The 230,686-nt window shown below is 34.9% G+C and carries 192 protein-coding genes, 1 tRNA gene and 4 pseudogenes (2 of these 197 cut by a window edge); 112 read left to right on the forward strand and 85 right to left on the reverse strand.

Annotated elements, in window-relative coordinates:
* Both HND39_07480 and HND39_07485 read right to left on the reverse strand, forming a co-directional pair.
* Window positions 1–26: the beginning of a glycosyltransferase family 2 protein gene (locus tag HND39_07480; protein ID QKJ96139.1), read on the reverse strand. The gene continues 832 nt to the left of window position 1, outside the view; the window shows 26 of its 858 coding nt (coding positions 1–26); the start codon lies at window positions 24–26; its stop codon lies off the left edge, out of view.
* Complete coding sequence (locus HND39_07485) at window positions 23–1,852, reverse strand: ABC transporter ATP-binding protein (protein QKJ96140.1); 1,830 nt, start codon at window positions 1,850–1,852, stop codon at window positions 23–25. Before HND39_07485 ends, HND39_07480 begins: the two co-directional genes overlap by 4 nt.
* A gap of 194 nt (window positions 1,853–2,046) precedes the next feature.
* Here HND39_07485 and HND39_07490 point away from each other — a divergent pair, with 194 nt between their 5' ends.
* The 3 genes from HND39_07490 to HND39_07500 all read left to right on the forward strand — a co-directional run bounded on the left by HND39_07490 (window position 2,047) and on the right by HND39_07500 (window position 7,146).
* Complete coding sequence (locus HND39_07490; protein QKJ96141.1) at window positions 2,047–4,110, forward strand: O-antigen ligase family protein; 2,064 nt, start codon at window positions 2,047–2,049, stop codon at window positions 4,108–4,110.
* A 68-nt stretch (window positions 4,111–4,178) separates the two neighbouring features.
* Complete coding sequence (locus HND39_07495; protein ID QKJ96142.1) at window positions 4,179–5,684, forward strand: NTP transferase domain-containing protein; 1,506 nt, start codon at window positions 4,179–4,181, stop codon at window positions 5,682–5,684.
* 250 nt (window positions 5,685–5,934) lie between these two features.
* Window positions 5,935–7,146 carry an IS256 family transposase gene (locus HND39_07500; protein QKJ97921.1) on the forward strand — a complete coding sequence of 404 codons (1,212 nt, stop codon included), beginning with the start codon at window positions 5,935–5,937 and terminating at the stop codon, window positions 7,144–7,146.
* A gap of 49 nt (window positions 7,147–7,195) precedes the next feature.
* Here HND39_07500 and rpsT read toward each other — a convergent pair whose 3' ends face one another.
* On the reverse strand, window positions 7,196–7,459 hold the full coding sequence (rpsT, locus tag HND39_07505; protein ID QKJ96143.1) for a 30S ribosomal protein S20: 264 nt from the start codon (window positions 7,457–7,459) through the stop codon (window positions 7,196–7,198).
* 218 nt (window positions 7,460–7,677) lie between these two features.
* On the opposite strand from rpsT, the gene HND39_07510 reads away from it, so the two are divergent.
* The 5 genes from HND39_07510 to HND39_07530 all read left to right on the forward strand — a co-directional run bounded on the left by HND39_07510 (window position 7,678) and on the right by HND39_07530 (window position 10,528).
* Window positions 7,678–8,319 carry a radical SAM protein gene (locus HND39_07510; protein QKJ97922.1) on the forward strand — a complete coding sequence of 214 codons (642 nt, stop codon included), beginning with the start codon at window positions 7,678–7,680 and terminating at the stop codon, window positions 8,317–8,319.
* Between the two features lie 132 nt (window positions 8,320–8,451).
* Window positions 8,452–8,865 carry a 6-carboxytetrahydropterin synthase gene (locus tag HND39_07515; GenBank protein QKJ96144.1) on the forward strand — a complete coding sequence of 138 codons (414 nt, stop codon included), beginning with the start codon at window positions 8,452–8,454 and terminating at the stop codon, window positions 8,863–8,865.
* Window positions 8,865–9,728, forward strand: a complete 864-nt coding sequence (gene truA, locus HND39_07520; protein QKJ96145.1) for a tRNA pseudouridine(38-40) synthase TruA — start codon at window positions 8,865–8,867, stop codon at window positions 9,726–9,728. Before HND39_07515 ends, truA begins: the two co-directional genes overlap by 1 nt.
* A gap of 31 nt (window positions 9,729–9,759) precedes the next feature.
* Window positions 9,760–10,302, forward strand: coding sequence for a hypothetical protein (locus HND39_07525; GenBank protein ID QKJ96146.1), 543 nt, complete (start codon window positions 9,760–9,762; stop codon window positions 10,300–10,302).
* Window positions 10,295–10,528, forward strand: coding sequence for a hypothetical protein (locus HND39_07530; protein QKJ96147.1), 234 nt, complete (start codon window positions 10,295–10,297; stop codon window positions 10,526–10,528). The genes HND39_07525 and HND39_07530 overlap by 8 nt, the downstream gene beginning before the upstream one ends.
* Window positions 10,529–10,544: 16 nt before the next feature.
* Here HND39_07530 and uvrB read toward each other — a convergent pair whose 3' ends face one another.
* Together uvrB and HND39_07540 are read right to left on the reverse strand one after the other, a co-directional pair.
* Entirely contained in the window at window positions 10,545–12,557 is a 2,013-nt protein-coding gene (gene uvrB, locus HND39_07535) for an excinuclease ABC subunit UvrB (GenBank protein QKJ96148.1), read from the reverse strand.
* Between the two features lie 3 nt (window positions 12,558–12,560).
* The gene (locus tag HND39_07540) at window positions 12,561–12,902 is read right to left on the reverse strand and encodes a hypothetical protein (protein QKJ96149.1); all 342 of its coding nucleotides are present in this window, start codon (window positions 12,900–12,902) and stop codon (window positions 12,561–12,563) included.
* A gap of 79 nt (window positions 12,903–12,981) precedes the next feature.
* On the opposite strand from HND39_07540, the gene HND39_07545 reads away from it, so the two are divergent.
* Window positions 12,982–13,350, forward strand: coding sequence for a DUF423 domain-containing protein (locus HND39_07545; GenBank protein ID QKJ96150.1), 369 nt, complete (start codon window positions 12,982–12,984; stop codon window positions 13,348–13,350).
* Between the two features lie 8 nt (window positions 13,351–13,358).
* Here the strand turns inward: HND39_07545 and HND39_07550 are convergent, their stop codons facing one another.
* Window positions 13,359–13,931, reverse strand: coding sequence for a class I SAM-dependent methyltransferase (locus HND39_07550; GenBank protein ID QKJ96151.1), 573 nt, complete (start codon window positions 13,929–13,931; stop codon window positions 13,359–13,361).
* Window positions 13,932–14,024: 93 nt separating this feature from the next.
* Window positions 14,025–14,339 carry a septal ring lytic transglycosylase RlpA family protein gene (locus HND39_07555; protein ID QKJ97923.1) on the reverse strand — a complete coding sequence of 105 codons (315 nt, stop codon included), beginning with the start codon at window positions 14,337–14,339 and terminating at the stop codon, window positions 14,025–14,027.
* Between the two features lie 912 nt (window positions 14,340–15,251).
* Here HND39_07555 and hydF point away from each other — a divergent pair.
* The 14 genes from hydF to HND39_07625 all read left to right on the forward strand — a co-directional run bounded on the left by hydF (window position 15,252) and on the right by HND39_07625 (window position 37,650).
* Window positions 15,252–16,469 (forward strand): [FeFe] hydrogenase H-cluster maturation GTPase HydF, encoded by a 1,218-nt coding sequence (hydF, locus tag HND39_07560; protein QKJ96152.1) that lies wholly within the window; start codon window positions 15,252–15,254, stop codon window positions 16,467–16,469.
* A gap of 206 nt (window positions 16,470–16,675) precedes the next feature.
* Entirely contained in the window at window positions 16,676–17,158 is a 483-nt protein-coding gene (gene nuoE, locus HND39_07565) for an NADH-quinone oxidoreductase subunit NuoE (protein ID QKJ96153.1), read from the forward strand.
* Window positions 17,155–19,137 carry an NADH-quinone oxidoreductase subunit NuoF gene (locus HND39_07570; GenBank protein QKJ96154.1) on the forward strand — a complete coding sequence of 661 codons (1,983 nt, stop codon included), beginning with the start codon at window positions 17,155–17,157 and terminating at the stop codon, window positions 19,135–19,137. Before nuoE ends, HND39_07570 begins: the two co-directional genes overlap by 4 nt.
* Before the next feature lie 121 nt (window positions 19,138–19,258).
* On the forward strand, window positions 19,259–20,986 hold the full coding sequence (locus tag HND39_07575) for a 2Fe-2S iron-sulfur cluster binding domain-containing protein (GenBank protein ID QKJ96155.1): 1,728 nt from the start codon (window positions 19,259–19,261) through the stop codon (window positions 20,984–20,986).
* Between the two features lie 56 nt (window positions 20,987–21,042).
* Complete coding sequence (locus HND39_07580; protein QKJ96156.1) at window positions 21,043–21,636, forward strand: hypothetical protein; 594 nt, start codon at window positions 21,043–21,045, stop codon at window positions 21,634–21,636.
* 20 nt (window positions 21,637–21,656) lie between these two features.
* Window positions 21,657–23,666 carry a 4Fe-4S binding protein gene (locus HND39_07585; GenBank protein QKJ96157.1) on the forward strand — a complete coding sequence of 670 codons (2,010 nt, stop codon included), beginning with the start codon at window positions 21,657–21,659 and terminating at the stop codon, window positions 23,664–23,666.
* Window positions 23,663–24,070 (forward strand): response regulator, encoded by a 408-nt coding sequence (locus HND39_07590; GenBank protein QKJ96158.1) that lies wholly within the window; start codon window positions 23,663–23,665, stop codon window positions 24,068–24,070. Before HND39_07585 ends, HND39_07590 begins: the two co-directional genes overlap by 4 nt.
* Before the next feature lie 97 nt (window positions 24,071–24,167).
* Window positions 24,168–25,664 (forward strand): response regulator, encoded by a 1,497-nt coding sequence (locus HND39_07595; GenBank protein QKJ96159.1) that lies wholly within the window; start codon window positions 24,168–24,170, stop codon window positions 25,662–25,664.
* A 370-nt stretch (window positions 25,665–26,034) separates the two neighbouring features.
* A complete protein-coding gene (locus HND39_07600) occupies window positions 26,035–30,132 on the forward strand; it encodes a response regulator (GenBank protein QKJ96160.1) in 4,098 nt (1,365 codons plus the stop codon).
* Between the two features lie 336 nt (window positions 30,133–30,468).
* Window positions 30,469–31,662 (forward strand): hypothetical protein, encoded by a 1,194-nt coding sequence (locus tag HND39_07605; protein ID QKJ96161.1) that lies wholly within the window; start codon window positions 30,469–30,471, stop codon window positions 31,660–31,662.
* 651 nt (window positions 31,663–32,313) lie between these two features.
* On the forward strand, window positions 32,314–34,101 hold the full coding sequence (locus HND39_07610) for a T9SS type A sorting domain-containing protein (protein ID QKJ97924.1): 1,788 nt from the start codon (window positions 32,314–32,316) through the stop codon (window positions 34,099–34,101).
* A 43-nt stretch (window positions 34,102–34,144) separates the two neighbouring features.
* Window positions 34,145–35,674 (forward strand): T9SS type A sorting domain-containing protein, encoded by a 1,530-nt coding sequence (locus HND39_07615; protein QKJ96162.1) that lies wholly within the window; start codon window positions 34,145–34,147, stop codon window positions 35,672–35,674.
* Between the two features lie 40 nt (window positions 35,675–35,714).
* Entirely contained in the window at window positions 35,715–37,016 is a 1,302-nt protein-coding gene (locus tag HND39_07620; protein QKJ96163.1) for a T9SS type A sorting domain-containing protein, read from the forward strand.
* A gap of 241 nt (window positions 37,017–37,257) precedes the next feature.
* On the forward strand, window positions 37,258–37,650 hold the full coding sequence (locus tag HND39_07625) for an STAS domain-containing protein (GenBank protein QKJ96164.1): 393 nt from the start codon (window positions 37,258–37,260) through the stop codon (window positions 37,648–37,650).
* An 86-nt stretch (window positions 37,651–37,736) separates the two neighbouring features.
* Here HND39_07625 and HND39_07630 read toward each other — a convergent pair whose 3' ends face one another.
* The 3 genes from HND39_07630 to HND39_07640 form a co-directional block, all read right to left on the reverse strand.
* Window positions 37,737–40,985, reverse strand: a complete 3,249-nt coding sequence (locus HND39_07630; protein QKJ97925.1) for a glycosyl hydrolase — start codon at window positions 40,983–40,985, stop codon at window positions 37,737–37,739.
* A 174-nt stretch (window positions 40,986–41,159) separates the two neighbouring features.
* The gene (locus HND39_07635; GenBank protein ID QKJ96165.1) at window positions 41,160–42,080 is read right to left on the reverse strand and encodes a hypothetical protein; all 921 of its coding nucleotides are present in this window, start codon (window positions 42,078–42,080) and stop codon (window positions 41,160–41,162) included.
* A gap of 33 nt (window positions 42,081–42,113) precedes the next feature.
* The gene (locus HND39_07640) at window positions 42,114–42,650 is read right to left on the reverse strand and encodes a DUF350 domain-containing protein (protein ID QKJ96166.1); all 537 of its coding nucleotides are present in this window, start codon (window positions 42,648–42,650) and stop codon (window positions 42,114–42,116) included.
* A 236-nt stretch (window positions 42,651–42,886) separates the two neighbouring features.
* On the opposite strand from HND39_07640, the gene HND39_07645 reads away from it, so the two are divergent.
* On the forward strand, window positions 42,887–43,759 hold the full coding sequence (locus HND39_07645) for a tetratricopeptide repeat protein (GenBank protein ID QKJ96167.1): 873 nt from the start codon (window positions 42,887–42,889) through the stop codon (window positions 43,757–43,759).
* A gap of 160 nt (window positions 43,760–43,919) precedes the next feature.
* On the opposite strand, the gene HND39_07650 is transcribed toward HND39_07645, so the two are convergent.
* Window positions 43,920–44,219, reverse strand: coding sequence for a 4Fe-4S binding protein (locus tag HND39_07650; GenBank protein QKJ96168.1), 300 nt, complete (start codon window positions 44,217–44,219; stop codon window positions 43,920–43,922).
* A 288-nt stretch (window positions 44,220–44,507) separates the two neighbouring features.
* The gene (locus HND39_07655) at window positions 44,508–44,876 is read right to left on the reverse strand and encodes a hypothetical protein (GenBank protein QKJ96169.1); all 369 of its coding nucleotides are present in this window, start codon (window positions 44,874–44,876) and stop codon (window positions 44,508–44,510) included.
* A 255-nt stretch (window positions 44,877–45,131) separates the two neighbouring features.
* On the opposite strand from HND39_07655, the gene HND39_07660 reads away from it, so the two are divergent.
* From HND39_07660 to HND39_07670, 3 genes are all read left to right on the forward strand, one after another.
* Window positions 45,132–45,809, forward strand: coding sequence for a hypothetical protein (locus tag HND39_07660; GenBank protein QKJ96170.1), 678 nt, complete (start codon window positions 45,132–45,134; stop codon window positions 45,807–45,809).
* 102 nt (window positions 45,810–45,911) lie between these two features.
* Window positions 45,912–46,241, forward strand: coding sequence for a DUF1844 domain-containing protein (locus HND39_07665; GenBank protein QKJ96171.1), 330 nt, complete (start codon window positions 45,912–45,914; stop codon window positions 46,239–46,241).
* A gap of 6 nt (window positions 46,242–46,247) precedes the next feature.
* Complete coding sequence (locus HND39_07670; GenBank protein QKJ96172.1) at window positions 46,248–47,150, forward strand: NAD(+)/NADH kinase; 903 nt, start codon at window positions 46,248–46,250, stop codon at window positions 47,148–47,150.
* A 105-nt stretch (window positions 47,151–47,255) separates the two neighbouring features.
* Here the strand turns inward: HND39_07670 and HND39_07675 are convergent, their stop codons facing one another.
* The 5 genes from HND39_07675 to recG all read right to left on the reverse strand — a co-directional run bounded on the left by HND39_07675 (window position 47,256) and on the right by recG (window position 53,489).
* Window positions 47,256–48,422 carry a KamA family radical SAM protein gene (locus HND39_07675; protein QKJ96173.1) on the reverse strand — a complete coding sequence of 389 codons (1,167 nt, stop codon included), beginning with the start codon at window positions 48,420–48,422 and terminating at the stop codon, window positions 47,256–47,258.
* A gap of 9 nt (window positions 48,423–48,431) precedes the next feature.
* On the reverse strand, window positions 48,432–48,914 hold the full coding sequence (locus HND39_07680) for a GNAT family N-acetyltransferase (protein QKJ96174.1): 483 nt from the start codon (window positions 48,912–48,914) through the stop codon (window positions 48,432–48,434).
* Window positions 48,889–49,953, reverse strand: coding sequence for an ATP-grasp domain-containing protein (locus HND39_07685; protein QKJ96175.1), 1,065 nt, complete (start codon window positions 49,951–49,953; stop codon window positions 48,889–48,891). Before HND39_07685 ends, HND39_07680 begins: the two co-directional genes overlap by 26 nt.
* Window positions 49,950–51,032, reverse strand: a complete 1,083-nt coding sequence (locus tag HND39_07690; protein ID QKJ97926.1) for an ATP-grasp domain-containing protein — start codon at window positions 51,030–51,032, stop codon at window positions 49,950–49,952. The genes HND39_07685 and HND39_07690 overlap by 4 nt, the downstream gene beginning before the upstream one ends.
* 249 nt (window positions 51,033–51,281) lie before the next feature.
* Window positions 51,282–53,489, reverse strand: coding sequence for an ATP-dependent DNA helicase RecG (recG, locus tag HND39_07695; protein QKJ96176.1), 2,208 nt, complete (start codon window positions 53,487–53,489; stop codon window positions 51,282–51,284).
* Window positions 53,490–53,595: 106 nt separating this feature from the next.
* On the opposite strand from recG, the gene HND39_07700 reads away from it, so the two are divergent.
* A complete protein-coding gene (locus tag HND39_07700) occupies window positions 53,596–54,963 on the forward strand; it encodes a deoxyguanosinetriphosphate triphosphohydrolase (protein ID QKJ96177.1) in 1,368 nt (455 codons plus the stop codon).
* Between the two features lie 169 nt (window positions 54,964–55,132).
* Window positions 55,133–56,827 carry a hypothetical protein gene (locus HND39_07705; protein ID QKJ96178.1) on the forward strand — a complete coding sequence of 565 codons (1,695 nt, stop codon included), beginning with the start codon at window positions 55,133–55,135 and terminating at the stop codon, window positions 56,825–56,827.
* A gap of 12 nt (window positions 56,828–56,839) precedes the next feature.
* Here HND39_07705 and HND39_07710 read toward each other — a convergent pair whose 3' ends face one another.
* Both HND39_07710 and plsY read right to left on the reverse strand, forming a co-directional pair.
* A complete protein-coding gene (locus HND39_07710; GenBank protein QKJ96179.1) occupies window positions 56,840–57,835 on the reverse strand; it encodes an NAD(P)H-dependent glycerol-3-phosphate dehydrogenase in 996 nt (331 codons plus the stop codon).
* On the reverse strand, window positions 57,836–58,507 hold the full coding sequence (gene plsY / locus HND39_07715) for a glycerol-3-phosphate 1-O-acyltransferase PlsY (protein QKJ96180.1): 672 nt from the start codon (window positions 58,505–58,507) through the stop codon (window positions 57,836–57,838). It abuts the gene before it with no gap.
* A 214-nt stretch (window positions 58,508–58,721) separates the two neighbouring features.
* Here plsY and HND39_07720 point away from each other — a divergent pair, with 214 nt between their 5' ends.
* Window positions 58,722–58,886 (forward strand): hypothetical protein, encoded by a 165-nt coding sequence (locus HND39_07720; GenBank protein QKJ96181.1) that lies wholly within the window; start codon window positions 58,722–58,724, stop codon window positions 58,884–58,886.
* Between the two features lie 72 nt (window positions 58,887–58,958).
* Here HND39_07720 and HND39_07725 read toward each other — a convergent pair whose 3' ends face one another.
* The gene (locus HND39_07725; GenBank protein QKJ96182.1) at window positions 58,959–59,471 is read right to left on the reverse strand and encodes a methylated-DNA--[protein]-cysteine S-methyltransferase; all 513 of its coding nucleotides are present in this window, start codon (window positions 59,469–59,471) and stop codon (window positions 58,959–58,961) included.
* Window positions 59,472–59,544: 73 nt separating this feature from the next.
* On the reverse strand, window positions 59,545–60,087 hold the full coding sequence (locus HND39_07730; GenBank protein QKJ96183.1) for a NifU family protein: 543 nt from the start codon (window positions 60,085–60,087) through the stop codon (window positions 59,545–59,547).
* Window positions 60,088–60,242: 155 nt separating this feature from the next.
* Between HND39_07730 and HND39_07735 the strand changes: the two genes are divergently transcribed.
* Entirely contained in the window at window positions 60,243–61,244 is a 1,002-nt protein-coding gene (locus HND39_07735) for an asparaginase (GenBank protein ID QKJ96184.1), read from the forward strand.
* Between the two features lie 12 nt (window positions 61,245–61,256).
* On the opposite strand, the gene HND39_07740 is transcribed toward HND39_07735, so the two are convergent.
* From HND39_07740 to queC, 4 genes are all read right to left on the reverse strand, one after another.
* Window positions 61,257–62,075, reverse strand: coding sequence for a glutamate racemase (locus HND39_07740; protein ID QKJ97927.1), 819 nt, complete (start codon window positions 62,073–62,075; stop codon window positions 61,257–61,259).
* 80 nt (window positions 62,076–62,155) lie between these two features.
* Window positions 62,156–64,726, reverse strand: a complete 2,571-nt coding sequence (locus HND39_07745; GenBank protein QKJ97928.1) for an HD domain-containing protein — start codon at window positions 64,724–64,726, stop codon at window positions 62,156–62,158.
* Window positions 64,727–64,877: 151 nt separating this feature from the next.
* On the reverse strand, window positions 64,878–65,261 hold the full coding sequence (gene queF / locus HND39_07750) for an NADPH-dependent 7-cyano-7-deazaguanine reductase QueF (protein QKJ96185.1): 384 nt from the start codon (window positions 65,259–65,261) through the stop codon (window positions 64,878–64,880).
* A gap of 21 nt (window positions 65,262–65,282) precedes the next feature.
* Window positions 65,283–65,978 (reverse strand): 7-cyano-7-deazaguanine synthase QueC, encoded by a 696-nt coding sequence (gene queC / locus HND39_07755; GenBank protein ID QKJ96186.1) that lies wholly within the window; start codon window positions 65,976–65,978, stop codon window positions 65,283–65,285.
* A gap of 286 nt (window positions 65,979–66,264) precedes the next feature.
* Here queC and HND39_07760 point away from each other — a divergent pair, with 286 nt between their 5' ends.
* Window positions 66,265–67,017, forward strand: coding sequence for a triose-phosphate isomerase (locus tag HND39_07760; protein ID QKJ96187.1), 753 nt, complete (start codon window positions 66,265–66,267; stop codon window positions 67,015–67,017).
* A 601-nt stretch (window positions 67,018–67,618) separates the two neighbouring features.
* On the opposite strand, the gene HND39_07765 is transcribed toward HND39_07760, so the two are convergent.
* The 16 genes from HND39_07765 to HND39_07840 form a co-directional block, all read right to left on the reverse strand.
* Window positions 67,619–68,929: a citrate (Si)-synthase gene (locus HND39_07765; protein QKJ96188.1), complete on the reverse strand. Its 1,311-nt coding sequence runs from the start codon at window positions 68,927–68,929 to the stop codon at window positions 67,619–67,621.
* Between the two features lie 199 nt (window positions 68,930–69,128).
* Window positions 69,129–70,487, reverse strand: coding sequence for an MBL fold metallo-hydrolase (locus HND39_07770; protein ID QKJ96189.1), 1,359 nt, complete (start codon window positions 70,485–70,487; stop codon window positions 69,129–69,131).
* A gap of 242 nt (window positions 70,488–70,729) precedes the next feature.
* Window positions 70,730–71,041 carry a hypothetical protein gene (locus HND39_07775; protein QKJ96190.1) on the reverse strand — a complete coding sequence of 104 codons (312 nt, stop codon included), beginning with the start codon at window positions 71,039–71,041 and terminating at the stop codon, window positions 70,730–70,732.
* A 3-nt stretch (window positions 71,042–71,044) separates the two neighbouring features.
* Window positions 71,045–71,347 (reverse strand): hypothetical protein, encoded by a 303-nt coding sequence (locus tag HND39_07780; protein ID QKJ96191.1) that lies wholly within the window; start codon window positions 71,345–71,347, stop codon window positions 71,045–71,047.
* 18 nt (window positions 71,348–71,365) lie between these two features.
* Complete coding sequence (locus HND39_07785; GenBank protein ID QKJ96192.1) at window positions 71,366–77,593, reverse strand: hypothetical protein; 6,228 nt, start codon at window positions 77,591–77,593, stop codon at window positions 71,366–71,368.
* A 297-nt stretch (window positions 77,594–77,890) separates the two neighbouring features.
* Window positions 77,891–78,604 carry a 2-C-methyl-D-erythritol 4-phosphate cytidylyltransferase gene (gene ispD / locus HND39_07790; GenBank protein ID QKJ96193.1) on the reverse strand — a complete coding sequence of 238 codons (714 nt, stop codon included), beginning with the start codon at window positions 78,602–78,604 and terminating at the stop codon, window positions 77,891–77,893.
* Window positions 78,605–78,729: 125 nt separating this feature from the next.
* The gene (gene queA, locus HND39_07795) at window positions 78,730–79,764 is read right to left on the reverse strand and encodes a tRNA preQ1(34) S-adenosylmethionine ribosyltransferase-isomerase QueA (GenBank protein ID QKJ97929.1); all 1,035 of its coding nucleotides are present in this window, start codon (window positions 79,762–79,764) and stop codon (window positions 78,730–78,732) included.
* Between the two features lie 189 nt (window positions 79,765–79,953).
* Window positions 79,954–82,704, reverse strand: a complete 2,751-nt coding sequence (locus tag HND39_07800) for a pyruvate, phosphate dikinase (GenBank protein ID QKJ96194.1) — start codon at window positions 82,702–82,704, stop codon at window positions 79,954–79,956.
* A gap of 54 nt (window positions 82,705–82,758) precedes the next feature.
* Entirely contained in the window at window positions 82,759–83,796 is a 1,038-nt protein-coding gene (gene lpxK, locus HND39_07805) for a tetraacyldisaccharide 4'-kinase (GenBank protein ID QKJ96195.1), read from the reverse strand.
* Window position 83,797: 1 nt separating this feature from the next.
* A complete protein-coding gene (locus HND39_07810; GenBank protein QKJ96196.1) occupies window positions 83,798–84,457 on the reverse strand; it encodes a lysophospholipid acyltransferase family protein in 660 nt (219 codons plus the stop codon).
* A complete protein-coding gene (gene lpxB, locus HND39_07815; GenBank protein QKJ96197.1) occupies window positions 84,447–85,592 on the reverse strand; it encodes a lipid-A-disaccharide synthase in 1,146 nt (381 codons plus the stop codon). Before lpxB ends, HND39_07810 begins: the two co-directional genes overlap by 11 nt.
* A 5-nt stretch (window positions 85,593–85,597) precedes the next feature.
* A complete protein-coding gene (locus tag HND39_07820) occupies window positions 85,598–86,182 on the reverse strand; it encodes an isoprenylcysteine carboxylmethyltransferase family protein (protein ID QKJ96198.1) in 585 nt (194 codons plus the stop codon).
* A 30-nt stretch (window positions 86,183–86,212) separates the two neighbouring features.
* On the reverse strand, window positions 86,213–86,935 hold the full coding sequence (locus HND39_07825) for an MtnX-like HAD-IB family phosphatase (protein ID QKJ96199.1): 723 nt from the start codon (window positions 86,933–86,935) through the stop codon (window positions 86,213–86,215).
* Window positions 86,936–87,000: 65 nt separating this feature from the next.
* Window positions 87,001–90,588, reverse strand: coding sequence for a chromosome segregation protein SMC (gene smc, locus HND39_07830; GenBank protein QKJ96200.1), 3,588 nt, complete (start codon window positions 90,586–90,588; stop codon window positions 87,001–87,003).
* A gap of 9 nt (window positions 90,589–90,597) precedes the next feature.
* Window positions 90,598–93,195, reverse strand: coding sequence for a hypothetical protein (locus HND39_07835; protein ID QKJ96201.1), 2,598 nt, complete (start codon window positions 93,193–93,195; stop codon window positions 90,598–90,600).
* A gap of 629 nt (window positions 93,196–93,824) precedes the next feature.
* Complete coding sequence (locus tag HND39_07840) at window positions 93,825–96,032, reverse strand: S8 family serine peptidase (GenBank protein QKJ96202.1); 2,208 nt, start codon at window positions 96,030–96,032, stop codon at window positions 93,825–93,827.
* Between the two features lie 218 nt (window positions 96,033–96,250).
* Here HND39_07840 and HND39_07845 point away from each other — a divergent pair, with 218 nt between their 5' ends.
* On the forward strand, window positions 96,251–97,459 hold the full coding sequence (locus tag HND39_07845) for a glycosyl transferase family 39 (protein QKJ96203.1): 1,209 nt from the start codon (window positions 96,251–96,253) through the stop codon (window positions 97,457–97,459).
* Window positions 97,460–97,594: 135 nt separating this feature from the next.
* On the opposite strand, the gene HND39_07850 is transcribed toward HND39_07845, so the two are convergent.
* From HND39_07850 to HND39_07870, 5 genes are all read right to left on the reverse strand, one after another.
* Window positions 97,595–98,272: a hypothetical protein gene (locus HND39_07850; protein ID QKJ96204.1), complete on the reverse strand. Its 678-nt coding sequence runs from the start codon at window positions 98,270–98,272 to the stop codon at window positions 97,595–97,597.
* A gap of 13 nt (window positions 98,273–98,285) precedes the next feature.
* A complete protein-coding gene (locus tag HND39_07855; protein QKJ96205.1) occupies window positions 98,286–100,286 on the reverse strand; it encodes a hypothetical protein in 2,001 nt (666 codons plus the stop codon).
* Window positions 100,287–100,309: 23 nt separating this feature from the next.
* Window positions 100,310–101,218, reverse strand: coding sequence for a hypothetical protein (locus HND39_07860; GenBank protein ID QKJ96206.1), 909 nt, complete (start codon window positions 101,216–101,218; stop codon window positions 100,310–100,312).
* A gap of 144 nt (window positions 101,219–101,362) precedes the next feature.
* Window positions 101,363–102,313: a hypothetical protein gene (locus HND39_07865; protein ID QKJ96207.1), complete on the reverse strand. Its 951-nt coding sequence runs from the start codon at window positions 102,311–102,313 to the stop codon at window positions 101,363–101,365.
* A 298-nt stretch (window positions 102,314–102,611) separates the two neighbouring features.
* The gene (locus tag HND39_07870) at window positions 102,612–104,477 is read right to left on the reverse strand and encodes a T9SS type A sorting domain-containing protein (protein QKJ97930.1); all 1,866 of its coding nucleotides are present in this window, start codon (window positions 104,475–104,477) and stop codon (window positions 102,612–102,614) included.
* A gap of 1,048 nt (window positions 104,478–105,525) precedes the next feature.
* Between HND39_07870 and HND39_07875 the strand changes: the two genes are divergently transcribed.
* Window positions 105,526–105,852: a transposase gene (locus HND39_07875; GenBank protein QKJ96208.1), complete on the forward strand. Its 327-nt coding sequence runs from the start codon at window positions 105,526–105,528 to the stop codon at window positions 105,850–105,852.
* Window positions 105,849–106,808 (forward strand): IS3 family transposase, encoded by a 960-nt coding sequence (locus HND39_07880; protein ID QKJ96209.1) that lies wholly within the window; start codon window positions 105,849–105,851, stop codon window positions 106,806–106,808. The genes HND39_07875 and HND39_07880 overlap by 4 nt, the downstream gene beginning before the upstream one ends.
* 9 nt (window positions 106,809–106,817) lie before the next feature.
* Here the strand turns inward: HND39_07880 and HND39_07885 are convergent, their stop codons facing one another.
* The 3 genes from HND39_07885 to HND39_07895 all read right to left on the reverse strand — a co-directional run bounded on the left by HND39_07885 (window position 106,818) and on the right by HND39_07895 (window position 110,691).
* The gene (locus HND39_07885; protein ID QKJ96210.1) at window positions 106,818–107,594 is read right to left on the reverse strand and encodes a hypothetical protein; all 777 of its coding nucleotides are present in this window, start codon (window positions 107,592–107,594) and stop codon (window positions 106,818–106,820) included.
* A gap of 13 nt (window positions 107,595–107,607) precedes the next feature.
* On the reverse strand, window positions 107,608–108,993 hold the full coding sequence (locus HND39_07890) for a glucosyl transferase (GenBank protein QKJ96211.1): 1,386 nt from the start codon (window positions 108,991–108,993) through the stop codon (window positions 107,608–107,610).
* Window positions 108,994–109,380: 387 nt separating this feature from the next.
* A complete protein-coding gene (locus HND39_07895) occupies window positions 109,381–110,691 on the reverse strand; it encodes a glucosyl transferase (protein QKJ96212.1) in 1,311 nt (436 codons plus the stop codon).
* A gap of 432 nt (window positions 110,692–111,123) precedes the next feature.
* Here HND39_07895 and HND39_07900 point away from each other — a divergent pair, with 432 nt between their 5' ends.
* Window positions 111,124–111,450, forward strand: coding sequence for a transposase (locus tag HND39_07900; protein ID QKJ96213.1), 327 nt, complete (start codon window positions 111,124–111,126; stop codon window positions 111,448–111,450).
* Between the two features lie 89 nt (window positions 111,451–111,539).
* Window positions 111,540–112,408: pseudogene (locus tag HND39_07905) on the forward strand (IS3 family transposase).
* 13 nt (window positions 112,409–112,421) lie between these two features.
* Here the strand turns inward: HND39_07905 and HND39_07910 are convergent.
* Window positions 112,422–112,616, reverse strand: a complete 195-nt coding sequence (locus HND39_07910; protein QKJ96214.1) for a hypothetical protein — start codon at window positions 112,614–112,616, stop codon at window positions 112,422–112,424.
* 134 nt (window positions 112,617–112,750) lie between these two features.
* Between HND39_07910 and HND39_07915 the strand changes: the two genes are divergently transcribed.
* A complete protein-coding gene (locus HND39_07915) occupies window positions 112,751–113,947 on the forward strand; it encodes a hypothetical protein (protein ID QKJ96215.1) in 1,197 nt (398 codons plus the stop codon).
* 13 nt (window positions 113,948–113,960) lie between these two features.
* Here the strand turns inward: HND39_07915 and HND39_07920 are convergent.
* The 12 genes and pseudogenes from HND39_07920 to HND39_07975 form a co-directional block, all read right to left on the reverse strand.
* Window positions 113,961–114,828, reverse strand: a pseudogene (locus HND39_07920) (IS3 family transposase).
* An 89-nt stretch (window positions 114,829–114,917) separates the two neighbouring features.
* Entirely contained in the window at window positions 114,918–115,244 is a 327-nt protein-coding gene (locus HND39_07925) for a transposase (protein QKJ96216.1), read from the reverse strand.
* A gap of 34 nt (window positions 115,245–115,278) precedes the next feature.
* Window positions 115,279–115,539, reverse strand: coding sequence for a hypothetical protein (locus HND39_07930; GenBank protein ID QKJ96217.1), 261 nt, complete (start codon window positions 115,537–115,539; stop codon window positions 115,279–115,281).
* Window positions 115,540–115,744: 205 nt separating this feature from the next.
* Window positions 115,745–117,031, reverse strand: a complete 1,287-nt coding sequence (locus tag HND39_07935; GenBank protein QKJ96218.1) for a hypothetical protein — start codon at window positions 117,029–117,031, stop codon at window positions 115,745–115,747.
* Window positions 117,032–117,289: 258 nt separating this feature from the next.
* Window positions 117,290–117,736 carry a thioredoxin family protein gene (locus tag HND39_07940; GenBank protein ID QKJ97931.1) on the reverse strand — a complete coding sequence of 149 codons (447 nt, stop codon included), beginning with the start codon at window positions 117,734–117,736 and terminating at the stop codon, window positions 117,290–117,292.
* A gap of 108 nt (window positions 117,737–117,844) precedes the next feature.
* Window positions 117,845–119,389 carry a 4-alpha-glucanotransferase gene (gene malQ / locus HND39_07945; GenBank protein QKJ96219.1) on the reverse strand — a complete coding sequence of 515 codons (1,545 nt, stop codon included), beginning with the start codon at window positions 119,387–119,389 and terminating at the stop codon, window positions 117,845–117,847.
* A gap of 119 nt (window positions 119,390–119,508) precedes the next feature.
* Window positions 119,509–120,141 (reverse strand): PorT family protein, encoded by a 633-nt coding sequence (locus HND39_07950; protein QKJ96220.1) that lies wholly within the window; start codon window positions 120,139–120,141, stop codon window positions 119,509–119,511.
* A gap of 221 nt (window positions 120,142–120,362) precedes the next feature.
* The gene (locus tag HND39_07955) at window positions 120,363–120,917 is read right to left on the reverse strand and encodes an outer membrane beta-barrel protein (protein ID QKJ96221.1); all 555 of its coding nucleotides are present in this window, start codon (window positions 120,915–120,917) and stop codon (window positions 120,363–120,365) included.
* A 155-nt stretch (window positions 120,918–121,072) separates the two neighbouring features.
* Window positions 121,073–121,759, reverse strand: coding sequence for an outer membrane beta-barrel protein (locus HND39_07960; GenBank protein QKJ96222.1), 687 nt, complete (start codon window positions 121,757–121,759; stop codon window positions 121,073–121,075).
* Between the two features lie 378 nt (window positions 121,760–122,137).
* Entirely contained in the window at window positions 122,138–122,665 is a 528-nt protein-coding gene (locus HND39_07965) for an LOG family protein (GenBank protein QKJ96223.1), read from the reverse strand.
* Between the two features lie 94 nt (window positions 122,666–122,759).
* On the reverse strand, window positions 122,760–123,389 hold the full coding sequence (locus tag HND39_07970; GenBank protein QKJ96224.1) for a YceI family protein: 630 nt from the start codon (window positions 123,387–123,389) through the stop codon (window positions 122,760–122,762).
* Between the two features lie 10 nt (window positions 123,390–123,399).
* Window positions 123,400–123,675: a hypothetical protein gene (locus tag HND39_07975; GenBank protein ID QKJ96225.1), complete on the reverse strand. Its 276-nt coding sequence runs from the start codon at window positions 123,673–123,675 to the stop codon at window positions 123,400–123,402.
* Between the two features lie 154 nt (window positions 123,676–123,829).
* On the opposite strand from HND39_07975, the gene HND39_07980 reads away from it, so the two are divergent.
* The 6 genes from HND39_07980 (at window position 123,830) to HND39_08005 (ending at window position 128,135) form a co-directional block, all read left to right on the forward strand.
* Window positions 123,830–123,985, forward strand: coding sequence for a hypothetical protein (locus HND39_07980; protein QKJ96226.1), 156 nt, complete (start codon window positions 123,830–123,832; stop codon window positions 123,983–123,985).
* Window positions 123,963–125,000, forward strand: a complete 1,038-nt coding sequence (locus HND39_07985; GenBank protein ID QKJ96227.1) for a DNA methyltransferase — start codon at window positions 123,963–123,965, stop codon at window positions 124,998–125,000. Before HND39_07980 ends, HND39_07985 begins: the two co-directional genes overlap by 23 nt.
* A gap of 12 nt (window positions 125,001–125,012) precedes the next feature.
* A complete protein-coding gene (locus tag HND39_07990; protein ID QKJ96228.1) occupies window positions 125,013–125,429 on the forward strand; it encodes an META domain-containing protein in 417 nt (138 codons plus the stop codon).
* Window positions 125,430–125,438: 9 nt separating this feature from the next.
* Window positions 125,439–126,077, forward strand: coding sequence for a hypothetical protein (locus HND39_07995; GenBank protein QKJ96229.1), 639 nt, complete (start codon window positions 125,439–125,441; stop codon window positions 126,075–126,077).
* Window positions 126,078–126,214: 137 nt separating this feature from the next.
* Window positions 126,215–127,069, forward strand: a complete 855-nt coding sequence (locus HND39_08000; GenBank protein ID QKJ96230.1) for a T9SS type A sorting domain-containing protein — start codon at window positions 126,215–126,217, stop codon at window positions 127,067–127,069.
* A gap of 460 nt (window positions 127,070–127,529) precedes the next feature.
* Window positions 127,530–128,135 carry a T9SS type A sorting domain-containing protein gene (locus HND39_08005; protein ID QKJ97932.1) on the forward strand — a complete coding sequence of 202 codons (606 nt, stop codon included), beginning with the start codon at window positions 127,530–127,532 and terminating at the stop codon, window positions 128,133–128,135.
* A gap of 270 nt (window positions 128,136–128,405) precedes the next feature.
* Here the strand turns inward: HND39_08005 and HND39_08010 are convergent, their stop codons facing one another.
* Both HND39_08010 and HND39_08015 read right to left on the reverse strand, forming a co-directional pair.
* Window positions 128,406–128,732: a DUF86 domain-containing protein gene (locus tag HND39_08010; protein QKJ96231.1), complete on the reverse strand. Its 327-nt coding sequence runs from the start codon at window positions 128,730–128,732 to the stop codon at window positions 128,406–128,408.
* Window positions 128,719–129,018, reverse strand: coding sequence for a nucleotidyltransferase family protein (locus tag HND39_08015; GenBank protein ID QKJ96232.1), 300 nt, complete (start codon window positions 129,016–129,018; stop codon window positions 128,719–128,721). The genes HND39_08010 and HND39_08015 overlap by 14 nt, the downstream gene beginning before the upstream one ends.
* A gap of 276 nt (window positions 129,019–129,294) precedes the next feature.
* Here HND39_08015 and HND39_08020 point away from each other — a divergent pair, with 276 nt between their 5' ends.
* From HND39_08020 to HND39_08030, 3 genes are all read left to right on the forward strand, one after another.
* Window positions 129,295–129,597 (forward strand): hypothetical protein, encoded by a 303-nt coding sequence (locus HND39_08020; protein QKJ96233.1) that lies wholly within the window; start codon window positions 129,295–129,297, stop codon window positions 129,595–129,597.
* A 3-nt stretch (window positions 129,598–129,600) separates the two neighbouring features.
* On the forward strand, window positions 129,601–129,912 hold the full coding sequence (locus HND39_08025) for a hypothetical protein (GenBank protein QKJ96234.1): 312 nt from the start codon (window positions 129,601–129,603) through the stop codon (window positions 129,910–129,912).
* Between the two features lie 1,170 nt (window positions 129,913–131,082).
* Window positions 131,083–131,673 (forward strand): T9SS type A sorting domain-containing protein, encoded by a 591-nt coding sequence (locus tag HND39_08030; GenBank protein QKJ97933.1) that lies wholly within the window; start codon window positions 131,083–131,085, stop codon window positions 131,671–131,673.
* A 307-nt stretch (window positions 131,674–131,980) separates the two neighbouring features.
* Here the strand turns inward: HND39_08030 and HND39_08035 are convergent, their stop codons facing one another.
* The 4 genes and pseudogenes from HND39_08035 to HND39_08050 form a co-directional block, all read right to left on the reverse strand.
* Window positions 131,981–132,727, reverse strand: a complete 747-nt coding sequence (locus HND39_08035) for a TerC family protein (protein ID QKJ96235.1) — start codon at window positions 132,725–132,727, stop codon at window positions 131,981–131,983.
* A 110-nt stretch (window positions 132,728–132,837) separates the two neighbouring features.
* Window positions 132,838–133,313: pseudogene (gene ybaK / locus HND39_08040) on the reverse strand (Cys-tRNA(Pro) deacylase).
* A 23-nt stretch (window positions 133,314–133,336) separates the two neighbouring features.
* Complete coding sequence (locus HND39_08045) at window positions 133,337–134,116, reverse strand: ATP-binding cassette domain-containing protein (GenBank protein ID QKJ96236.1); 780 nt, start codon at window positions 134,114–134,116, stop codon at window positions 133,337–133,339.
* Complete coding sequence (locus tag HND39_08050) at window positions 134,103–134,864, reverse strand: ABC transporter ATP-binding protein (GenBank protein ID QKJ96237.1); 762 nt, start codon at window positions 134,862–134,864, stop codon at window positions 134,103–134,105. Before HND39_08050 ends, HND39_08045 begins: the two co-directional genes overlap by 14 nt.
* A gap of 82 nt (window positions 134,865–134,946) precedes the next feature.
* Between HND39_08050 and HND39_08055 the strand changes: the two genes are divergently transcribed.
* Window positions 134,947–136,605, forward strand: a complete 1,659-nt coding sequence (locus tag HND39_08055) for a hypothetical protein (GenBank protein QKJ96238.1) — start codon at window positions 134,947–134,949, stop codon at window positions 136,603–136,605.
* Window positions 136,598–137,596: an ABC transporter permease gene (locus tag HND39_08060; protein QKJ96239.1), complete on the forward strand. Its 999-nt coding sequence runs from the start codon at window positions 136,598–136,600 to the stop codon at window positions 137,594–137,596. The genes HND39_08055 and HND39_08060 overlap by 8 nt, the downstream gene beginning before the upstream one ends.
* 82 nt (window positions 137,597–137,678) lie before the next feature.
* Here HND39_08060 and HND39_08065 read toward each other — a convergent pair whose 3' ends face one another.
* On the reverse strand, window positions 137,679–138,005 hold the full coding sequence (locus HND39_08065) for a hypothetical protein (GenBank protein QKJ96240.1): 327 nt from the start codon (window positions 138,003–138,005) through the stop codon (window positions 137,679–137,681).
* On the opposite strand from HND39_08065, the gene HND39_08070 reads away from it, so the two are divergent.
* The 9 genes and pseudogenes from HND39_08070 to HND39_08110 all read left to right on the forward strand — a co-directional run bounded on the left by HND39_08070 (window position 138,004) and on the right by HND39_08110 (window position 152,947).
* Entirely contained in the window at window positions 138,004–138,870 is an 867-nt protein-coding gene (locus HND39_08070) for an ABC transporter permease (GenBank protein QKJ96241.1), read from the forward strand. The genes HND39_08065 and HND39_08070 overlap by 2 nt on opposite strands.
* A complete protein-coding gene (locus tag HND39_08075) occupies window positions 138,867–142,436 on the forward strand; it encodes a protein kinase (GenBank protein ID QKJ96242.1) in 3,570 nt (1,189 codons plus the stop codon). Before HND39_08070 ends, HND39_08075 begins: the two co-directional genes overlap by 4 nt.
* Window positions 142,437–142,439: 3 nt before the next feature.
* The gene (locus HND39_08080; GenBank protein ID QKJ96243.1) at window positions 142,440–143,819 is read left to right on the forward strand and encodes a sigma-54-dependent Fis family transcriptional regulator; all 1,380 of its coding nucleotides are present in this window, start codon (window positions 142,440–142,442) and stop codon (window positions 143,817–143,819) included.
* Window positions 143,820–144,102: 283 nt separating this feature from the next.
* Window positions 144,103–145,062 (forward strand): hypothetical protein, encoded by a 960-nt coding sequence (locus tag HND39_08085; protein ID QKJ96244.1) that lies wholly within the window; start codon window positions 144,103–144,105, stop codon window positions 145,060–145,062.
* 184 nt (window positions 145,063–145,246) lie between these two features.
* Window positions 145,247–148,879 carry a hypothetical protein gene (locus HND39_08090; GenBank protein QKJ96245.1) on the forward strand — a complete coding sequence of 1,211 codons (3,633 nt, stop codon included), beginning with the start codon at window positions 145,247–145,249 and terminating at the stop codon, window positions 148,877–148,879.
* A 13-nt stretch (window positions 148,880–148,892) separates the two neighbouring features.
* The gene (locus HND39_08095) at window positions 148,893–150,197 is read left to right on the forward strand and encodes a GAF domain-containing sensor histidine kinase (protein QKJ96246.1); all 1,305 of its coding nucleotides are present in this window, start codon (window positions 148,893–148,895) and stop codon (window positions 150,195–150,197) included.
* A gap of 2 nt (window positions 150,198–150,199) precedes the next feature.
* Window positions 150,200–151,717, forward strand: coding sequence for a response regulator (locus HND39_08100; GenBank protein QKJ96247.1), 1,518 nt, complete (start codon window positions 150,200–150,202; stop codon window positions 151,715–151,717).
* Window positions 151,718–151,838: 121 nt separating this feature from the next.
* Window positions 151,839–152,548, forward strand: a pseudogene (locus HND39_08105) (DNA alkylation repair protein).
* Between the two features lie 9 nt (window positions 152,549–152,557).
* A complete protein-coding gene (locus HND39_08110) occupies window positions 152,558–152,947 on the forward strand; it encodes a RidA family protein (GenBank protein ID QKJ96248.1) in 390 nt (129 codons plus the stop codon).
* A gap of 152 nt (window positions 152,948–153,099) precedes the next feature.
* On the opposite strand, the gene HND39_08115 is transcribed toward HND39_08110, so the two are convergent.
* The gene (locus tag HND39_08115; GenBank protein ID QKJ96249.1) at window positions 153,100–154,419 is read right to left on the reverse strand and encodes an alkaline phosphatase; all 1,320 of its coding nucleotides are present in this window, start codon (window positions 154,417–154,419) and stop codon (window positions 153,100–153,102) included.
* 131 nt (window positions 154,420–154,550) lie between these two features.
* Between HND39_08115 and HND39_08120 the strand changes: the two genes are divergently transcribed.
* The 5 genes from HND39_08120 (at window position 154,551) to HND39_08140 (ending at window position 161,206) form a co-directional block, all read left to right on the forward strand.
* Entirely contained in the window at window positions 154,551–157,079 is a 2,529-nt protein-coding gene (locus HND39_08120; GenBank protein ID QKJ97934.1) for a glycogen/starch/alpha-glucan phosphorylase, read from the forward strand.
* Between the two features lie 17 nt (window positions 157,080–157,096).
* Window positions 157,097–157,588, forward strand: a complete 492-nt coding sequence (locus HND39_08125; GenBank protein ID QKJ96250.1) for a glyoxalase — start codon at window positions 157,097–157,099, stop codon at window positions 157,586–157,588.
* A 63-nt stretch (window positions 157,589–157,651) separates the two neighbouring features.
* Window positions 157,652–158,128: a TerB family tellurite resistance protein gene (locus HND39_08130; protein QKJ96251.1), complete on the forward strand. Its 477-nt coding sequence runs from the start codon at window positions 157,652–157,654 to the stop codon at window positions 158,126–158,128.
* A gap of 381 nt (window positions 158,129–158,509) precedes the next feature.
* On the forward strand, window positions 158,510–159,631 hold the full coding sequence (locus HND39_08135; protein QKJ96252.1) for a T9SS type A sorting domain-containing protein: 1,122 nt from the start codon (window positions 158,510–158,512) through the stop codon (window positions 159,629–159,631).
* A gap of 72 nt (window positions 159,632–159,703) precedes the next feature.
* Window positions 159,704–161,206: a PQQ-binding-like beta-propeller repeat protein gene (locus tag HND39_08140; GenBank protein ID QKJ96253.1), complete on the forward strand. Its 1,503-nt coding sequence runs from the start codon at window positions 159,704–159,706 to the stop codon at window positions 161,204–161,206.
* A 42-nt stretch (window positions 161,207–161,248) separates the two neighbouring features.
* Here HND39_08140 and HND39_08145 read toward each other — a convergent pair whose 3' ends face one another.
* The 3 genes from HND39_08145 to pta all read right to left on the reverse strand — a co-directional run bounded on the left by HND39_08145 (window position 161,249) and on the right by pta (window position 163,263).
* Window positions 161,249–161,734: a glutathione peroxidase gene (locus tag HND39_08145; protein ID QKJ97935.1), complete on the reverse strand. Its 486-nt coding sequence runs from the start codon at window positions 161,732–161,734 to the stop codon at window positions 161,249–161,251.
* Window positions 161,735–161,933: 199 nt separating this feature from the next.
* Window positions 161,934–162,194 carry a hypothetical protein gene (locus HND39_08150; protein ID QKJ96254.1) on the reverse strand — a complete coding sequence of 87 codons (261 nt, stop codon included), beginning with the start codon at window positions 162,192–162,194 and terminating at the stop codon, window positions 161,934–161,936.
* A gap of 91 nt (window positions 162,195–162,285) precedes the next feature.
* On the reverse strand, window positions 162,286–163,263 hold the full coding sequence (gene pta / locus HND39_08155) for a phosphate acetyltransferase (GenBank protein QKJ96255.1): 978 nt from the start codon (window positions 163,261–163,263) through the stop codon (window positions 162,286–162,288).
* Between the two features lie 211 nt (window positions 163,264–163,474).
* Between pta and HND39_08160 the strand changes: the two genes are divergently transcribed.
* The 13 genes from HND39_08160 (at window position 163,475) to HND39_08220 (ending at window position 178,266) form a co-directional block, all read left to right on the forward strand.
* A complete protein-coding gene (locus HND39_08160) occupies window positions 163,475–164,176 on the forward strand; it encodes a YggS family pyridoxal phosphate-dependent enzyme (protein ID QKJ96256.1) in 702 nt (233 codons plus the stop codon).
* Window positions 164,173–164,709, forward strand: a complete 537-nt coding sequence (locus HND39_08165; GenBank protein ID QKJ96257.1) for a DivIVA domain-containing protein — start codon at window positions 164,173–164,175, stop codon at window positions 164,707–164,709. Before HND39_08160 ends, HND39_08165 begins: the two co-directional genes overlap by 4 nt.
* Before the next feature lie 2 nt (window positions 164,710–164,711).
* Complete coding sequence (locus tag HND39_08170) at window positions 164,712–165,536, forward strand: purine-nucleoside phosphorylase (GenBank protein QKJ96258.1); 825 nt, start codon at window positions 164,712–164,714, stop codon at window positions 165,534–165,536.
* Window positions 165,533–166,144 carry a hypothetical protein gene (locus HND39_08175; GenBank protein ID QKJ96259.1) on the forward strand — a complete coding sequence of 204 codons (612 nt, stop codon included), beginning with the start codon at window positions 165,533–165,535 and terminating at the stop codon, window positions 166,142–166,144. Before HND39_08170 ends, HND39_08175 begins: the two co-directional genes overlap by 4 nt.
* Window positions 166,145–166,152: 8 nt before the next feature.
* A complete protein-coding gene (locus HND39_08180) occupies window positions 166,153–169,305 on the forward strand; it encodes an isoleucine--tRNA ligase (GenBank protein ID QKJ96260.1) in 3,153 nt (1,050 codons plus the stop codon).
* Between the two features lie 18 nt (window positions 169,306–169,323).
* Window positions 169,324–170,007 (forward strand): conjugal transfer protein TraR, encoded by a 684-nt coding sequence (locus HND39_08185; protein QKJ96261.1) that lies wholly within the window; start codon window positions 169,324–169,326, stop codon window positions 170,005–170,007.
* A 33-nt stretch (window positions 170,008–170,040) separates the two neighbouring features.
* Window positions 170,041–170,634: a signal peptidase II gene (locus tag HND39_08190; protein ID QKJ96262.1), complete on the forward strand. Its 594-nt coding sequence runs from the start codon at window positions 170,041–170,043 to the stop codon at window positions 170,632–170,634.
* Complete coding sequence (lspA, locus tag HND39_08195) at window positions 170,631–171,320, forward strand: signal peptidase II (GenBank protein QKJ96263.1); 690 nt, start codon at window positions 170,631–170,633, stop codon at window positions 171,318–171,320. Before HND39_08190 ends, lspA begins: the two co-directional genes overlap by 4 nt.
* On the forward strand, window positions 171,283–172,257 hold the full coding sequence (locus HND39_08200) for an RluA family pseudouridine synthase (GenBank protein QKJ96264.1): 975 nt from the start codon (window positions 171,283–171,285) through the stop codon (window positions 172,255–172,257). Before lspA ends, HND39_08200 begins: the two co-directional genes overlap by 38 nt.
* 387 nt (window positions 172,258–172,644) lie before the next feature.
* Window positions 172,645–174,411 (forward strand): T9SS type A sorting domain-containing protein, encoded by a 1,767-nt coding sequence (locus HND39_08205; GenBank protein QKJ96265.1) that lies wholly within the window; start codon window positions 172,645–172,647, stop codon window positions 174,409–174,411.
* Between the two features lie 1,449 nt (window positions 174,412–175,860).
* Complete coding sequence (locus HND39_08210; protein ID QKJ97936.1) at window positions 175,861–176,295, forward strand: T9SS type A sorting domain-containing protein; 435 nt, start codon at window positions 175,861–175,863, stop codon at window positions 176,293–176,295.
* 136 nt (window positions 176,296–176,431) lie between these two features.
* A complete protein-coding gene (locus HND39_08215; protein QKJ96266.1) occupies window positions 176,432–177,844 on the forward strand; it encodes a cysteine--tRNA ligase in 1,413 nt (470 codons plus the stop codon).
* Between the two features lie 35 nt (window positions 177,845–177,879).
* Window positions 177,880–178,266 carry a response regulator gene (locus tag HND39_08220; GenBank protein ID QKJ96267.1) on the forward strand — a complete coding sequence of 129 codons (387 nt, stop codon included), beginning with the start codon at window positions 177,880–177,882 and terminating at the stop codon, window positions 178,264–178,266.
* Here HND39_08220 and HND39_08225 read toward each other — a convergent pair whose 3' ends face one another.
* The 4 genes from HND39_08225 to HND39_08240 are packed head-to-tail and all read right to left on the reverse strand — an operon-like array spanning window position 178,267 to window position 183,999.
* Window positions 178,267–179,742 carry an FAD-binding oxidoreductase gene (locus tag HND39_08225; protein QKJ96268.1) on the reverse strand — a complete coding sequence of 492 codons (1,476 nt, stop codon included), beginning with the start codon at window positions 179,740–179,742 and terminating at the stop codon, window positions 178,267–178,269.
* Window positions 179,739–181,094, reverse strand: a complete 1,356-nt coding sequence (locus tag HND39_08230) for a hypothetical protein (GenBank protein QKJ96269.1) — start codon at window positions 181,092–181,094, stop codon at window positions 179,739–179,741. Before HND39_08230 ends, HND39_08225 begins: the two co-directional genes overlap by 4 nt.
* Window positions 181,087–181,983 carry a tRNA (adenosine(37)-N6)-dimethylallyltransferase MiaA gene (gene miaA / locus HND39_08235; GenBank protein ID QKJ96270.1) on the reverse strand — a complete coding sequence of 299 codons (897 nt, stop codon included), beginning with the start codon at window positions 181,981–181,983 and terminating at the stop codon, window positions 181,087–181,089. The genes HND39_08230 and miaA overlap by 8 nt, the downstream gene beginning before the upstream one ends.
* Window positions 181,984–182,019: 36 nt before the next feature.
* Window positions 182,020–183,999: a cyclic nucleotide-binding domain-containing protein gene (locus tag HND39_08240; protein QKJ96271.1), complete on the reverse strand. Its 1,980-nt coding sequence runs from the start codon at window positions 183,997–183,999 to the stop codon at window positions 182,020–182,022.
* Window positions 184,000–184,156: 157 nt separating this feature from the next.
* Between HND39_08240 and HND39_08245 the strand changes: the two genes are divergently transcribed.
* From HND39_08245 to HND39_08280, 8 genes are all read left to right on the forward strand, one after another.
* The gene (locus tag HND39_08245) at window positions 184,157–184,717 is read left to right on the forward strand and encodes a sigma-70 family RNA polymerase sigma factor (protein QKJ96272.1); all 561 of its coding nucleotides are present in this window, start codon (window positions 184,157–184,159) and stop codon (window positions 184,715–184,717) included.
* Window positions 184,714–184,950 carry a hypothetical protein gene (locus HND39_08250; GenBank protein QKJ96273.1) on the forward strand — a complete coding sequence of 79 codons (237 nt, stop codon included), beginning with the start codon at window positions 184,714–184,716 and terminating at the stop codon, window positions 184,948–184,950. The genes HND39_08245 and HND39_08250 overlap by 4 nt, the downstream gene beginning before the upstream one ends.
* Window positions 184,951–184,953: 3 nt before the next feature.
* The gene (locus tag HND39_08255; protein ID QKJ96274.1) at window positions 184,954–185,196 is read left to right on the forward strand and encodes a hypothetical protein; all 243 of its coding nucleotides are present in this window, start codon (window positions 184,954–184,956) and stop codon (window positions 185,194–185,196) included.
* A 410-nt stretch (window positions 185,197–185,606) separates the two neighbouring features.
* Complete coding sequence (locus HND39_08260) at window positions 185,607–186,437, forward strand: TonB-dependent receptor plug domain-containing protein (protein ID QKJ96275.1); 831 nt, start codon at window positions 185,607–185,609, stop codon at window positions 186,435–186,437.
* The gene (locus HND39_08265) at window positions 186,415–188,400 is read left to right on the forward strand and encodes a hypothetical protein (GenBank protein QKJ96276.1); all 1,986 of its coding nucleotides are present in this window, start codon (window positions 186,415–186,417) and stop codon (window positions 188,398–188,400) included. The genes HND39_08260 and HND39_08265 overlap by 23 nt, the downstream gene beginning before the upstream one ends.
* A gap of 18 nt (window positions 188,401–188,418) precedes the next feature.
* A complete protein-coding gene (locus tag HND39_08270) occupies window positions 188,419–191,946 on the forward strand; it encodes a hypothetical protein (GenBank protein QKJ96277.1) in 3,528 nt (1,175 codons plus the stop codon).
* 14 nt (window positions 191,947–191,960) lie between these two features.
* Entirely contained in the window at window positions 191,961–192,965 is a 1,005-nt protein-coding gene (locus HND39_08275; GenBank protein QKJ96278.1) for a PorV/PorQ family protein, read from the forward strand.
* Between the two features lie 97 nt (window positions 192,966–193,062).
* Complete coding sequence (locus HND39_08280; GenBank protein QKJ96279.1) at window positions 193,063–194,190, forward strand: T9SS type A sorting domain-containing protein; 1,128 nt, start codon at window positions 193,063–193,065, stop codon at window positions 194,188–194,190.
* A gap of 51 nt (window positions 194,191–194,241) precedes the next feature.
* On the opposite strand, the gene HND39_08285 is transcribed toward HND39_08280, so the two are convergent.
* Genes HND39_08285 through HND39_08295 form a run of 3 tightly spaced genes read right to left on the reverse strand, consistent with a single transcriptional unit; the run spans window position 194,242 to window position 200,080 of the window.
* A complete protein-coding gene (locus tag HND39_08285) occupies window positions 194,242–196,152 on the reverse strand; it encodes a hypothetical protein (GenBank protein QKJ96280.1) in 1,911 nt (636 codons plus the stop codon).
* A complete protein-coding gene (locus tag HND39_08290) occupies window positions 196,115–198,100 on the reverse strand; it encodes a hypothetical protein (GenBank protein QKJ96281.1) in 1,986 nt (661 codons plus the stop codon). The genes HND39_08285 and HND39_08290 overlap by 38 nt, the downstream gene beginning before the upstream one ends.
* 9 nt (window positions 198,101–198,109) lie before the next feature.
* The gene (locus tag HND39_08295; protein ID QKJ96282.1) at window positions 198,110–200,080 is read right to left on the reverse strand and encodes a hypothetical protein; all 1,971 of its coding nucleotides are present in this window, start codon (window positions 200,078–200,080) and stop codon (window positions 198,110–198,112) included.
* A gap of 260 nt (window positions 200,081–200,340) precedes the next feature.
* Between HND39_08295 and HND39_08300 the strand changes: the two genes are divergently transcribed.
* From HND39_08300 to HND39_08370, 15 genes are all read left to right on the forward strand, one after another.
* The gene (locus HND39_08300) at window positions 200,341–202,182 is read left to right on the forward strand and encodes a hypothetical protein (GenBank protein ID QKJ96283.1); all 1,842 of its coding nucleotides are present in this window, start codon (window positions 200,341–200,343) and stop codon (window positions 202,180–202,182) included.
* A gap of 36 nt (window positions 202,183–202,218) precedes the next feature.
* Window positions 202,219–204,036, forward strand: a complete 1,818-nt coding sequence (locus HND39_08305) for a carbamoyltransferase (GenBank protein ID QKJ97937.1) — start codon at window positions 202,219–202,221, stop codon at window positions 204,034–204,036.
* A gap of 3 nt (window positions 204,037–204,039) precedes the next feature.
* Window positions 204,040–204,456 (forward strand): hypothetical protein, encoded by a 417-nt coding sequence (locus HND39_08310; GenBank protein QKJ96284.1) that lies wholly within the window; start codon window positions 204,040–204,042, stop codon window positions 204,454–204,456.
* A 128-nt stretch (window positions 204,457–204,584) separates the two neighbouring features.
* On the forward strand, window positions 204,585–204,743 hold the full coding sequence (locus tag HND39_08315; protein ID QKJ96285.1) for a hypothetical protein: 159 nt from the start codon (window positions 204,585–204,587) through the stop codon (window positions 204,741–204,743).
* A gap of 53 nt (window positions 204,744–204,796) precedes the next feature.
* Entirely contained in the window at window positions 204,797–204,970 is a 174-nt protein-coding gene (locus HND39_08320; protein QKJ96286.1) for a hypothetical protein, read from the forward strand.
* Entirely contained in the window at window positions 204,963–205,772 is an 810-nt protein-coding gene (locus HND39_08325) for a glycosyltransferase (GenBank protein ID QKJ96287.1), read from the forward strand. Before HND39_08320 ends, HND39_08325 begins: the two co-directional genes overlap by 8 nt.
* Window positions 205,773–205,903: 131 nt before the next feature.
* A complete protein-coding gene (locus HND39_08330; GenBank protein ID QKJ96288.1) occupies window positions 205,904–206,353 on the forward strand; it encodes an Lrp/AsnC family transcriptional regulator in 450 nt (149 codons plus the stop codon).
* A 20-nt stretch (window positions 206,354–206,373) separates the two neighbouring features.
* Window positions 206,374–207,801, forward strand: coding sequence for a type I glutamate--ammonia ligase (glnA, locus tag HND39_08335; protein ID QKJ96289.1), 1,428 nt, complete (start codon window positions 206,374–206,376; stop codon window positions 207,799–207,801).
* 223 nt (window positions 207,802–208,024) lie between these two features.
* Window positions 208,025–209,248, forward strand: coding sequence for a T9SS type A sorting domain-containing protein (locus tag HND39_08340; protein ID QKJ96290.1), 1,224 nt, complete (start codon window positions 208,025–208,027; stop codon window positions 209,246–209,248).
* Window positions 209,249–209,453: 205 nt separating this feature from the next.
* Window positions 209,454–210,440 carry an NAD-dependent epimerase/dehydratase family protein gene (locus HND39_08345; GenBank protein QKJ96291.1) on the forward strand — a complete coding sequence of 329 codons (987 nt, stop codon included), beginning with the start codon at window positions 209,454–209,456 and terminating at the stop codon, window positions 210,438–210,440.
* Window positions 210,441–210,454: 14 nt separating this feature from the next.
* A complete protein-coding gene (locus HND39_08350) occupies window positions 210,455–211,456 on the forward strand; it encodes an undecaprenyl/decaprenyl-phosphate alpha-N-acetylglucosaminyl 1-phosphate transferase (GenBank protein ID QKJ96292.1) in 1,002 nt (333 codons plus the stop codon).
* Window positions 211,446–212,750 (forward strand): NAD(P)-binding protein, encoded by a 1,305-nt coding sequence (locus tag HND39_08355; GenBank protein ID QKJ96293.1) that lies wholly within the window; start codon window positions 211,446–211,448, stop codon window positions 212,748–212,750. The genes HND39_08350 and HND39_08355 overlap by 11 nt, the downstream gene beginning before the upstream one ends.
* Window positions 212,750–213,589: a DUF3473 domain-containing protein gene (locus tag HND39_08360; GenBank protein QKJ96294.1), complete on the forward strand. Its 840-nt coding sequence runs from the start codon at window positions 212,750–212,752 to the stop codon at window positions 213,587–213,589. Before HND39_08355 ends, HND39_08360 begins: the two co-directional genes overlap by 1 nt.
* Complete coding sequence (locus HND39_08365; protein QKJ96295.1) at window positions 213,570–214,445, forward strand: class I SAM-dependent methyltransferase; 876 nt, start codon at window positions 213,570–213,572, stop codon at window positions 214,443–214,445. Before HND39_08360 ends, HND39_08365 begins: the two co-directional genes overlap by 20 nt.
* 231 nt (window positions 214,446–214,676) lie before the next feature.
* Window positions 214,677–214,994 carry a hypothetical protein gene (locus HND39_08370; protein ID QKJ96296.1) on the forward strand — a complete coding sequence of 106 codons (318 nt, stop codon included), beginning with the start codon at window positions 214,677–214,679 and terminating at the stop codon, window positions 214,992–214,994.
* Window positions 214,995–215,042: 48 nt separating this feature from the next.
* Here HND39_08370 and HND39_08375 read toward each other — a convergent pair whose 3' ends face one another.
* The 4 genes from HND39_08375 to bshA are packed head-to-tail and all read right to left on the reverse strand — an operon-like array spanning window position 215,043 to window position 218,474.
* Window positions 215,043–216,503: an RsmB/NOP family class I SAM-dependent RNA methyltransferase gene (locus HND39_08375; protein ID QKJ96297.1), complete on the reverse strand. Its 1,461-nt coding sequence runs from the start codon at window positions 216,501–216,503 to the stop codon at window positions 215,043–215,045.
* Window positions 216,500–216,928: a hypothetical protein gene (locus HND39_08380; GenBank protein QKJ96298.1), complete on the reverse strand. Its 429-nt coding sequence runs from the start codon at window positions 216,926–216,928 to the stop codon at window positions 216,500–216,502. The genes HND39_08375 and HND39_08380 overlap by 4 nt, the downstream gene beginning before the upstream one ends.
* On the reverse strand, window positions 216,925–217,347 hold the full coding sequence (locus tag HND39_08385) for a hypothetical protein (GenBank protein ID QKJ96299.1): 423 nt from the start codon (window positions 217,345–217,347) through the stop codon (window positions 216,925–216,927). Before HND39_08385 ends, HND39_08380 begins: the two co-directional genes overlap by 4 nt.
* Window positions 217,348–217,349: 2 nt before the next feature.
* Window positions 217,350–218,474, reverse strand: a complete 1,125-nt coding sequence (gene bshA, locus HND39_08390; GenBank protein ID QKJ96300.1) for an N-acetyl-alpha-D-glucosaminyl L-malate synthase BshA — start codon at window positions 218,472–218,474, stop codon at window positions 217,350–217,352.
* Window positions 218,475–218,599: 125 nt separating this feature from the next.
* On the opposite strand from bshA, the gene HND39_08395 reads away from it, so the two are divergent.
* The 13 genes from HND39_08395 (at window position 218,600) to HND39_08455 (ending at window position 230,313) form a co-directional block, all read left to right on the forward strand.
* A complete protein-coding gene (locus HND39_08395; GenBank protein ID QKJ96301.1) occupies window positions 218,600–219,493 on the forward strand; it encodes a hypothetical protein in 894 nt (297 codons plus the stop codon).
* Window positions 219,465–220,388, forward strand: coding sequence for an SDR family oxidoreductase (locus HND39_08400; protein QKJ96302.1), 924 nt, complete (start codon window positions 219,465–219,467; stop codon window positions 220,386–220,388). The genes HND39_08395 and HND39_08400 overlap by 29 nt, the downstream gene beginning before the upstream one ends.
* On the forward strand, window positions 220,372–221,172 hold the full coding sequence (locus HND39_08405) for an HAD-IIA family hydrolase (protein ID QKJ96303.1): 801 nt from the start codon (window positions 220,372–220,374) through the stop codon (window positions 221,170–221,172). Before HND39_08400 ends, HND39_08405 begins: the two co-directional genes overlap by 17 nt.
* A gap of 62 nt (window positions 221,173–221,234) precedes the next feature.
* A complete protein-coding gene (locus tag HND39_08410; protein QKJ94782.1) occupies window positions 221,235–221,411 on the forward strand; it encodes a hypothetical protein in 177 nt (58 codons plus the stop codon).
* Window positions 221,412–221,453: 42 nt separating this feature from the next.
* Window positions 221,454–222,308, forward strand: a complete 855-nt coding sequence (gene dinD, locus HND39_08415; protein ID QKJ96304.1) for a DNA damage-inducible protein D — start codon at window positions 221,454–221,456, stop codon at window positions 222,306–222,308.
* Window positions 222,309–222,385: 77 nt separating this feature from the next.
* Window positions 222,386–223,282: a three-Cys-motif partner protein TcmP gene (gene tcmP, locus HND39_08420; GenBank protein QKJ96305.1), complete on the forward strand. Its 897-nt coding sequence runs from the start codon at window positions 222,386–222,388 to the stop codon at window positions 223,280–223,282.
* A complete protein-coding gene (locus HND39_08425) occupies window positions 223,279–224,013 on the forward strand; it encodes a phage Gp37/Gp68 family protein (GenBank protein QKJ96306.1) in 735 nt (244 codons plus the stop codon). The genes tcmP and HND39_08425 overlap by 4 nt, the downstream gene beginning before the upstream one ends.
* A 177-nt stretch (window positions 224,014–224,190) precedes the next feature.
* Window positions 224,191–224,778 carry a sigma-70 family RNA polymerase sigma factor gene (locus HND39_08430; GenBank protein QKJ96307.1) on the forward strand — a complete coding sequence of 196 codons (588 nt, stop codon included), beginning with the start codon at window positions 224,191–224,193 and terminating at the stop codon, window positions 224,776–224,778.
* Window positions 224,779–224,883: 105 nt separating this feature from the next.
* Window positions 224,884–225,837: a hypothetical protein gene (locus tag HND39_08435; GenBank protein QKJ96308.1), complete on the forward strand. Its 954-nt coding sequence runs from the start codon at window positions 224,884–224,886 to the stop codon at window positions 225,835–225,837.
* A gap of 1 nt (window position 225,838) precedes the next feature.
* Window positions 225,839–226,975: a hypothetical protein gene (locus HND39_08440; protein ID QKJ96309.1), complete on the forward strand. Its 1,137-nt coding sequence runs from the start codon at window positions 225,839–225,841 to the stop codon at window positions 226,973–226,975.
* Between the two features lie 242 nt (window positions 226,976–227,217).
* Entirely contained in the window at window positions 227,218–229,791 is a 2,574-nt protein-coding gene (locus HND39_08445) for a carbohydrate binding family 9 domain-containing protein (GenBank protein ID QKJ96310.1), read from the forward strand.
* Window positions 229,792–229,880: 89 nt separating this feature from the next.
* Window positions 229,881–229,957, forward strand: a tRNA-Arg gene (locus HND39_08450).
* Window positions 229,958–230,124: 167 nt separating this feature from the next.
* Window positions 230,125–230,313: a hypothetical protein gene (locus tag HND39_08455; GenBank protein QKJ96311.1), complete on the forward strand. Its 189-nt coding sequence runs from the start codon at window positions 230,125–230,127 to the stop codon at window positions 230,311–230,313.
* A 43-nt stretch (window positions 230,314–230,356) separates the two neighbouring features.
* Here the strand turns inward: HND39_08455 and rpiA are convergent, their stop codons facing one another.
* Window positions 230,357–230,686, reverse strand: the 3' portion of a protein-coding gene (gene rpiA, locus HND39_08460; GenBank protein QKJ96312.1) for a ribose-5-phosphate isomerase RpiA. 348 nt of this gene lie beyond the right edge of the window; 330 of the gene's 678 nt are visible here — the last part of the coding sequence; its start codon lies off the right edge, out of view; the stop codon is at window positions 230,357–230,359.

Raw genomic sequence — 230,686 nt, forward strand, 5'->3', positions numbered from 1 at the left:
ATTATTGTGAAACCGCTTACTTTCATTTTTCGTTGAGTTTGAACTGCATATAATAGAGTTTGTGATAAAGACCGTTCCTTAATAAAAGTTCCTCGTGTGCGCCCTCTTCAACAATTTCGCCGTCGCTGATCACAATAATTTTATTTGCTTTTTGAATAGTAGATAATCTGTGTGCAATAACGATTGAAGTTCTTCCTTTCATTAATCTTTCAATTGCCTGCTGAACCAACACTTCAGATTCTGTATCAAGAGATGAAGTTGCCTCATCAAGTATTAATATCGGAGGATTTTTTAACAATGCACGCGCAATGGAAAGGCGTTGTCTTTCTCCACCAGATAATTTGGTTCCGCGATCACCAATAACCGTTTCATAACCGTCTTTCAACGGTTGAATAAAATTATCTGCATTAGCAGCTTTTGCAGCTTCAATTATTCGATCCATCGGAACGTCTTGTAATCCATAAGCGATGTTATTTCTTATTGTGTCATTGAATAATATTGTTTCCTGAGTAACAACACCAATAAAAGAGCGAAGCGATTTCATTGAGATATTTCTAATATCTATATCGTCAATCAGTACTTGCCCGCCTGTAACATCATAAAAGCGCGGGATAAGATCAACGAGGCTGGATTTTCCGGCTCCGCTGGGCCCAACTATTGCCAAAACTTCTCCTTTATTTATTTCCACATTGATGTTACTAAGCACTAAATCACTTTTTTCATATTTGAAACTAACGTTCTGAAATTGAATTTTCTTATTAAAAGATTTTAATTCAACAGCATTTGGAGCGTCAACTATTTTTGGAGTTGTATCAAGAATTGAAAAAACTCTCTCTGATGCAGCAATACCTTCCTGTATGCTGTTAAAAACCTGTCCAATCAGTTTTATTGAAGGCATCATCTGGAAAAATATTCCAAGGAATACAAAGAATGCACCCGGAGTCATATCGCTTTTGCCCTGCACAATCTGGCTGCCAATAAAGTAAAGTATTATTGATATAGTTATAACTCCAAGAGTTTCTGTTATTGGAGAAGCAAGAGCTCTTCTTCTTACTAGAGTTGTAAGCAGGTTAAAATATTTTTTTTCTTCTTCACGAAATCTTTCTACTTCATATTGTTCCATCCCAAAGGCTTTTACAATTCTCATCGCACCAAAAGTTTCATCGAGTATCGAAGTGATTTCTGCAATTCTTTCCTGTGATCTGATGCTTTTTCTTTTCAATGAGTCGCTTATTTTAGCAAGTATAAATCCTGTAACAGGAAGTAATGCAAAAATCAGTAATGTCAACTGCCAGTTGAAAATAAAAAGTACAGCAGAAAAAATTATGATGAGCGGAGGATCCCGGAAAATACTATTTATTACCGCTATCATTGAATCTTTTATTATCTGGACGTCATTAATTATTCTTGAAATTAATATCCCCTTTTTCTCTTCCGTGAAATAACCGAGAGATAATTTGTGAAAGTGAGTATATAGCTGGAGCCTGATATCTCTTATTATTCCCTGCTCAACGAAAGACATAAACCATGTCTGCAAATATGAAAAGAGATTTTTAAGCAGGAAGACGAGAATTATCAGGACGCATAAATATGTAACGAGTTCAATTTTTGAGTATGATTGAACAAACTGATTCAATTGATATGAGAGCCACTCCTTGATATTGACGATACTGAAACTGACTTCGGTACTTAGTTTGTCAGGTGATTGATTAAATAACAGATCTATAAACGGCATAACAAGACCGATTGAAGCAAGACTGAAAATAACAAATAGCAGCATGAAAAAATTTGCAGCAGCGAGAGGTTTGATGTACGGCTTAAGATATTTAAAGAATCGCCAAAAAACTTTCATTTGATACAACTAATAATAATCTTGTGTGAAAAGATAGTCACTAAAATTTAATTATTTAATCTTTTTAATTTAGCAGGGTAAATATATTATGATTTAGATACTGGGGACATTAAATTTAAACCATAAATGAGTAAATATCCTGCATCATTATTAAATAAAACGCTGTCATTCCAAATACAATTCAGGTGTAACTATTGAACGAAATTCAGGGAACTAAGGATTATAAAATTCTTGATTGGGTAATACTTTCATTATTCGTCATATTCATTTTAAGTCTTAGCAATTCAATCTTTGTTAACCAGATTGGATATTTTGGCGCACTTCTTTTTATACTGATCAAAGCATTTCTAACAAGAAAAAATCCATTCAGCAAAACAGGACTTGAACTTGCATTTGCATTGTATATGCTTGCTGAAATTATATCACTTATATTATCAGAGTATCAGGCGCAGGCATTTCATTTCTTTACAAAAAGAGCGCTGCTGATTCCTGTTCTTTATACCACGATAGTAGTAACAACAAATTTGAAACGCGGCAAAAACTTTTTTAATCTCTTTATTGTTGGTTCTTTAATCACGGGAATTGTTTACCTTGTTTTCGCTTTTCAATATTATCTGAACAATCAATATTTAATAACTGAATCCGGTCCGGCATTAATTCAGAACCCGATAACCACGAGCGAAATAATCAGCTTTGCAGTATTATTTCTTTTTGCATTTATAATTAACGAAAAAGCAAGTTGGAAAGTCAAACTGTTATTATATGCTGGTTTTGCCATTTCAGTTTTAACATTGATCGCAACCTTCAAACGTACTGGTTGGATGGGTGTTGCAATTGGAATCGTGCTTATTCTCATTATCAAAAAAAAATGGAAAATCCTTGTTCCGATTTTCATTGCCGGAATAGTATTATTCTTAATTGATAAGAACGTCAGCCAGGTAAGTGTTTATAATTTTGAAGGGTCAAGGGCTAAAAAACTTTATTCATTCAAAACTGATGGAAGAGCTTGGTCAGTTGCAAAAGATGACAGCTTATTTATAATTAACGATTATGAAAACGGACTTTTGTTTTATAAAGATTCAGTTCTCGTAAGAAAAATTGCAACTCCCGAACCCGCTACTTCTTTTTTGAAAGTTGATGACAGCATATTCATCGCTCAACTGATTGACACACGATTTTTAATATTCAAAAAAAATAATCAGGAAATCAATCAGATAAATGAAATTTTACCCCCCGGGAATACAAAAGATTTTTTCTTACTTGATAAATCACTCTATACTTTAGACATTGATAGCGGACTTACATTTTATAATTCGATAACCGAAGCAACTACACCAGTACGTTTTCCTGAGTTAAAAGGCTTTATTAAAATGTTTGTTGACTCCTCATCATTTTTCTTTGCTGGAGATGGACCAGGCGCAGCAGTTTATTCCAGAGAAGGAAATTTTCCTGGTAAATTGATTGCTAAAAAAGACGTTGATAATTTGAGGAGAATTTACTTCTTTGAAGGAAATATGATCGTTGGTAATTCAGAATGTGTGTGGATGTACAGATTAGAAAATAATCAGATTGTATTAAAAGATCATCCGAAAGAGATCAGTCACGTCAACAGGATTGATAGTGACGGAGATATCCTTGCTGTGCTTACTGGTAATGGAACAATTTATAAACTTAAAGTTAATGAAAATCAGAAATTTGAGATTATAGCAAGTGATCAGGTTTCACCAAAACCAACGAACTTCAATTATTCTGATGGAAATATTTATTGCACATACATAAACCGTGGAAGACTTTTAAGCTTCTTCGATCCGTATCTTCAGCAGAATTTTAATCGTTTAGCACTCTGGCGCGGTGGCTGGGAAATATTTAAAGATTATCCTTTGTTTGGTGTTGGTGACATTGGAATTGAAAAGTATTATGTTCATTACAAACGTCCTTATGACAAAGAAATACACGGACATCTTCACAACAACTATTTTCATTTTCTGGCTACTCTGGGATTGTTCGGGCTCTCAGCTATAATGTATATGTTTATTATGATTATAATTAAAATCAGCCGGATTTATAAATCTACAAAAGGTAAACCGTTTATCGCATCTTACTCACTTGGAGCGTTGGCTGCTTTTGTCAATATCCTTATTGCTGGATTATCTGAACTTAATTTCTGGGACCAGGAAATTGCGACACTGATTTATTTTACAGTCGGATTGAACGTTGCATTATTCATTCGATATAAAGAAGAAACAAATGAGAGTTAAAATTAAGCTCTCATCATTATTTTTGGATAAATATTTAAAATAAAAACAACTTTGACTATTCACTGTATATGCAAAACACCGATAAAAAAGAAATTATAAAACATATAAAAAAATTGTCCTCACCTTTCAATCCAAAAAGCAAAGAACTTGCGATCATTCTTGCAGCCGGTCACGGCAAAAGAATAAAATCTCAGCGATCAAAAATGCTTCACACAATTTGGGGAATTCCAACCGTTGAAAGAGTACACAATGCCTGCACAAAAGCTGTGAAAGGAATAAACTCCGTTGTAGTTGTAGGAATCAAAGCACTTGATGTGTTGAATGTTCTTGGAAAAAAATCAAACACAGCTTATGCTTACCAGGAGGAACAGAACGGAACCGGACACGCAGTTCAGGTTGCTCTGAAAAGTATTAAAAATTTTCCTGATGATGGAATTGTTTACGTGCTTCCAGGTGATATGGGATTGATAGATGTCGAAACACTTCAAAGTTTCAGAAAAAGTTTTGTTGACTCAAAAGCTGATATGATTGTTCTGACAGGACTGTTCAAAGGAGATTCAAAGGAAAATAATTATGGAAGAATAATCCGAGTTAAGTATAAAGACACAAAGGGAAAACGATCCGGAAAAGATCATGGGAAAGTAATTGAGATAATGGAGTACAAAGATATTCTTGCTTTACCTGATGGAAAGTCGTATGTAACAAATTATAAAGGGAAGAAGTATTCTTTTACAAAAAAAGAACTAATTGAAAATAATGAATACAACTCCGGTGTTTTCGCTTTCCGGTTTGGGAAGTTGAAAGAACTTATTAATAAACTCAAGAGTGAAAACGTTCAGAAAGAAATATATCTCACCGATCTCATTTCACTATTCAATGAAAAGAATTATTCTGTTTCTGCTGTAAGCCCCGAAAAAGATTACGTTGTAATGGGCTTTAACAACAAGTCTGTGTTGAAAGAAATGGAAGCTATTGCCCGGAAAAATGTTTATGAAAAGCTGAAAGACATTATTGAAATTGAAGACCCGGATGATTTCTTCATCCACGAAAAAGTTGTTGAAAATATTTTAATGGCGGATAAAAAGTATGCTGCACTTGATGTTGTTATTGGAAAAGGTGTTCATATCGGAAAAGATGTGAACCTGAATTTTAATTTGCAACTTGGAAAAAATGTTTTTGTTGACGGGAAAGTTTTGTTCGGGAAAAATGTTTCTGTAAGTCAGAATGTTCATCTTTCCTGTTACCCGGGACAAACACTTAAAATCGGGAACGATGTGCAAATCCTCTGGGGAGATATTATCAAGGGAAACATTGTTATCGGTGATGGTTCAATAATTGAATCCAGTGTTAATATGACCGGCAGTGATGAATTCCCATTACGAATTGGAAAAAATGTTTTGATAAAAGGAACATCATACATTTTCGGTTCGAAAATAGCTGACAATCTTTTTATCGAGCACAGCATACTTGTTAAAAAGAAAGTTCGAGCAGTGAAAGATAAAAAAGGAAAGATACAGCCAGTAAGATATTTTGTGCCGGAGAGTGAGGGGAAGAAAGTGATTCAAGATTTGTAGAATAAAAAAGCTCTTCTTTCGAAGAGCTTTTTTGTGTGAGAAAAATTTATGAGGGGAGTGTAAATAATTCTGTGTAAATGGTTAAAGTAAGAAATTAGCTAAGTGCTGCGAAGCGTAGCGAAGCAGCACTTAGCTTGGCGAAAATCCTTCGGGGTTTTCATTTCACAAAAAACTAATTACTTTTAACCATTATCCGAACTACCTTTTGGTAGTCAGGAAGGAGATTTACAGAATGGAACTTACTCCAGAGATGATCGAGCAGTTAAAAGCCGATCTTAAAAAAGCTAAAACATATCAAGACTTGATGGGAGAAGGAGGAGCCATCAAGAAGATCATCAAAGCCTCTTTAGAGGGAATGCTGGATGCTGAACTTACCGAACACCTGGGTTATGAAAAATACTCACCTGCTGGTAAAAACACAGGTAACAGTCGTAACGGTAAAACCCACAAGACGCTGAAGAATGATAACGGAGAAATTGAGCTAACAGTACCCAGAGATCGCAACGGTTCATTTGATCCTATTGTAGTAAAAAAGTATGAGCGAACCCTGGGACCGATTGAAGATAAAATTATCTCAATGTATGCAAAGGGAATGACCACAAGAGATATACAATCACACGTTCAGGAGTTCTATGGATTGGATATAAGTGCATCGCTGGTTTCACAGATAACCGATAAGATCATTGACCTTGCCAAAGAATGGCACAACCGTCCACTTGAATCGGTTTACCCAATAGTATTTTTCGATGCAATCCATTACAAAGTAACCAGCGAAGGAAAGGTAACTAATAAAGCAGCTTACACTTGTCTGGCGCTTGATATTACGGGTAAAAAGGATCTTCTGGGCTTATGGGTAAGCGAAGCTGAAGGCTCAAACTTCTGGCTTGGTGTTTTAACTGAATTAAAGAATCGTGGTCTCCAGGATATCCTTATTGCTTGTGTTGATGGACTGAAAGGTTTTCCTGAAGCAATCAATACAGTTTTTCCGGGAACAGAAATCCAGCTCTGTATCATTCACCTAATCAGAAACACTCTGAGATATATTGCAAGCAAAGATCAGAAATCATTTATGAAGGAACTTCGATTAGTTTACTCGGCACCAACAGAAGAAGCAGCTCTGATTGCTCTTGACAATCTGGAAGAAAACTGGGGCAAGAAATATTCTCTATCAATCAGAACCTGGAGACAGAACTGGGTTCACGCTTCTACGTTTTTCAAGTATCCGGATGAAATCAGAAGAATCATTTACACTACCAATGCTGTTGAAGCTGTGCATCGTCAGTTTAGAAAGGTAACAAAACAGAGAAGCATTTTTCCCAATGATGAAGCACTGAAAAAAATGCTTTACTTAGCTTACAGAGATATATCAAAAAAGTGGACTGTTATGCCCGTGCAGAACTGGGCTGTTGCTTTATCTCATTTATCTATTATTTTTGACCAGAGATTAAAAAATGTTCTTTAATACTAATTCCCATTTACACAAATTATTTTACAGACTCTTTATGAGCGAGCTATGCTTTTTTCTGTAAACTGTTCAGGTGTCTTGTTATCATCGATTTTTTTCGTGAAGCTGTGTTCTTTTTAATAAGACCTTTTGTAGTTCCTTTATCAAGAATGCTTACAGCTTCTTTATAAAGTTTTTCTGCTTCTTCCTTGTTTGCAGATGCTAAAACTTTTTTAACGCTTGATTTAATCCTGGATTCTGCTGCTTTGTTAACTACCTGTCGTCTTGCACTTACTCTAATTCTTTTTTCAGCCGATTTATGAGTTGCCATTAAATAAAAATCCTTCTTTTTTAACTAATTATAACTTCTTTTTGTCAAAATTTGAGTGCCAAATATAGGTTATATGGGATTTGAAATCAACCTTTGTGAAGGTAACTTTTGAAGGCTAATTATTTCAATTTATGATGTCACCCTGAACTAATTTCAGGGTCTTTTTCTTAATTCAGAAGGAATATTAAGATCCCGAAACAAGTTCGGGATGACTGATGATGCTAAAAATCAATGAAATATATCATTCAATTCAAGGCGAAAGTACGAGTGCCGGAAGACCTTGTGTTTTCGTACGATTGACTTACTGCAATCTTCGCTGTACTTACTGCGATACTGAATATGCTTTTTACGAAGGAAAAGATTTTTCAGTTCAACAAGTTATTGATGAAGTTGAAAAATATAATTGCAAACTTGTTGAAGTAACCGGCGGTGAGCCACTAGTTCAGATAGATGAATGTCTTGAGTTGATGAAAAGACTATGCGATCTTGGATATGAAGTAATGATCGAAACAGGAGGAAGTCTTGCAATAAAAGATATTGATCATCGTGTGAAAATTATTATGGATTTGAAATGTCCATCAAGTGGTATGGAGAAAAAAAATCTTTATGAAAATCTGCAGTACTTGAAATCCACAGACGAATTAAAGTTTGTAATCGGCAATCGAGAAGATTATGAGTGGACAGTCAACACATTGAAAAAAAATAACCTGAAAGGTAAGTGTGAAATACTTTTCTCTGTTGTATTTGGCAAACTTGAACCGATTGAGTTGGTGAACTGGATTCTGGAAGATAAACTGGAGGTAAGATTTCAACTTCAGATGCATAAATTTATTTGGCACCCGGAAACAAAAGGAGTTTAGTGTGCTTTGTCATCACGATCCCGACTTTAGTCGGGAGAAGTGATCTCTGTTTATAAATTATTGTTGGGATTGCTTCGTATCCCGATAAATCGGGATTCTCGCAATGACAGAAGAAAAATTGGAAATAAAATTATGAAAATCGCAAAAGAGTTCAGATGGGAAATGGGACACAGATTACCGGATCATTTTGGTCTGTGCAAAAACATTCACGGTCATTCATACAAAATGCTCGTTGAGTTTGATGGTGAGCTTAACAAAGATGAAATGATCATTGATTATTACGATGTGGAAAAAATCATCAACCCGATAATTGAAAAACTCGATCATTCTTTTATGGTAAATAAAAACGATAAAGTTGTTCTTGAATTTTTAGAAAAGATGAATTCAAAAAAAGTTGTTGTTGATTTCCAATCAACTGCAGAAAACATCTGTCTTTATCTTTTGAATGAAATTAATAAAACTCAACTACCTGAAAACGTGAACGAAATCAAAGTTCGAGTGTATGAAACATCAGATGATTATGCTGAAGAATCATTGCGTTTATAATGAATAAAAGTAAGAGGAAGAATTCGAGTAGAAAAAATTTCAAATTCAATAAATCTCAAATTAAATTTAAACCTTCAAAAGATTTTTCTCGTTTCAAACTATTTATTGAGTACGATGGAACCCGCTATTCGGGCTGGCAGAAACAGGAAAACGCAAAGACAATTCAGGGAACAATTGTAAAAGCAGCAAAAGAAATTTTTGGAAATGAATTTATAGATCTGCAAGGTTCAGGAAGAACTGATAGTGGGGTTCATACACTTTGCCAGGTTGCTCATCTGGATGTTAAAACAGTTCTCTCTCCGAAAATTATTCGAATAAAATTGAACGATCTACTTCCGTATGATATCAATATTTTAAAGGTAGAAAAATCATCAACCAATTTTCATGCACGACATGATGCAAAGACACGTAGTTACATTTATCAAATTTCTAAAAGAAGAACGGCATTTGGGAAAAATTATGTTTGGTGGGTGAAAGACAAACTCGATTTTAATAAAATGGAATCGGCTTCAAAATTATTCATTGGTATGCACGACTTTTCATCTTTCACTGATGATGACCCGGATGAAAAATCCACAAGAGTTTTAATAGAAAATATTCAGATGAAAGAAGAGGGAGATTTAATTTTGATAAGAATAACCGGTTCGCATTTTATCTGGAAAATGGTTCGAAGAATTGTTGGAGTTCTTGTTGAAGTAGGTAGAGGAAAGAAAAATGAAGGTGATATTTTGAACTATCTGCACAAAAAATCAAATGAAGTTGCAAAGTTTACAGCACCGCCATCAGGATTATTTTTGGAAAGGGTTTTATATGTTGGAGATAAATTTGAAGATGATTTTAATACAATTAATAAAATTTCTTAAGTATTTACTCTTAAGCCTAAATTTGTAACAAATGCTAACAGAACTTGATGTATTAAAAGATGTCACACAAAAGTTTGAAAAGCTGAACTTTCAGTATATGTTAACCGGTTCGCTTGCAATGTCGTATTATGCTCAACCAAGAATGACAAGGGATATCGATTTAGTTGTAAATATTGTTCCGACTATGGTTGAAAATATGGAATCAGTTTTTGCATCAGATTACTATATTTCAGTTGACTCGATACATGATGCAATCCAAAATGAATTCATTTTTAATTTAATACATATTAAAAGTTTAATAAAAATAGATTGCATTGTAAAAAAGAATGATGAATACAGAATATCAGAATTTGAACGCAGGAAGAAAATAAGGTTAACAGATTTTGAAATTTTCATTGTAAGTAAAGAAGACTTGATAATTTCGAAATTGATTTGGTTCAGAGAGAGTGGTTCAGAAATCCAAAAAAAAGATATAAAAAATCTGCTTAATTCTGGTTATGAAAATGATTATTTGTTAAATTGGCTAAGAAAATTAAATCTTAATGAACAATTTCAAGCAGTAACAGATGAATGATACGTCTCCTCGAATAGAAGAAATGATAAACCAGATTTATTTGAAAAAGACTGGTGAAGAGAAAATTCTGATTGCATTAAAAATGTTTGAAACAGCCAGAGACATTGTAATATCTTCTCTGCCTAAAGATTTATCCGACAAAGAATTAAAGAAGGAATTGTTTTTAAGATTTTATGGAGATGAATTTGATGATATTATTCAAGAAAAAATTTATCGAAGGTTATAATCCAGAAGTTAAAATATTATTTAACCATCTTTTCTAATCTTAAAATTTCATCTCGCAGCGAAGCAGCTTTTTCAAACTCAAGATCTTTTGCAGCATTTCTCATTTGTTCCCGTAATTGATCTATCAAATCTTCTTTCTGTTCTTTGTTCATATACTTTAAAACCGGTTCGGCTACTTTAGCAAATCCGTAATCCTCTTTATCATCCCGCTTTCTAACTTCAGCAAGGGACGTTGAAGCGAGAATTTCTTCCATACTTTTATAGATTGTAGCAGGAACGATGTTATGTTCATCATTATATTTTTTCTGGAGTTTTCTTCGTCTGTTGGTTTCAGTAATAGTCTTTTGCATTGATTGCGTTATTACGTCAGCATACATAATCACTTTGCCATTTACATTTCGGGCAGTTCTTCCAGCAACCTGCATCAAAGATTTTTCGCTTCGAAGAAATCCTTCTTTATCAGCATCGATTATCGCGACAAGTGAAACTTCCGGAAGATCTAACCCTTCTCTCAGAAGATTTACGCCAACTAAAACATCAAATTCACCCAAACGTAAATCACGAAGTATTTCTACTCTTTCTAATGAATCAATATCGCTGTGAATGTAACGGACACGAATTTTTATTTTATCGAGATAATCTGCAAGGTCTTCAGCCATCTTTTTTGTTAGTGTTGTAACCAGAGTTCTTTCCTTTTTATTAACTCTGGTTCTTATTTCATCAATAAGATCATCAATTTGTCCTTTTATCGGACGAACTTCAATTTCGGGATCGAGCAATCCTGTTGGACGAATAATTTGTTCAACAATCACTCCATCGCACATCTCAAGTTCGTAATCACCCGGAGTAGCACTTACAAAAATTACCTGGTTTAACATTTCCATAAATTCTTCGTACTTCATCGGTCTGTTATCAAGTGCAGATGGTAAACGAAAACCGTACTCAACTAACGTACTTTTTCTGCTTCTGTCACCATTATACATTCCCCTGATCTGCGGAATTGTTACATGTGATTCATCAATCACCAAAAGAAAATCATCAGGAAAATAATCGAACAAGTTGAAAGGGCGCGAACCAGGTGCTCTTCCATCCATATGACGCGAATAATTTTCAATTCCGGAACAATAACCTATCTCCTTCATCATCTCAATATCGAACTTTGTTCTTTGTTCGAGTCGCTGTGCTTCAAGATATTTTTCTTCCTTACGAAATACTTCTAATCTCTCTGCAAGTTCCAGTTCGATATTGTATATTGCTTTCTGCATTTTATTGCGATCAGTGACAAAATATTTAGCAGGATAGATCGGAGCCGATTCAACTTCACGAATAATATTTCCGGTCAATGAATCGATGATAGAAATCCTTTCGATATCGTTATCCCAAAGTTCAACTCTGATTGCTTCTTCATTCTGATAAGCAGGGATTATTTCTATCACATCACCTCTTGCACGAAATGTTCCTCTTCCAAATTCAGAATCGTTTCTTACGAAATGGATATCTATCAACTCTCTTAAAAATTTTTTACGATCAAGTGTATCACCCTTTTTCACAAAAATAATTTGTCTGGCATATTCTTCCGGTGCACCAATTCCATAAATGCAGCTTACGCTTGCAACAACAATTACATCACTTCGTCCTTCGATAAGTGAAGTAGTTGCTTTCAGTCGAAGCCGATCAATTTCTTCGTTTATAGAAAAATCTTTTTCAATGTAAAGATCACTTTTAACAACATAAGCTTCGGGTTGATAATAATCGTAATAACTAATGAAGAACTCAACAGCATTTTCAGGAAAAAAAGATTTGAACTCTGAATAAAGCTGTGCTGCTAAAGTTTTATTGTGTGAGATAATTAATGTGGGTCTGTTAACTTGTTGAATAACATTTGAGATTGTAAAAGTCTTTCCGCTTCCTGTTACACCAAGTAAAGTTTGGAATTTGTCACCCTGTTTTAATCCATCAACAAGTTTATCAATAGCTTGAGGCTGATCTCCGGCAGGCTTATAATTTGAAACAAGTTTGAATTTGTTCATATATTATTCGAGCAAAACTTCATGACCATGAAATCCACTCTGGTTTAAGTGACCTTTTAATATTATTACTTTTGCATTCTTAAATCCTTCGGGTAACATCAATTCACCAGAAACCTGAACAACCTTTCCGTTTCTATCAGCAGTAAAAAAACTAACTGCTCCACCACTTTGTTCTATTCCACGATCGGCTAAAAGTTCAACTCTGATTTCTTTTACCGCGTTGTTATTAGGGTCAAAATCGGAATAGGAACCAAGTTCAGTACCTTTATCAAAATAAAATTTGTATATTAAAAATATTGCAGCAATTATCAGAACCGGTAAAATAAGCTTTTGTAAATTTTTCATATCTCTTTTTTTAATTGATTAAATTGCGAACAAATTTAAAGAATTTACACTCAACTATTCAATGCAAATGAGGCATGAAATGAATGACAAAAAAATCTGGATAATTATTTCAGCAGTTTCAGGATTTACAACTGTAGCTCTTGGTGCGTTCGGTGCTCACGGATTGAAATCGACAATATCAGCAGAAATGTTAGAAATATTTAAAACGGGAATTTTTTATCAATTTGTACATACTATTGTATTGTTAATTCTATCTGTAACAAACTTTATTAAAGGAAAAATCTCATCAATATTATTTTTGCTGGGAATAATTTTATTCTCATTCTCACTTTACCTTTATTCAACTTCCGGTATAAAAATTTTTGCAATTATAACCCCGGTTGGTGGAGTTTGTTTCCTGATCGGATGGCTTGGAATAATAATCGAAGTTGTCAGAAAAAAGCAATGAACTATAAATTACTTAATTGCCTTCAGCTCGAAATAAACTTCTTCGGGCGAAAAAATACCGGCAAAGAATCTTTCATAAATCACTGGTTCTATATTGACAAAAAAATCCATCCATTTTAGAGCAGTAAAGTGTGAAGTGATAAATTTTTTTTCAAGAACCTCAAATTGTGCTTTACCTTCATAGTTAGTGCGATGATTTAGTTTCCATTTTTCATAAAATTTTAATTTACGATTACCAATGTATTCGTAGTTGTCGAATGTTCTTATTGAAAAAGGAATTTTATGGTCTGGTTCACCAAAATATTTTGTATTCAGAAAAAATGGTGCATAAACAATCAATAATCCATTTGGTTTGAGTATTCGATAAAGTTCAGTGATTGTATTGTGAAAGCTATTCAGGTGCTCAAGAACGTGTGAAGCGTATATTTCATCAAAAAAATCTTCCTTAAAAGGATAGGGAAAAGAATTGATATCGTGAATCTGATTACCACCATAATCAACTATATCAAGATTAATGTAGCCATCTTTAATATCTTTTCCGCAGCCAAGATTGAGCTTTTTCATTTCTTTTATTAAATCCATTTATTTGACTGCAAATTTAGGGAGGGAGATTGAGAATCAGTAATAAAAAAAGCCCGATCTAATTTGACCGGGCTAAAATGAAAAGTGATTTACTTAATTCACCAAAGCGGTTTGAACTCCACTTTTGGTGAGAGTAACCTCCTGAATTTTCAGGCGAGCAACGCCTTTCCTTAGAATACCAAGTTCAATCGCAGCACCCTTTGAAAGATCAAGATCTCGTCCTTCTATATAAGGTCCACGATCATTTATTCGTATTACTACTGATCTACCATTTTTAGGATTCGTAACCTTCAACAGTGTTCCAAAACGTAAGCTTTTATGTGCAGCTGTGAGTGCCATCTGATCATAAATCTCCCCATTCGCAGTCATTTTACCGTGAAACTTAGGTCCATACCAGGATGCTTTCATAGTTCCACGATCAATATATTCAATTGCTGAAGTATTAATGGTGTTTTCTTTAACAGTTTTAGGAACGAACTCATCCACCAAAATTCGTTCAATTCCTTCTTTATTCTCACTTTTTAACACAGTAAACCCAACTAAACCACCTACTACTAATATAATTAACACGATAACCAGTGATTTCAATATAACCTCAAAATTAGTTTAACATTTATTTGCGAAACAAAATTAATTTGGTCGCCTTTTCTATCCAATGAAATTGTTTGGGTAAATGTAATTTGGACTGGATTATAAAATTATCAACTATAATGGTGCATTAGTCGATTATCTTCGATAATTGCGTCATTTAATGTAAAATACGTCGATTTTTTCTTCTAAATCAGGAATGAGGATTATGTTAAATACTCTTTAGTTTTTTGCAACGGTACTAATTCCTGTTTTCCTGTATAGCATTGGGGTTCGGTTGGGGAAGTCGATCGTTCAAGAATTCTTAATTGATGTAGAAAGAAATAACAATACCATGTTAAAGTTGGCAAAAATCGTTGGTTTTAAGCTGATTCAAATTGTGTTTTGTGAGGTGAATTTGCTGACCAAACCATTTCCCGTCTAGCTCCTTCATTAAATTATTTTTTTTACCTATCACCAACTGACCATAATCTCTACTGAAGAGATTCATAATAACCATAACTCAAGCACTAATAACTATGCTCCTAAAACGATAACGAAGGTTGAACACTTTCTAAGAATAGAGAAGCCAATTATTACAAATGGTATGAGAATGCAACTAATCATAGTATGTGAGATTAAATAATATCCTTTTAATCATTTAATAACCAGCGGTGGGTGGAACAGTTTTTGTCAAAATGATTGATTGCACAATAAGTAAATAAAGTATCTGAGATTTTCCTGTTTAGTTTAATGCTTAAAACTGATGAAATAGAAAAATTGCACATTGCTGTAGTCGGAAGACAGAACGTTGGCAAATCAAAATTAATTAATTGTATTGTTAATCAGGAACTTTGCATCGTCAATGAGTATCCAGGTACTACTACTGACCCAATAAGTAAAGAGGTTGAACTTCTTCCTTATGGACCTGTTTTGATTGTGGATACAGCAGGTATAGAAAGTGAGAAGGATTTTGAAGATAAAATTATAAATAAAACCCTTAAAACTATTTCTAATGCGGATTTTGCAATAGTTGTTCTTGATGCAAGAAGTGAGTTGACTAAAAGTGAAACCAAGCTGATTACATTACTAAGAAAGATAGAAGTTCCGTTTTTAGTTGCAGTGAACAAAATTGAATTTGGAATTAATCAAAATCTGCTGACGGCATTAAGTGCATTGGAAGTTACTCACTTCGAAATTTCTTGTAAAGAAAATGCAGGGATTGAATATTTCAAGAAGAAATTAATTCACCTGTTACCAGACAAGAATAAAAATCAGGAGTTAAAAGATATTGTTTGTGAAAGGGATCTGGTAGTTTTCGTTGTTCCTGATGACTACGAGATGTTGAATGGAAGAGTTATTGAATCATACATAAAAACTATTCTGGAACTCTTACCAAAACAAATTAAGAATATTGTCATTAAAGAAAGCGAGTTACAGTCCAGATTAAAACAACTAAAAAAGCTTCCGGATCTTATTATAACGGATAGCCTCAGTGCTGAAAGAATAGTCCCAATTATCAGCGATAGTGTGAAACTTACAACGTATTCACTATTAGTTGCCAAAAATCGAGGAACACATTCCGAACTAATTAATTGTGTTAAAAAAGTTAGTGATTTGCAAAATGGTGACAGAGTATTAGTCTTGGAAGCTTGTGATAGTCATCTGCAGAGATTTGATTTAGGGAAAACAAAAATTACAAGTTTGCTTAATGCGCGTTTGAATAAAAAACTGAAATTCGATTTTTCAAATAATTCAGATTTTCCACAAAACATTTCTGATTACAAACTAATAATTCATTGTGATGGATGTCAGCTCGCAGGAAAATTGTTCCTATCTAAAATACGACAGGCGAAGTTGCTTGATGTTCCTATCACCAGCTACAGTACACTATTGGCTTTTGTTAACAATACACTGCATAGAACATATATCCCATTTAATAATTCTCATACTCAAACCAATAATCAGTAACAGTCAAGCGCTTAATTTTGGTGATTGATATAGCTCACACCTGCTTTCCATCTTTCAAAAATCACTTCTCAAAAAGAAGAAATATTATTTGCTAAATATTATTTATTGATTTGATTTTTTCACTTAGTGCAAGCTTTTTTTTCTTCTGCTGTGGCATCTTAAATGACTACAAATAAGTGAATGTTGAACATATTGTTAAGGAAAAAATGCACAGACAAATTTTTGGAAATTATCAGGTAAATGACAGAAGCAGTTTAATCCCTCTTCTTCAGGATATTCAATCAATTTACGGGTATCTACCCGAAACCGCACTAAGAGATATTTCAGATTTTGTTAAAGTTCCACTTAGCCGGGTTTACGGTGTTGCGACTTTTTATAATCAATTCAGATTAACTCCTCTGGGTGAAAACATAATTCGTGTTTGCAGAGGTACTGCGTGTCATGTTAAAAATTCAGCTAACATTCTTTACGCGCTTGAAACTGAATTGGGAATTAAAGCTGGTCAAACAACTCGTGATAAAAAATTCACACTTGAAGTTGTGAATTGCATCGGAGCGTGTTCAATCGCACCGGTGATTTTAGTGAATGATGATTACCATGGTAGAATTAGTGTAAAAGATATCCCTAAAATTTTGAAAAAATATCAGACAGCGAAGAAAGTGGAAAAAGCAGAGGAGGTAGCACAATGAAAGATTTTAATCAACTCTGTTGCGTAAAATGCTGGCACACAATTGAAAAACCTTGCGAACATTTTATTCAATGCTGCACAGAAGGACCGCTCTGTCATCACGATGATAAATGTGAGCATGAAATAGCTTCACTTCGTAAAAGATTGAAATATGAAGAACACGATCATCCTATAATTATGATTGGAATGGGAACCTGCGGACTTGCTTCAGGTGCTGCCAAAGTTAAAGATACTATCGAAGCTGAACTTAAAAAATTAAACATCGAAGCAACAATTGAAGGAACAGGCTGCATCGGTTTTTGTGCAGTTGAACCAATTGTTGATATAAAACTTCCTGGAAGAGACAGAATTTCTTATCAGGAAATTACAGTTAAAGATGTTCCGAGATTCATTAAAACGACTTTAGTTGACAAAGAAATCTATAAAGAAAAAGTTCTCGGAAGTCACGGAAAATCAAATGGCGTATTAAATTTAAAACAAGTTGCTTTTTTTGAACATCAGCAGAAAATAGTTTTGGCAAACTGCGGAATAGTAAATCCAGCTTCAGTTGATGCATATCTTGCAAACGGTGGATTCAAAGCTTTTGATAAAGTTCTGAGACTAATGAAACCCGAAGAAGCAGTCAAAGAAATAATAGCCAGCGGATTAAGGGGAAGAGGCGGTGCTGGATTTACAACCGGTAAAAAATGGGAGTTAGCTGCAAAACAAAAATCGGAACAAAAATATTTGGTATGCAATGCTGATGAAGGTGACCCGGGTGCATTTATGGATCGTTCACTTCTTGAAAGTGATCCATATCGTGTGATTGAAGGAATAATGATCGCTGCTTATGCAATCGGTGCAACAACAGCTTATATTTATTGCCGTGCTGAGTATCCGCTTGCAATTGAAAGGTTACAGAACTCAATAGCAAAGTGTGAAGAGTACGGAATACTTGGAGACAACATTCTCAACAGCGGATTTTCACTTCACATAAAAATTAAAAAAGGTGCCGGTGCATTTGTCTGCGGTGAAGAAACTGCACTCATTGGTTCAATAGAAGGTAAAAGAGGAATGCCAAAACCTCGTCCACCTTATCCCGCTGTTTCAGGTTTGTTTGGTAAACCGACAATCATCAACAACGTTGAAACTTTTGCAAATGTTCCTCCAATTATTATGATGGGTGCTCAGCAATTTGCTAAAATCGGTACTGCAAAATCGAAAGGCACAAAAGTATTTGCTCTCAGCGGTAATATAAAAAATACCGGATTGGTTGAAGTTCCAATGGGCACAACTTTACGAGATATTATATTTAAAATCGGCGGCGGAATTCCTGATAAAAAAGAATTTAAAGCTGTTCAAATCGGTGGACCTTCCGGTGGATGTTTACCCGAAAGTGTGATTGATACATCAGTTGATTATGAATCATTAAAAGAAGTTGGTGCAATGATGGGTTCCGGAGGATTTGTTGTGATGGATGAAGATACCTGTATGGTTGATGTTGCAAAATACTTTTTAACATTTATTCAGGAAGAAAGCTGCGGTAAGTGTGTTCCTTGTCGTGAAGGAACAAAAAGAATGTTGGAGATAATTGAACGCATTCCTAAAAGATATGGAAGTGATGGAAACAAACTCGACCAATTGCAGAGATTCAAAGGAATGATTCATTTACAAAGATTAGCAGATGTAATAAAAGATACCTCGCTTTGCGGATTAGGACAATCCGCGCCAAATCCGGTTCTGGCAGGATTGAGATATTTCCGCCACGAATATGAAGATCATTTATACGATAGAAAATGTTCGGCAGGAGTTTGCAAGGAACTGCTGACTTTTTCAATTAACAATGAAGTTTGCAGCGGTTGTGGATTGTGTGTAAAGAAATGTTCGGTTGAAGCAATCGTTGGTGAAAAAGGTCAGGCACATTACATATTGGATAACAAATGTATTAAGTGCGGAATGTGTTATGAGATCTGCCGTTTTGAGGCGATAAATATTAATTAGTGTATCACCCTGAGCTTGTTTCACGCCTTTTGAAAATTTTATGGAGATTCCGAAACAAGCCTGCCTTGCAGTCAAGTAGAATCGGAATGACAAATAGAGTAAATGAATTTTGGAGTTATAAATGATTCAGTTAACAATAAATGGAATAAAAGTAAATGCAGAAGAAGGAATGACAATTCTTGATGCTGCTAAATCTGTTGGAATATCAATACCAACACTTTGTCATCTTAAAAATCTTGATCCAACAGGAGCTTGCAGAATTTGTGCAGTTGAAGTTGAAGGATTCAGAGGTTTAACACCATCGTGTGCTTATCCGGTTTCAGAAGGAATGGTTGTTGAAACAGATTCACCACGGGTTCGAAAGGCAAGAAAAACAATTGTAGAACTTCTTGTAGAAAATCATCCTCAGGATTGTTTGATTTGTGTGCGCAATAAAAACTGCGAGCTTCAGGATTTATCAGAGAGATATGGTGTCCGCGAACATCGATATGTTGGTGAAACAAAATGCCACGCAATAGATATTTCAAGTGCATCAATGGAAAGGGATCCTGCAAAATGTATTCTATGCGGAAGATGTGTTCGTGTTTGCCACGAGATTCAGAAAGTAGGAGCTATTGATTTTACAAAACGCGGATTCACTTCAATAGTTACAACACCATATAACAAAGGGTTGAATATAAGCGATTGTATTTTGTGCGGACAGTGTATTCTTGTTTGTCCTACTGCAGCACTTCGGGAAAAAAGTTCAATCAAAGAAGTTGCAAATGCACTCTATGACAAGAAGAAATACTGTATTGCCCAGGTTGCACCAGCAGTCCGTGCTTCACTCGGTGAAGAATTTGATATGCCACTCGGTACTGATGTTACAGGTTTGCTCGTTACGGGTCTAAGAAGATTGGGATTCAATAAAGTTTTTGACACAAACTTTGCCGCTGATCTTACAATTATGGAAGAAGCAACCGAGTTAATAAACAGAATTCAAAACGGCGGAAGCCTTCCGATGTTTACAAGCTGCTGTCCCGGTTGGATAAAGTATGTTGAAATGAACAGACCGGAAGTTTTAGATCATGTTTCAACTTGCAAGTCACCTCATGAAATGGAAGGTGCAGTTTTAAAATCTTATTATGCGAAGAAAATGGGAATAAATCCCGAAGATATTTATGTTGTTTCAATTATGCCCTGCACAGTAAAAAAATATGAATCGGATCGTCCTGAATTATCAAGTGCAGCCAGAGCGGATGTTGATGCTGTACTTACAACAAGAGAGCTTGTTAGATTTTTCAAGATAGCAGGAATTGATTTTAATGATCTGCCTGATAGTGATTTTGATAATCCTCTTGGTGAATCAACAGGTGCTGCTGCTATATTTGGTACAAGCGGCGGAGTAATGGAAGCAGCTTTGCGTACAGCTTATTTCAAAATTACAGGAAAGGAACTTGACAATCTTGAATTTGAAGAAATCCGTGGAATGGATGGAGTGAAGGAAGCAAAAATCAAAATTGGTGATCTTGATGTTAACATTGCAGTAGTAAACGGAATTGGAAATGTCGGACAAATACTTGACCAGGTTCAGAACGGAACTTCAAAACATCATTTCATTGAAGTTATGGCTTGTCCCGGCGGATGTATAAATGGTGGTGGTCAGCCAATTCATCAAAAACCTGAAAAAGTGATGAAGAGAGTTAAAGCTCTTTACAAAATAGATGAGAATGCCAAGACAAGAAGATCGCACGAGAATGAATCAGTGCTGACTCTTTACAGAGAATTTTTTGGTGAGCCGAATTCACACAAAGCTCATGAGATTCTTCATACTGAGTATTTTGATAAAAAGAAAATTTTAAGGAACTAGCTAAAAGAGTATTGTCATTCCGTGCTTGACACGGAATCCATCATTTATTGATTAATATGAAAAAATATTATTACTTTATTTTTATTTCAATATTGAGTACTAACTTGTTAGCTCAGGAATCTAAATTTAATATTTTCATAAAGGGTGGAATTTCAGATTACGCTGGTGTTCACGGTTTTCAAGTTTCAGGTTCAACAGGAGGTGGCGAATGGGAAATTGGTCCAATATTAGGCTTGGGCACCGAATATTCATTGGAAAAGAATTGGTTCATACAGGGGACGATTGAGTATTCCAATAATGTTTATGGTGCACCGGTTGCTGAATCGGAAACAATGGAAAGAGGTAGCAATTCAGTTATTGATCTTATAGGCAATATAAAGAAAAGGTGGGATTGGTTTTACATTTTAGGAGGAATTGGTTTCTCCACCCAAAATAGTTCAAACTCTTACATTTCAGGAGTGTCATCAAATGGGGAAGGTTATCGTTACCTAGCTTACCAAGGTACATCATCACAAGTGCTCACAGGATTACTTGGTATTGGATTAGAGTATTATTTATTTCCGCGAATAGGATTGTTCGTGGAAGGCAGTTGGAGATTTAGAAAATATGTGACACCCGTAGCACAATTTGGTATTAATTATATAATCTGATTTAATGACATTGGAATAATATGAACCAGGCAATAGTAACTACAATATCAGATCGATGTAAACGATGTTACTCTTGTGTACGCGAGTGTCCTGCATCAGCTATTAAAGTTATTGATGCGCAGGCACAAGTGATAGAAGAGCGATGCATTGCTTGCGGACATTGCGTAAAAGTCTGTTCCCAGGATGCAAAACAAATATTTTCAGAGATAGATTTCACCTATGAACTTCTTGCGGCTAATAATACTGTTGCTATTATCGCACCATCATTTGCAGCTTCATTCCCGGATAACTACAGAAAAGTTCCGGGTGCATTAAGGAAACTTGGATTCAGGAAAGTAATTGAAACGGCTTTTGGTGCGGATCTGATTGCTAATAATTACATGGATGTGCTGAAAAGTGAAACAGAAAAAACAATTATCAGTTCAGCCTGTCCGGCAGTTGTAAGCTACATACAGAAATATTATGTAGATCTTGTTCCGAATCTGGCTAAAGTTGTTTCGCCGATGATTGCTCTTGGCAGATATCTCAAACAAACTGAAGATGAGGAAGTCAAAATTGTTTTCATTGGTCCGTGTGTTGCAAAGAAGCATGAGGCAAGAGATGAAGATGTTATTGGAGTTATAGATGCAGTACTCACTTTCTCTGAGATTAAAGAAATGTTCGGTCAGCAGTCAATCAATATTGATGAGCTTGAAGAAAGTGAATTTGATGGACCTTTCGCTATGATGGGAAAAGCTTATCCGCTTGCGGGAGGTTTACTAAAAACAACTGATATTAACGATGACATCCTGGAAAAAGACATCATAGTTGTTGAAGGAAAGAAAAAAGTTCTTGAAATAATAGAGGAGATTGCCAACAATCATATAAATGCAAAGTTTACTGATATACTCTTTTGTGAAGGCTGTATCAGTGGACCAGCGATTGATACATCTCTGAATTATTATGCACGAAGAGAAAAAGTAATCAATTATATAAATGAGAACCTGAACACAGTTGATCGAAGAGTCTGGAAAAGTAATCTCTATAACGCAAGGAAACTCAACCTCGTTAGAAATTTTAAGATTGATAATCAGCGAAGACCGTATCCAACAGAAGAAAAAATTAAACAGATATTGGCACAGACAGGAAAATACAGTCCGAAAGATGAACTTAATTGCGGCGCCTGTGGTTATGAAACTTGCAGAGAATATGCTGTTGCTATTGCAAAAGATCTCGCTGAAAAAGAAATGTGTCTTCCTTACCTGATAGAAGAGTTGAAGAATGCCTACGATAATCTCAGCGATACACAGGAACAATTGCGTGTTGCAGAAAAACTTGCATCAATTGGTCAACTTGCTGCAGGTGTTGCTCACGAAATAAATAATCCGCTTGGAACGATTTTGCTTTATGCATCAATAGTAAAACGTGATCTTGAGAAAATTTATCACGAAGATCAGAAAACTCAGGATTTGGATTTGATTGTTGAAGAAGCAAACCGATGCAAAAATATTGTATCAAATCTGTTGAACTTTGCTCGTCAGGGAAAACTCAATCTGACCGAGTTTGATTTAACAGAATCAATTATTGAAATATTAAGACCTTTTACATTTGATTCGGAATACAGACAAATTGATTTTAAGTTTAACATACTGAAGAATGGTTATAAAATAACGGGTGATGAAGATCAGCTTAAACAGGTTTTCATCAACGTAATCAATAATGCATGCGAAGCAATGAGTGAAAGCGTGAAGAAAGAACTATCTATCAACATTTCTTCTGATCAAAATAATTTTATTGTTGAAATCTCCGATACAGGAAACGGAATACCAAAAGATAATCAGAACAAAGTGTTCACTCCATTCTTCACGACAAAAAATATCGGGAAAGGAACAGGACTCGGTCTCGCAATTTCTTATGGTATAATTAAAATGCATAAAGGAAATATTACTTTTGCAACTGAGACAGGAAAAGGAACAACATTTAAGATAACATTACCAAAAAAACAGACGTATAAAAAAGATGAATTACTTGAAGGAGCTAAAGCATTATGAATGAGAAAAAGAAAATTTTATTAGTTGATGATGACCTCGATCTGCTTGAACAAAATAAAATATTAATCGAATCCAAAGGTTATGCGGTTATAACAGCAGGCAGTTTAAAAGAAGGATGGGAACAATACAGAAAATCCAAACCGGATGCAGCAGTTGTTGATCTGATTATGGAAGAACACGATTCGGGTTTTGTGCTTTGTTACAAAATTAAAAACGACCAGCACGGAAAACATATTCCTGTGTTTATACTTACTTCAGCAACTTATGAAACAGGTTTTAAGTTCAGTGCATCAACGAGCGAAGAAAAGGAATGGATAAAAGCTGATGCAATTATAAATAAACCTGTCGTGATTGATGACTTCGTAAAGAAGCTTGAAAGTTTTTTTGAGTTGAAAGAGAAATAACTTTGTGTCTTTGAGACTTCGTGGCTATTTTTTTCTTTGCCACTAACCTGCCTGCGGTAGGCAGGGACACCAGGACTCAAAGTAAAATTACAATTCTATGAAAGAACACAAACCAAAAGTTTTAGTTGTTGACGATGAAAAAGCACTGCGCACTGGCGTAAAGCGTTTGCTCGAAATGGAGAATTATGAAGTAACTGAAGCAGAAAACGGAACAGAAGGGATAAAGTTAGGAACTGAAACAGAATTTGATCTCGCTGTAATTGATTTGAAAATGCCGGATGTTGATGGTATTGAAGTCCTGAAAAAAATAAAGAAAAAATTTCCCAATACAATTTGCTATATCGCTACTGCTTACGCCAGTTATGAAACTGCAGTTGAGGCAACACGAATTGGTGCACATGGTTATATAACAAAACCTTTCCCCGTTGAAGAATTAATTCAAAATCTGAAAGAAGGATATCAGACAAGACAAATTTATATCGAAGCGGATAATTGGCGGAAGGAACGGGAGGAGCGTCTTCTCGAAGTTGCTTTTGAAAAAACTAGACTCAACACTATCATCAACTCAATAAATGATGGAGTGCTTGTGATCAACAAAGCTGGTGAGGCTGTACTTTATAATCCGGCTGCACTGAAGCTTCTGGAACTTGAATCAATTCAGATTGAAGAGAAAATTATCAGCAGGCTTCATCCAGAAATAGCTGAACTTGTTAATAATATTTTGAATAAAGAAGTATATCATCCGAGCTCATATTCATCACAAGTGGAGATGAAACCGCACGGAGATTTGTTTGTTGAGGCAACTGCATCACCTGTTCCGCATCCTGATAATTCGCTTGCAGGAGTTGTGGTCGTAATCAGAAATATAACAGCGTTGAAAAAAATTGAGCAGTTGAAATCTCAGTTCGTATCAATGGTGTCCCACGAATTGAAAGCTCCGATCGCTGCTGTTTACGGGTTTCTCAATTTAATTACTGATGAAAATATAAAACTTACCACCGAACAGCAGAAAGATTACATCGTTCGCTCTCAATTACGACTTGATGGACTGCTTAAAATGGTAAACGATCTTCTGGATATTTCAAGAATGGAAATGAAAACCGTTAAGCGTGAGATTAAACAGGTCTGTGTTGAAGAAGTAATTAAATCTTTACTTGAACTTTTCCAGGTCGAGATAAGTAAAAAAAGAATCTCAGTTGCGTTGAAATGTGAGACTCAATCTGCTTGCATCAAAGCTGATTATGAGGAAATAAACCGGCTCTTCACAAACTTCATCAGTAATGCTATTAAGTATAACAAGGAAAACGGTTCTGTCTCGATAACAATTTCAAAATCAGGTGACTACCTTATTACTGAAATAAAAGACACAGGCATCGGACTGAAACCTGAAGAGAAGAAAAAGTTATTTTCTGAATTCTTCCGTGCAAAGAATGAAAAGACAAAATCAATCAGCGGAACAGGACTTGGTTTATCAATTGTCAAACGAATAGTTGATTCATATTCAGGAAAGATTGAAGTTGAATCTGAGTTTGGCAATGGGACAACATTCAAAGTTTATTTGCCATTTACAGTTCAGACAGAAGATAGAGGATAGTTTTTACTTAAAACGAAATTAATTTGTATAGTTGTTATACTTTTAGATTTAATGGCTTAGTTTTAAATAAGCTTTTTAATAAAAGGTATTAAAATGAAAAGTACTTTGCGTGATACGGTTGCTTTATCTTGTAAAACTTCAACTTTTGTGGAAGCTCCAACCAATTATTTTGCAATTTTTTCTGCAAAATTCATCTTACCCAAATAGTACGAAATGTCTTTCAGGAAATTATTTGTAAATTTCTTTGCAATTCCCTGAAAGCTAAATCAGGAATTTGTTATTTAATTAAAAAAAAACAATTTTTATCAGACAGAATAACACTGATCTCTTTAAAACAATATTGTCAATATAAAAAATAATTTTACTTAAAGTGCTTAAGTATCCATTTGCCTTTTTATTTATACACCTGATCATTTATTTTCCAGGAAATTCTGATATTTATGCTCAACAAGAGAATATAAAATTTGAGCGTTACTCCATTGATCAAGGTATGTATGAAACAAATATTACTTCCATGATTCAGGATAACAATGGCTTTTTGTGGTTTAGTACTTTTAGCGGTATCGAAAAGTTTGACGGATATAGCTTCACCGCTTACAAAAATAATCCGGATAACAAAACTAGTATTGATAATGCTTTCACGAATACTTTGTATGAAGATAGTGAGAGAAATATTTGGATAGGTAATAAGCACGGATTTGATAAGTTCAACAGAACGAATGGTATCTTCACACATTTCAAAATATATCCTGATGAACTGGAAACCAAAATTAATAGCAACGTAATTTCAATTTGCGAAGATAATGAAGGGAAACTTTGGATTGGAACGAGTGATGGATTACACAGGTTCGATAAAAGTTCCGGAAAATTTAATATTATACTCCATGATAATAGAAATGACGAAACTATTAACAGCAATACTATTAATTCAATTTATAAAGACAAAGCAGGCTCACTTTGGTTTGGCACTGGTAACGGACTTGATAAGTTTGATCATGCGACAGGAAAGTTCATTCATTATTGGAACAATATTAAAAATAAAAGTGAATCATCTGACTATTTTGTAAATACTATCTTCGAGGATAACTCAGGTAATTTTTGGCTGGGAACACACAATGGAATAGTTGTATTTGATATTAAAAGTATGACCTCCAGCCGTTATCTTCATGGAAACATGAATTCAGTTACTTCTATTTGCGAAGATGAATTTGGAACTCTTTGGATTGGTACCAGGGAAAATGGACTATATTCACTCAATAAAAGAACATTGAAAGTATTACAATACATACATAATCCTGAAGAACAGAGTAGTATAAGCAGCAATCAAATATCCACTGTATTTAGAGAACGATCTGGTACGATCTGGATTACAACTATTGATGGTGGTATTAACAAAATAAATCGTGTAAAGCAGCCATTCAAATTATATTCATTTGATTCCGTAAGAAAAATTGTTTTAGGAAACAATAATAAACTCTGGATCGGCACAGCAAATGGGTATTATAAATTTAATCCTGAAAATGAAGAGAGTATTCCATATTCGTTTGGAATTGATGAATTAATTGAAGAAGAGAAATCCGGTGACTTATGGATCGGCACACTTTCCAGTGGTATTTATAAAATGAATGTAGATGGAGGTAGAACAAATTTTTCTACATCTGCCGGAGAAGAAATTACCAGGCGTATATTATGTATGTATAAAGAATCTGACGGCACAGTCTGGATAGGTACGGCTGCCGGAAGTGTTTATAAGATTGATCCGAACCAAACTCATCTTAAAAAGATAATGCAGAACACCGGCACAGTCAAGGATTTATATTTAGATAATTTTGGGATGATGTGGGTTGCTTCGTACGAAGGTGGATTAATTTGTTATGATTCTAAAAAAAATGTTATTGTCAAAAAATATTATCCTGACTCAAAAAACCCAAACAACACCAAAAGCCAGACTTTCCTGGAAATTCTCGAAGATAAAACAGGCACATTATGGTTTGCAACAGATGAGGGTTTAGGTAAATATACACGATCAACAGATAGTATATATTATTATAATTTGAGCGATGGATTGCCTGTGGATTTAATCTGGTCAATCCTTGAGGATGATCATAATAATATCTGGTTTAGTAGCCGGAAAGGTATTTCCAAATTAGATACAAAGACAAATAAATTTCAGAATTATGACATCTCTTATGGATTACCGAAAAACGGACTTAGTAATATTTATGGGTGCAAAACTGAAAATGGTGAAATGTATTTCGGATATCCGGGCGGTATTGTCAAATTCCATCCTGATAGTATTAAAATTAATACATTCATACCTCCGGTTGTAATCACTTCTGTAAAAAAACTCGATAAACCTGTTTCGGTTGAAAATGAAATTCACTTTTCGCACGATGAAAACTTTTTATCATTTGAATTTGTCGCATTAAGTTATCTGAGCCAGGAAAGAAATCAGTATGCTTATATGATGGAAGGGATTGATACGGGTTGGGTTTATTCAGGAACAAGAAGATTTGCAACATACCCCAACCTTGATCCCGGTAAATATACTTTCAGAGTAAAGGGGTCAAATAATGATGGTGTGTGGAATAATAATGGAACTTCTATTGCAATTATAATTTCTCCACCTTTCTGGAGAACCTGGTGGGCTTACAGTTCTTATGTTCTTATCTCGATTTTCTTACTTTATTGGATAAGACGGTATGAAATGGACAGACTAAAATTAAAAGATAAAATTAAAATGGATGAAGCTGTTCTTAAGGAAAAAGAAGAGACAGAAAAAATGAAATCCCGGTTCTTCGCAAACATCTCTCACGAATTCAGAACACCGCTTACCTTAATACTTGGACCTGCCGAGAAAATCATTTCAAATATCTCAAAAGATATTAATAAAGATGCCGGAGCTATAAAGAGAAATGCTTTAAGACTCCTGCAATTAGTTAATCAGTTATTGGATATTTCAAGATTAGAAGCAGGAAAACTCAAACTTGAAGCTTCAAAAGGAAATATAGTTGCTTTCATAAAAGGAATCACATTATCATTCGAATCATTATCTGAATCGAGAGATATAACATTAAAGCTGCAGGCAGAGAAAGATCAGATTGATCTCTATTTTGATAAAGAAAAAATGATAAAAATTTTAACTAACATTTTATCAAACGCATTTAAGTTCACACCAGAGAATGGAAGAATTACAGTATCTGTAAGCGAATGTCCTGCTGATATGACTGAGAGTCATCCCGAACTTGTCTTCGGATCTGCATTTGTTTTAGCATCTTCAATTGATGATGAGATTCCGAACCGGGGTCGAAATGACAAGATGAAAAAATTTGTTGAAATAAAAATAAGAGATACCGGAATCGGAATTACTCAGGATGAAATACCAAAACTATTCGACAGGTTTTACCAGGTAGATAGTTCACTTTCAAAAGAATATGAAGGAACCGGAATTGGATTAGCTTTAACCAAAGAACTTGTAGAGCTTCATCATGGAAATATTTCTGTTGAAAGTGAAATGAGAAAGTTTACCGAGTTCATTTTAACTTTTCCGATTGGCAGAGATCATTTAAAAGATGACGAGATTGTTGAAGAAAAAAAAATAAAGGAAGATGTCATTCAGACCGCAGGAGGCTTTCAGATGAGTTTAAATGAATCGTTCTCACACTTTGACAAGCTCAGTTTGACAAGTGAGATTTATAATGAAGAAGCAGATGCTGAAAAGACTATCATCCTCATCGTTGAAGATAATTATGATATGAGAGAATATATAAAAGATTCACTCGATGCAAGCTATCAGGTTGAAGAAGCGATTAACGGAGAACAAGGCGTTAGAAAAGCAGAAAAAATTATTCCCGATCTTATTATTTCAGATATGATGATGCCAAAGATGGATGGTCAGGAATTAACAAGGATCTTAAAGAACAATGAGAAAACCAGCCATATCCCGATCATATTGTTAACTGCAAAATCTGAACAGTCGGATAAAATTGAAGGTTTAAGAAAAGGTGCAGATGATTACCTTATCAAACCGTATGATGCAAAAGAACTACAGGTGAGGATTGAAAATCTGATCGCAATCAGAAAAAAATTGCAACAGAAATATGGAAACGTTCAATTCACACAAAAGAAAATTGAAAAAAAATTAAGCAGCATTGATGAAGAATTTATGAAAAGAGTAATTGCTGTAATAGAAAATCATTTATCAGATGAAAAATTCAGTATAGAAGAATTTAGCAGCGAATTAAATATGAGCAGAGTTCAGCTTCATAGGAAACTTAAAGCATTGGTGGGTAAATCTGCCGGTCATTTTCTAAGATCCGTTCGATTAACAAAAGCAAAAGACTTTATAGAAGAACAAAAGGGTAATATATCCGAAATAGCTTACTCAGTAGGTTTTTCAAGCCCTGCTTATTTTACAAAATGCTTCAAGGAAGAATTCGGTTACCTACCCAAGGATTTGCAAAAATAAGTTGACATATTGTTTCATTTATCACAGTCAAATCTTTCCTCAAACCCCCCTTAAATTAAATCAATTCAACAGCAAGTAACATAAGTGATATTTAATGTAACATCTATTATATCAATTGATACAAAATTGATACTCAAAGCAACATAGCTGATATGCACACCCCTATTTCAATTTGTTTATTTGCAATGACATTAAAAAACATTTTTTAAGAGATTAAGATGTTTGCTTTTCCGGATTCAGAAAGGTTGCTGTTGCTCTAACTTTCTTTTGAGGTTTCTTGATTTCGGCAATCGAAAAACATGTTAGTCTATTTACAAATCATTTAAGGAGTGTGTTATGAAAAATTCTTTGATCATTGTTACATTGATCGTTTTAGCTTTTCTTCCTTTCGGATGTGAGAAAGTTGAAACGCCGGTTACTGCAGATGAGGACTTAGCTCTTGAAAAAGGAAACAAAGTCCTGATTTGCGATATAGAACAACTTTATGCGGCTGTAAATGATTCGACGAAATGCGGCAAAATACTTCACCTAAGTGCCGGTACCTATATTCTATCAGTTAATGATTCGGCGGGTACTCCTCGCCCGAATGGTGGTAGGCTGGAACTTAAACAGAACATGTCACTTTCAGGAATATATAACAATCGTTCCGCAGTCGTCATCGATGCTTCAGGTCTTCCAAATTCTTCTTTCGTGGTTTCCACTGGTCGTACAGGGCCTATTCGTATTGGGCTTGGGAAAAATTCCATCAAGTGGCTTACTATCGTTGGAAATGACCGTGCTGCTGGTGGGATAGAAACCGATCTTGCCGGAACAACAACAACACAGATCAGAATTGCACATGTCGTTTCAGGCGGAAGTTTACGTGGTATTGATGTAAGGAACATTGGGACTACTATGGCTGGACGTCGTATCGATGCGGAAATCGTTGACAACGAGTGCTTCGGTATCGTTGAAGGCATCCGAATTGTTAACACTAACGGCGCCGATCAAGGTCAGATATTTGCAGATTTGCGAGGCAACCACGTACACGATTTCTACTTCGGTTTGCTCGTGAACAATAACCGATGTAGTTCTGCGGTGATTGAAGTCAAATCCCGTGGAGACATGTTTGAGGGAAATGGTCTTGGCGCTTTAATCGCTGGAGGAACAGCCGGATTAGGTACTTCTGTCTCTAATTCCACAATCTTTGAGGCACGTAACTCAGCATTTATTAATAATATCGGACCTGTTGATCCAGAATTTGGTGATTCCGGCGGATTACTAGTGCTTGGTGCTGATGCATTTGGTCCTGATATGACATTCTACAACACAGTTAATGTGCAACTCCGGAACACAAGAGTATCCGGTAATCAGAATATTGATTTTCAGGCGTTTGGTAGTCGATCGCTTGCAAACCCGCCAGTTCTCGGAGGAACAAATAATCATGCGTTAATAAAACTTTATGGTCTCAGCAGATTTTTAGATGTAGTGGTAACACACAGCTTACCTGAAGATCCAAATAACACAAATACAGTAACAGTTGTTCGCTGAAGATGAATAGGAATGTTCATTATTAGAAATGAAAAAGATGATTTTACGAATACGGTAATTAGCTAATAATTAATCTTCAATCAATATACATAAAAATATAAAGGAGGCTTTATGTTCAAATTAAATTTTGTCTTAATAGTAATTTTCATTTTCAACAGTTCATTTTCATTAAATGCCCAATGGCTACAAACTAATGGACCGTACGGTGGTGGAGTATCTTGTTTTTTGGATTTAGGGAATAATCTCTTTGCAGGAACTCAAGTAGGTATATATCATTCAACAACTAATGGTGTCAGTTGGGTACATGTTAATAATGAATTGACCGGCCACTGGGTACGATCTTTGGCTGTCTCTGGTTCTAATATTTTTGCCGGAACTTCAAGCGGAGTTTTCCACTCGACCGATGGTGGTTCAAGCTGGACGAAGACAAGTTTAAATTACCCGAGTGTAGGATCTATTGATATATCAGGCACAAATATATTTGCCGGAACTTATAACGATGGACTTTTTCTCAGCATCGACAATGGCACTAGCTGGATTTCTGTTAATAATGGATTGACTAATCTTAATATCGCCTCTCTTGCTATCGCTGGCAGTAACATCTATGCAGGGACAGGCGGGGGAGGTGTTTTTTTAAGTGCTGATAACGGGATGAATTGGACTGCAGTAAACTCTGGTCTAACTGAACTTTATATCACCGGACTAATTATCTCTGGGTCTAACATTTTTGCTGGAACACTTGATGACGGTGTATTTCTTTCAACAAATTACGGCACAACCTGGGTACAATCTGGTTTAGCATTTACTCAGGTTTATGAACTGCATAATTCAGGTTCAAATATTTATGCCGGTACACTTAATGGTGTATTTCATTCTGCTGACAATGGTGTAAATTGGACTCAGTTGGGTTTAACTGGAAGCGGTATCTGGTCTTTACTGGCTTCGAACTCAGATTTATTTGCAAGCAATTCTGAAGGTGTCTTTCACTCCACAGATAATGGCAGCAATTGGACTGAAGCCAGTACGGGTCTGACTCATTTAAGTGTTCCCTCAATTATTCAACTAAATCAAAATCTTTTTGCAGGAACCGGCGGTGGTGGTGTTTTCCGCTCTTCTGATAACGGACAAAGCTGGATAAAAGTTAATAATGGACTTACAGAGCGATCAATCGAATTGCTGGCAAGTTATAATTCATATCTTTTTGCAAATATAACCTACGGCCAACTTTTTCGTTCTTCAGACAATGGTAATACTTGGAATAATGTGAATACCGGTTTTGGCTGGACAGTGACTGCGTTTGCCTCAATAGGCGAAAAGCTATTCGCAGGCGACTTTGATGGAGGATTTTTTAACTCAACAAATAATGGTATCAACTGGGTCGAGGGTAGTCCTTTATTTGATGGTTTTAAAGTTTTTGCTGTTTCCGGTACGAATCTATATGCCGGCACACCTGGCGGGGGTGTATTCCTGAGTACAAATGAAGGGACAAGCTGGACAGGAATTAATAATGGACTGACTCACCATTATATAACTTCGCTTATTTTTTCAGGTACGAATCTTTTTGCAGGTACACTTGGGGGAGGCATTTTTCTCAGCACCAATAACGGTACAACTTGGAATGAAGTTAATAATGGAATAACCAGTTTCGATATCAATTGTCTCACAGTTTCGGGGACGATTCTGTTTGCCGGTACTGCAAACGGTGGGATATTTCTCTCTACCAACAATGGCACAAGTTGGAGTCAGATTAATGAAGGATTAGCGAATCCGAATATAAGATCTCTGACCGTATCAAACACATATCTTTTTGCTGGGACCTTTAATGGTGGCGTATGGCGGCGTCCGTTGAGTGATTTCGTGCCTGTCGAACTAACTTCATTTTCTGCAGTTGTGAACGATGATAATGTTGAACTCTGTTGGATAACATCAACAGAAACTAACAACCAGGGTTTTGAAATACAGCGAAGTAAAGATGGTAAATTTGAAACAATAGGATTTGTTGACGGACACGGAACAACGACAGAAACACAAGTCTATTCTTTCATAGATAAAAATTTAATTACTGGTAAATACAATTATAGACTAAAACAAATTGACTTTGACGGAACATTTGAATACTCGAATGTAATAGAAGTTGAAGTAACATCTCCATCGACATTCTCGCTTGAGCAAAATTATCCTAACCCATTCAATCCAAACACAAAAATCAGATACACAATTCCGAATGTCATTGCGAGTGAAACGAAGCAAACTCAGTTTGTCAGTTTGAAAATTTATGATGTACTGGGAAATGAAGTAGCAACATTGTTAAATGAGCATACACCTTCTGGTAGTTATGAAGTTGAGTTCGGCGCCTCAAATCTTCCTAGCGGAACATATTTTTATCAGTTGCGAGCAGGTTCATTCATTGAAACGAAGAAGATGATTGTTTTAAAGTAGTCTCATTAAACAAACAAATTTTAATAAATAAATAGGAGGCAATATGTCGAAATTCATTTCTATAGTTTTCTATACTATAATTTTGATCTGTCCATTACCCTTGAATGCACAGTGGATACGAGTACAAGGAAGCATTCCCTTTGATGTTACCGTCAGAGCTTTTATAAGCTATACCAACGGATCAGGAGAAAGAGTTCTTTTTGCAGGAACTGAAGGCGCAGGTGTTTTTCGTTCTACTAATGATGGTCTTAACTGGACCGGAGTTAACTCCGGATTAACAGATTATGAGGTTTATTCTCTTGTTATTTCCGACACAACTATATTTGCTGGAACTTTAGGTGGTGGTGTGCTTCGGTCATCAGTTAATAACATAAATTGGAGCGAAGCAAATACAGGGATGACGGGATCTGAAATCTATTCCTTAACTATATCAGGTAGTGATATTTATGCTGGCGCTTTTTTTGGTGGCGTATTTCGTTCAACTAACAATGGTAATACATGGAGGTCAGCCGGATTATATTATATTTTATCTCTTCTTTCATCTGGTGAATATCTTTTTGCTGGAGATGCCGCAGGTCAAGTATGGCGTTCTACAGATAATGGCTCAAGTTGGTTACCTTCAATTTCAGGATTACTCTATACTACTTACAATGCTCTGGCAATGACCTCAGAGGGAAATCTATTTGCCGGTACTTATTGGGATAGCACGGGTGTATTTCTTTCCACAGATAATGGAGTAAATTGGAATCAATTCAATGAAGGACTTACTAACTTGAATGTCTGGACATTTGCTGTATTCGGTACAAATATCTTTGCCGGTACTTTTGGATTCGATGGTGGGGTTTTCCATTTAACTAACATTTCATCTAACTGGATAACTGTTAATGAAGGTTTTAGTTACGGCCCTTTTGTTGTTTCTCTTTACATTTCAGGTAATTATCTCTTTGCCGGGACTCTTTCGGGTGTATGGCGGCGTCCGTTGAGTGATTTCGTGCCTGTCGAACTAACTTCATTTTCTGCAACTGTGAATGATGATAATGTTGAATTAAGCTGGATCACATCAACAGAAACTAACAACCAGGGTTTTGAAATACAGCGAAGTAAAGATGGTAAATTTGAAACAATAGGATTTGTTGACGGACACGGAACAACGACAGAAACACAAGTCTATTCTTTCATAGATAAAAATTTAATTACTGGTAAATACAATTATAGACTAAAACAAATTGACTTTGACGGAACATTTGAATACTCGAATGTAATAGAAGTTGAAGTAACATCTCCATCAACTTTTTCACTCAAACAAAATTACCCTAATCCATTTAATCCAAGCACAAAAATCAGATACACAATTCCGAATGTCATTGCGAGTGAAACGAAGCAAACTCAGTTTGTCAGTTTGAAAATTTATGATGTACTGGGAAATGAAGTAGCAACATTGTTAAATGAGCATACACCTTCTGGCAGTTATGAAGTTGAGTTTGACGCTTCAAATCTACCAAGCGGAACATATTTTTATCAGTTGCGAGCAGGTTCATTCATTGAAACGAAGAAGATGATTGTTTTGAAGTGATTTCTAGTTAAGTGAAATAAAAATTAAAAGGAATATTATTATGAAAAAATCTATGTGTATTTCATTGATTGCGATTGTCTTGTTTGTTCTAGCAACCCCATTGTATTCCCAATGGGTTAAAACCAACGAACCTTCTGGTGCGGTATTTTCTCTTACAGTTTCCGGCACAAGCTTATTAGCAGGAACAGTTAACGGTGTTTTTCGTTCTACTGACTACGGGGATACCTGGAATTTGACCTTGCCACCAACAATACTTCCTTTTGTAGATGATTTTGCCCTGGACTCCATTGTTCGTGGCAACAGAAATCTTTATGCAGGTGGTCAGGGTGGAGTTTATATATCTAAAGATGATGGTATAAACTGGCAAGCGATTAACTCGGGTTTGGAGAATAGCGAGGTTCGATCACTTGCTGTAATCCCTAATGAGACCGAAGGTAGTATTCTGCTTGCTGGTACAACTGAAGGTATTTTTCGATCATCTGACAACGGCGAAAGCTGGGCACCATCAGGTCTTACTAACTTAAAAGTTTATGCTATTACAGTTTTTAAAGATGAAGCGGATAGCACAATTATCCTCACAGGTATTGACAGGGAATATACTAATCTAAGTAATTGCATTTTTCATTCCTCTGACAATGGTCAAAGCTGGATTGAATCATCTTCACCCACATTATGGGCAGGTTCTTTTGCAATTATCCCCAATGAAACGAATGGTATGAATATCTTTTCCGGTACATATTCCTCTGTCTATTTATCAACCAACAATGGATCAGATTGGACTCACATAAGTGCAGGTTTGAATAGGAGTGTTTACTCATTAGCAACATATCTTAACGGGGCAAGCGGAAATAATATCTTTGCAGGTACCATTTTCGGCGGTGTTTTTCTATCGACAAACAACGGAGCGAATTGGACAGCAGTCAATTCCGGTCTCTCATATGAAAATGATTATATCTATTCTCTTGCGGTTTTGGATCAATATATCTTTGCAGGCACACTTAACCCTGACGGAGGTGTGTGGAGACGACCACTATCAGAAATGGTGACATCAGTAGAAAGTGATCCTGAAAATTTTCCAGCTCAATTTATACTTGAACAAAATTATCCTAACCCATTTAATCCAAGTACCGTAATCAGTTATCGGTTACCAGTAAGCAGTGATGTGACGTTAAAAGTTTATGACATACTCGGAAAAGAAGTTGTCACATTAGTAGATGAATATAAACCAGCAGGTAAGTATGAAGTTGAATTCAATGCTTCAAGTCTTCCAAGCGGAACATATTTTTATCAGTTGCGAGCAGGTTCATTCATTGAAACGAAAAAAATGTCACTTCTTAAATAACATAATAAAAGAATTTTATCCCGCCTCCTCCGATGAAAATCGGCGGAGGCTTTTTTTATTAACAAATTTCAATTGTCAGTTACCAAACAATTTATATCGTTTACCTGTACTTCCTGTTCCAAAATGAATTACAATCTAAAATTGAAACCGGGTCAATTTCCACAAATGCTGATAAGCTAACATTTAGTTGGCATTTCAATTGCCACATGCAATCAAATAATTTAAATTGAGGATAAATGTTGTGAGCGATTTTGTTGTAAATATTATTGACGAAATAGTTGTCGTCAAAGTGGATATCCTTATTGCAACTCACAGAGATGCCAAACCTTTGTGGGATGAGTTTGAATCCAAGCTTCTTTTTAATCGTAAGAAAGTAGTTATTGATCTTTCTTTTTGTAATAATGTTGACTCAACATTTCTTGGAATTCTTGTAAAGATTCTCAGAAAATTGGGTGATAAAGATGGAAAGCTGGCTCTTGTGTTCCCAAAGCTCGTCAGACAGGAATTGTTTTTAGTAACCGGAATTAACAAAATAATTCCCTGCTATGATACTCTGGCTGAGGCAATGCGAAGTTTGGGCTCAAAGCGTCCGTTGCATAACTTTAATCTTAATTCGACCGTCTCCCCGAATTGATTCGATTTTAAGCCGGGCAATAGTCCTTTAATTTTATAAAATAGAATAGCACAGACGATCAATCTGTGCTGCTTTTTTAATATTATCTATTCTTTATTCCATCCTGGAACTCTTCCAGGTGTCCACGGCGCACTGTATTTCTCCATTTCTGATTCAAGATTTGGTACGTTGACTTCAAGTAATGTTTGTATTTGTTTTAGCAGAGGTTCAAATTCTTCCGATGCAACCTTTAAGTTGTTAATTTGAGTTTGTGTCAGAGCAGAATTTGATTGCCAAAAACCAGAGGCAATTTCATTCAACCTGTCGTAAACAGTAGGAATAGTTGGTTCATTTCGTTCAGCAATTGTTTTATCCTGAAAAAGATGTTGAAGAATATTTTGAGTTTCTTGCTTGATCAATAAAGCATTCTCCATTAATGAATTTGGTGCTTGAGGTGTTTGTTTTATGGCATAGATGAGAACATCAGTTTTTGCCGACAAATCACGTACAGAATTAAGTGCACCTTCAACAGCGCGATTGAATTCCCAGAATTTTTTTTGAAATGCGGCAAGTGCAGCTCTATCTTCTACAGGCAAAGTTGAATTGTTGAGAACTTTTGCTTCGAATCCTTGTGGTCCTGCAATTTTAGACAACACACCATCAACACTCATAAACATTTCTACGAAATATTTTCCGGGAAGAACCGGCGTTCCACTTTCGTTTTTATCTGTTACGGTTTTGATTGGATAAGTGCTTGCGTATCTTAAATCCCAGGTAATTCTGTTAATACCTTGTTTAATTTCATCCTTCAATTTTCTAACTACATTTCCCTGAGTATCTGAAACAACAAAAAGTAAATAAGATTTTTCTTCTGTGTCTTCAGCACGAAGCTCATCCCAGGTAGGATAACTAACAGGTTTGTTCTCTTTTATTAATTCCTTTTCTTTTTTCTGTCTTGTATCTTTCAAACTCTTTGGAGTTTCTTTAATATAGTATGTGAAAATCGCACCAAAATCCGGGTTATCAGCTTTGAAATACGATGAGCCAATTGACTCGAATGTGCCATTTCTTTTGATGAACATCAGGGCATCTTTTACTGGAAACAGAATGTAGTTCTCGTTTTCCAGAGTTGGTTGCTCAATATTTCTTAAAGATGAGTAATTATCAAGTATATAAAATCCTCTTCCAAAAGTTGCAAGTGCAAGATCATTTTCTCTTTCCTGTATATCAAGATCTCTCACAGCAATTGTTGGCAATCCGCCTTTAAGCTGAATCCATTTCTTTCCACCATCGATTGTGCAGAAAACCCCGTACTCGGTACCTATAAAAAGTAAATCTGATTTTATATGATCCTGTGTGATTGCATAAACTACGAACGGTTCTTTCAAATCTCCTGATATTGATTCCCAACTGTTTCCTCTGTTTCTGCTTACAAGAATATAAGGTTTGAAGTCTGCTCTTTTATGATTATCGAATGTTGCATATACAGTATTCGCATCAAAACGGGAAGCATACAAACAGCTCACGTAAGTCATTTCAGGAATTCCTGAGAATGATTCAATCTTTCTCCAGTTTGTTCCTCCATCTTCTGTTACCTGGATAAGTCCATCGTCAGTTCCAGCATAAATTAATCCTTCAACTAACGGTGATTCTGTTAATGAAACAATATTTCCATAAAACGAAGTGGAAGCATTTTTTGCAACTGCATCAACGCTCCATACTTTGTCCATAATCGGAAGTTTATTTCTATCAACCTGTCTTGTAAGATCAGGACTTATTACTGTCCACGAATTTCCTTTATCATCACTTCTGAAAACTTTATTCGCAGCAGCATAAAGTCTGTTTGCGTGCTTACTCAAAATAAGTGGAGTATCCCAGTTCCATCGATAAGGTGGTTCATCTTTTCCTTCCTGTGGTTTAATGCTTACAATTTCGCCTGATTGAAGATCGTGTCGTGTTAATCCGCCATACTGCCATTCACAATAAATTATATAAGGATTTTCAGGATCTGCCAATGCTTCATAGCCGTCACCACCGACAAGCGGAATATAATCAGCATTTACGATTCCTTCCCCATTTATTGTTTGAGATGGAACTATCATACTATTATTATCCTGAGTTCCTCCCATTACTCTGTAAAATGGTTCGAAGTCATCTACGCTGACGCGATAAAATTGTGCGATGGGCAAGTTTTCTTTGAAATGAAATTCCTTCCCATCATCAAAAGTTTCATAAATACCACCATCCCCACCGATTAAAAAATGTTTTGTATTGTTTGGATTAATCCAGATAGCATGGTCATCAACATGTCTTGCTTTTGTTGAAATCGGCGTAAATGTTTTCCCTCCATCTAATGTTATCTGTGAAAAAGTATCAGGGATATAAATTTTATTTACATCAACAGGATCGCAGAATAATTCACTGTAATACTGAGGACTTGAACTTTTAAAATTGCTCATTTTTTCCCAACTGATTCCGCGATTAATAGTTCTGAAGAATCCACTTTTATCTTCGGCAGCTTCTACTATTGCATAAACATAATCCGGATTTACGGGGGAAATTGCCAACCCAATTCTTCCAATATCAACAGAAGGTAATCCATTGGTTAACTTAGTCCAGGTTTTTCCGCCATCTGTTGATTTATGAATTCCACCTTCCGGTCCACCATTGATCAGAGTCCAAACGTGTCTTCTTCTCTGGTACGATGCTGCGTACAATACATCTGGATTTCTTGGATCCATTACAACATCTGTCACTCCGGTATTTTCGCTGATGTAAAGAACCGAATCCCACGTTGCACCATAGTCAATTGATTTATAGAGTCCTCTTTCACCACCAGGTCCCCACAAAGGTCCTTGTGCTGCAGCGTAAATAACTTTTGAATCTCTCGGATCAATTAATATTTTCGCGATGTGTTCAGAAGTTTTAAGTCCGATATTTTTAAAACTTTTTCCACCATCTTCACTTCTGTAAATACCGTCTCCCCACGAAACGCTCCGCTGACTATTGTTTTCTCCGGTTCCAACATATACTACATTATAGTTATTCGGATCAATTGTTACGCAGCCGATCGAAAATGAGCCATAATTATCAAAAATCGGATTCCAGGTTGTCCCTGAGTTTGTTGTTTTCCAAACATTTCCGCAGGCAACTGCAACATAAAACTCGTGATAGTCATCAGGATTAACAGCAAAGTCAACTACTCTGCCCGAAGTAGCTGCCGGACCAATCGATCTGAATTTTAATCCGTTGAATGTTGATGAGCTGTATGGATTTTTGTCTTCTTCTTTTTCTTGTGTGAGAAGAGGAGATGCAAAAAGTAAAATGAGAATTAAGATGGAGATTAGTTTGTTTATCATTGTAACACCTGAATATTTTGGTAGGAAAATATTTATGATAGTTAAATTTTTAAAAAATTTATATGTCAAATTATTGAAACAAGTAAAGTTTTACAATCATTTTTTGATGAATGGAAATTAATTTATGAACAATTGTTTATACCACTAAGTCGCTAAAAATATTAAACTGCGCTAAGGAACAGACGGAGATGGTTTGATACGATTTTTTAATTCATCCTTCCTGATGTTAATTTCATCAGAGGCGGAAAACTTTAAGTCCGCATCAATTTCAGAAATAAACCAGAACTTAGTATTACCAAATTCCGGTGGTAAATCTCCAATACTCCATTGAGGATATGTTGTTTCAAGAAAGTAATATTTTTTCCCGTTAACAATCAGGTATTCACCTCTTGAATTAATACAAACACCGAGCATTGCGTGTTTATATTTGTAGCTCCACATCATTGCACAGTCGACTCCTATTTTTTCCAGAATTACATAAAGCAGTAATGCTTTTGAATCGCAATCACCAAATCTATAAGCCAGAGTCCCCGGAGGTGGAAAAAGATCGAGTGTTCCACCGGGTCTTTCATACTTAATATTCTGAATAAAAGTTATAACGAAATATACCTTGTCTCTTATTTCAAAATTTTCTTCAAGGAATATTTTATTTAGTCCCTGAAGAACAGTTTCCATCCGGGGGCTGGAATCAATAAATATTCTTCGATAGATTTCTGCCCAGACTATTTGTGATTCCATAACAGGATCGGAATAACCTCTTTTCAAACCAAGTTCCCTGTAGCTCATTGACGAAATCTCTTCAACATACTTCATCGCTTCGATTACATCCTTTTCCAAAAGCATGAGAGATAATTTGTAACTTCTTTTTCGCAGAGAATTATCCACAAACTGCCAGGTAAATAATGACTTGATAACTTTTTCATTAATTGTGGTATCAACTTCAATCTGATATTCGCGTTTTGATTGATCATTAGTTGAAAAGTTAATTTCCGGAAGTTGAGAAGAAATCCACATCATAACTATTATTACAGCTAAGAAGAGAAATATGAATGAACAGCCAAAGAAAGATTTTTGTACACAACCTGATTTCATTTTAAATTTACTTCCCGGAAGTTCAGTTAATTATTATCCTATATCGATTAAAGAGACCGGGGGAAACGGAATCAGCGAGTTTAATATTGTATCAACTCCGGGCTGCAGAAGCAATGCCATCGAAACAATAATAATTCCCAGCAGAATGCCAACTGCAATGTTATTTCCTTTTATCTCTTTTAACTCATCAAGGTCTTTGGTCAGCCACATAAAAATTTGAAGTGCTGTGTAGATAGTTGTAAAAGCTATCATTCCACCAAGAATGATATGACCGATCATTATTAACGCAGATTGAAAATAGCTAGTTAAAATTGCATCCGGGTTACGAAGTGTATTGCTGAAAATAGTTATTGCAGATTCGATAGATTTCTTCACTACAAGAATCAGGGCTAAAATTATTGAGCCGTTAAGGATGGCAACCGCGACATTATTATTCTTTAGTTCATCTGATTCATTTATTCCTGTAATTAGTCGGCGAAAAATTTTAGAGGATATATAAACCAGAGCAACAGCGATTATTAATGAAAGAACAACCTGAACTAATCCGGTTAAGAGCAAAATAAAGTCCATTTGAACCCCAAATTATTTATTGATCAAGGAATTTATCATTTTCGAAAAAATCCGGATAAAAAATAATACAATTTGTTTTTATATCTTATTAGTAAAAGATTAAATTTTAACTGATGAAAAATCCTTCGCTGCAAATATGTGTATTAAAAAAACAAATACTTCGTAATCGGGAAATTTATAATGTGTTTGCAGTGTTAGTATTCTTATTTTATTCTTGTATGCCAGCAGAAAATGAAATGTTTACTAAAGGAGTTGAAAGCTATGAAAAGCAGATGTATCGTACGGCAATAGATTATTTCAGTCAGGCGATAAAAGATGAGCCGGGAAATTCAGAGTTTTACTATTACAGAGCTAAAACAAAAATGCAGCTTGATAGCTGCCATCAGGCTATTGAAGATTATTCAAAGGCAATTGTTTTAAACAGGAATGTAGCGGACTATTTTATTAATCGGGGACTTGCACGGATTTCATGTCAGAATTTTTATGCTGCAATTTTAGATTTTGACTATGCTCAGGTTTTGGATTCCACTAACTCAACAATTTATTTCAACCGTGCATTTGCGAAAGAATCTATCGGCGAATATCCAGGGGCTATTGATGATTACACAATAGCTATAAGCTATGATTCTGCTAATTATAAATACTTCATCAACAGAGGATTGCTGTTTTCATTTCTTGATAGTTCAAAAAATGCTATAAAAGATTTCTCTACAGCGGTTAAGATTAATTCCAATAATATAAATGCATATAAAAATCGTGGAGATGAATATTATAAAACAGGCAACTATGCAAATGCAATTGCAGATTATAGCAGTTCAATTTTGATTGAACCCCGCAACGTATCACTTTACTATTCAAGAGCGGAAGCAAAACTTGGAATGGGCGAATTTCTTTCGGCAGTCGTCGATTACACATATATAATTTCCCTTGACCAAAATGATGCGACAGCATACTACAATAGGGGTATCTGTTATGCAAATATTAATATGAAGACTAATGCGTGTGAAGATTTTAACAGAGCAGGAGAACTTGGAATGTTTGAAGCTTATGGAGTAATAAAAGAGTACTGTGAAGAAAAAGAAAAGCCAAAAGTTAAGCTGAAGAAATAATTTCAAAATAGTAAAGGCTGTTTCATCATCCTTAATTCAATGCCACCCCAATTTGTGTGGTCCCGATTTTTCCCCTACCCCTAGTTATGAAGGTAAGTTTAATGGCATTGTAACAGCAGGGAAGTAGCAACAGTTTGTTGAAACAGCCTTCTGAAAAATATTATTTGAGTATAGTTCCTAAATTTTCTTTTTTTGCTAAAAGTTGTTCTCTGGTTTCTTCATGATTCGGATCTTTAATTATCGCATCGCTTGGACAAGCAGCGACACACTGTGGTTCATCGTAGTAGCCGACACATTCCGTGCATTTGTCATAGGCAATATATGTGTGAGTATCATGTAAAGCAGTATGTTCCTGACCATTCAAGTCATACGCAACCCCGCCTGCATATATAGCATTGTTTGGACATTCAATTTCGCATGCATTACAATCAATGCAATCATCTGTTATTAAATAAGCCATTTTTGATTTCCTGTGTTTTAGTTGAACGATTATAAAAACACTGGTGAAAAGACAAATACTGTGCCTTTATCGAATTGATGTAGATTAGTTAAAACTATTTTTTAAGAGTGAATTTCTAAAGAAATGAATGGACTTTAATAGTGTTAATGGAGGTTGTTCTCAATAATGAAAATGTATTTTCTATTATTTGATTATAATAAAGATAAATGCTCTATTATTGTGGCTGGCAATTGTTTATGTCTATTATGATTTATCGTCAAAAGATTTTTTAATCCAATCATCAATCAATCAATAATCCTGAGGGAGCGGAACGTTTATATCTTTCTTTTCCATAATAGTAAGTATGTTTCTGAATCGTGGTAGAAAAGGAATGTACAATCCCACTACTTTTACACGATACGTATTACCAGCCTGGAATAAACGATAAATTTCATCTGCGTTGGATTTGTTATTGTGATAATAATTATCTTCATTCAGGAAAACTTCCTTTTCCGAGAAAATAAAATATTTCTTCTTTTCTCCAGACCATACTTCTTTATTTGTAACTTTTATATCAATCACTTCTTCAGTGAAAATCGGCTCGAAGAAAACAAAGCCAAAGATCAGGACGCACAATAAAATAATTATCCCAAAAAACATTGAAATTTTTGACATCATAGAAAAAAATCTCCCTTAATAACTTTTTTACAAAAAATTTGTCGTATTTTAATAATATTTCTCAACCACGAATAATGATAGGCTCGTTCAATTCAACATTTTTTATGCCTATTTAACAGGTTTACTAAATTGGGAAATAATAGATTATATTCGCTTTGAAAATTTTACACAATAGACAATTTGAGCGTTTACATGTCAAAAAGGGCTTATTTATACTTTTTTAGCGGGATCATATTCCTGACTTTTTGTAAAGAGGTGAAAAAAGAAAATTCGATCAATTTGCTTACTTTTTCTTTATCTGAATCCATCCCTGTTTCTGAACCTTCGGGATTAGACCTCAGTTCTGATGAAAAATCTTTCTGGGTAGTAAGCGATCAAAACAGTACTGTTTATCTTTTAGATAACCAGGGAAAAATATTAAAAAAATTTAAAGTCAATGGTGAAGATCTTGAAGGTATAACAGTTATAGATGACAGTACGCTTGCAGTTGTTCTGGAAATAACACGGGAGGTTGTTGTAATTGATACTTCAGGAAATGAAATTAAAAGAGCGTTTATTGATCTTAGCGGAGAATTTAATTCTGGTCTGGAAGGAATAACTTATGATTCTGACAAAAAAATATTCTATGTAATAAATGAGAAAAAACCTCGTCTATTAATTACGTTCGATCAAAATCTTGTTGAGCAGAGAAGAGACACTTTAAATTTTTCAAAAGATGTATCAGGAATTTATTTTGATTCAACTGATAAAGTTCTCTGGATTTTAAGTGATGAGAGTCAGAGGATTGTTAAGACTGATCTTTCGGGAAATCCTTTAGAAGAATTTAAAATTAAAGTTGCTCAGCCGGAAGGTATAACTTTCAATAAAGCCCGAACGAAACTTTATCTGATTTCTGATAAAACTGAAAAATTGTATGTCTTCGACTTTAAATAAAAACTCAGTTGCAAATAAGTTCAATAACAACAACTTTAGAGAAAGTTTATTTTCTTAAAATATTGTAAGTTTGAACAGTAAATTAAAACAGGGAGAATACTCATGATGGAAGTCAATCACAACATTCTATTTATGCAGCTCATCATACAGAACCAGCAAATTGCTATGATGTCGATGGGCAAAATTAAAAATCCGGTTACGGACAAAGTTGAACGTAATCTTGAACATGCTAAAATTTATATTGATACTCTTGATATGCTTCTGGCAAAAACAAAAGGTAATCTTTCAGATTATGAAGAAAAATTTTTAATTGAAACGCTGAAAGATCTAAAACTTAACTATGTTGATGAAGCAGATAAAGACAATGCAAAAGCATCCCTTCGGGAGAAGAAAACAGACGGCGAGAAAGAAAAAGCTTCGGAGAAAGTATAGCTGGAAATGGTAATTGGTATTATTGCAAATACTACTAAAGAGAATATTCTGGATGTAGTCACTTCGTTCACATCTAAACTTAAAAACAAAAAGATAGATTATCTTCTTACTAAATCCATAGTTGAATCCAAAGGAAAATTAAAAATTACTTCGCACGGTAATTATAATTCCGGAGATGATGACATCTTCAAAGAAAGCGATGTGATAATATCAATTGGCGGTGACGGAACAATGCTTGCAACTGCATTCAAAGCACATATATATAATAAGCCTGTGCTTGGATTAAATCTTGGTAAACTTGGCTTTCTTGTTGAAACAGATGTTACTCAAATGGATAGCGCAATTGATCTTCTGAAAAAAAGGGAGTATTCAATCGAAGATCGTATGGTGTTATCCGGAGTATGTTCAGCACACGCGACAGATGAACTTATTGCTGTAAATGATCTTGTGATAGAAAAAGGCGGCTGGCCAAAGATGATTGAACTTGCGGTCTGGGTTGACGATGAATATGTTACAACTTTCTCTGCAGATGGATTGATCGTTGCTACACCAACAGGCTCAACAGGTTATTCACTTTCCACCGGTGGACCAATTGTCGCACCAACTGCAAAGGCAATAACTCTATCCCCGATTTCACCACACAGTTTAACAGTCAGGCCGATTGTTCTATCGGGCAAGCAGGTTATAAAAGTAAGAGCAAAATCTCCACATACGAAAATCCAGGTTAGCTGTGATGGTCAGCGTGTATTTAGTTTTCAATCGCCAATGGAAATTGTAATAAAGAAAAGTAATCGACCGTTAAAACTTATTAAAACATCTTTGACAACTTATTTTGAAACACTCCGCAACAAGCTTTTGTGGGGGATTGACGTGCGTGTAAATAAGTTGAATTCTGAAGAAAAAGAGTAACATTCTTTTAAAATAAAAATGCCATCACAAAGATGGCATTTAAAACATCATACATTCATACAATCATCCATTCAACCTGTCATAGCGTAATGTAATGAAGCCGGATTACGCCTCTTCTAGTACCGGCTCCTCAACTTTCTTTCTTTCAACCTTCTTCTTCCCATTGGTTTTCTTTCTTCCGTCAGAGCCGGACCTTGACGGCTTGCTGCCAAAGCCTTCAGGATTATTTTTATCGGAATAGTTTTTATATCTATAAACCTTGTTTTGGAAATTGCGTAAGATTATTTCTTCTTCATCCATGTGCAGAACATAATTTGGCAGCAACGGAATTTTTCCACCGCCTCCAGGTGCATCAATTACAAAGTGAGGTATTGCTAAACCGCTTGTGTGTCCACGCAATGCTTCTACAATTCTTAATCCTGTTTCGACAGAAGTACGGAAGTGATTTGCACCTTTTGTTTCATCTGCCATATACATGTAATAAGGACGAACTCTAATTCTCAATAATTTTTGCATTAATTCTTTTACTACTGCAGGGTCATCATTTACGCCTTTCATAATAACCATCTGGTTTCCGACAGGAATCCCAGCATCAGCAAGCATTGTGCAAGCTCTTGAACTTTCTTCAGTTACTTCCCACGGATGATTAAAATGAGTGTTAACATAAACCGGATGATACTTCTTTATCATATTAACAAGTTTTGCAGTAATTCTATGAGGAAGAACGACAGGCATTCTTGTTCCGAGTCTTATAATTTCAATATGCTTGATCTCACGTAAACGCTGGAGAATTTTTTCCAGCATTATATCAGTAAGCATAAGTGGATCACCGCCGGAAAGAATAACATCTCTTATTTCAGTATGTTGTTCAAGATAGTTGAATGCACTCTCAAGACCTCTCATTGAGATCTTTTCATAGTCTCCAACTTTTCTTTTCCTTGTGCAGAAACGGCAATAGATACCGCACTGGCTTGTAACAAGAAATAATGCACGATCGGGATAGCGATGAGTGATGTTCGGAACGGGGCTCATTTCGTCCTCGTGAAGTGGATCTTCCTCAGCATCAATATCTTCCAGTTCGACTTTTGCCGGAACGCATTGAAGCCAGATTGGGTCGCCGGGATAACGGATCAGACTTAAATAGTAAGGATTAATCCGAGCCTGGAAAAATTCATCCAGATCTTCCGCAGCCTTACGGTCGATACCAAATTTTTCCACGACATGGTCAACAGTGTGAACACTGTCCCTTACCATTTCCTGCCAAAGTTCCATGATAGTTCCTCAGTTGTTCTTGTGATTGAAATATTTTCCAAAGACGATCATACCATCGCCTTTGGAATAAAAATCATTTATCTCAGAAATTATGCTGTAATTATTACGCATATAAAAATTTCTGGTAGCAGAGTAACTATCCTTGGAAGATGTTTCAGCCAGCAGCCACCTGCCGTTGTTTTCATTAACAAAACTTTCTGCATGTTCTAAAAGTCTTTTTCCAATTCCTTTTTTCTCGTAATTGGAATTTGTAACAATCCAGTAGAGATCATACACACCATCTGTCAATGGTCTCTTCCCGGTGCAATGATATCCAAGAATCATGCCATCTTCCTCATAAACGAACAAATTATAGTCCTTCTGTATCGGATTAGTTGCTGCGATGTTTACAAGTTCCATCGCAACACTAATCTCTTCACTACTAAAATTCGGTGCCGAACTTAAAATTTCTTCTATAACTTTTGCATCATCCGGCTTTAGCCTTCGAATCATTTTTCTTCTTTCTGATTAATGCAAAGTTTGCAATTGTATAAAGTAAATCATCATAACTTATTCCATCTGCAGCCGCTGCTCTCGCAAATCCTGAATCCGATGAAATATCCGGATTGGGGTTTACTTCAATAACATAAGGCTCATCATCATTACTTAATCGAATATCAATACGGGCGTAATCTCTGCAGTTCATAGCATCATAAGATGCTAATGCTGTTACCTGAATTTTTTTTCTTAGTCTCTCAGGAAGTTCTGCGGGGCAAACAGGTTTTGTATAATTGTAATAAACACTTCCCTCAGTCCATTTGCCATCGTAAGTAACTATGCTTGGAAATTCTTCCGGCAAGCCAGTAAAACTAATCTCCGAGATGGGAAGCAATCTTCCGCCGAGAATTGCAACATTTAGTTCTCTTCCCTGAATATATTCCTCAAGTATCACATCCTGGTTATAAGTTTCTGCCAGGAATGAGAATTGTTTTCGTAGTTCAGAGTAATTTTTTACCACTGAGAATTCAGAAATACCGATACTGGCATCTTCATTCATAAGTTTGAGTATTAATGGATAATCTAATTTTATTTCTTTTTCAGTAAATCTTTTTGTCTTTTTTAAAGTTCTGAATTCAGGTGTCAAGATATCTCTGGATTTCAGTATTGCTTTTGTTCTTGCTTTGTTCAAACAGTTTCCGAGAGTGATTGGTGAACATCCTGTAATTTCATAACCAAGAAGTTCAAACAACCCGGCCATATAGGATTCATAAGCAGATATACCCTCAACTGATTCAACAAAGTTATAAATAACATCAGGGTTGAAAGCGTTTAAATTATTAATCACTTTCTGCACATTTTTATCTACAGCAAGTGATTTCACTTCGCTAAAATATTTTGATAAAGAGAGCTCAACTTTTTTCAGTTCATTAACGAAATTATTTTCCGAAAGATCATTAGCTTTTGCAGACTCGTCGTTTTTCTTGCCATTGTAAACTGAGAACACACTTACCGGTGAGTTGTAGCATATTAATATTTTTGAGTTCTCTTTCATACCAGATTGTACCTTTTCGCAGCATGGTATAAAGCACTTTGTATTAATTGATTATAATTCATTCCTGCAGCTCTTGCAGCTTTTGGGAAACTTGAGTTTTCATTTGGGTCAGGCATTATTCCAGGCAGCGGGTTTATTTCGATTATATTCGGAACCCCGTGTTTGTCGAGACGAACATCTATTCTGCTCCAGTCCTTACATTTTAATACATTATAAGTACGCAGAACAGTGTTTTTTATTTTTTCTTCCAGTTGTTTGTCGAGTTTAGCCGGGCATTCAAAAACATCGAAATTATTTTCTTTAGTGTCCAGTATCCATTTTGCTTCATAAGAATAGAGTGGAACTACATCCTGAGGGAAGTCTTCATATCGTATTTCTATTATAGGAAGAATTTGAGCGTCGTCTCCGTTTCCAAGAATTGCAACTGTGAATTCTCTCCCCGAAAGGAACTCTTCAATTAATGCAGGCTGATTGTAAGAATTAAGTATCCGTGTAATTTCATCTTCCAGTTCTTTGGTGTTTTTAACTAAAGATGAAGAAAAAATTCCTTTACTGGATCCTTCAGATATTGGTTTTACTATTAATGGAAAATCGAAACGAACGTTTTTTATATCTTCTGCCCGGTGTGCAACGAGGAACTTTGCATTCGGAATATTGTGGTATGTCAGAATTTCCTTTGCGCGTGATTTATCAAGACAAATCCCAAGCGTTAAAGCATCTGAACCAGAGTAAGGAATCTGAAGCATCTCAAGTATCGCAGGCATATGTGATTCACGGTTAACTCCAACCAGTCCCTCTGCAAAATTGAAAACGATATCTGGTTTAAGTTCTTTAAGTTTTAAGTATGCATCATTATTGGCTTCAACTAAAGTTACGTTATGTATCTCAGCGATAGCATCTTTAACAGCATTTACAGTTTCCCATGTATCCCATTCTGCATAAGTATCAACAGCCGGTTGTAATTCATGATGAGGAGAATTTTGAACAGGAGGCACTTCATCGAGGAAAGTTTCACTTTCCGGTTTTACGTTGAATGTTATGGCAACATCTAAACGTACATTAAACCTTGGTGATAAAATAATTTCTCCTTGAAAATTTTTTTCTTCTTGTCGCTCCAAATATAATCTTTATAAAGAATTTGTCAACATGTTTTAAAAAATATTTTTAAAAAAGTTTTCATGGAAAAATTTCATGAACAGACAACGCAAAGAAAAAATTTTTGATGAGTGATCATCTTTTCTCAAAACATTTTTTGTAACTACCTGATAAAATTTATTGTCAGACTTCGATCAAAATTTAAAAATATTTTAATCACCGGGAAAAATATTTTACGCAATCTTCGCGTACTTAAGATTCTCTGAATAATGTCTGATAAGATTTTTCCTGATGATGTTGTTGTTTGGTGAATCAATAGATGGGTCTTTATTTATAAGGTTAAATGCGATTTGCTTTGTTAAGCTGATCAACTCTGCATCCTGAATAATATCAGCATATTTTAAATCAGGAAAGCCGCTTTGTTTTGTGCTGAAGATATCACCTGGTCCGCGCAACTTTAAGTCTGCCTCAGCAATTTCAAATCCGTTGTTTGTCTTTAACATTGTTTGGAGCCTGATAGCTGACTTATATTTTTCTATCATTGAACTTGAAATGTAATCAAGATCAAGCCGCTGTTGTATATTATACTGTACAATTTCATCCTTCGTTACGAGAATACAGAACGCCTGCTTATCACTTCTTCCGACCCTTCCTCTTAATTGATGAAGCTGTGAGAGTCCGAAGCGATGCGCATCGTTTATCAGAATTATGTTAGCATCAGGAATGTCTATACCAACTTCAATGACAGTTGTCGAAACCAAAACATCAAATTGTTTTTTTAAGAAGAGCAGCATCTTCTCTTCTTTTTCCTGCCAGGACATTCTTCCGTGAATCAATCCAAGTCTAAGATTTTTTAAATGTGTCTGGCTTAATTCCTCGTAATAAGATTCAGCAGCTTTAAGTTCAAGCTTATCTGAATCTTCAACTAATGGATAAACTATAAAGGTCTGGTATCCATCTTTCTTTTTATCAATGATAAACTTGTATATCTCCGGCAGCTTACTTTCTCCTCTTAGTACGGTTTTAATTGGTTTTCTATTCTTTGGCATTTCGTCAATTACAGAAATATCAAGATCTCCATAAATTGTCATAGATATTGTTCTTGGAATGGGAGTTGCGCTCATAACCAAAACTTCCGGAGTTTTTCCTTTAGTTTGAAGTTTAGCCCGCTGTCGGACTCCAAACCGGTGTTGCTCATCAATAACTACTAAACCAAGATTTTTATAATAAACTTTCTCTTCGAAAAGAGCGTGAGTTCCAATAATAATGTCTGTCTCCTGCAGTTCAATTTCCTGAAGTCGTTTATCTCTTTCAGATTTCTTCTGACCTCCAAGAAGCAGTGAGGTTTTTATTTCTCTTTCAGGAAATTGTTCGCAGAGCCGTTTCATCATCACAGAAATATTTTTTGCATGCTGATCAGCCAAGATCTCGGTCGGCGCCATTATCGCTGCCTGAAATCCATTATCAACTGCAATCAGCATAGCGATTAACGAAACAATTGTTTTTCCACTGCCAACATCTCCCTGAAGCAGCCGGTTCATTGGCTTTTCAGAAAGAAGATCGCTCTTTATTTCTCCCAAAACTTTTAATTGGGCTTTGGTTAGTTCAAACGGAAGTGTTTTTAAAAAATTCCGGACAAGATCAGTTCTGATGACTAACTTGTTGCCAATTAACTTACTCTGGTAATTTTGTTTTCTCAATGCAACCAGTAATTCTAGATAGAACAATTCTTCAAACTTAAATCTTCTTTTAGCGGAATTTAATTTGTCAGTTGACTCCGGGAAATGGTAGTTTCGAATTGCTTCCTTGAGCAGAATTAATCTGTTTTGATTAATAATTTCTTCAGTAAGAGTTTCTTCAACAAAGTCCGCATAGTTATCGACTGCAAAACTTATTATTCTTCTTAAGCTCAGATCGCCGATATTACCTGACTTTAGTTCTTTTGGAATTCTGTAAAATGGGATGATCTTACCCGTATGAAGAAAATTTTTTTCCTCTTCACTTATCCTGTCAAAATCAGGATGAATGAATTGCAGAGCTCCATATTTTGATTTATCAGGTTTAGAAGAAACCGCGAACATATCTCCTTCATTAAAAACAGAGTAAAAATATTTTGTTCCCTGGAACCAGACACACTCAAAAAAACCTGATTCATCCCTGAATTGAACTTTAAGAATTTCTCTTCTGCCAAATCTTTTTTTCTCTTTATCAAAAACTTTTCCGATAACAGTAAGTTCACCATCGTAACCGTTCATTAAATATCCGTAAGCTTTTGCAGCAGTCAGAACTGTTGTCCTGTCGAGATGACGGGAAGGGAAGTAGAATAGTAAATCACTAATTGTGTTTATTCCGATCTTTGAAAAGGATTCGGCTCTTTTAGGTCCAACCGATTTCAAATATTGCACGGAATCATCAAGAGCGTTTTTTGAAAAAGAATTCATCAATAGAAAAATAATCTAACGGGCAGCTAAACTCAAAAAACCTATTTAAGTCTTTCTGGTAAATTATCTTTAATTTTAGAAAAGTAATTAATGAAAGAAATAAAATTTGGAATGGGAAAAACTTTTAACTGATTCGAGACTTGGGGAAAAAATCCAGGCAAAGAAAAATTCATCCGATGGAAGAAGTGAATTTCAAAAAGATTTTGACAGAGTTGTGTTTTCACCTGCATTCAGACGGCTGCAGGATAAAACTCAAGTCTTTCCGCTGCCAGAAAGTGATTTTGTTCATACAAGATTAACTCACAGTCTGGAAGTTTCCTGTGTCGGAAGATCTTTGGGTAATCTTGTTGGTGAAACAGTAGTCAAACGAAATCCATCTTTAAATAGCAGGTTTACAAAATTTCATTTCGGCGAAATAGTCGCTGCAGCTTGTCTTGCACACGATATCGGAAATCCGCCGTTCGGTCATTCAGGTGAAGATGCAATTGCCGAATATTTCAGAAGTGGTAACGGACAACAGTTTAAATCAAAAATTAAAGATGAGAAGAAATGGACCGATTTTATTAAGTATGAAGGAAACGCTCAGGGTTTCAGAATTATTACAAAACTTCAGAATCCAAAAGTTAAAGGTGGATTAAATCTTACTTACTCAACTCTTGCCGCAGTTACAAAATATCCGAGAGAGTCTCTCATAAATAATCAAAACAGATCATTACAAAATAAAGCTTATCGCAAGTATGGATTCTTTCAGGCTGAAAAAGAAATTTTTAAAGAAGTTGCTGATAAAACAGGACTTGATTTTGTGGTGAATAAAAAAACTTACTGGTGGCGCCGTCATCCGCTTACGTTTCTTGTTGAAGCTGCTGACGACATCTGCTACAGTGTAATGGATCTCGAAGATGGATTCATGCTTGGTCTGATTTCGTTTAGAGAAACTGAGGAATTGCTGATACCATTAATCTCTAAACAAGGATTGAGAAATTATCGGGATAAAGATGAAAAAGACAGGATAGGATACTTACGGGCAATTGCAATTAACGAACTGGTTAATGAACTCGCAAGGGTGTTTCTGGATGAGGAAAAAAATATTTTGGCAGGGAAGTTTGAAAATGAACTAATCAGTGAAATAAAACGTGCCAATGCACTTAAGCGAATAAAAGATATTTCGGTTACCAGGATTTATAAGTCGCGCAGTGTTGTTGAAAGGGAAGTTGCCGGTTATGAGGTGCTTGGTGGCTTGCTGGATACTTTTATTGATTCATACAACGAAGCCTACGAAAAGAAAATCTCAGCAAAAAATAAATCTGTTTTTGCGCTGTTACCAAAGAGAATTAGTGATGACATTCCAAACGAACTTTACCAACGTCTTATAAGAATAATTGATTTCGTTTCGGGGATGACTGATTCATTTGCAGTTTCACTTTTCAGAAAGATTAAAGGTATCTCTTTGCCGGGCGGAAGAGTTACCGAATGATAATGAGCTCTAATTTTTCCTAAACTTTTTCAATAATGAATATCGAGGATGTAATAGTGAAACTTGCGTACAAAACTTTAAAATTCTTTGTTCAATATTTGTTATTCGATACTCCACAAAAATGCTTTTTAGGTTGTTGTCAATACAGTAATAACTTTAACTTTTAGTAATGAGCTGGCTATTCGGATATTTTGGAAATACTGATCGGCTGGAAATTACTTCTCCTGATATTCCTCTTTATCAATTTAAAAACCCAAATCTGGTTTTGTTCTCCGGTGGTAATACCAAAACAAGTTTCTTTAAATCAAATTCTCCCGAGAGCTTCTGGGCCGTTGCAGGAGTTGGTCTTGAATCCGAAAATGATGGTTTCAGGATTCTTAATAATACAGTGTGGGACTCAAAATTAAATTCTGATCAAATTTGTCTCAGTTCAGTCAATGGACACTTCGTTGCGATTAAGTATTATAATAATGAAATAAAATTCTTTACGGATGAACTTGGATTGCGTGATATTTATATTGTGCAGCTGCAAAATGGATTTGGTTTTTCAACAAGAATTGATTGGATTAAATATTTTATGAAACCTTCAATTGATTTGGAAGAATTTGGTTCAAGGTGGCTGCTTCAGAATCAGATTTCACGTAATAGTATAATCAAAAAAGTAAAACGACTTGTATGTTCAAATGCAACTCTAAAAGGAAATTCTATATCTATAGAACCGAACGATTGGCAGCCAAATTTTGAAATGCCCGGAAACAGAGAAGTTTTTGAGGCAGTTCTTAGACAATTACTTAAGATTAAAGATAGAAGAATTTTATTGAGCTTATCCGGTGGGCTCGATTCAAGGTTACTACTTTCCTATTTAGTGAATTTAGATTTTAATCGCTGGGAAACTCATACCTTTGGTGATCCTGATCATCCTGATTCAAAAGCAGCATCTGCTTTATTAAAAAGTGTTGGATATAGGAACAAAATTATTAATGATGAGATACCATCAAAAGATAATTTAGCAAAATTGGTAAAAGCATATTCTGTTCAATCAATTGTGACCAACCCGGTAAGTTCAATTTTAAATTTAAGATATTATGACAGAATAACTAATGAAAGTTCGGTTATAATAGACGGCGGATTCGGAGAAATCTGGCGCAGAGCTTTTGCCAACAGATTATTGTTTTTTGGAAAAAATGCTTTATCAAAAAAAGATTCAAAAACAGTTTCTGCATTTTTAAGATATTATCGGGCGGATATTTTTTCGGCAGAAACTTTAATTGAAATGGAATCAGGACTTTTCAATCAGCTAAATAATTTGTTTAATTCTTTGCCCGATGCAAATCAAATTGGTTCTGAAAAATGGATTGATCTTTTTTCAATCAGATCAAGACTAACGAATTACTATTCTCCCGAACAAGTCCGCATAGATCAGTATGCAGTTTCTTTTATGCCGCTTGTACAAAAAGACATTTTAAATTTATTATTTGGTTTAAATGAATCGGATAAAAGAAATGGAAAATTATTTAAGCAATTAATCAGACGAAATTCAATTCAACTGACAAAACACCAGCTTGTTAAAGGAAACATTACACATCCGTTTAACTCATCCTTTTTGAGTGCACGCCTGCATTCAAGAATAAAAAGTAAACTTGGCTTGTCTTTTCAAAGCAGAGATCAAGTTGAGTTTCATAAATCATTGAAAGAATTTATCGGTGACATAGTAGTTTCTGCGGATGTAAGAAACTATGAGTACTATGATCGAAACAAAATCGAAAAGATGTTACACGATTATTTAACTAATGACGACAAATATAATTCTGAAATTGATTGGTTTTTGTCTTTTGAATTGTTCAGACAGGGAATAATGAAATAGAAAAATTCTGCGTTACTCAGTTTTCATATCCCGTGTCATTAAATCGGTAGTAGCTTTCACCGGATCTTTATCTTCGAAGAGAATTTTATAGACTTCATTAGTTATCGGGGTTTCAATTCCTTTTTTAACTGCTAATTGTTTTGCTGAACGTGTAGTTTCTACGCCCTCAGCAACCTGTTCCATTGATTTCAATATTTGTTTAAGTTTTTTTCCTTTACCAATTTGTTCACCGACAAATCTGTTTCTGCTATGTTTGCTCATGCAAGTAACTATCAGATCACCTATTCCTGAAAGCCCAGCAAAAGTTTCCGGTCTTGCGCCCATAGCCAAACCAAGTCGCGAGATTTCTGCAACACCTCTTGTCATTATTGCAGCTTTAGTATTATCACCAAAGTTTGCCCCATCAATTATTCCTGCACCGATTGCAATTATATTCTTAAAAGCACCACCAAGTTCAACACCAAGTATATCTGTAGAAGCATAAACTCTGAAATAAGAAGTCATAAAAGCTGCTTGAATTGTCTTTGCAGTTTCTATATCTGATGAGGCTGCAACTACTGCTGTTGGTATTCTTTGACTTACTTCTTCAGCGTGACTTGGACCAGAAATAACACCAATTTGATTTTTATTTATATGAGGAAAAACATCTTTAAGCATCTGTGACATAGTCATCAAAGTTTTTTTCTCGATTCCCTTCGAAACGCTGACAAGTATTGCATCTTCAATCTGTCTGTAATTAATTTTTTTTACCACATCCCGCAAAAACTGTGACGGAACAGCAAGCACTATAAGATTTTTATCATCCGATGAATCTTCAATTGAATGAGTAATTGAAATCTCTTTTGGAATTTTTATACCGGGAAGGTAATGTGTGTTAACTCTTTTCTTTAATAAATCACGTGCGTAACTTTTTTTGTATTCCCATAGAGTTACGTTGTGACCGTTGTAGTAAAGTAAAATTGCGAGGGTAGTTCCCCAGCCTCCAGCGCCGAGAACCGAAATTTTCATTTAACTGATTTTATTTTTCTTTCGAAAGCTTATTTTATTTTCATTCCCGCGAAGTAATCTGATCAGGTTTTTTCTGTGAGTGAAAATAACTAAAGCTGTAATTCCTAAAATAAACGGGAATAAAGTGCTATATCCCGGGATATCTACATGAAATAAATTTTCTCTGATAAATAATGTTGCCGGAACACTTATGGCAGCAATAATAGATCCTAACGAAACATAACGTGAAATTAAAACGACCAGAGTAAATACACCAACGGCAATCAGCATATCAACTGTGATTAAAGTTAATAACATACCAAGTGCAGTAGCAATTCCCTTTCCTCCTTTAAATCCGGCAAAGACTGTCCAGATATGACCAATTACAGCAGACATACCAGCAATAATCTGAATTAATGTAAAATCATCAAAAGGCGAAACGTTTTCAAAAGGGAGTGGACCATAAAATAATCTGGCAATTAAAACAACAGCAATAGCACCTTTCAATGCATCAAGGAAAATAACAATCAATCCGTACTTCCAGCCGAGTACGCGTAACACATTTGTTCCTCCAGCATTACCGCTGCCGTGTTTACGGATATCAATACCACTAACTGCTTTGCTAATAATAATACTGTTCGGAATCGAGCCGATCAGGTAAGAGAGGATAACTATAATTGCTAATAAAAACATTTAATTACAAAAAATTTATTTTGAAACCTAAACAATTAACAAATAATAAACAACGAATTTTCATATCACGTTAAAATCGTTTGAATTCGAAGAAATTAGATGATACATTAATTAATAGGTTTCAATCTTACACATTTAATTACGCATTAGTAGTAAATTGTTTTTTTTTGAGGTTGGATTTGATATATTTGCGCCTCAAATTATAGGAGTTGATATGGCAAAACAACAATCATTTTCGGATAAGTTAAAAAAGAAGAAAAAAAGTGATTTTATTACTGTAAAGTTCATTAAATCGATGAAAACAGCAGGTGGAAATTATAAATTCAATGAAAAGTTCGTTCAAATCGAGGATTTGAATAAAATTGCTGATGTAAAGTAGAACTGTATATATTAATTAAGTAATAGATTTGACGCGATGGGTATTCTATCGCGTTTTTTATTCTCGGAATAATTAAGATGGAATAAATAAATCCATTGTCCAACGTCCTTCTAGTTCAAGCAGCTTTTTCTTTACATCGAGACCCCCTCCATAGCCAGTAAGACTCCCATCAGCACCAATAACTCGATGACAAGGAATAATAACCGGGATTGGGTTTGCACCATTTGCCGCTGCGACGGCTCGCATCTTATTCTTATCTCCCAAACGGACTGCTAATTCACCGTAACTTATAGTTTCTCCATAAGGAATTTTTGTTAATTCATCCCATACTTTTTTCTGAAAATCTGTACCGATAATTTCTAGAGATAATTCAAACTCTCTTCTTTCTCTGTTAAAGTATTCTTTTAACTGACGGAAAATCTTTTTCATACTTTGTTCTTCCGGTGCGACCTGTGTTGCTCTGGTAAGAGTATCTGATTCCGGTTTTTTGTTTATTAGAATTTCCCGAATTCCTTTTTCAGAAACAATAACATCGAGCGTGATTCCATTAATTATATCTGAAGCATAATATATCTGATTTGTCATTATTGTTTTGGGTAGATAAAAAAAGGGAAGAAACAATAACGGATTTCTTCCCTTGAAAAATAAAAATTTTTATTTAAGCAGCAATTACCTGGATTGAAGGATTAACGTCTCTTCTCAATAATCCCTCGATTGCTATCAGCGTCCCAGAGATTGAACTTGGACAACTTCCGCAAGCACCCTGATATCTTATTTTTACAGTGAAGCCATCAATTCCTAAAACCTGCAAACCACCGCCATCACCTGCAAGCGCTGGTCGTACTTTTTGATCAAGCAGATAATTAATTCTTTTTAGCAGCTCGTTCTCTTCCTCGGCAGTTGGTGCTTTTACTGTTTCTGCAGGTATCAAATTCGCATCAAATGCTTTTAAGAATTCAATGAATGGTCTCTGAATTTGTCCCCAATTAGATTCAGGTGATTTTTCAATAGTTACAAACTTATCCATATAGAAAACTGAAACAACTCCATCTAGCTGAAAAATTCCAGAAGCAAACGGATCATCTTTAGCTGATTCCTTATCATGATATTGCCGCGTTTCGTAATTAAGTAGTTTTTGGTTTAATATAAACTTTAATGCATGCGGGTTTGGCGTTAAGTCAACATCTTCTACCATTAACATAGTAACCTCATTTTTTTATTTTAAACTTAATCTAACCTGAGGTCACCTTCAAGTTAAATCAGAGTCAACCATTGTCTGTGTGACGACACTAAAATGAGTTTTTAGAAAAATTAGCTTAATTTTGATCACTATTTTCAAACGATAATTTTAAATCTATGTCTGATAAAAAAAGTATTCTCATCGTATTTACCGGCGGCACTTTTTCGATGAAGATTGATAAAAAGAAGTCAGGTGGTGCCGTGCCAAAATATTCCGGAGCGGAACTTCTGAAAAAGATTCCGGAAGCCAAGAAGATCGCAGATATTTCTTTTTATGATTTCGGGAAATATCCTGGTCCTCATGTTACTCCTGAAATTATGATGGAATTATCAAAGCAATTGAGGAAACGGCTTACTGATAAAAAATATGATGGGATAATAATAACACATGGAACAGATACTCTTGAAGAAACTGCTTACCTAATTGATCTAACAATCAAAACAGAAATACCAATTGTATTCACAGGCTCGATGAGGAATAGTTCGGAACAAAATTGGGATGGACCGAAAAATTTGATTGATTCATTACTTGTTTGTCTGAGTAAAAATTCAAGAGAAATGGGAACACTCGTTTGCATGAATGGTGAAGTGAATGCTGCAAGTGAAGTAACTAAAATTTTTTCAAATGAGTTTGAAACTTTTCAAAGTCTGGATTTTGGTACACTCGGTTTTGTTGAGAAAGGAAGAGTGATTTACAATCGTTTACCAAGATTTCTCGAAACAATTAATACAAATAAAATTAATACAAACGTTGATCTGCTTACGGTTTATGCAGGAATGGATGAAAAGTTTTTCAGACATTCTGCTGATTCTGATGCGGATGGACTAGTCATTGAAGCTTTAGGAGTTGGAAATGTTCCGCCTGCTGCATTTAAAGGAATTGAATATGTTATAAAAAAAAACATTCCGGTTGTGCTGGTATCAAGATGTCCAGCCGGAGAAACAGATTACATTTACAGTTATCCCGGGGCAGGAAGACACTTACATGATCTCGGTGTGATATTTACTGATTACCTGAACGGTCAGAAAGCGAGAATCAAGCTGATGCTTGCTTTAGCTAAAACCAGTGATAGAAAAATCCTGAAGAAAATTTTTGAGGGCGAGATCAGGGAGATTTAGATATCCAATGATTTAGCCCTTTGAAATCAACATTTCCAGATCAACTTTGTGGACGTGGTCTATTTCTTTTCCAAGAAACAATTCGGCAACTTCTTTAAACTTTGCAGGAATATCACTTACGTAATATTCCTGCACTCCTGTTTTCTTTGAATCAGAAAGTAAATCAAGTTTTTCAAGTTCTGATTTAATTACTTCAGAAGAAGCGATGCCCGAATCAATCAAAGTAACTTTGCTGCCGATAACTTTCCGGATGACTTCAGATAATATTGGATAATGCGTACAACCAAGAACTAACGTATCGATTTTCTCTTCGCGTAGTTCTTTCAAATATTCCTCAGCAACTTCGTACGTTGCTTTGTGATTTATCCAGCCTTCTTCTGCAAGTGGTACAAATAGCGGACAAGGTTTTTCAATAACCTGTGCAGAACTATTTATCTTTTTAATTTCTTTTGAATAAGCAAGGTTGCTGACAGTTGCTCTTGTTCCGATCACTCCGATTTTTTTACTTTGACTTTTCTTTAACGCCAGTCTCGAACCGGGTTCAATCATACCGATAATAGGAATGTCGAACTTTTTTTTCAGATCTGGAATTGCTATTGATGAAGCTGTATTGCAAGCGACCACAAGTGCTTTAATATTTTTTTGCAGCAGGAATTTTGTGTCCTGGATTGAATATTCGATCACCGTTGAATTTGACTTTGAACCATAAGGAACACGCGCAGTATCACCGAAATAAATTATACTTTCGTTTGGCAGAGTTGAGGAAAGCCTTTTAACAACTGTTAGTCCGCCAATACCTGAGTCAAAGACACCGATCGGGCTTCGTTTCACTTCGCCCTGATGATTCGGGTTTTGTTTCACTTCGCCCTGACGGATTGGTTTTTGTTTGTCTGTTTGGTTCAAAATAATCCTTATAATAATTTATCAATTGAAGAAGCAATTTCATTTTTTACAAACTCGTAATCGTTGGGGGAAATTTTTTTTCCATTTCTATCAAGCACATAAAATGCATCCACAATCTCGTCTCCCTGTGTAGAAATTTTTGCGAAGAAAATGTTCAAACCGAGTTCATTCATTTTGCTGGTAACATGATACAGAAACCCTAATCTGTCAGGTGAATGAACATCAATGATGGTGTATCTTTCGTGATTTTCAAAAGCGACTTTTACATTACCTTTTTTCTTGAAAAGCTTACTTTCAATTCTCCACCATTTTGATTTTAAAGAAGCCACTTCTTTTCCAAGCTGCAAAAGTCCGCGTACTGCAAGGTTCATATCTTCTTCTATTTTTTGAAATCGCGTTTTTTCAAGTTTATTATGCGAACTGAAGTCGGTTACGTTGAAAGTATCAATTACAATTCCGTCTTTACGAGTAAATATTTTTGCATCGTGAATGTTAATGTCATTAATCGCCAGCACTCCACAAAGTTTTGAAAGCAGTGAAGGAAAATCTTTTGTGATGACTGTTATTCCGGTGTAACCGTTTGACTCAGAAAATATAACAGAAACTACTGAACCTTTTTCAATTTCCTCAATGTGTCTGGCGATTTCTTCGGCACCAAAATGATGAGTGTATGCTAAATCGTCGATTGAATCTATATGCTGTTGAACGTCTTCTTCGGAGATATTGGGAGAAAATTTGCTAATCTCTTTTGGAACAGCAAAGGTAGTAGAGTACAATAGTTCTTCACCTGAAATTTTTTCTTCAAGCATTGCACGGGTTTTCCGGTAAAGTTCTGCAAGAAGTTCATTCTTCCAGCTTGTCCATACAACGGGATTAACAGCAGACAAATCAGCATAAGTTAAAAGATAAAGTTGTTCAAGCTCTTCAATAGATTTAAATCTTGAGGTAAAGTTATTCAGGGTTTCGGGATCATTTAAATTTCTTCTGAATGCAGTTTGTTCCATTACAAGATGATTCATCACTAATGAAGAAACAATACTTATTTCTTCGTCACCATATCCCATTCGGTACATTATTGAAGCAGCAAGTTCAGCCCCTAGAATTTCGTGTCCGCTTATATTTATTGGCTTTGCAATATCGTGAAGAAGTAATCCGAGGAAAAGTTTTTCTTTGTCTTTAAGCTTATTAAAAATTTTTCCTAAGTGTGAATTTTCATTAGCAAGATTTTCTACATTTTGGATTGCAATAAGCGTGTGTTCATCGGCAGTGTAAGTATGATAAACTCCATGCTGGAGAAATCCATTAAGGTCTTTGAACTCGGGCATAAATGCACCAAGTGCACCGAGTTCATTCATTATGTAAAGTGTTTGCCCCACATTATTCGGCAGTCTTAATATTTCTCTGAAGAACACAGAAGATTCACTCTCCTGAATATGATGTCTGTCAGTAGCCTCAAACTTGTCAACAATGTATGAGCGAAGTTCTTCATCAAATCTGGCTGAATGCAAACCGCGATAATAAAATACACGCAGGATATCTGACATACTTAACGGCGTATTATTCCGCATTGAAATCACTTTACCTTTAATAATAAAATCATCATCAAGATTTATTGATAACGAGGCTGGCAATGAGGCTACCACAGCATCATCGTGTAGTTTTTTTGTAATCGATTTGGAAAAACGGTTAAGTATCACTGCGGCATTAAAATATATCCGCATAAAATCTATCAGGGATTCTTCCTCAAATCCAAAAATTTTTGCAATCCTGATTTGTTCGCTGAACTCAAACCGGTCATGCTTTTGCTTTGCTTCAAGGTGCATGAGGTTTCTGACAGAAAGAATCATTTTATAACTGCTAAGCACACGATTGCATTCATCAATTGAAGAAGCTTTTTCATTTTTCAGAATATTCAGGAAGGTTTCAATCTGTGTCGCTTCCTGCTGTTTATTTATCAATTCTTTGTTTGCGAAAATATAAATCCATTCCACCAATTGTAAATCTCTTAATCCGCCGGCTGAATATTTTAGATTTGGTTCCAGCATTTTTGGTGATGAACCATACTTTTTATATCGCTCTTCTGAATCTTCGATCAATCTGTTAATCAAGTCTGCTTTCATTTCCTCATTGATTGAATTGAGCAGAGTTTCATTCCAGAGGTGATAAACTTTTTCTGAGCCCAACAAGTATCGGGTTTCAAAAAATTGTGTGAACGTATGAAGATCTGACAGCATATATTTCCGGATGTCGGATAAATCTCTGACTGTATGAGAAACTTCCAATCCGTTATCCCAGAATTTTGTTACCAGCTCAGAAATGTCCTTCGCATTTTCTTCAACTGATTCTGAAATAAAAATTATATCAATGTCTGAATAAGGAGAAAACTCACGGCGGCTGAAACTTCCTGCTGAAGCAAGGGCGAAGTGATATTTTTTTGTTCCTGTCACAGCACGGATAAATTCCTCAATCATCAGGCTGTATTCTTTGCTGAACCTCAATGCATCTGCTTGTTTTGCATGAGCTGCAAAAAGAAGGTCACGTCGTTCCCTGAATATTTTTTTTATATCCGAATCCAAAATATTAATCCTGTAAAATCCTGAATCATTTATTTGAGACTTCTGAATTATTATGAATGTGTTACTCTTTTTAATTTAAAAACCAGATATTTCACTCCTGCCTTGCCGGCAGGCAGGTCGTTCAATATGACAAATTATAATTTTTCAGAAGTCTCTATTTATTAAACAGATCACTGAAATACTCAGCTTCAATCATTGATGAAATGCCACCTCTTACATTGAACTCGGCAGTTATCAGCATATATCGCGGCTTGCAAACATTTACAAGGTCATCCAAAATTTTGTTCGTGGCACTTTCAAAAAACAAACCGTCGTTCCGGTATGAGTTGAAATAAATTTTTAATGATTTTAATTCGATACAGAGTTTATCAGGAACGTATTCAACAGTGATCGTTGCAAAATCAGGCTGACCTGTTTTTGGACAAAGCGAAGTGAATTCCGGTGCAGTGTGAATTATTGTATAATCACGATCCGGGAATTCGTTTTTAAATGTTTCAATAATTTTTCTTTTCTGATTGATATATTTTATTGTTTTCATAAATCTCTCAAAAGTTATTAATCATTTGTAAATAGGTTTAGTTTTATACTTTATTGGATCTTCAACTCCGGCCATCTGAAATCCTCTGAGACGAAGAGCGCAGCTATCACAAACTCCGCAAGCAATATCTTCGTTTTGATAACAACTCCATGTTAAATGCAGTGGTGCATTTAATTTAATTCCTTTTTTTATTATTTCAGCTTTTGAAAGATGAATAACAGGTGTTTCAATTTTAATTTTTGTTTCGGGTTTTGTCCCAAGATCAATCATCTTTTCAAATGCAGAAAAGAATTCAGGTCTGCAATCAGGATAGCCGGAAGAATCTTCATATACAGCACCGATAAAAACAGCTTTTGCATTCAGCACTTCTGCCCAGCTAACACAAGCCGAAAGAATATTTGCATTCCTGAATGGAACGTATGAAGTTGGTACTTCCTTGTTGCTGAGATTCGCATTTGATACCGAAATATCTTTATCCGTTAATGATGAACCACCGATTTTTGAAAGATGAGGATAATCAATGACCAATCTTTCATTGATTTTATAAAAATCGGCAATGTCGTTGAAAGCTTTCAGTTCCCGATTTTCGGTTCGCTGACCATAATTAATATGCGCAAATGCAAGTTGATATTTTTCATCTGCAATTGCAGCAGTCACACAACTATCCATTCCTCCGCTGACGGCGACAACAGCAAGTTCTTTTACATCAATATTCATAATTTCAATAAATTGATGTTTAAAATACTAAATTGGAAAGTGAGTTTACAGGTCTGTTTTAATGGAATTAATTATCTTTTTGAAAAAAATACAGAGATAATTAAGAAACTGATTTTGAAGGTAATGAGAAAAATTAATGATGAACCATGAACAATAGAAGGGACAATCATTCAATACATAATACAATCATACATCTCATACAATCAGACGCTTGTAGTTGTATGTTTGTATGGATGTATGATAAATTTCGCATCATATATAAATAATTTTTCAAAAGGAATATGTAATGCGTAAAAAAGTCATAGCCGGTAATTGGAAAATGAATATGGACATGCATCAATCACAAAAATTGGTGTCTGAAATAATTAATGGATTGGGAAAAGATAACCGGGCAGAAGTTATAATTTGTCCGCCTTTTACATCGTTGAGTGAAGTTAGTTCATTGTTGAAAGGAACACAGATAAAACTTGGTGCACAAAATATGTTTTACGAAGAAAGCGGAGCTTTTACCGGAGAAATATCTGCTGATATGCTGAAGTCTGTTGATTGTGAATTTGTAATTATCGGTCACTCAGAACGAAGAGTAATTTTTAATGAATCAGATGAACTGATAAACAAAAAAATAAAAACAGCGCTGACAAAAGGATTGAAACCAATTTTCTGCATTGGAGAGCTTCTCGGGCAAAGAGAAAAAAACGAAACAATGAAAGTTGTTACACAACAGATTGAAAAAGGATTGGAAGGAATTTCTTCTGAACAAATGAAAAATATTATTATTGCTTACGAACCTGTCTGGGCAATTGGGACAGGTAAAACTGCAACACCACAACAGGCACAGGAAGTTCATTCGTTCATTCGCGACTTAATCGCAAAAAAATTCTCGACGTCGGTTGCAGAAAATTTAATCATCCAGTACGGCGGAAGTGTAAAATCAGAAAATTCTGGAGAACTTCTCTCACAAAAAGATATTGACGGTGCACTCGTTGGTGGAGCTTGTCTGAAAGCAGATTCGTTTCTCGGGATTATTGTTTCTGCGTAATAAACTCTATCGGAAAGATCGGACTGATAAAGAAAAGATATGTGCTTAAACGCAATACTCAATTAATTCTTTCAGTTTAAAACAATACCATCAAACAATTTTCTTTCCTTTTGATTTATGAGTACTTAAATTCTCATCTTTCTTGCTTGACGATTTTTCCTCACTGTTAATTTTATTGATTGTGAATAATTTACAGGTATTCAACTCTTTGTAGATTGGTTAAGAGATAATAGTAAGCTCAACACGTATTTTGACTACTTAGAAATTTATGATAATTATGGCAGCTAACAGTTTACAAATCAAGTGGAGTTTAAACTAATCAACTGGTCACTTAAAAGTTTACTTGTTCGAATAAGATCATACCATAAAAGTGTGCTGGACAAGAACAAACGAAAATAAAACTGCCAACCCATACAATGGCAGTTATATTTTAAAATGTAGAGGCTGTCTCAAAAGTCCAAAAATGTCAACCTGAGTCCTTCGATAAACTCAGGGCAAGCGCTGTCGAAGACTGACAATTTGGATTAAAAACACTCTTCGACAATCTCAGGGTAACAGAAATAATTAGTTATGAGACAGCCTCTACAAAGACTGAGTCTTTTTATTTTTTTATTCCCGCAGCTTCCTCAAGCATTTCGGTTGTAACAGATTTTGGTCTTTCCAGAGGATAACCGAGTCCGCGATCCCAGATAATATTTGCAACAACACCAAGCGATCTCCCTACAGCAAAAAGAACGGTGTAGAAATCATATTCTTTTAATCCATAATACCACTGGATTACACCGGATTGTGCATCAACATTTGGCCATGGATTTTTTGCTTTGCCCTGTTCAAGTAATATTGGTGGCACAACTTTGAAAAGCAGATCAACATACTTAAACAAAAGATCATTGGGTAAATGTTTTAAACAAAACTCTCTTTGAGCCATGTAACGTGGATCGGTTTTTCTTAAAACTGCATGTCCAAATCCGGGAATAACCTGTCCGCTTTTAAGTGTTTCCAGAACGAAATTTTTCATTTCTTCTTCAGTAGGAACTTTTTCGCCCAGCTTTATATGAAGCTCATGCAGCCACCTCAAAACTTCCTGGTTTGCAAGTCCGTGTAATGGACCGGCGAGACCATTAGTCATTGCAGATATTGAATAATAAATATCTGAAAGAGCGCTCGCCACGAGATGACCTGTATGAGCACTAACGTTTCCGCTTTCATGATCGCTGTGTAAAATGAAATACATTCTGGCAACATCATCATAAGGTTTTGGTATTCCCATCATGTGAGCAAAGTTTGCTCCAAAATCCAGCTTTGGATCGGATTCAATTATCTTCCCGCCTTTGTATTTTATCCTGTAAATGAATGCAGCGATTTCAGGAAGTTTTGCCAGAAGATTCAAACCATCTTCATAAGTAGGATTCCAATAATCATTTTTCTTTAGTATTCCAGAATTGTAATCTCTGACAAAAACAGATTCACGCTGCATAGACAGAATTGCAGTTGAAAACATTACCATAGGATGAGAATCATGCGGCATTGCTTTCAGAATATCGAAAACATAAGTCGGCACAATTTTACGACGACTAAATTCCATCGTAACTTCCTTAATATCATCCTGTGTTGGAATCTCGCCGGTTAATAAGAAGAAATAAAATCCTTCCACAAAAGGCATTTCTCCGCCGGGAACTTTGGGAAGTTTCTCCATCACTTCCGGAATTGTCAATCCTCTGAATCGGATCCCTTCAAAAGGATCGAGATAAGAGATATCTGTGACAAGACTTTTAATATCGCGCGCTCCTCCTATAACCTGACCAATATCTACTTCATCTACTTTCACGTTTCCGAATTCTTTGATTAAACGTGCAGTACGCGGTCTCCACTCCTCAATTTTTTTTCTTAGTTTTTCTTTTAGTTCAGACATTTTTCCTCCACTGATTTTAGTTATAATTCAATTAATAATGGGTAAGCATTTTTGATTGTTCGTATTCCCACTGATATAAAAAATTTATCAGCAGGTGTAGAGCTGATGGCAAGATGCAATGTGTTTGAAAGATACTCCAATTGCCCCTCTTGATTAAAACGAATAATTTACTTTTTTAATATATCAATAGTTTGTGCCATTAATCAAATATTATCTTATAGAAATTTTCAGCAGCGAACACTTTTTTTGTTGGAAATTTTTTCAGGATAGAATTGCCCATCCAGCTAATTGCTTCATTATCTCCATGAATTAAAACTATTTTGTCAGGATTCAGGGTTGAAACCAATTCCAATAATTCTTCCCGTTTTGAATGAGCTGAAAGACGGAAGTTTTTAATTTCACACTTCACTTCCGTTTTTGAATCGCGATCGGTAAGTTGAATTTTATCTCCACGTTTTGCGTTTGCTATTTTGCTGCCGGGAGTTGACGGATCCATGTATCCAACTGTAAATATTGCCGAATCTTTTTTATGCAGCCAGATTTTTGCGAGCGTAAATGAATTGGTTGACTCTATTATCATTCCGCTTGAAGCCAGAACAATACACGGAAATTTGAATAGCTGTTCAACATCATCCAACTCAAATAAATTTTTTTGAGGAATATCAGACAGAACCAAATCAATTTCTTTTCTATTGACTAAATACCTGTTGTAATCATAAATCCTGTTAATCTTGTTTCCGATTCCGCCGGTGAAAATATCCACACTTGTAATTTTATTTTTTTTCATTTGAAGCCAGATAATCGCAAGTATCTCCTGTAATTTTCCCAAAGCAAAAACGGGGATGAGAACGGAACCTCCGTTATTAATTACTTTATTAATTGAAGATGCGAATCTTTCAACTTCTATATTCCAGTTATTGATAACAGATGAATCAGTTGCGCCATAAGTCGTTTCGGTTAAAAGTATATCAATTTTTTCATCGGGTAGTTTTGCACCAGCAAGTAGAGATTGGGCGGAAAGATTTATATCGCCGGTAAAAAATAATTTTTTATTATCGAATCGCAGTAAGATTCCTGCTGAACCAATAATATGTCCGGCATCAAAAAATTCACCTTCAACAACCTGAGCGCTTGTCAACGAATTAAGAATAAATTTTTCATTGTAAGATTTATAGTTTATGGATTTGATCAGAAGATCAACTTCATCACGTGTATAAATTTCAAAATCCTTTTCATTCACCTGTCTTTTTAATATTGAAATTGCATTGTGCAATGTTAACTCAGCAACAGCACGTGTTTGAGGAGTTGTGATAATTTTCAGATGAGGGAATTTTTTAATGAGAAAAGGAAGTGCATTTAAATGATCCTGGTGTGCGTGTGAAATTAAAACATAGTCGGTTGGTCTGTTATCGAGTAAATCAAATTTTGGGAGAGAATCCAATCCGGTTTTTTGAGGATGCATTCCACACTCGAGGATAATTCCAAGTCCGTTGATGTTCAGATAGTAACAGTTTGCACCGATTTCACCGGCACCACCGAGTGATACAAATTCGATCATTAAGTCAGTATAAAATTATGATGAGCAAATCTAAAGAAAAGTGTAAAAAGAATATTGTCGTAGAGGCTGTCTCAAAAGTCCTATAATGTCAAGCCGAGCGTATCGAAGACTGACAATTTGGATTAAAATCACCCTTCGACAAACTCAGGTGCGTACATACATTGGATTGTAAGCAAAGATGACATCTTTCAGTAGGCTTTCCAAATCGGTAAAAGATGTCATCTTTTACACACTTTCTCTCATTAATCTTCAATCATATAATTATCATTAAAGATATTTCTTTTCATTTCAATATGATACTTAATGAATTTATCTTGCCCACCAAACCATTCTAATAATTCATCTCTATTAAGACTTGTTTTATTATTTCCACACAAAACATTGTATGAACTAAATTTGAACTGGGTCAAGTCTTTGGTTATACCGTGATGAACCGGATTCGCGTGGATATAGTAAACAGCCGAATAAAAGTATTTCTCATCCTCAATAATTTTTCTCTTAAATCCTCTTTGAAATAAATTTCCTTTCCTCTTTTCCTGAATGTTAATCGACATAGATTATGAAATAAAAAACTTCCTGAAGCTTTCACTAACTATATTCGGGACATCAGTTTTTACACTTCCGAGAATATGGAAATGGTTTGGTAGTAAACAGTATGCAAATGTATCGATACAATCAGATAAATATTTATCGTATTGCCTAAGAAAATAGGAATAGTTTTCCTCTTTAAAGAATATGCTCTCTTTACCATTACCCCGATTGTAAAAATTATAGAGTTTGTTTTTATATAATGGAATATAATAATCTACTTTTTTCATCTCGTTTAACTTAAAGATGACATCTTTCGGAAAAGATGTCATCTTTTGTAATTATTCAAACTACTGAACCTTCACTTTCACACCTTCCGAATGACTTGAAAACTCAGGTGCATACATACACTGGATTGTTGTAATACCGTTTGAGAAATCTCCTTTGTGAGTAACTCGCAATGGATACTCAAATACATAAGTTCCTTTCGGCAGCCAATCCATAAAGAAATTTGTTGCAACGTCACGAGTGTTTTCGTAATAATATAAACCATCCTGATATTTGTGTTGAGAGAGAACATTTATCGGTTCAAATCCAGCAGCTCTCATATCTTTCAGATGAACAAATTCCATATCACGGTCAACACGGATCTCAATTCTAACTTTTACCAGATCTCCCGGCTTCAACTTTGTGTTTTCATCAACCGGAGTGATTTTCTTTCCTGTTGGAGAATCCAGTTCCAAAAATAATTTCTTATTTATCTTCAGTGGAGTTTCAGCAAAAGTAATTTTATCAAGCTGTTCATAATACTGCCAGTACAAAGAACCCCACGCAACAACATTATTATTATTTGTTACAGTCACTTCTCCCATTTCAGGTTTTATCTCTTCACCCTTCCAGGAGGTTTTGAAATATCCCGTTCCAGCTTCAATATGAATTTCAGGATTGTTGAGAAGATCAAGCTTCTGTCCGCCGATTTTTATGTCAGGCATTTTTGTATCAGACAACCAATCACTTCCTCTTAACAAAAGTGCATAGCAAGCTTCTGCAGTTGCTTTGGTTGTTTTCCAATCCTGAACCTGTTTTTGTTTAAGCAGCCAGACTTTCATATCATCAACTGACTTCTGATCTTTTGTAATCTCATCAACTGCTTCAATTAACAACGACTGAGTTTCAATCGGTGCCTGATACCAGTACCATCCCCATTCTTCTTTAAAATACATTCCCATTTCATCATTGAATACAGCATTCTCAATAATCGATTTGATAATTGCTTTTGCAGTCTTTGCATCATACATTCTGTAAAGAGCGAGTGCAATCATTCCCTGCATATATTTATTATTAGTCAGCCAATATTTTTGTGCCTGACCTTTCCAGTAATCAAATGCTTCTTTGTATTTATCATCGACAGGAATATCAAGATAGTAACTTCGTCCATAAAGATAATGTGCCTGGATGTAACTGATATTTTTATGCTCAAGAATTCCGTGCTTCTTTATCCATTCATAATCTTCATACATTCTTGCATCTGTGTAAACAACTGCTTTACGAAGCATTTCCCACGTTGTAGGATTTTCACGAATATCTTTTATTCCAAGTCTTTCCAGATGACCCATTCCAACAACAATATATTGAGTGATGAAACGGTTTTCAGGAAGTCCCGGGAACCAAGGCCAGCCGCCGTTTGAATATTGCATCTCCTGAATTTTCTTTTCAGCACGAGCCATTTCATCAGCCATCTTTACAAGATCAAACAGAAGTCCAACTCTTCTTTTTCTTTCACTTTCATCCTGAGCATCGAGCACCCACGGAGTTTCTTCAAGCAATGCAGATTTTAATTCCTGATTCTTTTCAAGATTTGAAAGAAGAGCTTCTTTATCAACTTCTTTCCAGCTATCAAAAACTTTTTTGATTTTCGGACTTGAGTTTGCAATATGAGTTGCAATACTGTTTGCATAAAATCTGTTAAACACCTGCTCAATACATTCGAACGGATATTCCATCATATACGGCAATGCCTGGATTGCATACCACGCTGGATTTGCAGTGAACTCAAGGGTAAGATTATAATTCTGCAAAGTTGTTGAATTATTTTCCATTAATTTTTTCAGAATGAAAGTTTTTGTTTGATTTCCTCTGACAGGAAGAGGAAGTGTCTCTGTTACAAGCATTCTGTTTAAAAGAATTGGAAGAGCATTTTCTTCACCATCGGAATGTTTGTCTGACTTTGCAATTACTCTGTAAACAATCGCTTCAACTTTTCCGAGAGGAACTTTTAATCTCCAGTTTAATCCTTCGCTCATTCCTTTTTCTGCCGAGAATAATTTTACATTATCAGAATTTTCAAAAAGTGCATCAACTGGTTTCATTGTAAATGCATCAAACAACTGCAATGTTGCTGAACCTGAAATTGAACTGTCGGAAAGATTGCTGACTTTTGCTGTGAAATAAATTTCATCTCCTTCTCTTAAAAATCTCGGAGGATTCGGCATTATCATCAAGTCTTTCAGAGTTACAGCTTCATTGTAAACAATCGCACTCTTCAAATCTTTTGTGAGAGCGAAGCCCATAAATTTCCAGCGAGTCAATGCTTCAGGGACTGTGAATGAAATTATTATTTCGCCTTTTTCATTTGTTCTTAATTCAGGATAGAAGAAAGCTGTTTCATTCAGATTTTTTCTGATAGAAACTCCCTCCATTTGCTTTTCACCTGATTCGGACGGCGGTACTCCGGGCAGTTTTTCTCCATTCATTTTTTCTTTTCCAGCTGAATCCTTTTCTTCAACGATACCACTTTGACTTTCACTGTATAAAGAAAGTTCATCACTTATCGCAGATTTGTTGGTAACCATATCCATTCTTCCTTCACGGTAACCATATCCATATCCAAATCCATAAAAATAAAATCCGAAGTTGTTGATGTATGGATAATAGATGGAATGTCTGTAATAGTAATCGTTCCAACCTTCATTATAAAAAGATGAACTTACACTTTGAAAATTATTATCTGCTGTCCAGTTATATCTTGAATAGTAATAAGGATAAACATTAAAGCCCCAATAATTTGCTGCAAACACATCGAGAGAAGCATCATACATTGAAGCAAGAAGTTCAGCTGCAACTGCATCACCATTTGGTCCGGAGATTTTCAGTTTCCATTCTTCACTTGAACCTGGAAGAAGTTTGCTTCTGAAAGTTTCGAAATAAATTTTTAATTGCTTATTTGTCCATGGGACCGAAATTATTTTTGTAATAATATATGGTTCATTATTAATAATGGCTGAAATATGAGCCACAATATTTCCGCGATACTCTTCTTTAATCGGTATTTCTATTTTCTTCTGCTCATTATCAAGCTCAATCCATTCTTTCCTGATTATCTTTCCATCGTACTCTAATTCGAAAAGTGCTTTCACATCTTTTTCAATTGAACCGAGATAAAGAGTTACAGTTTCACCGGGCTCATAACTATTGGCCCCCTCTAAATCTCCCCCAAAGGGGGAGACTTTAGTTAAATGAACCCATATACTTTCATTTAATGGAGTTTTGTCGGATTCAGGATCAAACAGAGTAAAATATTTTTCGAGTTCAACCGGAGTTCCGTTTTTGTCTTTTGTTTTCAGAAACAGGACATACTTGCCCGGCTGCCATTCAGTTTGGTTTTTGAAAGAAATAAATGAACTGTCAACAGTTGTGAAACTTGTTGTAAATTCTTTTCTTTCCTTTTCCCAGTTGAAGTATTCATTCTCTTCATTATAAATATCGTGTGAGAAAGTTTTATAAAATTCTTCTTTCGTCATTAAGAATTTATCCGGTTTTGCCCAAAGTCTGTTTCTGAAAATTCTGTCAGGATTTTTCAAACGATAAACTTCAATCGATATTTGTGCAGGCTCAAACAAGCCGTTTAGATTTGTAGTTGAAACCTGATATTTATCAATATTATATGAGTTGATTATTTCAGGAATATCAACGTTTGCAACTAATGCTACATAACCTGCACTCACATAAGTCTGAGCAGAATGAGTTTCTCCTGTTACGTCAATTACATCAGCATAAACAGTGTAGCTGAAAACCGGTTTTGTTTCTTTCGGTATTGAAAGATCAGGAACCAGATCAAACTCAACTTTGAATTTTCCTTCCTTATCTGTTGTTGTAACTCCATTTGTAATTTCCATTTCACTGTATCTTCCCCAGAACCAGTTGTAATACCATCGCCATCTGAAATCGTAATATGGAAAATAAACTGTACGAACAACTCTGAATTTCACATCAACATCATTCAGGTTTGCACCGGAATATGTTTTCGCAAATCCGTCAACTGTAACTTTATCATTTAAAGAATAGCTTCCCTTTATTGGATCAAACTTTACTTCAAACTTTGGTCGTTTGTATTCTTCAACTCTGAACGATTGTGAACCATTTTCATTTGAGATCATATACTGTCCGCCGATTTTTCCAACAGGAATCGTAAACTTTCCATTAAAAGTTCCATATTCGTTTGTTGTGAAAGTTGCTTCAGTGATTTTCTGATAATTCGCATCGAAAAAAGTAACAGTTGTGGTTTGGTTTGTAACAACCTTGTGATCTTTTTTGTCATCGGTATTTATCATCAAACCTTTGAAATAAACAATTTGTCCGGGACGGTAAATCGCTCTGTCGAGATAAAAGAAAGTTGTGTTTCGTTTTTCGGTTCTTTCCTGGTAAGAATAGGAATAGAAATTCTGCGATTCGAATTTATCCTTTCCATTTATGAATACAACTTTGTAAGTGTTGTACTGATTATCATCTTTTTTGAATTCGAATCCACCATCTCCATCAGTCTTTCCCGTTTTCAGTTTGAAAAACTGATACTCTCTTGCATCCTGCACATATTTTTGTCCATAGACTTCAACTTTAATATTTGAAAACGGATTGCCGGATTTTCTATCAAGTGCATAAAACACAACTTTGTTTTCGTCTGTATCTTTCCTGATGTAACTGATATTTGTAATCCAGATTTTGCTGTAACCAACTGCATTTTTTATATAAGAAAATTCAGGATCGGTTCCGACGAGAATAAGATATTGTCCGACCGATAAAGCAGGCATTTTTATTTCAACACTGTGTGACTGAAAATCTTTATCATCCGGCAGATTGACGTACCAATCCTGAATAGATTTCTGAGATGCATATCGTTGATAAAGTTTTTGCGCGTCAAGTTTATTTTTTGTTGGATCTAATGATTCATTCCACGGAATTATGCGAATAAATATTTTGTTTACATTTTTATAAGTCACCAAACCAAGAAATGTCTGATCAGGAAGATTTCCGTTTTCAGTTTGAACACTCAAACTTTTTTGCAATATCGTATTCTGAAGCCATCTGCATTCCTCTGCACCAAAAGTATCAGGAAATTTTTCAATCGTAGAATTACAAATTTCAAGAGCTTTCTTTATTTCCCATTTGTAATTATCTGAACCATTCGGATCATACTTCATTCCTTCGCTGTAATGATATTGTGCAATGTTAAATGAAATGAGAGATGAATACGGCACTTGCTGATTTCGTTTCTCCATTTTTAGCAAAGCATTCAGATACAAGCTGTCTTTCTGAGCATTTACACTTTCACTTCTCACAAAATTCAATCTTGCAAGATCAACATCTATCAAAGCATCTTTTTCTTTATCATCAAGATGAAGGGCAATTAATTTTTGGTAAAGCTGAATAGCATAAAATTTTAGTGAGAGAGAATCTTTTGTGGAATATTTTATTTCGACAAAATTATCTGCGGGAGAAAAATCATCTTCACTCTTCAATTCAAATTTGTAAACTGGCTGCGTAACTGATGCTTCATCATTCACAAAAAATGCAAGTGCCTGATGAGCAAGAAGATCATACAAAGTCGGACGGAGATAGGAATGTTCCGTTGTTCCGTAAACGAGAATATCTTCAAACTCCTTTATTGGGATTTTCTTAAGCTTGTCGCTTTCTTCAAGTGAAGCGTGAAAATATTTTGTGATTTCTCTGATAAGTCTCGAAAGATCCCAGGTTTGAAAGCCTGCATCGCCGTCAGGCAGGTCTTCATTATCAAAATTTACTGTTTCAGTTCTTTGCTGAAATCTCCAACGGTTATTCTGATAATACTGCCAGTAAATATTTGCAAGAATTGATTCGAGAATTGCATTTGCAGGAAACGAAGCAGAATCAATTTCAGCTTTTACATCGTTAACAATTTTAACGTGACTATCTTCTTCAATGTAGTTGCCGTATTTCAGCTTATAAAAAATTGATTTGATAAATTGCGGCTGGTTGTTGTCTTTTTTTGCTGCTTCATAGATTTCTTCAACAACTACAAGCGCTGAGCGAGTTAAACCCTGCTGTTCAAGTGAATCAACAGTTTTCCACGCAGATTTGTAATCATCTTTGAATTGGTAAACGAATTCATTCTCGTCGGAAGTATCTAAAAAATTCATTTCAGGGATTAAATTTGAAAATGACAAGAAAAGAAATGCTATTGGAAGAACAAGCAGGAGTTTGTAAATCCGGCTTTTGACTGAAATAGATCTGTTTTTCATTGCAGCTACCTTTAATTTTTTCATTTATCTAAACTCTCATTTTAATTACTAATAATACACGAATTGTCATTCTGGCGATCCCGACGAAGTCGGGAGAGTCCAGAATCTGAATATTATTTAGTTATGTCAGATTCCAGACAACCTGCCTACCGGACAGGCAGGGCCGGAATGACAACAACAAACATTAATTTCACCAGAGTTTTACTTTCAGGAAGAAAATACGTTCCCGTCCAAGGCACTCCTTCCGAGAAATTATTTTTTTACTTGTAGAAATTTAATGATAAGAGAAGTGAAATGAGACAGAATTGGCGGGATATTTAATTATTGATTGGGAGCTATAAGCTTTTCAAACATCTCAATCTCAGTTGCAGTAGTAACTTTAAAATTCAGCATTGAGCCTTCAACAATATTAATATCTATTCCAAGCTCTTTAATTAACATCGATTCATCGGTACCGATAAAATTCTTTTCATACGCTTTCTTCATAGCTTTCATAAGATCACCGTATTTAAAAATTTGCGGTGTCTGCACGTAATACATTTCTGATCTGTCAATATACTCACTGACAAGCTGATCGCCTTTCAGCAAAGTATCTCTTGCTTTCAGGCAGACTAGAGCATTACCTTTTTCTTTTGCAGTGTTTATTGCTTTTGTAAGAATTGAATCGGGAAGTAAAGGTCGGGCTGCATCATGAACTAAAATCAAATCATCATTTAGGCGGGCGTAGTCGTCAGACGAAGCCCCCTCAGTTTTGATTGCTTTGAGAGCATTGTAAACCGAATCCTGTCTTTCTTCTCCGCCCTCAACAACCTTTGAGATTTTGGTGAGATTAAATTTCCTTTTTATCTCATTCAGCAAAGGAAAGTATTCTTTTTCGGCCGAGATAATAATTTCGTCAACAAGATTATTCATTTGAAAAACTTCAAGAGTGTAAACAATCAACTCTTTGCCATGAAACTTCAAATACTGTTTCGGAGTTTCGGTTCCGCTTCTCTTTCCTTTCCCGCCAGCAGGAATTACAACAAATACATTCACTCAAGCTCCATAGTTGCATGAATGCATGGCTGCATGTTTTTAAAAGTATTTGTTTTGATTGTAGAATTCATAAAATATTATTTAACCATACAATCATGCATTCATACATACATGCATATACGTATTCAGAGAATTAACATTGCATCGCCATAACTAAGGAAGCGATATTTTTCTTTAAGAGCTTTTTTATACGCTTTCATTATTAAATCGGTGCCAGCAAGAGCACAAACAAGCATTAACAATGTTGATTCAGGAACGTGAAAATTTGTAATAAGTTTTTTTGTGATCTTAAAATCATAAGGTGGGAAAATAAACTTATCTGTCCATCCGCGATTTTGTTTTAAAAATCCATCCGCAGTTGTGCTTGTTTCAAGTGCACGACAGGTACTTGTCCCTACAACAAAAATATTGTGCTTCTGGTGCATTGCGTGGTTTATTATTTCAGCAGTCTTTGCAGGAATTTCGAAGAACTCAGAATCCATTTTATGTTTGGTTAAATCCTCAACTTCAACTGGTCGAAAAGTTCCTAAACCAATATGAAGAACAACAGGAGCAATAATCACGCCTTTCTTATGTGCTTTTTGCAAAAGTTGTTTTGTAAAATGAAGCCCTGCAGTTGGAGCTGCAACCGCACCATCAACTCGTGCAAATACTGTCTGATAATCTTCTTTATCAGATGGTTCAGCTTCTCTTTTGATATAAGGAGGAAGCGGAGTCAATCCGATTTTTTCAACGGCTTTAAAAATATTTCCCGGTTGATTAAACCTGATTGTTCTTCCGCGGGAAGTTGTGTTATCGATTACTTCACACCAGAGTTTGTCATTAAAGTAAATTTTGTTGCCGATTCTTACTTTTCTGGCAGGGTCAACAATTACATCCCAGATGGCTTCTTCAGTATTAAGCTCTCTTAAAAGAAACACCTCAATCTTCGCATTAGTCTTTTCTTTCTTTCCATATAATCTTGCCTGGAACACTCTGGTTTCATTCACTACCAGCACATCGCCTTTAGACATATAATCAACTACATTTGAAAATCTTTCTGAGTTAAGTTCACCGGTTTCTCTGTTTACAACCAAAAGTTTTGATTTGTCTCTCGGTGAAACCGGATATTTTGCAATTTGTGTTTTTGGCAGATTATAACTGAAATCTGATAACTTCATCATTTTTCGTCCTTCGAATTGTTTTTATAATATGCTGTCTTAAACTACTGTCAGTCTGAGCAGTTCATCAAGTTCACTATAAACTTTGTCGAAGACTGACATTTAATAATTTAACTTTTATAAAGTCACACTCTAACTTCGCACAGTGTAACTATAAAATAATATATAAGACACAATCTGATTCGTATTTTACTTCTTCTTCTTTAAAGTCGATTTTTTAAACTTTTGCTCGTTAACAACTGCACGAGCTGCAGCAAGTCTTGCAATCGGAACTCTGAACGGAGAACAACTTACGTAATCAAGTCCGGTTCTGTGACAAAATTCTACTGACGATGGTTCACCGCCGTGTTCACCACAAATTCCAACTTTCAGATCTTTACGTACTGATCTTCCCTTCTTCGTTCCCAATTCAACAAGCAAACCTACACCGGTTTGATCAATTGCTTCAAATGGATCTGTTGGTAAGATATCTTTCTCGACATATAGAGGAAGGAATCTGCCAGCATCATCTCTTGACAATCCAAATGTTGTTTGAGTAAGATCGTTTGTTCCATAGCTGAAGAACTCTGCTCTGCTTGCAATTTCATCTGCGGTTAAAGCAGCTCTTGGAAGTTCAATCATCGTTCCAACCATATAATTTATCTTTTTTCCTTTTTCCTCCATCACTTCTTTTGCAGCTTTTCTCACTATTTCTTCCTGCAAAATAAATTCTTTGATGTGACCAACGAGCGGAATCATAATTTCTGGTTTAACAGGAATTCCTTTCATTGAAACATTGACTGCGGCTTCTATGATTGCTCTTGCCTGCATTTCGGTAATTTCAGGATAAACTACTCCGAGTCTGCATCCTCTGAAACCAAGCATCGGATTAAATTCATGAAGACTCTCGATCTTTTGTTTCAATTTATTTGCATCGATTCCAAGTTCCGAAGCAAGTTCTGCAATTTCTTTTTCGGTGTGAGGAAGAAACTCATGTAATGGCGGATCGAGAGTTCTGATTGTAACCGGTTTGCCTTTCATTACTTCAAATATTCCTTCAAAGTCACTTCGCTGCAACGGAAGAAGTTCAGCAAGCGCAGCTTTTCTTTCTTCAAGAGTATCAGATACAATCATCTTTCTGACTGAAGTAATTCTATCACCGCCAAAAAACATATGTTCAGTTCTGCAAAGACCAATTCCTTCTGCACCAAATGCAATTGCATTTTGTGATTGATCCGGCTGATCTGCATTAGTTCTGACTCTCATTCTTCTTATTTCGTCAGCCCATTTCATCAGGCTTGAGTAAGTCTGGTAAACAGAAGATTCTTTTGGCTGCATTGTTTGAGAGATAAGCACCTGAATTACTTCAGATGGTTTAGTTTCCAGTTTACCTTTAATCACTTCGCCAGTTGAACCATCAATTGAGATAAAATCTCCCTCACGTATTACATCATTCTTTCCTTCAACCCCGATTGTTCTTTCCTTGTAATTTATTTTCAAAGAGCCGCATCCGGCAACACAAACTTTTCCCATTTGTCTTGCAACAAGTGCTGCATGAGAAGTCATTCCACCGCGAGCAGTCAAAATTCCTTCGGAAGCATTCATACCTTTAATATCTTCAGGAGAAGTTTCTATTCTCACGAGAATAACTTTATCACCTTTTGATGCCATTTGCTCTGCGTCCTCAGCACTGAGCGCAACTTTTCCAGAAGCAGCGCCAGGACCAGCATTCAAACCTTTTGCAAGTAATCTTCCACCGGAAATAGCCTTGTTCTTTTCAGTCTGATCAAAAATCGGTCTTAATAATTGATTCAACTGGTTAGGTTCGATTCTGCCGATTGCATCTTCCCTGGAAATTAATTTTTCCTTCACCATATCAACAGCCATTTTAATAGCTGCAAATCCTGTTCTCTTTCCAACACGACATTGAAGCATCCAAAGTTTTCCCTGTTGAATCGTGAACTCAATATCCATCATATCTTTATAATGTTTCTCAAGTATTTTTCTGAAATCATCAAGCTGTTTATAAATTTTCGGATCTTCTTTTTTCAACTCGGAAATCGGATGAGGAGTTCGTGTTCCGGCAACCACATCTTCTCCCTGCGCATTGAATAAATATTCTCCATAAAAAATATTATCACCTGAAGCAGGATCGCGTGTAAACGCAACACCCGTGCCTGAATCTTCTCCCATATTTCCAAAGACCATTGACTGAACGTTAACCGCTGTTCCCCAATCGGCAGGAATATTGTTAAGCTTTCGATAAACGATTGCTCTTTCATTCATCCAAGAACCAAACACAGCACCAACTGCACCCCAAAGCTGATCCATTGGGTTATCAGGAAAATCGTAACCGGTTTTTTCCCTGATTGCTGCTTTGAATTCTTCAACTAATTCTTTTAAATGATCAGCAGTTAAATCAGTATCAAGTTTGAATCCGTGTTTATGTTTTTTCTTATCAAGTATAACTTCAAATGGATCCTCATCGTGTTTGTCAACGGGTTTTAATCCAAGCACAACATCGCCGTACATCTGAACAAATCTTCTGTATGAGTCATAAGCAAAACGAGGATTGTTTGTTTTCTTAATTAATCCCTGTACAGTTACGTCATTCAGTCCAAGATTTAAAATTGTGTCCATCATTCCTGGCATTGAAGCACGAGCACCACTTCTAACAGAAAGAAGAAGCGGGTTTACAGAATCTCCGAACTTAGCACCCATTTCCTTTTCAACTTTGTTCAAAGCTGAGAGAACCTGTGCTTTCAATTCTTTTGGATACTTTTTGTTATTATCATAATAGTAGGTACAGACTTCAGTTGTAATAGTGAATCCGGCAGGTACTGGTAAAGAAATATTTACCATTTCCGCAAGGTTGGCGCCCTTTCCGCCAAGTAGTGATTTCATCTCTGCTTTTCCATCGGCTCTTTTTCCTCCGAAAAAGTAAACATATTTTCTGGGCATTTATATTTCCTCCGAAATTAGATTATTTTGTGAAATATGCGCTAAAAAAAATTTTCAGACTCCAAAGATAAAGCCTTTAAAGCCTTCTTCATCATCAAGAGCAAATTTTATTTTTAAATAATATATATCGATGTCGTCCATCTCACGTGAAAATCTGGTCAATTTTACAGCATCCTTCTCAGTTGTAACCACTGAATGTGAATTTGTTGAATAAAACAACTGTCGGATACGCTGAATATCATCGTATGAATATCTTTTATGATCTTTAAATATCAGCTTATTCTGAGTATCAACATTTGTTTGCTTTAAGATGTTCAGGAAGGAAAATGGAGTTGCTATTCCTGAGACAACAAGACTTTTTTGACCCTGGAATTCTTCAAGATTAAGTTCCGTGTTATGTTTTACATCGAAGAAGCTAATAGCTTTATAATATCCAGTAAAAACCTTTTTACCCTGAAAATATTGTTTGAGATTCCCGGGAATATCTTTTTTCTGCATAAACTTCCTGTTAATAATAACAAGGTCTGATCTTTTAATTGATGAAAAAGATTCACGCATCACACCGGTTGGCAGCAAATTATGAGTGAAAAAATTTTTTTCTGTTAAAAATCTTTGGTCTATAATTAGAATATCAGCATCTCTTTTTATCCAGCGATGCTGAAAAGCATCATCGAGAACAATTGTATTTACACCGGTATCTTTAATTAATTTTTCAGCACCTTTCACTCTGTTTTCTGAAACGGCGGCAGGCACTGAACACTCAAGAACTGTATGATAAATTTCGTCTCCGGCTTTTTCGACAGTTGTTAAAAAATTTTTACCATCGGAAACCAGAATATAACCACCTGACTTTCTTCCATAACCTCTGCTTAATACTCCTACTTTATTCCCGGCATGCTTTAACAAACTCGTGAGGTAAATTGTTACAGGAGTTTTTCCAGAACCTCCGAATGTAATGTTGCCAACAGAAAATACTTTTGCATCAACTTTTATGCACCTTAATATATTTTTATCAAAGAGAAAATTTCTCAACCATATTGCAAAAGCATAAACAGGTATAAATGGATATAATATAACTTTTAATAAATTCATTTTAATTAATAGTCTGAGCTTGCTGCTGGAGTTTGTTCAGATCTTCTTCACACTTAGCGATCCGGGCAGAAGTTTCTTCGTATGAAAGAGTTTTATCAATATAAATTGGATCAGAATAAATTATTTTTACAGTTGAAAAGAAGTAAGGGATTTCAAATTTGTCCCAGTTGCTTAAAATTTTTTTCTTCTTAAATCCAACTCCGGCAAGCACAATTGGTATTCCGGATTTTTTCGCAGTGATTACGGCACCAGCTTTAAATTTATGTTTTGGTCCGCGCGGACCATCAGGTGTAATCGCTATTGAATATTTATTTTTTGCATAGTCCACCATTATTCCAAGTGCAACATCGCCTCCGGTACTGCTTGAGCCGCGAACAACCTGATATTTCCAATTTTTCAAAATCTTTGCAAGAAGATCTCCATCCCGGCTTTTGCTCGTCAATGCAGCAAAATCTGCAGAACCATGTAAATACCAGGGAAGAATCATCGTTCCATGCCAGAAAGCAAGAACATAGTTTTGATTTTCTACTTTTAAATTTTCAATCACATCGTAATTCATTTTTATTATTTTCAAACTTTTGCAAAGTGCAGTAACAGCAAAATAAAGAAAACGATCGCCTAAAAATCTGAGTAAACTTTGTTTTGATTTTTTAAGGCTCATTCATTATTTCCAAAATAGTTTTGGCAGCTTTTTTCGATGCTCCACCGCTGCCAAGTTTTTCTTTGACAAATTCCAGCTTGTGCTTTATAGATTGATAGATTTTTTCATCTGAAATAATTTTTGAAGTTGTATTAAAAATATTTTCAGAGTTTGCCTCATTCTGAATTAATTCAGGAACAACCATTTTATCAAGTAAAATATTAACCATTCCGATCTTATCAAGTTTTATTAGCTGCTTTCCTATCAAATAAGTTAATGAACTTGTTTTATAAACTACTACCATCGGCAGAGTAAAATACCCAGCTTCCAGAGTTGATGTTCCCGACTTAATTATACCAAAGTAGGAATACTTCATCAATTCATAATTATGGTCTTCTATGAGTGTAAATTTTTCAGAAACTGAGAGATCACGAAAAACTTTCGCATCAATATTTTTTGATTTGGCAACAACAACCTGCAGATCAAATTTCTTTGCGAGCATATCAGCGGCTTTAATTGTTTCAGGAAAAATTTCTTTGACTTCCTGTTCCCTGCTTCCGGGCATCACGAGAAGAGTTTTCTTTTCTTCATCAAGATTATATTTTGCAAAAAAATCTTCCTTGCTAAAAAAATTGTACTGACTGATACGTTCCACCAACGGATGACCCACATATTCAACGTTTACTTTTTCATTGTTATAGAATTCAACTTCGAAGGGAAAAACAACCAACATTTTGTCAACAAATCGCTGAACTTTTTTAACTCTTCCTTTAGCCCAGGCCCAGATTTGCGGAGAGACGTAATAAATTATTTTTATTCCTCGTTCCTTTAATTTTTTTGCGATGTTAAGATTAAAACCCGGATAATCAATAAGAACAACACATCGGATATTCTCTTGAATTACAGTCTCAATAATTTTTTTTCGAACCTGACGAATAAAAGGTAAATGCTTTATGACTTCAACAAACCCAAGGATAGCCATTTGATCGGAATGATAAATTAAATTCATCCCGGATGATTTCATTCTGTCGCCACCAATACCGGTTATTATTAATTCTGGTTGAAGCGATTTCAACTCTCTGATTAAAGATGCACCTATCAAATCTCCTGAAACTTCACCAGTAATAATCAGTAATTTATTATTCGGAGAGTTCAAGTCTTTTATCCCCTGATCAACCAAAGAATAATCAGCAGCAATGAAACTCCAAGAAATGCCTGAAGACTTCTGGTTTCAGATTTTAATCCTGCTTTGGGATTATACGGCGGCTGAATTACCTGAGGATTTTTATATGGAAGTATTCTTGGAAAAAATGCAGGGACATTTTTACAGTAATCTTTGTACTGCTCTTTAAATTTCTCAACTAAATATTTTTCTTCTTCTTTGACTATGAAGTAATACTGAAACAAAAAAAATATTATCGCAATAATCTGCAAGTAGGGAAATAACGCAAAAGACATTATGCCAAGTCCGAGGTAAATCAGAATATTCCCAACATAAAGTGGATTACGAACAAAAGCGAAGGGACCACTTATTATAAGAAAAGTTCCACCAACACCACCGGTTGTTCTTGTTTCGCTTCCAGCCCAGCTAACGCCCCAATATCTTATTAGCTCACCAAGCAGCGCAACAATAAATCCGATGATTAAAGTAAATGGAGTTGATTGCTGAAAAATCAACATCAGAGCTAAAAACGGAATTGGTGTATAGCTTCTGTATTTAAATGCAACGGATGAAATATTGATCATTAATTTTTAAAATCTGTTATAAAATATTTTTTACTCTGCTAAAAACGCTTCGCGGCGTTTCAATTCTGCCTGATGTCTTTTCTTCAATCTTTTTTTTGACCGAAATTCATCAAGCCTGTTTATCACATCATCAAAATTTCTGTACGGAAAAAAAGTTATTCTGTTCATTTCACAAAATCGAAGGAGGTTGTCTTTCGCAAAAATGAAATCAACGTATTGAATTGCATCTATATCCGAGTTACCATCTCCGATATAAACCGTATAATCATCTTCACTGCTGTTTTCAATAATATGATTTTGTTTGCAGTTTGATGAATTTCTGCAATCACTGCTGAAGTATGGGAATGACGGGATCAATTTTCCCTGATCAGTCAGAATCAATTTATTGCTGTAAAATTTTAGATGTGATAAATTTTCTTTTCTGAAAATCTTTTCAATATAATAATCAAAACCATCGCTTAAAACGAAAACCGGATATCTGCAATCCTCACAATATTCAACAAAGTTTTGCAGTGTTGGTTCAACTTCGTGTGATAGTATAAAACGATCAAACTCGGTTTTATCCATTACAGATGCTGCATCACACAGATTTTGCCAGCATTCTCTCGAAGAAATTTTATCTGCAAGCAGATCATCAACTATTCTGCGTACAATTTCCTCATTAACATACTTTCTGAATATCTCTTCGCCAACATCTTTCTTCGTGATGGTTCCATCGAAGTCTAAAAATATTTTGAATTGTTTATCTGACAAAGTATTGATGGATTAAAGTTCTGAAATGATACGCTGATTTTCTGTTCAAATTTTAAACTTGTTGACTAAGCAACAACATTAATGTCTTCGTTAAATCTCACGCTAACTAATTTTGAAACTCCTTCTTCCTGCATTGTTACTCCATAAAGTGTTTCCGCCGCTTCCATTGTTCTTTTGTTATGAGTAACAACAATAAACTGTGTGTTCTCGCTAAACTGTTTGATCAGTCTTGTGAACCGGTCAATATTTGCATCGTCGAGAGGTGCATCAATTTCATCGAGGATACAAAACGGACTTGGTTTTACAAGATAAATAGCAAATAGTAACGCAATAGCAGTTAATGTTTTTTCTCCGCCTGATAATAGTTCAATTGAAGTAGGTCTTTTTCCTTTTGGCTTTGCAATTATCTCAATTTTACCTTCAAGAGGATCGGCTCCTTCTTCCAATTTCAGATCAGCTTCGTCACCTGGATCAAACAGTGACCTGAAAACTCTTATAAAGTTTTCTTTTATCTGATTAAATGTTTCAGCAAATTTTGCCTGAGCTGTGTGATTTATTTCTTCGATAGTTTTTACAATATCTTTTTCAGACTCAACCAGATCATCGCGCTGCTTATTTAGGAATTCAAGTCTATCGCGTTCTTCCTCGAATTCAGAATAGGCAAGCAGATTTATTGGCCCGAGATTACGAATTTTCTGCCGAAGATCATGAACTTCTTCTTTGCGGGGTTCAAATTCGAATGTATCATTATCATCAAATTTTTTCCGGTCAATCTTTATGGAATATTCTTCATTAATATGTTCGAGGAGATTATTCTTTTTGATTTCATACTCGTTCAGCTTTATTTCAAGATCCCTGTTAGCGTCAAGTATATTATCTTTTTCAATTCTTATTGTATTAATGTTCGAATCAATCACTGAACTTTCTGATCTTAAAGCATCATATTCGGTTTCAACTTTTTGAAGTTCTTCTATTATTAATTGTTTTTTATTTTCCAGATCACCGGCTTCCGACTCAAGTTTATTTATTCGAATATTTATTCCGGATACTTCTGTATGAGCAGCTTCAATGTCGTTTCTACGTGACCCGATTGATTTACCTGTGTTTTCAATATTTTCTTCTGATTGTGTGATTGTGTTACGAAGATTTCTTACTTCACCGAGACTTCTTTCAAGAGCTATTTTAATTTCATTCTCTTCAGCTACTAACTGGTCAAAATATAATTCGGCTTTCCTGTTTTCTTCTTCAAGCGAATGCAATTTCGATTCAGCCAGTGTTTTTCGATTTTGAATTTCTGCAAGCTGTGTGTTGATAATACTTTTATCATTATCAAGCTTATTAGACTCAGAGGCTGTATCCTGTATAAGCTGCCGGATTTTTTCAATCTCATCGTTGGCTTTTTTCTTTTCAAATTCAAATTGGGAAATTTGCTTATCAATATTGGCAAGATCATTTACCAGCATTCTTCCCTGATCAGAAAGAACCTTCAAATCAATTTTATCAATCCTCTCCTCATAATCAGAAATTTTCTTTGAGATATCGCTGAGTTCGATCTGCCTGGATGGAATTTCTTTTTTAATTTCCATTAAGAGTTGTCTTTTGCCAAACAGAGATTCGTCAACAACCGGGGAACCGCTTTCTATCAAACCCGTTCCTTCCGCAAGATCACCATCCAAAGTAACAAACCGGAAATCAGAATATTTCTGCGAGAGTGAAATTGCTGAATCAATATCTTTTACGACTGCAGTTTTCCCAAGTAATTTTTGGAAGTAATTTTTCCATTGAGCATCAACTTGCACAGCATCAGCAGCCCAAATCTTAAATGAACTCTCTGCTTTTATTTTCTTCTTCTGCCTGTTAGTAAAAAAATTCTGAAGATTGGTTATAAATCCTGAGCTTCCGTCGCCATTCTGCTTCAGATAGAATGATGCACGCCCAAGATTATTATTTTTCAGATGCTGAATTCCTTTCTTCAATTCTTCTAAAGAAGAAATAAGAATATCATTCACATTATTTCGTAGCGCAGCTTCTACAGCAGCCCGTAAATCATCGGAAGAATTTCCTGCATTTGCAAGGAGTGTTACTCTTCCATTCGCCCAGTTTTTAAGTTCCAGTAATGATTTGGTTCCCTGCGAAACGCCTTCAAGATTATCAACAAGATTTTGGATAAAGGAAATTTTATCGCTAAGGCTTTGCAGTATGCTGTTCAGTTCAAGTTCTTTCGCTTTGTAGTCATTCAACTCCTGTTCAAGTTTTTCTTTCTCCTGAGTTTTCTTTGCATAATTATCCTCAGCTTCATTTAACTTCGAAGAAACTTTTTCCTTTTCTTCTTTAAGATTTTCAAGGAAACCAACTGTTTTCGCAACATCACTTGTCAGATTCAGGATCCGTGTATTCAATTTGCCTATCTGAGAATTTCTGTCCTCAAGAGTTTTTGTAATGTTAAGAAGCTCGTTCTCTTTATCACTTACCTGTTTTAATCCTGAAACAATAACTTCAGAATGTTTTTTTACTTCGGCTCTTTTTTGATCAAGCAATGAACCTGCTTCTTCAATTTTCAGTTTAAGATCATCCTTTAATTCTCTTTTCTTATCTATCTCCTGTGTGAGTAATTCGGTTGAATGAAGCGCCTGAGCAATAATATTCCGTTTTGCTTCTGTCCGGCTGTTGAGTTCAATGATTTCATTTTCGTATCTGGAAATATTTAACTTAACTGAATTCTGTCTTTCCTTTGAAACAGAAATATCACTTCGCAATTTGTAAATACTTTCTGTTTGCTGATTTTCTTCAATCCGCTTGTTCTTAAGTTCAGTTTCATAGCTGGCAAGATTTTTTTTAATTGCATCAAGCTTTTCCGAGAGTAAAAATATTTCATCCTCACACTGTTTCTTTTTCTTATTATTTTCAACCTTATTCTGAATTATCTCTTCGGCTTTGTCAAGAAACCATGCATATTCGCGCTCAGCAAGTTCAAGCTCGATTTCTTTCAATCTTGAGGATAGTTGGTTATATCTATCAGCCTTTTTTGCTTGTCTTTCAAGGCTGGAAACATTTTTAGCAACTTCACTTACAATATCATTAACGCGAGTAAGATCGCTCATTACTTCTTCAAGTTTTCTAAGTGCAAGTCTTCTTCTCAATTTATATTTATTTACACCGGCAGCTTCTTCGAACATGGTTCTGCGTTCCTCAGCTTTGCTGCTAAGAATAGTTTCAACCATTTTCAATTCGATAACAGAATATGCATTTGCACCAATACCTGTATCCATAAAAAGATTAGTAATGTCTTTTAAGCGGCAGATGTTTTTATTCAGCAGATATTCGCTTTCGCCGGAGCGGAAAATTCTTCTGGTAATTGTCACATCAGTATATTCGGTTGGAAGTATGCCTTTTGTATTCTCTATAATGAGTGAAACTTCTGCCATTCCCATCGGTTTTCTGGTTGAAGTTCCATTGAAAATAACGTTTTCCATTTTATCGCTTCGCAATGTGCTGCTTCTTTGTTCGCCAAGACACCATCTGATTGCATCCACAATATTAGTCTTTCCACAGCCGTTTGGTCCCACAATTGAAGTAACGCCTTCGTGGAATTTTATCGGTGTTTTCTGCGCAAAAGATTTAAATCCAAATATTTCAAGCTTTGATAAATACAAATCTGACCTTTAAAAAATATTAAACTGTTTCGTTGCAAAAAGCAGATACTGAATAGTTGAATATTTGAGTTCATAATAAAATAAAACAACACCAATCAAAGCAAGAATGAAAAGAATACTATAGAGATAAACCGATCCCGGTTTTGAATCAAACAGAACATGTATTCCCTTCATCAGTCTGTAAAGAACCCATAAGTTAATGGCAATAAGTCCGAGATAAACATAAGAATTTATATCACCAGTAAACAATAGTCTGTATAAAATTATTCCAACAGGAATAAGTAAAACTACAGGAAGCATCGCCCAAATAAATGTAAAATAAACACTGATAATGTAAACTCGTGTCTTAACAAACATTGAGGCAATCTTAATAATCAGGGCAATGATGACAAAGAGAACAATGTTAAATACAGTGAGCCACAATATTGCCATTGTAGGATGCCATGCCAGATAATTAACTACATGCATTAGCATCGGACTGGCAAAAGCAAGAAGCAGATTTTCAAAAACCAGACTGGTTTTCAGATGAAATAAAACATTGCTTACGATAAGTGCAACAACAGCGGCGATTATCAATCCAAGTAAAGTAGTTTGTGAAGCAGAAATTATTCTTTGATCCCGAACATCAGAAAAGAAATTATACGGACGAAGCAAAGCTCGCGAAGCATCTTCACGAAACTTTCTTCCGGAATTTACCAGAACTCCCATAAATATTGCCAGCAAAAGCCCAAAGACTATGAAAGTCATTGGTGAATCATCTTTTTTGCTGCCGATAGGGATTGTTACTTTTTCAAGATTATTCAACTTTGAATAAACTACTTTGTAGCTGATTCTGTTTTTACTGCGTTCTTCATCCATCAATCCGATTTTATATAAATTCCTTTCACTACCGCCGCAAAGAAGTGAGGAATAATCTCCACAATAATCATTAAATGAATTCAGAAAGAATGCAGGCGCTTTGATCTGATTGAGATAATCAAAAAATTCTTCATAATATTTTGCTTGCGCTTCAAAAGAAAATTCATTCAGATATCCATCGCTTCCCCCGATATAGACAGGATAAGAAACGGATGAAAAGAAAACTTTTCCTTTACCAATCTTGCTCTGAAGTTCTCTGATCTGTTCATCAAAACTGATTGGGTCATCGTAAAAAAATTCCAGACCATACAAATCAAGTTTGTCAATAACAGGAATGTTTGTTCCCCAAAATGAAGCGTAAGTAAGAAGATGGCTTCTTTCTTTTGCAGAATTAGCCAGAGTTGTTATCAACGAAATATGTTCTTCAAGTTCAGGAAGAAATGTTCCGCCAAAACCTATTGCTGCAAATGAAGAATAATCACCATAAAACGAAATGTAATTGTATAGAAACTCTTCGCTTCTGCTGATAAAACTTTCCTCTGAAGCAATTCCTTTGGGTACAGCGTTGATAGGAATTTCAAGAAATGCAAAGAGTCCGTACTTCGTACACAAACTAAGATAATATGGATGCACAGTACTTTTAGCAAACCGAACCGAATTAAATCCCGCTTCGTGTATCATTAAAATATCTCTTTCCATATCCTCGTAAGCAATCAGCCTGCCATAATTTTCAACGCCGGGATAGTAGGAAACTCCTTTTAAAGTATAATCAGCACCGTTGAGCTTAAATGATTCTTCTCCGTACTTGAGGTCATACAACGAAATCAATTTTATTTTTTGATCAATGAGTGAATCACCGTTGAATATCTGCTGTTTTAAAACGTACGAAGCTGGTGTTTCAGGAGTCCACAAAAGTGCTGAAGGAATATCAATTTTTTGTTTGATTGAAATATCCTTGTTGCGATCAAGCACAAATTTGAATTCAGATGTTTCTTTGACAAGATTTCCTGCCTGATCAGTTACTGCGATTACTAAATTATAAGAAGGGGAAATATCACCAACGATTGAATTTTCTCTGGATCTGTTATTTTTTATCAACGTCTCAATACTGAGCGAAGCATTTTTATAATCATGAGAAAATGAATTTTCAATTTTTTCTTTAACGATATAAAAATCCGGTTCCAGATGAATGTAAACATCACCTATTATTCCACCACGATTTTGTGGAAAGAGAAATCGCTGCTTCTGAGGGATAGTATTTTTAGAATTGAGTTCGTAAAGTAACTTCAGAGATAAAACATTTTTACTAGTGCTTTTTAAGATATCTCTCGGCAGTAAAATTCTGAATGGATATTCACCACCGCTGTGACGGTAAATAATAGTATTGTTCAGCGAAATATCAGCGGTATAATTTATTGAAAAGAAAACCAGTTCTAATGTGTTCTTTACTATCTGGTTTTTTGTCAGTTCAAATTCCTTTTCAAAAATTAATTCACCTTCACCTTCAAATATTGATGGCACTTTCACTTCCACCTTTGGTGCATCTTCATCTTTTGCTGATCGAACCGACCAATTTCCATTCAAAGGAATTATTGAACGGGTAGAACTGAGATCGAAAAAGAGTGAATCATTAGAACGAATTTTATAATCGGGAACTTCTTTAAAAACAACCTGACTGAATGAAAAATGAAAAGCAAATAGTGCAAGAAATCCTGACAATACCAGAAATCTTAAGGGGAAGGTTAACATCCGATAAGCGAATCCTTTGAAAAATTATAAAAAACGCACAAATATAATACAGAAACGAGGTGAAATCAATCGGAAAGTTGAAGTATTACGAGAATACATCAAGTCAGGTTTTTAGCACAATCTTCAATTTGTAGTTGAGATATAAAATTCTTTGCCCAAACTTTTTATGATTACTAACGCAGCAGAACCATCTTCTTCGAGCTTAAATATTTCTCAGCAATAAGTTGATAAATATAAATGCCACTCACAAGTTTCGATGCATCTCCGCCGGAGGAAGGTCCTCTTTTTGCGAAAAATTAAACTTCATACCTGTCTGCCGGACAGGCAAGGCTGGAATGACAGTATCTCTCTTCCATTCTTTTGTAAATGAAATTGATAAAAGAACTCCAGGCTTCAACCCAACTATCAATTAAAATTTGGCTATCCAAAAGATTCCTTCGGAAAAGCCAATACTCTCTTTCTTTTTTAAGAGGCTGTCTCAATAGGTTCTCTCAAGATATTTCATTCCCGGAAATATTTTACTCTATTTGGTTTTCGAGCTTGCCTGCTGCAAAAAAGTTTTTTCTGATGGAATCAGAAAAATTATCGAGAAAACATTGCTTGTGAGACAGCCTCAACAAAACTGAATTTTATTTCATCAATAACATCTTCTTCGTATCAACAAAAGTTCCATTCTGTCCGTTCGCTTTCAATTGATAAATATAAGTTCCAGATGGCAAATTGCTTGCGTTAAAATTAATTCTATGATAACCAGCTTCAAGTGATTGGTTAACCAAACTTGACACCAACTCACCAATTACATTATATATTTCAACTGAAACATTACTCACCACAGGAATTGAGAATTCAATCGAAGTTGAAGGATTAAAAGGGTTCGGGTAGTTTTGCATCAGTACAAAATTTTGTGGTGAGCCAATCTCTGCAAAAACTTCATTGCTGTATTCAACTGTTCCATCAAAATCAATTTGTTTCAAACGATAGCTGAATAAACCCATTGAAAGATTTGCATCAATGAATGAATAACTTTTTCTTTCTGTAGTAGTCCCAAAGCCGGGAACAAAACCAACTTCAATCCATCTTTCATCAAGAGGAGTTTTTCTTTCAACAGAAAACCCTGAATTATTTGTCTCAGTTGCTGTTGACCAATTCAAGGTAACTGAGTTTTCATTTGCTGATGCAATAAATGATGAGAGTTCAACAGGTATCATTGAAACTGCAAGTAAATAAGCCTGATATGCATCAATTCTACCAGCACCATATCTCGGATCTTTACCCGGAGTTCCTTTTTCAACAGCAGTAGTCTGCAAAATCATACTAACATCTGCTGGAGTTAAATTCGGATTGACTGATAGAAGTAATGCAGCAGTACCACAAACATGCGGCGTTGCACCGGAAGTTCCACTGAAAGAGGCGTAACCGCCATTATCAGAAGTTGTTGTTGTTCCGTTACCGGGTGCAGAAACATCTGGCTTAAGCAAACCAATTGAACCTGGCATAGTTTCGTAAGGATAATCCTGATATGCTAATGGCATCGGATAAGGATAACCCGGATGATTAATCTGAATATCCTCCCATGTTGCTGGTCCATAAGGTGAACTACTGACAATTAAATCCGTTGAAGCCTGTACATTACCTACACCAATAATTGAACTAAGACCTCCTGTTAAAGTCTGGTCAGGATGCAGCCAAGCTGGCGGTGAGTTTCCTGGTGCAGCTATATTAAATGGAATTGGTGCGCTGCCAAGGCTATTGCCATCATTACTGGTAGAATTCGTATGAACAACACCAGCAGCCAATTCAAAATCAGTCATCTGTCTGTGCATCGGATAATTCGGCTGTGGTGAAAAATACCACTTGTAACTATGCGAACTTGTAATTACATCAACGCCTGCAGCAACAGAATATTGAATAGCAAGCCATGAAGTTGATTCGCCGCCGAGCCGGCAATTAATTAATTTTGCATGCGGCGCAACACCTGTCTGTGTTCCGTTTGTACCATCACCGCAAATAATACCGGCAGTATTCGTTCCATGTGTACCGGATGGACCGGGATTATTATCATTATTTTCAAAATCCCATCCTATAAAATCATCAACATAACCATTTGCATCGTTATCTATTCCATTAACATCACCAGGATCAAATACCCAGGCAGAACCATTCCATATAATTACTTTGCCATTACTGTTCACATCTTCACCAAGGTTATGCCAAATCTGATTTATTAAATCAGGGTGAGCCCAGAAACAACCTGAATCATGATTTGCTGCAAGTACTCCTTGTCCACTATCGCCAGCAGCCCAGACAGCAGGTGCATTTATTAATACTAAACCGGGTTGTGGTGCAAGAACATTTTCGGGAGCTACTGCAACTGATTCTTCAGTCGGATCAATAACCAGTGATTCATCATACTTTACATCATATCTTATTTCTGCAATTTCATCAAAGTTCTCTGCAAGATTATATATGACAGAGGGGACAGCAGAAAATATAATGGTATTTGCTGCCCAGAGGATATCAATTTTTGTAACAAGATTTTGCCTTTGAGCTTCTACAAGATAATTACGGATATTTTGCTGCTTAATCTCTGCATACTCTCTCAAGATTCTCACTACTTCTTTCTGTCGTTCTTTTTTGGGGAGAAAGGCAGTTTCTTGTTTTAAATCTTCATAAGAATATTGATCTTTCAGTGTAGCATAAACATCAATCATTTCATTGTTTGCGGCGTCAAGCAAAACAGTCTGAAGATACGGATTTATTCTGGTCGATTGTGCTTGGACATTTGAGATTCCAACTAAAATAATTGAGAGAAGAAGACTGGTTAAAATTTGCCTCATAACTATTCCTAATTTTTTTGAATAAGTAGTTGTTTATTAAAAGTTAATATGTCTTTTTTTTTTGGTAATGTCAACTCAACAGAGAAAACATTTAGGAAAATAAAAGCTGATTGTAATTAAAAAATTTGAAACCTCTTTAAATTTTAATAATATTTGAAAATGAAGCAAAAAGTGCTAAGTTATACCAAGTAAAAATCTTCCACCAAAAGGTTGATTGTATGGAAAGAATTATCACTTTAGCCCATTTTAAAAAATTTCTCATTCTTCTCGGATTTCTATTTCTTTTAGGAATTTATTTGCCAAAAATTGTCTCTGATAGCGGAGAAAAAAATCTTTATGTTCATCAAGCATCTGCCTTTATGCACGGACAATTGAATATTGATCAAAACCTTCAGGACGTTGCAGTTTATAAAAGCAAGTATTATGTACCGTTTCCACCTTTCCCTGCCGTACTGTTGTTACCTGTTGTAGCAGTCTTTGGGGTGTCTTCTACGAAAGTTATGCTCGTAAGTTTAATCCTTAGCCTACTCAACATTTTTCTTCTGTTAAAAATTCTCAAGCGACTTGAAATTGATTCCCAATACATATACTGGATAGTTGCTGCTTTTTTTCTCGGAACCGCTTACTTATCTTCTTCGTTACGAAGCTCCAGCGTATGGTTCTTTGCACACATTGTAGCAGTTACTTGTATGTTACTAGCACTAAATGAAGTTTTATGGAAAGGTAGGGGATTATTAGCAGGCTTGTTTCTCGGGATGGCATTTTTATCCAGGCAAATGTCTATCTATGCTCTATTCTTTCTTCTAATAGTATTGATCGATAGAAATTCTTTAAAATCATTCAAATGGAAAGCAAGTAACATAATTGCATTCTTTTTTTCCTTAGGGTTGTGTTTTAGTTTATATCTTTTATTCAACTGGATACGATTCGATAACATTTTTAACACTGGCTATTCATATATCGCTCTTCCAGGTTTCCTCAACGAACGTGTAGCAAGATATGGATTATTTTCACCGGTATATATTCCGTTTAATTTATTATACATGTTTATACAAGGATTTCATGTAGAGTTCAGCTCTGCAACTCATTTGAGTGGTATTACAATGGATCCTTTCGGCACTTCAATTACATTTGCAAGCCCTTTTGTTTTCTTTGCCTTCTGGGCTAAATGGAAAAATAAATTACTGTGGGGCGCCTGGATCTCTATTAGTCTGATGATAATTCATACGTTACTTTATTACAATAACGGCTACGTGCAAGCTAATACACAAAGATTTTCATTAGACTTTCTGCCCATTATTATAATATTAGTTGCACTTTCATTAAAGAGTATACCGAAAAATCTGTGGAAAGCTTCGGTTGTTTACTCAATAATTATGAACGTCTTAGCTTTATCAATTATTTTTTTAGGGACAATGGGATTTTAATAGTAATATTTCTTATTGAACTATAAAGGATACAAGTGAGGGTTTAACCTGAAAATTCTTTATAAAGATTTAGGCATTATTAATTTTTATATTAAATAAAAACAGTAAGATTGAAGCAACTAAATATTATAACTATTATTCAGTTAGTAATATATTGTTCAACTTTTCAACGGAAGCATTTACTTTTTTACTTTCTTCATTTGTTAGTTTCAGCTTTTTTATTTCCAGATATTCCCCGAGTGCCTCAGTATATAATCCTTTCTCATAAAAAATATCGGCAAATAAAATTCTATACTTTGCAATTTTTTTCGTGTCAGGATATTTCCGATAAGTTTCATTTGCAAAAATTATCGCTGATTCTTTCAAACCACTGCTGGCAAGTTCGGTTGCTCCGTTTAATCTTTTAATACCAAAATCATTTTCTCCAACATTAATAACTTTTTCATCTTCTTTTTCGCCGTAAGTTGCAGTAGTATTCGAGGGACTTTTTCCGTTTGTTTTCGGTGCATTAATCATATTCTCCATTGCAAGTGCAAGAAGTAATTCATCTGTGCTCATTTTCTTAATACTTCCAACTGATATTGCGGATAATTCTTTCAACATTACAGACTCATCCTTACCAACTAATTTTACTGATGAGTTTTTTCCTGTGGAAACAAAAGCATCAGCATTGATTATTGTTCCCTCTTTTAATTTTATCCATTCTTCTGCTGTACCGGGTTGATAATAAACATCTCCTTTCAGATTCAATGCTTTGTATTCTTGTGCGAAGATAGAAGGTATAAAAAAAACAAACATCAAAATAATTTTCATTTCACTTTCTCCATTAATAAACATCTATAATTTCAACTTTACCTTTTGCTATTCCAAGTTCGTCAATAGCATCATGATTAAATTTTTTTACTCCGATATTCCATGCTTCATCGAAGTTTGTAAGTGATGTAGTTTCAACAGGGATCCAGACCTGATCAATTCCTTTTTCATTTTTCCTGATAAAATATTTGGAATCATTGGATGTAATCAATCTTGCTTGTGATGGGGATAGATCTGTGTTGATTAAAACATTTACATGTCTTAAACCACCATCAGCTTTATAATCAACAAGAGCTGTTTGTACTCCAACGCTTTCAAGTAACGATGAATATGCAACACTCAGATCATCACAATCGCCGCCTTTTAGTTCAACTGTTTGTTCCGGGAACTGAACAAATTCAGCGCTTGCTCTTGGATCTGATATATAAATCAGACTCTTCACAAAATCATTAAAAATAAATTTGGATTTGTAGAATGAAGATAGTTCTGACGGTATTGTGTCGAGGATCGATTTATATTCGCTTAAAATATTCTTTGAATAATTCATAGAATAATCAACATCTCTCATTATAAAATATCTTAGATTTGAAACATTTCCATCCCAGCTATTCATACCATTAATTAATGCAGCTTTCTGCAATGTTGCATCTGTAACTTCTGAATATTCGCCAAGATAAAAATCTGCATACGAAAGTACTGGCTTATCGTTATCATACTTGTCCGGAATAATAAGAAAGAATGGAACCATTACAGTGTCGCCGGGGGAAATCATTTGCGGTGGTGATTGAATTCTGTTTTCTGTAACACCTTCAATACTTACTGAAGGAATGACGCTGACAGTCTCATCTGAAATATTTACAACTTTTCCATAAGCAAACGGTTGTTCTAAATATTTATCATAGAACACGGGATAAATGTCGCGTATTATTTCAACATCAACCAGCTCAACTTTTTTCTCCGGCGTACCGCTGATTTTCAAGGACACACTTAAAATCAGTTTATCAAAGCTGTAGCCATTGTTAATAATATTATTAACTCCCTCCTCAGCAAATTTTGAATACCCGGCGTTTGAACTTCTTTCAGAAAAATATTTAACTCCACTTAATAGTATTTCATAAAGTTCTGTCCTGTAACCAATAGCTGGAATGATTCCTGCAATATATGGATGCTGGTATTTGTCATGAAACATTGTTAAACCATAAGAAAAATTATTTACATGACCGGTTGTGCTTACCTGAAACGAACCAGATGATTCGTAAGTAAAGTGAAGGTTCAATTGTTCAAATGGCAAATAGCTGCCAATAATTAAAGCTCCGGTTTTTTCTTCCATTTGAAATCCCGAGAATTCTTCTGTTTCAGGATTTTCACCAAAATTTAATAAATTGATTGAAGCCAATCTGAACTGAAGTTGATTATTCAAAATAAAGTCAATGCCAAGATCTGCTTTCCAGAAATTAATATTTTCATTAAGCGTTTCTGTTACAAGATAAAGAGTATCTCCATAAACCGGTTTGATAATCTGTTGATTAAAATCCTCATCAAAAAAACGAATTGTTAACCCAGCGTTAAACCGTTCATTAAATTTATAAGAATAACCGAGCCCGAATAGCTCTTTGTAAGTATAACTTGCTTCGAGAGACTGGGTAGTTGTATCGTTAATTATTATAGATTCTCCAGTCGCAAAAAGAAATTCCTTTTGATATCCCGGCGTGTATCTTGCTGATAGAGTATGATTATCGATTCTTTTGACAAGTGAAAGAAGATAGAGACTTGTATTTAAATCAAGCTCAGAATTATCAGTGGTTAAATCATCGGTGTAAGTTGCCGGTAAAGTTTTTTTGGCAAACTCAGCACCGTATTGTAAGGAAATTCCCCAATCTTTAATCCCGAAATAATTTGATGAATTGCTTTCATAATTGTAAAAAGGTATTGATAAAGATTCCTGTAATCCCCAGTAACCAGCTAAACCAAACGAACTTTGAGGTAATATTTTAAAGTTGAATAACATGACCATAGAAAAAATTATTATTATTAATCTCAAGGAATCTCTACTACTATACTGTGAATGCTTTGTGATGATATTAATAATTCACTGTTTTCCTTCCTGTGATAATTTTCAATGCTGCGAATGAAAGTGAAAACAATTTTTTCAAATCTCTCTAAAGGAAGTTCATTAAAGAATCGTTTTGGAATTTTCATATCACCATCATCATGGGTTCTCATTTTGTAAATCGGAATTGATTGCTGATGTCCTGGTTTCATCAAGCCTATTATTATCGTAACTTTCCTCTCACCTTCGCCATTCCAACTTAATGCGGCTTCAAGATTTTTGTTGATCTTACTTCCATTCAGACTAACATTTCCGTTTATTTCAAGTGGTGTTTCAATTATTGAAGTAATAATACCGCCGGGACCAAGCAGATCAAATTCAAAACTTACAGTAGAATTATAGTCGAAATAAAAAGGATCCGGAAAGCCGTTGAAAAGATTATAAAGCTGATATTTAAATCCGAGCAAAGTATCCTTCATTTCACCGTCATCTCTGTACTTGATTCTGAAAGGAACGATGTGAGCTTCAGTTCCATTAAATTTTATTGAGCCGGGGACGATTGTTTTATATGCCAGTAGTCTTCCGTCAGAATATTTTATTGGTTGTGTTTTATTAAAAAACATTGCCTGAGCCAAAGATAATTCGTGTGTCTGATTACCACTCGTAATTTTAATTCCGCTAACTGAAATTAAATTGGTAATTCTCGAAATATCCTGTGTAATTCCTGATGTATCCGCACCACTTGTGTAATACTGATTTTCAGGATCTTTATTCAGTAGTTCAATCTCAAAATCATCAGTGGTGTCGTCAATTAGTTGAGTCGGTGCAGGTTTGTCACAGTTATTCAGAGTAAGAATACTTAGTAGAATTAAAATGTAACCAAATAATTTTTTCATAACAGTTAAAAATTATAATTGAATTTTTTTAATAGCAATCCGATTTTTATTTATTCCCTGCAAATAAAATCTCCCCCTCCCGCGTTAAAAGGAGGGGGATGTGGAGAGGACGTGTGCAGGGAAGCTCAATTCCTCCTAATCAGTTTATGGATGAACGAAATATGGAATACCCCATGATTCTGCCTCGACAGGTGCAGCGTCATCTAAAATAACCTGCTGAGGTAATGCATTTATTATTGCATGATAAAATCCGGGCCATTGATGTGTTCTGAAAGTCTGCTCATAAACTTTATCGAAACCGTTTCCATTTGGTGTAGATGAAACCAATTCGAATAATTTCTTTACTCTGTGTTTAATCCACCTGTTAGCACCCCAGGTTAAAGAAACAAAATCATCTTCTTCAAAGGCACTGTATAATTTAACTCTTACTTTTACTGAATCGCCATGTCCGAGAATTGGAATTTTGTGCCACCATCCCCAACCTCTTTTTAAATAGTAATTGTTCGGAGCATCTATTGATAAAGTATCGCCGTTTGGTAAAAAGATATTCATTTCCTGGATATCGATATTCGGGCTTTGTGTTCCACCTTCCGGTAATGAAATAGCGGCAAGAATCCAATTTTTTCTAGGATATGGAGTGTGAGCAATCTTTCTAAAAATTAAATTGCGAGTAACTATTGCAGTAAAAGATTTATTAATTATTGTATCGGGTTCAATTGCATTTGAATCGTAAGATGCTGCAATCATTAATATTCCCTCAAAAGTTTTCGTGAGTGTACCATAAGCAACGGTATCCTGGAAATCAATACTTAAGGTTCTATTCACAAGTCTCATTTTCTGACCAACTCTGAAAGGATAAATTTGTGTGGTAACTTTCCCCAGAAAATCCATCAGACCTTCTTCATCATAATTGTAATCAAATGAAGTAAGTGAAGAATCTTCGTCCACCATTTTTTCCAAAGCTTCACGATCAGTTTTCGGTTCAGTATCATCCGGATCGATTATCATTTCATCCTGGCATCTGACAAACAGTGCGATCATCATCAAAGCAAAGAATGCCATAATGTATCGGTGAAGGTTGCTTTGTTTTTTCATTTTAAACTCCTTAAAAATGTTTAGTAAATGATTATTTATTTTCCCGTTTCCTCTCATTATCTGGAATTAGATAAATAAGTATTGTGCCAATGCCGGTTAATTTGTTAAATCATTTGCTTACAAGGCATTAAAAGGAAAGGATTAATTTCCATCTGCATGGAAAACAATGGAGAATGCATGAAATCCCAACTTTGTGCAGGATTACAGAAGGAAGAAGAGAACTATAAAACAAAAAAGGCGACCGTCCGATCGCCTTTAAAAAACTGTTGAACACAATATTTAAAGCATTAAAATTTGATCACTTTAATAGCACCATCTTCTTCACATTTGCAAAGTCATTGACATTCAAACAGTAAATATAAATTCCGCTTGCAAGATTATTTGCATCGAAGTTTACCTCATACTTTCCAGCTACTTTTTCTTCATCAACCAATATTGCAACTTCTGCACCGAGTATATCATAAACTTTCAAAGTAACCATTCCTTCTTTCGGTATTTGAAATTTTATTGTAGTATTTGGATTGAATGGATTCGGATAGTTTTGTTCAAGTGAATATGATTCAGGAAGTTCTGTTCCGTTGAAATTTATACGCTGGTAATTATGCTTGCTCAATTCTTCACCGCTGTTCTGAACATTGCCAAGATGATATTCTGCTTCGCCTGCTACTGTTGTTACCAATCGTAGAAAATAATTTCCAGATGCAATGTTGCTGCAATCTACCTGATATGATACATTTGCATATTTATCAAGATATTCCTTCGTATATGTAATGTTATCAAATGTTCCTATTACCTGCCCCGACTGGTTATTTATCAACTCAACCTTGAAATTTACCTCGTCTTCTGCCGTTAGTGATGTATCTGCAAGACTGTCATTCAATACATAATAAAAATCAGTGAAATAAAATTCTGTTGATGCTGATAGATAAAACGGAACTGTCTTTACTACTGTGTTGAGTTCTTCTGCTGATGAATACAATATCGTATCTGGCTGTTCAATGAATTTAATTACACTGTCGCCTACAATTATATCCCCAATATTAAAAAGAAACTCAACTCCATTCTTATATATTACTCCTTCTCTTCCATAGCTTAGTTCGATTAGTTCACCAGCTTTGTTTAAACCACTTCCGCCAGAAAATTGCTGATTAAAGTCAGTTGTTACTAATGAAAGCATATATGGAAGTTGTGTAATTGTAAAAACAGTTCCTTCAATATTATCTATTGACGTTCCGTTGGAAACCTGATTCTGCTTTCCGTTATGGCTTAGTGAATGTGCGTCTGTGTAACTGCCGTTTACTCTTCTAACCCATTTGCTTAAAAAGTTAGGACTGCTTCCTTCGCTCCACGCAATTATACTTTCTTCGTTGAGCGTGCTGCTTGTTGAATTATTGTTTGTTGTTACTGCATTGTAACCTGCTTTGAAGAATGAACTCCAACTGTTGTCCTTTGCTCTTCTTACAACAATTTTGGACGTTGGTGACTCACCTTCAACTTTATTTACTTCTCCGCCTCCCGGATCAGTGTAATTGTAGCCAACCCAGCTTACTACCGGATAGTTATTTTTTACAAGGCTTATTGAGGGTGAGTAGTTATTTGTGTAGCCGCAGCCGGTAGATATTATTGCATAGTTGATATAATCAGCAACATAGTTATTAAAAAATGCTAAAATATACCTTATACCAAGTGAGTGCTGATAAACTACGTGGATATTATTTGATATACCAACAACACTTGGGTTACTTGAATATGAAGTTGTATTTGGTATCGGATCTTCAGCACCCCATTGCCAGTTACCCCCAAAATTCCATTTTGTTTTTTGATAAAGACCGTCCGTCGTATTTTTTCTGTATGCTACATAGAGCAGAATACTATTATATGCAATAACCGGTTTTGCATTGCCAAAATAAGATAGCGGGTAATACAACACTTCTTCTGCTTCACTAAAAATATAATTCCCATTCACATCAGGGATAAAAGTTAAAAGATAAATAGCTGCTTCTTCATTAAGAGCTGTTTCAAAAACTATTTTTATTTTGTTCCCTTCAAAATCAATCGAGGGATTTTTACTAATATTACCAATAGTATTCGAAATACAGATATCCTGACGCCACTGACCATTAAAATTTGTTGTTAAGCTATGTGTGTACCAAACCTCTCCCATAGATTCATATACACAATGGTAAATTCCATTATCTGTTCTTACAAGCTTACGTTGTGAGCCGCTGCTTATTCCGTTCTGGTCGCTGCTCATTAGCTGCCCTTTAAGGTTTGCATAAACTGTTGCACCTGCAGTTGTAAACACAACCGCTTTCTGGTCGTAGCCTGGTGGGTTTGAGCCAACCTGTTGAAGCGAAACGCCTCCCGAAGTACTCCAATTCTGAAAATAAAAAGTTCTTGTACCACTTGAACCGCCTAAATTTTTTGTTTGTGTCAAAGGTGATTGAACTGAATAGTAAGGATTGTCAGGAGAAACTTCTAGATTTAAAAATATACCACCATAAGAGGTTGATGAATTATTATACATTTCCACTGGTGAAGGATATGAATTGAATACATCAGACTGGAACCAATTTTCTTCACCATCTTTATAATAATACCAGGGATCGTTAAAATTAATATCAAGCCCTGAAAACTCAATTCCATCAACAAAGGTTTTTATTGAGGCAGGTTCGGTTGATTGGAATGTTGATTTCATCTCAAGAGGAGTTGTAGCTTGCATTAAGAAAGAATGGTTTAATTCATAAGCAGGGTCTTGAAGAAGTTCAAATACCCATCTGTGATGCTTTTCTGTTTTTCCTGAAGGATTCCAGTCAACCAGAAAAGGAAGTTCGTCTGTTCTTATTGTATAGTTGTTCCCAAATATTAAGTCACGATTGTCACCTGATGAAATCGGGTCTGAGTGGTTTTCATTAATAATTAACTCTCCATAATTTTCAGAAGTTTCGATATGGTTTATAAAAGTTACCTCTTCAGGATTTACTGTTATTACTTTTGTTGCAAATACATATTCGTAGGTATCGTTATCAATTACCACCACTTTTAATTCAATATCATTATCCGGCATTGTTAGGTTGAATTTATATTCGTCATCATAAAAGATGTAGGAATGACCATAAATATTATAATAAGTTTCATGAGGAAGTGTAATGCTTCAGACGGAAATGGAATTTCCTAAATTTGTATTAATGTAAACAGAAAGGAAAATTTCAATGTCCGAAACAAAAAGAGAAAGAAAATTTTATTCACCTGAGCAGAAAGTTCTTATTCTTAGAGAACTTCTTGAAAACAATATTCCCATCAGCCAGCTTGCAGAAAAATACTATGTTCACCCCAATGATATATATAACTGGAAGAAAAAGCTTTTTGAAGGAGCAAAAGATATTTTTCAAACAAAAGCAGTAAATAATAAACAAACTACTATTGAACAAAAAAAGATAGAAAAACTTGAATCTAAACTGAGAGACCGGGATGAAGCAATTGCTATTCTGCTTAAAGAAAACATAGATATAAAAAAAAGTATAGATGGGGAAATATGACCGGGCAATGGGTTGAACCGGATATACGAGATAATGTAATTGATTTTATAAATCTCATCAGAGCTAAGGCTGATATTTCTCTTAAAGGAATGATTCGCCTTATAGGAATAAATTACAGTAAATATTATTCCTGGATTGATAGAAAAGGAATCTCTAATAACCATAACGGTAAAACTCCCAGAGGGCATTGGTGCCTTGATTGGGAGAAAGAAACTATTATCAGTTATGCTAAAGATCATCCGGGTGAAGGTTACAGACGGCTTACTTATATGATGATTGATGATAATGCTGCTGCTGTATCTCCGGCTACTACTTACAGAGTTCTTAAAGCAGCAGGGCTGCTTAACAGATGGAATAAAGTTAAACGATCTTCTAAAGGAGATGGCTTTAATCAGCCAGCAGCAGTTCATCAGCATTGGCATACAGATATTAGCTACGTTAATTATCACGGAACGTTTCTGTTTCTTATTTCTGTTATTGATGGTTACTCCCGATATATTGTTCATCACGAGCTTAGGCAGAATATGCAGCAATTTGATGTTCAGATAACCTTGCAGAGAGCTTTAGAAAAATATCCCGGTTATAAACCAAGAATTATTTCTGATAACGGTCCTCAGTTTATTTCCAAAGATTTTGCTGAATATCTGAAGCAAGCTGGATTACAGCACATCAGAACCTCTATTGCATATCCTCAGAGCAACGGAAAGATTGAACGTTACCACAGAACTATTCATCAGGACTGCTTAATGAAATCTTCTTTAATAAATCTTGATGATGCACGTAAACAGATTTCCTCTTATATTGATTACTACAATACTGAACGACTTCACAGTTCGTTGTTTTATTTAACTCCCGAAGATTTTCTGTTTAGCAGAGTTGAAGAAAAATTAGAGCTAAGAGAAATGAAACTTAATGAAGCCAAACTGAAAAGAATTGAGGTAAGAAATGTCAGTTGATTTTCTACCTTACTTAACTAACCAGAAATTCCATTTTCCGCTGAACCAATACAGAAGATTTTGTTTAACCTGTTGCCAGTTTCCGCTCGGGAAATTTCTGATAGACCAGGTGATACGGTAATTACCGCCTCCGCCATTAATATCTGCAATAAATTCAGACTGTTCATTATAATTTAAACTATTGACACCATTTAGGCTTACTATAAGAGATTGAGGAATATATGTTACTACACTAGTCACAATATTCCCCCAAGGGTATAAGCTCGGAGGAATCCACGCAACATCATGCATGGATCCATCGTATTTCATCACAAAATCTGGGGACCAATTCCCTGGTTGTACAACATCAGGCGGATATACAGTAACTTCGTACCCATTTAAGTAATTTCCATTTTGATCAACTTTGTATGTTTTAACTGAACTCTCCAAATTCCTCGGCATCTTAAAATTAATCGGTAAATAATTGTCATCTGTATCAAATGAAAAATAGTAAAACGTTTCATCACTGCATCCAGAGTATTCGTTTTCAGCGCTTGGATTGATTGGAAATGACTTTACTGGTGGATATTCGTTTACTTTTAAAATAAAAGGTTCAGGGTCTGTAGCTGCAAATTCATCCATATTGCCTTGAATTGGAGTATGAGGATCCTCACCAGCGTTACCCCAGCCTTTATCTAATAAATCATTACAAGTTGGACAAGGGTTTTGTGCAAATGTTACTATTGTATATGCTGCAATAATAATTATAGCATAATGAAAAGCGCCAAAGAATATTTTCGTGTACATTTTGTACCCCTTTCTATTTGTTTAATAATATGATATAAGCGGAATTATTTTTTAATCCCACTGCAACTGCAGTATTATTTTTCATTTTAACACTTCCCCAGATAATCGGGCTCTGAGGATCATAAGGTAATCCAATTTGTTCCCAGCTTACTCCATTAAAATGTTTCAATGTATTTCTGCCACCTGCTATTATGTAATCATTTGATGCATTTCCTCTGATAGAAGATATAAAGCCTCGGTAATAGGCTCCCGGGTTTCCTCCGATGAAATTTTCAGGTAAGGATGTTTCATAATTCCACTCATTATTCTTATATCTGAACAAAAGATTTCCACCAGTATAAATTGTATTATGTTCATCCAGCCATACTGTACCTAAAATCCCATAAAGTTTTTGGAATAGCTGGCTTTCATCTATTACCTCAGCATTTATCATTACTGAAAACTGATTGCCACTTCCTTTTAATACCACTCCTTTTACTTCTGACACATTTATCCCCGCCACATAAATCTCATTTCCATCCTTACTATATATATCAACAAGAGGAAATGATGTTCCACTTAGTATTTGTTGCCAAGTGCCGTTTTGATAATGTGCAATTTTCCCGTTATTGCCCACAATGTATAAATCATTACTGCTTGTTCCCCAGATTCTGTTTATTGACATTGCAACTGACGCAGGTAAACAGAACTGATTTATCTGATCGCCATTTTCTAATATGGCAATTTTGTCTCCAGAAGAACTCATCCAAATTTTTCCATCATCAAAGACATATATTGCTCTGGAAGGATATGGTGTACGACTTGTATCTCCACAAACTGTTGGGAAGTAAACTTTCTTTAATTTCCAATCATTTCCATTCCAGTGAATAACATTATATAGAATGGTTTGCCCAAGTGAATCCAGTACATAAATTTCGCCCACAGCATAGATGTTATTTGCATCCACAATTGCTACATCGTATAGTATGCTGCTGTTGCCGGTAAGCGGGTCTCCTAACTCAAATGTTTGGTAGCTAAAAATGTGCGAGGTTGTGTCAAGTGTTGTGGCTTGTAGCTGGTTGCTTGTGTCCAACTGTTCACTGCTTTCTACTACTGCAATAAAATTATATGTTTTGTTTGGCAGGAGAGAATCTATGTAGAGAAGTGAGTCTTGAGTATTGAGATTTAAGATTTGAGATTTTGTGTCGCCGGTTGGGTTGGTTTGATTCAGAGTTACGGTTGTCGGTAGTGGCAGGTTGGTTGTTGTTAAAGTTATCCACGCTTCTGTGCAGGAAACATCTTCAAGCTTAAGTGTTAGCGTTGGCTTTTCACCATCCGGTGGCGGTGGTTCGGTTGTGTTACAAGCCTGTAGTAACAAATTAAGGCTTATTATTAGTGCACCAAAAATTACCCGTTTCATTTTTCTCTCCCTTTATTAAAAACTATTAGTTGTTTAGTCCTAATTTAAAATTATACAGAGAAGAATACCACTAATATTATATAACAAAAATGATTCTGTTTATTTTTATTGGTTTTTATTCTAAGAATTAAAATACAACTTCTCTATAGGTAAAAGTGCGTAGAATATTTTACTGTAGATAGCATAACTGATAAAGTTTTCATTTTTATTCTCCCTTATTTTTTTGAATAATTATGTTATGTTTAGCAGGCAAATAAAAAGGCAGAATGATTCATTGAATTATTCAACCCAACCTTTATTATTTGCATTTTCTGAGTAGCGATGCTGCTACATCGCTACTCGCTAGTTTTATTGTACGACGGACTCATCTTATTATAACTCCTTTCTTTACTTTTTACCCATTGTTATTATGGCTTGTATTTCTTTCCACCCAACAGCAATGAGTATGTTATCTTTGACATCACAGGAAAGTAACCGGCCACTGTAGTACGGAAGTTCATTGTTAATGTAGTGTTTCCAATTCACACCATTAAAATGCGATATCAAACCGTTTGATCCGCTTACCAAAATATTATTGAGTTGGGTGCCCCGAATTCTATCCTTATAGATTTGTATAAATGTTAAGTCTTTTACCCAGCTTTCATTTAATGTTTTCTTATAATAAATACCGTCTCCTGCAATGAAATATTTTCTTGCTGCATTAAACCAAATTGAACTTAAGCTCCACGTTAAACCAACAACATTTATTTCAGTTACCAAAAGACCATCAATTTTGAAAATTTTTTTACCCTCATTAAAAAACTTATTTGATGCTACAGCCAGTATTTCCCATTCACCGGTTTTCTGATTATAATCTCCCCAAATGTCGTTTATGTTCAATTCCGTTCCACTTTCTATCCGGCTCCACGATGTGCCATTGTAGAAAACAATATTTCCATTATTTCCAACCACATACAGATTACGGCTGCTGCTTCCCCAGATTTTGTTTATCGACCACCCTGTTAGTATAGGAGAGATTGGCAGTTCAATAAATTTTTGACCATCATATCTTACAAATGCAGAAAACCAAATATCGTTTTGGTTAAATGCAAAAATTGTTTTAATAGTCCAAATATTTCCATCATATAAAATCCTTTTTAATTCCCACTGATTTCCGTCCCAATGAACTGCATTATACATTGTGTATCCATTCTGGCTTGTATCGGCAACATAAATTTCACCCACTGCCCAGATATTGTTTTCATTAATTATAGCAACATCGTAAAGCACACTGCTGCCTGCTGTACCGCCAAAAGTAAAAGTTTCAAATGTAAAATTGTGGCTTGTGGTGTCCATAGTTGTAACGCTCAACTCATTACTTTTTACTTCTGCTTGGTTGTATGACTGTATGGTTGTATGAAACTTATATGTTTGATTTGGTAAGAGGGAATCAATGTAGAGAAGTGAGTCTTGAGTATTGAGATTTAAGATTTGAGATTTTGTGTCGCCGGTTGGGTTGGTTTGATTCAGAGTTACGGTTGTCGGTAGTGGTAGGTTGGTTGTAGTTAGTTCTATCCACGCTTCGATACAGGATACATCTTCAAGTTTTAACTCAAGCGTTGCCTTCTCACCGTCGGGTGGTGGAGGATCGGTTGTGTTACAAGCCTGTAGTAACAAACTAAGGCTTATTATTAGTGCACCAAAAATTACCCGTTTCATTTTTCTCTCCTAAAAACTATTAGTTATTTAGTCCTAATTTAAAATTATACAGAGAAGAATACCACTAATATTATATAACAAAAATGATTCTGTTTATTTTTATTGGTTTTTATTCTAAGAATTAAAATACAACTTCTCTATAGGTAAAAGTGTGTAGAATATTTTACTGTAGATAGCATAACTGATAAAGTTTTCATTTTTATTCTCCCTTATTTTTTTGAATAATTATGTTAAGTTTAGCAGGCAAATAAAAAGGCAGAATGATTCATTGAATTATTCAACCCAACCTTTATTATTTGCATTTTCTGAGTAGCGATGCTGCTACATCGCTACTCGCTAGTTTTATTGTACGGCGGACTCATCTTTGTAATGCTTCAGACGGAAATGGAATTTCCTAAATTTGTATTAATGTAAACAGAAAGGAAAATTTCAATGTCCGAAACAAAAAGAGAAAGAAAATTTTATTCACCTGAGCAGAAAGTTCTTATTCTTAGAGAACTTCTTGAAAACAATATTCCCATCAGCCAGCTTGCAGAAAAATACTATGTTCACCCCAATGATATATATAACTGGAAGAAAAAGCTTTTTGAAGGAGCAAAAGATATTTTTCAAACAAAAGCAGTAAATAATAAACAAACTACTATTGAACAAAAAAAGATAGAAAAACTTGAATCTAAACTGAGAGACCGGGATGAAGCAATTGCTATTCTGCTTAAAGAAAACATAGATATAAAAAAAAGTATAGATGGGGAAATATGACCGGGCAATGGGTTGAACCGGATATACGAGATAATGTAATTGATTTTATAAATCTCATCAGAGCTAAGGCTGATATTTCTCTTAAAGGAATGATTCGCCTTATAGGAATAAATTACAGTAAATATTATTCCTGGATTGATAGAAAAGGAATCTCTAATAACCATAACGGTAAAACTCCCAGAGGGCATTGGTGTGCCTTGATTGGGAGAAAGAAACTATTATCAGTTATGCTAAAGATCATCCGGGTGAAGGTTACAGACGGCTTACTTATATGATGATTGATGATAATGCTGCTGCTGTATCTCCGGCTACTACTTACAGAGTTCTTAAAGCAGCAGGGCTGCTTAACAGATGGAATAAAGTTAAACGATCTTCTAAAGGAGATGGCTTTAATCAGCCAGCAGCAGTTCATCAGCATTGGCATACAGATATTAAGTACGTTAATTATCACGGAACGTTTCTGTTTCTTATTTCTGTTATTGATGGTTACTCCCGATATATTGTTCATCACGAGCTTAGGCAGAATATGCAGCAATTTGATGTTCAGATAACCTTGCAGAGAGCTTTAGAAAAATATCCCGGTTATAAACCAAGAATTATTTCTGATAACGGTCCTCAGTTTATTTCCAAAGATTTTGCTGAATATCTGAAGCAAGCTGGATTACAGCACATCAGAACCTCTATTGCATATCCTCAGAGCAACGGAAAGATTGAACGTTACCACAGAACTATTCATCAGGACTGCTTAATGAAATCTTCTTTAATAAATCTTGATGATGCACGTAAACAGATTTCCTCTTATATTGATTACTACAATACTGAACGACTTCACAGTTCGTTGTTTTATTTAACTCCCGAAGATTTTCTGTTTAGCAGAGTTGAAGAAAAATTAGAGCTAAGAGAAATGAAACTTAATGAAGCCAAACTGAAAAGAATTGAGGTAAGAAATGTCAGTTGATTTTCTACCTTACTTAACTAACCAGAAATTCCATTTTCCGCTGAACCAATACATCCGCTCGCACACCCTTGGGATGTTCTAAGAGGATTTGATTATTTAAGAGATCCACACGTTTGGCCATTAATTGGAGAGGGGAAACTGGAATTCTCCATTTACCGGGATGGCATTCTTTTATTTCAATTTGGTATTGATTTAGTTCATTACCCATTACCACCTCAGCCTTTGTTTGCTGATATCACATTTTATTTTACTGCAACTACGAATTTACTGGCTGCCTATACGAATGGAATCTACACGGAAATTTTGAATAACAGCTTTGTTAATTGTTGGGAATTGCAGGAAATGGAAAGAAACATTAGCAGTTATGTAAATAACATTGAACTCACCAATCTTGTTGGTGCCGATGTTGAATTTAATATTAAAACCACATTCAATAATGCAATAATGGGCTTTCCTTATAATGATGTGCAACTTGGTCAACCATATAATCCTGGCGATACTGCCCGATTGTGGCGTGGAGTAAATTACGGTATATCAACGACACATTCTAGTTATACAAAGAATGGAATCATTTGTAATTTTAGAAATTGGATTGGGTATGAAAACTTCTCAATATCAGCCATATTGAGAGTTTTAGCTGGAACCGATGAATTCAGATCAATGTACTATTCGACTATCCCACTTACTATAGCAAATAATCTTGAAGGAGGTAGTTCGAATAATGATTATGAAATTACCTGGCAAACACCTCCTATTACGCAGACCTGGCAATACGGAATACCATTTAATGCCTTGAAATATGAAGACCCTCGTAACGATATATATTCAGCCACTGCATCAGATCAATTCCAAGCATTAGGTACAACGTGGTGGTTCCATCACTGGGAAGGCGGTTCAAGCAATCCTATAAAATCAAACATACAGGTTACAGCAACAACAACTGTTACTGCTTTTTACAAAGGCCATCTTCACTCAAACGATCAGAACGGAATAAGCAGCGGCTCACAACGTAAGCTTATCCGTACCGATAATGGAATTTATCATTGTGTATATGAATCTATGGGAGAGGTTTGGTACACGCATAGCTTAACAACAAATTTTAATGGTCAGTGGCATCAGGATATCTGTATTTCGAATACTATTGGTAATATTAGTAAAAATCCATCGATTGATTTTGAAGGAAATAAAGTAAAAATAGTTTTTGAAACTGTTCTTAATGATGAAGCTGCTATTTATCTTTCAACTTATATCCCTGATGTGAATGGGAATTATATTTTTAGTGAAGCAGAAGAAGTGTTGTATTACCCGCTATCTTATTTTGGCAATGCAAAACCGGTTATTGCATATAATAGTATTCTGCTCTATGTAGCATACAGAAAAAACAGCAGTGATGGGTTATATCAAAAGAGTAAAGTTCTAATTGGGGGTAGCTGGCAATGGGGAACTGAAGGCCCGATACCAAATACAAATTCATATTCAAGTAACCCAAGTGTTGTTGGTGTATTGGTTCAGCGGAAAATGGAATTTCTGGTTAGTTAAGTAAGGTAGAAAATCAACTATCATTTCTTACCTCAATTCTTTTCAGTTTGGCTTCATTAAGTTTCATTTCTCTTAGCTCTAATTTTTCTTCAACTCTGCTAAACAGAAAATCTTCGGGAGTTAAATAAAACAACGAACTGTGAAGTCGTTCAGTATTGTAGTAATCAATATAAGAGGAAATCTGTTTACGTGCATCATCAAGATTTATTAAAGAAGATTTCATTAAGCAGTCCTGATGAATAGTTCTGTGGTAACGTTCAATCTTTCCGTTGCTCTGAGGATATGCAATAGAGGTTCTGATGTGCTGTAATCCAACTTGCTTCAGATATTCAGCAAAATCTTTGGAAATAAACTGAGGACCGTTATCAGAAATAATTCTTGGTTTATAACCGGGATATTTTTCTAAAGCTCTCTGCAAGGTTATCTGAACATCAAATTGCTGCATATTCTGCCTAAGCTCGTGATGAACAATATATCGGGAGTAACCATCAATAACAGAAATAAGAAACAGAAACGTTCCGTGATAATTAACGTACTTAATATCTGTATGCCAATGCTGATGAACTGCTGCTGGCTGATTAAAGCCATCTCCTTTAGAAGATCGTTTAACTTTATTCCATCTGTTAAGCAGCCCTGCTGCTTTAAGAACTCTGTAAGTAGTAGCCGGAGATACAGCAGCAGCATTATCATCAATCATCATATAAGTAAGCCGTCTGTAACCTTCACCCGGATGATCTTTAGCATAACTGATAATAGTTTCTTTCTCCCAATCAAGGCACCCAATGCCCTCTGGGAGTTTTACCGTTATGGTTATTAGAGATTCCTTTTCTATCAATCCAGGAATAATATTTACTGTAATTTATTCCTATAAGGCGAATCATTCCTTTAAGAGAAATATCAGCCTTAGCTCTGATGAGATTTATAAAATCAATTACATTATCTCGTATATCCGGTTCAACCCATTGCCCGGTCATATTTCCCCATCTATACTTTTTTTTATATCTATGTTTTCTTTAAGCAGAATAGCAATTGCTTCATCCCGGTCTCTCAGTTTAGATTCAAGTTTTTCTATCTTTTTTTGTTCAATAGTAGTTTGTTTATTATTTACTGCTTTTGTTTGAAAAATATCTTTTGCTCCTTCAAAAAGCTTTTTCTTCCAGTTATATATATCATTGGGGTGAACATAGTATTTTTCTGCAAGCTGGCTGATGGGAATATTGTTTTCAAGAAGTTCTCTAAGAATAAGAACTTTCTGCTCAGGTGAATAAAATTTTCTTTCTCTTTTTGTTTCGGACATTGAAATTTTCCTTTCTGTTTACATTAATACAAATTTAGGAAATTCCATTTCCGTCTGAAGCATTACACGGATAGCCGAGTACATCAATATCGGAAGTAACTTCATCATACTGATTATTACCAACTTCCATAAAGTTGTAGCCAAAGAGTGGTTCAGTGGTGCTGATTCTGCTAGCTACAACTTTATAATTTGTATTGCTGTTATCATCAATATAAAACCATATTTCACCATGAATAGCGACTATATTTTGAACTGATAAAACCAACAGAAAAAGTGTAATTGCTAAGATTTTCATTTTTTCTCCCTTATTTTTAATTGAAAAAATTTTTAGGTTTGTTCCACAAACAAAAAAGGTACAGCTCACAAGTGTGAGAATTTTTAATACCAAGGCTAATTGTTTGTATTTCGGGTAACGGCGTTTCAGCACCGTTACTCTCTTACTTAACTGATAGAGTTTTGATCATTTACATCACCTCCTTACATATATTTATTTTAATTAATCAGTTCTTACCAATTACTATTTTTGCTTCACTCGTAGTACTTCCCACACAAAAAATTGTGTTATTAGCTATGAATATTCCCGAGTATCTTGTATTATCTGAAGAGATTTGTCCACGGAAATCTCGCCATTCCATACCATTATAAATGTAAACTCCATCAAATGCACCCGAAGCAACTGTAACGCCAGTTTGTTTATTGTATTTTATATCCCAGATGTAGTAGCCAAAACTTTGTATATGTGAAAATTTATTTCCTATCATTTCAAACACACCATCACCTCCAAAATATACCTGCTTCATTGTAGCAATGCTTACTGCATTTAATGACCATGGATCACTTATTGGCAGATCATTCCAGATTGTTCCATCGTACTTAATCGCAAGTAATGGCGGCACCATACCTGTTCCAACTCCAATTATAAAATCAGAGGCATACCCATCTAAATCTTTAACAAATACTTGATCAGCATTACTGTAAACAATCTGAGCTTTGTTCCCATTCCAGTGTATGACTTTTCCTCGTCCACTACCAAAATAAACATTATTGCTGTTCGTTCCCCAGACGGCATAATATGGTATATTATCTACTAAGATTTGGTCATTAAATAGTATTTCATCCCATATCTGTCCATTAAAATGGTAAATGGTTCCCCCAACTGTCCAAATATCGTTTGCTGAAAATCCGTGAATTGCTAGTCCACCACCGAACTGACTTGCAACGTTCCATTCAACACCATTCCAGTGTATCACTCCGAAAGAGGTATCATTAAAGTAAACACCACCAACTGCATAGACATTATTCTCATCAGTTCCCCAAACATCATAAAGAACACTTCCTGGATCACCTAGAGCAAACTCCTGCCAGGTGTAATTAAAGTTCGTTGCTGCAAGGGTTGTGATAGTTATTATGTTACCGCTGTCTTTTCTTTCTCCTGTAGAGTCTATTCGCACTGTATAATATGTGTAGTTAGTGTTAAGCTGTAAACCATTCCCGTTGTTATCATCAATGATGCTTGTGTCATTTGTCGTTATTGGATACTCGGAGACAAGTGTATCGGCATTATTAAATATTCGGTATAGTTTTACTGTAGAGTGTTTATTACTAGTAGTTGTTTTGGAATTAATAATTATGCTTCTGTGAGTAGCATATTCAAAAGTAAGTCTTAGAGTATCCTTAACATCAGATGGTGGTGGTGGCGGCGGTACCACAGGTGGTTCATCTTTACAGCCGGATATAACAATAAACAAAAAACTGATTTTTAATAAGACCGCACAAATGCTTTTCATTTTCAACTCCTAAAAAAACTAATAGTTATTTAGTCTTAATTTAAAGTTACGCCGGGAGGAATGCCAGTCTTTAAACAGCAATTATTATGCTGTAAACGTAGTTGCGTTTCCGCTAAAAAATCAAATCAAAAAAAAATGAGAGTAAAAAAGTTAATACACTGTAGAAATTTTTACGAAGGTGTAAGAAAATTAGTGACACAAAAAAGGGAACTCACATCTCCAAACAAAAAAGGCGACCTTCCGATCGCCTTAACTAAACTATAAATAGGATTTGATATGCTCAACATATTTGGCAGCACCGCCAGGTTGATAACCGGTTTGTGCAACGAATTCACCTTTATCGTTGAAAATTAAAATGGTTGGAAATCCCTGAACTCCATATTTCTGCGCAAGATTATTATTATAAGTTTTGGTTTCCTCTGTCTGCTCAATGTCTTTTGGAAAATCGAGCATTACTAATACTAAATTATCTTTTGCATAAGTTTCAAATTCTTTCTGCTGGAAAACTTCTGCACTTAATCTTTTACACCAGATACACCAGTCGCTGCCAGTGAAGTTAACAAGAACAGCTTTGTTTTCTTTCTTTGCCTGTTCAATTGCATTTTCAAGATTATTGGTCCAGTTAAGGTTTCCGGTTGAAGAGGATGACTGACCGTTATTGCAGGAAGTAAATAAAAATACTAATAAAACTAAAAGTGCTGATATTTGTTTCAAACCAGATCTCCTGTATTTGAGTTGAATAAAAATTTTTACTGTTATTTGATACAATAATAGTAATGAAGATTCAGAAAATCATTAAAACAATTAGTGCAATTATGATTCCTCAACATCAATTTCTTCAAGTTTTTTGGGTATCGGTGGGCGTTCATAAAGTTGTGTTAAACCAAAATAATGTTTAGAAAGATTTTCATCAATCTGATCCCAGGTAAACCTCCAGCTCCAGTTACCACCGGTTGTGCTTGGAAAATTCATCCTCGCTTCGGTTCCAAGTTTCAAAATATCCTGCATTGGAATAATTACAATGTTTGCGACAGAAGCATAAGCAACCCGAATAAGCTCGGATAGAATATCATCTCCAAAATAATTCAGATAAATCTGTGCATGCTCGTAGATATCATTCTTTCCTTTATTTGATTTTTCTTTTTCGAAATAAGCACGGGTTGTATCATTATCATGAGTTCCGGTATATACAACACAATTTGGAACGAAGTTATGAGGAAGAAATTTGGTTTCCATCTTTGTACCAAATGCGAACTGTAAAACCTTCATTCCGGGAAATCTAAATTTATCGCGAAGAGCTTCAACTGGTGGAGTAATAACTCCAAGATCTTCAGCAAGAATCGGAAGATCGCCAAGATATTTTTTTAATGTGCTGAATAATTTGTCCCCCGGAGCTTTTACCCATTTACCATTTATTGCTGTTTTTTCTCCACCGGGAATTTTCCAGAAGGCTTCGAATCCTCTGAAGTGATCAATACGCACAATATCAACAAGTTCAAAGAGACTTGAGAATCTCTCACGCCACCAGAGGAAATCATCTTTTTCTATTTCATCCCATTTATAAAGCGGATTTCCCCAGAGTTGTCCGGTTTTACTAAAATAATCCGGTGGAACACCAGCTACAAAAGTTAAATTACCTTCATCATCTACAGTGAATAAATTTTTATTTGACCAGAGATCGGAGCTATCATAAGCAATAAATATCGGCATGTCACCAATTATCTTTATTCCTTTTTCGTTTGCATATTTTCTTAGAGAATTCCACTGTCTGAAAAAAATAAACTGAACAAATTTATGATATTCAATTTCATCAGCTAATTTCTTCTTCCACTCAGCTAAAACTTTTTCATCTCTTTGCACGAGACCTTTTTCCCAACTGTTCCATGCCGCTCCGTTGTGATGATCTTTGCAAGCCATAAAAATTGCAAAATCTTCCAGCCATTTTTTTTGTGAGTTGCTAAATTTTTCAAATTCATTTTCGATGTTTCGTGAATTACTCTTAAAGTTCTGATAAGCCTTTTTCAATAAAGATTTTTTAAACTCGATCACTTTTCCGTAATCAATTTTCCTAAGATCAGACTGTGGTAGATTTTTCAGATCATCAATAGAAAGGAAACCATCATTCATTAATTTATCAGGACTGACAATCAGCGGGTTTCCTGCAAAAGCAGAAAAACATTGATATGGAGAATCACCATAACCAGTCGGTCCAAGTGGAAAAGTTTGCCAGAGTGTTTGTCCCGCTTCTTTTAAAAAATCAACAAACTTGTATGCTTCACTGCCAAGATCGCCAATTCCATATTTGCCGGGAAGTGATGTTGGATGAAGGAGAATGCCAGCACTGCGTTCAAATTGCATATATAATCCTTTGAATTTTTAAGCGTAAAAATAATTATTAGGATAAATAAAGAGAAAAAGCATGAGTTTAAAAAGAAGAATCTCTGCACCGTTTGTTAGTGCAGAGATAAAAAAATATTTTAAAGGATCGAGAATCCGAAATAGACGTTAAAGTTGATTACGTTGTTTTTTAAATCCCACGGATCGGATGAATCATCGAATGTAGTTAGTCCTAGAATATATCTTATATCGGCACCAAGTTCATTTTTACCAACATTAAAACCAAGACCGCCGCCGAATGCCAATGAAACCTCTGTTGATTTAGTATCATCTTTCAAATCATTTTCTTGAGATTGACTTTCATATTCCACTTTAGATTTTGCCGTCATATTAAAACCGATTGCTGGACCAGCAAAAATAGCGGGTTTAATATTTGAACCCTCTATCGGTATCAGAAATTTAAAGAGAAGTGGTACTTCTATATAATCAAGTGAAATAGTTAAGTCTGCTCCGCTTTCTGAATAGGTTGCACCTTTCATTGTATAATAAACCTCGGGCTGAATAGCGAACATATTACTGAATTGATACATAAAGAAAAATCCGCCTGCAAAACCAGTCTTTGAATCTAAACTTTGACCACCTAAGATCTGATCCGCATCATCACCACCTATACTTGCAATATTTAGCCCAGCCTTTGGACCTATCTGCATTTGAGGTAGGGAAATAGATGTGAATGCAACAAAGACGAGCAGCACGGTAAATAACTTTTTCATTTCATTCTCCTATTTTGTGAGTAAAAAATTAAAGTGCCAATAGAAACTTATGGGAAATAAGTTCTCAAAAGCAAATTTGATTGATGTTATGATATCATCATTAATTAATGAAATGTTGAATGAATAATCAGTGAAGCATCTAGTAAGATTAAAGCTAATACCAGAGTGGATATTAAAAAGCAGTGCCGAGGCACTGCTTGTAAACGAACTTAATTAAGAAATTAATTTAAACCGAATAAGAGTCCAACCATAACGCTTACATAATTCGAAGCACTACCTTCTGAAGAAATGCTGTTGAATTTTGCATTAACATCGAGGTCCATATTGTTTCCAACCCGATATAAGAACCCAGCACCAGCACCAAAACCAAAGTAACTATCTGATTCTGAACCAGAATAGGTTACACCCATAAGTTCATACTCATAATCAAAGTTACTGAAATGCATACCTAATTCTGCACCAATGTAAGGATGAAATTGTCCTTGTCCGAACAAATATCTCGCACCTACCATTACAGGAATACTGCTGAATGTAGATCCATCAAGTGCATCTTTACCGCTCCAGGTTAAATAACCAGCTGAGCCTGTAACATCAACATTTGGATTAACATGGTATGCGAATAAAGCATTACCACCAAAACCCATGTCATAACCATCACCGAAATCACCCATTGGAAGAGCTATTCCAGCGTTTACGCCAAGAGCAATTTTTCCCTGCGCATTAGTATATCCTGCAACTAAAAGTAATACAAAAAGAACTGCAAGAATTTTTTTCATTTTTAGATCCTTCTTTATTTATAAATAATTGAATTAAAAAAGTCTGACAAATCTATATTGACCTGTATCAAATAAGCAAATATTCTCCAGAATATTTTGTTCAACAGTTAAATACATCACAATAATTAATTATATCCCGGTAATTATTTCCTTTTTTAGAAATGAACATTTAAAAGTACACTGAAAGTACTTATGCCAAAGGAAGTACTGCTCGGACCTGTTTCAGTTTCACCTTCGGATGTTACTTCCGGCTCACCAAGACTTCTGAATCCAAGTGAATATTTTCCACCAAGTGATAATCCTTCAGTAAAGAACCAATCAAAACCAAACTGAGCAGCGATTCCCCAACCGCTTCCGGAATAATCAGTAATTTCAGTTGCGCCTCCATCCGGGGTAAATTCTTCAGTAGCAGAAAGTGAACTTAAATTAATATTTGCACCTATGTAAGGAGATACACCATACAGAGACATCAAGTGGTAATTTGCATCAATACCAACTCCAACAATTGTTGATGATGATTCCGATTTTCCTGTTTCTGTTTCCAGGCTGCTTGAATTCGTTCCGAAACTTACACCCAATGCAATTGCAATTTGATGTGTAACGAAATACCGAAAACCAGCTCCCATCAGGTCCATAGAAGTAAATCCTTGATCAGGAACGCTCACGGTACCAACATAAACTGGTTCAAGATTGCTTTGAAATGGTGTATATTGAAATATAAACGACTTGGCTCCAGCTCTTACTTCTGGTTTTGGACCATCGTAATTAGAATTAACCTGTGCAAACATGGTTGTAATTCCAAATACAATAATTAATATGATCGAACAGCTCACACGCTTCATATGTTTTCTCCTAATTATTTTGTTAAGCGAACAATAGTATTAAATATATTTTTAGAAACTCAAACGACTAATTAAAAATGTATCCACCAAGCAACACGTCATTTTCAATTATTAAGCCAAATTCATTTCCAAAAAAGCGTTCATTTAGCTAGCTTTAAGCCTTCTTGAGAGGAAGGAATGAAATCTTTAAGAAATCTTTACAAGCGGGTTTTTCACTGATCAACAAAATAAAGAATGCCAGCACTTTTCATATAGAGTATTACTTGGTTAGCTACTTTCCAATTCCACCGAATAAATAATTTTTCTTTCCCGTTTTTGATTAAATAAGGAGAGCTTGTTCAGTTTTATGGATAGATGAATATTTTTATTGGGTAACAATCACGTAAGTTTTTCGTGCAGGTATTTTACTATCTCCTCAACCGAGCTGCAAGGTTTAACAACATCAACTCTTCTGCCTTCAAATTTCATCTGCAAGTTCATTGTTTCAACTATCGACTTCCAGATTGAAGAGTGACACGCAACCGGTTTCGACTTCATCATATCTTTATTAATGTACTCCCAAACTGCGGCAAGCTCAAGTAAAGTTCCGGTTCCTCCCTGCAATACTGCAAATCCGTCACCAAGCTCAATTAGTTTATTTATTCTTTCGAAAAGAGTATCGCAGACAATTTCTTTTGTTACATATTTATTTGTCTTTGCACCCCACAAATTAACTGTAACTCCATAAGCTTCACCTCCACCCTCAACAGCACCTTTTGAAGCAGCTTCCATAATACCATTAAATCCGCCGGTACAAATATCAAAATTCATTGAGGCAAGATTTTTACCTAATGTGTATGCTGTCAGGTATTGTTCATCGTTGAGTGTTGGTTTAGCACTGCCGAAGATGGTTATTATTTTTTTCATCGAACGATTTATTTTTTACGTGTGAAATATAATCAAATAAAAAATCCGTAACTTTTTAGAAGATTACGGATTCAATTTCTGTTATGTGCTAATATTACTTTGCGTTTGATCCTCTGAGTGTTGCGGTAATTTCTATATTGTCTGCAACTTTCTGACCAACTATCATATTCTCAACATCAAAATCTGAAAGTAAAATGTTGAATTTTGCCTGAACCCCTAATAAATCGCCCGGGGCAAATTGTGCTGTTTGTTCGCTCGCATCAAGATATGTTATAGATGCATCGGCTACTACTTCTTTTGTTACGCCGTGAACAGTAAAATCACCCGTTACTTTTGCGTTTAACTTATTATCGGCTTCTACTTTTATATCGTCAACTTTTTTAATTGTAAAAGATATCTCCGGATAATTTTCAGCATCCAGCCAATTTTCACTTCTGAGATGTTCATCTCTTAAATCAATTGCTGTCTTTAAAGAAGTTACTGGAATGCTGATTGACCCTTTCATGTTTTTTATGTCACTGACATTTAAAGTTACTTTTCCTTTGACCCCGTTAGAAATCCCGGTAATATCTTCAAGCGGTGTTGTGCTGAAAAATTTCACCTGGTTTCTTTTATCTTCAAAATTAAAAGTCTGCTCGCCGGTTGCTTTCACTTTGAATCCTTGAGAAAAGGCACAAGAAAATCCAACCAGCATTAATAAGCATGTTTTAAGTATTGTCTTCATTTTTTCTCCATTATTTTTTTGTTTTGAATATGAAAAATAAAATCGTCGAAGCAAGTAACACAACTCCGGAAAAAATTGCTGCGTGCGGTAAAAGACCGAGTATAAATTTTTCCTGAAAAATCTTTTGAGGTTCTAATCCTAAAGCCTTATCTAATTCTGATAGTTCCTGTTCAACCCAAACTCCATCTTTTGACAATACTTCACCTCCGCTCATCAGCCACCAAATCAACACTGCTGCAATCAGTATTGAAGCTATCAGGATTACATATTTTTGTTTGCTGTTCATTCTGAATCCTTGTGAGTTTAATTTTTAAATTGTCTAATTTTTCAGAATCATTTTATAAGAATTATTTCACGGAATTTATAAATGTTTGATTGTATTTTACCACAGATAATGTTAAAGTTCAAGTATATAAATCATCGATATCTTTGAAGAATTGATGACACAAAAATGCTTCGACATAATAGTAATCGGTGGAGGGATAATCGGGACAACAACAGCATCTCTGAGTATTGGAAATAAAATTGCAAAACTTGTTATAAGGAAATTCGAAAAAAAAGTTCAGATGCATTATGAATATTTTATCAGCTATTGAATCAGCACTCGCTAAAGAAAACTTAGAGGTTATAAAAAGAATAACCGGGAAAGTTTTTTCAGAGCTTGAAGACGATAATAAAATAATTATTTATCCTCTTAACGGAACAGACCAATCTGTTAGAAGAGATTTTCTTTTGAAAGAACTAAAACAAATTCTTGAAACAAAGACAATTGAGAGAACAAAATATTACCTAAACAGATTACGCAAAAGTCTGTCGGTTCAAAAGGAAGGCAAGATTAACGAAATAAATCTGAACCGATGGAAAGAATACGAAGATATTATTACAGACAGTTTGTGGATTTTTGATAAACGCGATAGTTCCGGTGCACACAAAGCTGATTACTGGGGAAATTTCATCCCGCAGATTCCAAATCAGTTTTTAAAAAGATTTACTAAAAAAGGAGATTGGGTTCTCGATCCTTTTATCGGAAGCGGAACTACTCTGATCGAGTGCAAACGTCTTGGAAGAAACGGAATCGGAATCGAGCTGAATAAAAAAGTTGCGAAAGCAGCAAAAGGGAGACTCGCTGCAGAAAAAAATATTTTCGAAATACGAACCGAATTATTCACTGGTGACAGCAGCACTATTATTCTTCAACCTTTATTAAGAAAATTAAAAGTGAAATCATTTCAGTTTTTAATTCTTCATCCTCCGTATTGGGATATTATAAAATTCAGCAGCAACCGGAGCGATCTTTCCAACGCAAAATCAACAGAAGAATTTTTAAAGATGTTCGGTAAAGTAGTTGGCAACACTTATCCTTTTCTTGATAAGGGAAGATACTGCGCTGTTGTTATTGGCGATAAATATTCTTCGGGTGAATGGATACCGCTTGGTTTTTATGTAATGCGAGAAATGATGAATAAAGGATTTAAATTGAAATCGACTATAATAAAAAACTTTGATCAGACAACTGCAAAAAGAAATCAAAAAGAACTCTGGCGATACAGAGCCCTTGCCGGTGGATTTTATATCTTCAAGCACGAATACATTTTTTTATTTCAAAAGTGATGTAACAAAAAGATGAAAAAAAATATTGTATTTCTTTCAATACTATCGGCAATAATTATTTTTAGTTGTTCGTCTGGTAAAGAGGAAGTTGATATCCGGCTGCACGATATCTGGGCACTTGAATCAATCGGCGGTGAAAAAATTATTCCTGGTGACACTATAAAAAATTTTCCCATTCTTGAAATTTATGCTGCAGAAAAAAGAGTTCACGGAAATACTGGCTGTAATACTTTGAATGGCTCAGTTAACATTGATGGAGATAATATTGCTTTCGAAAAAATTACAACAACAGAAATTGCTTGCCCCGGAAATCTTGAGCAAAAATTTCTTGCAGCACTTTCAAAAGTTAATAAATATAAAATTGAAAAGATGAGACTTTATCTTTATAAAGATGAAAAAGAATTATTAGTGTTCCAGAAAATTGATTGAAGTGATAGAATGCAGATTGATCTCATTCAAACCGAAAGAGAACTAAAAAAAAGATTGGCTTATCCATACAAATGGGGAAGAAAGCAAAATGATGTATTCGATAAGCTCACAAATTTCATTTATAGAATTCCTTCGTTTGATGAAGTCCTGAAAGAAACAGAAAAAAGATTCAGCAAGGATAATGAACATAAGAACATTGCTAATTATGCTTTAAACCGATGGTATAATTTCTGGTCGGCACAAGCAGTTGAAAAAATATTTTGTTCACTTCCAAACGTTAAACCTGCGTTGGACGAAAAAGACAGGTTGGTTGATTTTTCGATTGATGGAGTCACATTCGATCACAAGACATCTATCTTCCCTAAAAATTTTCCTTATCCGATTAACGAAGCGATAAATAAAACTGACGAACTGATTCGATGGCTCTATAAAAATCAATCACAGCAGCAAAGAAAACATTTAAAGAACAGATTATTTATAGTTCTTTATTCTTCCGATGAGGAACACTGGAAGTTAAAAGCTGAAATCTCCTGGCTGAAAGAAAGAATAGAAAAGTATATGGTTGGTTTCAATCCACATTTTCTTTTAAAATTTTCACTCGAAAAAGATCAATACACACTGGCAGATGTAATCTGGGCAATACGATAAATTTGTCACCAATTAAACATTTGACAATCTTAATTAGTTGATTGCTGCTAACACTTGATTTGTGTCAACTGATTTATTATGTTCATTCGGGTTATTAATAATAAATATTATTTAACAATTAAAAGCATGGAGGCTGAATGAAAACTTGGGTAAAACTTTTTTCAATATTAATCTGTGTTGTCCAGATTAATTTATTCTCACAAATACCAAACTCAGGGTTTGAAAACTGGGTTGGTGGAGACCCTTCTATTCCAGAAGGTTGGATTACAAACAATGCACCGCCCGCTTATACGCCTGTTATCAGAACTACAGATGCCTATATGGGTTCATATGCGGTTCAAATATGGAACGTTTATTTCGGAACTTTTGTTATTTCCCCATTTATGTATACTGATAAATTCCCGGTAACTCAAGCCCATGGAAGCCTATCTGGCTATTACGAGTTTTATCCATTTACCGGTAATGAGAGTATATATGTTACAACCTGGTTTACTCAAGCTGGGGTAATCGTCGGCGGTGGTGGGATCGACATTGGAACTGGAGCTTCTACTTACACGATGTTTAACTTTGATATTGCATACACCCCTGGTGCCAATCCTGATTCAGCTTATATCTATATTGGAATGGTTGATACAACTGGTGTTCCTCAGGTTGGTGCTTATGCTTATATAGATGAACTCGCTTTCGGACCTCCATCTGATGTGCAGGAGATTTCATCAAGTGTTCCTGATAATTTTAATCTGAGTCAAAATTATCCAAATCCATTTAACCCTTCAACAAAAATTGAATACAGTATAACTGAAGCATCATTTGTTCAGTTAAAAGTTTACGATATTCTTGGAAATGAAGTTGCTGAACTTGTGAATGAAGAGCAAACTGCGGGAACTTATCGGGCAGATTTTTCAGGAGAGAATCTTTCAAGCGGTTTGTATATCGCAAAATTGCAAGCGGATAATTTTACAAAAACTATCAAGATGAGTTTATTGAAATAATTTATTCTTGATTTAAAATATTTGTAGCACAGATTATTGGCAATGCCATTCCCTCAGAATAATCTGTGTTACTTAATAAAAAAATATCCATCTACAATACTAACAATTGTGAAAATTTCTGTTGATTTGTAAAATGTTTTTCGATTTGTCAGGTTCATTCGGATTATTAATAACAAATATTTTTAAACAATTATGATTAGGAGGTTTAATGAAAACAGTTATTACAGTTATAGTTTTGTTCGCATTCTTAATTTATCCACAACTAATCGCTCAACCTTTGAACAATAGCTTCGAGGAGTGGGCTAATGGTGACCCAGTCAGTTGGTTGACAACAGATATTCCTGGTTATGCGGACTGTGTTACTCAATCATCGGATGCACAAAGTGGTTCTTCATCTGCGAGACTTGAAGTAATAAATCTTTCTGGCAATCCATATGCCCCCGTTTTAACCTCTACAGATATGAACGGTGTGGGTCATCCGGTTTCTCAAAGATATGCAACCTTTACTACGTATTATAAATTTTCTCCTGTTGGCACTGATCAACTATTTATTTCTGTGGGAATGTCAATCGAAGATAATACTGTAGTTGGTGTTGGAGCAATGATAATTCAAGCAGCTATGAGTAGCTGGACACAGCTTAATATCCCAATTTTTTATAATCTTCCAGATGTACCAACTGAAACTCATATAACTTTTGGCATATCAAATCCAGCTGGCAACCCAACAATTGGATCAATTGGATATGTAGATAATTTATCTTTCAGTGGAATTGCAGCTGTTGAACAAATCAGCGGACATCCTCAGGATTTCAATTTAAATCAAAATTATCCAAATCCATTCAATCCATCCACTAAAATTGAGTATAGTATTCCTGATGCATCTTTTGTTCAGTTAAAAGTTTATGATATTCTTGGGAATGAAGTTGCATCACTTGTTAACGAAGAACAATCAGCGGGAACTTACAGAACGGATTTTTCAGGAGAGAATCTTTCAAGCGGATTTTATATAGCACAATTACAAGCGGGTAATTTTACCAGAACGATTAAGATGTCTCTTTTAAAATAATTAGTTAAAGGAGGCAGTCTCATAAGTCTGAATTCGTCAACCTGAACCTGCCTGACGGCAGACAGGCTTGTTTCTCCAAAGGAGTCCTTCAGACAGGTTCTAATTTTTAACTGAAATTTGGATATTAGATACAGAAATAAATTCGGAATGAAAGTTCTGAGACAGCCTCCTTTCCCTTACTCCTTTTCACAATTCAGTCTTTCTTTAATTTTACTTCTCAATTATATATTGTAGCACAGATTAATAATCTGTGCTACTGAAGAACTTGACTCAGATTTTTTTCAGGTTCGTAATTAGTGATGGCAGGTCTTGCTTGATAGTGTTCCAAAGCATATCAAGATCCACATCAAAATATCCATGAACCAGATGATTACGCATTCCGGTTATTTCATCCCACGGAATATTCGAATATTCAGCCTTTACTTCAATTGAGATTTTCGAAGCAGCTTCACCGATTATTTCAATTTCCTTAATTACAGACAACACTAACATTCGCTCTTTATCAAGGTCTTTTCTTTGCTTGCCCTCAGCAAAAGAGATTGCTTCTTCGGCAGCATCAATCATGTGCTTGATCCGAATGAAATCACTTTGCTGCATAATGAACTATTGCCTCTTTGACAACCTGAGCACGGAAATATCTGCTAAGTTCATCTGCGGTTCTGAGATCAGTTTTAATTCCCAGGAGTGCTGTCAACTCGTTTTCCATCCGTGCTAAGTCAAGATAACCAGGTATTGAGTTGGCTTCAAATTCAACCAGCAGATCAAGATCACTTTCCTCGTTGAAAGTATTCTTAGAATATGATCCGAATAAAGAGAGTTTTCTAATCCTGTTTGATTCACAGAATGTTTTCAATTCATTTTTATGTTTGTTAAGTATGTCCATAACTATTTCATTTTATTTAATTACAAGGTTTACATTCAAAACAAGAAAAATTCTACACTACATAAATATAATAATTTATCAGAAAGTTGATTTAATTTTATAATTTGTAGTCGATTATTGATTTTTTAGGGTATACTTGACGATTAAAATTTTGTATATCAATCTGATAACAACAATCCAGTGTATGTATGCACCGTAGTTTGTCGAAGATCCCTCTGGACAAGTCACTCAGAAGGTGTGAGAGTGAAAGTTCAATAGTTTGAATAATTACAAAAGATGACATCTTTTCCGAAAGATGTCATCTTTAAGTTAAACGAGATGAAAAAAGTAGATTATTATATTCCATTATATAAAAACAAGCTCTATCATTTTTACAATCGGGGTAATGGTAAAGAGAGCATATTCTTTAAAGAGGAAAACTATTCCTATTTTCTTAGGCAATACGATAAATATTTATCTGATTGTATCGATACATTTGCATACTGTTTACTACCAAACCATTTCCATATTCTCGGAAGTGTAAAAACTGATGTCCCGAATATAGTTAGTGAAAGCTTCAGGAAGTTTTTTATTTCATAATCTATGTCGATTAACATTCAGGAAAAGAGGAAAGGAAATTTATTTCAAAGAGGATTTAAGAGAAAAATTATTGAGGATGAGAAATACTTTTATTCGGCTGTTTACTATATCCACGCGAATCCGGTTCATCACGGTATAACCAAAGACTTGACCCAGTTCAAATTTAGTTCATACAATGTTTTGTGTGGAAATAATAAAACAAGTCTTAATAGAGATGAATTATTAGAATGGTTTGGTGGGCAAGATAAATTCATTAAGTATCATATTGAAATGAAAAGAAATATCTTTAATGATAATTATATGATTGAAGATTAATGAGAGAAAGTGTGTAAAAGATGACATCTTTTACCGATTTGGAAAGCCTACTGAAAGATGTCATCTTTGCTTACAATCCAATGTATGTACGCACCTGAGTTTGTCGAAGATCCCTCTGGACAAGTCATTCCGAAGGTGTTCGAGTTAAGATTCAGTAATGTAAATTTAATTCTCATTCAACCCTATTCATCGAAAGGTGGAGAGGGTTTTTTATTTGACATATAACAGAAAATTTAAATATGAATTTGATATCATGATTTGAACTAATTAAGTTTAGCACATAATTTTTACTAACATAGTATTTTTATGAAAAATTTTCTACAAATTTTGTTTTTCTTTTCACTGTTTTCAATAGCAGTATTTTCTCAAAATACGATTACCCGAGGAATAGTACCAAAGAAACCTGCCGCCGAGGGACTGTGGGAAATTCACAAACCAAGCGCAGTTGATTTAAAAGAATTTAGTGATAAAAATACAAGGATAACCATCAATAAAACACTGCTTGGCAATGGTAATTTACTATTAGAATGGATTGAACAAATTTGGTCTGTTTCTGCTTGGGTAAATATTGGTAGGAAAGCATATACATATGACGGAAACAAAAACCTAACAGAAACTCTTCTTCAAGGATGGGATGGTTCTGTTTGGGTTACTAATTCTAAATGGTTATACTCTTATGATGTAAACAATAATCGGATAGAAGAACTCAAACTAAATTTGAATGATACTGTCTGGGTGAATTCTGAAAAATATTCATATACATATGATGATAATAATAACCAGACTGAATGTCTTCTTCAATTATGGGACGGTTATAGTTGGCAGAATTTTATTAAGTGGTCATACACATTTGATTTAAACAATAACCCAATAGAAGATCTCTATCAAGTTTGGGATGGTTATGTTTTCGTGAATCAAAGTAAGTATTCATATTCATATGCTGGAAATAATAATTTAATCGAAAAACTCTGGCAGGAATGGGATGATTCTGTTTGGTTGAATTATCATAAGTATTTATATACTTATAATGGAAATAATAACTTGACTGAGTGGCTCTATCAAAACTGGGACGATTCAAGTTGGGTGAATAATAATCTGATTTTTTATAGTTATGCCGAGAATAATTTGCTGGCTCAAGAGATTGGTCAAGAGTGGTATTTTTCGACCTGGATGAATGATTATAAAAATTCATATACATATGATGTTGACAATAACTTAACAGAAAAACTTTGGCAAGGATGGGGTGGAACTACTTGGGTGAATTCTTATAAGAATTTATATACATATGACGGAAACAATAACCAAACTGAATTACTAAACCAACTCTGGAACGTCTCTAACTGGGTGAATGATAGTAAGTATTCATTTTCGTATGATGAGAACAATAATCAGATTGGAGAGATATACCAAGTTTGGAATGGTTTTTTTTGGGAAAATATACATAAATATTTATCTGCATATACACTTACTGAAGTTGAAAAATTTGATGGTGAAGTTGGTAACTATAGTTTATTTAATAATTATCCAAATCCTTTTAATTCAACAACTACGATTAAGTATCAAATACCAGAAATAAATTTCGTTACGCTCAAAGTTTATGATGTTTTGGGAAATGAAATCACAACGCTTGTTAATGAAGAAAAACCAATTGGAAGTTATAAGGTTGAGTTTGATGCAACATTTTTACCAAGTGGAATTTATTTTTATAGAATCCAGACAAGTTCCTTTGTTGAAACAAAAAAAATGTTGTTGTTGAAATAATCATTTTCTCTCAAAGTCGGATAGTCCTAAATATGTCTCTTTTCCCTGATACCAACGTGGATTAAATATTTAAAGCGAACAGGTATTAAAAAGTTTACAAGTCATTATGAATGTGTGACAGTGTTACATAAGCAGTTCTGTCCGGTCCGATTTTACCAAGTAATGTTAGTAGTTGTACCACAGATTATTGGCAAAGCCATTCCTTCGGAATAATCTGTGCTACACATTACAATACAATATGTATATACACCAGAATTTTCCAATCATTCTGAAGGTGTTCGAGTTAAGGTTCAATAATTTATTTTATTCATTTCTCGTCTGCAAATCTGTTTCTCAATTCAACCGGATTTCTTGATTTGCTCTTCATCTTCAGATTCAACATTTCAACAAAAACAGAAAATGCCATTGCAAAATAGATGTAACCTTTTGGAATATGCTGTTCAAATCCTTCTGCAATAAGTGAAACACCGATCAAGAGCAAAAAGGCAAGCGCAAGCATTTTAACTGTAGGATGTTTGTCAACAAAATCACTTATACTTTTTGAGGATATCATCATCACTCCGACAGCAATAATAACGGCGAGAATCATTATCATTAGGTTATTTGCCATACCGACTGCTGTAATGACTGAGTCGAGTGAAAAAACAATATCAAGCAAAATAATTTGAGTGATAACATTTGTAAATGATTTAGCAACTTTTGCACTTCTGTGTCCTTCTTCACCTTCCAGCTTATCGTGAATTTCAAAAGTGCTTTTTGCAATCAGAAATAATCCGCCGCCAATAAGTATTAAATCTCTTCCACTTATTTCCTGACTTAAAACTGTAAATAAAGGAAGCGTTAGTTTCATTATCCACACAATTGAAAAGAGCAGAAGAATTCTCGTGATCATTGCGAGCGCAAGACCTATGAGCCTGGCTTTATTCTGCTGTTCTTTAGGAAGCTTTCCGGAAAGAATTGAAATAAAAATTATGTTGTCAATGCCGAGAACAATTTCAAGCACTGTTAATGTTAATAATGCAATTAGCGATTCAGGTTGTGTAATCCATTCCAAAGTATTATTCCGATTTTGTTAAAAAATGTTTTGAAAATTAATAATTATTAGATCAAAATTTCGCAGTACAGAAAGATGACATCTTTCTAAAAGATGTCATCTTTAAACAATCAAATTAAATCAGCAAAATTACCTTCGATAATTCTTACCAGGTCTTCAGGTTTAATCATTATCTGCATTCCTCTTACTCCGCACTGATAGAAATTTCTTCAAATAGTTGAGCTGTTTCATCAATAAAAGTCGGATAATGTTTCTTCATTCCGATTGGCGAACAACCTCCTTTTATGTAACCGGTTAATGGAAGCAGTTCCTTTTCTTTTATCATTTCAATTTTTTTATCACCGCAGGCAACAGCAGCTTTTTTCAAATTCAACTCTTCAGTGACCTGAATACAGAAAACATTAATCCCGGTTTTTTCTCCTCTTGTTACAAGTGTTTTGAAAACTCTTTCCGGCTCAATTCCAATTTTATTTGCAACAGTAATTCCGCTCAAATCACTTTCATCAATGTCATAAGATAAAATAGAATGGAGAATGTTTTGAGTTTCGAGCAATCGAATTGCATTGGTCTTTTGAGTTTTTCCCAAAGGGATTCCTTCGAACAATTTTCTTACAGATCTTTTTTTATTTCTTCGTACGAGAGCTCTAATGATTCTGCCGACAAAAGAAATTTTGTATAATCTTTTTGCGGGTTATCAAATACTTCCTTTGTAATTCCGCTTTCAACTATCTCGCCATCTTTAAGAATGATCACTTTGTTTGCAAGATTTCTGAGAATACGTAAATCGTGACTGATGCTTATCATCGTTAGGTTTAATTCTCCATTCAATTTTCTGAAAAGTTTAATAAGAATTAATTGCGATTCGACATCCTGTGCAGAAAATGGTTCATCGAGAATAAGCAAACCCGGTTTTACTGCAAGCAATCTTGCAAGCGCAGCTCTTTGCTGTTCACCACCACTTAATTCCATTCCTCTTCTATCGTATAATTCTTTTGGGAATCCAACAGAGTTTAACACTTTCTCTCGCTGAATCTCAATACTATTTCTATCAACTCCGGAAATTTCCAATGCTTCATCAATTATCTTCTGAATTTTTCTGAATGGATTTAAGATCTCCCCATGGTTTTGAAATAAAATTTGAACCGGACTGCTTTTTCTTTTTCCTTTTTGTGAATCAGAACTTAAAATTATTTTTCCGCTATCCGGTTTTATCAATCCTGCAATAACTTTAGCCAGTGTTGATTTTCCTCCGCCTGATTCCCCGCAGATACCGATAATTTCTCCAGCTTCAACTTCAAAAGAAACATTCTTTAAGATATGGAAACGTTTCTTCGTTTCTTCTTTTGCGATAACTGAGTATGAAATGTTTTCAACCTTAAGCAGAGACATTGCTGATCTCATTAAATGATCTAACAAAATTTTTAATATTGTCATCAGCTGAAGTCATAAATTCATCCGGAGAATAAAATTGTGAAAGTGTTCCATCGGATAAGTAGGCTATTTTATCCGATGATTTAATTGCAAAGTTTATATCCTGGGTTACAATCAAAACTGACTTATTATTATCCCGGACATAATTTTTAACCTTTAATAAAATTAAATTCATTACAGCATAATCAACTCCTGAAGTTGGCTCATCGAGAATTAATAAATCAGGATTTGCAAGAAGAGCAAGCACAATTAAAAGTCTTTGCGCCATTCCACCACTTAATTCGTACGAATACAGTTCTGAAAGATTTTTGTAAGCGGGCAACTGAAAATAAATCAGCAATTCTTCAATCTTGAGTGGGCTTATGTTCGATAAGTCAAAGTAGTATTTAATTTTTTTAAGCGGATCGAGACTATTCGCTGCATCCTGAAAAACATATCTGATATTATACTGTCTGATATTTCTTATATTCTCTGCAGATGTGTTTAACAAGTTGGTTGAATTAAAAATGACTTTGCCTGTGATTTCAAAATCAACTTTTGGGAGAAGATCTGTAAGTGCCTTGATGAGAGTTGATTTTCCCGAACCATTTTTCCCAAGTATTGTGTAGATTTTTCCTGAAACAATTTCAAATTTTATATCTGAAAGTAACTTTCGTTTCATTTCATCATTGATAATTGATACAGAATTAATGTTTACACTAAGCATTTGTCGAAATGTTGTTTTTCTTTTAGTCAACAAAATAATAAATTGACATGAGAAATTACTATTTGTAATGCAAATCTCCTGAATGAACAATAAAAAAATAAAACTACTCCAATCAGCATTCCTGCTTTTAGTATTAATTTCCTGCAATTCAAATCCGTCATCTGAAAATAATCGGATCGTTATCGGAATTCCTGCCGATGTTCAGACATTCAATACACTATTTGCCTTCAGCTATGAGGAAAGCGCGATTACTGATTTACTTTATCCCGGCTTGCTTGACTTTCGCTGGAATGATGACAAAGGTGAGTTGGAAGCATATCCAATGATTGCGAAAAGCTGGCAGTGGTCCGCTGATTCTTCTTCACTAAAATTTATTTTGAGAGATGACATAAAGTGGAGTGATGGTAAAAACCTGACAACCGATGACGTTGTTTTTTCGTATGATTTGTTTTCCGATCCGGAAGTCAAGAGCCGTTTGACAGGAACTTTCAATTATATGTTTGTTGATTCGATGGGTCAAATCGATATTCAAAAAACATTTGTGATTATTTCACAGAATGAATTTGATATAAATTTTCCGGAAAAATCTTTTATCGACCTTAACAAGGTTTCAATTCCGGTAATTCCAAAACATATTTTTGTTGGGTTAAATCGAAACGAAATTTCAACCAGCACAATTAATTTCAGTCCCGTCTCGTGTGGTCCATTTAAATTAAAAAAATGGAAAAAAAATCAATCAATAATTCTTGAGGCAGATAGTAATTCTTTTCTGTTTAATACTGCTCAGACATCAGAAATAATTTTTAAAATTATTCCTGATTACACTTCAAGAATTTTACAACTTAAGAAAGGCGATATTGATTTAGTTGAGTTAATAAAAGTGGAAGATATAGAAGATTTCAAATCACTGAGTAATTTATCAATCTTTAATAACGTCGGCAGAGAATATGATTATATAGGCTGGAACAATATTGATCCTGAGGAATTTTCAAGTGGGAAAGTCAAACCAAATAAATTATTCGGCAATAAAAATGTTCGCAGAGCATTAACAATAGCAATCAACCGAAAAGAAATCCTGAGCGAATACTTGTTAAACAAAGGAACGCTTGCATCAACACCCGTATCACCAATCTTCAAATCATTTTTCGATGAGAATTTAAAACCTTATGAATATAATCCGGATGAAGCAAAAACAATTTTAGCAGAAGAAGGCTGGAAAGATGAAGATAAAAATGGGATACTTGAAAACGGGAAAACTGAATTCAGATTTACATTGTATTATCCTGTTGGAAACCCTTTGAGGGAATTTGCATCAGTTGTTGTGAAGAATAATCTGAAAGCAATTGGAATTGAGGTTACATTGGAAAAGATGGAGATGGGAACATTTATTGATTATCTTTATGAAAGAAAATTAGATTCGTGGATGGCAGGCTGGGGAATTCCGATTCCACTTGAACTTAAACCTTATTGGTATTCCGATCCGAATATCGGTGTGTTAAATTTTGCTTGCTATGGAAGTTCCGAAACAGATAGTGTTCTTAATCAATTAGATTCGAAAATTATCAATGAGTACAAAATAATATTGATAAAAAAATTTCAGACAATCATTCATCAGGATGAACCGGTTTCTTTTCTTTATTGGACACCTAATATTATCGTTTATAACCATCGGATAAAAAATATAAACATAACTCCGTATGGAGTTCTTGCTCATTGCTGGGAGTGGATTTTGAATGAATAATATTTTTAAATCCGGCAATATGAAAATATTATTTCTCAGAATTCTCTCGTCATTGTTGACACTTTTCCTGCTGGTGAGCTTATTATTTTTCCTGATCAGATTGTCACCGGGAGATCCGTCGGACAAGTATATTTCTGCTAAACTTGGCAACGTGCTTTCAAAGAAAGTTGAGCAGGAATTTTCACTTAACCAGCCAATTACACAACAATATATTTCATTTGTATCAAATATTTTCAGAGGAGAATTGGGAATCTCCTATAATTACCATCAGCCTGTATTTAAAGTAATCTGGGAATATTTTTCTTTTACAATAATTTTTGCATTACTCAGCTTTTCTATTCAAATCAGTTTAAGTATCTGGCTTGCAATCAAAGTTTCCAGAAGGAAAAACAGAATTGCAGAAAAATTAACTGAGAATCTCGCTTTGTTTGTATATTCAATTCCAGCATTCGTTCTTGGTGTGGGGCTTATTTTAATTTTCTCAGTTGAAATTGATTTGCTGCCAATTTCCAGTGTGCAGTCCATCGATTATGATGAAATGAATTTCTTATCTCAATTGCTAGACTTGTTAAGTCATTTGATTTTACCATTAATTACTTTGTCGGTTCCGGGGATAGCTATGTTCTATAAATATATTAAAGAAAGTATGGACGAAGTTGTGCATAAAACTTTTATTACTAATTTGAAATCTTCAGGAGTAAATGATAAAATTATTTTCAGAAAGCATGTACTCCCTAATGCATTGAAGCCATTGATTTCAGTTGCGGGAGTTGAGCTGGGAATTCTTCTTGGCGGAACATTAATTACCGAAGTTATATTCAGTCTCCCCGGAATGGGCAGATTGGCGATTGATTCAATATTATCAAGAGATTATCCGTTAGTGATTGGATGTGTTTTTACAGCAGGTGCAGTTGTAATAATTGCAAATTTTTTGGCTGATATAGTAAAATTGAAAGTTGATAAAAGATTAATCAGAGGAATTCTGAATTGAAGTCTGGAATTAAAATAATTCATTGGATAATTTTTGTCTGGATATGTATTGCTATACTTCAGTTTAATTTGATTATAGAATACTATTCTCTAATTGCAGCCTGGTTTGGTTTACTATTTAGCGATTCATCATCCGCATTCTCTTTTCTCACTTTCAGTTTGATTGATTCAATGCTTTCGGTAGTAATTTTTTTGATAATTATCTTAATTATTATTTTATACAGAAATAGAATCCGATTGTTAAAAACGAAATTAAATTTTTCTTTCGCTGTTCTGACCTTGCTATTATTCGTTTTTTTATTTGCACCAATCATTACAAATGAAAATTCCGGGTTTTCAAAAAATTTATCAGTGACAAAACTTCTTCCGCCATTCACTTCAGTTAGTGAAATAGTACTAAATACAAACATGCCGCATAAGTTATTAACTGAGGAATCATTCAGAATAAAATTAGACAGAACAATTAAACCTCCTTTCAACGATAATATTATATTAGCTGACAGTGTGAATATTTCTGATTCTGTGATTTATTATCAGGGTAATCAAGTCAATACAATCGGAAAAAACCTGGCAGATGAAACAGGAATTCAAATAAGGAAAAAATTTTATTTACTTGGAACTGATGAATACGGACGTGATGTTTTTGCAAGATTAATTTATGGAAGTCGTGTCTCAATAACTGTTGGTCTAAGTGCAGTTGTTCTGTCATTTATAATCGGAATAATTTTAGGATTTATAGCCGGCTATCGTGGTGGATTTATTGATATTATTTTAAATAGATTCACTGAAATGTTTTTAGCATTCCCTGTAATTTATCTTATTGTATTAATATTAGCTCTTTTCGGAAGTTCAATCTTTTCTGTTATAATTGTTCTGGGAATATCCGGATGGATGAATCTTTTCAAAATTGTTAAAACTGAAGTCTTGTCAATAAAACAAAAAGATTTTTTTGCATCTGCTGAACTTATAGGCTTAAAAAATTCACTTCTTCTTAAAAAAGAAATTTTTCCTGTTATTGTTTATCCGGTTATTATAAACCTAATATTTTTATTCAGCAATATTATTCTTGCGGAAGCCGCTTTAAGTTATCTCGGATTAGGCACAGGCAGTTCATACCCATCCTGGGGTTCAATGATTAATTCTGGACAAGAATATATAACAAAAGCCTGGTGGTTAATTGTTTTTCCGGGAGCCGCATTAATCTTAACATTATTTACATTTAATTCTGCAGGAAAAAATCTTGGAAAGCTGTTGAATCCTGGAATAGTGAAATGATAAATACTCGTTATGAAATATTGAAAAAGCTTGGAGAGGGAAGAAGTAAAGTATTTCTTTGCCGTGATATTGAATTTCCTGAAAAAGAATATGCTATTAAAATTCTTCCTGCAAAAGCAGATATAAAGGAAAAGGAGACATTTAAAAAAGAATATTTCACGCTTAATAAATTTGAACACTCAAACATAATTGAAGCTTATGAGCTTGGAACAGTTTATGAAACTGATGGAGAAGATGAAATTCAATCAGGTTCAATGTATATCGTGCTTGAGTATTTTGATGGTAAAGAATTACTTTTTTCAGATAAAATTCGGGAAGAATCAAATCTGAAAGAGATTGTAAAACAAATTTGCTCTTCGCTTTATTATCTCCATCAATCGAAATATATTTATTATGATTTAAAGCCTGAAAATATTCTGGTTTCTTATAAGGATGGAAGTCCAAAGGTTAAATTAATCGATCTTGGACTTGCTGAGTATTCACCTTCACCATCAGATTATGAAATAAAAGGTACCGCATATTATATAGCACCTGAGCTTCTAAAAAAGGAAATTCATACTCATTCAGTGGATTTTTATTCTCTCGGAATGATTATGTATCAGATTATTTATAATCATTTTCCATTTGAAGCAAATAGTGAGCTTGATATTTATAAATCCGCAATTGAGAACTCATTTGAATTTCCGAGCTCGGATATTTTTTCTGAGAAGTTAATCAAGATTCTGAAAAAATTGCTGGATAAAGATATCAGTAAAAGATATTCATCGGCTCTGGAGATAATTAAGGATCTTGATTTCGAAATAGATTTAATGTTGAGCAAAGAGTTTTTACCGGCAAAAGTATTTTCTTCCCGTACAACCATACTAAAAAAATTATCACAATACTTTGCAGATAAAACGAGCAGCGAGATTTATGCAATCAAAGGATTCGAAGGTGCAGGCAAATCATCACTGCTCGAGAAGATACTTGAGCAAAATAATGATGCGATGCTGATATCTGATGTCAGAGGAAAATCAGCAGATGAGTTAATTCGCTTTATTCTCAGACAAATATTTTTTTCAAAGAAAGTCTATCCTAATTTAAACACTGAAGCCAAATCCTTAGTGCTTAAGTTCCTTTCAGATAATAAGAAAAATGAAATTGATGAGTTACGTACAATTGTTGCAGCATTAATTTCAAAAAGCACATTCATTTTGTTGATTGATGACTTCAATTTATACGATGAACTTGCAAGTGATCTTCTTTTGGAAATCATTCCTTTATTGCAGGTGAATAATATTAAAGTTGTGGTCAATGAATCTCAATTGCATGACTTACTATCTGCCCGATTAAATAATGTAAAGTATATTGATTTGGGTTCATTCACTAACGATGAAATGTCCCAATTTCTGGAAGTAAGTTATTCAAAGGAAACTCAGATAGGAAAACTTAAAGAACTGATCGTTGCTAATGCCGATTTGATTCCGGGAAATATTAAAGCGTTTATTAAAGATGCCATTCTGTTTGGAATTATGAAATTCTCAGATACAGGAGTGTCCTTTTCAGAAGATGAAAATAAAATCTCAGCTTTAACTGAAGCGCATTTTAGCATTTATGATTTGAGATTAGCAAATCTTTTAGAAAGAGAATTACTGACTGTTAAAATACTTTCTGCTCTGGATATAATTATAGATTTACATGGATTATCTCTGCTTCTTGGGATTTCAAGAGAAGAATCAGAAAGAATAGTGTCCAATCTTCAATTAAATAATATTACTCAAAAATTCAGCTCGGGGCAGGCTTTAATATTTACTTCAGAGGCAATTAAAAAATATATTTATGCTTCGATAGGAAATAAAAAGGAACTTCATTTTCACCTTGCAAAAAGGTTATCAGAAAAATTCCCATCATTATACAGAGTTGAAGAAGCCCGGCATTATGAACTTGCTGGGGAATTTCAAAAGTGCTTTATTCTTTTGATGGATGAAATTAATGAAGCAGAAAAAAAATCAGCATTTTCTTATGTGCAAAAATTGTTGTTCCATTTAATTCAATTTCCGCTTGATAAAGCATTACTGAATGATATAAAAATTAAACTCAGTGAAATCTATTTCAAACTTGGTGATGTCAACGCATCATTGAACTTGATTGAAGAATTAAAAAGCATAAATCCAAAAAATAAAGTTGATAAGAAAATATTGCGGATTGAGGGCAGTGCACTGATTGCTTCTGGTGAATATGAAGGCGGCAAAAAAGTAATCTCTGAACTTCTTCTCGGAATATCTGACCTAAGCGAAAAGTATGCTTTAAAAGTAGAATTAGCTCACGCCGATTTCGAATTAAAATTGTATGACAACGCAATTCAACAGTGCGATCTGCTCTTAGATGAAAGAGAACTTTCAGATGAGTTAAAAGGTCGCTGTTATAATTTAAAAGGTATGATAAATATATATCAGAGCAATGATCTCCATTCTGCACTCGATAATTTTAAAAATGCAAGTATAAAATTTAGTCAGGCAGGTCAGCTTGCGCGTGTAGCTGGGGCAGAAGTGAATATTGGTAATGTGTATAATATTTTAGGAAATTATGAACAAGCGGAAGCACACTTTCAAAATGCTTCTGGAATTAATCAGTTTATTGGAAATCTTGAACAAGAAGGGTTGCTTTTGCAAAATATAGGTATCTTCTATTTCAATTGTCGGAAATTTGATAGTGCAATTCTATCATATCATAATGCAATAAAGATATTTTTAAATATCGGAAAAGATTCAAGCAGAGGTTTTGTTCTTTGGAATCTTGGAGAAATTTATATTTCGGCTTGTGATTATGAGAAAGCATTTAATTCCCTGAATGAAGCTTATAAGTTATTCGATCAATTGAAAAATTATCATGAATTATTAGATGTACTATTTATGAAAGGGAAACTATTTTACAAAATTGGAGATTTTCAAAAATTAGAAGAAATTATTCGCAATTTTCAAAAATTATATACTATGTTTGATTCAGAGAAGGATCATATAATTTTCGAAAAGCTTTTAATTCAGTGGCTGTCCTTCACAAAAGAAAAAACAATTTCAGTGGAAGAATTAAAATCAATTCGTAATGAAATTGCTTTGAGAGGTGACAATCACAATTACATTGAAGCCACTACTTTACTCATCCATTTTTATATATATAATAAATTGTACAATGAAGCTATTGAAATTCTTTCCGAACAAGAACTTATGGAATTATGCGCACAATATTCTATATTGGAGGCTGAGAGAGAATTTTTTTTAGGAATTATATCGAAAAATTTTACATCAGAAAAACTTTTGCCACCAATGGTATATTTTGAAAAAGCTTATGAATTAATTAAAGAGGATAATATTACTGAATTGACATGGCAAGTTCTTTACGAAATGGCTGATTTAAATATCGACAGAGGAAATCTTAACAAAGCAAAATATTTTATTAATTATGCGAGAGAGCTAATATATTATATCGCAGGCAGAATAGACTCTCCAATTTTACGTGCAGCATATTTGAGACAAAATGAGAGACTGAACACATTAAGGAAACTGGAAAGTTTATATCCACAAAATTAATTTATGTTTGAAGGACACTTTAATATAAAAGTCTTTTCAGATTCGACTGATCTGGTTTCAGTTACATCGGCTTTGAAGCAATTGGAATTGAAAGGGTTTTCGCTAAATGTAATTTTTCCGGCGGAGATTGAAGTTGAGAACAATGAAATTATCATCATAAAACTGGAATCCCTCGACACTTCACTTTACAAAGAAATTTTGCGGATTAAAAAATCAAGAACAAACAAAATTGTAGTAATAATAAATAACTCAGATGCATTGTTAGTCACTTCCTTGTTAAAACAAGGGTTCTTTGACATTTTTGTATTTCCTTATGAAGTATTAAAATTCACATCATTCCTTGCTGAAGTATTTTCAAATAAATCATATATAACCGAATCCGGACAAGTAGGAACTTTTGGTGTTAACAGACACGGTATAAAATCAATCCTTGGTAACTCTGAGAAATTGCAGCGAGCAGTTGACCTCGCTAGTAAAGTATCTGAGAAAAGTAGTTCCAATGTTTTGATACTTGGCGAAACTGGTACCGGCAAAGGATTGTTTGCCAGGGCAATTCACAACAGTGGACCAGTAAATCAATTTCCATTTATTGATATAGTATGTACAGCAATTCCTGAAAATTTATTAGAATCAGAGTTATTTGGTTATGAAGCTGGAGCATTTACTGACGCGAGAACCAGAAAAGTTGGACTGTTTGAACTGGCTGAAAGAGGAACACTCTTTCTCGATGAAATTGGAGATTTAAGTTTTAATATTCAGACTAAGCTTTTAAGAGCAGTGGAGAAAAAGGTAATAAAGAGATTAGGTGGTGTTGTAGATATCCCTGTTAATGCAAGAATTATCTCCGCTACTAATAGAGACCTTGAATTTATGGTTGAAAAAAATTTATTCAGAAGAGATTTGTTTCATAGATTAAATGTCGTATCAATTGAAATACCTCCGTTGCGAGAACGTGGCGAAGACATTATAACTTTAGCAAATTATTTCATTGATGAGTTTAATCAACAATTTGATAAATCAATAAAAAAACTTGACAAAGATCTCCAACACCTGCTTATGGGTTATTCCTGGCCGGGAAATGTTCGGGAATTAAGAAATGCGATGGAGAGAGCGGTACTTCTTTGTGATGATAGCAAATTGCAGATAAAAGATTTTAGTAATTTGATAGATAACGTCCATTCAAAGTCAATGGTTGATTTAAAGGCTGAAGATATTCCATTTAACATAGTAAGATTGGATGTTAATTATGGGATTACATCACTGCGAAATGTTGATAAAGAATATGCAAAAAAAGTACTATCCAAAATGGGTGGGAATAAAACCCAGACCGCTAAACTTTTAGGTATCTCGAGACCTAAACTTGACATTTTATTAAAAGTTTAATGTTGTTAATCTTTCGTGGTTTTATTTATGGATGCGTCATTTTTGTATTGGTCTGATTTCATTTGTTGTTGATTTTATGTAATATTTTTTTACACGAAGTAGCATAATTCATATTTATCAAGTAATTATTACCTGAATTTTATATTCAAGTCCCTTCGTTAAACAAAACCTGATTTTTTGTAATGGCATAGGCATTGGCTCTATATCTTTTGCTACAAATCGTAGCTTGAGGGTGAAGTGTATGTCAAACTACATGTAGTGTGTCATAATAACAAGTGGTACTATGCGAACTATATTATCCATAGCCCTAATTTGGGGACTATTCATATCCGGATACGCTCAGGTTGCTGACAATGTTCAGGAAGCGACTAGATATAGAGTTAATCAGGATAATATATCTACTGTTACTTTGAACCACAATACTCATTCAACTGAGATTACTCAAACTGAGTTAAAATTTCTTGAACTGAAATCAGGTTCACAACTTGATGAACTCGGCAGCAAGTACGGCTGGGTAAGATCAGGTTCACAACTTGATGAACTCGGCAGCAAGTACGGCTGGGTAAGATCAGGTTCACAACTTGATGAACTCGGCAGCAAGTACGGCTGGGTAAGATCAGGTTCACAACTTGATGAACTCGGCAGCAAGTACGGCTGGGTAAGATCAGGTTCACAACTTGATGAACTCGGCAGCAAGTACGGCTGGGTAAGATCAGGTTCACAACTTGATGAACTCGGCAGCAAGTACGGCTGGGTAAGATCAGGTTCACAACTTGATGAACTCGGCAGCAAGTACGGCTGGGTAAGATCAGGTTCACAACTTGATGAACTCGGCAGCAAGTACGGCTGGGTAAGATCAGGTTCACAACTTGATGAACTCGGCAGCAAGTACGGCTGGGTAAGATCAGGTTCACAACTTGATGAACTCGGCAGCAAGTACGGCTGGGTAAGATCAGGTTCACAACTTGATGAACTCGGCAGCAAGTACGGCTGGGTAAGATCAGGTTCACAACTTGATGAACTCGGCAGCAAGTACGGCTGGGTAAGATCAGGTTCACAACTTGACGAACTCGGCAGCAAGTACGGCTGGGTAAGATCAGGTTCACAACTTGATGAACTCGGCAGCAAGTACGGCTGGGTAAGATCAGGTTCACAACTTGATGAACTCGGCAGCAAGTACGGCTGGGTAAGATCAGGTTCACAACTTGATGAACTCGGCAGCAAGTACGGCTGGGTAAGGTAGAATGAATTAGTTCTCCAAAGTATACTTTGTTAAGCCTTCAATCTTTATTGAAGGCTTTTTTATTATTTGATGTAAGTTGTTATTTTTCAATAGCAATTTGCGAATGGTCGTAAGTGTCAATTTTTTGTTTATTGAGTAATCAATTTTGCTGTAAAACAAAACGAATCACCTGCTTACTTATAATATGCTTAAAATATCTCTCCTGTTGATTTTTTTTTCAACAGTCATCTATTCACAGGAAATTAATAGAGTTACACTAATTGAGGACGAAATTAATTACCAGATCCCATCCTACAATCATCAGGGAACGATCTATGTATCTCTTAAACATTTTGCTGAAGGATTGAAGTTAAAAGAAAAAGTTTCGGATTCTAATAATGTTATCGAATTAGATATCGAAAATTTTTTATTGAGATTCACCAGTAAAAACCCTTATGTCGTAATTATTTCTAAATCAACAGGCAAATCAATCATATATCAGTTTCCCACTTCCTCACATTTAGTTGATGATTTAATGTTTGTTCCATTGAAAGAAACGATAGAACTGTTAAATAAATACTGCTTAAAATCGCTTGCGATTATTAGTCCGGGTAAAATAATTGTACTGCCCAAAGAACAGAATGATTTCACGGAAATTAATAGCATTACAATAAAGCATACACCCAAAGGAACTTATATTACTATAAAAGGAAATCTTAAAATTAATTCATTTGTAAGAATGGAGGATTCCACATCAGTTTCTGTTGTGATAAAAAATTCTTCAACTTTTGGCAATAGTTTTGAAAATTTAGTACCTGTTGGCTATCTAAAAAGTATTAATGTGTTCAACACAGATGGCAATGTTGAAGTTAGAATTAAAAAGAAAAAGCAGGAGATTACAGCAGAATATTTTAATCTTGATAACGAACACGAATTAGTCGTTCATTTATTTGAAAGAGAATCTTCTTCCTGGCTCGAGCGGGAAAGTGAACACTTTGTTGTAATATACAAAGATTATCATTCGCATTTGGTCAATCACGTTTTGGAAAGTGCAGAAAGAGCTTTCAAACCATTATCAATATTATTTAACTATACGCCTAAAGATAAAATTATTATTAACACCTATGATGTAAGTGATTATGGATTTGCAGCAACAAGCACTACTCCACAGAATTTTATCAGACTTGAAATTGAACCTATGGAACCAGGATATGAAGTTATTCCATATAATGAAAGAATACAATGGCTTTTAAGTCACGAACTTGTTCATGTTATTGTAAATGATGCGGAAATTGGTTTTGAAAAATTTTGCAGATCAGTATTCGGAAAAGTTCCTCCCGAAAAAACTCAACCTTTGTCTGTTTTTTATGGACTCCTTTCAAACTATAATAGATATTCACCAAGATGGCACCAGGAAGGTATAGCTGTTTATTTAGAAACCTGGTTAAGCGGAGGATATGGTCGTGTGCTCGGCAGTTTTGATGAAATGTATTTCAGAAGTTTTTTCTTAGAAAAAGAGGCTTTGCCATCGCAACTGGATCTTGAAACATTACTAAGTCATAATTCAATTCTTCTGGAAAACATCCACTACATTTATGGCGGCAGGTTTGTAGCATACCTGTCAATCATATATGGAAATGAAAAACTTCTTGACTGGTTTAGAACTAAAGATGGAGATGCTTATAGTGGTTTTGAGGGAAAGTTTAAAAAGATATTTAACAAAGATTTTGAAGATGCATGGTATGATTTTCTTACCTATGAAAAAGAATTTCAGCAAAATAACATCAAAATTTTGGAACAAGCTGAACAAACCGATTTAAGAATATTAAGTAAGGAAAACTTTGGCTGGGTTTCACGTCCCTGTTATGATAGTCCGACTCAATCAGTGTTTTATGTTTACCACAGATCGCACGAATTAAATTCACTTCAATCATTAAAATTATCATCAGGTGTATCAATAAAACTCGGCTCTATTGAAACGCCAAGCATGATTCAGGTTTCTTCAATAGCTCTTGATGAAGTTAACGGATTATTATTTTATACTACAAATAATAATCAGTTGTTCAGGGATATCTGGGCGTATCATCTGGAAACTGGCGATGAGAAAATACTTTTTGAGGATGTAAGAGTTGGTGATCTGGCTGTTTCACCGGTAACACATGATTTATGGGGAATACAACACGAATCTGGTTATGCAACTTTAGTTTATTCACCATATCCATATAAAGAAATTCAACGTTTAGTTACATTCGATCTCGGTGAAGAAATATTTAATCTCTCTATTGAGGATAACGGAAAAATTTTAGCAGCAACATTGAAAAGACCTTCAGGTCAACAATCAATAATAATTCTTGAATCTGAAAGTCTGCTTAAAAATTCAAGGCTTAAATATGATATTATTTCTAACAGCGGTTCTCCCGAAAATCCATCATGGAGCAGAGATGGAAATATTTTATATTGGAACGCATATACAAATGGTGTGTCTAATATTTATCGGTATGACTTGAGACAAAGAAAAATTGAAGCAATTTCACATTGTATTACCGGACTGTTCAAACCTATTGAAATTTCTCCTGATTCAGTTTTTGCTTTTCAATTTACGACCGATGGTTTTATCCCTGTGATGTTCGCCAACCAACCGGCATCGTATTTACCTGCTATTAATTATTACGGTCAAAAAGTTATTGATGTCAATCCTCAATTACAGAACTTTAATTTGTACAGTGATACTACAACAATTAATCCCATGGATTTTTCTGCGGAAGAAAATTTCAATGGATTAGAAAATTTGCACATCCATTCTATAATACCTGTTGTCAGCGGATTTCAAAATCAAGTGGTATTCAGCTTATTTACCAGAATTTCTGATCCCTTATTGATTCACGATTTTTATATGGAAGCCGGTGTATCACCATTAAATGAAAAGCCAAGCGATCCACTTTGGCATTTAAGATTTAAGTACGATTACAAGCAACTATTTTATATAGACGTTCTTTACAATGGCGCAGACTTTTTTGATCTGTTTAATAAGAGAAAAAGAGGAACTTTGGGAACTCAAATTAAACTCGGACATACTTACTTCTGGAAATATGATAACCCAACAAAAATTAAACAGGCAACAACACTTACATTTTACAGAGATGTTCGCTATATAAACGACAACCTGATAGAAGTATCGCAACCAGATTTTGCCGTGCTGGCGACAAACCTGAACTTCAAAAATCTGAGGAAAAGTATTGGAAGTTCTGATTTTGAATACGGAAACGAATTCAACTGGACTGTTGGGCTATACGGTACAAATTTTGACCAACCAGAAGTTGCAATTAATTCTTACATTGAATTAAGTAATTTCTCCACTTGGCTGTGGCATCATAATGTGTTACACGTAAAAATTGCAGGTGGATACAACAAGGAGAACGAAAACCTTGTGCAAAGTTTGTTTTATGTTGGTGGATTTGGAAATAGACCAGTTGACAATGACGAAGTTAAACAGTTCAGAAGGATTTTCAGGTTTCCCGGAATTCCAATTTACAGTCTTGTTACAAGTAAATTTGGAAAGTTAATGCTCGAGAATTCATTCCCACCAATAAGAACTTCAGGCTGGCTGCTGTTAGAACAATTTGTTAATCATTTTGATTTTTCAGTGTATTCTCAAAGTATGATTACACAATCAAATTTTGGAGATTACCTCTTTGATGTTGGAACACAGATGGATATAAAATTTAAACATTGGTATAATCTTGAATCAACTTTTTCTGCAGGAATAGCAAAAGCTTGGACCTGGGATGGTTATCAGGATTGGGAGTGGTTTCTTTCAATCAAATTATTAAAAGATTAATTATTTCATTTTTATGAAATTTTCAGATTTCAAAAAAAATATTGACGATAGAATTCAGACTGTAATAGGTGAGTCCGAATCTTCCGAAAGATTAAAAAATCTTGAAGTTATTCTGAATACAGTCAATACTATTAATAGGTCTCTTATTTTAGAAGATGTGCTGGAGCTCGTACTTAAAAATGCAATTAAGCTAACAAATTCTGAGAGAGGTTTTATTGTTCTTCAGAACACAAATGAAGAACTCGAATTTAAATTAGGATTGAATGAACACGATGAAAATCTGCCGAAAAAATTATTTGAAATCAGTAACACAGTTGTTGAAGATGTTTTTCATAATGGACAATCAAGATTCATTGAAGGTGCACAGAGCGATGCAAAATACGATCCTTCAAGAAGTATCCTGAAACTTGAATTACAGACAATACTATGTTCTCCTCTTATCACAGATGAAAAGAAAATCGGGGTAATTTATGTTGATAGTAAACATCTTCATAAAATAAAAGTCAGGGAGATTACCGGCACATTTGAAATTTTAGCTGGACAAGCTGCAACTGCAATCAGGAATGCTCAGCTTTATGATGGACAGGTGAATGCGTACAACGCTCTGCAGGAAGCTAATGCTCAACTTATTCAAGCTGAAAGACGTGTTCTTAAAGCCGGAATTGATGCAGAGATAGGACAAGCTTTGCAGGGTTTAGTTCACCTTGCACTGCTTGAAACGGAAAGTCTCCTCAGAACAATAGAAAAATCCCAAACTGAATTTGAGAACAATAATCATTTGGATGATCTGCTTTTTGACAGACTAAAACTTAAATCGAAGGTAGCCGCTGATAGTATCCGTAATATTCAGAAGTATGCTCAGGTTTTACTTGAAACATCCGTTACCGATTTAAATAAAGAGAATAATGATTTGAACAGAGCAATTCAATCAGTAATCAAGTATCTTTCGCCATTGAAAAAATTCAGCGCAGTTACATTTAAGACTGAACTTAACCCGCTTCCGTTATGTAATTTCGATCCGGAGCAAATTCAGCATTTGCTTGTTCACCTGATAACAAATGCAGTTGATGCAAACCGAAATTCAATTATAACTATTCGTTCATTTGTTAACGGCAATCGTAACTGTGTTGAAGTTCAGGATGATGGTCCCGGTTTTTCTGAAAAAATTAAAGCCAACCCTTCGGCTATTTTTAACTTGTCAAACGGCGGGTATGGTTTATTTCTTTGTAAAAATATTATAGATAAGCATAAGGGTGAGATAAAAATACTGAATAGTGAAAAGGGCGCGTTAATTCATTTTTCTTTGCCGGTTAATTAGTCTTGGATACATTTAATCTAAAATATTTTGAACTCTGCTATGATCCATTACCATTCCCGGTAGAAGTATTTGACGATAATGGTTTTGTTGTTTTCATTAATAAAGCATTTTCAAAAAAATGGGGCTATTCAATTAATGAACTGCAAGGGTATTCGTACGCAACCGACAAGGAACTTCATAAAAGAGAAGTTGTAAAAAAGATAAGTGCTGTTCGTAAACAACAAAAATCCATAACAATTCAGAATTATATTGATACGAGATTATTAGGTTCCGATAAAGCCATCCCATTTTTAAAAACTACCATCATTCCGCTGAATGTTGATGATAAAACTTTTATTGTTTTTTTCCACGAAGATCAGACAGACGTTATTTTAGCAGAAGAAGAAGTTAGAAAAGCCAGAGACTCAAGTAAAGAAGCTGACAGATTAAAAAGTACATTTCTAAATGTTCTTTCGCATGAACTCAGAACTCCTCTGAATATAATTCTTGGCTACTCAACTATAATTAAAGAAAATTTAAAGGATAAGATTAATAATGAGGATAAAGTTTATCTCGATAATCTTTATACAGGCAGTGAACGGTTGTTTAAAAGCATTACACAAATGCTTGAATTTGCTCAGATCGAAGCCGGGAATTATAAACTTAATCTCGAAACTTTAAATCTCATTCACATTATTAAAAATTGTTTAGAACCATTCAAAATCAAAGCTGCCGAAAAGAAACTTGATTTTACATTAAAGATTACTAATGAAAATATTTATGTCGAAGTTGATCAACAATCGTTGGAAACCGTTATAAATAACTTAACAGATAACTCAATTAAGTTTACGCGTCAAGGCTATATCGAATTTGAAGTAGAAGTTTTTAATGAAAGAGAATTGGCTGTTTGTAAATTAAAAGATACCGGAGTAGGAATTTCTCCTGAATATCTCGACCACATTTACAGACCATTCAGCCAGGAAGAACTTGATATTGGAAGAAACTTTGAAGGGAATGGTTTGGGATTGGCAATTGCAAAACGATATATTGAAAAAATGGGCGGCTCACTTATTGTAGATAGCATCAAAGGTGTAGGAAGTACATTCACGTTTACATTACCGCTTGCGAAATCTGTGAAGAAGGGGAAAACAAAAATTACCAGCGAAAAAAGTAATGGTGTCTCAAAAATTTTGATGCTTGATGACAGCGGTGATTCTTATCCTTTAATTAAAGCATTCTTAAAAGATAACTTTGAAGTGAAACTTTTACCCTCGCAGGATTTTAATTCCGACCTATTTAAAGAACAAATATTTAGTGCGATTATCTTTGATGTGGCAATCAACTATTGGAACAGAGGACTAGAAATAGTTCGGAACGTACGAAAAGAAAAAGATAATAAAATCCCAATAGTAATTTTATCCAGTGAATTTCTCCAGGAAAAAATCCAGCAATTCCGTAAAGCCGGTGCGAATGAATTCCTTGTAAAACCTTTCGCTAAAGGTGAGCTTGTTTCGATGATTAGCAAGATAGCGTTACATTAATTTCAGGAAAACTTCAAGCCTGATAATTTTATCGCACATATTCTTTATCTTATTTTCTCCTCATTATTTTTGTCTGTTAGTGGATAAACTTTATCCTGAAATATTATTTGTAGTTTAATGAATGACACAACAAGTAACTGAGTTAAGAAAAAAGATTAAATCGCTTGCAAGTGCTGAGATTTCAGATACAATGCAATGGTTTTTTAAAACAGGTAAAGGTGAATACGGTGAAGGTGATAGATTTGCAGGGCTTAACGTACCGACTCAACGAAAGATATCAAAGCAGTTCAAAGATTTAAAATTATCTGAACTAAAAATATTACTTTGTTCCAGGGTTCATGAAGAAAGACTCATCGCACTTTTAATCCTTGTTAATAAATATGAGAATGGTAATGATAAGCAAAGAGATCAAATACTTTCTTTTTATTTGCAAAACAGGAAAGGAATTAATAACTGGGATCTTGTTGATCTCTCAGCACCAAAAATAGTAGGGAAACATTTGCTTAAAAAAGATAAAAGTTTATTGAATAAACTTGCACAATCAAAAAACCTCGGGATCGGAGAATTGCGATCTTATCAACATACGCATTCATTCGAAATAATGATTTTGAATCAACTATGAAGATTGCTTATATATTAATCAATGATAAACATGATTTAATTCATAAAGCTGTTGGCTGGATGTTGAGAGAAGTTGGAAATAAAAATCTTAGGAGTGAAGAAACGTTCTTAAAGAAATATTACAGAAGGATGCCGCGGACAATGCTGCGATATGCGATAGAAAAGTTTCCGGAATCAAAGAGAAAAAAATATCTCCAGGGAAAAATCTAAAGAAGAATTATGGAAGAGAGAATAAAAATTACAAGCGGTACGCCATGGGAAGATAAAATTGGTTATTCAAGAGCTGTAAGAATCGGAAGGATAATCGAAGTATCAGGTACAGTCGCTATAGATGGGGAAAAAATAATCGCACCGGGAGATCCCTACAAGCAAACAAAATTCATTATTCAGAAAATTGAAAAAGCGCTAAATGATGCCGGCGGATCATTGACAGATGTTATAAGAACAAGAATATACGTTACCAATATTATGGATTGGGATGCTGTTGGAAGAGCTCACGGTGAGTCTTTCAAAACAATAAAACCCGTTACCACGATGGTTGAAGTGAAATCGCTGATCGATCCAAATTTTGTCGTTGAGATTGAAGCAACTGCCTATTTAAGTAAGTAATGAAGAGACTTCTGAAAAATTCTAATTTGTCATATTGAACGACCTGCCTGCCGGCAAGGCAGGAGTGTAATATCTGGTTTTTAAATTAAAAAATCCGGCAGTTGCCGGATTCAGAATGACACATTCATAATAATTCAGAAGTCTCTAATGATTTAATCAAGAACTTTACCGAACAGTGCAGCATACATAATCCTGTAAATTTCTGTGTTGTCTATTTTCCCTTTCATCAGATCAGCATGTAATCCTTCTGCTTTCGCGACAATCGAACCATACACATCATCATTGGTTGACCAGGCAACTGCAAACTGAAATTGATTTCCGTTTTTATCCTTTGCAGTAAGAAATGGTTTAGTGCTTGTTCCATTAACACCATCGAGTGGAGAACCGTTGTGAGCTGTTGGAGGTAAAGGATTATCAGGCATCATATCTTTCTTAAGAAAACCATAAATCTCCATTCCGCCAGCTTCACTGTCTGCTGCGGTTATTAGTAATGTATTAGGGTTTTTTGAATAAAAATTTAATGCAACTCCGATTGCATCATCGGCTCGTTTGATTGCTTCAAAATAACCACTGGCATTATTTGCATTTCCAAAGTTATCAGTAGCTTCTTCCTCAACAACAAGAAAAAAATTTCCTTCTTTAGCAGAAAGAAATTTGACAGCAGCATCTGTCATTTCTGCCAGAGTTGGGGCTTCAGGCTGATAATATTTTAATCCTTTCTCAATAAGTTCTTCTTCAGATTTATCATTGAAAGTATGACCTTGTGCAAATATTCCTAAAATCTTTTGTGTTTCTGTTGGAATTTGTGAAAGTTCCTCACGTGTGTAAATCACTTTATAACCGAGCTTGATCGCGAGTTCAACAACATTAACTCCATCTTTTCTCTTGCCGGTTCCAAATTTTCCTTCAACTCCAATTGGCAATAGGTTTTCTTCACCGCCAGAGAAAATCAGATCTGCACCTGATTCAATAATTCTTTTTGATATCACATCTTCGTGTGCTCTTGAATCGTCACTTGTTACAAACGCGCCTGTTCCGGGTTCAACAATTTTCCCGCTGTTAATTATTCCAATATTAATTCCTTTGCTCTTTGCTTCCATCATTATGCTTAAATTACTTCCGGATCTTGAAGTTAGTGGACGGTTACCGTCCATACCATAAGATTGCAATTCTACTTTAACCCCGTATGCATGCGTAGTTGCACCAGCTTCGGAAGATGAAGTCAGAGTTGTTTTTGTATGACCTTGATATAATCCGATGTGTGATAGTTTATCCCAGTTTGTTTCGCCATCTGGTCCATAATACAAAACTCTTAATGCATTCCAATTCGCTAAGCTTGTTCCATCAACATGAATAAAAATTACATTACCAGTATCATTATTTATTTGGGATTGACTTGAGAAAGTAATTGTCAATAATATAGCTGATGCAGTTAGAACTAAAATGAACAATCTGCTTAAATTTTTTTTCATAAAAATTCCTTTCGAATTAAATTTTATATTTCTAAACTAATTAAAAATTTTCACAGGACTTAATTTTCATTTTGTTAAGAATACACACAATCTTAAATTAAGCCCCGAATTTTATTTTTTAAGAAATCAGGATTTTAATGAAGAATAAACCGAAACTATCACTAAATGGAAAATCTTCAATATTTTTTACTGACTCTGAATCTCCAACTTCATATTCACTTTCAAACCAATTCGCGGAAAATTTAGAATTCCGATTAATCAAGGATCGGATAACTGCCACCGGATCAGATGCATACTTTGCTTTATCATTAGCGATACGCGACAGACTCGTTAGAAAATGGCTGAGAACACAGCATCAATATTTTCAAAAGGATGCAAAAAGAGTCTATTATCTCTCATTAGAATATCTAATGGGTCGTGTGCTCGGAAATGCATTAATAAATATGGATTACTATGATGAGTGCAGTAAAATTTTAAAAGATGACGGATATAGTCTGGAAGAAATCAGGGAGGTAGAACAGGATATGGGTTTGGGTAATGGTGGATTGGGGAGACTTGCTGCCTGTTATCTTGATTCAATGGCAACACTTGAATTGCCGGCATTTGGTTACGGAATCAGATATGAGTATGGAATCTTCAAACAATCTATCGAGAATGGTTACCAGGTAGAATATCCTGACAATTGGCTCCAGAACGGAAATCCGTGGGATATTCTGAGAAGAGACTTGGAGTATAGAGTTAAATTTTATGGTAAAGCAGTCGAAGTTAAAAATGCTGATGGAACATACAAATTCGATTGGATTGACACAGAAGACGTCCTTGCAATTGCTTATGATATTCCGGTTCCCGGCTATAAAAATAATACTGTAAATAACCTGAGACTCTGGCAGGCTAAAGCTGCAAGTGAATTTAGTTTTAAAGAATTTAATGCCGGAGATTATGTTGCGGCGGTTTCATCAAAAACTAATTCAGAAAATATATCCAAAGTTCTATACCCGAATGATTCTTATGTGAAAGGAAAATTTTTAAGATTAAAGCAGCAATACTTTTTCGTCTCAGCAACTCTTCAGGATATTATCAGAAAATATAAAATTAATCATAAATCGTTTGATGAGTTTGCCGAGAAGAATGCAATTCAACTCAATGATACTCATCCTGTTGTTGCTATTCCTGAGTTGATGAGAATATTAATTGATCAGGAAGGATTAAGCTGGAATAATGCATGGAAAATTACAAGCAAATCTTTTGCATATACCAATCATACAGTTGTTCCTGAAGCACTCGAAGAATGGTCTTTACAATTATTTGAAGAATTACTTCCACGTCATACCCAGATTGTGTATGAAATAAACCGGCGGTTTATCGAAGACGTTAAAAAAAATTATTCGGCTGACCCAAATATTGTAGCGGGACTTTCAATCATTAATGAGAATGGTGGTAAATCAATCCGGATGGCTCATCTTGCAATCGTTGGAAGTTTTGCTGTTAACGGAGTTGCTGCTCTTCATACTGAAATTTTAGAAAAAAGAATCTTTCTGCATCTATACAAAATATTTCCCGAAAAATTTATAAATATAACTAACGGAATTACTCCAAGGCGTTGGCTTAAGGCTGCCAATCCCTTCCTTTCAAAGATTATTACAGATAGGATTGGTGAGAACTGGGTTTATGATCTGAATGAATTGAGGAAACTTGAAAAGTATGTTGAGGATGAAGGATTCAGAAAAGAATTTAGAAACGCAAAACTGGTGGCTAAGAAATTATTAATCAATGATATTGAAGAAAACAATAACATAAAAATTAATCCTGAATCGATGTTTGATGTTCAGATAAAAAGATTTCATGAATATAAAAGACAATTACTAAATGTTCTTCACATAATAACACTCTATATCAGAATCAAAGACAACCTGTCTGACGGCAAAGCAGGATCAAAACATGAAATGGTGCCGCGGACAATTATTTTTGCAGGGAAAGCTGCGCCAGCATATCAAATGGCTAAACTGATTATCAAGCTTATAAATTCCGTTGCTGAAATCGTTAATAACGATCCTGACGTTGGTGATAAACTGAAAGTTGTTTTCATTCCTAACTACTCAGTTACGCTTGCTGAAAAAATAATTCCAGCTTCAGATCTTTCCGAACAGATCTCGATGGCTGGTCTGGAAGCTTCCGGAACCGGAAATATGAAGTTTACATTGAATGGTGCACTGACAATCGGAACAATGGATGGAGCCAATATTGAAATACGTGAGGAAGTTGGTGAGGAAAATATTTTTATATTTGGAATGCTCGCTGATGAAGTAGTAAAATTGAAGAATAATGGTTACAACCCGCGAACTTATTATGAATCGAACAAAATGCTGAAGAGAGTAATTGACATGATTGCTTCAGACATCTTTAATAAAAGTGAACCGGGAATTTTTAAATCTATAATTGACAGTCTGCTAGGTGTTGATTATTACTGTTTGCTTGCAGATTATCAATCGTATGTAGATGCTCAGGATGCCGTTAGTAAATTATATCTGAACAAGGACGAATGGACAAGGAAATCAATATTAAATGTTGCAAGAGTAGGAAAATTTTCAAGTGACCGTTCAGTAAAAGAATACGCAGAAAAAATCTGGAATGTTGGACCAATTAAAATCAACCAATCATAAAAAAGAAATTAAAACTGATGACTTACGAAATACATCCAAAAGCAAGAATAGGACACATTCACTTAACTGTAGGAAATCTTGAAAGATCAGTAAAGTTTTATACTGAAATGCTTGGATTTTCTGTAACCGCCAGATTCGGAGATTCTGCAACATTTTTATCTTCCGGAAATTATCATCACCATATCGGATTGAATACGTGGTCTGGAGAGAATGCAGTTGCACCGCCTTCCGGACATACTGGCTTGTATCACTTTGCTATTCTTTACCCGAGCAGGGAAGAACTGGCAAAAGCTTTTAAAGTATTATGGGAAAACAAATATCCTATCGAAGGTGCATCTGATCACGGAGTTTCTGAATCCATCTATCTAAAAGATCCGGATGGAAATGGAATCGAGCTTTACTGCGACAGACCTCAGGAAGAATGGCCCGTTGATGAAGATGGTAACGTTGTTATGTTCACAAAAGCTCTTGACCTTCCCAGTCTCCTTTCAGAATTAAATAACAATTAAGTAAAATAGAGAGATGACATCTAACTAAAATGATGTCATCTCTGGTCAAACGGAAATTTTGAAATGTTTGAATATTTAAGAAAAGTTCTTGCAGAGAAAGATGAACAAATTGCTCAATTACAAAAAATTGAAACTCTAAAATCCCCCAACAGAAAATATCAGGTTGCAACCGCTGCTTTGCTTGTTGAGATGGCAAAAGCTGATGGTGATATTTCTGAAGTTGAAAGAGAAAGAATAATATACCTGATGAAAAAAGATTTTGATCTCGATGATGAATGTGTTGATGAATTGCTGGCACTTTCTGAGGAAAAAGTAAAAGACAGCATCAGCGTTTACGAATTTACCTCGGTGATAAATGAAGCTTTTTCTCAATCAGAAAAACTTGAATTGATTAAAAATCTCTGGAGAATAATTTATGAAGATGGCAAACTTGACAGCTACGAAGACAGATTAATAAAAATCATAGGCAGCACAATGAATATTGAGCATAAAGATATTATTGCTGCGAAACTCTTTGTAAAACAGGAATTAGCAAAATAATAGTTTGAAATATCATTCCTGAAAGTTCACAGTCGGTGAACCTTCCGGAATCTTAAATCACACTTTATAATAGCTTTATTCAAACATCTCTTGACTTTCCGAAATCAGTGTATTAAGTTTGTAAAAGTATTATTTCAGAATAGATATCTGGAGAATAATTCATTGGTACAAAATTTACTCTATCCTTGCTCAGGAGACACTGGAAATTGGGAGGGAAAAGGATTTATTTTGCCCCTAATAAATTCTTTGTGCCATTGTAATGTTCATTACCTTTTCGAACAACTTTTATACTCCATAAATTTCTATCCAATTGGTTTTACGTAGATTAAAATTAGTACACTTCAATAATTTTTTGTTAACTATAAAAACAAGGGGTATAAAATGAAAAAGTTGATTTTTACAATTATTACAATACCGTTTACTTTATTTGCACAACCGGAGCATTTTGGAGAGTTGATAATTGAACTATTAAATCAAGGATCAACTTGGAATGTAACATTTACATTAACTGCGATTACTGCAAGATGGGATGAGAACTACGAATTAACATCAGAATATGAAATTATAGGTGATAATATAAATAGTAACGAACCTTCAGAAGTAACAGCATATTTTGATCATATACTGGATCCCTGGGCGGGAATAAATCCAACCTTTGCCATCGGCCTTTATAAATTAAGCGCAATAGAAAATGGAGTGGAACAAGCTTATTTCTGGATCGACTGGAGAACGTCTGATGGTTCAGAATATGGAGATTTAAATTTCAAATATGACATCGGAAACAAAAACTTCCGAAATTGGGAAAACACCGAAACCATAAATTTTAGTTACAAAACTATATGGGATATAACTAATGCTGATTTGGAAACATCGGGGTTAGAAAATTATTGGGAAAATTGTATGGGTCTAATTCACAATTCTAATTTCAATCCACGATTAGTGTGGGGTCCATATCCAGATGAAAATTTTTCAGTTAATTATTACAAAATTTATAAAAAGACAGGTACAGGGAACTTTAACTTTTGTGAGACTAATTCAGGAGTAAATTGGGTGGATGATGATGAAACCGTCATCTTGGGACCACCTCAGGCTAATGAAACAATCTGCTATTATAAAGTTACAGCAGTCGGCTGGCAAAGCGAAGAATCGCTTGAAACCGATTATACAAATACAGTTGATACAAGGGTTGAAGGATCAAATCAAGATAAGCTAAACCAATATAACAATGCTAAGTTAGCAAACAGTTTTACATTATTCCAAAATTACCCAAATCCATTCAACCCAACGACAATAATTAGTTGGTATTCCCCACAAGATGGTTTCATTACATTGGATGTCTTTGATATTCTAGGTAGCCAGATAGAGGTATTAGTAAATGAGTACAGAACATCAGGATTGAATTTTTTAGAATTCGATGCGCGGAACTTACCAAGTGGAGTGTATTTCTATAAGATTCAAACCGGAGGTAATACAAATATTCGGAAGATGATAATACAGAAGTAATAATTTCAAAAGATAAGAGGATTACATTCCTGTTAGATGTAATCTTATTTAAAATTTTATAAAGGTGTTGATATGAAAAAGATTATGATAATATTTTCATTTATAGTCGGATTATCAAGTGCACAGCAACAAGTTGATGTTGTGTGGCCGACACTTGCAAATTCACCCTGGCCAATGGTAAAACACGATCCCCAATTCACAGGTCGTTCGCCTTACAAAGGACCACAGAGTGCAACTGTAATTTGGTTTTTGGACTTAGCCTATGGAATTTATTCCGGACCAGTTATTGGTGAAGATAAAAATTTATATTTTGGTTCTTATTTTTATTCGGCAGATAATTTCTACTGTTACAGCAATGATGGTGATTTTATTTGGGATTATTCATCTGGTCGATCCTTGCCTCCTGCTTCAGGTATTCTAATTGATTCGAGCAATACTATTTATTTTGGTTCATCAGACAAATATTTTTACGCAATTAATGCTGACGGCAGCTTAAAATGGGAATATCAAACCGAACATTTTTTTGGGCCCACCTTGATGAACATAGATCTTCAGGGTAATCTATACTCAACAAATAATAGCGGTCAATTATTTTCATTTAATTCTTCAGGTAATTTAAACTGGAGTGTCACTTATGAAAGTGGATTCAACCAAAGGTCACCAGTGTTATCTACGGATGGAAATACAATTTATATAGCTGGTAAAGACTCAAATCTGTTTGCCTTAAACTTGAATGGTAGTCTTAAATGGACGTTCAAATGCAGTAAAATACAAACAGCACCAATAGTAGATTCATATGATAATATATATTTTATTGACCAGTATAGTTTATTTTCAATTTACCCTAATTCTGAGATTAGATGGGAGTTCTCAGATTTTCAATTCGGTTCGTATTCAATACCAGCAATAAATTATGATGGAAATATTTATGCAATAGTAGGAGATACTGTGGCTCCGTATAACAAATTATTAGTATCAATTGATTTTGACGGTGAGTATCTATGGAAATATATTTTTAACGATGAAGAAAATGATGAATTTTGGCAGCCTCTTATTTGTGATTCGGAAGGGACAGTATATGTTGGTTCAACATTGGGATACAACTATTATGCAATTTCTAGCAATGGATCATTAAAGTGGAAGTTACCATTGACGTCCCCGATTCAGCAAATAGATAATACTGGTGCAATCAGCGATAATGGAACCTTATTTCTTGGTACGCACTACACAACCTTATTGCAGCATCAATGGAGAACATTGATGGCAATAAGGGACACTGTCACTTCTGTAGAAAATGAAAAAAAAGGATTGATCAATTATCAACTTGAACAAAACTACCCTAATCCATTCAACTCAACCACTAACATTAAATATACAATCCCACAATCAGGAAGAGTTACAGTAATAGTTTATGATATTATGGGTAGAGTAGTTGCATTACTTCTTGATAGATACCAGGATGCAGGAAGTTATGATGTAATTTTTCAACCTAAAGATTTTGCCAGTGGAATTTATTTTTACACGCTAACTTCGGGAAACTTTACAGCTACGAAGAAATTAATATTGCTGAAGTAACCTCACTTAAAATTCAAAGGCCGGGGCGAACTCCGGCTTTCTTTATTTCTTCAACTCACCTTCAATCGCAGAAATTACTTCATCACTCGCCGGTTCAACTTTGGTTCTGAACCTCGCAACAATTTTTCCGTCTTTTGAGATGATAAACTTTTCGAAATTCCATTTTACATCACCATTCTCAGTAACATTATTGTTTATTAGTCTATCATAAAGTGGTGACCTTTCATCGCCGAGTACTTTTATCTTGTCAAACAATTTAAATGTTACCCCAAACTTCGAGCTGCAAAAGTTTTGGATTTGCTCGTTTGTGCCAGGCTCTTGTCCACCAAAATCATTGCAAGGGAAAGCGAGAATTTCGAAACCTTTTGGATTATATTTTTCATAAATCTTCTGTAAGCCGGCATACTGCTTTGTGTAGCCGCATTCGCTTGCAACATTTACTATCATCAAAACTTTTCCGTTGTAATCTGATAGTTTTATTTTGTTATTGTTCATATCGAGAACAGTAATGTCGTTTATGTTGTCCATCGAAATTTTTCCTTCTTGAAAGCTTGATATTTTTTCCTGTGCAATTAGCTGTGTTATAGTTATAAGGAATATAATCCATAAAAAATTCTTAATCATTTTATCTCCTTCTAATTTGTTTTTTAAAAATACAAACTGTATCGTTCAAATCATTTTTCTGAATTACTCTTTGTCCTGACAAGATCATTCACAAGGCATGAGGTTAACGTAAGACATTACTCTGTTTTCTAAGCAAATAAATTCTTGAACCAATAAACTGTCCGAGAAAAAATGCTGGTATTGTAAAAAATAGAGTTTCGACCTCGAATACTGTACCAGTTAGAAACCGGAATAAAATAATTAATCCAACCGGAATATGTATTGCAAGAAAAAACTGCAATGAGAATTTTTTTACATTCGCCCGCCAGTATCCGAATGGTATATTAATAATGAAAGTAAAGAATGTTAGTAGAATAATATTCATTTGTAGTAAAATTTTGAAACCGAACTTAGGAAAAAGTATGTGATGAATAAAATACAAAAACCCCCTCCTTTGGAGGGGGTAGGGGGAGGCTTTAACTCATCAACGCTGCAATTGCTGCTGTGTTGGCAACATCATCAACACTGCAGCCGCGGCTCAAATCAAAAAATGGTTTTTTCAATCCTTGAACCATTGGTCCAACTGCTTCTGCTTTGCCCCAGCGTTGAGCGATTTTGTAAGCAATATTTCCAGAATTCAAATCTGGAAATATTAATACATTTGCTCTGCCTGCAACATTGCTACCTGGTGCTTTCTTCTTTCCGATAGATTCAATAATTGCTGCATCAAATTGTAATTCTCCGTCAACATTCAGGTCCGGTCTCTTTGAACGAATGATTGCCGTTGCATTCAAAACTTTATCAACAGCTTCATGCTTTGCACTTCCTTTTGTAGAAAATGATAGCATTGCAATAAACGGCTCTTCACCTGTAAGTTTTCTATGATTGTCTGCAGTTGAAATCGCAATATCTGCTAACTGCTTTTCGTCAGGTGCGGGAACAACTGCACAATCAGCAAAAGAATAATTTTTATCCGGAAAAAGCATAAGGAAGAAGCTCGATACAATTGAAATTCCTTCCGGCATTCCGATACATTGAATTCCTGCACGCATAACATCAGCAGTAGCTGAAGCTGAACCGGCAACACTTCCATCAGCCATATTTTCTTTTACAATCATAGCAGCAAAAAATAAGTCCTGCTGAACAGTACTTCTTGCCTGTTCGATAGTTACACCTTTGTGTTTGCGAAGGTTGAAGAAAATATTTGTAAAGTCGCTCAGTTTGTCAGATGTTGTAGGATTTATAATTCTTACTCCTGTAAGATCAACATCTAATCGTTTCGCATCTTTGTGAATTCTGTCTTCATCACCGAGAGTAATTACTGAAACCGTTTTTTCTTTGGTTAGTTTCTCTGCAGCTCTGAGTACTCTTTCATCGTGGGATTCAGGAAGGATTATTGTCTTTCTTGCCTTTGATGCTTTTTCCTTTATCTCATTTAACAGCTTGATTTCCATATTGTCTCCATATTTTTAAGAAAATGACATTCAAAATTACGAAAACAGAAAATGATTTTTTGTGAAAAGCAGAGAATAGGACATATAGATTTTCATGAGAAAAGAAGTTAGTTGAGTCTATATTCCTCATCATAAATAAGCGATTAATTTTTCCTTAATTCAGATTGATTTTTGACGCCAAATAATATACATTCACAGCCTTAAAAATTTTATGATTGCAGAAAATATAAGGCATCTCAGTGAGCGGATAGCTGCTAAATGTGATGAATTTAAGCGAAATTCGCAAGAGATCAGACTAATCGCAGTTTCCAAATTTTTCGGGATAGATGCAATAACTGAAGCTCAGCGGCTGGGTATTACTAATTTCGGTGAGAACAGGGCTCAGGAACTCAGAGATAAGTATGAAATACTCGGTGATATAGTAACCTGGCATTTCATCGGGAATCTGCAGAGAAACAAAATCAAGTATGTAGTTAGGACAGCAGAATATATTCATTCAGTTGATTCGGCTTCTCTCGCTGATGAAATAAATAAAGAAGCAAAAAAGTTAAACAAGGTTCAGAAGATTCTACTCGAAGTTAAAACCTCTTCAGAAGAAACAAAATCCGGATTAAGTGATGATACGGAAGTACTGGAACTTGTGAAGCACTGTTCAAATCTTCCGAATGTTGAGCTGTTGGGACTAATGACAATGGCTGCATTCACTGAAGATGAAAAGATAATCAGAAAAAGTTTTGCTGATTTGCGTAACTTAAAAGAGAAAATAAATAAAAATGGTTTTGACCTCAAAGAACTTTCAATGGGGATGACAAACGATTATGAAATTGCAATTGAAGAAGGAGCAACTATGCTGAGAATTGGTTCAGCTATATTTGGTCAAAGAGATACAACAAAAGACTGGAGGCAGTCGTGAAGCTTTCACCGGTTTTAATTAAAAAACAGGAATTTGAAAAATCAATGAGAGGATACAATGTTGAGGAAGTTCAGGCTTTTCTCGATAAAGTTTCCACCGACGCAGAGGAACTGCTAAATGAAAATGAGCAATTGCAAAATGAAATTGAAAAATTAACGCGTGAGCTGAATGAGTTTCATAAAATCGAGCAGAAGCTGCAGGATTCAATATTAAAAACACAAGAAACCTCAGCACAGGTAATTGAATCTGCAAAGAAGCAATCAGCGGTGATTATTAAAGAAGCAGAAATTAAAGCTTCGCAGATTGTACAAAATGCTGAAGAAAAAGTAAATCAAATGCAAAATGCTGTAATGATTTTACGTGAAGAAAAAGATTTAATTACTGCACGACTGAAGGCGATTGTAAGTTCACAGGCAAATCTGCTCGAAGGTAAAATTAAAGATTCCGGTCAGGAACCGAAAAAAAATGTTGCACGGGAAAAACCAGAAAAGCTCGATATTGATGTTGACGGGATTGTAGATAAACTTTTATAATAATGAGTAAGCTGATTTCTAATATTAATGAGACTCTCGAAGTTATCAGAAAACATACTTCGGAGAAATATCCGGTTGGAATAATTCTCGGTACCGGATTAGGCGGACTGGTTAAAGACATTAATATTACACATCAAATTGATTATGAAAATCTTCCGCATTTCCCGATTTCAACAGTTGAATCACATCGCGGTAAGCTGATCTTCGGAACAATCAACGGAAAAAATGTTGTAGCAATGCAGGGACGATTTCATTTTTACGAAGGTTATTCGATGCAGCAAATTACATATCCTGTTCGTGTGATGAAATTTTTGGGAGTTGAAACTTTGCTCGTTTCAAATGCATGCGGTGGAATGAATCCGCAGTACAGGAAAGGCGATGTAATGATTATGGTTGATCATATAAATATGCTGGGAGATAATCCACTTATCGGAAAAAATGAAGATGAATTTGGACCAAGATTTCCTGATATGAGTGAGCCGTACAGTTTTGAACTAATTGAACTTGCTGAAAAAATAGCTCTTGAAAATCAGCTAAAGATTCAGAAAGGTGTTTATGTAGCTGTTCCGGGACCAAACCTTGAAACTAAAGCAGAGTACAGATTTCTCAGAGCGACTGGTGCTGATGTGGTTGGAATGTCAACTATTCCGGAAAATATTGTTGCAAATCATATGGGAATGAAAGTACTTGGAATCAGCATTATTACAGACGAATGTTTCCCGGATTCACTAAAACCGGTGAATGTAGAAGAGATTATTGCGGCTGCAATGAAGGCTGAACCTAAAATGACATTAATTATGAAAGAATTAATTAAGAGACTGAAATGAAAAAATTTATTTCATCATATAGTGTTCCTTTACTTCTCGGATTATTGATTTTTGCCTCCGATTTTCTTAATACATCGCTTTTCAATTTTGGTGATAGAAATTTTGCGGTATGGTTTGTTCTCTCGATTCTTTGCTTTGCCTGCGGCTGGTATATTAACAGATCACTGGGATGGCAGAGGGGTGGAAGAATAGTATTTTCTGTAACTGTTGCTGCAACAATACTCAGCATTGCGATTATAGTTTTTTTTAATGAATATTTTGGAACGTTCGAATTGCTTGTTGAAAACCTTATCCTTTTCAGTTTGCGAAACATTACTTTGGGTGCAATGGGAATTTTCGGAATGGCAATACAGGAAGTTCTTAGCGGCGAAAAAGAAGCTTTGATATTGAGAGAAAAGGTCAAAGTTTTTGAAGCAACTGCCGCTGATTCAAGAAAAGAAGCTGATCTATTAATAAAAGAAGCGAGATTAACTGCTGATACTATAATTAATCAGGCTGAATCAAATGCAAAAAATACTTTTCTGAAAAAAGAAAGAATCGAACAGGAACTGAAAGAGTTTATTCAAATTGAAAGAGAACTGATAAAGAAATACGAAGAGCTCAAATAAATTTTAATATGTACAAACAAGGATTAGAAAAAATAAAATATCCCGAAACAGAACTTGAAGTCTTAAAGTTTTGGTCGGAGAATAAAATATTTCAAAAGAGTGTGGAATTTCGCTCACCTGAAAAATCGTTTACATTCTATGAGGGTCCGCCAACTGCAAACGGTAAGCCCGGGATTCATCACGTTATGGCTCGCACGTTAAAAGATATCGTTTGCAGATATAAAACTATGCGTGGTTATCGTGTGGAAAGAAAAGCGGGATGGGATACTCATGGTCTTCCTGTTGAAATAGAAGTAGAAAAAACTCTCGGTATAAAAAATAAAAGTGAAGTTGCTAAGTTCGGAGTTGAAAAATATAATCAGGCTTGCCGCGATTCTGTGTTCACATATCTTGATCTCTGGGAAAAGATGACCGAACGAATGGGCTACTGGATTGATTTAAAATCTGCTTATATAACTTTAACCAACGATTATATTGAATCAGTTTGGTGGGCACTCAAAACTCTTTATGAAAAGGATCTCATTTATAAAGATTACAAAATCGTTCCGCAGGATCCGAAATCTGAAACTGTTCTTTCAATGGCAGAATTAGCACTTGGCTATCGCGAAACAAAAGATCCTTCAGTTTATGTATTATTTAAATTGAAAGATAAAGACGAATACTTTCTTGTATGGACAACAACACCATGGACATTAATTTCGAACGTTGCTCTCGCTGTTGGATCCGATGTTGACTATGTGAAAGTTCTTAATAAAGAAAAGAAAATTATTCTCGCAAAAGAATTACTGGCAACACTTGATGGAGAATATGAAATCCTTGAGGAAATGAAAGGGAAGGAATTAGAGGGTATTGAGTATGAACAGCTTTTACCTTATGTAAAACCGAATAAGAAAGCATTCTTCGTTTGTCCGGGAGATTTTGTAAGTACGGATACAGGTTCGGGAATCGTTCACATTGCGCCTGCATTTGGTGCCGATGATTATGATCTCTTGAAGAAATATAATCTTCCAATGCTGCAGCCGGTTGACAGAGGTGGAAAGTTCACCTCAGAAATTACAGATTATGCAGGGCAGTTCGTAAAAGATGCTGATAAAGATATTATTATTAAGTTGAAAACCGAAGGCAAACTCTATAAAAAAGAAACCATCGTCCACACATATCCATTCAGTTGGCGTCATCAGGATGTACCAGTAATTTATTATGCCCGTGAATCATGGTTTATCAGAACAACCAGTGTTGCAAAACGAATGATTGAGCTTAATAAAACTATCAACTGGCAGCCACCGGAAGTTGGTGCCGGAAGATTTGGAAATTGGCTTGAGGAAAATAAAGACTGGGCTTTATCGCGTGACAGATTTTGGGCAACACCGCTTCCTTTCTGGATAAATGAAGAAGGCGATATTCTGCCAATCGGAAGTGTTGAAGAGTTGAAAGAAGGATTTATCGTTGAAAACGATAAACGCATTTCAGTAAGAGAAATCGAAAATATTGATCTCCACAAACCATTTGTAGATAAAGTTCTTTTTGAGAAAGAAGGAAAAATATATACACGGACACCAGAACTGATTGATGTCTGGTTTGATTCAGGGGCAATGCCGTTTGCTCAATATCATTATCCATTTGAAAATAAAGAATGGTTTGAAAAGAAAGCGTTTCCTGCTGATTTCATCTGCGAAGGAATTGATCAGACACGGGGATGGTTCTATACACTACACGCAATAGCAACAATGCTGTTTGATAGCGTTGCTTATAAAAATTTGATTGTGAACGAATTAATTCTTGACAAGAATGGTATGAAGATGTCAAAGTCAAAAGGCAACACAGTTGATCCTTTTGTCCTTTTTGAAAAGTATGGCGCTGATGCAACAAGATGGTATCTTGTAACGAATAGTCCGCCATGGAGACCAACTCTTTTCGATGAAGAAGGTTTGGTTGAAGTACAAAGAAAATTTTTCGGAACGCTTTTAAATACTTATGCATTTTTCGCGTTGTATGCTAACATAGATGGATTTGAAAATAAACAGGCGCAGGTTCCGCTTTCTAAAAGAGAAGAAATTGACAGATGGATTCTTTCGAAATTAAACTCATTAGTTGAAGCAAATATTAAACTGATGGATGAGTATGAAGTTACAAAAGCCGCAAGAGCAACTTCTGACTTCACGATTGATCATCTTTCGAACTGGTATGTAAGGAGATGCAGAAGAAGATTCTGGAAATCTGAAATGAATGAAAACAAACTGGCTGCTTATCAAACATTATATGAATGTCTTGTTACAATCTCAAAATTAATTGCGCCTTTTACTCCATTTCTTGGAGAAGAATTATTCCAGAATTTAAATTCTGTCACGAAGAGTGAAAAAACCGAATCGGTACATTTAACTGATTTTCCGGTTACAGGTGAGATTGATAAAGAGCTCGAACAAAAAATGGATTTGGCTCAGCACGTTGTTTATCTTGTCAGAGCAATCAGGGCAAAATCGAATTTAAAAGTGCGTCAGCCTCTGAAAAAGCTCATTGTTGTTATTGAAAAGAATAAGAAAGATGCTTTGTTAAAGATGAAGGACGTAATACTCGAAGAAGTGAATATTAAAGAACTCGAAATACTTGATGACGATTCAACGTTGGTGCATAAATCAGCAAAAGCAAACTTTAAAACAATCGGACCAAAGTTTGGTAAAAATGTTAAAGCTGTCGCAGAAAAAATTAAAAACTTTACCTCCACTGAAATCAGCTTAATCGAGAAAGGTGATTCAGTTGCTGTTGAAATTAATGGTGAAAGTTTATCAGTTAGTAAAGATGATGTTGAAATATTAAGCGAACAAATATCAGGCTGGATTGTTGAAAGTGAAACCGGCGTTACTGTTGCTGTTGATACACATCTTACACCCGAACTGATTTCAGAAGGTTTGGCGAGAGAATTCGTTAACAGAATTCAGAATATGAGGAAAGATGCCGGTTTCCAGGTTACAGATAAAATCAATATTGCATTTTCAGGAAATTCTGATTTTAAAACTGCAATTAATTCTTTTACAAAATACATTGCAGTTGAAACGCTGGCAGAAAAAATAGAAACCAAAGTCGAGTTCAACGGCGGCTTTGTTCAGGATTGGAAAATCGGTGAGGACGAAATAAAAATTAAAATAGAAAAAGTAAGTATTTAATAACAGGAGTAAATCACTATGGCTAAAAAAGTCGTTAAAAAAACAGTCAAGAAGTCGGCTGCTAAAAAACATACAGTAAAAAAAGCTGCTGCCAAAAAAGTTCAAAAGAAAGTTGTTGCTAAAAAAACCGTTAAGAAAGCGGGAAATAAAAACACGGCTGCTAAAAAAGAAACCAGACCAATTCGGAAAGCTGTAAAAGCAATATCAACCAGGAAAATAAAATCGGCAAAAGTTCCGGTTGAAGTTAAATTCGAGGATATTGTTGAATCCAGGAACAAAGCTATTGCCAAAATTAAAGGTTACGGTAAAAGAGATCTTGAACATTTCAGACAGATCATAATGGAGAAGCGGGATGAAATAATCGAACAGCTTCAAAATTTAAAAGAACAAATGCTTGATCCTACAACCGGTGAATATATTAATGAGAATTCTCCCTATTCACTTCACATGGCTGAACAGGGAACTGATGCAATGGAAAGAGAAAAAACTTTTCTTTATGCTCAAAGAGAAAATAAATTCCTCGGATATCTTGAAGATGCACTGAAGAGAATAGATGCCGGAACTTATGGGATTTGTATCGAATGTATTGATGAACCGCAGCATCTTTGCGAAACTTGTCCGTTGATACCAAAAGAGAGACTCGAGGCTGTTCCACATAGTCAGCATTGCTTGCCGATAAAGCAAAGACAAGAAAAGAAATAAATTACGTGTTCAGCAGAAAGCAGAAGTGTAATATTGAAAATTCTTTTTCTTCCTTTATTTATTTTTCTGGTGGATCAGGCTGCTAAAATATCAGTCCGTGGTTTGCATTTACCCTGGTTAGGTATAAATTATAGTGGATTGAACCCGGGTCAAACTAAACCAGTGATAAAAGATGTTTTTCATATTACACTCATTGAAAATCCTGGAATCGCTTTCGGGATTGATCCGGGTGAGCCATTGCGTGATGTAATATTGGTCATCACAATCCTCACCTGTATCGGCTTCTTCGCATACCTGGTATTTGTGAAAAATCCGGATTGGAAAGTACAGGTTTCCGTTGCACTTATTCTTGGTGGTGCAGCAGGAAATTTATTCGATAGAATATTCTACGGAATTTTCTATGGCTACGCACCATTGTTCCAGGGAAATGTAGTTGACTTTCTGGATATAAAATTCTTCAGGATTTTTATCTTTGATAATATACACGGCAATTATGTTTTCAACTTTGCAGACATCTGTATTTTATCAGGAGTTGTCCTGCTCATTTTTGTCATATTAACCAGGAAGAGTCATAAACCACAGGAATTAATTCCAAATCTTGTTGAAGATGGAGAAGAAAAAGTTTGAGAGTATTATATCTTACATTTGCTGTTATTTTTTTTGATCAGCTTTCTAAATTTTATGTAAAGGGAATTTCCATTCCTTCTCTAAACATTAATTTTGAAGGAATGTATTTTGGCGAATCTATTTCAGTGATTGGAGATTTTTTCAGGATAACTTTCACCGAAAATCCCGGAATGGCATTTGGTTTTGACCCCGGTTCCGATTTTAAATTGTTCATTTCAGTTTTTTCATTGGTTGCAAGTGTTGCTTTGCTGATTTATCTATATTCCATTCGAAAAAAATCACTCAGTCTTAAAATTGCAATTGCGCTTATACTTGGCGGTGCAGTTGGAAATGTTATTGACCGGATGTTTTATGGAATGATTTACGATTATGCACCGTTGTTCTACGGAAAAGTGGTTGACTTTTTTGATTTTGATTTCTTCAACTTCTCTATTTTTGGACGCAGTTATGACCGCTGGCCAATCTTCAATATCGCTGATGCTGCGGTTTCAATAGGAGTTTTAATTCTTCTGGTTTTTTATAAACATCATGAAGAAGAAGACAAAAAACTTAGAGAGCCTTCCGGTAGTGTTAACGCTGAAATGAATACTGGCATTGATGTTTCAGATAAAGAGTTATCACCAAAAAATATGAATGGTAATTTGCAAGATGACGAAGCTGATAAAGGAAAAGAAATATCGCTTTGAAATTCCTGAGGGAAAAAAGAAAGAAAGAATAGATGTCTTTCTTGCAAACTCAATTGAAAATGCAACCCGTTCTAAAGTTCAAAAACTGATTGATGCAAATCTTGTAACAGTCAACGGAATTATTGTCAAATCAAATTACCAGATTAAACCATTTGATATAATCGAAGCAGTTCATCCGATAACTCCCCGTCCCGAAGAAACCGAACCCGAAGATATTCCACTTAACATAGTTTATGAAGATGACTATTTACTCGTCATAAATAAATCTGCGGGAATGGTTGCTCATCCTGCTTATGCAAATTACACCGGAACATTGGTAAACGCACTTCTTCATCATACAAAAAAACTTAGTGGTTTAAATGATCCGGGCAGGCCTGGAATAATTCATCGGCTGGATAAAGATACAAGCGGACTTTTAGTTGTTGCCAAAGATGATTTCACTCACGCAAAAATTGCTGAACAATTCAGCAAACGAACTGTTGATCGTGAATATCATGCAATATGCTGGGGAAAATTTAAAGAGAAGAAAGGCGAAATTAATTTTAATATTGTACGGAGTAAAAAAGACAGGAAAAAATTTTCGGTAAGTGAGAATGAAGGAAGGACAGCTTTAACTTTATACGAAGTTATCGAAGAGTTTGAATTTACATCCTATCTGAAAATAAATCTTAAAACAGGAAGAACTCATCAAATCAGAGTTCATTTATCAGGAATTGGTAAACCGGTTTTTGGCGACCCGACTTACGGAGGACGACAGGTTGTGTATGGTTCCGAACTTCCAAAGATCAAAGCAAGAGTTCATAATCTTTTAGAAATAATACCTCGGCAAGCATTGCACGCAAAAACTATTGGCTTTTATCATCCGGTGAAAAAAGAAAAAATGTTTTTTGATTCCGAACTTCCGGATGATATGAAATTGCTGATAAAAAATTTATAATTCATTTAATAAAGATATTGACTTTGTGAGATCTGTTCGTTAAGTTCTGATTGAAATTAATTCAGGGTAGAAAACCGATGAACTTTTTTTTAGAAATAAGTTCTTCAAAGTTGGCACGATATTTAACTCTCTCTCTCTCTCTCTCTCTCTCTCGGTGGAGCGAGAAAGATGGTGAATTTATTTTCACCAATCCAGATTATTCTGTATGAAACTTTCAAAGTTCTCATACAATCATTCAATCAACCATCCATTCATTTCTTATTCTTCCCTTCTGGTTTTACATAGCTTGAAAAAAATCATCAGTTATTGCTATCCGGCAATTGACGGAGAAGCAATCTCTAACAGTGTTTTCTTTCCCTATTTATTATGTAACAAAGGAATAAAGAGATGCGTTTGAAAATAGTTTTTTGTCTGTTGTTTTTAGTTAGTAGTGTTTCTCTTGCACAAGAGTATAAACCTTATAACACATTTAACAAAGAAGCTGAGTTACAAAGGTTTGTTGCACAAGGCGGCAAGGTTGAAGAAATTTCTCCGAATATTTACAGGCTAACAAACATAATTGGAGAAAGCAGGACTTTTTATCTTGGCAGCAAAGAAGATGTTAACGGAAGTATGGAGTATGTTGACACAACCATCTTAAACATTTGGGAAATTGATACAATAAAGTTTAACAATATGTTTAGATTCTGGCAGAAAGTTGAGGTTGCAAACTCTTGGTGGACATCATTACCAACAGCAGATTTAAACAATAATAATCGACCTGAGTTATACGGTTATACAGATATAATTTACCCTAACTTGATAGGACCGGTAAAAATATTTGAGCGAAATTTGAATGGTAATTATGAAAATATATTCTCATACGATTTTAATACTTCTAAAGTAGATGGAATTACTGATATAAATAGAGATGGTATAAAAGAAATGATCATTTTATCAATAATAGATGAAGACTCTACTTTATACTATCACCCTATTTTTAAAAGTGATACGGTCAACTCATTACCTTCAACATTTGATCTCTTCTTAAATATTGATAGCTTGGATTTTCCATTTGACCTTTACCAAATATACAATATGGTTTTTGGAGATTGGAATAACAATGGTAAAACCGAGTGTGCTTTTACTACTATAGGTACATGGGATACTACAATGTGTATGATAGCTGAATACAATGACAGCATCAATAATTTTGAAAAGACATTTCAATTCTCGTCCATTTATGAAAGCGATTTATCTGGCTTTGCCATTAATGATTTTGATCAGGACGAAAAAACAGAACTAGTCATTAGTTCAGGTCCCGGAAATGTATTTGTAATTGAGAACATTAGCGAGAATCAATATTCGATTATCAATCAATTTCCATTCCCCATTCACAATACTTATATGCAAACAGTCACAAACGATATTGACGAAAACGGAAAACCAGAATTCTGGATTGGAGGACAGGATTACGTGAATGGAATAACTGTATTCCAGTGTTATGAGTTTGATGGAGACAATAATTATCAAGTAGTTGCATATATAGAACTAAGGTATCTCGTATCATTGTTTAATGAATACATTCAGGCAGTAGATATAGATGATGACAAGAAGGAAGAATTAATAATATCAATCGGTAATGTTATTCTGATTTTAAAGTTTGGAGGTTTTCCAAACAATCATCAATATAAACTTTGGTATGCAAAGCTCGGAGAATCAACGCAGCCCGGCGCTCAATTCTATCCTGTTTCTATTGCAGATCTTGATGGTGACAGTAAGAAGGATTTGTTAATTCCAATGGAGAAATACACTTCCTGGATAACTTATGCCTTTAGTTACATCCTACGAAGCGATGGTACATCAAGCATAGAATTTTCTGAATCTAATAAATTCTTTTTAGAAGAGTACATAAAAAGTTATCCGGTTCCTTTCAATTCTTATTCATCAATCAGATTTGCTATCTCAGATGAAAGTCTAGTCAAGATCAAAGTTTATAGTGCATTAGGGAAAGAAATAAAAACACTGTTAGAAGAACAACTTTCTCCTGGGGAATATGATATTCACTGGGAAGCAAAAGACAAATATGGTAAGCCGCTTACAAGCGGAATTTACTTTATTAGTCTCCAGACAAAAAATGTCGTTAAGACAATTAAAACAATACTTTTAAAATAAGGAGATAGAAAAATGTTTAATAAAATTAAATCCTTTTCTGTGGGGAAATGCATTTTATTCCTTTTTATATTGTGTTTTTCGTCAGTCATTATTGCACAAACCTCGAACTGGACAAACGTTAAAGAGACAAACATAAATGTTGCTAATGCAAATCCTGCTGGTGTTGATATTTTCACCAACAGGTACGGCAATCATATAATAGTACAGGAAAGTAATATTTTGAAATACTACCAGATGGATGTAAATGGTTATTCAAATCCAACATTATTTCCAAGAACAATTGAAAGTTCCGCAGTTGTTTCTCCAAGTATTTCCGGAGATGATAATAACATTTACATTGTTTACGGCGTTGGAAGTCAAATAAGAATTAAAAGAAGTATAAACGGTGGTTTAACATGGAGTTTGTGGACAACTTTAGATTTATTAACGCCCGTTCCCGTTTTGGGTTTGGAATCAGTTATTTCAAGTGGAAAAATTCACATTACTTATCTTGAATCAGGGATAGTTAGATATAAATACCGCAGCTTAACAGAGGGAGGTTGGTCGCCAGCAAAGGAAGTTTCCAACGGGGAAACTGGTAACGTACCTAGAATAACTGCATATAAGAGTGATCAAATGAATCATGTTTATTTTATGTATAGTAAATTTAATGGGGTTGATCTTGATTGCAAATGGAGAAGATATAATGTTAATAATGATAATTGGGACACACAACTTTATGCAGCACCTATTTCAAATGACTATATTGATAACTTTGTAGGTATTAGAGCAGATAATTCGAATGTTGTTATTTATTATCAATGGCATGAGACTAATCCTTCTTGGCAATATTATTTTAGGTGGGCAATAATGGACTTAAATAATAATTGGATAGACTATGGTTATGCAGATTTAAGTACTGAAAACTACAGAATGTACTCAACTCAAACTGTCGATAATAAAACTCATACTGCATTATATTTTGAAACACTCGGCGAAGAATACTCAGATATAGGTTTATGGAGATCATATATGGCAGATCCTGTATATCCCACAGAACAATTCTATGAATATCAATTACCTCAAATTGATGTGATAAAGCATTTGAATTTGTCTTCAGCTGGTAATGAGGTGCACGTAATCTGGAAAGATCCATATGGTAGTAATGGAGGAAATAATCTCAGATATAAATATGATGATCAAGTACCACTAGCACCAACAGGATTAGCAGTTAATCCATATCAGTATGGAAACAGGATTTGTGCAAAACTAACCTGGCAATTAAATAACGAACCTGATGTATTTGTAAAGACATACAATGCTTATCAAGTTGAACGCAGAATAAAGTTTCTGGATAATCCCTGGGGACCTTGGACAGTTGTTTATTCACCTGGCGGTAGTATATCTCAGTTCATAGATTCAGAAGTTCAAGGTGCTGGTTCCGGAGAGAGTTATTTTGCTGAATACAGAATGAGAGCTTTAGATAATAACAATCATTATTCAGCTTATTCCTCGACTGTAATGATCGAATTTTTGAAATTCATACATAACTCTCCTGGGAATAGTGGTTCGAATGCAACAAACAAAATTAACAACTCTGGTTCTGCAGAGTTAAGTTACAACTATGAGCTTAGCCAGAACTATCCCAATCCTTTCAACCCAACAACAACAATAAGTTACTCTATACAAAATGCAGGAGAAGTGTCGCTGAAAGTATATGATATGCTCGGAACAGAAGTAGCTTCATTGGTTAATGAAAATCAAGAAGCAGGAAATTATTCTCTTACTTTCAACGCAGCAGAACTTCCAAGCCGATCAGGCTCGGCATTAACAAGTGGAATTTATTTCTACACATTAACTTCAGGAAACTTTATGGAGACGAAGAAATTAATTTTGCTCAAATAATCTTATTAAAAATGAAGCCAGTTAATCTGGCTTCATTTTGTAACAACCACTTTTCAACTTTGTTACAAATCAATCATTAAAATCTTTTCCTATTTCGTTATATTTTAAAGCAAATTAATTCTTTATTACTACTTTAATGCTAAAACTTTACAACACACTCACAAAGCAAGTTGAGGAATTCATTCCATTGAATCCACCGAATGTTGGAATGTACATTTGCGGACCAACCGTTTATGATTATTTCCATATTGGGAATGCACGTACGTTTATTATGGCTGACATTATAAGAAGATATCTCGAGTATAAAGGTTATAATGTAAAATTCATTATGAACCTGACTGACATCGATGATAAGATCATTAAAAAATCTATCGAGGAAAAAATCCCTGCAAGTGAAGTGGCAAAAAAATATTCAAATGCTTTTTTTGAGGATATAAAAAGGTTAAAGATTAAACCGGCTACCTTCTATCCGAAAGCAACAGATAATATTGATGAAATATTAAGAATGATAAAAGCGTTGGTTGATAGCGATACAGCTTATAATGTTGATGGAAATGTTTTTTACAACGTTTCATCATTTAAGAGTTACGGAAAATTAAGTGGTAAAATGATTGACGAGCTTGAAGCTGGTGCCAGAGTGGAAGTGATGGAAGAAAAACAGAATCCTCTCGATTTTGCATTGTGGAAAAAATCAAAAGAAGGCGAACCTTTCTGGCAAAGTGAATGGGGAAATGGTCGCCCTGGCTGGCATATAGAATGTTCTGCAATGAGCTGCAAACATCTTGGTGAAACATTTGACATTCACGCCGGTGGAAACGATCTGATATTTCCTCATCACGAAAATGAAATTGCACAGAGCGAAGCAGCAAACAAAAAAACTTTTGTTAAATACTGGATGCATTTTGGATTTCTGAATATAAATAAAGAAAAAATGTCAAAATCACTTGGCAACTTTTTCACCGCAAGAGAAGTGCTTGAAAAATACTCTGCTGAAGCAATCAGATTATTTTTTGCGCAGGCTCATTACAGGGGTCCTGTTGATTTTTCTTCTGAACTGCTTGATGCTTCCGAAAAGGGGTTAGAAAAATTTAAAAATCTTCAGATAGCAATTGACTCAGCATTGAAAAAAAATAAAACGGGCGGATTAAATCCGGATTTTAATTTCAATGCTTTCGAAAAACGTTTTTCTGAAGCAATGGATGAGGATTTTAATTCACCACAGGCAGTTGCTGTCATTTTTGATTTTGTAAAAGAAGTAAACCGGGTTATAGCCGAGAAAGAAAATCTTTCAAATATTTTTTATCTTTCTGTAAAAGAATTTTTAGAAAAAACAGCTCAGGATGTATTAGGTATTATGTCATTTGAGGAAAGAGAATTAAAACAGGATTCGCAATTGGAAAATGAATTGATAAAGTTATTAATTGAAATTAGATTAAAAGCAAAACTTGAAAAAAACTTTCAGCTTGCTGATGAGATAAGAAAAAAATTAGAGTTGCTTGGAATTACTCTAAAGGATACAAAAGAAGGAACCGACTTTTTTAAGAAGTAATTGTTACGCAATAATATCTACTGTAGGAGAACGTGATGCAAAAAGAAAAAGGAGCGCAGGTGGCAGTACTCTGTATTGAGGACGATAGCGCAAATCGTGAAATTGTCAATATGTACTTAAAAGATCATTTTGATATTCATTCCGCATCTGATTCAACAGAAGCGCTTCAAAAAATCAAACAAAAAAAATTTGAAGTTATTTTACTTGACATTAATCTTTGCCAGGGTCTTAATGGATTTGAATTAGCGAAGCGATTAAGAAAAGATCAACTTTATGCTAATACTCCGATTATTGCTGTAACTGCACATGCGTATCGGGAAGCAGAAATTCAAATAATGGATTGCGGCTGTTCAGATTTTATCTCAAAACCATTTACTAAAAAAGCGCTTATTGATAAAATAAATAAAGCACTCAAACGGTGATTATTGATTATCAAATAAATTTCCTCTGCACAAAATCTGGTTTGGGTCAAGATTTAGTTTTATCCTGAACATTTGATTTATAACATCCGTTCCATACATCTCAGAAAGCAACGCCTTTTTATTTTTACCAACACCATGTTCAGCAGAAAATGTTCCTCCGGATTTGATAGCAGAGATACACATCTTCTGGTATAGTGCTTTCGCTTTTTCAAATTCGTCGGAGTTTTTTGGTAGTATGTTTAAATGAATATGAGAATTTCCGAAGTGCCCATAAATAACATAATCAAATCCTGTTGATTCAACATCCGATTTCAATTTATAATAAAACTTTTTTAGCTCATTATCAGGCACAGCGAAATCAGTCCCCAGCTTTTGCAAATTTCTGGACGAAATAAAATCATTTACTTTTGCCGAGATTCTATGGCGGAACTCAACAAAATGCAATTTGTCTTTTTCATTCATTGCTATCCAGGAATTTTCCAGGTTTCCGGAATGTTTTTCTATCAGACTCATCCATTCTTCAGTGATTTTATCTTGGGAATGTTCGTCTGTTTCCTGTTCAAACCAAACGGCAGAATTTGCCTCCACTGGAATATTCGGGTAATCTGCGCTTAAAAAATTCAGTGAGTTATTGTCAAAATATTCTAATGATAAAGCGTTAATACCAAAATCAGATTTGTTTTTTCTTGATTTGTATGATTCATCTCTTGCCTGTTCAACAAAGTTTAAACCATCTTCTTCAGAATTAAAAAAGATAACCGATGACAAAATCATTTCGGGTGCAGTAAGTAATTTTAATTTTATTTTAGTTATAACTCCAAGTGTTCCTTCAGAACCGATAAAGAGGTCAATTGCATCCATATCTTTCCTGCAGAAATATCCCGCATTATTTTTTGTGATGAGAATTTTTGCGGGAGGTATTCTTAAATTTATTTTTCTTCCGCTTGATAATGTTAATGATAAGTCATAATTATCAGCGAAGATATGACCTCTTTCAAGAATCAATTGATCACCGGTTGGCAGAATTATCTCAAGACCAAGCACAAAATTTCTTGTCGTTCCATATTTAAAAGTTTTTGAACCTGATGCATTAGTGGCGACAGTTCCACCAAGAAAACAGTTTAATTCTGTTGGATCTGGCGGATAATACAAATTCAACGGTTTAATAATTTGCAAAAAATCAGAAAGAAGAACTCCGGGTTCAACCACTGCATATTTTTTTTCTTCATTGATCTCAAGAATATCATTCAGCTTTTCTGTTGAAAGAACAATCCCTCCATCAGGAACACAACCACCGGACAATCCGGTTCGATTTCCACAGACAGTAACCTTAATTTTATCGTCATTTGCTTTTTTCAAAATCGTCACAACGTCGTCAGAACTTTCAGGATAAACAACTGCTTCACAAAAGCCTTTTGTATTTGATGCGTCTTTAAGATAGTCCTGTATTTCGTTTTGTTCTGTTTTTGTAATCATTGATTCAGGTTTTCGTAAAGTGAAAACTCAACTGAACGGATTTCAGTTAATAATTTACCGAGATATTTATCAGAAATAATATTCCCATTTTCCAAATCTAATTTATAATTATGCTCTAAAATCCTAAATAATTTTTTAACTCCCGGAGAAATCTCCATCATCGGGAAAGCTTTATCACGCAGGTAGTGTGCTAGTTTAAGTGTTTCGAAAGCGTCAAATAAATTTTTCCTCTGATAATTCAATTGTTTAGTTGATTTGCTGTTTTCAAGAATATTTGTCCAGTCTCGAATAAAATTTCTATTAGTTAGAAAATTGAATAGTTCAGGATGAATCTTTTTAGTTTCCGAAATTAATGACTCAATATTTAAAGATAAATCCGAGTAGAATAATTCAAGCCAATTTTTAAGAATTAAATATATGTCCGGATCATAGACTTGAATATTTTTTTCCCCTGATGAAATCTCCATCATAGTTCTGCCAGTACCAAAAGGAACCCGCCAGGATTCTCTTGCAGAAGGTCTGACTCTTGTAGTAAGAATCCGTTCAACACGGAAATGCTTTGCAAGCTTTTGCTGGAAATAAAAGTCCTCGGCAGCTTTTTTAGTATTCATTCCGCCAGCAGTAATATAAGCTTTGTGATCACATATTAGAGTTGAACCAACTGTATGAAAAGCAAAAGGTGATTTAGCGAAAAGAAGTCCGGTCACATAATGCCTCAAAAAAATTTCGTAGGCAATTATTCCTGAACTGTTAATTTTACTTTCAGAAAAGTTATGTTCGAACTCAATATTTGCAACGGAAGTAGAATTCACAGTGAAATAATTAATTATTTCACTGATATAATTTGTGTCAACAATGCAATCGGCATCAAGCGAGATAATTATTTTTTTACCGGGGATAGAGTAATCAAAAGTTGTTAACGCTAAATCCATTCCGACTTTTCGAGCAAAACCAACGCCGCTTAACTTCTCGTTAAACTCACAACCTTCCGAACAAGCGTCAATTAATCCAATCCTTAAACCGGATTTTATAATTTCACTTTGTAAGTGATTAGAAGAATCGCCGGTATTTAGCTGTCTTAAAAACTTAATTGTATTCTGATTATTAAGTTTTACATCAATGTCAGATGTAACTGAGTTATTGATTACAAAAATCAGCAGAGTTTTCTTAAGAGAGTCCGTATCATTTTTTGAAAGTGATTGAATAAGAGTTTTGAGATTCTCAAATTCACAAATTGCAGGAACAACTATCGCAGCCTCTATTCCGGAAACAGAATCCCATTCAAGCTGCCAATCCCGGTAGGATTTTTTTTCGAGGTAATTGAAAACATCATTTGGCAAAACTTTATTCATCGAACAATTTAGAGAGAACAAATTTTTTTATTTCATCGTAATGCTCAGGATGAAACCAGTTAATTTCTACACCTTCACGTTCCATTTTTCTGAACCACGTCATTTGTTTCTTGGCAAAAGTATGTATTGCGCTGTTTAGTTTCTGGTACATGTCATTATAGCTGAGTTTCCCGGAAACATGCTGCGAAATAAATCTGTACTCCAGACCAAAATAGTTTAGTTTATCCGGAGTGATTCCTTTTTGAAGAAGAGATTCAACTTCTTCAATCATTCCTCCTGATAGTCTGGATTTTAAACGTTCAGTTATCCGGCTTTTTATTTCTTCGCGATTCAATTTGATTCCAATGTTCAATGAGTTCAAACTAATTTTTCTCTCATTTGCGTTTTCTCCTGAATGTCCGATTATAATAGCTTTTACAAGCCGTTCTCTTGAATTCAGATCTGTAACATTGTGCAGCCTTGGATTTAACATTCTTAATAATTCCCTTAGTTCAGACAAAGTTAACTTTTCTAAATTATCCGATTCGAAATCAGTTAGTTCGGGAAAACTGTATGATTGAATTACTGCTGATAAATATAATCCGGTTCCACCCACCAATATTGGTATCTTATTATTATTTCTGATTGCATCGTATGCAGCAGTAAAATCTTTTAAGAAACGAAAAACATTATATTCATCGGCTGGTTCGGCAATATCAATTAAATGATAATCCACATTATTTTTTTTGAACTCGATCAGATCTTTTCCTGTACCAATATTCATATCCCGGTACACCTGACGTGAGTCCGCCGAAATAATTTCTCCATTTATACTGGCAGCAAGTTTTGCTGCTATACTGGTTTTACCAGATGCGGTTGGACCTAAAATACAGACTAAATCGAAAGGCATAAAATTGATAATTCACAGGGAAATAATTTCAATCGCTCAATTAGCAACTGGAATCAGTACTCGGAAAGTTGATCCAACTCCCTTAATGCTTTCAACTTCAATATTTCCTGAATGTGCATTAATAATTTTTTTAGCAAGAAGCAGATGAACATCATCGTCTTTTATTTTTTCTTTGTAGTAAAAGTAATCCAGTATTTCACCGTCAGGAAACACGATAATACCTTTACCTTCATTTTGGATTGACAATAAAATTTTATCTGCAGAGAGTTCAGTGCTGAAGTAAATTTTCCCGGCATCTCGGCAATCGGCGACGCAAGCCTTTATTAACTGAAAAATTGCTGTATAAAGTTTAGCACGATCAATTTCTACAACAGCACCATCACCGATTTTTTTAAAAAGTTTAACTTCCTGAGTTTCACAATATTCAGAGAGCAGTTCAAGAACATCATCAATGAATTCGTTAAAATGAACTTTGCTGGTTTCGAGGGAAATTTCGTCCAATAAAACTTTCAACATACTATCGGTAAGATCAATAACCGAAGCTGCTTGTTTTTGAAGCATCCTGACAATATCATCAGTATCAGGCGGAAGATTTTTTGAACTTAAAATTTTTGTGTAGCTATCGATAATTTCTACCGGGATATGTATCTCCTTAGTGATAACATCTCTCAGCTTTTTTCCTGAATTTAATTTTTCTTTATTCAGTAATGATTCCAGGGTTTTTGTACGGCTGATAGCCGTTTCAAGCTGTTTGCTTATCATAGTCAAATAGGAGACTTCATCATCAGTATATTTTTTGTTGTCTCTTGCAGCCTGAATAACTGCAACAGTTTCACCAACATCACTTAAAACAGGGAAGTAGAGAATTCTTTTCATTCTTGCCGGGCCCGGGTAATCAATCTTTGAATTGAATCTGCTGTCTTCAGAAGGTCTGTCAAAATTAATTGGAGATTTCCGAAGTGCACAAGCACCTGTTAACCCATCTGTTATCTCAAAATACTCAGTTTTACTTTTTCCTTCCTGAGTAATAATCCGGTGCATTGATGATTTTTTCTCCTCAACAAAAATCAGATCAGCACTTTCTGAACTCAAAAGATCCCGAATTGATCGCTTGGAGTTCTTTATTAAGTCGATAATATTAATTCCACTGAAAATTCTATTTAGAGCAAGAAATATTTTTCTTACTATCTCTCTGTTAATGCCAGATTCTACCGGTAGTGTTTTTACCTCATCATTTGATTTGAAAGTAAAAGTCCTGTTCTCAGTTTCTTTCAAATCTGAATTGCTTGTTTGCTCGTCAATTTCGGGAACAACTTCTTCATTCTCAGTGGTAAATGAATCGGAAATATCTGAATCATCCTGAATTGCTAATTCGCTCAGTTCCTCCAATGCCTGTTCAAGTTCAAGGTTATCTTCAATGGTAAATTCATCTTCCTGCTCAATTGATTTTTCCATTAGATCCAGGTCAGGCAGTAGTTGCTGAGTTTGTACTGGTGGTGGTTCTTTCTCAGATTTTTTTTCTTCATCCGATTTATTTCCATTTGCGAAAGCTTTAAAACTTATTGGTTTATCTCTTTCGGCAATATTAAACTTTCTTTCAGCATCCAGAGAAGGTTCCGGCAGTTTAAATTCTCCAAACTTTCTGAAATTATCTTCAACAGATGGGCTCTTTTTGAAGATACTATACAGTATGGGTTTTTCAATCTTATAGTATAATAATCGGGTGAAAGCCATTGCTGTTGAGATGCGCTTTGTGTCATCATTAATCTCTTTTTCACCAAAGAAATCATTTAATATTTTATTTGAGATGTAACTGTGAGATGGAAATTTAACTCTTGCTTCACCTTTGACAATCAGATAGAGTGAGTTACTCTGATCACCGGTTCTGTAAATAATTTCACCTTCCCGTGCTTCTTTTAATTCTTTCTGATCAAAAAAGGTATTTAGTACGGATTCCTTTACACCTGTAAAAAGTTTGTTAGTTCGGATATCCCGTGTTGTCCTGGTAATTGGCATATTTTAAAAAGTGAATATCAATTTTTTAATTAGAGATAAAATTAGTTATCCTGCTATAAATGTGCAATGATTTAAGATTACATTGACACCTAAGCTGAGTTTAATATCCATAATTTCATTAGTTTTGAATCCTAAATTACTCAAAAACATCATACAAATGGACGAAAAAAAACTCATTGAAAATGCACAAGCCGGCGATAAACAAGCAATGGCAGAGTTGATAAAAAAGTATGAACAGACTATTTATAATTTTGCCTTCAAGATTTGCCGGAATAAAGATTATGCGGAACAGATAATGCAGGAAACTTTTTACAGTATGGTTAAATCGCTTCATCAGTTTGATCATAACTCAAAGCTTTCAACATGGCTTTACCGTATTGTTGCTAACCACTGCCTTATGATGGCACGGAAAGCAAAAAGTCGTCAGTTTGTTTCTCTCGATGATGAGGAAAATTTATTCGAAGACAAATATGCTGCTGATTGGAGCTCGATTCCATATAAGGATACTGAGAATAAAGAATTAAAAAAAATTCTTGATACAGCAATACAGAATTTATCACCTGACTATCGGCTTGTATTTTTACTTCGAGATGTTGAAGGACTCTCCACTGAAGAGACAGCAAAAGTTACTGAGCTATCTATAGCGGCAGTCAAATCCAGGCTTCACAGAGCGAGAGCATTTTTAAGAAAGGAAATTAACGAGGCATTCAGCAGATGAAAAAAACAAAAATAACTTGTAAAGAGGTAATGAAACACGTTTGCGAAAGTTTGGGTGAAAACCTGAATGACGAAAAATGTGCTGAAGTTAAAAATCATCTTGAGAATTGTCCAAATTGCAAAGAATATTTTAAATCTGTTGAAATTACAATTGAATGTTATAGAAAATATAATGTTCAGTTGCCTGAAGAAGCTCACGGTCGTTTAATGAAAATGCTTGGCCTGGAGGAATAACTAATGCCTGTTTTTGAATACAAATGTTCAGTCTGTGAAAATAAATTCGAATACTTTCATAAATCTGCAACTATACAAGCAGAAGTTTGTTGTCCTATTTGCAATTCAAATAAAAACCAAAAACTGTTTTCATCATTCAACTCAAGTATGAAGAACGAATCAAAATTTTCATCAGCAGATTGTACTAATGGAAACTGCAGTCTTCCCGCTGTAAATTGTTCATCGGGTATGTGTAATTTAAATTAATTCTTCTTCCTGTGCTGATGATTTTGTGATATTGCACACTCAGCGAATTCTAAACAGTAGGCATCGTTTGCTGATCGTTAAAAATCGTGTTAATATTGCATATAATTTATCAGTTTTTATTAACTATCAGATTGTAATCAAACATAAACGAAACTTGGTGTAATATTCGATAATTCTTTACTGCTTCCTCATAACAAATTTTCTTTTGATCAACATATTCTGCTGACAATCTGTTTTCACTTATTGAGTAGTCACCTCAGAATCATACAGCAGTGAAGAATGAATATACCCCCGCTAAGTTTGACTTGTTGTAAGTATGATTACTTACTTCTCGTAAAGATTATAAACTGACAAATATAAAATAACCGAATTTTTTTCAGCTTTGTATGAATGTTAAACAGGAGCATCTTATGAAAATATTCACACAGATTTTACTTTCAATTCTGATGATCTCCAACCAGATCATTTTTGCAGGAACAACCGGACGACTGGCTGGTCGTGTAGTTGATGACACCGGAGAACCTCTTCCTTTTGTTAATGTTGTTATCATGGGAACTACTCTTGGTGCGGCAACAGATATTGATGGATATTATTCTATCATCAACGTACCGCCGGGAACTTATGAAGTAAAAGCTTCGGCAATAGGTTACAACAGTGTTACTTACCAGGATGTTAAAATTTCAATTGATCTGACAACCACAATTGATTTTCAACTTTCCGAAGCATCGGTTGAGTTAGGTGAAGAAGTAGTTGTAATTGCAACCAAGCCACTTGTAAAAATGGATCTGACAGCAAGCACTTCTATAGTTGGAGATGACGTTATTTCTCAATTACCGGTTGCTGAAATTCAGGATGTGCTTAAACTTCAGGCTGGCGTCGTTATTTCCGGAGGAAACATACATATCAGAGGTGGAAGATCTAACCAGGTCGCTTACCAGATTGATGGTGTGCCTGTCACTGATGTTTATGATGGAAGTAGTGTTATTAATGTAAACCAGAATTCAGTTCAGGAATTACAGGTGATCAGTGGTGCATTCAATGCTGAATATGGTCAGGCACAATCTGGTGTTGTGAATCTTGTTACAAAAGATGGGAGTAATGACTTCAATGCTAATATTCAGATGTACAGCGGCGATTATGTTTCTGATAAAACAGATGTTTTTACTAATGTGGATGATTTAAATCCCGTTGGTATAAGAAATATTGAAGGCAGTCTTAGTGGACCAATCCTTCCAGGATGAACTCTTCTTTTATCTTAATGGAAGATATTATTATAACACCGGCTATCTGTATGGTCAAAGAGTATATTTAATAAGTGACCGGGCATTTGAAAATCCTATTACTCAGCAATTTGAAGTTCAGTCTAATGGTGATGGTGAATTTGTTTCAATGAACGAAAGTGAAACGATTTACGGTCAGGGAAAATTAACGTACCGGCTTTTTGAAGGAGTTAAACTAAGTTACAATTATCTGCTCGAACATCGGGATTATCAGGATTATGATCACTTCAATAAGCTCACACCAGATAATAATCTCTTGCGATTTAATAAATCTTATACAAATATTTTTACTATTAATCATGCTGTGGAATCGAACAGCTTTTACACTTTGAATTTGAGTTATGCCTTCAGAGATTACAGACAGTATTTGTTTGAAGAAATTTACACCGGTAATTCTGCCAAACCTACAAACTATGAAGATAATTCTACCGTTGTAACACCCCCATACAGCTTTGGAGTCGGAGGTACGAATAATAATCGTTTCGTAAGAAATACGGGGACGTACGGAGCTAAGTTGGATTGGACAACACAGCTTAATCAGGAAATTAATTTACAGTTTGGCGGAGATTACCGAAGAAATCAAATTTACCTTGAGAATATAAATCTTGTTCCGATGCTTGATGTAAACGGTCAGAAAGTCAATCCATATAATGTTGAAATTCCTGCAATCGCATCAACTGATTATGATACCTACGATCATAAACCAGACGAAATTTCCGGTTATGTACAATCGAAATTCGAAGCATTTAACCTGATTTTCAATCTCGGATTAAGAGTTGACTACTTCCAGCCGGATGGGGTTATTTTGAATGACCCAACCGATCCGAATATTTACAATCCGCTGAAACCAAATAACAGATTCAATGATGCAAATGGAAACGGAGTTCAGGATCCTGGTGAAGCAACAAAAACTTTGGCAGAGAGAGAAAGTTATTGGTATAGTGATGCTTCTGCCAAAACTCAGGTCAGTCCGCGTGTTGGTTTAGCTTTTCCGATTTCAGCAAATGGTGTAGTTCATTTTTCATACGGACATTTCTTACAGCTTCCGCGTTATGAATACCTTTATCAGAATCCAAGATTCAAGCTCGGCGTAAACTCGGGTAATGCTGGTTTGTTTGGCAATACTGACCTTGAACCGCAGCAGACCGTTAAAGGTGAAATCGGATTGCAGCAGCAGATAGGTGATGACATGTCAGTTGATGCAACTGTTTTCTTTGAAGATTTCCGTGATCTCACCGGAACTCAGACGCAGGATGTGGTTGTATTTGGCGGTGCACAGACTTATAGTCAATATATAAATTCAGATTTTGGATATGCGAGAGGATTTGTCGTAAAGTTTACAAAAAGATTTACAGGTGGTTTTGCTGCGTACTTAGATTATACATTCTCAGATACAAAAGGAAATGCTTCTGATCCGGCTGATTCAAGAAATGCTGCGCTTGGTGGTGCATTACCTGAAACATTCATTGCACCGCTTAACTGGGACCAGACGCACACACTTAATGTTTCTTTGGCATATTCAAAATCAAATGATTGGGGATTTTCTCTGATAGGTAATTTCTTTTCAGGTCAGCCGTACACACCTTCGGTTAATAAAAATACAAGAGTTACACAAAATGCTTTCCCGAGAAACAGCTCTGATAAACCTACAATCGTAAATGTTGATTTAAGAGTTTATAAAGATTTCGAAATTACAACAGGGACTCTATTATCCGTTTTCCTGAGAGTATTTAACTTGTTAGACTTTGACAACCCGGTTAATATTTATACAGACACAGGTGATCCATTCTTTACATTTGCAAAACTTGAAGCTGAAAAAATTAATCCAGTTATGTATAATAATACACTTGATGAACTTTACACTAATCCCACTTACTTCTCCGAGCCGAGAAGAGTTGAACTCGGATTAGGTTTAAACTTTTAATTTTTAGTGAAGGTAATTATGAAGAAAATATTTTTAATAGTATTCCTCCTTTCCGGAAGCAGTATTATCGCGCAGCGAACCAGCGATCCGGCATTGCTTACAATTGGTTACCATACAGGAAACAGAGCCGCAATAACTTTTTATAATGATGGTCAGATTGCTGGTGTGAACACAGGAATTGATATAAGAGGTGAATGGCCCCTCGGTTCGGGTGAAAACTACATTGGCGATTGCATACCATTGATCGGTGTAGAATTCATTAATACACTTAATGATACGCTTCAGTCTGTTGTGATTTCGCGTGGTCCGAGAAAAGGTCAGTTTGATGAAAAAAGCCCGAGCGGTTATTTCTGGGGCTGGAATCCTGTTCCCGGTTTCAGAAATCCAAATGTAAAAGGTGTTGCGATGAGTCACCTTCCTGAAACTTGGCCAATTGAAGGTTGGAATGATCCGATTGCAAGAAACTGGAAAGATGCAAACGGAACCACACAATGGTTTGGATATTTTGGACGTGGTATTCAAAACGCTGATCAGGAATCTTTCTTTGAAGCCGATGATGATTGGGATGATGAATTCAATGCAAATTTTAAACCTGATTCAACTAATTTATCAAGATATGGAATGGCTTTGCGAATGAGACAGAGAGGTTTTCAATGGTCAAGCTTCCTTGCTGAAGATGCTATATTCTGGTTATATGAAATTAATAATGATGGGACGACACTTTATAAGAAAGCAAATTTCGGAACGATAGTTGGAACTCTTGCTGGTGGTGATGGTGACAGCCAGGATGATCTTGGATTTTTTGACATCAACGATTGGATAACTTATTCCTGGGATAGTGATGGAATTGGTAACCGCGGACAAAAAGTTGGATATGTTGGCTATGCATTTCTGGAATCTCCGGGGAATCCTTTCGATGGAATTGATAACGACAATGATTCCAAATCTAATTCACCAAAATTTACTTCGTCAGATTTTAATGCTGTAATTTATAGTGCAGGTAATCAGGTAGTACTTATTACTGATACAGTGGATGCGCAGGGATTAAGAATTTATAAAAGAACGCTTCACACAGTTAAAGCTACTACTGATACAGTTTATTCACTCGGAGTCAGATTTATTATTGAACCGGGCGTTACTCAGTTCAGAGAAGGTAATGCAACTTTAACTTTAGTAAATGGACAAGAAATTTTTATTCCTCATCCTTCAGCTAACGATGCAATTGACAACGATCTTGATGGTTTAGTGGATGAAAACCAGGCTACTCACTATGAAACCAGAGTTAGGCGGGGATTAACAGGTTTGTCATATAAAAATTTTGTTACCGGCGCCGGAGTGAATGATCTTTTAATCGATGAAAGAAGAGATAATGATATTGATGAAGATGGTGACTGGGATCCGGGATTTGATGATCTCGGTGAGGATGGGTTGGGACCGGAAGACGATAATTATCCGGGACCTGATTTTGGGGAAGGTGATGGAATCCCAACACAGGGTGAGCCCAATTTTGGAAAAACCGATCCTGATGAATCCGATCAGATTGGTCTTACAGGCTTTAACTTCTTTGAATTGCAGAGTGCCCCTGATTTAAGTATTGATTCATCTCTTTGGAGAAGAATGACACCTGGAAGATTTGATGTTGTTCCCGCAACTCCACAGGATGGTGATTTTATTTACAGCTCAGGATTTTTCCCCCTCTTCCCAAAAACATCAGAAAGATTTTCTGTATCACTGCTCTTTGGAGAAGATTATGCTGATATTGTAAAAAATAAAAAAATAGTGCAGCAAATTTATAATGCTGGATATGCCTTCCCTCAGGCACCAAAGAAACCGAAGATAAATATCACGCATAATGATGGTAAGGTTGTAATTTATTGGGATGGGGAAGAGACAGAAAATTCTCGTGACTTTGTAACCAAGCAGCAGGATTTTGAGGGTTATAAAATTTACCGGGCAACTGACGCAAACTTCAGGGATGCACGAACCATAACAAATGCTCTCGGTGTTTTAACATTTGATAAGCCCATTGCACAGTACGATCTGGCAAATCAATACAATGGATTCTTTATTCCGAGTGCTGAGTTGCTGGAAGCTTTTGGTGGAATTACATATTATTTCGGAGAAGGTAATGGCATAGTTAATCGTTTTGTTGACTCGACAGTTACTCCGGGTATTACTTACTATTATGCAGTCTGTGCATTTGACCACGGAGATGGTACCCCTGATATTTTCCCGGAAGAAAATTCTAAATTTATTTTCCGTTCCAATACTGGTGAAGTCATTCTTGATGATAACACCGCATTCATAACACCGGGCAGAAGACCAGCAGGATATTCGAATGCATTTCTTGATGATCTGGATAAATCTGATCCTTTCTTCGGAACCGGTTATGCCGCAGTGGAAATAATTGATGAAGCAAAAATAAAAGATGGATTCAATTATCAGATCGTATTTCAAGATACAGGACTTACGGATTTAACATCTAACTGGACTTTGCTTGATTTGCAAACACCGGATACTGTTTTTGTTCCAATTGCAAATCAAACTTATATAGTTAATCCAAACGATTCAATTCCACTGCCTGCCGGTACTGATACGATAATTGTGAACGGTTCCAAAGTTAGCGTTGTTGGTCAATCTTATTACACTGCTGTGTACGATGCTCTCATTCTCCAATCCGATTCATTTTATGGTGAAACTCCGGTCAGGCACGGATTCAGGGTTCAACTGTACAACGATAATATTGCGGTTGATACATCGTATGCTTCAAACATTCCATCTGATCCACCACCAACTTTTGAAGTATTGCGGTTTGTTGCTAATAACCCAAACTACAATGGTTATGCAACACCAAATGATTATGTAATTGAGTTTTATGATTCTATAATTGATACTTCAGTTGTGGATACTGTCGGAGTTGGAGCAGGAAATATAGTTCCTGCGAGACCAATAAACTTTAAGGTTAAAAATCTTACGAAAGATCAGTATGTAGATGCCGTGTATTTGAGGGTTGGTAATTTAAGTTATACGTACAGCATCTGGTTTAAGGAATTTGTGCAGGGTCAATATGTAAGGACGTGGCGTGTAAATATAAGATACAGATCATTAAGTGAACTGGAAACAGCAGGAACATTTAACATTCTTACATTCAAACCGTTCAACCAGAACGATAGTTTCTTTTTCACCATGACCGGAGCCAAAATTGATAATGAACTTGCAAAAGATCAACTTGATAAAATAAAAGTAGTTCCTAATCCGTATATCGTTACTCATGCCGGTGAGCAAAGGCTACTCAGTACACAAACAAGCGGAAGAGGCGAACGCGAAATTCGATTTACCTATGTTCCGCCGGGATCAAAAATATCAATCTTTACTGTAAGAGGTGAACTAATAAGGACACTTTATTCAGAAGGTCTCTATGTTGGTGATGTTTACTGGAATTTAAGAACTGAAGAAAATATTGATGTAGCCTTCGGTGTTTATGTATTTGTTGTTGATGCACCCGGCATCGGTACTAAGATCGGCAAATTTGCCTTAATTAAATAATGGAGAATAAAATTATGAAAAAGTTTATAATAATATTTATTTTTCTCACTGCTGCATCTGCATTTGGTCAATCAAAAATAGGATCAACTGCAGCTCCATTTTTGAATATAGGTGTTGGTCCACGTGCAATTTCGATGGGTGGAGCTTTTACTGCTACTGCAAATGACATCAGTGCTTTGTATTGGAATCCAGCTGGTGCTTCACGAAGCAGCACGAATGAAGCAATCTTCGCTCATTCAACCTGGTTTGCCGATATTAATTATGAATGGGCTGCGGCTATGGTAAAACTCGGAGATGCTGGAACAGTTGGATTAAACCTGACTTATCTTAATTATGGTGAAATGGAAATTACAACACTTGCCGAACAGGATGGCACAGGACAAATGTTCTCAGCTAATGATCTTTCACTTGGATTGACTTACGCATATAATCTTACAGACAGATTCTCACTCGGTGGAACTGTGAAATATGTTCAACAAAAAATATGGAACAGCTCAGCCAGTGCATTCGCAGTTGATTTAGGTGTATTGTTCTTATCCGATATTTATGGATTAAGAATCGCTGCAACCATTACAAACTTTGGAACCGGTATGAGGATGGATGGACAGGATCTGCTTGTTCAACATGATATCGATCCTAACAACTATGGCAACAACGATCAAATACTCGCCTCTCTGAGAACAGATGAATTCCCGCTACCATTGACTTTCAGGATCGGTCTGGCGATGGATGTAGTAAATATTGAACAACATCGGCTTACACTTGCAGTCGATGCATTGCACCCGAATGACAATGATGAATCAATAAATATTGGTGGTGAATATATGTTCAATAACCTTATTGCATTCAGATTAGGTTATAAGTCACTATTTCTTTCTAACTCCGAAGAAGGGTTTACGGCAGGTGTAGGATTGAATTATGATTTCGCGAGTGACTTCGGTGTAAGAGTAGATTATGCTTATCAGGATTTTGGTGTACTTGACTATACACAGCATTTTTCTTTAGGGGTTAAATTTTGACCATTTAATTGAATAATTTTTTGTTGAAAAATTTTCTATATTTAAAAACGAGACTCTAAATAATTGCAACTTTTCACAATAAAAAAAGGATAATAATATGAAAAAATTGCTCTACATGTCATTTTTGCTCTTGTTAACGGGCTTAACATTTGCCCAGCCCAAGAACATTCTCGTTAACTGGGAATGTAATATGGAAATTGAAATTCTCTCTGGCAGATTTAATACTTCAGATACTGTTGCAGCAAGAGGTAATTTCAATGGATGGGGTCGTCATGACCTTGTTGCCAGTACGCTGGATCCGAACCTTTACGTAAGCGAAGTACCTGATACAGTGTTTGATGCAGAAGTAGGTGACACGATTATTACCGGGTATAAGTTTTTCTACACACCAAGCAACTGGGAAGGTGGATCTGATAGAAGATATATCCTGACTCAGGACGATTACAATAATGGTTCAGCAGTAATCTCACGTGCTTTTAATGATGGAACATTACAAACTGTTACAAATCAACCAACGGATGTTACATTTACCGTTGATTGTAATAATGCCGTATCAGCTATCAATGGTCAGCCATTCCCTGCTATTAATACAGTTCATATGGCTGGTGGTACTCCTCCTTTACAATGGCCTGATTTAGGTTGGCCGGATGCACAGATTGATAGAATGATTCCAATGTACGATGATGGTACTCACGGTGATCTTACAGCAAGCGATAAAATTTTTACTGCGGTTGTTACATTCCCGGCTTACACTATATTCGAAATTCAGTACAAATATGGTATAAACTATGGTGACGCAGTTAACAATGGCGGTGGCAATGACAACGAAAATGCGATTGGCGCTAACCACGTTATTGATTTATTTGCTTTAGCTTGGGCTGTCCAAGTTGATAATGTGTTTGGAACTATGGGGAATCATACATTCACAACTGATGTAAAGGATCCTTCAGGTTCAACCCCGATTGCTTATTCTCTTGATCAGAATTTCCCGAATCCGTTCAATCCATCAACGAAAATTACTTACAGCATTCCTGCTGAGGGATTTGTTTCACTTGATGTTTACAATTCAATCGGACAGAAAGTTGCTTCATTAGTAAATGAATCAAAGACGGCTGGAACTTACACAGTTAACTTTGATGCTTCTGATCTCACAAGTGGAATTTATTTCTACAAGATTAGTTCCGGCAGCTTCACCGAAACAAAGAAGATGATTTTATTGAAGTAATCCACGGATTGTTTCAATAAAAGTTAAGCCCCGTTCTGCGGGGCTTTTTTATTACTTGATAATATTAGTGAGTTGAGTTCTGATGCCTTGTGCATTGGGAAAATCCGGGGTTATCAGGATACAATTTTCAATCGCCTTCAGAGCATTTTGATAATCCATCTTTTGAATATATGCGCCTGCGAGGTTATAAAAAGTTTGAGCATCTTTGCTATCAAACTGAACGCTCAGTGATAAATATTTTATCGCCTCATCAGTATTGTTCTGGTTTAAATTTATATTGCCCAGCCATTTTGCTGAAAATGCATCAGGAGATTCTCTGAATCGTTTGATCAATAAATTATATGCAAGTGCATACTGCTTTGCTTCGATAAGCGTGGATGCTACATAATCATAATCATTTAATTTGAATGGATACTGCGATACAATCACACTATACTCTTTTGCAAAATCTTTGTAATTCTTTTTTAACAGATAATATTGAGCAGCTTCACGATGGGCTTTTTCCCAATTAACATTTTCAACAGCAACTTTATATGCGATCGAATCAATTATGTCTTTTAAATATAAATGATTAATGAAAGAAAAATCCGGACTTTCAACAAATGGCCAGTCATTCAATAGCCCCTGAAGCCTGATGTTTGCAATCATTGAATCGAGTGATGAAAAAGCAAAGTTTGTTACAACTATACTATCCTGTTTTTCATCCGTCATCTGAATCCCATCTTCTTTTGGCAAAAGATTATTTTGCCGGATAGCATCAAAATAAATTTTGCCCATCACGAGATAACCATTAAGTGATGGATGAAGATGATCCACTATTAAATTATTTCCGACAATCCCATCCGGACTGAGGTAGTTGAAAATAGAATCAACATTTACCAAACAGCAATCGTATTCTTTAGAGAGTTTTTTTATTATCCGGTTGATTGCTTCGGGTGCCCTGAACCTGAGTGCATCAAAATCCTTTGCTTTGCTGAAAAGTGAATCAGCAGCAGGATTATTATTGTTATCTAATTGTTCAAGTGCCTTTGAGTAAATAGAATCTGCATTTGTGTCTGTATTACTACCAAGTGAAATGAACGGTTTCTGATCTTTCAAATTACTTACAAGCGTTCCGATCACAACCGGTACTCCGGCTTCTTTTGTCATGTAAAGTACATCTTTCAGATTACCTTCAAATTGTTTGATGCCAATCTGAAAGGATTCTGAATTAAATGGAATTAACTGATCATCGACAATCCTTGCCATTAGAGTTCCATGACGATTAGCATTTATTTCTGAATCATTGTTAAATAGACTTGAAATTGCAGAGACTACATTTCGCAACAACTCAACAGTTTTGAATTGGTTCAACCATATCAGAAAATTCACAAACTCGCGTGAGTTGCCAATGTTTTCATTAGAACCAACACCTAATGCACCATAATATTCATTATGTCCCGCATAAATCAGTATGAGATCAGGTTTTTGTTCAATTACTTCCGGAAGTAAATCTCTTAATGTATAAGAATTAGTTGCGGTGATTCCGAGATTGATTACTTCAAAATGAATATCAGGGTAAATTAACTCCAGACGATCACGGATATATCGTGAGAATGTTCCGTTCGGAGAAAATGGAAATCCTTGTGTACTACTTTCGCCCATTACAAAAATTCTGAAGGCATTTTTTCTCTTCACAATATCAAATGCATCATTGTTTGACTGCGGTAAATCTTTTGTGTTGAAGAAGTATCTGCCTGCAATATCCGGATTAAGCATCTGTTTAGTTTCGGATATTTTAATCCATTGTTCGTTATTTCTTCCGTATCTGATAATCCCAAGAAAAATTTCAAGCAGAACAAATAAAAGAACAGGAATCAAAATTAAAACGAAATAAAACCAAAATGGTGATCGGTTGCGATTATTATTTAAACTATTAGCTGATTTACTCAACGGCATCACTTTGATTAATAATTTCTTCAAGCTGTTGTTTAATTATCGCAGCTCGCTGGAATTCAGGATTGATTAGTAAACATTTATTTATAGCATCAAGTGCTTTTGAGAATTCTTTTTTCTGAGCATAAGCCCCGGTAATATTAAAATAAACCTGCGCATCTTTACTGTTGAATTTTAAACTCGCTTCGAGGTATTTGATCGCATCATCAGTAAAGCCTTGAGAAAGATCAATAATACCGAGCCACTTTGTATTGAAAGTATCGGGTTTTCTGTCGAATCCGTGTTTTAAAAAATAATATGCCTGCTGGAACTTTCCTGCCGAAATTAATTCGCGTGACGTGATATTATAATATTTATAAAGGAATGGGAACTCTTCAATCAATGCTGCCATTTCGGTTGAGTAATTAACCATTTCATTATTTCTCAGATAATAATTTGCCACTTCCAATCGGGCTTTCTCTCTTGATATTCTTCCGTCAATAACTTCAAGTGCGAGGCTGTCAATTAAATTATTCAGTAATATTAATCTGTTTCTTGGTATTTGGTTTAGTGGATTGATATATGGCCAATCATTTTTTAAAATCTTAATTCTGAAATCAGCTGCAGTCGAATCGAATTTAGTGAAATTATAATAAGCCAAAACAAGACTATCTGTGGTTTTCTCGTCAAGGTCAGATGGTTCTGTTATCGGCAGGTAACCATTTTTTTTCATCGCATTAAAAAATAAATTTCCGATCAATTGATAACCTCTGACATTTGGATGAAGATGGTCAGTCATCAGTTCATCACCTATGATTCCATCCTCGCTTTTAAAATTCAGCAAAGAATCACTTCTGATAAAGCTATAATTGAACTCTTTACATAACCGGATGATCACATTATTAATTTCTTCAGGCGCACGAAACCTTAAAGCATCGAGTTCTTTTGCATAAATAAATAAGTTTTTAGCTGAGTCAATCTCACCAGCTTTTATTTTTTCGGCTGCTTCATTAAATATTTCATTTGCTGGCGGATAATCTGAATCATCAACAGAAATAAAAGGCTTTTGATCTTTTAGATTGCTTGCAAGAGTGCTTGCAATAACAGGAACATTTGCTTCTTTACACATTGATAAGATATCACGCAAATTTCCTTCGAACTGATCAACACCAGCCCAGAAAGTTTCAGAATTATATTCGATGAATTTATCCTTTGCAAGTTGAGCCATCATCGTTCCACCGGTTACTGCATTATCTTTAGATGAGAATAATGCAGATAAAGTTTTAACAATATTTCTTATCAGTTCAACAGTTTTAAATTTATTTAACCAGAGAGTAGTGTTCACAATAAATCTTGATGAACCAAAAGATTCGAGAGAGCCGACACCCAGTGCACCATAGTATTCATTATGACCAAGATATATAAGCATAAGATCGGGATTTTTTTTGATAAGTTCTGGCATTAAATCTCTGACAGTGTAAGAATTAATTGCTGACATGCTGAAGTTAGCAACTTCAATTGTTTCATCGGGATAAAGGATCTCGAGTTTTTTTCGAATGAATTTACTGAACGAAGCACTTGATAAGTATGGATAACCGGCTGCTGAACTTGCGCCAACAACAAATACTCTAAAACTGTTTTCCTTTTTCTCTTTGTAAATAAATGACTCAACGGAGAATGGCAGGTTTTGCGTTGTGAAGAAATATCTATATCCAAGTTCCGGGTTTAGTATTTGCATATCCTGAGAAATATCAACCCATATTTGATCATCTTTGCCATAATTAAAAATGCGGAGACCTGATTCCAGCAGGACAAAGAAAAGAACAGGGATGACAATCAGCAAAGTATAAAACCAAAATGGAGCAGGAGGTTTATTTTCTTTTAAAAATGTATTAATCTCCTCAACAGAAACGTTCAACTGCTTTGCCATTTCCTTTGCAGAAAGTTTATTAAAATTCTTCTTAATGAATTGAATTTGTTTATCGGATAATGGCAATTCAGATCTCTAATTAATTATTCTGGTTGCATTGAATAGTTGCCGCTGAAGATCTTTTGCCATCGAGTAATCTGGTTCTATCTGAAGACATCTGTTGACCATTTGCAAAGCAGTATTATAATCTTTTTTTATTGAATATGCTCCTGAGAGGTTATAATAAACCTGTGCGTCGGATGAGTTATAATTTATGCTTTTCGAAAGATAATTAATTGCCGAATCAACTCTGTTATTTAGCAAATCTATTATTCCAAGCCACTTAGTTGAATACGCGCCGGATTTCAGCGCATTAAGTTTTGTCAGGAAAGGATAAGCTTCATTAAACATTTTTGAATCTACAAGCAATTGAGATGCAGTTTCATACGGATATGGATCAAATGGATACTCATCTGTAACTGCATTTATTTCTTCAATAAATGTTTTATAATTTTCTTCAGCTAATTTTCTCTGTGCAAGCTTAAGATGAGCAGCTTCCCATGATAAATCACCTTTCCCTGTCAGAAAAGCAAGACTATCGGTATAAGTCAGGATATTTAAAAGCTTAAACTTTTCATCGTCTGATATTTTTTCTTTTGTGTAAGGCCAATCACTTTTTAAGATAATAATCTGGTAAAGTGCTGTAATTGAATCGAGCTTTGTAAAATTGTAACGGCTCAAAGTCAAACTATCCTGAACCTGGAGTGAATAATCATTATTTGACTTCGGAAAAATTCCCGAGTTAATTGCAGCATTACAAAATTCTCTTCCAATAATCTGGAATCCTCTCAGATTTGGATGAAGATGATCAGTAATCAAATCATCACCAACAATGCCTGATACTGATTCAGCATTTATTATTGAATCTAATTCAACAACAGGATAATTAAATTCTTTTCCAAGAGTCTCAATAATTTTATTAGTTTTTTCCGGTGCGCGCCATCTTAATGCATCAAGGTCTTTTGCTAATCTGAAAAGAGAATCGGCGTTTCTATAATTTCCCGAAGCAAGTTCATTTTGTGCTTTGAAAAAAATTTCATCAGCAGGAGGAAACCTGTTGTTAAAAATTGACTCAAATGGTTTTTGATCTTTGAGATTGCAAACCAATTTTCCAAGTATTACAGGAACATTTTCATTCTTTGTTAATTCCAGAATATCACGAAGGTTTCCTTCAAATTGATTCAATCCGGCAAAATATTTTTCCGACTCATATGGAATTTGCTGCCTTTGAGACATACGTGCCATCAATGTTCCATCCGATTTTACCGGCTCTGAGAAAAGACCTGATACTGATTTAATAATATTCCGAAGCAGCTCGAAAGTTTTGAACTGATTTAACCAGATAACTGTGTTCACAATAAATCTTGTATCTCCAAGAGTTTCAACTGAACCGACACCAAGCGCACCATAGTATTCGTTGTGACCTGCGTAAATAATTATTAAGTCAGGCTGCATTTTTAAAACGCCCGGAAGCAAATCTCTCAGTGCATAAGAATTAATTGCGCTCATTGCGATGTTCACAACTTCTATTTTTTTATCCGGGTAAAGCAATTCAAGTCTTTTTCGAATGTATCTTGAAAATGCACCATTTGGTGAGTAAGGAAAACCTGCGGCACTACTTCCTCCCATTATAAAAATACGATAGGAGTTCGGTTGTTTTATTTCATCAAAATAATTATGATTGGCAGAAGGAACCCGTTCAGTATTATAAAAATATCTGAATGCTATTTCCGGGTTTAAAGTAAGTCTGCCATTACCAGCGGCAATCCATTGCTCGTAATCTCTTCCGTAATCGAAAATTCTCAAACTGATTTCCAATAATAGAATTATAAGAACAGGTAGTAAGAACATAACAAGATAAAACCAGCGTGGTGTTGATTTCTCTGATGATTTAAGAAATTCTTCGATGAGAGTTCTATCAACGTTCAATTCTCTTGCAATTTCTTCAGTTGAGAGTTTATTTTTTTGTTGCAGAATATATTTTTTATGTTTATCCGAAAACGGCAAAAAAATCCTTTTAGATTAATTAACTTTTATAAAATCATCCAAAGAAAAATTTGAATTAACGTCATAAATATATCAGAAGCACTAATCAAAAGTCGATGCAATTGATAATGGTTTTTTTACACCTGCTGCTTTTGGCATATCTGAATTCTGATAATATCGCTATTTTAGTAATGATTTAATCAATCTGTTTCAGAAAGTTTCAAAAAAAAATCAATCCTAAAAGCAATAAAAATTAATAATTTATTTATCCTTTGAGAATCATGCATAAGTCAATAGTAGTTGCACTTGTATTAATAACGACACATATTATATCGGCGCAGACAGATGAGCCAAATGTACTTGCAAGAATTGGTAGTGAGGTCATTACGGAGAGCGAATTCATCGAAAGGTTTGAACTTACTCCACAAATGTATGCAGGAATTAAAGGAGGAGAAGATGCTTTAAAACGTGAAGTGCTTTATTCAATCATTGCTGAAAAACTTTGGGCACTTGAAGCAGAAACAATGGGCTTGAATAATTCTGAATTGATGACAACTACTTATAAAGCTATCGAGAAAATGTATGTCCGGGATGCACTTTACCGGCAGGAGATACTGAGTAAAGTAAAATTATCGGATGAATATCTTTTAGAAGCTTTCAGACGGAATAGCCTTTCCTTAAATCTGCATTATATATTTGCAACTGATGAAAGTGAGATAAAAGATATTTATCAGCAATTGCTCGCGGGCTCCGATTTTTATTCAATACTTTTGAAACGACCGGAGAGCAGCTTGCAGGGGGAACCCTATATTATTAGTTACGGTCAAATGGATAAGAACGTTGAGGATCAGCTTTATAATTTGAAAGTTGGTGAATTTACAACTCCGGTAAAAGCCCCGAATGGATGGTATATTTTCAAGTTGCTGTTCATTGACCAAAAGAAAATAGAAAATGTTAAGCAAGCTGAAGAGCAGCAAAAGTATGTAATGAAAGTTGCTGAAACTACGCTGACGGATAGTATTTATAAAAATTTTTATTCCAGGTTTTTTAAAGATGCCAAAGCTGAAACAAATAAAGAGTTATTTCTCAAACTATCCGAACTTGTAATTGGTACTTTAAAAGATAAAAGTCAGAATGAAGAAATATCTCACGGAAATAAAATATATCTGATGCCCGATGATCTTTATCTGATAGAAAGAAAATTGAATCAGGAAGTATTGAATGCTGAATTCATAAAAATTAATGATCAACCGGCAACTGTAAATGATTTTTTGCAGGAATTATCAATTGAGAAAATGTATGTGGACTCACTTGATGAAAATCATATTAAAGGCAGGTTAAACTTTGCAGCTAAAAATTTTATTGAACATGAACTTTTATCACGAGAGGGTTACAAAAGAGGATTGCAGAATTTAACTGATGTTCAGCATTACTTGAAAATGTGGAGTTCATATTACCTTTCAGAATCACTTAGAAAAAAAATGACGGACGAAATTAATATTTCGGATGAAGAAATTTCTGATTATAATCTTGAAAAGAATAATGATACAACTTCAATTGTGGAAGTCAAAATTATAGAGCTTCTTACTGAAGACCTTGATGTTATTAAGGAAGTTCTGGATGAATTAAATAAAGGTAAAGATTTTAGAGAGCTTGCTGTTACTTTCACTATAAGGCAGCAAGCAAAAAATAATAATGGTGAGTTAGGCTTTTTTCCTGTTAGTGAATATGGAGAAATTGGACAGAAAGCAGCTATTATGAAAATAGGGGATATGTATGGACCAATTAAAGTACCGGAAGGTTATTCATTGTTTGAATTGATTGATCGTAAAGAGAATTATGCATTCTCTGCTGATGAGGACGAGTCCGAAAAACAAGCTTCATTACAGGAACTCAGACATAGAAAATATAGTGACGCAATAATCAACAAAACAGTTGAGCTTGCTGATAAATATGGTGTTAAGGTTAGTTTTGAAAATTTGGAATCTGTCGAAGTGTTAAACACAACTACCGTGATTTTCAGATATTTCGGTTTCGGCGGGAAACTATTAGCTGTACCTATGACAACACAAAACAATTTGTGGTTTAAAACATGGTATGAACAAAAAACACCTTCACCATAAATTACTTTCAAAATACAAAACGTGAACGGGAAAAATATTTACATACTTGGCATCTCAGCTTACTATCACGACAGTGCTGCCTGCATTGTGAAAGATGGAATCATTTTGGCCGCAGCACAGGAAGAACGCTTTTCAAGAAAAAAGCATGACCATCGTTTTCCACATCATGCAATAAAATTTTGTTTGGATTATTCAGGTATCAAAGCTGATGAACTTAACCTTGTAGCGTTTTATGATAAGCCATTCTTAAAATTTGAACGGCTGCTTGAAACTTATCTCACTTTTGCTCCGATCGGTATAAAATCTTTCATTAAAGCAATGCCATTATGGATAAAAGAAAAATTGTGGATGAAAGAACTGATCAAAAAAGAATTAGGTTATGAAGGTAAAATTATTTTTCCTGAACATCACGAATCTCATGCAGCATCCGCATTCTTTCCATCACCATTTAATGAAGCTGCAATACTTACAATGGACGGTGTTGGTGAATGGACAACCAGCAGCTATGGAATTGGGCGAGGAAGTTCAATTGAACTTTGGGCTGATATAAAATTTCCTCACTCACTGGGACTTCTATATTCTGCATTTACTTATTACACAGGTTTTAAAGTTAATTCCGGCGAATACAAAGTAATGGGGCTTGCACCATACGGTGAACCAAAGTATAAAAAATTAATTTATGATCATTTAATTAATGTTAAAGATGATGGTTCATTCAGAATGAATATGAAGTATTTTGATTATTGTGCTGGGCTAACGATGACTAACAATAAATTTCATAAACTTTTTGGCGGTCTGCCACGAGTTCCGGAAACCAAGCTCACTCAGAAAGATATGGACCTTGCCCGTTCTCTTCAGGAAGTTACAGAAGAGATAGTTTTGAAGATGGGATATCATGTTCACAAAGAAACGGGAATGAAAAATTTAGTTCTTGCAGGTGGGGTTGCACTTAACTGTGTTGTCAATGGAAAACTTTTGCGTGAAGGTCCTTTTGAAAATATCTGGATTCAACCTGCTGCAGGAGATGCTGGAGGTGCACTTGGTGCTGCTCTTGTTGGATGGCATTGTTATCTCGGAAACCCGCGCGTAACTGATAATAAAACTGATTCTCAGCAAGGTTCATATCTTGGACCGGAATTCAACGAGGATTACATTCAGTCGTTCATCCAATCATTCAATCTTCCCGCAAAAAAAATTCAGGACGATGAACTTATAAAAATAACGTCAAAACTTATTGCAGAGGAAAAAGTTGTGGGCTGGTTTGATGGAAGGATGGAGTTTGGACCACGTGCACTTGGTGCACGTTCAATTCTCGGTGATGCACGCTCTTCGAAAATGCAGGCGTTGATGAATATAAAAATCAAATTCAGAGAAGGATTCAGACCATTTGCACCGTCAGTACTTTATGAAAAAGTTAGTGAATACTTTGAGTTTGAAAAAGAAAGCCCTTACATGCTTCAAGTAGCAGATGTCAAAAAAAACCGAAGAATTAAAATGAAAGATGATGAAGAAAAACTTTGGGGAATTGATAAATTGAATGTTGTTCGTTCAGATATTCCTGCTATTACTCATGTTGATTATTCTGCCAGACTTCAGACAGTTCATAAAGATACTAATCCGCGTTACTATAAATTGATTGAACAGTTTGAAAAAGATACAGGTTGTGCAGTGATAATAAATACTTCGTTCAATGTAAGAGGTGAACCGATTGTTTGCACACCGGAAGACGCGTACAGGTGTTTTATGAGAACGAATATTGATTATCTTGTCCTCGGTAATTATCTGCTTGCAAAAGAAAATCAAAAACCTCTTGAAAAAGATGTTGATTGGAAAAAAGAATTTGCATTGGATTAAATAATGTTCAAAGAAGAATTCGGAAATATTAAAGAAACAAAAAAAGATCTCCGCAAGTTTGGACTTACCGTAGGAAGTGTTATTGCAGTAATCGGAATTGTATTATTCTATTTTGAGAAGTCTTCTGCAGTTTATTTTGCTGTCATTGGCGGAATATTAATTTTCCTAGGCGTTGTATTTCCACGATTGTTAAAACAGCTCAACAAATTCTGGATGGGACTGGCAATTGTTCTCGGATTTATAATGACAAGAATAATATTAACTACTCTGTTTTATCTTGTTATCACTCCCATCGGATTCATTGCGAAAATATTTGGCAAGAAATTTATGATTCTGAAATATGATACATCGGCAGAAACTTACTGGGAAAAGCGTTCAATCATTCAAAAAAAACCAATAGATTACGAAAGACAATTTTGATAATTTATTCCGAACCTGCCTATCGGTAGATAGACTTGTTTCGGAATCTCTAAAAATAACTTAATATAAAGTTCAATCAACGTATTAAGATGCTGAAACAAGTTCAGCATAAATACTTAAAGGTTATTATGAGCAAACTTTCAATACTATCCGAACTCTGGGATTTTCTTAAAGTAAGAAAAAAATGGTGGCTTGCACCTATTCTTATTTTACTTCTGCTTCTGGGTGGATTAATTATTCTGACTCAAGGTTCTGCATTAGCACCTTTCATATATGCGATATTTTAGTTCGCGGTAAAATAATTTATTGTGAAGCTGACTTCTGTCAGTAAGTTTCAATAATGAAAACTGTGAAAGTGAAAAAAAGTAAAATCAAAATAAAGAAAAAAACAAAGCGAATACCTGTTCCTAAAAAACCACCTAAAGTTGAAAAGAATCCCAAATCTTACGATAGAAAGAAAAGCAAACGCATTCTGATAAAGAAACTTAAAGAGGATATTTCCTCTGATGAATAAAGCCACAGTTATTGCGGCATTTTATAACAAGATCGATTACCTGAAACTTGTTCTTGCAGGTTTTGAAAGACAAACTACAAAAGAGTTCGAACTTATAATTGCAGACGATGGTTCAGCAGAAAATGTAGTTCTGGAGATTAACAAGTTGAAGTCACATTATACCTTTCCTATAAAACACACCTGGCAGGAAGATAAAGGATTCAGAAAAAATAAAATTTTGAATAAAGCAATTACTGAATCTGAAACTGATTATTTAATTTTTATTGATGCTGATTGTATTCCTCATCGTGGGTTTGTAGAAGGGCATTTAAGATTTGCTGAAAAATTAACTTCTCTTGCGGGGCGTCGTGTAAATCTTTCACAAAAAATTACAAACCAGCTTACCCAAGAAAATATTCGAAATGGATTTCTGGAGGGTAATTTCATCAAACTTATTTTAGATAGTATGTTTGGTCATTCAATCGATGTTGAAAAAGGTCTTTACTTTTCAAATAAATTCATTCTGAATCACTTTAACAAAAAAAGCAGAGGTTTGCTCGGTTGTAATTTTTCGTTGTTCAAAAATGATGTGATTAAAATAAACGGTTTCGATGAAAGATATGAAGCCCCATCAATTGGAGAAGATTCGGATATTCAGTTCAGACTCGAACTCTCCGGTGTAAAAATTAAATCAATAAATCATGTAGCAGTTCAATATCACCTTTATCATAAATTACTGGAAAGACCGCAGCAGAATCTCACGCTTTTTGAAGAAGTTAAAAAAAACAAATCAGCATTTACTCCTTTCGGGTTGGTAAAGTAATACACTTTCTCAATCTGGCTCACCACGTCGAAGGTAATATGAACAATTACTTACATAATATTTGGAATAAATGTTGTATTAACTTAATTTTGAAGGCAATATGTTAAATCACCCTAAATAAATAAGGTAATATGTTAGACGAATTAGATCTTAAAATTTTAAGAACTCTTCAGCAAAATGGAAGAACCAAACGAAATGAACTCGCTGATCAAGTTCAGCTTTCAGTTCCTTCGGTTAGCGAAAGACTCAAGAAACTTGAAGATAACAAAATTATTGAGGGTTATTATACAAAGGTCAAAAGACAAACTTTCGGTTATGATATTCTTGCATTCATTCTGGTGATGATGGATTCTTCAAAGCATTACAAAGATTTGATCAAGAACGTGGATAAACATCCGAATATTCTTGAATGTCATTCAGTATTGGGGGAAGGCTCTCATCTTTTAAAAGTGCTTGTCAAGAATACTGAGGCACTTGAAAAGCTGCTTAGTGAAATTCAAACCTGGCCCGGTGTTACGGGAACAAAAACCACGTACGTGCTCTCTACAATAAAAGAAACAACAGCAATTAATATTCAATAATAAAATTAAAGGTAGGTTATATGGCAAAATCTCCGGGCGCTATTGATAATGTGCTCAGTTTTATCAAAACAAAAAAAATCAAATTTGTTGATTTAAAATTCATGGACTTTCCAGGACAGTGGCAGCATTTCACTGTTCCTGTAAGTCAGTTTAATGCAGACTCATTTGTTGATGGATACGGCTTCGATGGCTCATCGATTAGAGGATGGAAAGCAATAAACGAAAGTGATATGCTTATTATTCCTGATCCGGATACATTATTCTTTGATCCATTCATCGAATCACCAACTGCAAGTTTAATTTGTGACGTATTCGAACCAGCCACAAAAGAAAAATATTCGCGCTGCCCAAGGAACATTGCACAGAAAGCCGAAGCTCATCTTAAATCAACAGGTATTGCTGATACAGTTTACTATGGTCCTGAAGCAGAGTTTTTCATTTTTGATGATGTGAGATTCGATTCAAAGCCAAATGGAAGTTATTATCACGTTGATTCGATTGAGGGAAGATGGAATACAGGAAGAGAAGAAAATCCAAACCTTGGATACAAACCAAGATATAAAGAAGGTTATTTTCCTGTCCCACCGACAGATGCATTAATGGATTTAAGAAATGCAATGGTTAATAATTTAATTGATTGCGGAATCGATGTAGAAGCTCAGCATCACGAAGTAGCCAGTGGCGGTCAATGCGAAATAGATTTACGTTTCACTCCTCTTGTCAAAGCTGCAGATCAACTTTTAATGTTCAAATACATTGTTAAAAACACGGCAAAGAAATGGAACAAAACTGTAACCTACATGCCCAAACCCATACAGGGAGATAACGGAAGCGGAATGCATGTTCATACCAGCTTATGGAAAAAAGGAAAACCATTATTCGCTGGTCCCGGTTATGCTGGATTAAGTGATGATGCACTTTATTTCATCGGAGGATTATTAAAACATGCGGCTTCACTTTGTGCTTTTGCTAATCCAACAACTAATTCATACAAAAGATTAGTCCCTGGATTTGAAGCTCCGGTTAATCTTGCCTATTCACAGAGAAACAGGAGTGCTGCTGTAAGGATTCCAATGTATTCAACAAATCCGAAATCAAAACGGGTTGAATTCCGTTGTCCTGATCCTTCAGCAAATCCTTATCTTGCTTTTTCTGCAATGCTGATGGCAGGTTTGGATGGAATAATTAATAGAATTGATCCCGGTGAACCTTTGGATAAAGATATTTACGATATGCCACCTGAAGAATTAAAAAATGTTCCATCAACGCCGGGAAGTTTGAATGAAGCAATCAAATCTTTAGCAAATGATCATGAATATTTATTAAAAGGAGATGTGTTTACAGAAGATGTGATTGAAACATGGATAAAGTATAAAATTGAAAAAGAAATAAAACCGATGGCATTGCAGCCTCATCCATTTGAGTTTGGAATGTATTACGACGTTTAGTCTTTCGATTGTCATTGCGAATCCCACCTTAGTGAGATGAAGCAATCTCCCTTTTTAACCGCAATTCTTAATAAAAAGATTGCGGTTTTTTTATAGAGTATAACTATGTTTTAATAAATACTTCTCTTTTATGGAAGGTTAAGTCAAAATATTTTAGTCCATTGTTGATTTAAACGAGAAAATATTCTATGTTTAAATAATCATCAACAAAACAGGAGTTACTATGAAAATCTTTCTTACTTATTTACTCTTCTTATTATTTTCTTTTTCTATAGCAGCTCAAGAGGCTGTTATTTACCATGTAGTTCCTCCGGATTATACAAACACACCGGGGAATGCTGGATTTCTTAGTCAATTTTCAACCTCGGCAAGAACCTATCAGTTATTGATGCATGAGAGTGTACTTGCCCCAATACTTAATAAACAGATTTATGCGGTGAGTTGGAGACTCCCGGCCTCTGCATCAGCTAACTGGCCTGCTGCAGATGTTACTTTTAATAATTATGATTTTTATCTTGGTCAAAGTGTTGACCCAACGAATATGAGTCTAACAGATTTTTCGACGAATTTTGTAGGCTCTAAGAAACTGGTGAGATCTGGCAGCTTAACCGTACTTGCTAATTCATATACATTCGGGAATACTCCAAACAACTGGGGACCGGAAATGACTTTCATTGTTGACAGTATGTATGTTTACACAGGTGGAAATCTGTTAATTGAACTTCGTCAAGATGGTTTTACGGGAACATCCAGAAGCCTGGATGCTTTAGGTACCTCGACAACCGGGTATGGGACTTTATTCAGAGCTTGCTGGGGTAACGGATATGCAGCAAATTCCGGTTCTCAAGGTAATTTCTCTATACCGCGGATTACAGCAGATGATCCAGTTCCAGTAGAGCTGACATCCTTTGTTGCATTTGTAAGTGGAAGAGATGTAATTCTTCAATGGGTTACGGCAACAGAATTAAATAATTCCGGTTTCCAGATCGAAAGAAGAACTTCGGAAACAGAGTATGAAGCAATTGGATTTATAGCTGGTTCTGGAACTACGACAGAGCAAAGAAGCTATTTGTTCAGTGATGTAAAAGTTCCTGACGGTAATTATTTATATCGACTGAAGCAAATTGATTTTAATGGTCAGTTTAATTTCAGTTATGAGATTGAAGTGGAAGTTAATGCACCGATTGTTTATTCACTTGAACAAAACTATCCAAATCCATTTAATCCATCAACAGTAATTAATTACAGCATAGCAGAAGCAAGCCTGGTTAAGATTGCAGTTTATAATCTTCTCGGTCAGGAAGTTGCGCTGATCGTTAATGAAGTTAAAGAAGCAGGACAGCATAGCATTAACTTCGATGCTTCCGGATTAACAAGTGGTGCTTATTTCTATACGATAGAGACACCATTCTTCAAACAAACAAGAAAAATGCTTCTGGCAAAATAAAATTTCGTTTTTATTTTATATAAGTGATATCGCCGCCTCATTTGTTTGAGGCGGTTTTTTTTTGAATAAATATTTTTCGATTACGTGAACGAACAATTGAAAAGCTATTAAATGTTGTTCTGCGTAACAATTTAACGATTGGATTTTATTAAACCAGAGTCTTGATTATTTTTAATGCAGCTTCAAAAAAAATATTGGGAACAAAATGAATAAACCAATTTTAGTGACAGGAGGTGCAGGATTCATTGGAAGTCATATTGTTGATTTATTTGATAAGAAAAACATTGATTATATGGTTCTGGATAATTTGTCGGCTGGCAGTATTGCAAACATTCCAACTGCAGTATCAAGAAATCAATTCATTGAAGGAGATGTCAAAGATCACGAGTTAATTAAAAAATTAATAAACTCTTCTTCCATGGTAATTCATCTTGCCAGCATTGTGGGAGTAAAAAATGTTTTGGCAAATCCACTTGAAACAATCGAAACAAATATTAATTCACTTAAACAAATCGCTTATCATTGTTCATTAGAAAAAATCCCACTGATTTATTTTTCTACCTCCCTTGTTTATTCTTCAACTGTTGAAAAGAAAGATTTATTTAATGAAGAATTAGAACTGCATGGTCTTGGACTACATCCAGTTTCAATTTATGTAACGACAAAAAAAACCGGAGAATTAATTTGTGAATATTACAGAGAGCGAATGGGATTACAGTATATAATTATAAGACCTTTCAACCTCATTGGTGTTAGGCAAAAAAGTGAATCCGGAATGGTAGTTCCATCCTTTGTAAAATCAGCACTTGAGAGTAATACTATTAATATTTATGGAAACGGTCAACAAAGCAGGACATTCAGCGATGTTAAAACAGCAGTTAAATTATTCTGGGAATTGATAAACAAAAAAAATACTTACAACAAAATTTATAATCTTGCCACAACAGAAAATCCAGTCACAATTCTAGAACTTGCTGAAAAAATCAAAAACTTGCTTAATAACAACATTCAAATAAATTTTATTCCAATCGGTGAAATTTATGGTTCTTCCTACCGGGATGTTGAATTCCGTTTACCTTCATTAGCAAAACTGAAAAAAGTTGTACAGGTTTGGGAAGAGAAGAAACTTGAAGAAATCCTTACTGAAATTATCAATGATGAAAAACTAAAATTAGTTTTGAATATTTCTTAGTTATGAATATTTAAATGTCAGATTCTGATTTAATAATTCTGTTAATTTTTCTTGCTCTACCAATAACATATCTATTGACGAATCTTGTTAAAATCATATCAAATAAAATTGGTTTTGTAAATCATCCAAATCCAATTGTAGAAACTCATAAAATTCCAATCGCTTACGGAGGAGGAATAGCAATTGGTATAACTGCAATAATGTTTTTAATTTTTCAATCAACAAATATATCAGCAGCACTAAAGTATTTATTAATATTATTACCAATAATTGTAGTTGGAATATTAGATGATATCTTCCGGTTCAAATCATTTATAAAATTATTACTTCAGATATTTTCAAGTTTACCCTTTGTTATTTTTTATATTGATGTTCAGTTTTATTTCGCCATTACTGCCTTATTTCTGATTTTAGCTGCTCAGAATTCCTGGAATCTCATAGATATAATGGACGGTCTTCTTGCAGGAATTTCAACTATTGTTTTCATCTCCGCTGCGATCATTCTACAACCGTTCGCAGATTTAAATTTTTACTCAAATCTTTCATTGTTTATTGGTTTAAGTGTACTTGGTTTCAGATTTTTAAATAAATATCCGGCGAAAATATTCTTAGGCGAGACTGGAAGTTTACTTCTCGGAAGCCTGTTTGCATTCACTGTCATAATTACTTTTTTAATTAATCCGATAACTGCAGGTTACGTATTTCTTCTGGGAAGCATTCCGCTGTTTGAACTTGTTTTTTTAATAATAGTTAGAACTAAAAAAGGCATACTTTTTTATAAAGGAAGCCCGGATCACTTTGCATTAAGGCTGCTTGAAAAAGGTTTTGAAGTAAAAAGAATAAACAGGATTGTACTGTCAATCTGTTTTTTTCACTCACTCATAATTGTTTTATCAAATTTTTTCTTGCCATCTGAATATTTTTTCGTTTGCGGAAACATCACTTTATTTTTTGGTATCACAGCTTATAATTATTTAAAATCTTTACCTGTAAGGAAAATGAGGGTTGACAACTAAAACAAAATATCTGATAATAGGTGCTGGTCTGACCGGATTAAGTGCTGCGTATCATTTGTCAGATAATTATTTGTTGGTAGAAAGTTCAGATTTTCCGGGAGGTACAGCAAGCACAGTTAAACTAGAAGGATTTAAGCTGGATAACAGTGTTCATGTTCTTTACTTTCGTGATAATTCAATCAAGAATTGGATAGAAAATATTTTAAAAGTTGATCTTCTAATGAACAAAAGAATTAGTTCTGTCTGGATTAATGGGAAGTACGTACCGTTTCCTCTTCAATATAATCTATCTTATCTTCCCTTAATTGAACGAATACGATGTGCAAATTCTCTGATTCATTCTATGATCCGATGGAAGACAAATAAAGTTCGTCAGAATTTTGAAGAATACTCACAATCAACCTTCGGAAATTATTTGACTCAAGTTTTCGTTCGACCATACAATGAACAATTATTTGGAGTATCATTGTCGGAATTGAATACTGACTGGCTCGGTGATTACTTGCCAAAATCTTCCCGATATAAAATATTATTGAGTGCATTTAGAGTTAATCATTTTGGATATGGAAGAAATTCAATCTTTTATTATCCACGTGAAGGCGGAATATCAACGCTTGCGGAAAACCTGTCCGATAGTTTGAAACTTAAACCCATGTATAATCGTACACTTAAAAAAATTATCCTAAGCAATAACACCGCAGTGTTAAACGATGATTCAGAAATTCAATATGATTTTCTAATTAATACTATTCCACTTGCGGATTTTTTATCAAAGTGTGATTCGTTACCCTTTGAGATTCTTGGAGCTGCTGATTGTTTGAAGAAAAGAAGCACAACACTTCTTCATTTATTGGTAAAAGGGAAAACTAAAAGAAAAGATCACTGGATATACATTGCTGATAGTAAAATTCCTTTTTACAGAATTACATTTCCCGGCAATATCAATTTAGCAAATTGTCCGGAAGGTTATTTCGCACTAACAATAGAATATGGAGGTGAAGTGCTGGACAGAGATTTAGTAATGAAAGAAAGTATTGCTACATTGGAGAGGATAGAAATTCTTGAAAAAAATAATCTAATCATAGAATTTTACTGGAGATTGATTGATTGTGGTTATGTAATATATGATCAACACAGAAAGTCAGTCTTAGAAAAGATTTTTCCATTCTTAGAAAACAACCTGATCTTTTCAATTGGAAGATATGGAGGCTGGGAATATTCCAATATGGAAGATGCGATTCTTCACGGGAAAAATATTGCAGGAAAATTATCAGGTTTGAAGAAGTTGCATTAATGATTAAGAAACAAATAATACTGACGATAGATCTTGAAGATTGGTTTCACTCATTGGATGCCAACTCGACTCACTGGGCAACTTATGAGAGAAGAATTGAATACAGTACAAGTCTTCTTCTGAATCTGCTGGCTGAAAAAAATGCTTCGGCAACATTTTTTGTTTTGGGTGATGTAGCAAAAAATCATCCTGAATTAATAAAGCGGATTAATATTGAGGGACATGAAATTGGTTCCCATGGGTTTAATCATCATTTCATCTACAAACAGACCCGGGACGAGTTCAGGAAGGATCTTAATTACTCAATTAATTATTTGTCAGACCTGACAGGAAAAAACATAATTAGTTATCGGGCGCCTTATTTTTCAATTACAAATAAAAGTCTCTGGGCATTTGATATCTTAAAAGAAGAAGGGATAAAAATTGATTCCAGTATTTTTCCTGTAATCAACCATCGTTATGGAATTCCTGATAATAAAAGACTTCCTTACCTGCTGCCAAACGGAGTCTGGGAATTTCCAATTACGACATATCCTTCAGTTATAGGAAATATTCCATTTTCAGGAGGAGTCTATTTTAGATTTTTACCTTTCGTTGTTTCAAAATTTTTCATTTCAACTTTATTAGGAAGAAATGAATCAGTCTTAACCTATTTTCATCCTTGGGAATTTGATAGTTCTCAACCGATACTAAAGGGAATTCCATGGTTTTTAAAATTTAGACATTACTATAACTTAAAAGATAATTTTCAAAAATTTTCAAAGTTAATTAATGATATAAATGTTATTTCTCTTGCCAGAGGTATTAAAGAGATAATTAATGAAGATCAAAAATCTTAGTTGTGCTGCTTGTAAAAATATTATGGTCGATAAGGGAAAAATTCCAGAGGGAAAATTATTTGTTTGTAAAAATTGTAATTCAAAGAGAATTTATATTGAAGATATTAATCGGTTACAAGATGTTGATTCATATGGAAATGCTTACAGAGAAAAGTTTGACCAGGTAAAAGTATTATCCCAGATGAAACTATTTTATGATAATTTATCCGGGGAAGAAAACGAAAAAGATATATTAGACATTGGTTGCGGGAATGGCGAATTTATAAAAGCGTTGATTCAGAATGGCTATTCAGCATCAGGGTTAGAATGTGATAGTATTGCCATTAAGAATCTATTAAGCGAAGGAGTAGAAATTTATTTTGGAGAGCTAGGTCAAAAATTTGAAATGAATAAAGACTTTACTTTCGTGACGCTCTGGGATTTAATTGAGCATATAAATAATGTTGAAAATGCAATGATACAGTTAAGATCATTAGTTAAAAAAAGTGGAAAACTTTTTATTCTTACACCTGATTCTGATTCGGTATTTGATCTTTTAGCAATGATTGAACGAAGATTAACTCTTAATAAAAGTCAGAGGCTGATGAGCATTTGTTTGAACAGATATCATCTTCATCGTTTTTCAACTAAAGGTTTGAGGGTTCTGCTTGAACGTTTTGGTTTTGTTGTTGATCAGTTTCAAAGAGTACAGGTTTTTTCATTGCAGAAAGATGTCTATATGAATGGTTTTGCACCAGGAATAAAAAGATGGACAAATAATACCGCAATTAATTTATTTTTATCAAGTGCAGCTATGTCTTTGATAAAAACTTTTAATATTACTAATAAAATATTTTTAACAGCGATTAAAACTTAAACTCCTTCCTGAACAATAAAAGTCGATTTGGTCAATACTGTCGTTTGCTTAAAAAAATTGTCGTTTTAACTCATCTCACTACACTCTGTAATTGTAAATTATTAAATATATCTGCTGGTATTGTTATTGCAATTCTTTAATAGCAAATAACTAAGTCGGGATGAAGTTGAATCTTTGGTTGAGGATTCCTTCAGATAAATTATTTCAATAACTAAATTATGGTGGTGGTAAATGGCTTTAGCAACAGTAACTTTCTTCGGGGAAAATATTAGTTCTTACGGAATTCCTAAAACTCTGTATTCATATTTGATAAGTGTTTCTATTAACCAGGCACTTGGCGACAGAGATAAAATCGTGAAGATAGTTCCGATATCTGAAGGCGCACCAAAGCCTATTAGAGAATTACCTTTTATCATAAAGAACTCAGATTGGAAAAAAGCTATATTCGAAGCTTTCAACATTCTTGAAAAGATGGAAGGTTTAAAAGGATTAAAAAATCATAAAAGCATTGTTGAACTTGAAAAGCAGGGAAGTTTAGTAAGCGCTTAAAGTGCCTGAGATCAGCTTAGTTCTATCAAAAAATATTTTGATAATGTACTATTGGACTTTTTGTCCTTTTATCCGGATTGTTTGTGTACGGCTGGAACGAGGGTATCTGCTCTTTAATCCGGTTTTTATCACAACACCTGTTCCCAGAATATTTTCATTAAAACTTACTACATACTGACCGGTCGGAAGATTGTCCATTGGGATTAAAGCTCCCATCAAATACAATCTGAGTTCATCCAGGTTCTGTATTTTGTAAATGTTTTTTGAAATATGCTTCTGCAGAATCTGTGCTGCAAATGAATGAAGTATTATGTTACCACTCTTGTCGATTATTCCGAACTTAGTTCCAACTCTATGGAATATTCCAAGGTTTTCATCTGTCCATTCCGCTGAAGAAAAGTAGATATCGTTTCTGCGGATAAAAAATTTGTAATCAGAAAAAACATTTCTTTCTATTCCGAATTCTAAAGCCAGATTACTGAGTTTTGAATTGAGATTCTTATCATCCTGATAATGCATAGTCATTGTATAATTCTTTTTCACTTTAAACTGTTCAACTGGTTCAGTTTGTCCCGTTTTTCTTAGCTTGATTAGAAAAAATCCATCTGAATCAACCTCCCATGGAAAAATTCTTATAGCCTTCGTTAATCTATTATCAAGTTTTTTATTTTTATACTGTTCTAATCCACTGTGATGTTTGAGTGGAACCGATACCGGTTCAACATCAACCGGATATTTTTCAAGGATCTTGTTAATAATTAATTCGTTTTCTTCAGGAGTGAGTGTGCAAGTTGAATAAACAAGTTCACCGCCAGCTTTTAACATTTTAATAGCCGAAACCAGAAGCTTATTTTGTATTTCAACAAGATGATTTATTCTTTCAACAGACCACCATTTATTAACTTCACTTTTTTTCTGAATGATTCCCAACCCGCTGCAAGGCGCATCAACAAGTATTTTATCGAAATAAGAATCAAAATACTTGCATAATATTTCTCCACGCTGATGAACAACACCGCAATTTAAAAAATTCATTTTATCAAGATTGAATATCAGTGCTTTTATTCTCTCAATTTCAGGTTCATTGACTACCAGCCTGCCTTTGTTCCGCATCATTTCTGCTAATTGAGTTGTCTTTGATCCGGGAGCTGAGCATAAATCAAGTACCAAATCCTTTTCAGATGGGTTGAGAGCAATTGGTGGCAGCATTGATGTTAAAGCCTGCATATAATAAAATCCGAAAGCAATTTCGAGAGTACTGCCGGCAAAATCAAATCCATCAATAATCTTTAATGCATTTGATGGAAAATCCATTGGCTCAGTTTTTATACCATAAACTTCATCAAGTTTTTTAGCCAGTGTAATCCGATCTATTTTACTTTCATTTACTCTGATATATTTGGCTGGATCCTGATCAATAAAACTACTGTAACTTTTGGCTGCATCTTCACCAAACGTTGAATTCAGGTAAGAATATATTTTATCGGAAACCCGGGAGTTAATTGTCATAATCTGGTGAGGTTCAATTTCTTAAAAATTTCGTTTGAGACTGCAGTCAGATTTTTCCCATTGTTTACTTTTCTCTGATACTCGTTCTTAATTTCCAGCAATAAGTTATCAAGATATTTTTCATATTCTTTAACAGCATTTATGACTGCAGACTGATCAGCAGGAATATTGATTAAATTTTTTCTGTTTTGACTTGCATAGACAACATATTTGGCTTCAAATTCATTTTGAAATGTCATTACAAAATCACCGGTAGCTGAAGTTACTTCAAATGATCCGAAAAATTCTTTTCCAAGAGAAAGTACTTTTTCGGGCACATCAATAGAGTTGATTTTTTTAGAAAAAGTAAAATCCTGCGGGAAATTTTTGAGTCCGGAAAGTGAAAGGTCTTTGCTTTTACTAAAGATAAAATCTTTTTCGTTCAACTTTGCGAATGGCTAATTAAAAAGTTTTTTACAATTATCTGCATTTCACCTGAATCACCGTACTTGTCAATTTTAAGAAATGACAGATCACATCCGGCGAGCATAGGAGAAATTTTTCTTTCATCGGGAATATGCAACGCAAGAACCGGAATCTTTCTATGAAAAAGTGCGTAGGCAATTTCAATTCCTGTTTCAAGTTCACTGTTGGAAATTTCCGCGATAACAAGCTTACTGCCATCGATCCATTTAAGATTTCTTTTATAAATCTGAATATCGGTAAGTGGAATTGTTGTGCTGAACTTACTGCTTAATTCTGCCAGAACGGTATGACCAAGACTTTCAGTGAACTCAATTATATTTTTGTGAAGTATTTGATGTGCAAGGTCACCTTGTTTCGTGCCCGTACAATAAACAATCATAATTAACTACTTAGTATCTGTTCATAATACTCCTCATAAAGAGGAACAACTATTGATTTGTCAAATTTACTAACTGCTCTTTGTCTTGAGTTTTCTGCAAAGAGATTATATTTTTTTTCATTGCATAAAAGTTCCAACGCATATTTAGCCATCCTATCAACATCACCAATCTCAGCAATAAAACCCGTTTCGTTGTGTCTGACTAATTCCGGTAAACCTCCAACACTTGAACTGATAACCGGTAAACCACATGACATTGCCTCAAGAGCTGCAAGCCCGAAACTTTCAGATTGTGATGGAATCAGAAAAAGATCCGATGAAGATAAAATTTCTACCAGAGCTTCCTGCTTACCAAGAAACTTAACAGAATCTCCAAGATTAAGCTGTCTTGTCAGTCTTTCACATTCTGATCTGTCAGGACCATCACCAACAAGAATTAATTTCGCAGGAATTTCTTTCTGAACTTTCTCCAATATTCTGATTGTATCGGTTACACGTTTTACCTGTCTGAAGTTTGACGTGTGAATCAGAATTTTTTCTCCTTTAGTTGCTATTGTTTTTCTGAAATCACAAGTGTTTTTCGACTTAAATAAATTTGTATCAACAAAATTTGGAATGACTTCAATATCATTATTAATTTCATAATTTGTTATTGTTTTTTCTTTAAGAAACCGGGAAACAGTTGTAATCCCATCACTCTTTTCGATGCTGAATTTTACCAAAGGCAGAAATGATGGTTCCAGACCGACGAGGGTGATGTCAGTTCCGTGAAGCGTTGTAATTATTTTGATGTCACGATTATTCTTCATCATCTCTTTTGCTAAATATGCACTCGTTGCATGTGGAATAGCATAATGAACATGAAGTAAATCCAGTTTTTCAAATTCTGCTACTTCAACCATCTTGCTTGCGAGCGACAAAGCGTAAAGAGGAAATTCAAATACCGGATAATTGCTTATTTCAACTTCGTGGAAAAAAATATTTTCAATGTACTGAGAAAGTCTGAATGGAAGTGCGTAACTGATGAAATGAACTTCGTGTCCGCGAAGCGCTAAATCTTTCCCGAGTTCAGTTGCAATAACACCGCTTCCGCCATAAGTTGGATAACACGTAATTCCTATTTTCATTCACTTGTTCCGATGGTATAATTAATCATAACTGTTAACAAATATAATCTAAATTTAGTGAAGTTTGAAGTCATGATTATTTCAATTGAAGCAAGTATAAATCTATATTTACAAAAAAAGTTAAAATGAATATTCTCATCATCGGACATTCGGTAGTTGATAAAATCATTGAACGAAACATTATAACCACAAAACCGGGAGGCATATTCTATAGCGTAATTGCAATGTTAAGCCAGCAGCAATCCGGCGATAAAATTTATTTATGTTCAAGTATCGATAATGAAAATGAATCACTTTTCTCGGAAATTTATAATAGGGTTGAAAAAAATTTTCTGACGTATGCAAATTTTATTCCTGAAGTAGAATTAACAATAAAGGATTTCGGTGAACGAGAAGAAAAATATTCACGATTAGCAAACAATCTTTCAATACCTGATGCAGGGTATAATTTATTTGATGGCATTCTTATAAATATGATATCAGGAAATGATATTTCGATTAATCAGCTAAAACAAATCAGAAAAAATTTTAATGGATTAATTTATTTTGATGTTCATACTTTCAGCCGAGGTGCAGATGAAAACCTCAAAAGAATTTTTAGACGAATTAAAAATTTTAATGAATGGGCTGAATGCATAGATATACTTCAAGCTAACGAATCTGAATTGACAACACTTTCAGACCGGACGGATGAATCGCATATTGCTGAGGAGTTAATTTCTTACGGAATAAATCAGGTTATTGTAACTAAAGCAGAACATGGTGCCACGGTTTACTTCAAAGAAAAAAGTGTAATAAAAAATTTTCATAACAACGCAATCCGGACAAATGTATTAAACAAAGTTGGCTGTGGTGATATTTTTGGGGCAGTTTATTTCAACAATTACATAAAAAATAAAGATGTAACTTTGGCATTGAAACTGGCAAATATGTTAGCGGGTATTTCAACAACTGTTACTGAGGCTCGTAGTTTGCTAAACTTAAATTATTATGCAGACGAATGGATTAGTAAAAAATAGAATTTTAATCACAGGTTCAAATGGAATGCTGGGGCAGAGAGCAGTTCAATTTTACCTGAAAAATGAAAATGTGGAATTGCTGGCAACTTCTGTTGAAGAAAAGTCGCTCATTGAAAATGTTGACTACATTTCTTGTGATATTAAAGACAGAAATAGTATTAAAAAAATTATTCTCGATTATTGTCCCGATTTTATTATCCACACAGCAGCATTTACAAATGTTGATCTAAGCGAAAAACTTCGTGAGGATGCTTGGAAAATAAATGTCAAAGGTGTCGAATATATTTCAGAAGCTGCAAGAGCAATTGATACACACATAATTCACATTTCCACGGATTATATTTTTGATGGTAAAGATGGACCGTATTCAGAAAATGCTATTCCAAATCCGCTCGGATATTATGGACGTACAAAACTTGCGAGCGAAAATGCTTTACGTATAAGTAATACATATTTTACAATACTCAGAACAAACGTTCTTTATGGGATTGCTTTAAACAGCCGACCTGATTTTGTAAGATGGGTTGTCAGTTCCCTCGATGAAAATAGAAATATAAGGATTGTAAATGATCAGATAAATAATCCAACATTCATTGACGATCTTGTTCAGGCGATAAATAAAATTATTGAGTTCAAAAAAACAGGAATCTTTAATGTTGGTGGAATCGAATTTTTATCGAGGTATGATTTCACACTGCGAATTGCTGATTACTTCAATCTCGATAAAAAATTAATCACACCTATTAGGACAGAGGAATTAAAACAATCAGCCAGGCGACCATTGAAATCGGGATTAATTATTTTAAAAGCGGAAACTGAACTTGGTTATAAACCGCATTCTATCGTCGAATCACTCGCAGCAATGAAGAAAGAATTAAATGGTAAACTTTCTTGAAAAATATGATTACTTTATTTTTGATCTTGATGGAACTATTTATCGTGGAGAACATTTAATTCCAAATGCTGACAAAGTTGTTAATCAGTTAAAAGAGCTGAATAAGAAAATTATTTTCGTATCGAACAAAACAACCGGAACCGCGAAAGATTATTATTATTTGCTGAACAATTGGGGATTGAATATTGCAGAAAACGAAATCTTGAATTCAACAATCGTAGCTTCCAATTATTTGAAAAAATATTTTTCTGGTAAAAAGTTTTTTGCAATTGGTGAAGATTCATTTGTATCAGAAATTGAAACTTCCGGTTTAAAGCATTCAACAATGCCTGAAGAAGTAAAAATAGTAATCATCACACTTGATAGAACACTTAACTATCAGAAGCTTGAAATAGCTGCACGAGCTTTAGAAAATGGTGCAAAGTTTTTTGCAGCTAATATTGATGACACCTGTCCGGTTGATGATGGAGAAGTGATTGATGCGGGCTCAACCATTTCTGCATTAGAGAAACGAACTCACAGAAAATTGGAGCTTCACTTCGGCAAGCCATCTGAATTTATGTTTAACGAAATAAAAAATCGACTTCAATTCATTCCATCAAAAACAATTTTAATTGGTGACAGACTCGAAACCGATATCCGAATGGGAAACGATTTTGGAATTGATACTGCTTTAGTTCATACCGGTGTAAAATTTTATCCAAACGGAACAGAAAAAATATTACCAACCTACCAGCTTAATTCGGTTTTTGATTTATTGAACCATAAAACAAGCAAATCATAAAACTTATTATTAAAAAATAAATTCTTTAATTTTAAAACAGTTATCCATAATGATTAAATAGTATGGCTGATAAAGAAGCTAAAGCCCGCATAAAAATAAATAAGCTGCTCGAAGAAGCCGGTTGGCGTTTCTTTGATAGCAAACTCGGAACTGCTAACGTATCCCTCGAAAATAACGTAAAAATAACAGAGAAATTTATTGATGAGATTGGTAATGACTTTGATAGATTTGAGATATAATAAAAAAACTATAACCGAGTAATTGAATAGACAAGTATAATTATGAAGAAAAAATTAATTACAGAACTATTTGAAAAATTTGAACACGCCTGCTATATGTATAATAATGTTGAATGCTGGAGTGCAAGAGAATTGCAGGAAGTTTTCAATTATTCTGAGTGGCGTAATTTTGTTAAAGTTATTGACAAGGCTAAAGATTCCTGTAAAAACAGCGGTGAATCGATTGCAGACCATTTTGTTGATATCAACAAAATGGTATCTGTAGGAAGCGGTGCCGAGAGAAATATTGATGATATCGTTCTCACAAGATACGCCTGCTACCTGATTGCACAAAACGGTGATCCGGGGAAGAATGAAGTTGCGTTTGCCCAAACTTATTTTGCGGTGCAGACTCGTAAACAGGAAATTATTGAAAAACGATTGCTGGATATTGCCCGTGTTTCTGCTCGTGAAAAATTATCTAAATCAGAAAAAAAACTTTCGGGAATAATTTATGAACGAGGAGTTGATGAGCAGGGTTTTGCAATAATTCGCTCAAAAGGTGATAAGGCATTATTTGGTGGTCTTAACACACAAATGATGAAACGTAAACTTGGAGTTCCTGATAAACGACCTCTTGCAGATTTTTTGCCAACACTTACAATTAAAGCGAAAGATTTTGCCACTGAGCTGACAAGTCACAATGTAATAGAAAAAGATTTGAAAGGACAAAATCAGATTTCAACAGAACACGTTGATAATAATCTTGCAGTAAGGAAAATATTAAAAGAACGTGGAGTTCAGCCAGAAAACCTGCCTGCGGCTGAAGATGTAAAAAAAGTTCAGAGAAGTCTTAACAGCGATGAGAAAAAAGTTTTGAAGGAGGCAAAGAAAATTAAGGGCAAAAAGAAAAAATGATTTTAATAAAATACCCGTCGTGCAAAACCCTTGGTGTGTCCGGATGAGAAGTTTGAAATTAAATAAAAAGAGATAAAATGAATGAAGTTAAAGAACCTCAAATTAATTGGGGTGGAAGTTGGACTGAGTTAAAATTAGACGCATTTGAAAATTATGTTAATGCTTATTTAACTATAATGAGTGCGCAGAAACAAAAATTTAGTGGTTGGCCTACTACAATTTATTTTGACGGATTTGCCGGAAGTGGTGAGAGATTTTCAACAATCGAAGAAGAAAAGGATTTATTCTCAGACTATTTTATTAAAGAGGATTTGGAACTCTATAAAGGTTCAGCAGAGAGAGTACTTAGTTTAAATCAGAAATTTGATCATTATTATTTTGTTGATAATAATAAAAAAGCAATTGATAAATTGAAACAAAAACTCTCAAACTCTAATTTAATCCGAATAAATTGTAATTTCATTACGGATAATGTAAATAATCAATTAATTAATCTTTCTAAAATTCTTAATTCACAAAATGCTGCACTCGTGTTGTTAGACCCATTTGGTATGCAAATAGATTGGTCAAGTATTGAAATACTCAAAGATAAAAGAGTTGACCTTTGGATTTTAATTCCATCGGGAGTAATTATAAACCGCTTCCTTGATAGAAAAGGCAAATTAAATTTTTCAAATAAACTTCAATCGTACTTTGGACTATCAGAGGATAAAATCCGGGAGAGATTTTATGAAACAGAAAAAGTCGATACTCTTTTTGGTTCAGGAGATGAAATTAAAAAGACTAATGATTCTGTTTCTAATATAGCCGAACTTTATATTGAAAAATTAAGTAATATTTGGAACCATGTTTCCCAAAAACCATTACAATTATTTAACACAAAGAATGTTCCGATTTACCATTTTGTATTTGCATCTAATAATAAAACAGCATTAAAAGTTGCTGATCAAATAATCGAACAAAAAAATAAATGAAAACAACTAAAATTGAATGGACAGAAAAAGTTTGGAATCCATCTATTGGATGTGATAAAATATCTGCCGGTTGTAAGTTTTGTTATGCTGAAGTATTTGCCAGAAGATTAAAAGCAATAGGCGTTGACGATTATACTGATGGTTTCATGTTCAAAATTCTACCTCATCGTTTGGAAGAACCACTTAAAGTTAAAAAGCCCACAAAATTTTTTGTTAATTCTATGAGCGATCTTTTTCACGAAGAAATGCCTTTTGAATATCTTGATATGATTTTTAATGTTATTAAAAAAACTCCTCAGCATATTTACCAGATACTAACTAAGCGTGATAAAATAATGTTAAAGTATTTTTTTAATAATAATGTCCCTGAGAATGTGTGGCTTGGTGTCAGTGTTGAGAGTTCCACTTTTAATAAACGAATAAATTCTTTGAAAAAAGTAAATGCTAAAATCAGATTCATTTCATTTGAGCCATTGATTAATTCTGTCGGTGAACTAGATTTAAAAGGAATACACTGGGCTATCGTTGGTGGCGAATCTGGTCGAAGTGCCAGACCAATCAAAACAGAATGGGTAGAGGAAATTTTTCAGCAATGCAAAAAACAGAATATAGCATTCTTCTTTAAACAATGGGGTACCTGGGGTGCAGATGAAATAAAACGCAATAAAAAGGTTAATGGTAGAAAATTCCGAAGTAAAGAATGGAACGAGTATCCACTGATTACCTTCTGAAACAAATTATATTTTCAAACAATAATTTTAACAAAAGAAAGACTTCCAACCAGCCTCACCTACCAGTTTAACTCGGTTTTTGATTTATTAAACCATAAAAGCTAATTTTCATCCCAGAGACACCACAACCTTTTCTCAAAACCCTGAGTCTAATTGAATATCTATGAAAAGAATTAAATGCAGTTAAGCGATACTGACTTAATAGTTCAAGCACAAAAAGGCGATCAAAAATCCTTTGAGGAATTAGTGTATCGTTATGACCGTAGTGTTCTTTCCATTGCGATGCGATATGCCATTAATGAAGATGATGCAAAAGATCTTTACCAGGAAGTTTTTATTCGCGTTTACAGAAGTTTGAAAGGATTCAGATTTCAGAGTGAATTTTCAACCTGGCTTTTCAGAATTACAACAAATGTTTGTCTTACTTATAAAAGCAGAAGTAAAGAGCACTTGAAAGTTTCGATTCACAATGATTCCGATGATGATGAAATGGAAATAAGTTCATCACCAGAATTAGTTTATGAAGGCGCAACTCCTGAAGAAATTTCATCAGGTGCTGATCTTGGTGAAATAGTAAGTACGGCAGTTGATTCACTTTCAGCAAAACAAAAGATGACTTTTATTCTGAAACATTATGAAGGATATAAAATAAGAGAGATTGCAGAGATGATGAATTGTAAAGAAGGAACTGTTAAAAAATATCTTTTCGATGCAATAAAAAATTTAAGAAAGAAACTTAAAACAGTTTATGCGATACAATATTAGAAAGAAACAACATTCAAAGAATAAACATGCAATCATACGACTATACATCCATGCAAGCATGATTGTATGGATGCATGATGAATTTGAAATTAATGGGAGTAATTAATGAACCATAACGAATTTAAAAAACTTCTTCAACTCTCTTTATTTGGAGAATTGAATACTGAGCAGCAAACTTTATTAAAGGAACATCTCTTGACCTGTGATGAATGCAGAAGTGAATTGGAAGATCAAAAAAATCTTCTCGAATTAATTTGCAGCAAGAAGAAGTCAGTTGATGATGAAAAAGTTTTATCAGCCGCACGATATCAATTAAGAGGTGCTCTGAAAGTTGAGTCTGAAAAGAAAAATATTTTTGCAACATCATTGGATTTTATCACAGGGTTTTTTACTTCTCCAATGAAATATGCAGCCATAAGTATATCGATGCTTGTTATCGGATTGCTAATCGGAAGTCAATTCTTAGGAAAATCAAATGTGATATCTTCAATCAATACTGAAGGAGGAATTCAACCAGTTTCACTAAATGACGATATGAGTATTTCAAATCTTAGGTTTATTGATTCCGATGCTTCAGATGGTGAGGTTGAATTTACATTTAATGCATCGAAAACTGTTCATCTGAAGGGGAAAGTTAGTGATGCACAAATACAAAGTGTTCTTACTTATGCAATGTTGAATGAACAAAATCCCGGTTCGAGATTAAACTCAATCAATGCAATGGATACGGAATCTTCAATTCAATATGATGATGATGTAAAAAACGCTTTAATTACTGTGATGATGACAGATGAAAATCCTGGTGTTCGGAGAGAAGCATTAAAGATGATGGGAAAATTTCAGTATGATGAATCTATCAAGCAGACACTTCTTTATGTCGTCGCTAATGATACTGTCTCAGGTTTGAGGATTGAAGCATTAAACTCACTTATCGAAGCTGGAAACAAAGGCTACAAGCTAAACAATAATGAACTGAATTTTTTCAGAGAAAAATTAAAGCAGGATGAAAATTCTTATATCAAATTACGCTCAAGAACAATTTTACAGGAGTATAATTAAAATGAAAAACACAAAAGCAGCTTTATTGATTAAAGTAATCGTGATTCTGATATTCTCCCTATTGAACTTTTCTATTGCCGCCGACAAAGAAGATTCTTTCAATGTTCAAAAAGGTGATTTACTCCTTGTCGATATAGATCATGGAAATATTGATTTAAGCACATGGGACAAGAACGAAATAAAAATATCCGCAAAAAAAATTGATGATGATGAACTCAGTCTTTACGCCACAGAACAAAAAACCGGGAGAGTTGAAGTCAGGTTTAAAGGAGATGATTCAGATAACTTCCGGTTAGAGTTGACTATTCCAGATTATTTAATTATCGACTTTAAAACAGGCGGCGGCAATGTAACAATTAATAATGATCTCAGGAATAAGGTAACTATTAAATCTGCGGGTGGAAATATCACGGCAAAAATGATTGGTGCAGAAGCAACAATTACAACTGCAGGTGGAAATATTAAGCTCGGAGATATAAGTGGTAATGTGGTATTAAAAACTTCTGGTGGTGATATCCAGATAGGTTCGGTTAATGGCAGAGCAAAAATATCAACTGCTGGTGGAAATATTAAAGTTAACTCTGTGAACAGTGATGCAGAAATTTCAACTGCTGGCGGGAATGTAACGGTGGGATCAGTCAACGGCAGTGCTGATATTTCAACTGCTGGTGGTAATATCACGGTATCATCAGTTTCAGGAGAAGCAGATATTTCATCGGGTGGAGGTAATATAATTCTCGATGGTGCAACAGGGAAAGTTGAAGTCAGCACTGGTGGTGGAAACATCGATCTTGAAAATATAAAAGGCTCAATTGACGCAACCACTGGTGCAGGTAACATTACCGCTGAATTAATTCCCGATGGCAGGAACAGCAGTGATTTTAATTCAGGTGTTGGAAATATCACTTTATACATTCCTGAATCTTCCAAAGCAACGATTATTGCAACAGCGAACGATTTTAAATGGGGTAGCTCCGGGAAAGTTTCGGAAAGCATAGAATCAGATTTTGAATCGTCTAATGTTTCGCAAAACCGGAGAGGAAATACTTTCGAATCCATTTACGAACTCAATGGCGGTGGAAGTAAAATCGGGTTGAATGTTGGTATGGGCGAAATCAGAATTAAAAAATCAAAGTAACTCAATATCATCGGAAACAACCGCTCATTTAAATGCTTATTCGGATTAATTAAAAATTATCCAATTTTCATTTGTATAATTTGAAGAAGATGCAGGTGTTAATAAATCCTGCATCTCTTGTTTAAGACTAATCAATAAAAACAGAGAATAAAAAGTTATCAGCAATGATCAAAACTCTTCTTCTCATAATAATCTTAATTCCGGTTACCTGCCTTTTTGCTTTTAAGGATACGCTGAAAATCATGAACAAAGATGTAATCCTCATTGCTGAGAAATTAAATTCTCCAATTGAACTGGATGGTGAGTTGATTGAACACGTCTGGCAAAATGGAAATACTTTCGAAAATTTTATTCAAAGAGATCCCGATGAAGGTGCTCCGGCAAGTGAGCGAACGATTATGAAAATAGCATATGATAAAGATTATTTATACCTCGGTGCAATTATGTATGATTCATCACCTGAATTGATTCTGGCAAGACTAACAAGAAGAGATGAAGATATTGATGCTGATAATATTGTTTTATGTCTGGATCCATACAACGATAAAAGAAGCGGTTACTATTTTGGACTGAATGCAGCCGGAACTCAACTGGATGGAATTCTTTATAATGATACCTGGGATGATGATTCGTGGGATGGTGTCTGGGAAGGAAAAGTTCATAGAAATAACAAGGGCTGGTCTGCAGAAATGAAAATTCCATTTTCTCAGATGAGGTTCAACGAATCAGATAGCATGGTCTGGGGTATAAACTTCAGAAGAATTATTGCAAGAAAAAATGAAGAATCATATTTAGTATTTGTACCGAAAAATGAAAGCGGGTTCGTTTCTAATTTTGCCAGTTTGAAGGGCTTTGAAAAAATTGATGGCAGTGGTCATCTTGAAATACTGCCATACATCACGGGTAAAGCTGAGTATCTTCAATACGAAGATGGAGATCCTTTTCATGATGGAAAAAGTTATTCATCTGGAGTGGGTGCAGATTTTAAGATGGGAATCGGTTCAAACTTAAATCTGAATGCTACAGTTAACCCAGATTTTGGTCAGGTTGAAATTGATCCTGCGGTAATAAATCTTAGTGATGTTGAAACATTCTTTGAAGAGAAAAGACCTTTCTTTATTGAAGGTTCAAATATTTTCAATTTTGGCTATGGAGGAGTGAGAAATTATTGGGGATTTAACTGGGGCGGCGCGGATTTTTTCTATAGCAGACGAATTGGAAGACAGCCGCAAGGCAGTATTCCGGATGATGCTGACTTTTCTGATTATCCAACCGGAACTCATATACTGGCGGCAGGTAAACTTACCGGGAAACTTGGTGATAGCTGGAATATCGGTACAATTCAAAATATCACCCAGAGAGAATTTGCAAAAATTTCTGTCGATGGTATGCAATCGGAAACAGAAGTCGAACCACTCGCATACTATGGAATTTTCCGGGCTCAGAATGAATTTAATAACGGACAACACGGGCTTGGATTTATTTCCACTGTTTCTCTCAGAGATTTTGATGATCAACAACTTCGTAATGAAATTAATAAAAGTGCTTTGACATTCGGACTTGATGGCTGGACTTTTCTTGACGAATCGAAAACCTGGGTTGTTGCAGGTTGGACAGGTGCGAGTTATGTATATGGTAATGAGCAGCGAATGATTGAACTTCAGAAAAGTTCAAGACACTATTTCCAGAGACCGGATGCTGATCATGTAAATGTTGATAGCTCCGTTAAATCATTAACTGGTTATGCAGGAAGATTTTATTTAGCAAAGCAAAAAGGAAATTTCTTTGTTAATACTGCATTTGGATTTATAACACCGGGATTTGATGTAAATGATGTTGGATTTTTCTTCAGAGCGGATATAGTGAATTGGCATGCCGGTGCCGGATATTACTGGAGCGATCCCAACGATATTTTCAGATATCTTGAACTTGGTGGCGCTTTATTTCAAAATCATGACTTTGGTGGAAATAAAACCTGGGAAGGTTTTTACCATTTTGGTTCAATTCAATTCCCAAACTATTATTCTGCGAATTGGGATGTTGGATTATATGCAGAGTCATTTAATAATAACCGTACCCGGGGCGGACCGTTAACTTTAAATCCTGCCGGATACCAGGTATCACTCAATCTTGGTTCTGACAGCAGAAAAGATTGGGTGATCGAATTTGGCGGAGGACTTAGTGAGTCAAATCCTTCTTATGATTGGTTTGCGGAAGCGAGTTTGGAACTCAGGTTGTTACCTAATATTTCATTTATTTTCAGTCCTCAATTCGCAAAAGAATTCTCTTATGCGCAGTATGTTGATACATATTCAGATCAAACAGCAACAAAAACTTATGGAAGCAGATATGTATTTGCCGAACTTAATCAGAAAACTTTATCATCGAGCATCAGATTAAACTGGACGTTTACTCCGGATTTAAGTTTACAACTTTATATTCAACCGCTTATTTCTTCCGGCGATTACTCAAACTTTAAAGAGCTTAAAGCTCCGAGTACTTACAATTTTATGGTTTATGGCGAAGAGGGCTCAACATTCAATTCTGAAACCAACACAGCAGATCCGGATGGTTCAGGTCCAGCTCAACCAATTGATGTTGGCAACCCAGATTTTAATGTAAAATCGCTCAGAGGTAATGCGGTTTTAAGATGGGAGTACTTACCGGGAAGTGTGATTTATTTTGTATGGACACAAACCAGAGAAGAAGCTGAAGAAATCGGAGATTTTAAATTTGAAGAATCAATGACTAAAATGGTGCAAGCTGAACCGGATAATATTTTTATGATCAAAGTAACTTATTGGTTGAATTTCTAACCTCTCAAATCCGTTTAATAAAACCTTAAACTTCGTTAAATTTACTACAAGAATTATACATTATACATTGTTAATTGTTCATTGAATACGCCCACGTAGCTCAGCAGGAAAGAGCGTCGGTTTCCTAAACCGCAGGTCACAGGTTCGAATCCTGTCGTGGGTACCAATATTTAACTACGATCAATTTAAATTCAAAAATCTTTCGTATTGAGAAATAGCTTCTATTCATTTAGTAAATACTTACTGCCATATCTGTCGCATTCTGTAATTATTACAATGCTTAATTCACAGTAAAAATATTTTTTCTTAAAAAATTAAAATCGAAGTTTCATTATGAAATACTATGGTGGCACTATACTTGTTTTTTTCATGACAAAACAGAAAAATTTCAGGAGTAAAAAAACAATGGGAATGACTGAATTGATCGTGATCGCTTTCCTGGCAGTGCTGGGATTCTTAGCTTATAACAATTCAAAAAAAGTGTCAAGAGAATTAAAAAAACTGGGCGCGGATAAATACTAAAAGTAAATCAAATGGGGATAAGAGAGTCTAAATTATTTTTGGTTCAGACTCTCTTTTTTTTTGAAAATATTTTAATCTCTTTGCCAACTCCTGCAATCACTTCATCTGCTGTATCATAGAATAAACCCGTCTCAACTATTCCAGGGAAGCTTTTTAGTTTAATATCCAGAGCTAAAGGATCAGGAATCCTGCCCATTTTCAAATCAACAATGTAGTTGTTATTGTCGGTAATATATTTTACAGGACCTTTTGCACGCAAAGTTGGTTTGAATCCGCTCCTTTCAAGTTTAACACACAACTGTGTTGTGCCGAACTGTATAACTTCAACTGGAAGAGGAAAATTTCCGAGAGTTTTTACTAACTTTGAAGAATC

This window comes from Ignavibacteriota bacterium (genome assembly GCA_013285405.1).
In the GTDB taxonomy this organism is placed as follows: Bacteria; Bacteroidota; Ignavibacteria; order Ignavibacteriales; family Ignavibacteriaceae; genus IGN2.

Excerpts from the sequence above, each read along its gene's own strand:
- glnA (QKJ96289.1), top strand. The coding sequence starts at position 206,374 with ATGGCAAAATCTCCGGGCGCTATTGATAATGTGCTCAGTTTTATCAAA.
- HND39_07570 (QKJ96154.1), top strand. The coding sequence starts at position 17,155 with ATGAAAGATTTTAATCAACTCTGTTGCGTAAAATGCTGGCACACAATT.
- HND39_07495 (QKJ96142.1), top strand. The coding sequence starts at position 4,179 with ATGCAAAACACCGATAAAAAAGAAATTATAAAACATATAAAAAAATTG.
- HND39_08030 (QKJ97933.1), top strand. The coding sequence starts at position 131,083 with ATGAATGATTATAAAAATTCATATACATATGATGTTGACAATAACTTA.
- HND39_07590 (QKJ96158.1), top strand. The coding sequence starts at position 23,663 with ATGAATGAGAAAAAGAAAATTTTATTAGTTGATGATGACCTCGATCTG.
- HND39_08005 (QKJ97932.1), top strand. The coding sequence starts at position 127,530 with ATGAACGGTGTGGGTCATCCGGTTTCTCAAAGATATGCAACCTTTACT.
- HND39_08020 (QKJ96233.1), top strand. The coding sequence starts at position 129,295 with ATGACATCTTTTCCGAAAGATGTCATCTTTAAGTTAAACGAGATGAAA.
- HND39_08325 (QKJ96287.1), top strand. The coding sequence starts at position 204,963 with ATGAATAAAGCCACAGTTATTGCGGCATTTTATAACAAGATCGATTAC.
- HND39_07840 (QKJ96202.1), bottom strand. The coding sequence starts at position 96,032 with ATGAGGCAAATTTTAACCAGTCTTCTTCTCTCAATTATTTTAGTTGGA.
- HND39_08370 (QKJ96296.1), top strand. The coding sequence starts at position 214,677 with ATGGCTTTAGCAACAGTAACTTTCTTCGGGGAAAATATTAGTTCTTAC.
- HND39_08130 (QKJ96251.1), top strand. The coding sequence starts at position 157,652 with ATGTTTGAATATTTAAGAAAAGTTCTTGCAGAGAAAGATGAACAAATT.
- HND39_07655 (QKJ96169.1), bottom strand. The coding sequence starts at position 44,876 with ATGATGTCAAAAATTTCAATGTTTTTTGGGATAATTATTTTATTGTGC.
- HND39_07515 (QKJ96144.1), top strand. The coding sequence starts at position 8,452 with ATGAAAATCGCAAAAGAGTTCAGATGGGAAATGGGACACAGATTACCG.
- HND39_07975 (QKJ96225.1), bottom strand. The coding sequence starts at position 123,675 with ATGAACAGCAAACAAAAATATGTAATCCTGATAGCTTCAATACTGATT.
- HND39_08060 (QKJ96239.1), top strand. The coding sequence starts at position 136,598 with ATGAATAATATTTTTAAATCCGGCAATATGAAAATATTATTTCTCAGA.
- HND39_08425 (QKJ96306.1), top strand. The coding sequence starts at position 223,279 with ATGAAAACAACTAAAATTGAATGGACAGAAAAAGTTTGGAATCCATCT.
- HND39_07995 (QKJ96229.1), top strand. The coding sequence starts at position 125,439 with ATGCAGATTGATCTCATTCAAACCGAAAGAGAACTAAAAAAAAGATTG.
- HND39_07885 (QKJ96210.1), bottom strand. The coding sequence starts at position 107,594 with ATGTACACGAAAATATTCTTTGGCGCTTTTCATTATGCTATAATTATT.
- HND39_08205 (QKJ96265.1), top strand. The coding sequence starts at position 172,645 with ATGCGTTTGAAAATAGTTTTTTGTCTGTTGTTTTTAGTTAGTAGTGTT.
- HND39_08110 (QKJ96248.1), top strand. The coding sequence starts at position 152,558 with ATGGAAGAGAGAATAAAAATTACAAGCGGTACGCCATGGGAAGATAAA.
- HND39_07935 (QKJ96218.1), bottom strand. The coding sequence starts at position 117,031 with ATGAAAAGCATTTGTGCGGTCTTATTAAAAATCAGTTTTTTGTTTATT.
- HND39_07955 (QKJ96221.1), bottom strand. The coding sequence starts at position 120,917 with ATGAAAAAAATTCTTGCAGTTCTTTTTGTATTACTTTTAGTTGCAGGA.
- HND39_08255 (QKJ96274.1), top strand. The coding sequence starts at position 184,954 with ATGCCTGTTTTTGAATACAAATGTTCAGTCTGTGAAAATAAATTCGAA.
- HND39_07875 (QKJ96208.1), top strand. The coding sequence starts at position 105,526 with ATGTCCGAAACAAAAAGAGAAAGAAAATTTTATTCACCTGAGCAGAAA.
- HND39_07930 (QKJ96217.1), bottom strand. The coding sequence starts at position 115,539 with ATGAAAATCTTAGCAATTACACTTTTTCTGTTGGTTTTATCAGTTCAA.
- HND39_08215 (QKJ96266.1), top strand. The coding sequence starts at position 176,432 with ATGCTAAAACTTTACAACACACTCACAAAGCAAGTTGAGGAATTCATT.
- HND39_07485 (QKJ96140.1), bottom strand. The coding sequence starts at position 1,852 with ATGAAAGTTTTTTGGCGATTCTTTAAATATCTTAAGCCGTACATCAAA.
- HND39_07980 (QKJ96226.1), top strand. The coding sequence starts at position 123,830 with ATGACACAAAAATGCTTCGACATAATAGTAATCGGTGGAGGGATAATC.
- HND39_08260 (QKJ96275.1), top strand. The coding sequence starts at position 185,607 with ATGAAAATATTCACACAGATTTTACTTTCAATTCTGATGATCTCCAAC.
- HND39_07990 (QKJ96228.1), top strand. The coding sequence starts at position 125,013 with ATGAAAAAAAATATTGTATTTCTTTCAATACTATCGGCAATAATTATT.
- HND39_08340 (QKJ96290.1), top strand. The coding sequence starts at position 208,025 with ATGAAAATCTTTCTTACTTATTTACTCTTCTTATTATTTTCTTTTTCT.
- HND39_08080 (QKJ96243.1), top strand. The coding sequence starts at position 142,440 with ATGTTTGAAGGACACTTTAATATAAAAGTCTTTTCAGATTCGACTGAT.
- HND39_07605 (QKJ96161.1), top strand. The coding sequence starts at position 30,469 with ATGAAAAATTCTTTGATCATTGTTACATTGATCGTTTTAGCTTTTCTT.
- HND39_08350 (QKJ96292.1), top strand. The coding sequence starts at position 210,455 with ATGTCAGATTCTGATTTAATAATTCTGTTAATTTTTCTTGCTCTACCA.
- HND39_08170 (QKJ96258.1), top strand. The coding sequence starts at position 164,712 with ATGAGTAAGCTGATTTCTAATATTAATGAGACTCTCGAAGTTATCAGA.
- HND39_07710 (QKJ96179.1), bottom strand. The coding sequence starts at position 57,835 with ATGAAAATTTCGGTTCTCGGCGCTGGAGGCTGGGGAACTACCCTCGCA.
- HND39_08410 (QKJ94782.1), top strand. The coding sequence starts at position 221,235 with ATGGCTGATAAAGAAGCTAAAGCCCGCATAAAAATAAATAAGCTGCTC.
- HND39_07675 (QKJ96173.1), bottom strand. The coding sequence starts at position 48,422 with ATGGAACTTTGGCAGGAAATGGTAAGGGACAGTGTTCACACTGTTGAC.
- HND39_07730 (QKJ96183.1), bottom strand. The coding sequence starts at position 60,087 with ATGTTAATGGTAGAAGATGTTGACTTAACGCCAAACCCGCATGCATTA.
- HND39_07640 (QKJ96166.1), bottom strand. The coding sequence starts at position 42,650 with ATGGACTTTATTTTGCTCTTAACCGGATTAGTTCAGGTTGTTCTTTCA.
- HND39_08075 (QKJ96242.1), top strand. The coding sequence starts at position 138,867 with ATGATAAATACTCGTTATGAAATATTGAAAAAGCTTGGAGAGGGAAGA.
- HND39_07810 (QKJ96196.1), bottom strand. The coding sequence starts at position 84,457 with ATGAGCCTTAAAAAATCAAAACAAAGTTTACTCAGATTTTTAGGCGAT.
- HND39_08010 (QKJ96231.1), bottom strand. The coding sequence starts at position 128,732 with ATGCAGCAAAGTGATTTCATTCGGATCAAGCACATGATTGATGCTGCC.
- HND39_08220 (QKJ96267.1), top strand. The coding sequence starts at position 177,880 with ATGCAAAAAGAAAAAGGAGCGCAGGTGGCAGTACTCTGTATTGAGGAC.
- HND39_07800 (QKJ96194.1), bottom strand. The coding sequence starts at position 82,704 with ATGCCCAGAAAATATGTTTACTTTTTCGGAGGAAAAAGAGCCGATGGA.
- HND39_07870 (QKJ97930.1), bottom strand. The coding sequence starts at position 104,477 with ATGGGAGAGGTTTGGTACACACATAGCTTAACAACAAATTTTAATGGT.
- HND39_07645 (QKJ96167.1), top strand. The coding sequence starts at position 42,887 with ATGTTTACTAAAGGAGTTGAAAGCTATGAAAAGCAGATGTATCGTACG.
- HND39_07665 (QKJ96171.1), top strand. The coding sequence starts at position 45,912 with ATGATGGAAGTCAATCACAACATTCTATTTATGCAGCTCATCATACAG.
- HND39_07595 (QKJ96159.1), top strand. The coding sequence starts at position 24,168 with ATGAAAGAACACAAACCAAAAGTTTTAGTTGTTGACGATGAAAAAGCA.
- HND39_08440 (QKJ96309.1), top strand. The coding sequence starts at position 225,839 with ATGAAAAACACAAAAGCAGCTTTATTGATTAAAGTAATCGTGATTCTG.
- HND39_07650 (QKJ96168.1), bottom strand. The coding sequence starts at position 44,219 with ATGGCTTATTTAATAACAGATGATTGCATTGATTGTAATGCATGCGAA.
- HND39_07735 (QKJ96184.1), top strand. The coding sequence starts at position 60,243 with ATGTCTGATAAAAAAAGTATTCTCATCGTATTTACCGGCGGCACTTTT.
- tcmP (QKJ96305.1), top strand. The coding sequence starts at position 222,386 with ATGAATGAAGTTAAAGAACCTCAAATTAATTGGGGTGGAAGTTGGACT.
- truA (QKJ96145.1), top strand. The coding sequence starts at position 8,865 with ATGAATAAAAGTAAGAGGAAGAATTCGAGTAGAAAAAATTTCAAATTC.
- HND39_07725 (QKJ96182.1), bottom strand. The coding sequence starts at position 59,471 with ATGACAAATCAGATATATTATGCTTCAGATATAATTAATGGAATCACG.
- HND39_07770 (QKJ96189.1), bottom strand. The coding sequence starts at position 70,487 with ATGATCGAATTTGTATCACTCGGTGGTGCCGGTGAAATCGGTGCAAAC.
- HND39_08225 (QKJ96268.1), bottom strand. The coding sequence starts at position 179,742 with ATGATTACAAAAACAGAACAAAACGAAATACAGGACTATCTTAAAGAC.
- HND39_08405 (QKJ96303.1), top strand. The coding sequence starts at position 220,372 with ATGGTAAACTTTCTTGAAAAATATGATTACTTTATTTTTGATCTTGAT.
- HND39_08150 (QKJ96254.1), bottom strand. The coding sequence starts at position 162,194 with ATGAATATTATTCTACTAACATTCTTTACTTTCATTATTAATATACCA.
- HND39_07555 (QKJ97923.1), bottom strand. The coding sequence starts at position 14,339 with ATGAAAGCATCCTGGTATGGACCTAAGTTTCACGGTAAAATGACTGCG.
- HND39_08025 (QKJ96234.1), top strand. The coding sequence starts at position 129,601 with ATGTCGATTAACATTCAGGAAAAGAGGAAAGGAAATTTATTTCAAAGA.
- HND39_07550 (QKJ96151.1), bottom strand. The coding sequence starts at position 13,931 with ATGGATTTAATAAAAGAAATGAAAAAGCTCAATCTTGGCTGCGGAAAA.
- HND39_08145 (QKJ97935.1), bottom strand. The coding sequence starts at position 161,734 with ATGGACAACATAAACGACATTACTGTTCTCGATATGAACAATAACAAA.
- nuoE (QKJ96153.1), top strand. The coding sequence starts at position 16,676 with ATGCACAGACAAATTTTTGGAAATTATCAGGTAAATGACAGAAGCAGT.
- HND39_07760 (QKJ96187.1), top strand. The coding sequence starts at position 66,265 with ATGCGTAAAAAAGTCATAGCCGGTAATTGGAAAATGAATATGGACATG.
- HND39_08330 (QKJ96288.1), top strand. The coding sequence starts at position 205,904 with ATGTTAGACGAATTAGATCTTAAAATTTTAAGAACTCTTCAGCAAAAT.
- HND39_07615 (QKJ96162.1), top strand. The coding sequence starts at position 34,145 with ATGTCGAAATTCATTTCTATAGTTTTCTATACTATAATTTTGATCTGT.
- bshA (QKJ96300.1), bottom strand. The coding sequence starts at position 218,474 with ATGAAAATAGGAATTACGTGTTATCCAACTTATGGCGGAAGCGGTGTT.
- HND39_08280 (QKJ96279.1), top strand. The coding sequence starts at position 193,063 with ATGAAAAAATTGCTCTACATGTCATTTTTGCTCTTGTTAACGGGCTTA.
- HND39_07530 (QKJ96147.1), top strand. The coding sequence starts at position 10,295 with ATGAATGATACGTCTCCTCGAATAGAAGAAATGATAAACCAGATTTAT.
- HND39_07545 (QKJ96150.1), top strand. The coding sequence starts at position 12,982 with ATGAATGACAAAAAAATCTGGATAATTATTTCAGCAGTTTCAGGATTT.
- HND39_08360 (QKJ96294.1), top strand. The coding sequence starts at position 212,750 with ATGATTAAGAAACAAATAATACTGACGATAGATCTTGAAGATTGGTTT.
- HND39_08070 (QKJ96241.1), top strand. The coding sequence starts at position 138,004 with ATGCCGCATAAGTTATTAACTGAGGAATCATTCAGAATAAAATTAGAC.
- HND39_07525 (QKJ96146.1), top strand. The coding sequence starts at position 9,760 with ATGCTAACAGAACTTGATGTATTAAAAGATGTCACACAAAAGTTTGAA.
- rpsT (QKJ96143.1), bottom strand. The coding sequence starts at position 7,459 with ATGGCAACTCATAAATCGGCTGAAAAAAGAATTAGAGTAAGTGCAAGA.
- HND39_07580 (QKJ96156.1), top strand. The coding sequence starts at position 21,043 with ATGAAAAAATATTATTACTTTATTTTTATTTCAATATTGAGTACTAAC.
- HND39_08050 (QKJ96237.1), bottom strand. The coding sequence starts at position 134,864 with ATGCTTAGTGTAAACATTAATTCTGTATCAATTATCAATGATGAAATG.
- HND39_08445 (QKJ96310.1), top strand. The coding sequence starts at position 227,218 with ATGAACAAAGATGTAATCCTCATTGCTGAGAAATTAAATTCTCCAATT.
- HND39_07635 (QKJ96165.1), bottom strand. The coding sequence starts at position 42,080 with ATGAAATCAGGTTGTGTACAAAAATCTTTCTTTGGCTGTTCATTCATA.
- HND39_08400 (QKJ96302.1), top strand. The coding sequence starts at position 219,465 with ATGCAGACGAATGGATTAGTAAAAAATAGAATTTTAATCACAGGTTCA.
- plsY (QKJ96180.1), bottom strand. The coding sequence starts at position 58,507 with ATGTTTTTATTAGCAATTATAGTTATCCTCTCTTACCTGATCGGCTCG.
- HND39_08435 (QKJ96308.1), top strand. The coding sequence starts at position 224,884 with ATGAACCATAACGAATTTAAAAAACTTCTTCAACTCTCTTTATTTGGA.
- HND39_07670 (QKJ96172.1), top strand. The coding sequence starts at position 46,248 with ATGGTAATTGGTATTATTGCAAATACTACTAAAGAGAATATTCTGGAT.
- HND39_07540 (QKJ96149.1), bottom strand. The coding sequence starts at position 12,902 with ATGAAAAATTTACAAAAGCTTATTTTACCGGTTCTGATAATTGCTGCA.
- HND39_07775 (QKJ96190.1), bottom strand. The coding sequence starts at position 71,041 with ATGTCGATTAACATTCAGGAAAAGAGGAAAGGAAATTTATTTCAAAGA.
- HND39_07965 (QKJ96223.1), bottom strand. The coding sequence starts at position 122,665 with ATGAAAAAAATAATAACCATCTTCGGCAGTGCTAAACCAACACTCAAC.
- HND39_08000 (QKJ96230.1), top strand. The coding sequence starts at position 126,215 with ATGAAAACTTGGGTAAAACTTTTTTCAATATTAATCTGTGTTGTCCAG.
- HND39_07985 (QKJ96227.1), top strand. The coding sequence starts at position 123,963 with ATGAATATTTTATCAGCTATTGAATCAGCACTCGCTAAAGAAAACTTA.
- pta (QKJ96255.1), bottom strand. The coding sequence starts at position 163,263 with ATGGAAATCAAGCTGTTAAATGAGATAAAGGAAAAAGCATCAAAGGCA.
- HND39_08180 (QKJ96260.1), top strand. The coding sequence starts at position 166,153 with ATGTACAAACAAGGATTAGAAAAAATAAAATATCCCGAAACAGAACTT.
- lpxK (QKJ96195.1), bottom strand. The coding sequence starts at position 83,796 with ATGAATTTATTAAAAGTTATATTATATCCATTTATACCTGTTTATGCT.
- HND39_07510 (QKJ97922.1), top strand. The coding sequence starts at position 7,678 with ATGCTAAAAATCAATGAAATATATCATTCAATTCAAGGCGAAAGTACG.
- HND39_07610 (QKJ97924.1), top strand. The coding sequence starts at position 32,314 with ATGAATTGGACTGCAGTAAACTCTGGTCTAACTGAACTTTATATCACC.
- HND39_08095 (QKJ96246.1), top strand. The coding sequence starts at position 148,893 with ATGAAATTTTCAGATTTCAAAAAAAATATTGACGATAGAATTCAGACT.
- HND39_07820 (QKJ96198.1), bottom strand. The coding sequence starts at position 86,182 with ATGATCAATATTTCATCCGTTGCATTTAAATACAGAAGCTATACACCA.
- HND39_07780 (QKJ96191.1), bottom strand. The coding sequence starts at position 71,347 with ATGACATCTTTTCCGAAAGATGTCATCTTTAAGTTAAACGAGATGAAA.
- HND39_07880 (QKJ96209.1), top strand. The coding sequence starts at position 105,849 with ATGACCGGGCAATGGGTTGAACCGGATATACGAGATAATGTAATTGAT.
- HND39_07685 (QKJ96175.1), bottom strand. The coding sequence starts at position 49,953 with ATGAAAGAGAACTCAAAAATATTAATATGCTACAACTCACCGGTAAGT.
- HND39_08345 (QKJ96291.1), top strand. The coding sequence starts at position 209,454 with ATGAATAAACCAATTTTAGTGACAGGAGGTGCAGGATTCATTGGAAGT.
- HND39_07845 (QKJ96203.1), top strand. The coding sequence starts at position 96,251 with ATGGAAAGAATTATCACTTTAGCCCATTTTAAAAAATTTCTCATTCTT.
- HND39_07705 (QKJ96178.1), top strand. The coding sequence starts at position 55,133 with ATGAGCTGGCTATTCGGATATTTTGGAAATACTGATCGGCTGGAAATT.
- HND39_07500 (QKJ97921.1), top strand. The coding sequence starts at position 5,935 with ATGATCGAGCAGTTAAAAGCCGATCTTAAAAAAGCTAAAACATATCAA.
- HND39_08090 (QKJ96245.1), top strand. The coding sequence starts at position 145,247 with ATGCTTAAAATATCTCTCCTGTTGATTTTTTTTTCAACAGTCATCTAT.
- queA (QKJ97929.1), bottom strand. The coding sequence starts at position 79,764 with ATGAAGTTATCAGATTTCAGTTATAATCTGCCAAAAACACAAATTGCA.
- uvrB (QKJ96148.1), bottom strand. The coding sequence starts at position 12,557 with ATGAACAAATTCAAACTTGTTTCAAATTATAAGCCTGCCGGAGATCAG.
- HND39_08065 (QKJ96240.1), bottom strand. The coding sequence starts at position 138,005 with ATGTTTGTATTTAGTACTATTTCACTAACTGAAGTGAATGGCGGAAGA.
- queF (QKJ96185.1), bottom strand. The coding sequence starts at position 65,261 with ATGAAAACAATAAAATATATCAATCAGAAAAGAAAAATTATTGAAACA.
- HND39_08250 (QKJ96273.1), top strand. The coding sequence starts at position 184,714 with ATGAAAAAAACAAAAATAACTTGTAAAGAGGTAATGAAACACGTTTGC.
- malQ (QKJ96219.1), bottom strand. The coding sequence starts at position 119,389 with ATGCAATTTGAACGCAGTGCTGGCATTCTCCTTCATCCAACATCACTT.
- HND39_08200 (QKJ96264.1), top strand. The coding sequence starts at position 171,283 with ATGACGAAGCTGATAAAGGAAAAGAAATATCGCTTTGAAATTCCTGAG.
- HND39_07860 (QKJ96206.1), bottom strand. The coding sequence starts at position 101,218 with ATGAAAAAATTATTTGGTTACATTTTAATTCTACTAAGTATTCTTACT.
- HND39_08320 (QKJ96286.1), top strand. The coding sequence starts at position 204,797 with ATGAAAACTGTGAAAGTGAAAAAAAGTAAAATCAAAATAAAGAAAAAA.
- HND39_07575 (QKJ96155.1), top strand. The coding sequence starts at position 19,259 with ATGATTCAGTTAACAATAAATGGAATAAAAGTAAATGCAGAAGAAGGA.
- miaA (QKJ96270.1), bottom strand. The coding sequence starts at position 181,983 with ATGCCTTTCGATTTAGTCTGTATTTTAGGTCCAACCGCATCTGGTAAA.
- HND39_07910 (QKJ96214.1), bottom strand. The coding sequence starts at position 112,616 with ATGGGTAATGAACTAAATCAATACCAAATTGAAATAAAAGAATGCCAT.
- HND39_08185 (QKJ96261.1), top strand. The coding sequence starts at position 169,324 with ATGGCTAAAAAAGTCGTTAAAAAAACAGTCAAGAAGTCGGCTGCTAAA.
- HND39_07890 (QKJ96211.1), bottom strand. The coding sequence starts at position 108,993 with ATGAAACGGGTAATTTTTGGTGCACTAATAATAAGCCTTAATTTGTTA.
- queC (QKJ96186.1), bottom strand. The coding sequence starts at position 65,978 with ATGAATATTGATGTAAAAGAACTTGCTGTTGTCGCCGTCAGCGGAGGA.
- HND39_08160 (QKJ96256.1), top strand. The coding sequence starts at position 163,475 with ATGATTGCAGAAAATATAAGGCATCTCAGTGAGCGGATAGCTGCTAAA.
- HND39_07850 (QKJ96204.1), bottom strand. The coding sequence starts at position 98,272 with ATGAAAATTATTTTGATGTTTGTTTTTTTTATACCTTCTATCTTCGCA.
- HND39_08300 (QKJ96283.1), top strand. The coding sequence starts at position 200,341 with ATGCATAAGTCAATAGTAGTTGCACTTGTATTAATAACGACACATATT.
- HND39_08385 (QKJ96299.1), bottom strand. The coding sequence starts at position 217,347 with ATGATTGTTTATTGTACGGGCACGAAACAAGGTGACCTTGCACATCAA.
- HND39_08015 (QKJ96232.1), bottom strand. The coding sequence starts at position 129,018 with ATGGACATACTTAACAAACATAAAAATGAATTGAAAACATTCTGTGAA.
- HND39_08395 (QKJ96301.1), top strand. The coding sequence starts at position 218,600 with ATGAATATTCTCATCATCGGACATTCGGTAGTTGATAAAATCATTGAA.
- HND39_07785 (QKJ96192.1), bottom strand. The coding sequence starts at position 77,593 with ATGAAAAAATTAAAGGTAGCTGCAATGAAAAACAGATCTATTTCAGTC.
- HND39_07620 (QKJ96163.1), top strand. The coding sequence starts at position 35,715 with ATGAAAAAATCTATGTGTATTTCATTGATTGCGATTGTCTTGTTTGTT.
- HND39_07835 (QKJ96201.1), bottom strand. The coding sequence starts at position 93,195 with ATGTTAACCTTCCCCTTAAGATTTCTGGTATTGTCAGGATTTCTTGCA.
- HND39_08230 (QKJ96269.1), bottom strand. The coding sequence starts at position 181,094 with ATGAATAAAGTTTTGCCAAATGATGTTTTCAATTACCTCGAAAAAAAA.
- HND39_08055 (QKJ96238.1), top strand. The coding sequence starts at position 134,947 with ATGAACAATAAAAAAATAAAACTACTCCAATCAGCATTCCTGCTTTTA.
- HND39_07895 (QKJ96212.1), bottom strand. The coding sequence starts at position 110,691 with ATGAAACGGGTAATTTTTGGTGCACTAATAATAAGCCTTAGTTTGTTA.
- HND39_07900 (QKJ96213.1), top strand. The coding sequence starts at position 111,124 with ATGTCCGAAACAAAAAGAGAAAGAAAATTTTATTCACCTGAGCAGAAA.
- HND39_08455 (QKJ96311.1), top strand. The coding sequence starts at position 230,125 with ATGAAATACTATGGTGGCACTATACTTGTTTTTTTCATGACAAAACAG.
- HND39_08270 (QKJ96277.1), top strand. The coding sequence starts at position 188,419 with ATGAAGAAAATATTTTTAATAGTATTCCTCCTTTCCGGAAGCAGTATT.
- HND39_08240 (QKJ96271.1), bottom strand. The coding sequence starts at position 183,999 with ATGCCAATTACCAGGACAACACGGGATATCCGAACTAACAAACTTTTT.
- HND39_08045 (QKJ96236.1), bottom strand. The coding sequence starts at position 134,116 with ATGTCTCTGCTTAAGGTTGAAAACATTTCATACTCAGTTATCGCAAAA.
- HND39_07865 (QKJ96207.1), bottom strand. The coding sequence starts at position 102,313 with ATGAAAAAACAAAGCAACCTTCACCGATACATTATGGCATTCTTTGCT.
- HND39_07680 (QKJ96174.1), bottom strand. The coding sequence starts at position 48,914 with ATGATTCGAAGGCTAAAGCCGGATGATGCAAAAGTTATAGAAGAAATT.
- hydF (QKJ96152.1), top strand. The coding sequence starts at position 15,252 with ATGCTTAAAACTGATGAAATAGAAAAATTGCACATTGCTGTAGTCGGA.
- HND39_08210 (QKJ97936.1), top strand. The coding sequence starts at position 175,861 with ATGAGAGCTTTAGATAATAACAATCATTATTCAGCTTATTCCTCGACT.
- HND39_08140 (QKJ96253.1), top strand. The coding sequence starts at position 159,704 with ATGAAAAAGATTATGATAATATTTTCATTTATAGTCGGATTATCAAGT.
- HND39_08175 (QKJ96259.1), top strand. The coding sequence starts at position 165,533 with ATGAAAAAATTTATTTCATCATATAGTGTTCCTTTACTTCTCGGATTA.
- HND39_07915 (QKJ96215.1), top strand. The coding sequence starts at position 112,751 with ATGGAAAGAAACATTAGCAGTTATGTAAATAACATTGAACTCACCAAT.
- HND39_08085 (QKJ96244.1), top strand. The coding sequence starts at position 144,103 with ATGCGAACTATATTATCCATAGCCCTAATTTGGGGACTATTCATATCC.
- HND39_08375 (QKJ96297.1), bottom strand. The coding sequence starts at position 216,503 with ATGACAATTAACTCCCGGGTTTCCGATAAAATATATTCTTACCTGAAT.
- HND39_07970 (QKJ96224.1), bottom strand. The coding sequence starts at position 123,389 with ATGAAGACAATACTTAAAACATGCTTATTAATGCTGGTTGGATTTTCT.
- HND39_08245 (QKJ96272.1), top strand. The coding sequence starts at position 184,157 with ATGGACGAAAAAAAACTCATTGAAAATGCACAAGCCGGCGATAAACAA.
- HND39_08315 (QKJ96285.1), top strand. The coding sequence starts at position 204,585 with ATGAGCAAACTTTCAATACTATCCGAACTCTGGGATTTTCTTAAAGTA.
- HND39_07960 (QKJ96222.1), bottom strand. The coding sequence starts at position 121,759 with ATGAAGCGTGTGAGCTGTTCGATCATATTAATTATTGTATTTGGAATT.
- HND39_07585 (QKJ96157.1), top strand. The coding sequence starts at position 21,657 with ATGAACCAGGCAATAGTAACTACAATATCAGATCGATGTAAACGATGT.
- HND39_08275 (QKJ96278.1), top strand. The coding sequence starts at position 191,961 with ATGAAAAAGTTTATAATAATATTTATTTTTCTCACTGCTGCATCTGCA.
- recG (QKJ96176.1), bottom strand. The coding sequence starts at position 53,489 with ATGAATTCTTTTTCAAAAAACGCTCTTGATGATTCCGTGCAATATTTG.
- HND39_07855 (QKJ96205.1), bottom strand. The coding sequence starts at position 100,286 with ATGGTCATGTTATTCAACTTTAAAATATTACCTCAAAGTTCGTTTGGT.
- HND39_08115 (QKJ96249.1), bottom strand. The coding sequence starts at position 154,419 with ATGAAAAAAAATTTAAGCAGATTGTTCATTTTAGTTCTAACTGCATCA.
- HND39_08125 (QKJ96250.1), top strand. The coding sequence starts at position 157,097 with ATGACTTACGAAATACATCCAAAAGCAAGAATAGGACACATTCACTTA.
- HND39_07765 (QKJ96188.1), bottom strand. The coding sequence starts at position 68,929 with ATGTCTGAACTAAAAGAAAAACTAAGAAAAAAAATTGAGGAGTGGAGA.
- HND39_08430 (QKJ96307.1), top strand. The coding sequence starts at position 224,191 with ATGCAGTTAAGCGATACTGACTTAATAGTTCAAGCACAAAAAGGCGAT.
- HND39_08135 (QKJ96252.1), top strand. The coding sequence starts at position 158,510 with ATGAAAAAGTTGATTTTTACAATTATTACAATACCGTTTACTTTATTT.
- HND39_07925 (QKJ96216.1), bottom strand. The coding sequence starts at position 115,244 with ATGTCCGAAACAAAAAGAGAAAGAAAATTTTATTCACCTGAGCAGAAA.
- HND39_07950 (QKJ96220.1), bottom strand. The coding sequence starts at position 120,141 with ATGAAAAAGTTATTTACCGTGCTGCTCGTCTTTGTTGCATTCACATCT.
- dinD (QKJ96304.1), top strand. The coding sequence starts at position 221,454 with ATGAAGAAAAAATTAATTACAGAACTATTTGAAAAATTTGAACACGCC.
- HND39_08365 (QKJ96295.1), top strand. The coding sequence starts at position 213,570 with ATGAAGATCAAAAATCTTAGTTGTGCTGCTTGTAAAAATATTATGGTC.
- HND39_07720 (QKJ96181.1), top strand. The coding sequence starts at position 58,722 with ATGGCAAAACAACAATCATTTTCGGATAAGTTAAAAAAGAAGAAAAAA.
- HND39_08310 (QKJ96284.1), top strand. The coding sequence starts at position 204,040 with ATGTTCAAAGAAGAATTCGGAAATATTAAAGAAACAAAAAAAGATCTC.